Source organism: Saccharicrinis carchari (assembly GCF_900182605.1).
Classification (GTDB): domain Bacteria; phylum Bacteroidota; class Bacteroidia; order Bacteroidales; family Marinilabiliaceae; genus Saccharicrinis; species Saccharicrinis carchari.
The window spans coordinates 57,672-288,357 of sequence record NZ_FXTB01000002.1; the positions used below are offsets into that span (position 1 = coordinate 57,672).

The following is a 230,686-nucleotide window of genomic DNA, read 5'->3' on the forward strand; positions in this document are numbered from 1 at the left end:
GAAAGCGATAAAGGTTTAAGAAAACTTTTACGAGGGTTAAGCCTCGATTTTGCCTATGAAAAATCGGCCTTTGGTGCCGTATTAATAAATTTTATAAATACGGCAGGTTAAAAACTCCGCGTCCAAAACCACAAACAACCGCCTTTATTAACACAAAACAGAACCACAAACAATCCCGCTCTACGTTAAATAAAAATTGAATGGCAGCAGCAAACAAAAAAACCAAAATATGCCTTGTTATACATTCTCTGCAAGCTGGAGGAATGGAACGGGTGATGTCGGAGCTGGCATCGTATTTTTCCTCTAAAGCCAATGTGGAAACCCATCTGATACTATACGGTTTAAACCGAGAGATATTTTATAAGATTCCGGACAATGTAATCGTACATAAACCAAAATTTAGCTTTAACAATAAAAAGCGTTTGGTTTCTACACTAAAAACAATAGTATATCTGCGTAAAACGATATTACGAATCGCTCCTGATTCGGTGCTAAGCTTTGGGGAGTATTGGAATAATTTTGTATTACTTTCCATGTTGGGCACTAAATATCCGGTCTATGTCTCCGATAGAAGTCAGCCTGACAAAAGCTTGGGTAAGCTGCAAGATTACCTGCGAAGAAAGCTTTACCCAACCGCCAAAGGAGTGGTATTGCAGACCGAAAAAGGCAAAACTATTTTTTTAAAAAGCATTAAGCACCCTAATATTGCGGTAATCGGGAACCCTATTCGAGAATTAGGCCGGGTGGAACCCAAGCCTAAAAAGGAAAAAATAGTTATTATGGTGGGTCGGCTAATCCGAAGTAAAAATCAGGATAAGTTGATTGAAGTATTTGCCGGGATCAATGCACCGGATTGGAAACTGATGTTAGTGGGATACGACCATTTGAAACAGAAGAACATGGATAGACTTAAAATGCTGGCGAAAGATTTAGGCGTGGAAAACAGCGTAGTTTTTACGGGAAAGCACGATAAGGTAGAAGAGTTGTATAGGCAAAGTGCTATTTTTGCTTTTACTTCCAGCTCAGAGGGTTTTCCCAATGTGATTGGTGAGGCTATGTCGGCAGGACTTCCGGTGGTAGCTTTCGATTGTGTGGCAGGCCCTTCGGAAATGATTAACGATGGACAAAACGGGTTTTTGGTTCCACTCTTTGATACAACGCAATTTAAGGATAAGCTTTCCTTGTTAATGAACGACAGCAATTTACGCGAAAAGTTAGGAGCTAATGCTCGCCAAAGTATTCAACGATTTTCAAAGGATTCTATATGTGAAGAATTTTATCGGTTTATCACGAACTAATTACTAACCTCTAACCTCTAACCTCTAACCTCTAACGTCTAACTTCTAACGTCTAACCTCTAACTTCTAACTTCTAACTTCTAATGCAATAAAAAATGAACATACTAATCATAGGTTCCAAAGGATTTATTGGCCGCAATTTGGTGCGGTATTATCAACAGAACAATTACAATGTTTTTAAAGCCGATGTAGTGGTGGATTATACCGATGCCGACCGTTACTTTTTAATTGATGCCTCCAACTCCGATTACAATACGGTTTTTCATTACCAAAAATACGACTTGTGCATCAATTGTTCCGGTGCAGCCAGTGTACCCGATTCCCTAAGAAATCCGATGAGGGATTACTATTTAAATACGGTAAACGTATTTAAAATACTTACCGCCATCAACCAGTTTCAGCCGGAATGTAAGTTCATTAACCTGGGCAGTGCAGCCGTTTATGGTAATCCACAAAGCCTGCCCGTGGCCGAGCGTGCGCAGCGAGCCCCGCTTTCGCCTTACGGGTTTCATAAGTTGCAGGCAGAGCAGATATGCGAGGAGTTTTATAAGTTTTTTAATCTAAAAACCTGCTCCTTACGAATTTTCTCTGTGTACGGAAACGGGCTGCAAAAACAACTGTTTTGGGATTTGAATCAAAAGGCATTATCGGGCAATCCCATCGAATTGTTTGGAACGGGCAATGAATCAAGAGATTTTATCCATGTGTACGACTTGGCCAGAGCCATCGAATTGGTGGCTCTTTCGTCGGAATTTAAAGCAGATATTATTAATATTGGCAACGGACAGGAAGTGAAAATTAAGGATGCCGTGGCCACTTTCTTTGGTTTTTTTGAAGAGGAGATTAATTACGTATTTTCCGGTACTACCCGAAAGGGCGACCCCCTTAACTGGAAAGCCGACATAAGTAAACTAAAATCGTTTGGGTATGCACCTACAGTTAATATGAAAGAGGGTTTGAGGCAATATTATGACTGGTTGCAGGAATAATCATATTACCTTGGCTATAGACAAGGAGGCTTGTTAATTTATTTTTATTAAAAATCGTTTGTTAAACAATGACTTTTCCCAACAAAGATAGACTAAAAATTGGCCTTCTGTTCAATTTTCAACCCACATGGATGGGCGGTATTACTTACATTCTTAACCTCATCAAAACTTTTAATTATTTAAGCGAGGAGGAAAAACCCGACATCACACTTTATTATAGTGAACCCTTAAAAAAGTACATCGGTAATATTGATTATCCGCATATTACATTTGTGCCGTATCCCGAAAAAAAGATTGCAAAGGGGTATCTTATGTCGTGGTTAAAGCGGAAAAACCTATTTACCGACGAATTAATAGAGCGCGATGGTTTGGATGCTATTTATCCGGTGAGGGATTGTCCGGTAAAATCCAGAACAAAGGCCAGGGTTATTGCCTGGTATGCCGACTTACAGCACAAAATTTATCCGGAGTTTTTTACGCGTTCAACCCTGTTGCATCGAACCTTAAGACTCAATCTTATGCTGCGCAATGCCACCGACATGGTGGTGTCGAGCCGGGCAGTAAAAGACGATTTCGACCGGTTTTTTAAAATCAGAAAGCAATTGGGGTTTCATATTTATCACTTTGTATCTATAAACGACGAATTTAAGAGTCTGGACATTAACGAACTAAGGAAGAAATATGAATTGCCTGAGAAATATTTTATGGTTTCGAATCAATTTCATAAGCATAAAAATCATAAGGTGGTGTTGCTGGCATTGGCACGATTAAAAGAGCAAGGCATACACAAGCATCTGGCTTTTACAGGCAGATTTCCGTCTGCTACCGACTCGCCCTACCTTGCCGAGCTGCATCAAATAATTAACCACAATAACCTGCACAGCCAAATAAGCCTGTTGGGTATCATTCCGCGCAATGATCAGATGCAATTGATGAATCATTGTCAAGCCGTGGTACAACCCAGTCTTTTTGAAGGATGGAGTACCGTAATCGAAGATGCAAAGTCCTTGCAGGTACCCGTGATAGCAAGTGATTTAAAGGTAAATATGGAGCAGTTGGAAGATAAAGGGGAATATTTTAAACCCCATGACTACAAAGGATTGGCGAGCATGCTGGCCAATTTTCCGGATCGTAATAAAAGGGAGCAAATTTACCCCCCTCATACCGAAAGAGTAAAAGGTGCAGCCAGGGAATTATTGAACATTTTTAAGCCATAATAATTCAAGAATTTAAAAGGTAGAAAATAGATTAGAACGAATTATAATTACGAAGCAGTTGAGAGAAATCACCATCATAAATCAGGATTCAGGTTATTTAATGATTGATATTGCCAACGATTATGCGCGCAAGGGGTATCGTACCACTTTAATAGCCGGCCGGATTGTTGAACGGGATGTGCCTTTGGACAGCAGGGTGCAGATATACAAAATTATGCGTTATAACCGTTCTTCTAATTTTAAAAGGTTACTAAGCTGGTTTGTTTCTGCAGTACAGATTTGGGTATCGGTATTGTTCAGGTTTCGCAAATCGCATTTGCTTATTGTCAGCAATCCACCATTTGCTCCCCTGCTCCCCATGTTGTTGTCCAATAGCTACTCCTTGTTAATTTTCGATCTTTACCCGGATGCCTTGAGCGAGTATGGTTTTGTCAACAAAAAATCGCCCATCGTAAAGTTATGGTCGCTGGCCAACAAAAAAGTATATGCGGGAGCTACAAAAATATATACCTTGACCAATGGAATGCGACAGGCGATGAGCAGCTACATCAGTACCGAAAAAATAAACATTGTACCGCTGTGGACCAATAATTCATTTTTAAAGCCGGTGCCAAAGGGCAATAATCCCTTTATAAAGCAGCATGGTTTGCAGGATAAATTTGTGGTGTTGTACTCGGGTAATTTTGGATATACACATCAGGTAGATCTGATCATTGACTTGGCAGCCAAAATTAACCATCCTAAAATTCTATTTGTATTGGTGGGCGGAGGACGAAGCGAGGGGAAATTAAAGGAAAGGCTTGTTAAGGAGGGGATAGGCAACTGTAGGATACTGCCCTGGCAGGAAGTGGATATGTTACCTTATTCACTTTCCTCGGCCGACTTGTCGATAGTGAGCCTAAGTGAAAATGCCAGTGCTCTGGCCATACCCAGCAAAGTTTTTAATTATATGTCGGTGGGGTCGCCTATATTGGCAATAGCGGGTTCCGGATCCGACTTGGAGAGTTTGATATTGGAGAATGAGCTCGGAAAATCCTTTACTCCCGATCAGTCCGATAGAATAATTGCGTATATCAAGGAGCTGGCGGACAATAGTACTCAGTGCCACTTTTACAGCAACAATGCACTAAAGACGAGTGAAAAGCATACCGCACAAAATGTTGAACTAATAACACAATTTGATGTATAAATTAATTTTTAAACCGCTTATCGATTTTTTCCTGGCACTGATTGCAGCTATTTTATTGATACCGGTTTTTATAGCAGTTGGTATAGCCATAAAACTCGAATCGAAAGGACCGGCCGTATTTAAACAAGCCCGTTTGGGCAAAAACGGTAAAATATTTACGGTATATAAGTTTAGGTCGATGGTGAGCGATCAAAGCCGGATAAAAAAAAGCAGTACGGTTTACGAAAACGATCCCAGAATTACACAGGTGGGTGCTTTTATACGCAAAACCAGTATAGACGAATTGCCACAGGTGTTTAATATTCTGAAAGGGGAAATGAGTTTTATCGGCCCCAGACCTCCGGTGCCACATTATCCTAAAAAATACAGTGATTACAACGAATTTGAAAAACAACGTTTTAGCGTTAAGCCCGGAATTAGTGGCCTGGCACAAATACGATGTCGCGAAATTCACGATTGGGACATTAACATACCCATTGATGTGGAATATGTAAATAACTATTCGTTTACCTACGATGCCAAACTGTTTTTTGCCTCTTTTTTTACATTTTTTAAACACGATAATATTTATACGAAAGAGTAATCAGTAAACAGTTGGAGCGAAGCGACATCCCGTCACCTTATTATTATTTATTTTTTGACGGGAAAACAGTGAACGGTAATCAGTGAACAGTAATCAGTTGGACCCTTGTCTGTTGACAAACAGGGAAGAGGCAGCGTCCAGGATAGGACATCATAAACTAACTATATGCGAAATACAGCTCCCCTCCTTTGTAAGGAGAACCTGTTCTGAACTTGCATTCGGGAGGTGGGTGATATGGAGGCACGAAATACCGGACGGGGTGCTTGTAAGGCTTTTACATTTAGGATGATATTATGAAAAGACAGAAATACAACCGTCAAACCATAAACCGAAAACCGTCAAACCAAATTGCAACATGAACCAAAAAACAATAGCCATTCATCAGCCCAATTACCTGCCTTGGTTGGGTTATTTTTATAAGATCTATCAATCCGATGTGTTTGTATTGTTAGATGACGTGCAGTTTTCAAACAAAGGAATGCACAATTACACCTACCTAAAAACATCCAACGGGCCGTTCCGGCTAAAGTACCCTGTAAATCAGAATTTTGGTGACCAAATAAAGCAAGTATCATCAAAAGATCAAATCAATTGGAAAAAGAAACATCTCGACACGGTAGCTGTTAACTATAAAAAAGCACCCAATTTTGAAGAGGTGTTTGAAGATTATAAAATAATATTAGAACAGCAATACAAGGATATAGTGGACTTAAATGCTGCTTTTATTTTATTTTACACAAAAAAAATGGGTATCGATACCGAGTTTGTGCGCTCCTCGGAGCTAAATATTGCATCGACTCGAACGGAAAAAATAATTGATATTTGTAAGGCATTGGACGGTACGGTGTATTATTCCGGCACAGGAGCTAAAGCTTATCAAACCAGTGAGGATTTTGATTCGCAGGGAATCGAATTGAGATACTCCCAATTTAACCCGGTGGAATATCCCCAGCTCTGGGATGGATTTCAATCCAATGTATCGGCATTGGATTATTTTATGAATTGTGGCTACGATTTTAAAACCATACGCGATAAACAGGAACAGAAATGAAGGAAATTGGCAGTTTTATTGGTCTCGACCTGGAAGGTACGCACGAATATTATAACAACGAACTCGATATGGCGCGTTTAAATTCTGCCAGATCGGGTATTTACCACGCCTGTGGATTGTACGGCTATCATACCGTTTACCTGCCCTACTATCTGTGCCCGAGCGTAAACAAGTATTTGACCGATCACGGCATCAAGACCATCAAATATCATATTAATGCGCATTTTGAACCAATTGATGTAAAACAGGAAGACAATAGTGCCTTTGTTATTGTGAATTACTTCGGCATACTTAGCCACAGTAAAATGAAAGCAATCGCCGGCAAGTTTCGTAACGTTATCGTGGATAACTCTGCAGCTTTTTATGCCCAACCGGTAGAGGACTGTTACAGCGTTTATTCGCCACGTAAATTTTTTGGGGTGCCCGATGGGTGCTATGTTATCGGACAATATGCCTCAAAAGGTATGGATGCCTACGCCCAGGATAGATCGGCAGGCACCTCCTCATTTTTATTTGCTACCATAGAGCAGGGCACCAACCTTACTTACAGCGAGCGAATGAAAAATGAGGAGCGTATCGACAAATCCGGGCCCTTACGTATGTCGGCACTTACGCAATGTTTACTCAAAAATGTTAACTATCCCAGGATAGCGGCTAAGCGAAAGGAGAATTTTAAGTATGCCCATTTTCATTTTAGCAAAATAAACCAGCTCGATCCTTTGCAATCCTTCGACGATACTTGTGTTCCCATGGTATACCCCCTGCTTATAGAAAAAGAAGATCTCGATAAAAAATTAAGAGAAAAAAAGGTGTATGTGGGTAGGCTCTGGACAAGCGTGTTGCAGCAGGTTGACCCCGATACTTTTGAAGCCCGCATGTCGAAATATATGGTGCCGCTGCCCATTGACCAACGGTATGGACGTAGTGAGATAAATTGCATGCACCAATACGTAATGGATGTATTGACTTAATTTTTATAAGCGCTTTAGAATTAACATAGTCCTAAACTTTAATTCCTTAGGCAACTGCCTGTAAACATTAAATTTTATAAGCAATTATTAAACGTACCTAACAATGAAAGAAGGGATACCCGTAAAGCAAAACACAATATTAAAGAGGAAGATAGTAGTTACGGATAAACTAAAAATAACTGTGCATCCAATTACTGCGATAGATCAAAAGGAGTGGAATCATTTTTTAAATAACACATCAGAATCTACTTTTTTTTGTACAACGGATTGGTGGAATACTTTCAAAGGATCTTTTCTATTGCAAATACGTGATGCAGAGGGCAAATTGGTGGGGGGAGTGCCTTTTCGAACTTTAACAGTGCTACCCATTGTAGGTAAATATTTTAAGTTTGCCTGGTTAGATTCGTCGGTATTGGTGCATCGGGAAAAAGAAGAAAAAGAAAAGGTAAGCATAAAAAAAAAGGTGTTTCTATTTTTAGCGGATTATCTGAAGCACAAGGGGGCTATCGTTATGTTTGTTTCCACCAAAACCCGTTCCTTCGATAAAGAGCTTTACCAAGAATTGTTTCATGGATTTGAAAAATGTGCCACATTTATGAACGACCTCACCCCCGACGAAGATCAAATGTATAAATCGTTTGCTAAGGGAAAAAGATATGCCATCCGTAGAGGGCGTAAATCGGAGGTCAATATCGAAATTTACAAGGGTAGATCAGGGCTTTCTAAGATAGAGGATTATTGCCAGTTACAAAACAAATTGTTTGAGCACAAAAGCGATTCGTATTCCGACATTTATTTTAAAACCCAACAACATCTTAAATCTATCTTGTCATCCGAAAATGCATATATTGGCATGGCTTACCATAAGGGTCAGCCGGCAGCCGGAATTGTTAATGTGAGTCATAAAAATGTGATGTTTGGATATTTGGGAGCATCTGACAACGAGTTAAACAGAGCAACTGATGCCTCTACCCTTCTGGAGTTTGAGATGATGAAGTATGCAAAACAACAAGGTTTTGCCCAATACGATTTTGGAGGTACGCCCGTTGAAGATCCAGAAAAATCGGATCCGCTGTACGGAGTGCATATGTACAAAAAAGGGTATAACGGAGAGCATCAACAGTTCGATTGCACTACTTTTGTTCTCCGCAGTCACAGGTATCGTTTTGTTTGGTGGCTCCGTAAGTTTGAAACCAATCCAATGGTTCAAAAGATTTATAAAACGCTTAAAAATTATAGTAGATAATATAATAACATCTGGTAAGTGAACAACATACACATCAGCATCCACCCTTTAAATAAGATAGACGAGGGTGAGTGGATCAGTTTTTTAAACAAAAACTCGGAATCTACATTTTTTTGCACCCTCGATTGGTGGAAGACATTCGAACATGCATTTATATTGCAATTACGTAATGATGAGGGTATACTGCTGGGCGGAGTGCCATTTCGTATCTTATCGGTGATGCCCTTAGCACAAAAATATTTTCAAAGTGCCTGGCTCGATTCATCCGTATTGGTGCACGATGGGGTGGAAGAAGGGCAAAAGTTAAAGCTGAAAAAGAAGGCAATAGAATTTTTGCTGGTTTACCTGAAAAAAATGCATGTAATAAACATGACCATCTCTTCCAAAACCAGATCGTACGACGCTGAGCTGTTTAAAGAGGTATTCGGGGAGAGTGAAAAATGCGCCACATTTATCGTCGATCTAAATAAGAATGAGGAAGCTATTTTTAGAGCATTCTCGAAAGGCAGGAAAAGTGCAGTAAAAAAAGCGGAAAAAATGGGGGTTGAAGTAAAAATATTAAAAGGAGAATCCGGATTTGCGCTTATCCCGGATTACTGCTTCCTCGAAAATAAACTATTTGCAAACAAGCGGCAATCCTACTCTAATATTTATTTTAAATCAGAAGGGTATTTAAAAACATTATTGTCTTCGGATAATACCTATGTGGCCATGGCCTATTATAACGATAAGCCGGTGGCAGGTAGTATAATCGTAGCGCACCAAAAAAGCTTGTATTATTATTTGGGTGCTTCGGATATAGAATTAAACAGGGTAACCAATGCGTCCTCCCTCTTGATGTATGAGAACATAAAGTTTGGAAAAGAAAAGGGTTATCAAGCATTCGATATGGGGGGTATCCCGATTAAAGAGCCCGATATGTCGGACAGCCTGTACGGCGTATATAAGTTTAAAAAAGATTTTGGAGGCGAGCGTCAAGCGTATCATTGTGCGGGTTATACACTCCATCCGGGGCGTTATCATTTCCTATGGAAACTGAGGAAGTACGAATCGAACCGGCTGGCACAAAGGGCTTATAAGATGTTAAAAGGCAGTAAGGGAATCTAAGTGCTTGATAAAAAAGTTTGAGTTTAAAACAAAATTAACATATCTATGAAAAAGAACATACTGATCTTAGCCCCACACCCCGATGATGAAGTGTTGGGCTGTGGGGGATTCATTAAAAAGAAATCGCAACAAGGGCATCGTGTTTACGTGCTGGTGGCTACACGCGGATCGGCAAAACGTTATAGTGAAGAACGTGTGGCCAATGTGCGCAGGGAAGCCCTGGATGCACATGCACTGCTGGGTGTAAGCGAAACCGTTTTTTTGGATTTTCCGGCTCCCGATCTCGATCTGGTGTCAAAGGCCGATATGTCGGGCGAGATAGCCCATGTGTTGAAGAAGTTTGAGATAGAAGAATTATTTTTACCCCACCGGGGCGACATACACCACGACCATCAGGCTGTTTTTAACGCCGGTCTGGTTGCTGCACGGCCTGTGCACGGCAACACAGTGAAGCGTATTTATGCCTACGAAACGCTCTCCGAAACTGAATGGGCAGCTCCCTTTGCGGCTGATGTTTTTATACCTAATTATTTTGAGGAGGTTAGCGATACTTTTGCAGCTAAATTAGAAGCTATGAAGTTGTTTAAAAGCCAGCTTCGCGAATTTCCAAACTCCCGCTCGCTTCAAGCCATAGAGGCCTTGGCCAAATTTCGAGGGTGCACGGTTGGCTTCGATCGTGCCGAAGCTTTTATGGTTATTCGCGTAATAGAAAGTTGATTTGGTGTAAAATATTAGAGCAATATTTGTTAATAGATATTAAAAACGAGCAAATTTTTTTATATTCGGTTAACAATCTATTACACGGAAATCATATAATTGAAAACGCCCACTAAATTTTAATGAGATGAAAGATAAATTTATTACAGCCCTGGCTGAAGCATTAGAAATGGACGAGTCGGACGTAAAAATGGCCGATAAATTCAGAGATTACGAAAGTTACGATTCCTTAGCCGAACTGTCGGTGCTGGCAATGCTCGATTCGGATTTTGAGGTCGAAATTGAAATGGACGAATACAACAAATACCAAACTGTTGAGGAGCTTTATAAACGTATTTCTACTAAATAGTAGCTATAAAAAAGCCAAAAACGGCGTTACGCTTGTCAGGAAAATTACGCATCCTGTAGGTGCTTTTTGTTGAGTTTAAAATAAAAACTTTACAAAAACGATAAGGGCACGCCGTTTTACCTGTGTTCACAAGCCTCTGCTAAGGCGGAACAGGTTTTGTCGTTGGCGTTTTTTATCGGGCAACACAAAAACATCCGAGTTTTCTTTGAAGTACTAACCAGTAAAACCAAACAATATGGGACTGTTTAAATTTACCAACATAGGCATTTCGGGCATATCCGCAGCGGTACCTAAAAATGTGATAGATAATTACGAATACGATGTGGTTTTTCCGAAGGAGGAACTGAAAGAGGTGGTGGACAAGATAGGAGTAAAGGAACGTCGGTTTGCCGACAAGGATACCTGTGCTTCTGATTTATGCTATGCGGCTGCTCAGAATCTTCTTGAGGATATGAAGGTAAGTCGGGAAGAAATAGACCTGCTGCTTTTTATATCGCAAACACCCGATTACCGGATGCCGGCCACGTCCATTATTCTTCAGCACAAATTAGGCTTATCCAGATCTGCTATTGCCTTTGATATAAGCTTGGGCTGCTCGGCTTTTTTGTACGGACTCTCTGTGGCTTATTCCATGATCAGTTCGGGAGCGGTACGAAAAGCGCTGGTGCTGGATGGAGAAACCAGATCTAAGGTGTATTCGGCAAAAGATCGTAAAACAGCCTTTTTGTTTGGTGATGCCGGAGTAGCCGCATTAATTGAAAAAGACGAGAAGTTCGGTACAAGCTGGTTCTCACTGAATTCTGACGGGGAAAGGGAATCGCTCATTAAGATTCCGGCCGGGGGATATCGCAACATGACAAGCGCAGAAACACTCAAGGAAAAGGTGGTGGACGAATATGGAAATATGCGATCGGATGAACAGGGTTACATGAACGGTGCCGACGTATTCAACTTTGTGCTGCGCGAAGTGCCCAAGGATTTTAAGCGGCTTGTAGAATACGCCGGTGTAGATATTTCGACAGTAGATCATTTTGTGTTTCATCAGGCCAATAAATACATCAACGGACTGGTGGCCAGAAAGCTAAAGTTGCCTGCCGACAAAATACCTTCTACCATTGAGCAGTATGGTAACACTTCCTCTGTATCTATTCCATTGACCATCGTGTCGAAGTTAAAAAACAAGCTAAACCAACCTACGCGATTGCTCCTTTGCGGTTTTGGTGTAGGGTTGTCCTGGGGAACAACCATCATTAATGTGGAGGATTGTTATGTGGGCGATGTGTTGGAAGTATAAAGGGGTATATTAGCATAAAGTATATGGCGCTTAGTGGTGTCATGCGTCCTTTTATTCCGAAGAAAAAGACGAGTGGTGAATAGAATGTGCTGAATTTAAAATGGTAATTGTTAACCGGTAGGCCGTGAAACGATAGATTTGCACCTTGTGACCCGTAATCCAAATAAATTATATGCCTGAAAATCCGTTTAACCTAAACAATAAAGTAATCATCATAACCGGTGCCTCATCCGGCATTGGAAGGCAATGTGCGATATCCTGCAGCGCAATGGGTGCCAGGGTGATGTTGTTCGGGAGGGATGCCCAGCGCCTGGACGAAACATTGCAGGCCATGGTAGATGTCAGTAAACACGAAACCTTTGCCGTGGATCTATGCGAGTACAAGCAAACGGCAAGCATCGTAAAAGATATCAGTACACGGATAGGTCGTATAAGTGGCCTTATCAATTGTGCCGGCATATCTACCACACTGCCCATAAATGCTGTTTCGGCCGATAAGATGGAAGCTTTTTTTAAAACCAATGTACTGGCCGGTATAAACCTAAGCAAGCAGGTGGTTGCTGCCTCCAACTTCTCGCAACAGGGAGGCAGTGTTATTTTTATTAGTTCGGTGATGGGTGTGGTTGGTGCCAAAGGAAAAACATTGTATTCCATGACCAAAGGTGCACTGATTTCTGCCACCAAATCATTGGCGGTGGAGCTGGCTGCTAAGCATATTAGGGTTAACGCCGTGTCGCCAGGTGTAGTGCATACCCCTATGTCAAAATCAGCTATTTATTCCCGAAATAAAGAAGCCCTCGACGTTGTTACAAAGCAACATCCTTTGGGCTTAGGCAAACCCGAAGATGTGGCCAATGCCTGCATGTTTCTCTTGTCCGATGCTTCGCGCTGGATTACCGGTACCAACTTGGTGGTAGACGGAGGCTACCTGGCTAAATAAAATAATTCCCCTATAACATGTGAATTGCCTGTTGGGCTGTCGGCGGTTTTTTTGCCTAAAAAAAGCAGGAGCTCCTCCGGCTTTAGGAGGGTGAAGAGGGTGAAATAAGTAAAAAGGTTTCAAGTGATTGATTACGCTGATAATTCAGCCCTACCCGTTCTCCGTTCCCCTGTCGCCGAAGCTTTCTCCGACGGGTATAGCCTTACGCCAATGCTTAAGCGCAGGAGTTTGGCAAAGAACTTTGTATAGGAGCAAGGGCTTTTGTTGCTCCGGGAAACCATTAGGCGCTTAATGGTAACTATCTCAGCATGTCGTTTGAAAGGTAGGCATAAAGAACACAATGAAGGCACCACAGTCACGAAGAAATTAAAAAATAACCGTACAGGCACGAATAACGCAAAGGTACTTTGTGTACCCAGTATCTTTGGGGTAAACAAGTAGCCATGGCGCGAAATATTATCAAAACAGAATTATTTTATTACTTATGACAGAGCTTATCATTATTGGAGCAGGAGGACATGCTGCCGAGTTAAACGAATACATAAATTATGCACCCTGCCAATCGGAAGCACAACAAATTAAAATCAAAGGTTTTTTAGATGATAATGCCAAAAGTTATGAAGCCTATCAGTTTACAGCTCCTTATTTGGGTAGTATAAATGAGCATATAATAGCCAAAGATACTTGTTATTTAATGGCTATTGCCAACCTAAAATACCGAAGACCTATTATTGAGCGTTTTTTGGCAAAAGGTGCTAAATTCATCTCCTTCATACATAAAACCGCTCTTGTATCGCCGTCGGCAGTTATTGGTGAAGGATCGATCATTGGCCCCAATGTAAACCTTGGCCCTAATGTGAAAATTGGGGAGTTCAATCTGATTAATTCCCGATGCAGCCTGGGACACGACACCCGGGTAGGCAACTTTAATTTTATCAGTCCTAATGTGTGTTTCTCCGGATTTACCACTATCGGCCACGAAAATTTGTTCGGAATAAATAGTGTTACCATACCTCAAATAACTATCGGTAACAACAATAAGATAGCTGCGGGTATGGTTATAGATCAAAACGTAAAAGACGATAGCACCGTGTTTTATCGTTTTAAGGAAAAAGTAATTGCTGTACCTAAAAAATGATTCATCCATAGTTGCCCATCTGCTAAATTATTCGTACCCAAACATGAAGAGATTCATCATCAATATTTTTTTAATTACCCTATTGGTAGCCATTGTAAATGGTCTTTACCTTGCACTACTTTATTATGGCGATATTACTTTTATTAAACGTCACGAGTCATTGCATTTTACCGATCCTGATTTTGAACTTTTGGTGATGGGCAATAGCTTGGCTACTGATGCCTTTGATACGGGATGGCTTAGCGAACAGGGATTGAGTTCATATAATATGGCTATACCCGGTAGTTCCATAAAAACCAATTGTTTTCAATTAAACGAATATTTGTCAAATTACGAATCAAAGCCAAAGTATGTTATATTAGGGTTGGGTACATATACCGGATCTTTTGAGGATGAAACAATCCATCCCATCGTTGAATTTACATCTGTAGGTTACCGTTATTCAATTGATGATTTACCCATGATAAAATTTAGGTGGTTGGCTATAGAGATGCTCAAGAAAATGGTGAGCAGTTTGGAGCGCAATGTTAAGTTATCTTATGGCCAGTTTAAATTTCAAAAAGTTCAACCAGACAATACGGTTTATGGCGAAAACTATTTTGAAATGGACAGATACCTGAAGTCAAAATACATCCAAAAAATAGCGGCCGTTTGTAAGGTGAATAAAATTAAATTGATATTAATTGAGATGCCTGGATTTAAGGAGGTTCAAAATAAAAATGAAATGGGGCCGTATTCTTTAAACTTTCCAGACGGCTCTGTCGGAATTTTATACAATTTAAATAATGTGGAATTTGGCAAGTTATTCGATGCGAAAAAGCATTGGATAGGAAATTCGCATTTGAATGAGTATGGAGCCGTAAGGCTTACTGAGGAAATGTATCAAATTATTTTTAAGAACAAATAGATATTTCTATTTCGGCAAAAGAATGAACTCGTAACTAATTGCCCAAGATTCGTCGAAAAACACATTCATAACGTATGCTTTTTAACACCATTGACTTTGCTGTATTTTTACCAGTTGTTTTTTTATTGTATTGGTTTGTTGTCAATAAAAATTTAAGAAATCAAAACCTTTTGATTGTTGTGGCCAGCTATGTATTTTACGGTTGGTGGGATTGGCGGTTTTTGTCTTTAATTATATTTAGCACCCTTGTTGATTTTTCCGTTGGTAGAAGGCTCGCCGTTGAAGAAAATAAAGCTAATCGGAAATGGCTGTTGTGGACTAGTATTTTAGTAAACCTGGGATTTCTCGGCTTTTTTAAATACTACAATTTCTTCCTCGATAACTTTATTACCGCATTTTCGTTCTTCGGAAAAGAGATACAGGCCAATTCGCTGAATATTATCTTGCCCGTAGGCATTAGTTTTTATACCTTCCAAACCCTTAGCTACACCATTGATGTGTATAAACGTAAATTGCAAGCCACGAATGATCTTGTAGCTTTTTCGGCCTTTGTGAGCTTTTTTCCGCAGTTGGTGGCCGGGCCAATTGAAAGGGCAACGCAGCTGCTGCCGCAGTTTTACAGCAAGCGAAACTTTGATTATGCCAAGGCGGCCGATGGAATGCGGCAAATCTTGTGGGGCTTGTTTAAGAAGGTGGTGGTGGCCGATAACTGTGCCGAGTTGGCTAATCAAATATTTAATAACTCTGCCGACTATTCTGGCAGTACCCTCTTTTTGGGTGCATTGTTTTTTACATTTCAAATTTATGGCGACTTTTCGGGTTACTCGGATATCGCCATCGGCACTGCACGACTTTTTGGTTTTAACCTGATGCAAAATTTTAATTTTCCGTATTTTTCACGTGATATAGCTGAGTTTTGGCGACGCTGGCACATATCGCTATCTACTTGGTTTCGAGATTATTTATATATTCCACTCGGGGGGAGTCGTGGCGGTACCTGGATGAAAGTACGAAATACCTTTATTATATTTGTGGTGAGCGGGTTTTGGCATGGTGCCAACTGGACTTTTATTATTTGGGGTGCATTAAATGCCATCTATTTTTTGCCACTTTTGCTAACAAAAAAGAACAGAAGCAATATAGACATTGTTGCTAAAGGTAAGCACCTACCTAATTTAAGGGATTTTTTTAGTATGATGGTAACTTTTCTACTCACCGTGCTGGCTTGGATTTTCTTTAGGGCCGACAATGTGGGGCATGCTTTAAATTATATTACAACAGTTTTATCCGCATCCCTTTTTACAATGCCCCACTTGTTTGATGTATATTCAACCCTAATTGTTGGTTTTATGGTTATGGTTTTAGTGATTGTAGAATGGCTCGGTCGCGAAGGGGAGTATGGTATAGCTAATTTATTTACAGGTTGGAGTCGTCCCTTGCGTTGGAGTGTTTACTTAACTATTATATCAGTTATATTCCTGTTGGGTGGCAAGGAGCAGGAATTTATTTATTTTCAATTTTAACAATATGAATACACAATATAAAAGAGTTTATCTGTCAAGTCCTCATATGTCGGGGCACGAACAAAAATATATACAGCAAGCTTTTGAACAAAACTGGATTGCGCCCTTGGGGCCCAACGTAAATGCTTTTGAGGACACCCTGGCCGCTTATTGTGGCGTAAAGCATGCTGCTGCCCTTAGTTCCGGTACTGCAGCCCTGCACCTGGCATTAATTATGCTTGGCCTTGAAGCGGATGATGAGGTGCTGGTATCCACTTTTACCTTTTCGGCTACAGTAAATCCAATTGTTTATCAGGGAGCTAAGCCGGTATTTATCGATAGTGAAACGGATACCTGGAACATGGATCCGGTACTATTAGAACAAGCCTTAGAAGAACGAAAAGCAAGCCATGTTTTGCACAAAGTAAAAGCTATTATTGTGGTTCATTTGTATGGTATGCCAGCAAAAATGGATCAAATTATGGAGCTGGCCAATCGTTACGGTGTGCCAGTAATTGAAGATGCTGCCGAAGCTTTGGGGAGTAAATACAAGGGCAAACCTTTAGGCTCATTTGGTAAAATGAGTATTTTGTCGTTCAATGGGAATAAAATCATCACCACTTCGGGTGGTGGTGCCTTATTGTGTAATGAGGAAGCCTATGCTATAAAAGCGCGATTCCTGGCTACTCAGGCTCGCGACCAGGCTCCGCATTATCAGCACAGCCAAATTGGCTACAACTACCGCATGAGTAATGTGCTGGCCGGGATTGGTAGAGGGCAGATGGAAGTAATTGACGAAAGAGTTGAAAAGAGAATTGAAAATTTTAATTTCTATAAATCTGGCCTGGCTCATATAAAAGCTTTGAGTTTTCCAGAGTTACCCAACGAGCAATTTTTCTCCAACCGCTGGTTAAGCACTTCGGTTATCGATTCCGAACAAACCGGGATTACCTACTTGCAGGTGCAGGAAGCTCTCGAACAACATAATATTGAAACACGCCCCTTGTGGAAACCGATGCACCTGCAGCCCATATTTAAAAAGTACAAAGCATACCTCAATAATACCTCTGAGACCCTTTTTGCAACCGGAATTTGCCTTCCATCAGGCTCTAACCTTTCAAATGATGACCGAAACAGAGTGCTTGAGTTGATAGCCCAATGCTTTTTAAAATAATTTTATTTTCAATACTTTTGGTTATTTAAATACAGTAGGATGAATAAAACAAAACTCATATTTAAAACGGGAATACATAAACTATTCAAGCCATTTTATGGAGGTATGGGTCATGCTGTGATGCTGCATAGAGTTTACAACGAAGATGAGAGATTAATCACCAGGGGTTTGCAAGTAAAGCAAGATTATATCGAAAACGTAATTAATTATTTTATTACTAAAGATATCGATATCGTATCATTAGACGAGTTTTACGAAAGGATTACATCGAAAAATAAAACCAAACGATTTGTTACTTTTACCTTCGACGACGGTTACTTAGATAATCTCACGCACGCCCTACCGGTATTTGAAAAGTTCAATGCTCCATTTTCCGTTTTTGTATGCACGGGTTATGTCGATAAAACAGCTTTTTTATGGTGGTATCTGCTTGAGGAGATAATGCTGAAACAGGATCATATTCAATTCAGCTTCCGGAATAAGGATTTTGTGTTTAAAACCAAAACCAACGAAGAAAAAAGGATAGCTTTTGCTAAAATAAAAACCATGATTTTGGAGTGTAATAATTTGAAGGATTATAACATGTTGATGGAGCATATTTTGAAAAATTCGGGATTGAAGCACTATGACCTCAACGATAAACTAATAATGACTCAAACACAAACCAAAAAATTAGGTGACCACCCTCTTGTAACGCTGGGCGCGCATACACTTCATCATTTGGCCTTGCGTAAACTGAGCGAAGAGGAGGTGTACACGGAAATTAAGGGTTCGGTTGAAAGGTTAAAGGAGATAACGGGTAAGCCTGTTGAGTATTTTGCATATCCCTATGGCACTTCCATAGAAGCGGGCAGGCGGGAATTTAGTATAGCCGAAAAATGTGGTTTAAAAATGGCTTTTACAACCGAGAAAAAAAATATCTCACGTAAGCAATCCAACAATCTTTTTTCCATTCCCAGGGTAGGTATCAACCCCAGGATGGAGCTGACCCACCTCGACCTCTATATGAACGGTTTTAGTGTGGCCGCCGATACAATTAGAAACCTAACTTATTAGCCCAAATTAAAGCGTAGCAAGATGAGAACAGCAAAGGAATTTTTAAATGTAGCGTTAAATGCGATACGCTGCATTCCTCATGTTATTATATTTATGAGCCTTAAAAATAAATCACGCATAAAAGCCGATATCGAAAGTAGCCTAAAAAACTTAAATAAAGATTACAAAACATACTTTGGCCTCCTGTATCTGCTTTCATTTTCGCGGGGATTCAGAAGTTTGTTTTATTACAGAACCCGGCCATATTCCTTTTTTCTCCCTTTTATCTGTCCTGGCCAATCTAACCTGTACATTCAAACAAAACAAATTGGAGAAGGAATGAAAATTATGCACGGTTTTGCAACTGCCATAGGTGCCGAATCTATCGGCAATAACTGCACCATTTACCAACAGGTTACCATTGGCGGTACCGATGCCGGGGCGCCCACTATAAAGGATAATGTTACCATTTATGCCGGCGCAGTTATCTTTGGAAAAATTACTATCGGGAATGATGTAACTATCGGAGCCAATGCAACGGTTTATACTAATGTGCCCGATAACAGTAGTGTGCTGCCGGGAACTTCGAAAGTTTTTCGTTGGAAGAAACGTTAAAATAAACAGGGGGAGTAGCCTCTGAAATCATAACGGCAAATTAAAGCATCCAGATATGTAGTGCATTGTTTCATTTCAATAAATCAACAAATGACGAAGCATAAGCGATAAGCTGGATCGATTGGAGCTTGCTGAAGTGCGCCATTAACGACATCAAGCTGTGCAGTGTGTGGTAACTATTCCAAAAGTAGCAGCTTAAATTTATATCTCGTTGTGAGTTAAAACCTGCTACGGTTCATACACGAAACTGTTGCAAGAAGTGAGGCCGGAATCAAGCTTGCTTGTATTACCCTGAACGAAGCAATTATATAAATAGCTTAGATGACACACAGCACTTCATCGATAAACACCTTCTGAATAAATATCGTTTAAAATTGATCTAAAATCGCTTGGTCAGATCCTAAATGCTTGTAATAATGAAGCTTAAATAAAGGATATCGCAGTATTTTATTTTTATTTTTTATGGAATTTGATTAAATTGGATATTTTCTTTTTTCTCTGTCAATTTATAATAGTAATATTTGGTCTTACTGTTGCTGTAATTACACTGGCGCTTATGCTATCGGGCAGACCGAATTAGTGTGAAACTTAATACCATATTTAATCATGAAAAAAATTACTTTTTTGTTGTTGCTAGCCTCCATTTGTCATTTGTCGTATGGTCAGGTTATAGCCGATCATACCGTAGTGGATAAATATACTGATATTCCTCAATACTGGATAGATATTGTTAAAACAAAATGGGTTTCTATATTAGGAGCATCCCATGCTTCAGCTTACCATCGGGGGTTCCAAGAGCTTCAAAGTATAAATCCTAATTATCCAGTATCTATACAATATGGTGGTGCTCCATTACCTGCGCAAAGCAATGCTTTAAGAAGTAACGGTGCCGCATGGGGGAATTATGAAAACGCAACGGGCTGGGTTGAGGGGCACAGAATGGAGCGGGATGATTGGTGGACAAATGATTTGGCCAATGAGCGGATAAAGGCTTATTTGCAGTATTGCCATGATAATGGGCCTGAACTATTTGCCACCATGTACGGATGGTCTTTTGATGCGAATTTTGACCATGCGTATGGAAATGGCCCGTATGGTGATGAGGACCCTGTTTATCACGTGAAGTGGGCAGGTAGTACAAGAGGTGGTGAAGATGGTAATTTACCTTTCGGTTTGGATATTGAAGATGCTACGCTTATTGGAAATCGGGTGAGTATGGATAATTATATTGCCAGCGTTAACGCATACAACAAATATTGCGAAGATAATGGCATTGCAACTATTACTATGTTTTCTACCGGGCCGGTTGATGATAATGATACGCAAGGATGGAATATAAATGAAAGGGGTTATCAACAGTATTTAAAATGGCAGTACGTTAGGGACTATGTAAAAAGTAAAGGGAGTGGATACCTTTTTGACCATGCCGATATTTTAAGTTATAATGATGCAGGCGAATATGCTACCACTACATGGACAGATCATAGCTCAGTGCTTCGTACATTCCCTTTAATTCACCCCGACAATATGGGAGGTGATTATTTTGGCCATATTGGAACAGTAGGGGCTGTAAGGTTAGCAAAAGCCATGTGGTGGATGTTGGCTCGAATAGCCGGATGGGATGGTGAACCGATATCAACCACCCTACAAAACAAGGAGGATGGAGCGGGTATTGTGGTTACAGAACAGGATGGACTTATAGAAATGAAATCAAAACAGGACATGAGCGGGAACACAATGAGTTTAATAAGCGTGAGTGGACAGGTGGTGCAAAAAAAAATGATAGACGGTAATACTTGTCAGCTTAATATGGATAGTCTCCCCAGCGGAATGTATCTTCTTGTAATTAATTTGGACTCTCCATACAGTAAAAAAATCATTAAACATTAGAAGATGTAACAACATCAGCCAAGCTTCTGTTGAAGTTGGAATATACATAGTAAAATAAAAAAGCCGGCTTGTACCGGCTTTTTTTTATTGAAGTATTTCTCCTGTCAGGGTGGTTTTCTTCCCATCGTTTTCTACCACATCAATAATTCGGTTGGCAAACAAGCGTGAAACTCTTTTTGAGAAATCACCGCCGGGATGAGAATTGTACGGGGTAAGTGCGTAATCGTCTTTGAAATAAAGGCCTCCTTCGGTTTGTAAGGCATATAAATCCCAAAGATAGATGTTGTCATCTTCTTCGTTCCACTCGTTTATGGTCCAATCATAAAATGCTTTGGCTCTTTTGGCCTCATCTTCCGGTAAATAATATTGTACCTGTACGGCGCCGGTGAACAAGATAAACTTGGTGTCGGGAAACTCATGTAATTTCTTTTTCAAGGCATTGTATTGCAGCTTGTAGTTGGCCAAGGTTCTGACATCCGAATTAATGTCTGCTGAATCCTGGTCGGGTTGTATGTTGCTGGCCGGATAACAGTGTTTAAATATGATGGTCTGGTAATCTTGAGTTAACATTTCCAGGGTGGGTTCTTCCATGTAAGGTTTTATACCCGCATTTTTTACCCAAATATTGTAATAATCATAAGGGTAATTGTTCCACCCGTAAGGTGACTTCTTGGGGAAGGGCAGCTCAGTAATGCGATAATCCGTGTTGTGTTCTGCATTATGCGCTTGGATATGGAAGGGTATCCGAGGACTTTTTGTCATCATATCCGAGAGTCGATCGCTAATTCTGCTGGCTACCTTATGAAAAAAAGTCCGTTTGGTGCCATTCCAGATGTAGCTACCGGTGCTGTGGTGTAAAAATACAATATTCATGTCTGAACTCTTTGTTGTAATTGTGGTTTCTTGTTTCTTATTACACGAAATTAAGATAAGGAACATTAGCCCCAAAACAAAAGAAAACAATCTAATATTCATAACGAAGAAAATTTAAATGGATAAATATCGAATTTCCCTAAAAAACCACCCACTAAAAAACAGTAGAATGGTAGACGGTTAAGAAACAAAGTTACAACATTATTGTTTATCGAGTCGGGTTTTACGAGCTGGAATAGAAAAAGCCGGCCACAATATTGTGGCCGGCTTTTTTCAAATTGTACAACTTTTAATTAAAAGGTAGTGTGATTTTATTGCTTGGTTACAGCGGTGCTAATTATTTCCCCGTTATTATTTAGGCTTATTCTGTAATTCCCTTTTTCCAATGGAGCTAAATTCAACACCATTTTATTTATATCCGGTTTTGCTGCGTAAAAATCCGACATAACTGTCTCTCCTGTTTCGTCCGAAACGGTTACTGCAATATTTGCTGTTTCGGCGCAAGTGAATTGAATAGCAAACAAACCAACGGTGGGATTTGGAAAGTTTTTAATGATTTTAAATGCTACATCAATGTCGCCCGGTATTTTGGTAACACTGCATGATGTGGTAGAGTTGCCATCGCTAAGGCGAACCGTATACGCGCCTGCCGGCAGACCGCTAAGGTCAACTTCTACTGTGTTGTTCTGACCAATCGTTGCCTGATGGTTTGTCGAAATAAATTGGGTGCCTGTTTCATTTACAACAGTAAGTGAAACGCTACCTTCCTCCGGTGAATAATAAGTAACGGAAACTATATCCACCGTTTTGTTGGGTGAATAATCTGTTATTTCTAAAGGTTGATAATTGTCCGGTCTATACTCGGCATATCCTATATCCGGGGCATTGCCATAAAAAGGTAATCCAACATCAGTACCAGCATCAATCAGGTCGCTCCCCGGGGCAGGCTTCATAAAGGTGATATCGGGCAAAGAACCGTCTGCTTTTCTGGGACGAGACAACTGAGACATATCCAGTGATACAAAATCGTTATCAGAAACTGTAACTGTTGATGGCTGCCACCAAGGTAAGCTGCCGACTGTATTGTTATCGGCAAATTCCCAATTGTTGTGGCTTGCAATGTACGTATTTGTAACAGATAGCTTGTAGGGTCTTCCGCCTGCATCTCTTTCAACTGGCTTGTATACAATGTTATTTTTGTAAATACTTGGATTAACACCTTCGTAATCATCGTTCACGTATATTGAGATACCAATCCCATTAGCGTAAGCAACATTATTATAAAATCTGGCCTGATTGGGATAATATGGAGCATAAGCCAGCTCATAAAAGCCGAAGCCGGCGTTGCCTGCTGCGATGCAGTTTTGAACAATCTTGCGAACCCCGGGAACATTGGGGCCTACATGGGTGTGCCCCTCCGAATCCTGGGTGGCGCCGTGCCCCCGGTTGGCACCAAATTTAAAACCATTGCCATCTAATGCACCTGGCATATTGTGTCCAAAAGACCAACAATTATCAAATATGGTTAATCCCGGTCCGGAAATGTCAAAACCATCGTCACCACAGTTCCACGACCTGCACCCATAAAAGTAAAGATAACCTGCACTCTCATTGTCTAGTTTCCAACCGTCTGATCCATTGCCCGGTACGGAACTCAACAAGTCAATACAGTTATAAACATCGCAATTGATGTATCGTGTGGTGTCTGTCTTGATTTCTGGTACTTGAGGGTGTCCGGCTACGCCCCAATAGCTCATGCCTCTACCTCCCACGTCATGTACCGTTAAATTTTCAAAGGTCATATTGCTGCAGGAGCTGGCACCAACTCCACTGGCAAGTTCGCCGGATTCGGGTTGCTGAACATTCCTTATTGTCAGACCCCTAAGGTGTATGTAATGTGTGTCGCTGAAACTAAGTGCCCCGTTAAATCTATTGCCCGTCATATCAACCTGCGAGCAGTCCAATACGGGGTTTTCGCCCGGGTAATTGAAAAATCTGATAGGATTGTCAGCCGTTCCACTATGCCCTATGCCATCTCCCGTGTGTATTTCCACAATGGTATTACCTCTTGAGTGATCCTGGGGATACCATACACCGCCTCTAAAGTAAACGGTTTCGCCTGCTTTGGCAGTAGAAAAAGCTTTTTGCCATGTGCCCCACGGCCTGTCGTAAGTGCCGGGGCCCGAATCATCCCCGCCTACTGCCACATAATAATCGCCCCCTATGTCCTGTGCTGATAAAAGCATTGGCACCGACATCAATAAAGTTAATAGTAACTTCTTCATTTTTGTTTAATTTTTTGTTGTGTTGTGTTAAATTTATAGTGTTGAATTTGTGTTGCAAGATTGGAAAATTTATTTCGTTTTTAGTTATTACAATATCCAATCGATAACTTTTTAAGAACTTTATCTCTGCAAAAGATTCGCCAAATTTACGAGTTTTATTTCTAAAAGGTTTCAAACATCCAAATAATCATGTATATTTAACTATTCGTCACTATTATTTTACGTTTGGTGTAAGTGCGGTAATTTCGATTTTTTCAAATATAAAATTTACTTAAGCCTTTACTAATTTATATAATTTTAGGCTTGTAAGGGGGGCGACGTTATTTTTGAGTGAAGTATTTTTTCATCCTTTCCGTAAGAAAGCTTTTTAAATTTCATCAAGTAAAAATAGATACTTGTCAATAAAATGCGGGTTTTGAAACAGGCATTCGTTAAATTGTGGATAAACTAATTATAAACCATAATTACCATGAAAAAAATATTAACTGTATTAATAGCCATTAGTGTCATCGGATTGGTTTCTTGCGAAAAGGATTCGGGACCTTCGGAAGCCCCGGGTAATATACCGGGTTTTAGTAAAAACAGCACTGAAAAACCTGAAGTAAAGGAAGAGTTTGTAATGCCGGATGATATTATTTTAGAAGGCAAGATTACCGGTACTGACAATTTAAAATCAACTAGTGCATCCAGCAGTTTTGTATATGGTAGCGGGGGTGATGTAAAACTCAAGCTCACTTTAAAAAATACATCCAATAGATCACGTACCATTTTTTTACCTAAAGGACTCATTTGGGAATCAACTTCAGCCGAATACCAGCATGGTATACAGCTACAAACCATCTGGATAAGTTTAATGGGAAAACAGACGAAAGAGGTAGTTATTAATTTGTATTGTGCCAACTTCCACCTATTGCCTGGTCCTGATCATAATATTGTTTACCATATTTTGGGTGTAACAAGTTCCAGAATTATCTGGAGGTTTTTGGATATGATTGGGTGGAAGATGATTAATTATGAGATGTTTGCAGGTAATCAACCGAGTCCTGGTAGTCACCTTAAGTCGGGAGAAGGGCCATCAATTGATGTAATTTCTGCAAGATTGCAATCAATTCTGCACAAGCTTACTGATAACGGCTCGCCAATAACGGATGAAGACATTAGTTTTATTGAAAGTATACCGGATGTAGAGAATGAAGACGCACGAAATGTGTTAGGCAAAGATGTTGATTATCCGGAATATTTGGAGGAATACAGCGAATTAGTTAAAAAGTAAAACAATTGGGTAAATCTGGTTCAGGTTTACCCAATTTCGATAAGATACTATCCTGACGAATTTCATTAATTTTACTGACTATCAAAACCTATGGCCAACCCGGATAAGTAAGTTTTATTAACATTAGTTTAAGCAATGAGAACTTTTCTTTTAAACGTATTCAATGGTCGGGTAGTTTCCCCGTGGTGGATATTGCTGATTGATATGGGTATATGTATTAATGCCTATATTATTGCATTTGTGCTTAGGATTAATGTGCAGTTGTCGTATTATTCCGTTTCGGATATGGTGCTTGGTGCTACGGTGGTGCAGGTAGTCTATTTAGCTTCTTTTCTTTTATTTGGCTCTTACAGGGGGGTAATTCGCCATAGCAATTACAATGAGTTTAGACAATTAACCATAGCTTGTTTTACAGCTTTTTTGGTGCTCATATTGTGTCATGCAGCTCTGCAATATGTAGGATACCAGTGGTTTAATACGCCTCGATTGGTGTTGGTATTCCATTTTTTGCTGACAGCCATGTTGAGTTTTTTGTTTAGAATGCTGGTAAAAGAAACGTATAGTTCCTTAACAAAAAAAAACACTTCTACCAACGTTTTTATTTATGGTGCCGGCGAGATGGGACAGATAACCCTGGAGGCTATCCGTAGCGATAAAGAAAATCAATACAACGTTGTGGGCATTATAGATGATAACTTGAACAAATGGAACATGGTTTTGCATTCAGTTCCTGTTATGAATTGGGAAAAAGCCCTTAAAGTGGGTAAAGCTAAACGTGTGGAGGTGGTGATTTTGGCTATCAACCACATATCGGTACAACGTAAACATGAAATTACAGATGCGTGTTTGGATAAAGGTTGGAAATTAAAGGTGATGCCCTCTGTGGGTAATTGGGTGAATGGAATCTCCAACCAAAAACAAATCCGGGATATAAGAATAGAGGATATATTGGGTCGTGAAGAGATAAGACTCAATCAGTTGCAGATAATGGATGCGTTGGCAGGTAAAGTGGTTGCAGTAAGTGGGGCAGCCGGTTCCATAGGATCGGAGATTGTACGCCAGCTATTGCGTTTTCCGGTCCGAAAAATAGTGATGGTGGATATTGCCGAGTCGGCATTATACGATCTGCAACAGGAGTTGTTGCTAAGCCACAGCGATGCGCCGTTTAGTGCTATTTTGGCCGACGTGACCAATGAACAACGGATGCGAGAAGTTTTTGAGCAGCATCGCCCACAGATTGTTTTTAATGCGGCTGCATACAAGCATGTACCCTTGTTAGAGGAGTTTCCTTACGAAGCCATACGGGTAAATATTGGTGGTGTAAAGACCCTGGCCGATCTGGCCATAGAATACCAGGTTGATAAATTTGTGATGGTATCCACCGATAAGGCAGTTAACCCTACCAATGTGATGGGCGCTTCAAAGCGAATTTGTGAAATATATATCCAGGCTTTGTCGCAGTTAAAAAATACGAAAACGGAGTTTGTGACAACGCGTTTTGGCAATGTATTGGGCTCGAATGGTTCGGTGGTGCCCCTGTTTAAAAAGCAAATAGAACGGGGGGGACCTATAACGGTTACCCACAAAGAAATTACCCGATATTTTATGACTATCCCTGAAGCTTGCCAATTGGTGCTGGAAGCCGGTTTTATGGGGCGGGGAGGTGAAATATTTGTATTTGATATGGGCGATCCCGTCAAGATTGATGACCTGGCTAAAGAAATGATTCGTTTGTCGGGCTTAAAGTTAGGCGAGGATATTACTATCGCCTATACCGGTCTTCGGCCAGGTGAGAAACTTTATGAGGAACTTTTGGCATCAAAGGAAAACACTATGCCTACACATCACGAAAAAATAATGATTGCCAAAGTGCGTGAATATAAATACGCATCGATTAAAAATAAAATGGACGAGCTGCTCCTCGCGCTCAAAATGGAGAACAATGAGCATTTGGTGTCGCGTATGAAAGACCTGGTGCCTGAATATAAATCTCAAAACAGCCTTTTTTGCCAATTGGATAAAAAACTGGTTCATTAATACATTTACTTCCTGTCTTTTCTTCTTTTTTGTAAGCTTAGATTATTGACTAAGTAGTACATCAAAGAAAATTTAGATACTTTTGTGCGGTTGGGTGAAAAAACCAAAATTACCGCTCACATAATCAATAAATATTTATGAAACGTATTCTACTGTGCCTTACGGCATTCAGTATACTATGGGCCAATGGGCAGGAAAATGAGAAAAAAGTAACAGTAAAAACTTATGGGTTTATTGGATTTGATACTTTTTTCGATTCCCGGATAAGTGCTACCGCGAGGTCGTGTGGATATTTATATCCTTTGGGTTTTGACGGGGATGATGCAGGACATGATAAAAATGACAAGTCGAGATTTGATTTTACGGCCAACATTTCGCGCGTGGGACTGACCATACAAGGACCTGATGCTTTTGGGGCTGTTGCCACTGCAAAAATAGAAGCAGACTTTGCCGGCACTTCTGGTAATGGAAGAGATTTTGTTTTTCGGTTACGCCAGGCTTTTCTTAATTTAAAATGGAGTAAAACAGCCGTGCTCGTTGGTCAAGCTTATCACCCGATGTTTATTACGGAAAACTATCCGGCTACAGTTAATTTTGTGGCCGGGGTGCCTTTTCATCCACTTAGCCGTGCACCGCAGTTGCGCTACACATATCACCCAATGGATAAACTCTCTTTGTCGTTAAGTGCTTTATCGCAAGGCGATTTTGTTAATTCGGGGCCGGCAGATCAGGTGGAGCGATCAGAATTTCCGGAAGCTGTGCTGCAATTGAAATATGGTTTGCCGCAGGATTTTTTTGTAGGGGCTACCTTTGGGGTAAAGCAAGTAGAGCCGGCTAGGGTAGACGATTTCAATAACATTGCAAAGAGTAAGCTTACCACCATGCACGGAAACCTATCGTTAAGATATTCCACTCGGGCGCTTACATTTAAAGCCGAAGGTATTTATGGGGGTAACATGACCAACTTGGTGATGATTGGCGGATTGGCACGTAAAGCCAAAAATGGTACGGCATTAAACGCACAATACGAAGCCATCCGAACCGCAGCGCTATGGGCCGATATACATACCAATGCGGCATCAGTTAATTTTGGCGTGTTTACCGGAATTACGACCAACTTAGGTACGGCCAACGAATCCTTAATAGTAATCGCTGAAAAACAATATACCAGAGGGAGTGATATCGAAAAAGTGTATACTGTTTCTCCACGGGTGACTTTTGCTTCCGGACCGGTATATATCGGCCTTGAGCTAAATCGCACCATCGCTTTTTATGGTGCTGATTGGGATGAGAAATCAAAGCCTATTCATACTACCCTTTACGCCAATAATCGTTTGTTGATGAGTTTTCGTTACAACTTTTAATGTTGGAAGAATACTAAACCCTCCATAAGGCGGAATGCTGCTAAAAAAGATATAAATTTGAAGCTGAAATAAACCCAAGTAGTAGTGAAAAGATCAATCGGAATTATTGGAGCCGTGGCTATTGTTATTGGCTTTGGAATGATACATGGCAGCTATAAAAACGCCGAAATTTATGGCGGCAGCCTCATCGGTTTGGGCTGTGTTATTTTGTTGTACCTATTGTACACCTCGGGCAAAGATAAAAATAAGGAGTAGCATGTATTCGAAAAATGAGGAAAAAGAACTCAAGCTTGAGTTTTGGCGTAAATTACATAACCGAACCCGTAGAATTCCCGGTCAACGTGGTAAAGCTAAAGCATGGATAGGGGATAAAACCGGTATAAAGGGGGTGGATTTAAGATTTGATGTGAGTAGAAAAAAAATTATTGTAGCGCTCGAAATCAATATAAAATTCGAAGAAAGAAGGTTGATGATTTACGAAAAATTGGAAGCTGCAAAAAACATATTTGAAAATGAGTTTGGCGAACCACTCATATGGGATTTTGCCTATGAGAAAGAACATAAACAGGAGGTTTGTCGCGTTTATAAACAAATGGAAGGCGATTATCTGGTATCGGAACAGTGGCCGGCAATTTTTAATTTTATGATAGACAAAATGCTTCGTATGGAAAAGGCTTTTAAGGAGGTGCAGGACTATTTGAAGTACGATGAATTAGGGAAGGGTTAAGGGAGATTAGTGAAGAGGAAAGAGCACATAAGGTTAAGCGTAAATTGAAAATTGTAAAGCATACAGAAATTCCGTCAAACCGTCATACCTGTTCCATCACCCATAAGTAATCATACTAAAATGCAACATACACACAAAATAATCCTACTTCTGCTGATGGTAGCTACTGCTACGTATTCGCAAAAAAAGGTACAGATTAATCTGGAATCTAAAATAGTGCTGTCCGGTAAGGATAATCTGTTGCCGCATTATCAATACACAAACCAATGGGGTGTTGTAGATCCATTTGAACAAAAGCAGGCCTTGGTGCTGGCAGGGGCTAAGTATAAGGTGTTGGATGCGAAGCGTATACGATTGGATGCAGGTGTTTCTGGTGTTTTTAAACACCAACTGGACAAAAGTTTTTTGCACGAGGCTTATGTAAAGGGAGAGGCTTGGGAGTATATCGGTTTTTTTGTGGGGAAATATGCCTTTACGCCCTTGTCCTATAACGATGAGCTAACCATTGGTGGGTTTTTTATGAACAGCAATGCCCGTCCGATACCAAGGGCTACAATCGGTTTGTTTGATTATTTTCCCTTGCACTTTCTGAACGACAGAATAGAAATAAAGGGCGGAATATCACAAGGTATATTGAACGACAATCGAACTGATCAAGGCAAAAGCAATAGTGTTGACAGACCCTTGTTACACGAAAAATGGGCATACATGCGTTTGGGCAAGGCCAGGTGGCAACCCTATATGGGGCTGTCACATAGTGCCATTTTTGGAGGTGCTAGAATCAATGGGAAAAAAATTCCGATTGACTTTTGGCCTACCTTCACTGCCCAGGGCTCCGAAAAAATTGGTGGAGGTGAAGCTACTAATGCTGCCGGGGCACACGAAGGCTTTTGGGATTTCGGTATTTATGCAAACACCCAATGGGCCCGCTTGCACTTTTATGTTCAAAAGCCCTTTGCCGATGGCAGCGGCATGAAGATATACCGAGGGAACAACAGGGATTATAAAATTGGGCTGCTCTCCAATGTTACTAACGGAACTTGGCTCCGCAACCTGTCTATAGAAGTATTTAAAACCGATTATCAGTCGGGGCAAGGCATACCCGATCCTTTGTACCCAAGCGGAAGTGCTTCGCAAGGCATTATATGGTTGGACGAAATACCTGATTACGATGCCTTTATGCAAGAAAACTTTGGCGTGCAACAAACCGGCTGGAATAAACAAAAAGTGTTAAAATATTTGCAGGATAAACTTAATCAGGGCAATAAATACGGGGGCAGAGACGATTATAATAATAACGGTTCGTATTACAATGGCTGGACTTATCATCAACAGTCGATGGGTATGCCGCTGTACCATACCTTTTGGCAGGCAGGAGCGTACGCACCGGAATGGAAACCCAATAACAGTGTTGTGTTTATGAATAACCGGATTAAAGGTTTTCATGTTGGATTACACGGAGCGGTATCTGAAAATATCACCTACCTTTTAAAGGCAACCTACACTTATAATAAAGGGGCCTATCCCGAACAGTATATTCGCCGGTATAGTTGGGAAGAGGATCCTGATTTTTTTTACAAGGGTGGAAAAAAACAAACCTATACTTACCTATCGCTAAATTACACCCATCCAAAGTGGAATTGTTTCAGCTTAAGCGGCTCCGTATCGTTCGATGGCGGAGCATTATATAACGCATGGGGGGGTAGCCTGGGAATACGATATACCCCGTCGGTCTCATTTTTATAACCACAGTTTTTGATGACGAAAAACATTGTTAAATAACCGGGCTATTTTATATCTTTGCATTCAAACAAACAAAATATGCATGCATGTTAAAAGAAAAAGAGAAAGTTGTTAATAATTTTTTGGCGTTTGTTGAGGTTGTAATTGCTTGGCTGTCATTTAATATGGCCATGTTCTTCTGTTTTGGGCATTTCTCTTTCCTTAAGTATAAAGATTCCATTATTATTCATTTAATCATAGGATTGGTATGGTTTATTCTGGGTAAATACTTTAGGCTTGCCCAGCTGCACCGATCCAGACCCTATTCGGCTATTCTTTTTAATTGCGTGGTCCTGGTACTAACCGGAACGTCCCTGCTGGGGCTGGCCATATTGGGGTTCGAATTAGATTATATAGGCTTTAACCCATTGCCCTATTTTGGATTTATCAATCTTTTTTTAATGTTCGCTTTTAAGATTGCGATTTATTCCTCTTTTAAACGTGCCCGCGTACATGGCCGCAACACCAGGTCTATTATCATAATTGGCGACTATACCGCTACATCCTTTATCGAAAAACTATTAAAGTATAAGGAGTGGGGTTATAAAATTGTGAGCATCGTTGGCAATAATGATCTGGCTCGAATTTATCAAAATGTAATCCCGGTTTTACCGCCCGACACGGATGTAGCAAAATTATTGGAACATAAAACCATCGATGAGGTTGTGTTTATCAAGGAAAGAATGCATGTTGACGAGGTGGAACAGCTTACCCATGCATGCTCAGAGGTGGGGGTAATATTTAGGATGTATTCGCCTTTTTTTAATATGCTCAAAAGCAAAGCTCATATTCACCATTACAATACCATGCCTTTGCTTACCATATCCAATACGCCTACGGATTACCTTGCCATGAAGGTTAAAGCGATATCGGATTTTGTCATCTCCTTATTGGTGATTATTTTAGCCTCGCCTGTTTTTGTGCTTATCTCGATATTGATAAAATTTACGGACGGAGGGTCGGTTTTTTTTAAACAAAGAAGAGTGGGATTGCGCGGACGGAGATTTGATGCCTTTAAATTTCGTACCATGGTGGCCAATGCCGAAGAGCTCAAGCAGGAGTTAATGGACGAAAACGAAATGGAAGGGCCCGTTTTTAAAATAAAAAATGATCCTCGCATTACCAAAATAGGCCGCTTTTTGCGGAAAACCAGCTTGGACGAATTACCGCAATTTTTTAATGTGCTTATGGGAGATATGTCCATCGTAGGCCCGCGGCCACCGGTACCTGAGGAGGTGCAGAAGTACGAGCGCTGGCAATTACGCAGGCTGTCTATGAAGCCGGGTATCACCTGTACATGGCAGGTGTCCGGACGTAATGATATTCCATTTGACGAGTGGATGAAAATGGATTTGGAATATATTGACAATTGGTCATTAAAACTTGATTTTGTCATTTTTTTAAAAACCATTCGCACCATGTTATTGGCCGATGGACATTAAGTTAGCGCTATGCGGTATAAAAAGTAAAAATGATGACAAATAGGATGGTATTTTGCGGCATGTTGCTGGCTTACTTTTTTGTTGCCTGTAATCCGAATAGGGTGCCCAAAGGATTTCCGGAAGAAGAAGAGTTTGCCCGAATATTAGCCGATGTACACTATGCTGAGGCTACCATAGGTCAAATTCGGATAAAGGACAGAGGCGTTGATAGTACTGCCAATACTTACTACCATTATATTTTGGCCAGGCACAATTTAACACAGCAAAAGTTTGACACTGTGGTTAGTTGGTATCTTTCGCATCCCGAATTATACCAGGAGGTGTACGATAAAGTGATTGCCCTGTTGAGCGAACAGGAGGCGCATTACGAAAGAGATATTAAAGAACAAGAGGAAGAAGAGGAGAGGGTACGAAAAGAGAAGCAGGCACGTAGCATATGGAAAGGCGAAAAGAGCTATTTCATCACTAAGGCGGATACTTTTGACAGACGGATTCCTTTTAGCATAAGTGTAGATACTATTGTGGCACAAGGATACCAATTGAGCGCATTCTACCAATTTTTAAAACAAAGTAGTGTTAAAGAACCCTTGATGGAGGTAATTGCACTTTACGCCGACAGCACTACGGATACTTTATATTACAATCTTCCAGCTACCCATATCAATTCAAAAGCAGCCTTGATGATAGGTTTTGAAAAAGAGCAGCAAGTACTTCAAATGGAAGGTTTTTTGGTGAAGCACGACACGACAGAGCAAATTCGTGCACGTATAAATAATATTGAGTTTGAATATATACCCGTAGCGGATTCAGTAAGATGAAAAAAATAGCTGCGCATTATTGGTTGCGTCCAGATGGCACGGTGGGTAAATTCCCCGTTATCACTTTCCACAGCGACAATAGGATAGCACAAATACGCGAAAGAGAATCATTTGAAGAGGAGGAAGCGCTTTTGCTGGTCAATGGTTTTTTGATTCCGGGCTTGGTGGATTATGCCATCTGCAACCCATTGGCGTTAGATAAAAACGCACTTAAAAAATATTTAAACAGGATAACTATTGCCGGCATCAGGGGGCTGGGCGTACCCGAAAATATGTACATCCGCCTGCAGGAGGTGAACCCGGGAAATTTAATATTAATTGAGACCTTGACGGCCATGGATAGGCAGGAGGATATAATGGGTTTTGAGAAAATTAAGGCGGCAAAGGATTCCATGGCCGAACTAAAAAAACTAACCGTCAGCAATGCCCAGTCTTTGGGTGTGAATCAAATGCTGGGGTCATTGGAAGTGGGCAAAGCACCCGGATTGATGGCCATAAGTAAGCTGGATTATTCTACATTTTGTGTGGACAAAAAGAGTAAATTAAAGATAATAATGTAATGGATAGTTTGTTACATACAGCTATAAAAGCGTCCGTAGCGGCAGGGAAAGCCATTTTGGAAGTATATGAATCAGAAAATTTTGGCGTGGAAGCTAAAGCCGACAGTTCGCCGCTAACATTAGCCGACAGAGCTGCCCATGATATTATTGAGGCCTATTTGCTCAAATCAAATATCCCTATTTTAAGTGAGGAAGGAAAACATGAGGGTTACGATACAAGGAAAAAATGGGAGCAATTATGGATTGTTGACCCCCTGGATGGTACCAGAGAGTTTGTAAAAAAAACGGGTGAGTTTACGGTCAATATTGCCCTTATAAATAATGGTTTACCCGTATTGGGTGTTGTTTTTGTTCCCGTATCCGCTGTGCTCTATTATGCCGTTAAGGATGAGGGAGCGTTTAAAGTTACACTGGAAAAAGATTGGGGTTCAACTGAAGATGTTCAATTCCTTCATTCGCAGCGGTTGCCGCTGTGTAATAAAAACGAAAAATTCCGTATTGTCGCCAGTGTAAGCCATAGGTCGGCTGAAACCAATCAGTTTATCGGGGCTTTGGAAAAAAAATTCGGGCAGGCCGAAGTAGTGTCGGTAGGGAGTTCTATTAAGCTGTGCAAAGTAGCCGAAGGAAGTGCCGATGTTTATCCTCGTATGGGACCAACTATGGAATGGGATATTGCTGCAGGACAAGCCATTGCCGAAGCTGCCGGTGCGCATGTGACAGATTGGGATACCGGTAGCAGAATGGTGTACAATAAGGCCAGTTTGTACAACAACTGGTTTGTGGTGAGTAAAAATGAGCTATGGCGCGATAGGGTGCTCTCTTTGGCCCGCTTAAAGTAAGTTATATCCTTTTGTACGGGTTTGTTTTGTGCCCTTAGTATTAGCCCAGCTTACAGTGTTGCAGAATTTCTCGCACGTTTGTCTCATCAATTTTTAATTGTTTTATCAAGCCATCTATACCGTCAAACTTTTTTTCGTCCCGTATCTTTTTTGTAAATATCACTTCAATCTCTTCGGAATAAATATCCCGGTTAAAATCTAAGATATGAACTTCCACGCTCAGCTGATTAAGTTGCGTAACAGTAGGGCGAACACCAATATTGAGCATGCCTCCATAGCGTTTACCCATAACGTGTAATAGGCACGCATATACGCCAAAGGAAGGAATAAGCTTGTAATTTTCGTTGGGTGTTATGTTGGCAGTGGGATAACCCAGTCTGCGTCCCAGTTTTTGTCCGCCGGTAACCGTTCCATAAATCGAATAACTATAACCCAGCATTCGATTGGCTTCTTCTATTTTACCTTGATTTAGCAGATTACGAATTAAAGTTGAACTGATAGCCGTGTTGTTGGAATATACGGCACCTACACGCGACAGTCCAAAGCCCAGCCTTTTGCTTATATCTGCATAGGTATGGTAATCGGCCAGGCGGTCTTTACCAAAACGGTGATTATAGCCTACCACCAGGTGACGCATGCCCAGCTTTTGTATCAGGATTTCGCGGATAAAGCGTTCGGCGGTATAATTAGCCAGCTCTTGGCTAAAGGGCAGTAGTATCAGAAAATCGATACCGTAGCTGCTTATTTTTTTTGTTTTTTCATTCAGGGTAGTGATAAATTTCAGCTCCTCAGCCTGCTTTTTTTTGAGCACCAGACGAGGATGAGGCCAAAAGGATAAAACGGTTGATTTACCTCCCGTTTTTTTAGCGCGGTCCACTACTTCTTCTAAAAGCTTTGCATGCCCCCGATGTACCCCATCAAACATACCAATGGTAAGCACCACATTGGTGGCTGAAAATGTATCGATTCCGGAATATATTTTCATTATACTTTGCTTAAATGAATCCTGAACCTCCGTTTCAACCTAAACTTCTCAAAATAAATAATAATACGGCGCAACACATCAAGGTAAAGTGTTACATACAATAGCCAGGTACTAAACCAGATAACCAACATATTAAAAAATGGAGTAGGAATAGTGATACCCGCAAATTTTTTGGTGGGGGCAAAAAAATGCGCCCTTCCCCAATCCGAGGTGCCGTCTCTTAAAACAGGATCTTTTTTGGGGATGTACTCGCCATCCATAAGTACCAGATGTTTAAGTTCTGTTTTGTTTAAAAGTTGTGCTGCAAGGCTGTTGTTGTGGTACTGCTGCTTCAGTTTAAATAACGCGTCTGCCCCTCCCATATTATTGGCCAGTTGCTTGTAAGTAGCATCTTTGTTGCTACGGGCTTCCTTATATTTATTTTGGTATATAATGGCCAGGCTGTCTAACAACAGTTCAGTTTGTTTTGTATAGGATTCATCGGGTAGTTCACCCTGATAAGGTGCATGTTTAAAATCAGCCGATAAATCCTTGTCCATTTTGGTCAGTTCGGTTTCAATGATGCTGCGATGGGCTTGGGCTTCTTCTGTTTTATTTTCCATCAACAAGCTGTTTATTCTTGCGTTATGTTGTTTAAGCGCGGGTATCAGTAATGAGTAGTAATACGATGACTCGCTTATCGTTTGGTCATCCTCAAAAAAGTTACGCTCGTAGCGGTTTTCGGCAAACTGATTTACCGCCAGTGCTTCGTAGGCCCATCGCGAGGTCATCATGTCGGCAATGCGGGGAACATAATCCTTGGTTTGAATTGAGTTGTGCAGTTTGTCGAAGTTAACGATTACCCCGCTAAATAGCAGCTGTGGAATCAGTATCAGAGGTATTAGTATGTAAATAGATACCACTGATTTTATGCCACTGCTAATGTTAAGGCCAAGCATATTGGAAAAGCAGGCCGCCGAAAACAATATCATCCAGTAACTGGGGTTTAAACCTTTAATTTCCAGGATGTAATTGCCAATAAGCACAAAGCTTAAGGTTTGGATGGCCGAAATGAAAAATAATATAGTTATTTTACTGTTTAAATAGCTAAAACGGCTTAGGTTCAGAAATTTTTCGCGTTGCAACAGTTTGCGATCCTTGATAATTTCCTCGGCACTAACGTTGAGTCCAAGGAACAGGGCAACCGTTACAGCCATGAAAAGGTAGGCCGGGATATTGTCGTTTTGGCTAAAAATATATTGGTTGGGATCGCTGGCCGTACCCGCCATAAACTTGGTGAATAAACCGAGTATCAGTGCTAATATCGGTGCTTCTAAAAAGGTTATTAGCATATATTGCCTGTCCTTATATTTGGATAGGGAGCCGCGAAGCGTGTAAATAACGAATTGACGAAGCCTGTTCGGGATATTGTAAAGGTTAGGCGGCAGTGGCTCAACTTCATCGGGCTGGTCTGTTTTTTTCCATTCAAATTTTTGCTCAATTTCATTTTGGTATTGATGATACCATTCAACGGGTTTTGTTTTGCGTTTTCGTATTAATCGGCCGTCGGGATTCACCATTCGGGCTTCGATAATACTTAGTGGCTGTTCAACTTTTACGCTACCGCAAAGGTAGCATTCGCTGTCTTCGGGATTAACGTAATTGGCCTGTTGCTTGAAATATACGATGGCATCCATCGGGTTGCCGTTGTAAATGATATAACCTCCTTTATCGATGATCAACAGTTTATCCAGCATTTTGTATATGTCGGAGGAGGGTTGGTGGATATTGAGGATGACCAGCCTACCCTTGAGTGTCTGCCGCTTTAGCAAGGCCATTACTTTTTCTGAGTCCATTGATGAAAGACCCGATGTGGGTTCATCTACAAATAAAATAGACGGTTCGCGCATTAGCTCTAAAGCAATGTTCAGCCGTTTACGCTGTCCCCCACTCAGTGTTTTGTTTAGTGGACTGCCCACTACCATGTCGCGTGCTTCAACTAAATCAAAGTCTTTTAGTGCCGATTCCACCAGGCTGACAATCTCCGGTTTGGTGAAGTCGCTAAAGCAAAGCTCAGCATTAAAATACAAGTTTTCGAACACGGTAAGCTCCTCAATTAACAAATCTTCCTGTGGTACGTGACCAATCACCCCCTTGAGAGCTTCTTTTTGCTCATGGATATCCAGCCCGTTGATATGTATGGAACCGCTCGACATACGGTAGCTACCGTTGAGCACATTCAGAAGGGTTGATTTTCCGGTTCCGCTACCGCCCATAATGCCTACAAGCTGACCCGACCGCCCTGTAAAACTAAAGGCGTGGATGCCAATTTGTTTGTCGTTGAACTTATATACTACGTCGCGCGCCTTTAGCATTATCCGGCCACTCTCTTTCTTTTGCACAAACACCTCTGAAACTTTTCCGTAATAAACGGGGGGCATTCGTGAGGTTTTAATTACGGAGCCTACACTTAGTATATAAGCGTTATTCCGTTCAACTTTATGCCCGTTCAGGTATAGGTTCCTGTCGCCCGAATATCGGAAAATAAAGGTGTTGGTGCTTTGTATATATAAAATCCAAACAAACACCTGTTGCTTAGGATTGTAAAGGTGCTTAAAGTTGGGTAAGGGGGGCTCTTCTTGTCCGCTGATAACCAGCACTTTTTGCGGATCGCTGACTTCCTTGGGGTCAACTAATATAAAGGTCTTTAACAAGGCGTAATCCACCGGGTCTATCATCATGCCTATCGATAATTTATCAATTACCTCATTGGCTATGGTGCTGGTTTTTTCTTCTTTGCGCATGAACTCCAGTAGTTGGACAAAAAGCCATATTTTAGACTCTCTCTCGAGTTCTTTGTTTAACTCGTCGCAAATGGAGTACAGCTGGTCGTAATTGTCAGAGGATTGTTGTTCTACCTCTGATCGTATTGGGCTGTAGGTGTATTTATGAAACGATTGTATATAAAAATTAAATCGTTGGAGGTATTGATCTACGTATTCTTTATTAAAGTTACGGAGCAACTCCTGTTCAATTAAGCTGCGTGCACTGTCTAACCTGCTTTCTTTACGTACATTGGTTAGTAAAGCATAAAGCTTCATAAGTGCATCCAATAGCGTTTCGCTCATAACTTATTTTATAATCGTTTAACCCTTGCTTAATGGGTCTCCGTTAAATAATAACTTTAACGTACTTATTTCTATAACCCTATAAAAATAAACAAATTATAGAGGGCGGTACGTAGATATCTCATTGCAAAAAAATATCATCTGCCGGTCAAATCAAGTTAACTTATTCAGATAAACACTGTTTCGCCAAAAAAAAGCGACCATGCAATGATCGCTTTTTTGTATGGTGCAGGTGATTGCAGTTTTTTAATGGAAACGTCAAAAGTTTATTTGCTAGCCACAATTTTCTTTCGAATTTTCAGCGATTCTTCCGCAATTTTTCTCATTTGTTCCAACGTAATTGCAGTTTCCTCGATACCATCATAAATATTGGCCATGGTGGATAAATCCTGAATAGTTTCGGCAACGTTAGGATTGCTCTTGTAGTTATCCATTATATCCATTAGCTTTTGTAAGGGATCTTTTTGCTTTAAAATGATGGTTACCATTTCTTTGCTGTTAAAAGTTTCTTCCGATATATGCGTGGCAATATAAAGTCCCTCTACCCAGGCGCCTGCCATAACCAGGGCCGATATGGGTGCCCTGTTATTACGGTTTAAGAAGTCGTAGGTGTCGTAAAATGAATTAGTAATCAGTTGAACCAAAGCGTCCTTGTTGTCTTCGTTGGCTTCAATTTGTTCCAACAAATCTTCGCGCACGGCAGCCTCCAGATCCAGTCCTTCAAGCATTTTTTTTGAAGCATCGATAAAGTTGATGGTTTCTTGCTTTTGGTTGTAGGTGCTGGCATAGCTTAGGTCAGCTCCAAAAACACCCAGGTTTAGCGCCATTGATTTCTCCGTTACGTATTTATCAGCATTGGCCGGGTTGTTGGCTAAATCAAAAATATACGAAGCTTCAATTTCATTGAGCATTTCAACAATTTCGTAGGAGGTAGGCAATGGATAAACAAACTCCCTCACTTTGGTTTCCACCTCTTCCTTGGCCATTTGTACCGTTTCGGTATTATCGCTTTTTTTAGAACAGCTGTTGCACGATGCAAAACCGATTATAATTGCGGAGAACAAAGCGGCTATTGCCAAAAATTTAATTTTTTTCATTTTGTGTAGGTATTACTTGATTAGTAAGTCAATAGTGTTAAATGTTTGCTAGCTGAACGCCAAAGCGTTGCTGTATCATCTTATGTAGTACAAATATAGTCGTTTTCAAAAACAAATTGAATGAACTTATGCTATTTTTCTATAAAATAGGTTTTAATTAGATGTTGCTTAATGGATATTAGAATAAACTCTAGCTGTTTTATTTTTTAAAACTGCAATAAAGGAAAGCCATTGCAGTTAATTAAAGCCATTATGCAAGGAGTAGTAAGGGCCCTACCTGATAATAAAATTAATTTCTTTATAGCGTTGGTGAAATATATTTGGCCTTAAAAAGCTTAAGCAAATTAATAAGCAAAGGTAAAACAAATTTTGGCTTGTATAGCTTTGGAAGGCCAATGGAATAACACCTTATAATTCGGCCACCAGTTCCTTAATTACCATGGTCATGATGGGTTCGGCTTTGGCGGCCACTTGCTGCACTTCTTCGTGCGATATTTCTACTATCTCGCCCGGAACCCCCGAATCGGTTATGATGGAAACGCCAAAACAGGTCATATTCATATGGCGCGCCACAATAACCTCTGGAACGGTGGACATGCCCACCACGTCAGCACCCAAAATGCGGAACATCTTGTATTCGGCCGGTGTTTCGAAGGTAGGGCCTGAGGTGCCTACATAAACCCCGCGTTGGAGCTGGATATTGTTTTTAGCGGCTATGTCAAAGGCTTTGGCAATCAGTTTTTTGCAGTAGGGTTGGCTCATGTCGGGAAAGCGGGGACCCAGCTCGTCAAAATTTTTACCCATCAAGGGATTGTCGCCAAACATGTTTATTTGGTCCTCGATTATCATTACATCACCCACCACAAAATCGGGATTTAATCCGCCGCTGGCATTGCTTACCAGCAGGGTATTTATGCCCATCATTTTCATTACCCTCACCGGGAAGGTAAGCTGTTTCATGTCGTATCCCTCGTAGTAATGGAAGCGACCCTGCATGGCTACCACTTCTTTACCGCCAAGTATTCCAAATATAAGGCGGCCTTGGTGTCCTTCTACCGTAGAAACCGGAAAGTTAGGGATGGCATCATAATTAAGCGTGCTTTTAATGTCTATTTCACCTACCAAACCGCCCAGGCCGGTGCCCAGGATAATACCGATGGTGGCTTCTGTTTTGGATTGCTCCAAAATAAAATCAGCTGTTTCTTTTATTTTGCTTAACATAGCTTATAATTTTATCAGTGAACTCTGCTTGTTTATTATTTAGTATCTCTATTTGTATGGGTATGAAATAAATAAACCGGGCTATGGGGGTGCACGGGCTGAGTACCTGCTTAAACCGTACAGCATCCTTTTCGGTGGTTACAATAAATTTGTTTTTGCCATCTAATTCATCAAAGCGCTTACTTATCAATTCTACATCTTTTTGCGTAAACTGATAATGATCGGGGAAACATATACTTTGCATATGGGATGTTAAAGTTGCAATATGCTTTTCAAAAGGTGCCGGGTTAGCAATTCCGGTAACCACCAAAGCGCTTGCATCTGAAAGGCATATCTTTTTAGCATTCTGCTGACCGTTAAAAAGCATACGTGGCTTTTGGTAAGTTACCGTCGAAAAATATACTTGCTGATGGGGGAGTGGCTTTATTTTACGGGTCAACTCCAGCTGCTTCGCTTCGCTTAACTGCCTTGGGCACTTGCTGAACAAAATAATTTCGGCTCTTTTTTTTCCTTTCATGGGTTCGCGGAGCTCACCCGCCGGGAGCATGATATCTTTCCAGAGGGGGCGTTTGTAGTCCACCACTAAAATACTCAGTCCCGGTTGCACGTAACGGTGCTGATAGGCATCGTCCATTACAATTACATCAGGCGCTGCATCCAAAGCCAGTAAACCGTTTACACCGTGTACCCTTTTTTCGGAAACTGCCACGGTAATATCAGCAAATTTATCCAGTATTTGCTTAGGCTCGTCGCCAATTTCGGATGCCGTTGATTGAGCATTGGCCAGTACCAATCCTTTGGTTGTGCGTTTATATCCCCTGCTAAGCAAAGCTACCTTGTAGTCCCCTTTTAATACGTTAATAATAAATTCGGTCAGCGGTGTTTTACCTGTGCCGCCTACGGTAATGTTCCCTACCGAAATAATAGGCACCGGAAAACGCTCCGATTTTAAAATTCCTATGTTAAACATACAATTTCTGGCACGAACAAGCCATCCATAAAGTAGGGCGATGGGAAAAAGTAAAAGCCGTATGTGTTTTATCGTTTTCATATCTATAAAAAAAGGCCGTCTTAAAATAAAACAGCCTTTTCAATATCTAACGTATAAAGATAGATAAACTTTAATTTATCTGCAATTCGTAGGGTAATCTTGCTTGTATTGGATCTACTTCTTTCAATCGGTTCAGTTGCTCAAAGTGCTCATAGCCAACTCCCAGAAACGATTCTGTTATATATGCTTTGGCTTCGCTTTTCATACCCTTAAACATTTCTTCGATAGGCGAAAGTTTTTCGGGCATCTCCTTTATTCTGTACTTTTCGAGGCCTGCCTTTTCACGGGCAATTTGCACGGCGGTTTCTAATCCACCCATCACATCTACCAGCTGGTGTTCAATGGCATTTTCGCCACTCCAGACCCGACCCTGGCCTATTTCGTCGATAGACTGCTTGGTCGTGTTTCGGCCTTCGGCGCAGCGTTTTAAAAACACGTCGTAAAACCTTTCTACAGAACTTTGAAACAAAGCTCCTTCGTCGTCATTGAGCGGCCGTGTGATGGCGGGCATATCAGCATATTTATTGGTTTTTACACCATCAAAGGTAAATCCCCACTTGTTGGCCAGTGGTTTAATGTTGGGCATCATACCAAAAACGCCTATCGAACCGGTCAATGTAACGGGATTGGCCACAATGGTGTCGGCCACGCAGGCAATATAATACCCACCCGAAGCAGCCAAATCGCCCATGGAAACGATTACCGGTTTAACTTCCTTGCAGAGTTGTACCTCACGCCATATAATGTCGGAGCCTGCACCGGAACCACCGGGGGAGTTTACCCGCAGCACCACGGCCTTGATGGTTTCGTCGCGCCGTGCATCGCGGATCGTCTTGCTTAGTTTCTCGGATTTAATACCCTCGTCATCCATTCCGTCTATTTCGCCCTCGGCATAAATAACAGCTATTTTATCTTTAACCAGCCCCTTGTGACCATCAGAAACATAAACCGACTTGTAGTTGGCAAGGTTAACTTGTTCAATATCTTTGTCTTCATCGGTGTTGGTGAGTGCTTTGAGCTCGCTTATCACCTCATCTTTGTACTTAAGACCATCCAACATGTTTCCTTCCACAAAAATATCATTACTTAAAAACATACCACCGCTGTTGGCTATATTGTTTATTTCGCCTGCAGATATTCCCCTGGCTTGGGATATGCCTGATACAATGTGGTTCCAAATGGAGTTGACATAGGTTATGGTTTGCTCTTTGGCGGGATCGCTCATGTGGTCGAGTATAAAAGGTTCTACAGCCGATTTAAATTTACCATGTTTAAAAATCTGCATTTCTACCCCCAGCTTTTCCAATGCACCTTTATAAAAAGTACGCTCCGAACTGAGTCCTTTAAAATCCAACATGCCCTGAGGAGGCATATATAATTTTGTGGCGGCGGAAGCCAGATAATAACCCTTTTGTGAATACATGGGGGCATAGGCATAAATAAATTTGCCGGAATCTTTAAAAGTGACCAGCGCTTCTCTTATTTCATTTAAAGTGGCATATCCGGTTATCGGATTACCACACTCTAAATAGATTCCCAGAATGTTTTTATCGCGTTGTGCTTTTTTTATATTTGCAAGCACATCGTTTAAGCCAATTTGGGATGAAGCAAAGGGTGTTTCGCCGAGTAGTTCGGCAAAAGGATCGTCTATGCCTCTATCTTTAATTATCTTATCTAAGTTAATGGTCAGTAGGGTGCCTTCTTTTATGTTGACTTCTTTTTCGCCCGAGGCAACCAAAGAGGCGATTACACCAACAAAAAGAAGTACGATAAACAAAGCCGTAACAAAGGAACCCAATATCGTTAGGAGTAAAGATTTAAAAAATTTTGCCATAATTTTGAGTTGTTAATATGAATTGTTGTTTACAAGCAAATATATTAAAACAATTGTTATCGTTACCATTAGAGTATAATATTTTAAAAAATAATACATGAACAGCGTTATACTACTTGTGGGCGGTAACGAGGGCAATATACTTAAGAACATGCAGGATGCCAAAATGTTGATAAGTAATAGAATAGGCGATGTGTGTATCTGTTCGGCTTATTACGAAAGCGAGCCTTGGGGTTTTGAGCATCAACAAAATTTTTTAAACCGGGTGATTGAACTTTTAACGGATCTATCGGTAGACGAAATTTTACTTAAGGCGCAACAAATTGAAAAAGAACTTGGACGTAAACCCAAAACACAAAAGGCCTACGAAGGCCGAACCATGGATATAGACATCCTCTTTTTTAATGATGAAACAATTGAACTTCCCCGGCTAAGTGTTCCACATCCTAAAATTCAGGAACGAAAATTTACTTTATTGCCTTTAGCAGAACATTGGGGCGATCTGGTTCATCCGGTATTGGGTAAAACAATCAAGAGCTTATTGCGTGAATGTCAGGATCAAGGTTGGGTGGAAAAAGTGGAAGACCCTTATCGGCCTGAGGGCACACGAGAATCTCCCGAATACGGGTCGTTGTAACGGAGATAAGCGGTTGGAGAGGATTTTTTAGTTGGATTATAGGTATTTTGTTTCGTGCCAATACAAATTAAAACCTTGCACTTATCGAAATAATCAGATTACGCCCGGGTGCGCTGATGGCTGAGGCAAAAGTTTTGTAGTGCCTGTCGAGTAAATTTTCTGCCGAGGCTTGCAGTGTTACAGCTTTTATTAACTGGTATTGCGCAGCAACATTCAGACTTTGCCAGGCCGGAAATCCGTTTGCGCTGCCCTCCTCCTCATTGTCCTCGCCATAAGGCGACATGTCCCTCGCTTTTTTTTGGGCCTGATAATTCATGTAAAACGTTGCTTTAAAATTTTTGTGCCGGTAAGTGGCACCGATTTTACCAAAAAGTGGCACGATATGCCCCATGGGTTCATTGGTTGACACAACTTTACCCCGGGTATAATTAAGGCTTGCATTAAACGAAATATAAGATGCTGCTTGGGCATGCATTCCGGCCGAAAAACCATTAACAACAGCTTTGTGCTCATTGCTGTTAATATATACCCTGTATTTTTGGCCGTTGTATTCCACAGAATCTTTTCCTTGATAGGGTGCATATTTGCGTACAATGGCGTCGTACAGCCAGGTGTTATATGTGGTAATATTTAAGATTAGATTCTCATTTAAGAAACTCCTGGTAGCCGATAATTCTACGTTAAAGGCATATTCAGGTTTTAACAAGGGATTGGGCATGCTTATCTCTTCGTTTTTGGCGCGTATCTTTCCGTAATCGTCAACGTTGGGTGCCCTAAAGCCGGTAGCTGCCACCCCCGAAAATTTCCAGGTGCTACCGGGGCTATAAACCAGTCCGAAACTGGCCGAGGGGGCCTGGGTGTTCATGCTTAGCTCTGTGACCTCAGGATTGTCTGTAAATGTTGAATTAAAACTAAAAGACCCAAACCTCGCACCTAGATCTAATATTAACTTTGCGCTTATCGTTTTATTGTAGTTGGCGTATGCCGAGTAGGCCTGGAAAAAGCTACCACCGCCGGGATATCTGGTGGGTGCAGCTGAGCTGTTTCCGTTTTCAATGTTGGTATATTTTGCTTTGGAAGCCATGTCGTTAAAAAGCAACTCTATCCCATAATTAATTTTATTGTTGGTATTTATCTCCTTTACAAAATCCATGTTAAAACTATATATGTCGATAAACTCTTCCTGCGAAAGCCTGTTATTGTTGTTAAAAATACGGCTATGTCTCGATTCTTTGATTTTTTGATATGAGACGATGGTGTTTAAATGGTTAAACCATTGGTTGTTGCTTTTTAATCGACTGTTGAAGGAAATAAAAAGTCTTTTTTGTGGTCCGTAGTAATACTGTGCAAATTTTAAATAATCCCCATCGTAGTCATTTAACTGGTCAAAACGGCTGATGTTACTCGAAGTAGAATATTGCGCGTTGAGCACCAGGTCGTGATTTTGAGATGGCGAGTATTTCACTTTCTGCAGAAGGTCGTATTGCTGATAGCCGGTATTCATTTGCGTGTTGGGATTGCTGTTTACCATCATGCTGTCGCGTCCGTTGATTCGCCGTGCGTAATGAAACACCTTTCCCCAGTCGTTGTCCGTATTATCCGGTCGGTTTTTTCCCATTGTAATATTACCAAAATTGCTAAAGGTAAAGCTGCTTAGCGAGGCCCAATGTTTAAATCCGGCATTGATATTTATATTGGTTTTGAGGGAGTTGCTTACGCTCAGGGTTTGTACCGACGCCTGATAATCCATCAGTGCTATGCTGTCGTTGGATAATACCGGATCCTTACTAAAATAGCTGACCACACCGCCCAGTGCATCGCTACCATAAATTACGGAGGAGGGGCCAAACAATACCTCGGTTTTTTCTAATATATTCGGATCAATAGTTATGCTATTCTGAAGGTGACCACTGCGATATATAGCGTTGTTCATTCTCACCCCATCCATCACAAGTAGTACCCTGTTGGCCTCAAAGCCTCGCAATATGGGGCTTCCGCCACCACCTTGGCTTTTTTGTACGGCTACATATCCGGTAGTGCTTAAAATATCTGCTCCCGTGGGGGCATTATTAAATTCTATGGAATGGGGTTTTATCGTTTCAACAAAGTAGGGTATCTTTTTTTTATTTTCACCGCTGCGGGAGGCAGAGACTACAAACTCGTCCAGGGTAAACATTTTAGGCAAAAGCTCAACTGTATTCGGAAGTGCTTGGCTGCCTTTAATAAAAAGCAGTTCGTAGGCGGGGTGTCTAAAATACAAATCTTCAGCACGGTTAAAGGCGGTAATGTTTACTATGCCGTTGTTGTCGCTAATGGTCCAGAAGTTTTCCGACTCAGAAAAAACAACCACATGGGCAATGGGCAGATGCGTTTCTTTGTCGAAAATTTTTATTTTTTGAGCAAAAGATACGGTGTGCAATAATAGTAGAGCCCAAAGGATGCAGGCCTTGTTTAGAGTGTGCATTTCTGTGCTTGCTGTTAATGATTACAGGAACATGCTTTTGGCAGCTTCAATCATTCCCTGTTTGTCGAAACCACAATCGCGTTGCAGTTCTGTTTGAGTGCCGTGTTCTATAAATTTATCGGGTACACCTAACTTTTTAATATGGGCTACAAAGCCATTTTCCGCCATGAATTCAGTAATGGCGCTGCCCATTCCTCCTACAACAGTGCCATCTTCGACCGTAATAATTTTATTAAACTTATTGAATATCTCAAATAGCATTTCGGTATCCAGGGGTTTAATAAAACGTAAATCGTAAAGGGCGGTAGATATGCCTTGTTCGTCAAGTTTATGGCAGGCTTGCAATGCTTTATTGGCGATGGGTCCAATGGTGATAAATGCCAGGTCGGAACCCTCTTTCAGTTTTTGGCCCTTGCCAATTTTCAATTCTTTTAGCGGTGTTTTCCAATTAACGGCACAGCCCAGGCCCCTCGGATATCGAATAACAAAAGGTCCTTTGTCGGGCAATTGTGCGGTATACATTAAATTACGCAATTCTTCTTCGTTCCGTGGCGACGAAATAATCATATTGGGTATAGGCCTGAAAAAAGCCAAATCATAAACGCCGTGGTGGGTAGCGCCATCGGCTCCTACCAGTCCACCCCTGTCCAGACAAAATACTACGTTAAGGTTTTGCAAGGCCACATCGTGGATAACCTGATCGTAGGCGCGTTGCATAAATGAGGAGTAGATGTTGCAAAAAGGGAGCATCCCGTCTATGGCCAATCCTGCGGAAAAAGTAACGGCATGTTGTTCGGCAATACCAACATCAAAAGCCCTGTCGGGCATTTTTTCCATCATAATATTTAAGGAGCACCCGGAAGGCATTGCCGGCGTAATACCTAATATTTTATCATTTTTTTCGGCTAACTCAACAATGGTATGCCCAAAAACATCCTGAAAACGCGGAGGTCTGGGCTTTTTTGATATGCTGTCTAAGTTTTCGCCCGTGAGCTTGTTAAACCTGGCTCCCGGTGCATGCCAGGCGGTCTGGTTTTCCTCGGCCAACTTAAACCCCTTGCCTTTTTTGGTAAGGCAGTGCAATACCTTGGGGCCGGGTATGTTTTTTAAATCGTTGAGCACTTTTACTAAATGGTTGATGTCGTGTCCGTCAACCGGCCCAAAATACCTTATATTGAGTCCTTCAAACATGTTGGACTGCTTGGTCAGCAGCGCTTTAATGCTGTTGTTGATGGCTACAATTTTACCTCTGGAGTTAGGTCCTGTAATCTTGAGTTTTTCTAAGCCACGCAATACTTCACTCCGTACTTTATTGTAGGTTTGCGATGTAGAGATGTCGAGCAAATAATCGCTCAGTCCACCCACATTAGGGTCAATAGCCATCCTGTTATCGTTGAGTACAACCAGCATGTTCGATTTTGATTTGCTCAAATTGATGATGCCTTCAAAAGCCAGCCCTGCTGTCATACTACCGTCACCAATTATGGCAACTACCTGTTTGTTTTTTTCTTTATTTTTTTCAGCAGCGATGGCCATACCCAGGGCTGCCGAAATAGAAGTAGAGGAATGGCCAACACCAAAGGCATCGTATTTACTTTCAAAAGTATTCGGGAAGCCACTCAAGCCGCCATATTTTCTGTTGCTATGAAAATCATTCTTTCGCCCGGTTAATATTTTGTGCCCATAAGCTTGATGCCCCACATCCCATACCAACTTGTCGTAAGGCGTATTAAACACATAATGCAGTGCAACAGTTAATTCAACTACACCAAGGCTGGCTCCAAAATGTGCAGGATTGCACGACACGGCATCGATGATGAATTCTCTGAGCTCACCACAAATTTGCGCCAGGTCTTTCTCGCTGAATTTCCTTAAATCATCAGGGGTGTTGATCTGTTGTAGTAAGTTATGCCCTTCTTCTGTCATTCTGTGCTGTTGGTGTTAAAAACTGTTGGCCACAAATATAATGTTTTGGGACGAATTAAACTCCCATAAAAAATAGAACTTCTTTTTATTCTTGTTAAAATAATGGTGATATTTGAGCCCGGATAAAATAAGAAAAGATGAAACGAGCCATGAGAGTTTTCTCTCACAAAGGGGAATGATTATAATGGCGAGTTCCCCCGATAAAAAATCGGGGCAGGCTATATGGCAAATGAAATCAATTATAAACATATGAATAAGATTATTATTGCGATAATTGGAGGAATAGTGGCTGTGTGTACTTCTTGTATTCCCTTAAAACAATATCAGGAGTTGCAAGAAAAAGATAGGGAAAATAGTGCCGCCCTAAAGCGCATGGAAATGAACCACCAAAATATGGAGGTAGAAAATAATGAGTTAAAAGCTGAGGTGAAACGTCTAAAGCAAAAAGTAGAAGCCTTGGAAAAAGATACGGTTCGCTTGGCCAGGCAGAATTGGAGCTTAAAAAATCGTAATAAGGAGTTGATGAACCAGTACAATGATTTTTTGCAAAATACCTCAACCGGCAATGCTTCGCCGGAATCGGCGGAGTTGCTGCAACATTTACAGCAATTGCACCAACAATTGCAAGATCGCGAGGATCAATTGTTATTAGCGGAACGGGAGTTGGCCATTAAAAAACAGGGATTGGAAAGAGCATCGGCCAACCTGCGCTCGGTAGAGAAAGAGCTTGAAGGCAGAAACAAACGACTTTATGAACTGGAAAGGGCCTTGAACGAAAAAGATTCGCTCATGAATGCCTTGCAAACTGCCGTGGCCAATGCCCTTACCGATTTTGGGAGTGATGAATTGGCGGTGCATATAAAAAATGGTAAGGTATATGTTTCTATGGAGGAGAAATTACTTTTTAAATCGGGCAGTTACCAAGTGAGTGAAGTGGGAGTGGGTGCCTTGAGAAAGATTGCCGGCGTGCTGGAGCAAAAACCGGACATCAAGGTTTTGGTGGAAGGTCATACCGACGAGGTGCCCTACAAAAGTACGGTGTTGTTAGATAACTGGGATTTAAGTGTGAAAAGAGCCACCTCGGTTACGCGTATCCTGCTACAAAACTCCAGTATCAGCCCTACACGGATTATAGCCGCTGGCAGGAGCGAATATGTGCCGGTGGATGCCTCGCCTACACCCGAAGCCCGAAGGAAAAACAGAAGAACAGAAATTATATTATCCCCAAATCTCGATCAGGTATTTGATTTATTACAAGCCAATTAAAAAGTTAGCAGCCCAGGTATATTTAGCCCAGGCTTATCTGCGCACACTTAGTTTTGTACGTTTAATAAATGGGGCAAAATTGTTAAGCTCGCATATGATTAGCTTACTGCTTAAAAAACCGTGTGTGTGGGGACAGCCTCTGGCGTTAAGTGTAGAGCCTATTAATATTTGCAATTTAAAGTGCCCGGAATGTCCTACCGGCATGGGAATACTGACGCGCCCTAAAGGTATGTTAACGGTGGATAGCTTAAGAAACATGCTTAAGGGGACTGCTAAATCGTTGTGGCATTTAAATATATATTTTCAGGGCGAGCCGTACATGCACCCTGATTTTTTTGAGTTGGTAACGACGGCTAAAAAAGCTGAGCTGGTAGTTGAAACATCCACTAACGCACAGTTCCTGAATTACAGGCAAGCCCAAAAAACGATTCAAAGTGGTTTAGATGTAATAGTAGTATCGATGGATGGCAGTACACAGGGTGTTTACGAAAAATACAGGGTAGGGGGCGATATTGAAAAAGTGATTAAGGGTATTGAAAATTTGGTGAAGGCAAAAAAAGAAGCGCGTTCGCGGTATCCTCTCATCCGCCTTCAGTTTTTGGCTTTTTCTTATAATCAACATCAAATTAAGGAGATGAAGCAAATAGCATTTAACTTGGGTGTGGATAGTTTAGAAATTAAAAAAGCGCAGATTTATGGGGTAAATAATAAAACTGCACTGTTGCCTACCCAAAAAAAACTATCGCGCTATGCTGTGCAAAGGGATGGTGAGGTGCAGCTCCAAGGTAAAGTGCGCAACAGTTGCTGGAAACATTGGAGCTCCGCCGTAGTTACCTGGCGAGGGGATGTGGTGCCCTGTTGCTTCGATAAAGATGCAAAATACGTGATGGGAAATGCCAATCAACAAAACTTGAAGGAGATATGGTATAAAACCGAATTCAAGTACTTTAGAAGACGGGTGTTGCAAGCGCAACAAGATATTGACATCTGTAGCAACTGTCCATTGAGCAGGAAATAAATATAAGTGGTTGATTATTTTCTAAAACGTGGTTATTACCGTAGCTGGAAAAATTCTTAAATTATCCGGATTAAATAGGTAAGATTTTACTAAGCTATTTTACAAGAATTTATAATTTGACTCGACAGGAGTAGTTTTTGATGAATACAAATTTGATATAAAATTGATTTTTTTATCTTTATAGCTTAAGATGGAGCGTTTTTATATTAATCTGCAGGGTCTATTTATAAACTCCCTGCCTTTTTATTTATGACAACAGAAAAAAGTAAAACTGCACGCAGACTTAACGTATGGGTTAAAAGGAAGTTGGGGCCAACAACGGTGCCTTCGGGGGGAGGTTTTCACTATTGGCGCGAAAGGGTTTTCCATTATTTTACCTTAGCCTTAATGGGTATTGGGCTGATGGCTTATCTTTTTTACACCATCTCGTTTTTACAAAACAGCAACTACCTGTTGGCCGTAATAAGCAGCTTTATTTTTTTGAGTGTTGTATTTGTAGCTACGATAAAATCCTTTCCTTTTCGCTTAAGGGTTATATGGGTTTTATTTCTGGTATATCTGGTGGGTGGTTTGCTTTTTGTTTTTCAAAGTCCTGCATCCCTTGGTCTGGTTATGTTGCTTTCGTTCTCTATGTTGTCGGGAATGTTGTTGGGGCGGATTGCCGGCATGTATTCGGTAATTTTTAACATGGCTATGTTGGTGTTGGTGGCGTTTTTGCACCATGCTCGTCTTATCACGGCCGTTTTGTTACTGAATGTGAGTTTTTCAGAGTACACCAATTTATCTATTATTTTTTTATTTATAAACATAGCTACCCTTTTTCCATTGGTTTCGTTTATAAATAGCATGAGCTTTAGCTTTAAAAAAGAACTAAGGTACCAGAATATACTTGGGCAAGAACGCGAAAAGCTGATGCGCGCCATTGTTAAAGCTGAGGAGTCGGATGTGTTAAAAAGCTCTTTTTTATCCAACATGTCGCACGAAATTCGAACCCCCATGAACGCCATATTAGGGTTTAGTAACTTATTGTCGCACAAAGAAATAAGTGCGCCCGAGAAAGAGGAGTTTGTAAACCTGATTAACCTAAACGTAAAAAATCTGTTAACCATTGTCGAAGATCTTATTGATATATCGAAAATTGACACCGGGCAATTGCAGATACGTAATACTGCCGTGTGTTTGCACGATTTATTGGAGGAGGTGCATGCTAGCTTTTCCAGCGATATAAAGCGAAGGGGGCAGATGAATATTAAGCTTTACCTAAAGGAAGGGATTGCCGACAAAAATACCATGGTACTCACCGATGGCCCCCGGTTAAAACAGGTACTGTCCAATTTAGTGGGCAACGGTATAAAATTTACGGAAAGGGGATTTGTAGAGTTTGGTTATGAGCTTAAAAACGAAGGACTGCTGCAGTTTTACGTAAAAGATACCGGTATAGGCTTACCTGTAGGTAAGGAAGAGCGTGTGTTTGAACGGTTTTATAAACTGGCCGAAGGGCGACACACTCTTTATGGTGGAACCGGAATAGGGCTTTCGTTGGTTAAAGATTTACTGAACCTGATGGGAGGTAAAATATGGATAGAGTCCGAGCCTAATGTTGGTACATCTTTCTTTTTTACACTTCCTTTTCATAAGGTAAGGAGCGCCAGTTACAAATACGAAGAAAAAAAGCCGGTTAATATTTATAATTGGGAAGGTAAAACGTTTTTAATAGCAGAGGACGAAGAGGATAATTTCAGGTATCTTGAGGTAGCTCTTTCTATCTCCAATGCCAGTTTAATATGGGCTCGTACGGGTGTTGAAGCGGTTGAAACGTTTAAGCGTATAGGCAATATCGACTTGGTACTGATGGACATAAAAATGCCCGAAATGGATGGCTATGCTGCTACGCGTGAAATAAAAAAAATCAATAATAAAGTACCTGTTATTGCACAAACAGCTTACGCCATGTCCGAAGAAAGGGAGAAATCAAGTGAGGCAGGTTGCGACGATTATATTGCCAAGCCTATCGGTTATCATGATCTGCTAAATATTATCCATAAATATGTACCCGGAGGCGGGGAGTAACTTCTACATATAATAATCATTCAAATGCAATTATTTAAAATAGAAACCGGCAATTTTATGGCCGATGGCGGTGCCGTATTTGGTGTTGTGCCCAAGGTAATGTGGCAAAAAAAGTATCCGGCTAATGCGGATAATTATGTGAACTTAACGATGCGCTGCTTATTGATAAAAACTAACAATAAAATTGTTCTGATCGATACAGGGCTGGGTGACAAACAAAGCGATAAGTTTTTTTCCTATCACCATTTAAACGGTGATGATTCATTGTATAAATCGTTAAAGGCTATTAATGTGAGCTATGATCAGGTTACGGATGTTATCCTTACCCATTTGCATTTCGACCATTGCGGTGGTGCTGTGCAAAAAGGTGCAGATGGTAACTTGTTGCCTACTTTTGCCAATGCAAGGTATTGGCTGAGTGAAGCGCAATGGGAGAACTTTAATAATCCCAATGTGCGGGAAGGATCGGTTTATTTTAAAGAAAATATTCTGCCGATTCGTGAAGCAGGTCTTTTAAATCTAATTAAAGAAGATGGATGGCTTAGCCCACAGATAGAAATGCGAATTTTCAATGGCCATACCAAAGGACAAATCATACCAATAATAAAATACCATGATAAAACCATTGTTTATACGGCCGATCTGTTTCCGGTGATGGCGAGTATTCCCGAGGCTTGGGTGGCGGCCTACGATGTAGATCCGGTTGGCTCCATGAACGAGAAAAGAGCGTTTTTAAAAGAAGCTGTGGAAAATAATTATATCTTGTTTTTTGAGCACGACCTTTACAATGAATGCTGTACCTTGGTTCAAACAGAAAAAGGAATACAGGCCGGAGAGCGCTTTAAGTTGGAGATGGTGTTGTAAGCGTTTGTTGATTTAGGATGAATTTGCTGAAGATCGTTCTACTAAATACAATTACGAATTACAGGCTGCACAAAGTAATTATCGTGAGCATGCCAAGTTGCATGCAGAGCGCATAAAAAGGGATGGTAATTAACTTGCCATGAAGCCAATTGATACCATCCCTAATTATTTAGCGCATGTAAAAATTCTTACACTGGGCTTTACACGCTATGCCATTATCCCGTAATATAACTGGCCAGCCAGTCGCCCACTTGCGAAGTCTTATATGGCTTTTCTTTGCTGATGTCTTCGGTAACAATACCTTGTTCCAGCGATTTATTGACGGCTTGACGAATTAGCTCGGCTTCCTCTAATAAATCGAAGGACTCCAGCAGCATGGCGGCCGAAAGGACAGTAGCTACCGGGTTGGCAATATTTTTGCCTGCTGCTTGCGGGTACGAACCGTGGATAGGCTCAAAAACGGAGGTGTGCACACCAACCGATGCAGATGGCAACAAACCTAATGATCCGGTTATTACCGAAGCCTCGTCGCTAAGGATATCTCCAAACATGTTTTCGGTTACCATTACGTCGAACTTTTTAGGCCATTGTATTAATTGCATGGCAGCATTGTCAACGAACATGTAATCTACTTCAATATCTTTGTAGTCCGGCTCCATGGCTTGCGCAGTTTCTCTCCACAAACGCGAGGTGGCCAGTACGTTGGCTTTATCAACAATAGTTAGCCTTTTGTTTCTTTTGGCGGCATACGCAAAGGCGAGCTTTAGGATTCGCTCAATCTCGTCGGTGGTATAGGTACAGGTGTCAAAAGCTTTTTTTAAATCCTCAGAACGTCCTTTTTCGCCAAAGTAAATACCGCCCGTTAGCTCACGAACAACCAGTAAGTCGGCTCCTTCCACGATGTCCTTACGCAAGGGGCTTTTATCCAACAGCGATGGAAATGTAGCAACGGGACGTATGTTGGCATAGAGCCCTAGTTTTTTGCGCATGGCCAACAAACCCTGTTCAGGTCGTACCTTGGCTTTGGGATCGTTATCAAATTTGGGATCGCCAATGGCTCCAAACAACACGGCATCGGAGTCCATGCAAATCTGATGCGTTGCCTCGGGGTATGGATCGCCTACCTGGTCGATCGCCGTGGCTCCTACCAATGCCGGTGTATAGCTAATTTCGTGGTTAAATTTGGTAGCTACGGCATTGATAACTTTTTGTGCCTGTGCTACAATTTCGGGGCCGATACCGTCACCGGCCAATACTGCAATGTTTAGTTTCATTATGTTTGCTTTTAGTATCAAGATACAAGTATCAGGATATGCGATGATTTACATCTTAGATATATCTGATTAATTTTTCTCATTAATCAGCGTTTATTAGCCAACTATTGGCTTTCTATTGGTCATTCTGCACTACCTATTTTAAGTCAGCAGCAATTGCACTATGCTAATCTGCTGTTCAATATATTTTTGCAATGCAGGCAAAGTATTTATTTCGTTTTTAGGTATAATCTTTTAATTAATTATTAGCCTGTTGCGACCTTTGCTAAGGTGATTGCGAGTATATTTTAAATACCGGTTCAAGTACCGCTTTACTTTTCATGGCAACCTCAATAGCCCTAATTATCAATTAATTATCTATCATAAATTTTGATATGATACGTTGTACTCATTTGCTTGGTACTTATTTCTCACTCCTCCACTTTCTCTTTCCAGGCTAATTTACGACCTACAGCGCCCTCTTCTATAACGTTAAGCACTTTTATGGTAGCTTCAATGGCCGATTCAGTTTGATCGGCAGAAAGACCACGCGAAATGATTTCAGCACCTTTATAATCCCAGGTAATCACGGTTTCCACCAGGGCATCTGTTTTTCCACCCGGAGGTATGGTCACCCAATAATCCACCAAAACCGGATGCACTTTATTTAGTTTGGTATAAATTCGCCATAGGGCTCGCATAAAGGCATCGTACTGTCCGTCGCCTACAGCGGTTTCGTCGTATCTTTTTCCATTGATTTCAATGCTAATAGAAGCCAGCGGCCTAAGATCGTGTGCCAGCGAAAGGTTATAGTTACGTATTTTAATAGTATTGCGAACTGTAGAACTTTTTAAAACGTCGGAAATTATAAACGGAAGATCTTCAATCGTTACGGTTTCCTTTTTATCGCCCAATTCAATTACTCTTTGGGTAACTTTTTTCATATCCTCCGCATTGAGTTCAATGCCAAGCTCTTCCAGGTTCTTTTTAATGTTGGCCTTTCCCGAAGTCTTACCAAGGGCATATCTGCGGTTGCGCCCAAAACGTTCGGGCATCAGGTTATTAAAGTACAGGTTATCCTTGCTGTCGCCATCGGCATGTACCCCGCTGCATTGAGTAAATACATTGTAACCGGTTATGGGTTTGTTTTCGGGTATCCGCAATCCGGAGAATTGCTCTACCATTTTGCTTACCTGTGTTATCTTCGACTCGTTAATCTGATTCGGGAGTTTGAGATGATCGTTAAGTACGCCTATGACGCTGGCAAGTGGCACATTACCGGCTCTTTCGCCCAGCCCGTTTACGGTGGTATGGATGCCTTTGATACCGGTTTTTAAAGCCGAAAAAACATTGGCGGCTGCCATATCGTAGTCGTTATGGGCATGAAAATCGAAATGGGTATCCGGAAATCGCTGTACCATATCAGTACAAAAATTAAATGTTTGATCAGGATTAAGTATCCCCAGGGTGTCTGGGAGCATAATCCTTTTAACATTCATTTTTTTCATTTCGCCAATCACGTAATACACGTAATCGGGCGATGTTAGCATGCCGTTGCTCCAATCCTCGAGATAAATATTTACGCTAATATTCATCTCTTCGGCTTTACGCACTACCTCCCTCACATCACTCATATGCTGTTCCGGGGTTTTTCGCAGTTGGCTTTTTACATGCTTTAGCGACCCTTTGGTAAGGAGATTGATAACCCTTGCGCCTGCATCGTGCACCCAATTAAGCGATACCTCGCCGTCTATAAAACCCAGTACCTCTATTTTATGCAGGCAGTTTCGTTTTTTTGCCCATTGGGTGATACGCTTCACAGCAGAAAACTCACCTTCAGAAACCCGTGCCGAAGCTACCTCTAATCGATCTACCTTTATTTCTTCTATTAAAAGTCCGGCAATGGCCAGTTTTTCACTTTCGTTAAACGATACCCCGGTGGTTTGTTCACCATCGCGCAGGGTGGTATCCATTATTTCAATCTTCATGGTAATTTATTATTAGAATGATGAATAATGCTAAGCCAATAAGGGTTCGGCACAAATTAAGTTGATATCGATATATAATTGCATATCCATTATTAATGGAAATTTTACCCAATAGCAGGTGGCTTACTCTGTTGTTGAAGCATTGCACGAGGGCAATCGCTACTCTGCCGCGGCACTAATGCAAGCGGCCGAACATTGTATCCATATCATTTGTATTCCCGGGGGCAGCCCATTAAACGCCTCTTTTTGTACCAACTGTTACGATAACGGCTACTTTTTACTATGTGAATTAGGTCCCTCAACCCTGTATTTAAAGCTGGGGTTGAGGGACTTGTAGTTCGGTTTGCATCCCGAATCGGATTCGGTTGTACTGCTTTCGTCGGTCGTATTAAGAGCGTTTATTACAGGCAGATATTATAGTGTAAATATCTTACTATATACCTCTTATGCCCTGCTTAACTCGTAATTTGCAATCTCATCTTTTATATTTAGTAGATAGTCAATATCGTCGAAGCCATTGATCAGGCAATTTTTCTTATATCCGTTAATCTCAAAAGACTCGGTATTTCCGTTTGCTTTATTGGTGATGGTTTGATCTACCAGGTTAACAATTACTTTGTTGTCGGCATCGGCATCGAACAATTCTTGCAAAAATTTTTCGCTTACAACAACTGGCAATACGCCATTGTTTAAGGAGTTATTTTTAAATATATCGGCAAAAAAGCTCGATACCACTACTTTAAAACCATAGCCACGCACGGCCCAGGCGGCATGTTCGCGGCTCGAACCCGAACCGAAATTTTTACCGGCAACCAAAACCTCCCCTTTATATTGGGGTTTGTTTAAAACAAAATCTGCTTTAGGCGAACCATCTTTATTGTATCGCCAGTCGGCAAACAGGTTATCGCCAAAACCCTCTTTGGTGGTCGACTTTAAAAAGCGCGCAGGAATAATCTGGTCGGTGTCAACATTTTCTATGGCAAGCGGAACATAAGTTGATTCTATGGTAGTGAATTTATCTATTGGCATTTTTAATTATTTTAAAATTTATAAAGTACGAGGGTCAGTTATAACACCACTAGTTGCGCAGGCTGCTGCAGTTAATGGGCTGGCCAGTAATGTGCGTGCACCGGGCCCTTGTCTGCCTTCGAAATTACGGTTACTGGTAGCCACGGCGTACTTACCGGGAGGTACCTTATCATCGTTCATAGCCAGGCAGGCCGAACATCCGGGCTGGCGCAATTCAAAACCAGCGTCTTCCAATACATCTTTTATCCCTTCTTCAACTGCTTGCTTTTCAACTTGTTGACTTCCGGGTACAATCCAAGCGGTAAGTCCTTCTGCTTTTTTCTTACCTTTTACGGCATTGGCAAACACACGTAAATCCTCAATTCGGCCGTTGGTACAACTACCCACAAATATCCAGTCTACTTTTTTACCCAGCATTTCTTCGCCCGGTTCGTAGCCCATGTACTCTAAAGATTTGAGGTAGCTTTTTTGCGAAGATTCTTCGATGGAATCGAGCGTAGGTATGCTTTGCGTAATGCCAACGCCCATACCTGGATTGGTTCCGTAGGTAATCATTGGTTCAATGTCGGCCGCGTCAAAGTAATATTCTTTGTCGTAAACTGCATCTTTGTCGCTTGCCAGGGCTTTCCATTTTTGAACGGCCACATCCCAGTCTGCTCCTTTAGGTGCATACTCTCTGTCTTTAACATAGGCGAATGTTTTTTCGTCGGGGGCAATAAGTCCACCACGGGCTCCCATTTCTATACTCATGTTGCACACTGTCATACGGGCCTCCATGCTCAGGTCGCGGATGGCCGAGCCGGCAAACTCCACAAAATAACCGGTACCACCACTCGCTGTTAGTTGTGCGATAACATATAGTACCAAATCCTTTGCTGTTACACCCTTATCAAGCTTACCATCAATATTTATTTTCATGGTTTTTGGACGAGGCTGCAATATGCATTGCGTGGCCAGCACCATCTCCACTTCGGATGTACCTATACCAAAGGCAATACTACCGAAAGCACCATGCGTAGAAGTGTGGCTATCGCCGCAAACAATGGTCATGCCCGGTTGTGTGATCCCATTTTCAGGACCCACTACGTGTACTATACCATTTTTTGGATGCAACAAACCAAACAACTTAATATTATTTTCTTCGCAGTTTTTGGTTAAGGTATCTACCTGAAAACGCGATATTTTATCGGCAATGGGTAAATGCTGATTGATAGTGGGGATATTATGATCGGGGGTGGCAAAGGTTTTTTCCGGACGGAATACCTTTATGCCGCGTTCTTTTAGACCGGCAAATGCCTGTGGACTGGTTACCTCGTGAATCAAGTGTCTGTCTATATACAATACGGAAGGGCCATCCTTGATGGTCTTCACTTCGTGCATATCCCAAATTTTGTCGAAAAGTGTTTTACTAGCCAATTTATTTTCTGTTTAAAGTTTTTAATAAAAATAGTATCAAGTACAAAGTATCCGCATGTTATTTATTCTCAAGTGCATTATTATTGATACTTGATGCTAATACATTTATGGATTAAACCACTTTAGAAAGGGCATCTAAATAAGCCCATACCGAAGCAGTGAGTATGTCAACGTTGGCTCCAAAGCCATGAACCGTTCGGCCGTTGTCGGCGAGTTGTACATGTACTTTACCTATTTCGGACGAACCTCGTGTAACAGCTTGTACCAAATATTCTTCTAACACCACATTTACGGGTATCATTTTTTTGATAGCGTTAAAAGCCGCATCAACCGGCCCGTTACCTGTGGCAGTTTCCGTCATTATTTTACCATTGTAATTAATGGTAACGGTAGCTGTTGGAATACATGATTTTCCACAAATTACCTGAAACTCGTCCAGCTTAAGCAGCCGTTCTTCCTTTTTTTCGTGTCCTACCAACACGTCTAAATCCTCATCCGAAATATCTTTTTTGGCATCGGCCAATACCAGGAAGTTTTTATATACATGATCCAATTTTTCGGGAGAGAGTTTATAGCCTAACACATCGAGGCGATGCTTAAGGGCGGCTCTTCCGCTTCTTGCGGTCAGTACAATACTCGATTCCTTCACGCCCACATCTGCGGGGTCAATAATCTCGTAGGTTTCGCGATTTTTCAGTACTCCGTCCTGGTGTATGCCCGACGAGTGTGCAAAAGCATTTCGACCCACAATGGCTTTATTGGCCTGTACCGGCATTCGCATCAAAGTAGATACCAATTTGCTGGTTTTAATAATTTGTTTGGCATCAATACCTGTTGTATAGTTGAGGTCTTTATGCGATTTCATCGCCATTACCACCTCTTCGAGTGCCGTATTTCCGGCACGCTCACCCAAACCATTTAATGTTACCTCTACTTGTCGTGCTCCATTTACTACTCCGGCCAGGGTATTTGCTGTGGCCATTCCTAAATCGTTATGGCAGTGGGTAGAGATAATGGCTTTGTCGATATTGGGCACATTGTTTTTTAAATAAGCAATTTTAGCACCATACTCCAATGGCAAACAATAACCCGTAGTATCAGGGATATTAACAACTGTTGCACCGGCACCAATTACTGCCTCAATAACCCGCGCCAGGTATTCGTTGTCGCTGCGTCCGGCATCTTCGGCATAGAACTCTACGTCGTCTACAAATTTACGTGCATACGTTACCGCTGCAATGGCGCGTTCAATAATTTCGTCGGGATTGGAGTTTAATTTTTGGTAGATGTGATAAGGTGAAGTGCCTATGCCCGTGTGTATTCTCCCTCGTTTGGCAAACTTAAGCGCATCAGCGGCTACTTCAATATCTTTTTTAACGGCTCTTGTAAGTGCACAGATAACAGGGTTGCTAACTGCTTTAGAAACCTCTACCACCGAATTAAAATCACCCGGACTTGAAATAGGGAACCCGGCCTCAATAATATCTACACCCAATTTTTCGAGTTGCTTGGCCACTTCAATTTTTTCGATAGTGTTTAATTGGCAACCCGGGACCTGTTCTCCATCCCGTAACGTGGTGTCGAAAATATAAACTCTATTGCTCATAATGCTTTTTTGTGTTTAAATGGACGAAGCCGGGATATGACCTCGTTCCTATCTTAATTTAATATGTTTCTATGCCTTTAATTTTATTGTCAATTCTCAGCTTCTTCAAATATTTTTCTAAAAGTTCTTCGCGAACTTTGGTAATGGCCACCCTGCCTGAACGAATAAACTGCAGTACGCCATATTTATCTAACTTTACAAAAAGCTCTTGTGTTTCGGATTTGTGTCCTGTTTTTTGTATGACTGTATAATCGGGTGTTACCTCCATAATACGAGCACCGTAGCTGCGTACGAGCTGTTCAATTTCGTTGCCCGATAGCAAGGCCTCGGTGGGTACTTTGTAGAGTGCCAGCTCCTGATGAATTATTTCGTCGGTTGTGAACACGAATACTTTGAGCACATCGATTTTTTTCTCCAACTGACCTCTCAGTTTTTCTATCTGCTCTCTGGTGGAATATACAACTATGGTAAATTTATGTATCCCTTCCAAAGCCGATTCCGAAGTATTTAAGCTTTCAATATTGATGCTTCGTCGGGTAAAAGCAGTTGTTATTTGATTGAGCAAACCTACGTGGTTCTCGGAAAATATGGTTAAGGTGAATTCTTGCTGCATGGCATTTAATTTTAAATGTGTAACTGATTAATTACTCCAAACGTATATCGGAAACGGAACTTCCTGCTGGTACCATTGGAAAAACGTTGCCTTCTTTTTCAACTTTTACTTCGAGCAAGAAAGGCCCATCATGATTAGCCATACGCTGTATAGCTTCATCCAGCTTGTTGCGCGATTCCACCAGAACACTTTCGATACCGTAGCCTTTGGTTATCATCTGAAAATCAGGATTAACAAGTTCTGTTGATGCATATCTGCCATCAAAAAACAACTCTTGCCATTGGCGAACCATACCTAAAAAGTTATTGTTGAGGATGATAATTTTAACTTTGGCTTTGGTTTGGAAAATAGTACCCAGTTCCTGTATAGTCATCTGAAAGCCACCATCGCCAATAAAAACACATACCTCACGGTCGGGTGCCCCCAGCTTTGCCCCCAGGGCAGCCGGAAGTCCAAAGCCCATAGTGCCAAGACCACCTGAAGTTACGTTGCTACGTGTTTGTTTAAAGTTAAAATAACGTGAAGCCATCATTTGATGTTGTCCTACATCGGTTACTAAAACGGCATCGTCGTTGAATGCCTTGGATACTTTATGAATTACCTCTCCCATTGTCATTCCTTTTTGTGTGGGGAACACCTCGTTGGTAATCACTTTTTCCGTTTCAATTTTATCACAAGCCCTAAACTCAGATAGCCATTCGGGGTGCTTGTTTGGCTTAAGCTCTGCGGTTAACGCTGGCAGGGTGTCTTTTACGCTCCCCAGCACGGCCACGTCGGCTTTGATGTTTTTATTTACTTCGGCCGGATCAATTTCTAAGTGAATTACCTTGGCTTGGGTGGCATAACTGCTCACATCGCCTGTAACCCTATCGTCGAATCTCATGCCAATAGCAATCAGTACATCACATTCGTTGGTTTTAAGGTTGGGCCCGTAATTACCGTGCATACCAAGCATGCCAACATTCAGTTCGTAATCCGTAGGCATGGCCGAAAGCCCCAGAAGAGTCCAGGCGGCGGGGATGCCTGTTTTGTCTAAAAAAGCTTTCAGTTCCTCTTCGGCATGTCCCAAAATTACGCCCTGGCCAACCAAAGCCATTGGTTTTTTTGCTGCATTGATTAAGTCGGCTGCATCGTGTATCGATTCTATTTTTGTAACAGGTACCGGGGTGTAACTTCTTATGTAGTTAATTTTTTTATAATCAAATGCTACCTTCCCAAATTGTGCATCTTTGGTAATGTCGATTACCACAGGCCCGGGACGTCCGGTGGTTGCAATGTAAAAGGCTTTGGCAATAACCTCCGGTATTTCTTCTGCATTTTTTACCAAATGGTTCCATTTTGTAATGGGTTGGGTAATGCCTATCACGTCAATTTCCTGAAAGGCATCGGAGCCCAGAAGTGGCGAGGCCACCTGCCCTGTGATAACCACCAGGGGTGTGGAATCGAGCATGGCATCGGCTATTCCGGTAACCAGATTGGTGGCGCCGGGACCCGATGTAGCGAAGGCTACTCCCACTTTACCGTTTACCCTTGCATATCCTTGGGCGGCATGAACGGCTCCCTGCTCATGGCGGGTGAGCACATGGTGCAATTTATCCTGATAATCGTATAGGGCGTCATAAACAGGCATGATTGCTCCGCCCGGATACCCGAATATTAAATCTACACCCTCACATAGCAATGAGCGAAGCACGGCTTCAGAACCGGAAAGTATCTCCTTTTCATTTTTTTTCTTCTCCATGAGTAATTGGCTTCGTGGTTCCATAGTTATTTAGATTATTAGATTATTATCTTTTATCTTGTTTAAATCATCCTTACAGCTCCTTTATCGGCGGAGCTTACTAAGCTGGCATAGGCCCTAAGTGCACCGGTTACACGGCGGGGGCGGGGATCGGGTACATAGGCTTTATTTCCTTTGGCTTCTTCGTTTTTTCTCCTTTGCGCCAGTATCTCGTCGGAAACTAATACGTTGATAGATCGCTCGGGAATATTTATTTCAATTTCATCGCCGGTATGCACCAGGCCTATGGCACCACCTGCTGCCGCTTCGGGCGACACATGGCCAATAGACAGGCCAGAGGTACCTCCGGAGAATCTGCCATCGGTTATCAAGGCGCACTTTTCGCCCAGATGACGCGATTTAATATAAGATGTAGGATAGAGCATCTCCTGCATGCCGGGGCCACCTCTGGGGCCTTCGTACACAATCACCACCACATCTCCGGCCTTAACCTCACCCGATAAAATTCCGTCGCAGGCATCATCTTGCGATTGGTAAACCCTTGCTTTTCCTTTAAACTTAAAAATTGACTCGTCCACACCTGCCGTTTTAACCACACATCCATCAGTGGCAATATTACCCTTTAGAACAGCTAAACCGCCATCTTTGTTGTAAGCATTTTTTACTGATCGGATACAGCCCTTTTCTCTGTCGAGATCGAGCTTGGCATAATGGGTCTTTTGCGAGCCCATGGTCAGGTTGCGAATACCCGCCGGGGCGCTTGTATAAATACTTTTTACTTTGTCGGAGATCTGAGGATTGGTAACATCATATTGTGCCATAGCCTGTTTAAGGGTAAGCCCGTCAGCTCTGCACACACTGCTGTCAATCAATCCACCTCTGTCGAGTTCGGCCAAAATACCCAATATGCCACCGGCCCGGTTCACGTCCTCGATATGATAGTCGGAGTTTGGCGCTACCTTTGCGAGTACAGGGGTGTTTCGCGATATTTGGTCGATATCATCCATGGTAAAATTCAGGTTGGCCTCGTGTGCAATAGCCAGGATGTGCAGTACGGTATTGGTAGATCCGCCCATGGCCACATCTAATGTCATGGCATTTTTAAAGGCACTGAGCGATCCAATATTGCGTGGTAATATCGAATCGTCGCCATCTCTATAGTATTTATAGGTATTATCAACAATTATTTTAGCAGCCTGTTCAAACAAGTGCTTTCTGTTTATGTGAGTGGCCACAATGGTGCCATTGCCCGGTAAAGCCAAACCAATGGCTTCGTTGAGGCAGTTCATTGAATTTGCTGTAAACATTCCGGAGCAGGAACCGCAAGTGGGACAGGCGTTTTCTTCTACAGCCAACACTTCGGCATCTGAAACGGTATCGTCGGCTGCCATTACCATCGCATCTACCAGATCCAGCGCTTTGTCACCAACCTTTCCGGCTTCCATTGGTCCGCCCGAAACAAAAATTGTTGGAATATTCAAGCGCATGGCTGCCATAAGCATTCCCGGCGTTATTTTGTCGCAGTTGCTTATACAAATCATGGCATCGGCCATATGTGCGTTGCACATGTATTCTACACTATCGGCAATTACATCGCGCGAGGGCAAGGAATACAACATGCCATCATGTCCCATAGCGATACCGTCGTCAACAGCAATGGTATTAAACTCAGCGGCAAAACAACCTTGTGCCTCTATCATTCGCTTCACTTCCTGTCCAATCTGGTGCAGATGTACGTGTCCGGGAACAAATTGCGTGAATGAGTTAACGATGGCAATCATTGGCTTGCCAAACTGCTCCTCCTTAACACCGTTTGCGCGCCATAAGCTACGCGCCCCGGCCATACGCCGTCCTTCGGTTGTTGTTGCACTTCTTAGTTTATTTTTCATTGTAATGTAACATCTAAAAAAAAAGCCCTCCTCATACTATTGAGAAAGGCTTAAATAAATTCTTGTAATAATTATTTTTTACACACCATCCTCAGTTCTGCTTGGTAATGACCAAGAGAATAACGTTAAGGACGATGAGGGAAAATATATTTTTCATTTTCATTTCTACTGATAGGTAACGGTTACAAATGTAGAGATTTTTTTTAATCTCCAAAAGAAAAATGAAAAATTATACATTTTTTTTTCATTACCCACTAGTATTTTACTTGTTCTATTTTATGGGAGTGTCTATTTGCTTGTTGAAGAGGGCATTGTATATTTGTATAAATATACAGTTTTAATGTTATTCACTTCAACTAACGGGATAAGAGAATGCATGACAGCAGTGATTTTAATACTGGGTTAAAATACTTTTTGCGTGTTTTAAAAGTACTTTGCTTAATTTCCTATAATCGTACTCCCATAAATAGTACATCATCTATCTGATCCAAATCTCCTTTCCAATTGTTAAAGTAATCACCGATCAACTCGCCTTGCTTGTCCATTGGTTTTTCGTGTATTTTTTGGAGCAATTTAGTCACACCCACCTTCATCATTTTTTTACCTTTGGGACCACCGAACTGATCTGTATAGCCATCGGTAAAGAGGTATACAGAATCGCCTTTTGAGCAGTCGTATTCGTAGTTTACAAATTTGGTTTTTTCGGCTACTTTGTCGTCTCCAATGCTTCGGCGTGTACCGTTATAGGTAGTCAGGGTTTTGTTGATATATAAAAAAACCGGGCGTTTGGCAGAGGCCAATCTAACCTTTTTACTTTTTAAATTTATCTCAATAACTGAGATGTCCATTCCATCGGGTGCATTATTCTCATTATCTTGTTGTAGCAAAGTGTTAATGTTGCTATCTAATTTTTCCAATATGTCGGCCGGCGATGCTATATCTCCTCTTTTGTTGATGTCGTTTAGCAGGGTAGTTCCAATCATTGACATAAATGCCCCTGGTACGCCATGTCCGGTACAATCGGCACAGCACAAAATAAACTTATCTTTATGCTTAGTGTACCAATAAAAATCGCCACTTACAATATCTCTTGGTGCAAAAAATATAAAGGATTCGTTAAAAGTATCTTTTAAAGCACTAATCGGAGGCAGTATAGAACTTTGAATACGCTTGGCATAGTTTATACTTGCGGTAATGTCAATATTTTTGCGTTCAATTTCATTTTTTTGTTTACGCAAAATAACGGTTTGTAAATCCACCTCTCTTTCCAGTTCTTCTTTTTGCAACCTCAATTGGCGCTCTCTGAGTTTAACTATCCAATAGAACAGCAGTCCGATAAAGGTAATGAGCAGAAGGTAAAACCAATATTTTTTCCATACGGGACTGGCTATTTCAATGGGAACGGTTATGGGAGTTATACTTGCTATGCCGTCGCCATTAAAAGCCCTGATCTTTAATTTGTACTCACCATCGGGTAAAAATTCATATTCCCTGAATTTGGTGTTTCCTATGTCTACCCAATCGGATTGATCTTCCCCTTTGGTTTCAAGCTTGTACTGGTAGGTTACGGCATTGGGATCTTTAAAGCTGATGCCGGTAAAATCGAATCGAAGCTTGGAGTATTTTTTGTTATACGGGTAGGGTAGTTTTATGGCTTGATCTAAGGGGTAAGGTTCGCCGGAAATTTTTATGCTGTTCAGATTAATTTTCGGGGGTGTCAGGTTTATTTTATCCCGATCAGGAATGTATTTGATTATTCCATTGCTTGAAGCAAACCAAATATTGTTTTCCTGATCTTCCCACAGTTTATAGAAGTCGCCACCCATTTGGTCATTGAAATCATATTTTTTTATTTGATTGTTTTTTAAGTTAATCGTACTTATACCGGGCCAATGTGCCACCCATAGTTTTTGGTTTTTATCGCAAACTATATCGTAGCAGTAGTTTTTTGTGAGTCCATCGTTTATGTCGATAATCTGTATGATAGAATCCTGGTTATATTTCATCACGCCTTTACCCATGGTAGCGAGCCAAAAGTTACCCTCGGCATCGGAAGTCATTCCGGAAATATCGAGAGGGGCTTGCCAAAGCCGATGGACTTCTATCTCATTGCTATCAACACGGCATATGCCGCTTGATTTTGGCCCAATCCAAATGTTTTTTTGTTTGTCGATATAAACAAAGTTGATGTTGTTGTGTGGCAGTTTTTCTCGTGTTGTAAGCAGGCTCGCCTCTTTGGTTTTTAAGTTTACATTGTAAAAACCATCGGTGGTGGCCAGATAAATGTGCTGGTTTAAGACGGCCATATCGTTTAAAACCGGATCCTTGACGCCTTTGATGAACTTGTATTTTGTAAATTGGAGCTTGTCTTTTTCGCGATAAAAAAGACCCGAACTGAATGAAGCGAGCCATAAGGTGCTATCCTTGTCGTAGTGGATGGCAATTATTTCGTCGTTGGGAACACCTAATGGACTATCATAATATTCGTGATCTGAAAAACAAAAGGGGTCGGTTCGAAGTACACCGTTGTTTAAACCTATCCATAAGTTTCCTGATGTAGCCATAACAGATTTGGCCTTACTCATTTTAAAGCCAATATCCTGAAGCTTGTAGTGAACAAAGGAATCGTCGAGCAGTAAGGATACGCCTCCGCCATAGGTGGCAAACCATAGGTTTCCTTCCCTATCGCCCCATATATCCTTAATGTAATCATGGTTTAGTCCATTCTCGGTAGAAAAATTAAAAGATTGTACAAAAGACTGTGTGCGGGCATCTAAGAACAACTTTATTACCCCTTTGCCCCATGTTGCTAAAAGCAGGTTACCATCTTGTTCTTCGTATATATCGTGTATGCTTTCGTATTCGATGTTAAATTTTACACATAAATTATTGCTGGCATAATGCGTGGTAGTACCCTTATTAAATCGGTATTTATAAAACCCCTGGTCTTCAGTAGCTATCCAATACTCGTTGTCAATAGCTCTGCGCTTAACTATGGTGTTAATTTTTGTTGGTGGTATGGAGGTAACGGTGCTTAAGGATTTGGCCTGGCCCTTTTCATCCAGATGCAAATGCATTAGTCCTTCGGCAGTGCCTATTAATATATTGAATGGATTGGGCGCTTCAACGCTGTAGTAGAGTTTATCGGCAAACAAATTTTCCTGAAAAAAGGAGGTGATATTTTTTTCAGGGTCTATTCGCAGCAAGCCGTTATTTTGAACGGTAGCCCATATGTTGCCCAGCTTATCCTGGGTGATATCTTCGATAGGGCTTGATGCTTTTTCTGCAGGGAGTATTGTGCTAAACGCTCCATTTTTATAGTACGAGAGAGTACCGTTGTTGTGTCCTACCCAAAGCACTCCATCTTTATCTACAAATAAAGAACGAACAAAATCAGAAGCCAAGGAGTCGTTTTGTGTATAGGTTATAAAGTCGATACCATCGTACCTTACCAAACCCTCGCCAGTTCCAATCCACATATAGCCATCGAGGTCTTCGGCTAAGGAATATGCATAATTTTGGGGCAAGCCCATATCCGAGTCAAAAGTTTTAAAGTTGAATGATTGAGAACATATTAGGGGTGGCAGAGCGAACAGAAAACCAACAATAAACACTATTTGCTTAAAAATATCCATTGCAATTCTTAACCCGATACCACTGGCCGTAGGCATGTTTTTATTTATAAAATACTTCATTCCCTTAGTTTCTTATTGTCTTCGGTTTCATACCTATGCTGTATTTATATTTTGGGATACCACCAATGGGTACACTGTAAAACTCTATTAGTTCGCCATATTGATTTTCGAGATAAATAACCACATTGTTATTTTTTATTTGGGCTCTTTTGTCTTTTATAATCTGTATGTCGTAGGATGTATTTCTCTCCGTTGCGTGAATATTATGCAAGCTTTGAACCCATTCGTTATCGCCCGATGTTTTTAATATTTCGCCATTTTTTGCTACAGAAATGATTCGTATAAAGCCGTCATTGTCCCAATCGAAGTTGCTTTGCTTAATAGATTGTACTCTGTCGTCGATAAAAGGATAAATGTGCGACACTTCGTTTACGTTATCGTGCAGGCGGAACTTGTACTTATAATAAAAGGCAAAAGCGCCCTCAACTGCTTGATTTTCATCGGGTTTGTTGCTCAGGAATAAACGGTAAAGATTACCATCGTCGCCGGCAACGCCTTGCACAATTACCTTAAACACGTAGCCTCCATACTCATCGGGTAAAAATTCGCCTTCCGATGGGTTGATAGGGCCAAAGGTGTACCAGCTTTTATTGTAGCGCGGACTGGCACCAAATGTTTTGGTGGCCAGGAGTGTGCCACTGTTAAATCTTCCGCTTAAATTAATTCTTTTGGCATCCTCGTGCGAGCAAGCCCCTTTGCCACCATACACACTATATTTCATCCGGGTGTCCCACTCTCCTTTTTGTTCGTCCAGATCCCCCCCTGTATCAGGATCGTACACTCTTATAAAAATAGGTTCGGTATGATTTCTGGGCACCGAAAAAAATATAACCTGGCAATAGTCGTCATCGCCCCAGGCTTTATCGCCCTCGCTACCAAAAGTAACCAAATAGGGTATGTTTTCGTCTAAGGCCGGTACGGGTTGCGATATGGCCTTAAAAGCGAATGGTAAAAACAGCAAAATAAATAAAATCGTACGCATATGTTGTATTTAATCGGTAACTACAATTTGTATGGTAGACCCCATTTTATTAGTAGGGTCATTTTTCGATATGGCTCCGCAGGTAATAGTGTATATGCCCTTTTCCCGGAAAATATGGTCAATCCTTACACCTTTTCCTTTATTCCCGTCGCCAAAATCCCAAAAATACTGATTGGGCTCAAAATCTTTTAGTACGGAATTTTCGGCAGAAAGATTCACCGGTATGCCTACGCGTACCGTATCGGGCAGGGTAACAATAATTTGTTGGGTGCGTTCTAAGGTAAGCGGATAGCTGGCTACGGTATATAAATCAGTATTGGTGAGGGTATCCAGCACGGTTAACTCAATGTTGTATTTTCCCGGTCCCGGGAAGCAATGATCCACCTCCAATCCGCTGGCTGTTTCACCATCGCCAAAATACCACTGGTATTTATAGGGCAGGGTATCTGAAACATAGGGGCCATTCTCAAAGAGCGTAAAACAAAACACGTCCTCCACTTGTGGCCGTGCTTCCGGAAACGCAGGGTAGGTGTCAGAGAATTTATAAATGTCGGCCTGGCCTTGACGGTCGGAAGCAAAATACCCAGTGGTTTGCGAGGCATCAATAAAGCACGAAAAATCGTTGTGTTCACTGTTGATTGGGTGTTCCAACTTTACCGGTGTGCTCCATCTTCCCTGGTATTTGGTGGTGTAAAAAATATCCAGCTTACCGCTACTGCCATGCCCTTCGGACGAGAAGTATAATCTGCCTGATGGGTGATAATAAGGGAATACTTCGTTACCATCAGTATTGACTGTGCTGCCCAGATTTACAGGGACACTCCATTCCTCATTTTCAAACGTGGACTCATACAAGTCCGCTTTGCCAAGCCCACCAGCCCTATCTGAAACAAAATAAATGGTTTTACCGTCGGGTGTAATGGTAGGATGAACATTGGAATAATCCCTGCGCGAATTGTGTGGGAAGGCTGTTGGACGGCTCCATCGGCCATCCTGGTTAGATATGAAATAAATACCCAAGAGGTTTTCGCGCCCTTTGCTCCTTTTTAGGCTGGTATATTGGTTTTGCGTAATTACGATGGTGCTTTTATCCTCGGACCAAGCTATGGTGGGCGTATTTAGTTTGGAGAGTCTATTGTTTTGTACCAGGCTCTCCTTGCCCATGCCATCGTTAGGTAACAGGGGTGCTTTGTACAAGCGGTAAACCCATTCTTTATTATTGTTCAGGTAGGTTTTAATCATTTCATGTTTTCGATTCGATGAAAAATACAACACAGAATCCAGCACATACGGAGCAATATCATTTTTTAGATTACTGTTAATCTCTATTCGCTCCACACTCACATCTTGTGCTTTTGTGAGTGCAGTTAGCATAAACAACAATATAAGCGTAAGATAATATTTGAAGAGATATTTTATCATGGCTTAAAAGAATTTTGGATCGGGGGAGTTAGTTTTATAACCAAAGTTAATTTGCAAAGCCACTTCGTGTGTTCCATTGTTGTACGTGCCGATAGGGTCGATATCGTAATCCAGACTATAGGAAAAGCGGAACTGTGGCGTAATTTGATATCCTACAATGCCAATTATCTGGTTGCTTGTCCTGTAGGATGCACCTAAAATAAATGCGTTCATTGCAACAGCTGTTGCACTGATGTCAACAAAGGTTTCTTCGTTTGGATTGATGCGAAGTAACATGGATGGTTGCAGCATAATATTTGCGTTGAGGTGATACATGTATCCTGCAGTGAGCAAGTAGTCTATTTTGGCAAAATCCAAGCTGCTTTCGCCCGTTTGGTACCTGTCGTGATACAACAGGGACGGAAGGGATAAGCCGGCAAAATATTTGGTGTGATAGATAGCGGCTCCAAAACTTACCCAAGGGGCAACTGTTTGTTCTATGTTGGCAAAATGAGGGTCGGTTTTGTCCGATGACAAAATAACATCTGTCCAGTTGGATTTGTAATTGACCATACCACCCGAAATACCGAAGGCCAATTTGGTGTGTTCGTTTAATTTCAGCCTGTAGGCATAGGATAGATTAAAGCCCGTATTCTGAGATACGCCAAATTTATCGTTGAAAAATTGGGCACCTAAAGCTACATTTTCCTTTTTTAAGGGCGAGCTAAGCGTAAATAAAGCGCCGGATGGTGAAGCATCAAAGCCCAACCATTTTTTACGATAGGAGCCATACATGGATAAAGATTCGTGGGCACCGCCAAAAGCCGGGTTGATACTGTAGCGGTTGTGCATATATTGACTCATTTTGAGCTCTCTTTGCGCAAGGGCATCGCTAGCCGACAGAATAAGAAGAGTTAGTATAAGGATGAAATACTTCATAATATAATGGCTTATTAGACAGCTCGTTTGGTTAGTAACGGATGATTAAATAGTTTTTAACCGTACGCTCATCATCTTGATAAACATAGTAATAAGTGCCGCGAGGCAAGGTGCTCCCGTTTTGGTCTGTTCCTTTCCAATTAAATGCATTATGGAAGGCATTAGTTTTAAATACCAATTTTCCCTGCTTGTTGAATACGGCCAGCTGGCTATTTTCCTTTGCACCCAGTATTTTCAGTTCATCATTTATACCGTCGCCATCGGGCGATATACCTGTAGGCGCCAGCATCGGTCTTGAATCAACGATTACCTCATAGGTTTTTTCACGGCAGTTTTCCGGGGCGGCTTCCAATACTGCTTTCCATTGCAATTTATATACTTGTTGATTGGTTAAATTGCTAAGAGAGGCATTGTGCAAAGTAGGATTGGAAATGGATGCTCCGCTAACATTGGGTTCTATGATGCTCCATTGGCCGATACCTACCTCAAGTGGCCATGCGGGTAGTTCAACGGATTTGGCCGCGTAAATGAGGAGTGTGTCGTTTGTATCTTTTACCGGAAAAGGGGCATCGAAAAATACCACTTGCACCGTATCTGTATCTGAGCAAGCTCCATTGGTTTCTTTCCACACTAAGTGCAATGTGCCGGTATTGTTGGCGGTGAAACTGGCATGGGGATCATCCGCTTCGCTAAACAATCCTTTTGCCGGCATCCATCCGGATATACCTAATGAAGGTACCGCCTCCAGATTCACCATTTTTCCGCATACAACTGTATCTGGTCCGGCATTGGCCAAAGGCATTTGGTCAACAACAATTTTTTGCGATAGGTTTAAGGGCGAATTACACCCATAATCGTCTGTTATATTAGTGATATTTAAATTGTTGTCTCCAATTTCTAAATCGGTACCGGCTATGGTTAATTGCTCCTCTGTTGAATTAAATATTTTGCTTAGGGATGCTCCATCCAGATTGTAATGCAGGGTACAGGGGAAATTACCCGTTATGTCAAAACTGAGTGTGGTCGATTTATTTTCACAGATAATATCGTTGGATACGGATTTTTGTGTCAGTGAGGGAAGTTTAACGTACCGGATATTTATCTCGTCATAGCTTGCGCACTTCAATTCGTCGGTGGTGGTCTCTGTCCATCGTAGGGTTGCATCTTTGTAGATGTCACTTGCGTTAAAGGTAGCTGTAGCCAGGCTATTGTGCTTTGTGTCGTCGGTAAAAGTAATAGCACTTGTTGAAGAAGTCCATTTGCCAGTCGTGATATCGCTTTTATATGCAGCTAACTGGTAGGTGGGGCCGCAGTTTGAAGTTACGTCGTCCCCGGCAAATACAATGGGTTTTACGTCGATGGCCATTCTGGAGCCTTGCATATCCTTTGCTTCGGCAAAGCATCCCTGTCCGTCCTCAATAGAATTGAGCGTGAAAGTACCGCTTTGGGAAACTGGTATTAATTGCGTATCGTTTTCGTTTAGGGCGTTGAATGATTGCGTAATATTTCCTTCCGTATCTTTTAGTGTATAAGTGAAATCGCTCACACCGGTTAAATTTACCTCAACGGGAAGTGTATGTGCTGTACCGTCAGTAGAACAGAACTCATAAGGGTCGGTTTCGGTGAGTTCACCTGTTGGCCTACCTTTGAGTTCTATTTCTATTTCATCGTATGCGTAGCACTCTCCGTTGTTGGCATTTAAAGCTATCAGGTAGTCATCGGATTCGCTTCCTGTAAATACAGCAGCAAGCGATGTGCTGTCGTTAAAAGTTCCGTCCGTATTGGGATAGGACCACCAAATTTTATCTGTACGGCCGGTAACTTCTCCTGCCAAAGTGTAGGTATAACCACAAATGTCATCATCAGGCCCCGCATTCACCACCGGCATGGTATCTACCCTGACCTCCATACTTCCATAAATTAAATCGGATCCCCCTCTATACGGGCTAAGGTCGCCATCGGGTTCGGTAGGTTCTGTGGCCGGGTAGTTTTGGTCAAACACTTCTAGTAGGGTAATGTTGCTTGTTTCCGACGGGCTTATGGTCCATTCAAACCAATTGTTATTTATATTTCCGCCCCCATCGTGGTAATAATAGTTTTCATTTATTTTGTATTCAAAGGAATAGGGAGGTTCTCCTTTGTCAAATTCAACTCTTATTGTTACATTCTGTTTATTTGTTATGCAATAGGCAATGTCTTCGCTTTTAATAGTTGCAGTTGGCTTTTCCTGACCCAAAACATAATTGGGCAGAAAAAAGCAGGTTATAAAGAAAAAGTATATAAGAGGTTTCATTTTGCAGTAATTATATGCTTTGTATTTACAAAAATCCCATTTCATTTGTCCTTATACTATATTAGTGGGTAAAAAGTTATGGTAACCTTAAGTTTATCTGCTAATTAGTTAAAAAAAGATGTTGGACGTTTAACTCAAATAATTCAAAAACTAATTCAATCTTCGTTCGCGACCAACTGGCATTTACCTTATCAAAAAACATAGTTCAATTATCTCGGAGCGCGTTCCGTAGGTAAAAACGGAACAGCCTTTGAACTTACCATTCTATTTGGTCAAGCCCCTTGTTTTTTAAAAAAGCATTGGTTTGGCTAAAATGCTTATTGCCAAAAAAACCGCGATGAGCCGATAGGGGAGAGGGGTGTGGCGATTTTAAGATAAGGTGGTCGTTGGAGTTTATCAAAGCAGATTTTTTACCCGCATAAGCACCCCAGAGTAAAAAAGCGATATTCTTTTTTTGGTTGCTTAGATACTGTATAACGCTGTCTGTAAATATCTCCCATCCTTGTTTTTGATGCGAGCCCGCTTGATGTGCCCTAACCGTTAGCGTAGCATTTAATAAAAGCACTCCCTGATGCGCCCATCTTTCCAGGTTTCCGCTTAGGGGGGGTGTTGTACCACAATCAGAATAAATTTCTTTATAAATATTTTTGAGTGATGGCGGAATTTTAATGCCATTGTTTACCGAAAAGCATAGGCCGTGTGCCTGATTTACACCATGATAAGGATCCTGCCCAAGAATTACAACCTTGGTTTTATCTAAGGGACAAAGATTAAAAGCATTGAATAGTTGGTTTTTAGGTGGAAATACCGTTTCATTTTTATACTCCTGTTCTAAAAATTGGTTTAGTGCAACGAAGTAAGGTTTTTCAAATTCTGCTTCCAACAGTTGTCTCCAGCCTGTTTCTATATTTATTTCCATAAGATATCTTTAAAAGTTCCAGCCAACTCTAAGTCCCATTGTAACTGCCAGTGGAAATTCGTCCACACCACCTATAAAAGCTTTATGCAGACCAAAATCTTTATTGTCCTTGCCAAAGCCATATCCAACACCACCGAACCAATCCACCACAAAGCCACTTTCATAAACCCACTGTTTACCAATGTTTAACAATATGGCAAACATGGTATTTGTATCACTCACCCGCTCTTCGTCCCAATTATTATAAAAATAATTTTTATAACTGTAGTGTGAAAAAGCAATTTCGGGACGAATGTAGGCTCCTTTTAAAATATGGGCAAAGCGCTGACCCTTGATATAATAATCCGGGCTCTTTATGAATTTGTATCCGACTTTAACAAAAATGCCCGTTTCTTCATTCTCCCCAATGTCCCAGCCGGCACCGATAATTCCGAGTGCGGTTTCAAAACTTTGGCCGGGAGCAATGCTTTTTTCGTAACTAATATTGGTGCTGTTAAAAAGTGGGGATAAAAAATTTATTTTAATATTATGTTTTTTATCTGTCACATAATTATTGGGGTCGAACATATGTTCCGAAAACTCCAACTCCTTCCCGTTAGCAAATACTATTTTACGTACTTTATCTTTATTAACGCCAAAAAGTATTGTTTCGCTAATTTCCGGATTAATGTATTTGATATCTTCATCGCCAATTTCTTTTACAATACAGCTAATGCTGTCGTTATTATTTTTTATTAAAAGGTCTTGAGCTTTGAGGGGAACAAATGCCAGGAGACATAGTGTAAGAACGATCAGGTGCGGTTTTTTCATTAATTTTTATTTTGATATAGTTAGTTTGGGGCAAATATTGGTTGAAAGATATAAAATTATGCCAATCAAGTGTTGAGAAATAATAAAAAAGTAATGTAAACAGTTTGTTGTTATTCAAGCTGCTTTGTATAAGTGTATAATAATCAAGGGCTTTGTGTTCGTTACAGGTTGGCGTGCAGATGTGATTTTCAGGGTAAAGGCATCAAGTTATAAAGAGATTAACTTTTAATTAGCGAAAGGTTAGAAGAACTAAGATTCTATTTTGAGAGATGTAGTAATAATAATAATCTGGAGTTTACTGTTCCAGAAAGCAGGACAATATACCTATAGGCCATGCAACAAAAGACCCTAAGAAAGTGAAACAGATTCACAGATTTGCATCGGACTGGCTCAGGAGTTGGTTCCCCAAGTTAGGGGGCTGCCTGGTCTTTAATACTAAGCTCAATAAGTTTGTTTGGAAAGGAGTGCCTATCCAGAACTGGTTATACAGAATTGCAACAAACGAAATCAAGCTCCACTTTCGCTCAAAAAAATATCGGCCAACATTGCTTAATGAAATTGATGGTTCTAAAGTGAAAGCATCCAAGCTAACAGCTTTACTGTTGGAAAAGGAAGCCGCAGAGCATGAAATGGAAAAGCATGAAACGTTTATTAGGGTACAGTATGAAGTTGTAAAACTACCGGTTAAATACCAGGAGGTAATTGCTTTAAAATATTTTGAAAAATTGAAAATCAAGGAGATAAGCAGCATTTTGAATAAGCCGGAAGGTACAATCAAGTCGCTTTTATCAAGGGGTCTGAAACTTCTTAAACAGCAACTTTAGTGCAAGCTTTTTTTCTTCTGTGAATTGTAAGTTTATGAGTAGCAATAATAAAATGGACGATATCATGAGAAATATAGAACAGCCATCCGTTGATGTGAGTAAACATCAAAGAGAATTTAGGTTAACCTTATTAAATACTAGGAAATCAGCTATTGCAGGAGCCGTATTTCTTGTATTACCGTTTTTATTTCTCAGTGGTGTTGTTTTAAAACATTATATGCAAATTGACTTTGGCTTTCTCACTTCCGTATATGAGTGGGTTGGTGTGATTGATCAGAAATATGGGGACAACTCCATTCTCAACTGGATAATCAGAATGCTACTTACGATTGGACCTTTAGCTGCTATTGTTCTAAATTTAATGGCAGTCACACATGCCCGAACAGAAAAAGTAAATAGGGAGCTTGTTTTATCAATTAAAATGAAATGGCTCAATTGGTTGATAATTCTGATTTGTACAACTGTTTTTGCCATATTCTTTCTTTATCTTTTAGTTGAAAATGTGTAAAAAAAATCATGGATCCAATTATTTGGCAACTTTAATAGAACCAATAGTCTATATTAATTTTTGAATTCTCTTTTACATACAGAAGAATTCAAATATGGATTTTTAAATCTTTAAGGTTTTTAGGTCATGAAATAAAAGTTGTCTTTTTTCCCTACTATGCGGTCGCTGTCCCAAGTGGCTTGCCTAAAAAACATGAATTATGCCGGCCATTACTGAGCAACCTTGGATGTTGAGCTACATGTTACGGCGGTATTGGCCTCCAACTTCATACAATGCCCTGGTGATCTGGCCCATTGAACAATATTTTACTGTCTCCATCAATTCTTCAAAAACATTTTTGTTCGATAAGGCCGTTTCTTTTAATCGTTTTAAAGCCTCTTCGGCCTGATCAGCATGCCTTTGGTGAAACCGGTTTAATTCTCTCAGCTGATTCTGTTTTTCTTCTTCGGTGCTGCGGATGACTTCTTCAGGGAGTATGGTGGGAGAACCACTCTTCGAAAGAAAAGTGTTGACTCCCATTATAGGCAGTTGCCCGCTGTTTTTCATGCTTTCGTAATACAGTGATTCTTTCTGGATCTTGCTGCGTTGGTAATTGGTTTCCATGGCTCCCAATACCCCACCACGATCACTCAGGCGATCGAACTCCAATAAAACGGCTTCTTCAACAAGCTCCGTGAGTTCTTCTATGATAAATGAACCCTGCAATGGATTTTGATTCCTGGCCAATCCCAATTCGTGATTAATGATTAATTGTATGGCCACGGCACGCCGCACCGATTCTTCCGTTGGGGTGGTGATGGCTTCGTCATAGGCATTGGTGTGCAGCGAATTGCAATTGTCGTAAATAGCGTAAAGCGCTTGCAGTGTTGTGCGGATATCATTAAACTCTATCTCCTGGGCATGAAGCGAGCGGCCGGAAGTCTGAATATGGTATTTCAGTTTTTGCGACCGTTCATTGCCCCCATATTTTATTTTGATGGCTTTTGCCCATATTATTCGGGCTACACGCCCAATGACGGAGAATTCAGGATCAATGCCATTGGAGAAGAAAAAGCTCAGGTTGGGCGCAAATTCATCAATATGCATTCCTCTCGAAAGGTAATATTCCACATAGGTAAAACCATTGGCCAGCGTAAATGCCAGTTGAGTGATGGGGTTGGCACCGGCTTCTGCAATATGATAGCCCGAAATGGAAACTGAGTAGAAATTTTGTACTTTATTTCGAATAAAATATTCCTGGACATCACCCATCAATTTTAAGGAAAAATCGATGGAATAGATGCAGGTATTTTGGGCCTGATCTTCTTTTAATATGTCGGCCTGTACAGTACCCCGCACGGTATTCAGGGTTTGCGTTTTAATCTTTTGATAAACAACATTATCCAAAACCTTATCCGCCGATACGCCTAAAAGCTTTAGCCCCAGGCCATTATTGCCTTCCGGCATTTCAAATCCATATACTGGTTTATTTTTTTGAGCCGTTTTCTGGTCAAGGGTAATCTGATTGTCCAACAGGTATTTCTCGCATTGCTGGTCAATGGCAGCATTCAGGAAAAAAGCCATCATTACCGGAGCCGGCCCGTTAATGGTCATGCTCACTGAAGTTAATGGATCGCATAGATCGAAGCCGGAATACAGCTTCTTGGTATCGTCCAGGGTGGCAACCGATACGCCTGAATTACCCACTTTACCATAAACATCAGGCCTTAAGCAGGGGTTTTCTCCATATAAGGTAACCGAGTCAAAAGCTGTTGACAGGCGTTTGGCTTTTTGCCCTTTCGACAAATAGTGGAAACGTTTATTGGTGCGTTCAGGGCTTCCTTCGCCGGCAAACATGCGGGTAGGGTCTTCGTATTCGCGCTTGAATGGAAAGACTCCTGCAGCAAAGGGAAAGAAACCAGGGAAGTTTTCTTTCAGCTGCCACCTTAAGATGTCCTCCCAGTTTTTGTACCCGGGCACCGCTATTTTTGGTATTTGCAGGTGCGATAAGGATTCAGAAGTTGTGTTTATTTTGATTTCTTTATCGCGCGACTTGAAGGTAAATACAGGTGCTGTATAAGCCTTTTTTTTATTGTCCCAGTTTTCGATGAGCAAGCGGTTACTATCAGATAGTTGGGTGTCTAAATGCTTAATATGTTCCCGGATAGTGCCGGTTTCATCCGTTCCGATGATGGCCAGTGTTTGTTTTAATGCGTAAAGCTTTCCCGCAATGGCAGATTGTTCTTCAGCCTCCCGGTTGTAGTGCCTGATGATTTCGCTTATCTCGGCAAGGTAGCGCACCCGCTTGTTGGGTATAATGGCTTTTATTTGAGTGTCAGCGGCAACCTCCACCTCCGGAGGTATTGGCAGGTGCGTGAACCGTTTGAGGAGTTCCTTGCGCAATGCATCATAAAAGTGATTAACGCCACCATCGAAGAACTGGGAAGCATGAGCCAGGCACACGGGCATGTTCTCTGCGCGTTCCTCCCAGGCCTGCCGGTTTCGTTGCACTTGTTTCTTCACATCGCGCAAGGCATCTTCTGCGCCTCTTTTATCTGATTTATTGATGATCACAAAGTCGGCAAAGTCAAGCATGTCGATTTTCTCTAATTGCGACGGAGCTCCAAATTCGGGGGTCATCACATATAGTGACAGGTCGCAATGATCAATAATTTGCGTGTCGGACTGGCCAATGCCTGAGGTTTCTAAAATAATTAAATGCGCTCCTGAAGCCTTTAGCAAAGCGATACTATCGTTTACATGACGTGACAACGACAAGTTGGCTCCGCGGGTGGCCATCGAACGCATAAAGATATTGGGATGATGAATACTGTTCATGCGGATGCGGTCGCCCAGCAATGCTCCCCCTGATTTACGACGGCTGGGGTCAACGGAGATAATGCCGATTTTCAAATCAGGGGCATCTGCTACAAAGCGCCTGATCAGCTCATCGATCAAAGATGATTTACCTGCTCCCCCTGTGCCTGTAATGCCTATTACGGGACAACTGGAATGGATGTGCTCCTGATTGATCAGGTCTTTGATAAGTGAGGCTTCCGCACGCTTGTCTTCCAATATGGATATAAAGCGGGCCAATGTGCTTGTATCATCAAAATCAGGAAGCTGCGTTAAAAGCCCGGGTTTTGTATCCGGAATATAATCCGATTGTTCAAGCACCCGGTTAATCATTCCCTGCAAGCCCAAAGACCTTCCATCATCGGGGGTAAATATGCCTGCAATACCGTATTGATGGAGTGCTTCAATTTCGTGTGGCAGGATAACGCCTCCACCTCCGCCAAATATTTTGATATGGCCCGATCCCCGCTTATGAAGCAGGTCGAACATATACCTGTAAAACTCCATATGTCCGCCCTGGTATGAGGTCACGGCAATAGCCTGAACATCTTCCTGAATGGCGCAATCCACAATATCCTGAACGGAGCGGTTATGGCCAAGGTGTATGATTTCGGCTCCGGAAGCCTGCATAATGCGCCGCATGATATTGATTGAGGCGTCATGCCCATCGAAGAGGGAAGTTGCTGTTACAATTCTAACTTTATTTTGAGGCGTATATGGGGGATCGTTTTTCATAACAATTAATTAGAGGTCCATATTTTCAGCTATTAATTCGGCCAAATCCAAATTCACGACCTGATTGTCTTTACCGGCATATTTTATTCCGTCGCTTAACATGGTCATGCAAAAAGGGCAGGCAGTGGCTACAATATCGGCACCTGTGGCTAAGGCTTCATTTGTACGATCTTCAAATACTTCCCTATCGCCTTTCTCTGCTTCTTTAAACATCTGTGCCCCGCCTGCACCACAGCATAACGCGTAGCTCCTTGCTCTTTTCATCTCCTTGTAGTTTGGTTCCAGCGCTCCAATCACTTTCCGGGGAGCATCGTAGATGCCATTTCCCCGGCCCAAATAACAAGGATCATGGTATGTGATCTTTTTACCTTTAAACACGGACTTATTGATTTTTATCCGGCCCCCGTCAATCAATTGCTGAAGAAAGCTGGAATAATGGATGACTTCATATGTGCCGCCCAATTCAGGATATTCGTTTTTAATGATGTTGAAACAATGAGGGCAAGTGCAAACTATTTTTTGAATGTTGTATGCATTTAGTGTTTCAATCACCTGCAAGGCCTGCATCTGAAAAAGCATTTCATTCCCTGCCCGTTTAGCAGGATCGCCGGTGCAGGTTTCTTCAGTACCCAGTACGGCGTAGTCAACTCCAATTTTATTCATGATTTTGGCAAAAGAGCGGGTCACCTTCTGATAACGTTTATCAAAAGCACCTGCACAGCCTACCCAAAACAGATATTCAGGATGATGGCCTCGGGCTTTTTCTTCGGCCATTATAGGAACTTTTATTTTTGACATGGTTTAGTTATTAATGATTAATGAGTAGCTTTTAGTATGTTATTTAAGAGTGCATAATATATCTAATCAAGAAGATATCCCACATCCCCATCCTTATAGCCTCAACTCCCTTCCTCCGTCCACTGAAGCCTGTCTTCGGCTGAGAATTTCCAGGGGGCTCCGTTATTTTCTATATTGGCAAACATGATATTCAATCCTTCCGGGGCATTGCCTTCTTCCAATACCAGATACCGGCGCATATCCATTATCAGATTTGGATGGCTGATGTTGAGCGGGCACTCCAGCGCGCAAGCATTGCACGAGGTGCAGGCCCAGAGCTCTTCGGGGGTGATATAATGCCCTATTAATGAGCGGCCATCTTCTCCTCCTAAAGGTTTCTTTTCATCCATTCGGTTTCGTAAATCCACAAATAGTTTACGTGGCGAAAGCAATTTTCCGGTTATATTTGCCGGGCACACCTCGGTACATCGCCCGCATTGAGTACAGGTAAGTGAATCAAGATAATTTTTCCAGGTAATATCTTCCACATCTTTTACACCAAAGCGCGAAGGTGCAGGTTCAGCCTCACTGCTAAAGGCTTCTCCGTTGAGCATCAGCTTAACTTCTCTGGTCACTTCCGGCATCGAAGGTAAATAGGTGAGTGGTTTTAGATTGCTAAAAAAAACATTGGGCACCGACATAAATACATGAAAGTGCTTTGAATAGGGCAGGTAATTAGCAAAGACAAAAATCAAAATAATGTGCATCCACCAGAACATCCGGAAAAAGGCAGCATGGTTTGGGCCCCAGTCAATGGATTGGGCAATAATGGAAGATACAGGATAAAAACCTGCCAAGCCCCGGGGATGGGTGAGTATATCGAACACGTTCATCCCGATTAGGGAAACCATTAACAACAGGATAAATAATAGAGCGATGTTAGCATCCAGTTTGTTTTTCGGGGTTATTTCGATGCCTTTAAAGCGTTTGATATGCATTGCCAGCCTCCGGAATAAAAAGGCTACAACTCCTGTCAGAACAATAATAGCAAACAGGTCGCCACTGGCTGAAATAACATCATATAAGCCACCTAAGCCACTAAAAGACCGGTGCCATCCGGTGAGCCCGTCAACAACCATCTCAAGGCTACCGATAGTGATTACCAGGAAACCCCAGAAAACCAATGCATGTATAAGGCCAATAGCCGGTTTGCGCAATATTTTACTTTGCCCAAAGGCCACCCTGGCGGTCAGTGCTAATCGTTCCTTTACCTTTCCATCGAAAGGGGCTGGCCTGGTATGTGCCATTTTTGATTTCAGAACCCAAATGGACCTGATAAACAGCCCAAGTGTTATGATCAGGGCAATGGCAAAAATAATTGGTTCCATAAAGGCAGTTGATTTAGGTTATTAAATGGGATGCATGATCGGGATTAGCTATGGTCCGACAAATGAGCCTTAAAGGCTTCGATAAGTTCAGGCACAATCTTAAAGGCATCACCTACCATTCCATAATCCGCCACATCAAAAATAGGGGCTTCCGGATCGGAATTGATAGCTACGATGCATTTGGCCCCGCTAACACCTGCAACATGCTGGATGGCACCAGAGATACCAATGGCAAAATAAATATTGGGAGCGATGATCTTACCGGTCTGGCCCACATGTTCATCTGCCGGGCGCCATCCGGCATCGGCAACGGGACGACTACAGGCCACGGCACCCCCAAGTGTTGCCGATAGAGCTTCCAACATGCTGAAATGCTCACCTGACTTCATGCCCCGGCCTCCGCTGACCACAATTTCGGCATCAGCCAAACTGATGGTGCCTTCGTTGAGGTTTCTATTGATGATGTTTAATCGTGAATGAGGCTCATCTATCTCGGGAGTAAAGGCTTCTATCAACAGTTCTTTGGGAAACTCAATCAGGCCAAAGCTGTTGAACATGGGCGATAGGATCTTGACTTTGGTTTGTACTTCAACCCTGGCGAGAGCCTTGCCCGTAAAAGCTCTTTTAGAAACCACAAAGGGTTCGTATGAGTTTGGCATACCCATAACCTGAGGCACAAAGCCGGCACTCATTCGGGCTGACAGCCGGGGGGCAATCGCTTTACCCTCATTGTTATCCGGAAACAGGATATACTGTGCATTAAGTTGCCGGGCAGCCTGTTCAACTATTCGTGTATATACCCGGTTAACACGATTGTTAAACTGAGCATCTACTGCTTTAAGGATCTTGCCCATGCCATATTTGCCCAGTTCATCAAGGGCTGAATCTTCAATATCGCCAATAACCACACCGCACACATCCAAAGCTGTTGATTTTGACATGGCTGATGCGTAGGAGGTTAATTCAAGGCTTTGTTTCTTTATCTTCCCGTTGACATTACTAATATATACCAGTATAGACATCGTTTTTCAGTTTTGATTGGATTTTAGATGAGTTTAGCTTCCTTGCTAAGGAGTTCAACCAGATCGCCGGCCGATTTCACCATTTTAACCGCTCCTTTTGCCGGAGGTACAGTGTAACTTTGGAATTTGACCAAAGGAGAGCTTTTTATTGACTTTATCACTTCCAGAGCTTTGCTCCTGGCGGTCATAATGCCCCGCATATTGGGTATTTTTGGTACTTGGGCAAATCCTTTTTGAACAATTAAAACAGCCGTCCCATTAACGCTCAGTTCTTCCTTCCCGTTGGCTACATCTCTTTGAAAAATTGGTGTTCCACCATCAAATCGAATTGATGAAACTGAAGAAACAGAAGCAAAATCGAGCAACTCGGCCAACATGCCACCAACGGAGGCTTCGTTATAATCGCCTGATTCTATGCCGCAAACAATAAAACCAAAATCTTCATTTTTAATATATGCTTCCAACTGGCAGGCCGTTTCATAGGCATCTAACGGTTCCAGGTCAATACGTACCGCCTTGTCTGCTCCAATGGCCAAGCACTTGCGCAGGGTAGGTTCGGTGTGCATGGCCCCAACAGTGATAACCACCACTTCGTTAACCGGCGATCCGTTATCTTCTTTTAATTCAACCGCCCTTGTTAAGGCCAACTCATCCCATGGGTTTATAACCCATTGAATCCCATTGTCATACAGTTGGGTGTTGTTATCTTTAAACCTGATTTTTGTAGTTGTGTCCGGGACATTACTTATACAAACAAGTACTCGCATATTTAAGTATTTTTTTGGTTTTACTAAATATCACCATCTGATATGGCCCTGGATATTACGATTTTCTGTATCTCAGAAGTGCCTTCATAAATTTGCGTCAATTTAGCATCACGCATCAGGCGCTCCACATGATATTCTTTCACATAGCCATAACCACCATGTATCTGCACGGCCTCAGTAGTTACCTGCATGGCCATATCGGCGGTGAATTGCTTAGCCATGGCACTGGCAATGCCATAAGGAAGGCCTTGGTCTTTCAGCCAGGCCGCTTTTAAGCACAGAAAACGAGCCGCTTCAATTTGTGTGGCCATATCCGACAGCTTAAAGGCAATAGCCTGGTGCTTAATAATTTCCTTTCCAAAGGTTTGGCGTTCTTTGGCGTATTTTACAGCTAATTCCCAGGCGCCTGAGGCTATGCCAAGAGCCTGAGAAGCAATCCCTATGCGCCCTCCTTCAAGGGATTTCATAGCAAGTTTGAAACCAAAGCCATCGTCACCTATACGGTTTTCTTTTGGGACTTTTACATCGGTAAACTGGACGGAATGGGTATCCGAGCTGCGCATTCCCATTTTATTCTCGTGCGGGCCTATGCTGATGCCCTCAGAATGGCGATCCACGATTAAGGCATTAATGCCACGGTGCCCTTTGCTGCGATCGGTTTGAGCAAAGAGTAAATAGGTGGAGGCCGTATTGCCATTTGTTATCCAGTTTTTAACGCCATTAACCAGGTAATGATCGCCCATGTCAATGGCAGAAGTCTGCTGAGCGGTAGCATCCGACCCGGCACCGGGCTCGGATAGCAGGAATGCACCTGTTTGATCGCCACGGGCTAATGGTTTGAGATATTTTTCTTTTTGATCGTCTGTGCCATATTTTTCAATACCATAACACACCAGGGAATTGTTTACCGATATTATTACACCTACAGAGGAATCTACTTTGGAGAGTTCTTCTATGGCCAGTACATACGACACCGTATCCATACCGCTGCCATCATATTTGGGAGAAACCAGCATGCCCAGAAAACCCAGCTCGGCCAGGTTGCGGATATGCTCAGTGGGATAAATCGCTTTTTCATCGCGTTCAATGACATCTTTGATAAGCTCCCGCTGAGCATAATCTCTGGCGGCCTGCTGAATCATCAATTGCTCTTCTGATAATTGGAAATTCATATTCGAGGATTTAGGGAGTTTTTATTATTGTTGACTAGCCTGTTTTCTTAAATATCATGCAAACCACCGTTTTGTCATTGCCACCCATATTAATGGTCATGCCAAAGGGTTTTTCCCTGGGGATATGGATCTGTGCCTTACCGGCCTGATGGCTTAATTGCTCCCAGATGGTAACGGTCTGATGGACTCCTGTGGCGCCTGTTGGATGCCCCCAACCTATTAATCCGCCTGTTGTATTAAAGGGGATTGACCCATGGCGGGCGGTATTGCCCCTCGCAACAAATTCAGCCCCTTTGCCCTTTTCGGCAAAACCAATGGCTTCAGTAGCAAGCAATCCGGTTATGGTGAAGCAATCGTGTGTTTCAACCGTGGCCAGTTGCTCCTTTTGGATCCCCGCCATCTTAAAAGCCTTCTGTACGGCTATTTTTGTTGTGGTCAGCTCATTGAGGTCAACAGGATCTTCCATAATGTTTTCTTCAAGCTGCGAAAAGCCCACCAATTCCACGGCTTCTGAAGCCGGGATTCCAACTTTTTTCAGCCCTTCTTCAGATACGATGGCTATTGCGGATGCTCCGTCAGACACCTTGGAGCAATCGGCATAGTTTAGGTGATCAACAAAACGCCGGCCGTTGGGAGGCATCATCCCCACTTTAAGCAGATCGGGATTTTTATTTTCAAATTCCTGGGCGGTTTCACATAAACGGGCGTTTTCAATACAGTTGGCATACCATTGAGCCATCCCTTTGCGGGTATAGTCCTCGCCATAGGTGCGGGCGTAACTGCCGGCACGGTCGCTAAACTCGCCCGGGAAAAAGTAGGCATGGCCATTTTTACGTTTTTTGTAATAACCCGCAAGTGCCAGGTGATCGGCGCCATACATGGCCTTTACTGAGTTTTGAACTTCTACTCCAAGGGCTAAGACCACATCGGCAGTACCCGCCAAAATAGATTTGATCCCGGTTATCATGGCCAATCCGCCTGAAGCACAGGCACCTTCGACACGGATTGCTGGTTTATAACGCAGGTGTTTATCAATGGAAGGTATAAACGCGGCCAGATGGGCCTGGTTATTAAAGCGGGAGGCCATAAAATTACCTACCACGCTCTCGTCCACATTCTGCCCGCCCCCAATTTTCTTTAAGGTTGCCCGGCCGGCTTCCTGCATATAATATTCCGGGCCCGGGCGGTCTTTCCTGGGATTAAACTCTTTTCGCCCGGTACCCAGGGATATGGTATTGTAACCGGCTACCAGATATACTTTTTTTTGCATCATGGGATTTTGATATAATCGTTAACCGGACCATATAAATGGAAAAACCCATTGATCATGACCGTATTTACATGTTCTGTAGTGCCAGTTACACCTGTGGTGCATAATTTTTCCCCGATTTCTTTCATGGCCGCCATATAGCTTTGGGCCAGTTCGGCTCCCATGCTTTTTTCGTGCATAAGGTGGCTAAAGAATTCGCTAAGATGTTGTTGTGCTTCTTTTGACTGGCTTAGCTGCTTCCAGTTGTAACCTTCTGTTTGTATGGCTAATAAATCTAACGCCTTAGCATTGATTGGCTCCAGGTCAAGGTATTTTCCGCTTTCCAGGTCGAAGATGGCAACAGCCGCTCCTGTGTCATACCTGAAAATCCCGTCCTTCTGCGAACCATCATTATTCTGGCCGCCTTTGATGCCCTTCTTCAACAGCTCGTTAAGTAAAGGCGAATAAAGCTTTTCATCCAGATGATTGCTCATTACCTTCATGATAAAAGTGCAAACGTCGATACCAACATAGTCGATTAACTGAAAAATCCCCATTGGCCGGATTAATAGTTTCCGGCTCACCCAATCCACGGTGGCCAAGGCTTCTGCGGCACTCATCGTATCTTTTAGCCGAATGTATTGTTGTTCGGCATAAAGGATGTCGCGCATAAAGAAACCATTACCAATAAATCCGGCAACATCATTGGATGGAACAATGGTTTTTCCCATTTCTTTAGCAAATCCGTAAACTAATTTGCGCAATTCAGGATTTCCACCCTTCACTTCTATTACTTCTATTAATTTCTGAACAGCAGGAGGATTGTAAAAATGGCAACCAATTATCTGGCCATTCAGGCCGGCTTTCTGGTTGAGGATATAAATTGGAATGGAGCTGGTATTGCTTAAAAAGAAGGGTTGATTCGGATTATTGCCCGCTATCTGTTTTAACACATTAGATTTAATGTTTTCGTCTTCGACGATAGCTTCAAAGATAAGGCCTGACTGATAAGCAGATTCAATATTAACAGAGGGTTTTACCAGCGCGAGGGCCTCGAACACAAAGGTGTCGATGATGTCCTTATTGTCAATTAGATGAGGCCTGTTGTAATACATCTTGCGCAGCCATATAATGTTTTTTTCGGCCCACTTTAGCACTTGTTTTTTTAAGTATATATGTAAACCGTCCAGCCTTTCGTAGCTGGTATCGATGGCATGAATTACAAAAGTCTGCCCTAAATAGTCGGGGTGGTGCATCATACGGGCCGAATGCAGTACATTAAGGAGCAAAATACCGCTTCCCATTTTGCCGGCGGCTCCAAGGACACTGATGTTTTTGTATCTGTCTAATGTATTCATGAAGAATAAATTAATAAATTACCATTTGGCTTGCCTTTTCTCAAGAAAGGCTAACATGCCCTCCTTCGCTTCGGTGTTGAATAAACTCCCGAAAACCGTATTTTCCTTTTTTATGCCTGCGTCAATTCCATGATGTAAGCCTTCCTGTACCACCCCCTTCAAGGCTTTGCAGGCCGATGGCCCTTTAGTGGCAATAAGATCTGCTATTTTCATGGTTTCGTTCATTAGTTCATCGTCAGGAACGATCTGTTGAACCAGGCCCATTCGTTGGGCATCGTAAGCATCAAACATGTGAGCTGTAAATAAATAGAAGCGCGCATTGTTAGCTCCTATAGCTCTTACCAATCGTTGTGTGCCGGCAAATCCCGGTATAAGGCCAAGGTTTACTTCGGGCGCACTGAATTTGGCTTTATCAGAAGCTACCAGGAAATCACAGGCTAATGCGGTTTCCAAACCTCCCCCGAGTGCAAATCCATTGATGGCCCCAATAAAGGGAATAGTCATATTTTCTATGCGCCGGAAAGTGTCCTGACCTGTTTTGGAGAATTCTTTGGCTTCTTTTTCTGTTTTACCTTTCATCTCGGCAATATCAGCACCGGCTATAAAGGCTTTTCCTTTACCTGTTAGTACAACCACTCTGATGTGATCGGATTTTTCGATTTTGTTTAACAAGGCATTGAGTTCCGCGAAGACTTCACTATTAAGTGCGTTGAGGGCATGAGATCTTGAGAATGTAATAATGGCGGTGCTGTTGTTTTCAAAATAAGTCAGGTGTTGCATTGTTTTTTCTTTTGTGTGTTATTAAATATAGGTAAAATAGATAAAGACCGCAAACTCTCAAAAGAAATACCTTTCCAATTCGCACATTAAAAATTCCAGACTTAGATGGGGTTGCGGCACTGGTTTCCGGGATGCCCTGAAAATTCAACGATTTTAGCTGCATATCCTCGCTTAATTCTTGTATTACAGTGGCTTGTTGTGATATCCTTTCCGCTTTTTCTTACATGTAATTGTTATTTAAAAAATAAGTTAAGGTTAAGAAAAACGAAAAAAAGGGTTGACCAGAAACTACATTGGTAAGGGAGCAAAGTTGTAAGGCTTTTACATTGTGAAAGTAAACGTTGATTTGGACAGTGCAATAGAGTATTTACATGCGCAAAAAGGCAAAAGTACTTTAGTTTCGAGTTTCTCAGAATGAAACGGTCCGATGAGTTTGGCACGACACATACTTGCTACATGCGCATAAAAAAAGCAAGGCGAATCCGCCTTGCTTTTCTTCAAACTGTATAAAATTAACGGTGACTTTAGGCTTAAAAATATTACAATTATAGATAGTTTAAATTTCTTCAGCTATAACTTTGAGCGACTCTCATTATCACAGTGGAATTTATTTATGCTTTAAATGATAATTTGATTAAACCCTCGTACATTATTCGAATCAAGAGTTAAATTGTTAAAGTAATAATAGCCGCAGCATGCGAACTGTATGCGTGAATTATTAAATCTTTGGTAGGTCTGACTTTGCTGGCTTTTATAATATCAGCGTTCTCAATCGGCCTGTGGAATATTGCTTCCAGAGGCTGTTGAACCCGCATACTGCGGTTGAAAACAATTCATTAGCAGCCTTTATTCTTTGCTTGATTTAGTCGGCGATCCCGGTTGCAACCTTCTCCGAGCGTTTGCCCGAACAGGTTATTATGGGTATGGTATCCATCGGGCACTGGCTCAAACAACAGACCTCTGGCCGATTTGCCGTTACAAGTATTTCTACCATTCCGTTATAATCAGCGCTCATTATGCTTTTTGCTCCGCGGTAGGCATCTCACTAATAATTTACCACAGAAATGCCTATCTCATGTCAATCACATCCACTTCGGGGTGGGCATTTGGGTCAAAAACAAACATGTTATCATCCATAGCGATGTTGGGTACCAACTCTTTTATTGCAATAGTATAATTATTGCCATCTTTGCTCACCTGCTTTATTTGGTGTAATTGCATATCGTCCTTTTTAACCTCCAGATTAATGCGCGAATACGGTTTGTCGCGTTTAATGGGAAACAAGTCTATAGAATGTACGGCTACACCGTTACTGACTTTTTCGCCCATATAGGCATATTTAAATCCGGATTGATAAATGGTAAAAATGGTAGCCGGGTTGAGTGAATCTTCGTCGTCAGGATCCGGTTCGTCCACATTAACCTCTTCTACATCAATCATATGTGTCCATAGTGTTTTCCCATCGAAATAGGTGTCCACATCCATTAAATGGGCTTTGTATTTGTCGCCTTTAATAGCGATGGTTCCCTGGTACTCCTCCTTTATATCCTCTTGCAGGTTTTCGAGACTAAACGAAAAATCGGCTTTTATGGTGGTATACGTTTTAGTTTTGGCCGTTACCTTATCTAATATTTCTTTGGCTTTCTCGGAATTTTGGGCAAATGCAAAACCCGGTATCAGGCACAGTAATACAAGTAATTTCTTCATTATTTATTAATTAGTTAAAACTATATTATAAAGTATGCTGATGCTGTTTTCAAAAACAGTACCAAAAAAAGCTTATATCCATTTATATGGTAAAATCATCATTGCAATCCTTTAAGCAGGTGTTGCAGCGATACTTCGTCAGGAATTAACACCTGACGGGCTTTGCTGCCCTCAAAGGGGCCTACCACACCAGCTACTTCCAGCTGATCTATGATTCGTCCGGCACGGTTGTAGCCTATCGAGAATCGGCGCTGAATTAACGAGGTGGAACCGCTTTGATTGGCTACAACCACTTGAGCCGCTTCTTCAAAAAAGGCATCCTTGTTGCTCATATCTACTTCGCCGGCTTCACTGCTTGAGGTGTCGCCAATGTACTCGGGCAACAAAAAGGCACTGGGATAACCTTTTTGCGACCCAATAAAATCGTTTATCTGTTCTACTTCCGGGGTGTCTACAAAAGCGCACTGTACACGTACCAAATCACTACCTTGGGTAATCAACATATCGCCTCGTCCAATGAGTTGGTTGGCACCGGGCGAGTCAAGTATGGTACGTGAGTCGATCATAGAAGCTACTTTAAACGCCACCCTGGTGGGGAAGTTGGCTTTTATTACACCGGTAATGATGTTGGTGCTGGGGCGTTGTGTTGCAACAATCATGTGTATTCCAACGGCACGTGCCAACTGCGCAATACGGGCTATGGGCATCTCCACCTCCTTGCCTGCGGTCATAATAAGGTCGGCAAACTCATCGATGATCACTATAATGTAGGGTAAAAAACGATGTCCTTTTTCCGGGTTAAGCGAGCGTTTCACAAATTTGTGGTTGTATTCTTTTACATTACGGGCATGTGCTTTTTTCAGCAGGTCGTAACGTGCATCCATTTCAATGGTGAGTGAATTGAGTGTGGTTACCACTTTGGCCACATCAGTTATAATGGCTTCATCCTCCTCATCGGGCAACTTGGCCAAAAAGTGACGTTCTATTTTGCTGTAAATATTTAGCTCTACCTTTTTAGGATCTACCAGTACAAATTTTATCTGTGAGGGATGTTTTTTGTACAGCAAAGAAGTTATTATAGCATTTAGCCCTACTGATTTACCCTGCCCCGTAGCTCCGGCCACCAGCATATGCGGTGCTTTAGCCAAATCGATGACAAAGGTTTCGTTGGCAATGGTTTTGCCCAGTGCAATGGGGAGTTCGAATTTAGTGGTCTGGAATTTTTTTGATGAGATTATTGTTTTCATCGACACTATTTCGGGCTCGCTATTGGGCACCTCTATACCTATGGTGCCTTTGCCAGGCATGGGAGCAATGATACGTATTCCCAATGCAGCAAGTGAGAGGGCAATATCATCTTCCAGATTTTTAATTTTAGAGATGCGTACGCCGGGTGCAGGCACTATTTCGTACAAAGTAACAGTGGGGCCAACAGTGGCCTTGATGCTTTTTATCTCAATTTTATAATCGTTGAGGGTATTTACAATCTTATCCTTGTTAGAGTTCAGCTCTTCGTCAGTAACGGGTTCGTTGCCCATGTGGTGATCCTCCAGTAAATCAATCGACGGCAACTGGTAGGATGAAAGGTCGAGCGTTGGGTCATAATCGCCCAAGGGTCTGTTGTCCTTGACCTCGAACCCTTCGTCATCTTCTTGGTTTTTTTCTATGATAAATTCTCCGTCGTCCTCGCTTGCCATTGCATCCGGGTTTGGTGTAGCGTCCATTTCAATGGGGCCCTTATCTTTTAAAGTAGTAGGCGCTGTTGCAGCAGTGGGTGCTTCCACTTCCAGTTCCAGGCTTTTTTCTACTTTGACTTCTTCTTTTATCGCCACTTCGCTTTCCCATTGTGCTTCCTTAACTTGTGTATCCGGTGTAACTTCGTTAGTTAAAACTGTTTGCTTTTGTTGGGATGTTTTGGTTTTATCGCTTTTGGCCATAAACGGCTTTTTAATAAGTGGGATAAAGCCATCAAAAGTAAAAGTGAGATAGGTGATTAAAGTAAAAAATAAAAACAAAACAACACCTACGTTTCCTATCGCCGAAATGAGCCATGTGCTTGTAAAGTAACCCATTTGGCCACCCAGCAATATATAATGATCGTTAACGGCGTTGATAAAAATATAGCCCAAAAAAATAGATGTCCATACAGCAATAAAAAAACTATGCAAAAGAGTTTTTCGTAGCGGGAGTAAAGTGACTTTTAATAACCTAAAGGCAAGTACCATTAGCACCAGTACAATGGTTAAAGCCGCAACGCCAATGCCCGAATTAATAAACAAATCGGCAAAATAGGCGCCCAGCTTGCCTGTTCGGTTTTGTACGTTAATGTCGGAATTAAATATAAATTCAAAAAAATTGATATTAAACTGACTATGATCGGCCCCACCAGTAAAGATAAACGAAACAAAGGCTACCAATAAAAATATGGAATAAGCGATTAAAAATAGTCCAAAGAAGAACCGTACTTTAAAATCGTTCATTTTGTTTCGGAATTCCGAAATCAGCTGGCGTTTAGTTTTAGTTTTAGGTCGTTTTGTTTTTACTCCCATTTTTAATTTTGTTAATGACAAGGCGTTTGAATGAATGCAAAATTAGTAAATGTAGTGGCCATTTTAATGCTTAAAGCCAATTCTTTTATAACGATTTTACATGCGGTGTAGTATAAAGAGAAGGGGCAGAAGCGAATAGTCTTTGCAATAAACAGCCAGATGCGGCATAGGCTCGTTTGAGAACAGACCTTGCTTAATATGGCGAATAAAAAGGAATCACTTAAAGTTATTAATCAAGGTTAGTATCATGCCTTCAATTTCCTTTTCGGAGGTGTGTTTTGCTCCATCCGGTAATTCAAATTCCGATTCTTCGGGTGGGATAAAATCAATGTTTTGGGCGGTGAAATGGAAGCGTACGCCATTGTAGTTTACAAAAAATTCCATTAATACTCCGGGTATCTTATCAAACGGCGTATTACGATTTGGCATATTTAAGTTGATACTTTTAGTATAAAAAACGGAGAAAGTCTCCTTGCCCGGATAATTTATTGTGGCTTCTAAACAGGGTACTCCTGCAATATCCTTGGTTGGCCCATCAATGAGCTTAATGATGGGCTCGTTAGCTTTATCGAAGAAAAAAAAGTTGGATTCACTGGAACCCATATCGAGCAAATGGTTATCCATAAAACGGAAAATGGTTGCGCAAGAGTCACTGGGGGACAATGAATAAAAATCGAGCGAAAAAATATTGAAACTTCCTTTGAAGCTATAGCGCCGCATATTGTCGTTAAATCGTAGTATTAGTTCTCCGGGCATTAGGTTGCTTGTGGGTGATTCGGATATTTCCTCAGGATAATGAATACGGTAAGTTATTTCTCCGGCGTTTGGGAAATCACTTCGTTGGGAGCTGTTTGCACAGGCTTGCAACAATATAAGAAGTATAATTATATAGCTAATGAACCGCATGTCGGCTTTTGTAATGGATCGTGACAAACTAATAACCCTTTCATGTTCTGCTACAAAAGTAGGAATAATTATTAAACTAGTCTGTAGCGTTGATACCTGATTAATCGGATTCGGTCAAAAATATCTCTGCCATCATGCAGCGGGCGCTTCCACCACCTACCGTTTCGATGGTATTGATGGGTAAGGGAAAGGGTTCGCAAAAGTTTTCAAGGGTTTGGCGCTGCGTATCGCTTAAGGCATTAAAAGCACTTTCCGACATTACCAGAAGCTCTGAACCATCTTGGGTCAGAACAGAGAGCATGTTACCTGCAAAATGAACGACTTGTTCCAGACTCACTTCAATTATTTCGTGTCCGCTTTGTTCCAGAGATTTTATTACAGTGTCGCGCTCCTCTTTGTTTTTAATGCTTTGTAAACAAACAACCGCAAAATGTTCGCTAACGCACATCATTACATTGGTGTGGTATATCTCTTGTCCAAACTCGTCGGTAGCAGTAAAAATTACCGGGGTGTAATCGATGATTTTACAAAGGGCATGTACGACTTCTTTATGGGTACGTAACGACAAACCTGCATAGGCAATTTTATTGATATGGTCGTACACGACACTCCCGGTACCTTCCAGATATTTTTCCTCGTTTTCATATTTCGATAGGTCGATCACTTTGGATACTACAAAGTCTTCTTTTATCTGTTCCAGTATTTCCGGACGTTTTTCAAGTCTGCGATTTGGGGCTGCCACCGGATACAAGATTACGGTTCCATCGGCATGGAACGAAGCCCAGTTGTTAGGGAATACAGCATCAGGTTTGGTTGGTTCTAATGTGTCCTCAACAATAGTAAGGTTTACACCCCTGGCCTTGAGTTGCTCTGCAAAATGGTCGAACTCCAACACTGCTTTGTCGTGCACAAGCTTCGCGCTCAAATCTACTTTGTTTTGAAAAGCATTAGACTCCGCGGTTTGCGCATTATAATTGAATCTGGCCGGACGAACCATTAATATATGAGAAGTAGACTGTTTCATGCGGTAAGTTATTTTGTAATTTTAAGGCTGGCGTAAGATTAAAAAACGGATGCAATAAAAAGATGATAAAAGTTATAAGCGATAAAATCATACACAGGGAAGTGGGGTGTTGGAATAAAAATATTTCTATTATTTGGGAGTAATCTATAGTTAATAAACGGTTATTGTATGTTGTAATAATTGACAAAAAAAGCCCGTTGGTGTATACCTACGGGCTTTTGTTTTTATTTTTCTGGGTTTAAATCAAGCCTCTGTCTTTTAATAAGGCTTTTTCGTCGGGTTCGGCTCCTCTAAACTTTTTGTAGAGTATCATAGGATCCTCTGTGCCTCCTCTTTCCAATATGTTTTTACGGAATTTAGTGGCCGTTTCCTGGTCAAATATCCCGTTTTCTCTAAAAGCCTGGAAGGCATCTGAATCCAGTATGGCCGACCAGATGTATGCGTAATATCCGGCTGAATATCCACCCGAAAAAATATGATTAAAATAGGTGCTTCTATATCGCGAAACTATTTCTGGTATCAAGTTCATTCTGGTAAATGATTCCTGTTCAAAGGTATTGGGATTTGTTTGTAAAGCTTGCGTTAAGGTATGGTAGTCCATATCTAAAATGGCAGCTGCCAGATACTCCGTAGTAATAAACCCTTGATTAAATTTGGCACTGTTCTGAATTTTTACAATCAGCTCATCCGGGATAACTTCTCCTGTTTGGTAATGCTTTCCATACACCCTTAAAAGTTCGGGCCGGGCAGCCCAATGCTCCATTATTTGCGATGGTAATTCAACAAAATCGCGGGGCACGGCAGTTCCTGACAAAGATGCGTACTGACAGTTTGAAAGTAGTCCGTGCAGTGCGTGTCCAAACTCATGAAACAGCGTAGAAACTTCATCAAAGCTCAATAGGGCAGGCGTATCCTTAGTGGCACTGGTAAAATTGCAAACCATGGTAATGATGGGTGTAACCGCCCGGCCGTTGATCACCTGTTGTTTTCGGTACGAATTCATCCAGGCGCCGCCCCGTTTGCTGGCGCGGGGATGGAAATCCATAAAAAGAACGCCCACATGCGTGCCGTCTGCTTCTTTTACCTCAAACGAAATGGCATCGGGATGAGGAATGGGTAAGTCATCCCTTTTTTCAAATTGTAAACCGTAAAGCTGGTTGGCGGTATAAAGAATCCCGTCCACCACATTTTTCAATTCAAAATACGGACGTATGTCGCTTTCGTCTAAATCGAATTTTTGTTTTTTTACCTTTTCAGAATAATACCACCAATCCCAGGGTTCTAATTTAAAACCACCCCCCTCGGCATCAATTATTTTTTGCATGTCGGCCAGTTCCTGTTGGGCAACTTTAAGCGATTTTTCCATTAAAAAGGCCAATTTTTCATTTACGGTCTCAGGTGTTTTGGCCATGTTTTTTTCCAGGATAAAAGCTGCATGGTTGTCGTAACCCAGCAGTTGTGCCCGTTTTAAACGTAACGAAACGATTTTTTTTATGTTGTCGTTGTTGTCGTATTCGTTGCCGTTATCGCCCCTGTTGATATAAGCTTTAAATAATTTTTCCCGTAATGCTCTGTTCGATGAGTTTTGCAGAAAAGGAGTAATGCTGGGGCGCTGTGTTGTAAATGCCCATTTGTCCTTGTAGCCTTTTTCCTGGGCGGTTTTGGCGGCAGCATCTATTTGTCCTTTCGTTAATCCGGCCAAATCGGCTTCCTTATCCACAATCATCACATAATCGTTGGTTTCGTTTAATACGTTGTCGCCAAATTTTAAAGTTAATAAGGCCAGCTCTTCGTTAATTTTTCTGAATTCGTCTTTCGATTCGGCAGGCAGATTGGCTCCCCCCCGCACAAAAGCTTCATATTTTTTTTCGAGTAGCATGGCCTGTTCGGCCGTAAGCTCCAGCTCATTTTTTTTATCATAGAGCACTTTGATGCGCCCAAACAAGTCTTCATTCAAGTAGATGTCGTCATTTTGTTTGGATAGCATGGGAGCTATTTCTTTTGCAATTTCTTTTAGCTCATCGTTAGTGTTGGCTCCCGTAAGGTTATAAAACACATTGCTCACTTTAGTTAATAAAGGGCGACTATACTCCAGGGCTTCTACCGTATTCTCAAAGGTTGGTTCTTCAGAATTTTCAACAATTTTTTTAATATTCTCCTGTTGTTCTTTTATGCCTGCTTCAAAAGCAGGGAGGTAATGAACCGATTTAATTTTATTGAATGGCGCAATACCGAAAGGAGTTTCGTATTCGCTAAAAAAAGGATTGGTATTCATTTCGTTATCTGTTTTACAAGCGCTCATACCTAAAAGGAGCGCAAATAAAAGTAAAATAGTTTGTTTGTGCATAGCGTTAATGTTTTTAATTATTTGGATACAAAACTATAAAATGTTTGGGTATAATTAAAGAAAAATTTCTTTAATCGTTTGTAATACAATGTGTTTCCTTTTGGGTAGTCCATAAAATATTGATAATTAAAACGTCACAGGAATAATTTATGTTGTAAAACAACCTTTTTTTAAGTCTGTATGGCCGCTTAGGTCATTTTTTAGTTCTATTTTTGTGGCTCGAAATTACTCATCGTATATAAATAAAATAATTAGATATGAAACCATCGCACATTGAACACATCGGAATTGCCGTAAAAAGTTTGGATGAGGCCATCCCATTTTATGAAAAAGTTTTTGGATTAGCGTGTTACGCTGTTGAAGAAGTGGCGGAGCAAAAGGTAAAGACCGCCTTTTTTAAGGTAGGCCAAACAAAAATTGAGCTATTGGAATCAACAGACCCCGAAGGGCCGGTAGGAAAATTCATCGAGAAAAAAGGGGAAGGCGTTCATCATATTGCTTTTGCAGTGAACGATTTGGCACAAAAACTCACCGCCGTTCAGGAGGCAGGTGTAAGGGTTATAGATAAAACACCGCGCAAAGGAGCCGAGGGCTTAAATATCGGGTTTCTGCATCCTAAGTCAACTTTTGGTGTGCTAACCGAGCTTTGTGAAGATCCATCTAAATAATTAATTGTACAATTTATATTTTATTATTCATGTCAAGTCAAGATAAAATTAAAAAACTGATTGACCTCAGAACGGAAGCCAAATTAGGGGGAGGTCAAAAACGTATAGATGCGCAACACGCCAAAGGAAAAATGACAGCACGCGAACGAATTGAGGCACTTGTTGACGAAGGGAGCTTTGAGGAGTTTGATATGTTTGTAACCCACCGTTGCGTAAACTTCGGGATGGAGAAAAACAAGTTTTTGGGCGATGGGGTTGTAACCGGCCATGGCACTATCGACGGCAGAGTAGTTTATCTTTTTTCGCAAGATTTTACTGTTTTGGGAGGCTCGTTGTCCGAAACCTTTGCAATGAAAATATGTAAAGTGATGGATATGGCGATGCGTGTGGGTGCCCCCGTTATTGGCATAAATGATAGTGGCGGGGCACGTATACAGGAAGGGGTAACTTCATTGGCGGGTTATGCCGAAATTTTTCAACGTAACATCGAAGCCTCAGGTGTGATACCACAGATATCGGCTATTTTTGGCCCTTGTGCCGGGGGGGCGGTTTATTCACCGGCGCTCACCGATTTTATTATGATGACGGAAAACACCAGTTACATGTTTGTGACCGGGCCTAAGGTGGTAAAAACGGTTACAGGAGAAGATATTACTACCGAAGATTTGGGGGGTGCTAACATACATGCATCTAAATCGGGTGTTGCTCATTTTAAGCTGGAGAATGAAGAGGAAGGTTTGCTGCTCATCAGGAAGCTGCTTTCGTACCTTCCACAGAACAACCTGGAAGAGCCACCTGTGTTGGATGTTACCGATCCTATCGACAGGTTGGATGATGCTTTAAATACCATTATACCCGACAACCCCAACAAACCTTACGACATGAAAGAAGTGATTTATGCCATGTCGGATCACAACGAGTTTTTGGAGGTGCACCGTAATTATGCCAAAAACATAATCGTAGGTTTTGTACGTATGGGCGGTATGTCGGTGGGTGTGGTTGCCAATCAACCCAGCTTCCTGGCGGGTGTGCTCGATTGCGATGCCTCCCGGAAAGCAGCTCGCTTTGTGCGTTTTTGCGATGCTTTTAATATCCCTATCCTTACCTTAGTAGATGTGCCAGGATTTTTACCCGGCAGTGGACAAGAGTATGCAGGTATTATTACGCACGGTGCCAAATTGATGTTTGCCTTTGGCGAAGCTACAGTGCCAAAAATTACCGTTACCTTGCGTAAATCGTACGGAGGAGCACACGATGTGATGAGCTGTAAGCAATTGAGAGGCGACTTGAACTATGCCTGGCCTACTGCCGAAATTGCCGTTATGGGTGCAAAAGGTGCAATCGAAGTACTCGAAGGCAGAGCCATGTCGAAAATAGAAGATCCTGAAGAGAAGGCCAAATATGCAGCCGAGAAAATTGAAGAATATACCGAGCAGTTTGCCAACCCTTACCAGGCGGCTTCCTACGGGTATATCGATGATGTAATAGAGCCCAAGAACTCACGTTTCCGTATCATCAGAGGCTTCCAAAGCTTACAAACTAAAAAGCTGAGTTTGCCACCTAAAAAGCACGGAAATATTCCATTATAACCGTAATAGTGCGCAATCGATAATTTAAGGATAGAAGCATGATTTTTTTATTTGTTAATGACGCAACCTGGACCATTACCCTTTTAGGATGGGCCATCGTATTATTGGCACTGGTGTTTTTAATGGGTATCTTTTTGCTGGTACCCAAAGTAATCAAATGGGGTGTCAAACGAAGTTTACGAAGCAAGGGTAAGACTGAAATTATCGATCATCATCTGAATATTTCGGGCGAAACCAATGCGGCTATAGCAACAGCACTTCACCTGTATTTTAATCAAATACACGATGAGGAGAGCAACGTGATAACGATTAAGCGAGTGCGCCGCAGGTACTCGCCCTGGAGTTCCAAGCTGTACGGAATGAATAATATGGGTTTTAGAAGATAGAATTTTAAATAACAAAGATGAAGAAGTTTGAATTTACCATTGCCGGCAACCGCTACGATGTAGTGGTTAAAGACTTCGAGGATGCCATAGCTACCGTGCAGGTGAACGGTACTACCTATGAGGTAGAAGTTCATCGGGAAGTAAAAAGATCAAAAACGCCTAAGTTAGTGCGCAGTACCGTGGTGCCGGAGTCCGGGGAGGGTGCCGTGCCGCAAAAGGCAACAGGTGCCGGAGCTGCCAGGGCACCGCTGCCGGGCAATATTATTAGTATAGATGTGGCCGTTGGCGATACCGTTGCCAGGGGTGATGTTTTAATAGTAATGGAAGCCATGAAGATGGAAAATAACGTATTGGCCGAAAAAAGCGGTGTGGTAAAGGCCATCAAAGTGGCACTTGGCGATGCTGTTCTTCAAAACGATATTTTAATTGAGTTTGAATAACATAAAACCGACACGGCTGCTGCTAATCTAAAACCGTAGGTGCGGAGGATTGACCAATGCCGTAGTCGCGTTTTGCTATATTGTTAAATGTATGAGAAAAGCTATAACCATTTTTGCCATGCTGGCGGTGGTGTTTTGTCTTCAAATATTCTTTGGGATAAGCGCTTCAGCTATACAAACAACTTCTGCAGAAGCGGCGGACGGAACCCTTAACGGGCTGCAGACTTTATGGAACTCTACCGGATTTGCCAACCTCGAATATCTCAATCTATTAATGATTGGCATTGGGTTGTTTTTTATATTCCTGGGTATTAAATACGATTATGAACCACTTTTGCTTGTGCCTATTGGGGTTGGTATTATACTTGGGAACGTGCCGGGTGCACAGGCTTTTGGGGTTTATGCGCAAGAGTATTTGCAGTCGTTAGTGGCTCAAGGTGAGATTAAAGCAAGTGATGCCGTTCCCTCGGTGCTTGAGTATCTCTATTTTGGAGTAACCCGTGGTATTTATCCTCCACTTATTTTTTTGGGTATTGGAGCTATGACAGACTTTTCGTCCCTGATTTCCAATCCTAAGTTAATGATATTGGGAGCAGCTGCCCAGGTAGGTATATTTGCCACTTTTTTGGGTGCTTCGGCGCTTGGTTTTACGCCTCAGGAAGCTGGAGCCATCGGTATTATTGGTGGTGCCGACGGACCTACAGCTATTTTCTTGTCGTCGAAACTGGCACCTCAACTCATGGGAGCCATTGCTATTGCAGCCTATTCGTATATGGCACTTGTGCCTGTTATTCAGCCGCCCATCATGCGACTAATTATACCCAAACGCGAGCGCACCATCAAAATGCGTCCGCCACGCGCGGTTTCTAAGTTAGAGAAAGTGCTGTTTCCGCTGATAGGTATGCTGCTTACAACTTTTATTGCTCCCTCGGCTCTTCCCTTATTGGGTATGCTGTTTTTTGGTAATCTGTTAAAGGAATCCGGTGTTACCGAACGTTTGGCTGATACGGCGCGCAACTCCTTGATAAACATTGTAACTATTCTGCTGGGGCTTACTGTTGGTGCCTCAACACAGGCCAATGTGTTTTTAACTTCCGATTCGTTAAAGATATTTGCGCTGGGTGCACTTTCATTTATGGTGGCTACCGCTGGAGGGCTGCTTTTTGCCAGATTTATGAATCTGTTTTTAAAGAAGGAAAATAAATTAAATCCGCTTATTGGAGCGGCCGGTGTATCTGCTGTGCCCGATTCGGCCAGAGTGGTGCAAATGGAAGGTTTAAAATCCGACCCCAATAACCATCTACTCATGCATGCCATGGCACCTAATGTATCGGGAGTAATTGGTTCGGCAGTGGCTGCCGGTATCCTGCTTAGCTTTTTGCTGTAAAACATAAAGTGGATCAATCGTGCTAAAATTAAGACTGCTTCAGCCGGAGCGGTCTTTTTTTGTATTAAAATCCTTTTGTTTATCTTTGATAGACGCAGGTGTGGGACTACCATTCTTAACAGCATCGATAAAAACAAATATTATGAAAGATTTAAAAAAGAAACATTGCGTTCCTTGCGAGGGAGAAGCAGAACCGCTGAACAGCCTTCAAATTAATGATTATATAAAAAACATTTCGCCGGAATGGAAAGTGATCGACAACAAAAAAATAAGACGAGAGTTTACTTTAAAAGATTTTAAAGGATCCATGGCTTTTATTAATACGATAGCGCCTATAGCCGAAGAGGAGGATCATCATCCCGATATTCATGTTTATTATAAAGAGGTGATTATAGAACTTACAACCCATGCCATAGGCGGCCTTTCGGAAAATGATTTTATTCTAGCCGCAAAAATCGATGATGTGGATGTGTCAGGGTTGTAGTAATTGCTTTTGCAGTTATGAATGTAACTTCTTAACCTTTAGGTAGAAAAAAAATCGGGTAAAAGCTTCGTTGTAAATAATCAAGCTATTATATTCGTAATTTAAAACTCATACAAAAACAATAAATGCGTAAAAAGAATAAGGAGAGCTTGCCTGAGCCTTTCAGGCTTGAAAGCTGGCTGATCCAAAGAGCAAATAGCTTGTTTTATTTACTTTTAGCAGTATTTGTAGTTTTTAGCTTTTTGTATTTTAACGTTAAGCCTAGCATAGCCGGCGACGATTCGTCCTACATTATCCGGGGCATTAATTTTCTCGAGTCCGGAATCTTTCCAACCTATCAGGGGCCTGTTTATCCTCTTCTTTTATCGCTAATCATTCTTCTTGCGGGGATGAATCTGCTCGTTCTTAAACTGAGTTCTTTGGTTTTTATGGTGGGTTTTATTATTGTTTTTTATCGTACTTTTAAAGAGAAGGTATCATATACGGCGCTCTTTTATACCATGGCTATTCTAAGTGTCAGTCATTTATTTCTCTTTTTTTCGAGCCAAACATTTTCCGAAGCACTTTTTCTTTTGCTTCAGGCGGGTTTGTTTTATCTGCTTTTTAAGGGCATGTCACTAAACGAAGGTGGATGGCTACCCTCAAAAAAGGAGTTGGCATTTATACTGCTGGTAGCGTTGTGTTGTGTGTTGTTGTTTTTAACCCGCACCATAGGTTTTGGAGCATTGTTGGCCACGGTGCTGTTTTTTATGGTAGAACGAAAATTTAAAAGAGCCCTGTATGTAACGGTTTTTTTTGTGGCCTTGCTGAGTGCATTTTTTACCCTGCGCTCCCAAATTTGGGAAGTACCTGTGAGCTCCGGTGAGCAGTCGTCGCAATTGATGAGTAAAAATCCATACGACAGTAGTGAAGGTAAAGAAGACTTTTTGGGTTTTGTTGCCCGATTTAAAGATAACTCCAACCTATATCTGTCCAAGCATTTGATGCGTATCATCGGCTTTAGGTCCGATAGCATAAATACAGTAAAGCCCCCCATCAGTTTTGCACTGTACTTGCTTTTTATATTCGGATTTTTACGCTTTGCCCAAAAAAATAAATACTTGTATTTTACTTCGGTTTATCTCGCCATTATGCTCGGCATTACTTTTTTTTCGTTGCAAAAAATATGGGATCAATACAGGCTCATTATCCCTTTTGTACCACTCATGTTAGTTGTGTTGGTTCAGATTTTGGTTGATATGAGCAAAGTAAAACACTTTGTATTTATACGAAAAGTATTGCCGGTGGTACTTCTATTATCTGTAGTGCTTACCTTTGGTAAAGGTGTAAAAAGTATGGATATACCTACCTTAGCCAAAAACATAAAAGGCGACATGCTGGCGGGCTATACTCCGGATTGGGTAAGTTATTTGCAAATGGCTGAATATTGCCACGATAATTTGAGTGAACAACAAGTGGTGGCTTGTCGTAAGCCCAACCTGGCTCGTATTTACGGAAAGGGGAAGAAGTTTCATGGAATTTACCGTATTCCGTCAAACGATCCCGACGAACTGATTCAATACCTGAAAGAAAGGAATATTAGCCACATAATATTGGGTAGCTTACGAAAAAATCCTAAACAGTTTACCGGTCAAACCATCAATACCATTCAACGTTTTATGGCTATAATATTTAAAAAATACCCTAAAACCTTTAAGTTGGTGCATAAATTTGGCAATCAGGAACCCGCCTACCTCTACGAAATTCATTACCCTGACTTTGAAACAGAAACGAACAAACAATAAACATGACGCCGTACAGCAACCTGGAAATTCAAAAATATTGGGATAATTTTTCCGAACGATGGGCAAAATATCGTAAAAGAAGATCGTACTACTGGAATTCAATATCAAAATATTGTAATTATTTTATTCATCCCAACAGCAGTATTCTGGAAGTAGGTTGCGGACATGGTGATTTGTTAAATACAATCAAGGGCAAGGATAAGACGGGAATAGATTTTTCGGCTAAGATGATTGAGGCCGGTAGAGGCCGTTTTCCGCATATTGAATTTCATCAAATGGCTGCCGAAGATATCACTTTACAAAAGCAATATGATGTTATTATTTTGTCAAATATTATTGGTGTACTCCCTGATGTACAGTCGGTTTTTGTGCAGTTGAGCAAGGTGTCGCACGATAAAACCCGCGTTATCGTAACCTATTACAATCGCATGTGGGAGCCCTTTATACGGCTGGCAGAGTTTATGGGTATAAAACGGAAGTCACCTAAACAAAACTGGCTATCGTGTTCCGACATACAAAACCTTCTTTATCTATCGGGCTTTGAATCGTATAAAGAAAGCAGAAATATGTTTTTGCCCTACTACGTGCCCTTGCTATCTACCTTTCTAAACCGCTTTGTGAGTCGTCTACCCTTGTTCAACAGAATGGGTTTAAGCCAGTTTATTTTTGCGCGCCCCATACCGGAAACAATGGCAACTCATCAGCTAAGTCAGAAATATAGCACCTCTATTATTATTCCGGCTCGAAACGAAAGTGGAAATATTGAAGATGCCATCCGTAGGATCCCCCAATTTGGCAAGAGCATTGAAATAATTTATGTTGAAGGAAATTCAACAGACGACACGTGGGAAACCATACAGGCAGTACAAAAAAAATATGCACATTCGCATAATATTAAAATAATGCAACAAGAAGGCAAGGGCAAAGGAGATGCCGTGCGCAAGGGTTTTGAAGCAGCAAGTGGGGATATTTTAATGATTCTGGATGCCGATCTGACTGTTCCTCCCGAAGATTTATCTAAATTTTACAACGCCATTGCCATGGGAAAAGGCGAGTTTATAAATGGGGTTAGGCTCGTATATCCTATGGAAAAGAATGCCATGCGCCCTTTGAATACAGTTGGGAATCATTTTTTCAGTAAGTTTTTTACCTATATCCTGGAGCGACCCATCAAAGATACGCTATGTGGTACTAAAGTAATGCTAAAATCGGATTATGAAAAGTTGGCCGCCAATCGTAAGTTTTTTGGTGAATTTGATCCTTTCGGCGATTTTGACCTGTTATTTGGTGCCTACAAACTCAACCTTAAAATTATTGATTTACCCATAAGGTATAGGGAGCGAAAGTACGGTGATACTAATATTAGTAGATTTAGACATGGTGTTATTTTATTGCGCATGTCGATGTTTGCGACCTATAAAATCAAGTTTTGGTAATAGTGCTTTGCGAACTAAAGGGTTTTGTGCAACTTTGGCATCAACAATATTTGGCATACACATTGTAACCTCAGAATTTAATTAATAAGAGTATGAAACGTATCGCGATTTTTCCAGGGTCGTTCGATCCTTTTACCATAGGGCATCACAACATTGTTCAAAGAGCGGTATATCTGTTCGACGAGTTGGTTATAGGTATTGGCTTTAATGCAAAAAAACAAGATTTTTATCCGGTAGATAAACGCATAGAGTGGATTAGTTACCTTTTTGAAGATCAGCCTAAAATAAGGGTTGAGAAATTTGAAGGCCTAACAGTTGATTTTGCCAAGAGCCAAGGAGCCGGTTTTATTCTTCGGGGTATCCGCACTTCGGCGGATTTTGAGTACGAAAGAGCCATTGCGCAGGTAAACAAAGCCATGTCGGGTGTCGAATCTGTTTTCTTGCTCACAACGCCCGAACATACGCCTGTCAATTCAACTATTGTCAGAGATATTATTCGCCATAAGGGAGATGCGGGTTTATTCATCCCCGAAAAGATAAGAGAAAAAGTAAAGGAGTACAGGAGATAGCATATGCGAATATTTTTACTGATTATTTTCATGGCTGCAATAAAAAGTGTTGCAGGCGAAAACAAGGAGGTTACGCTATGGGGAAATGCACCCGAGTATTCAACTATGCGCTTAACCATTGAGCGGCAAAGTAATTATATTACCCGTAATTTTGAGGATGTTGAAACCTTTTCGGTAGATCCTAAAGGGAATTTTAGTGTTACTTTTTCCGTAGAGGAAATAGCTAAAATATATATGCCCTTAGGTCAAATGCGCGGATACATGTATGTGGAGCCGGGCAGAACTTATTTACTTACCCTGCCTTTGTATCGTCCTTTACGGCCTGAAGATAAATTCAATCCTTTTTTTGAACCCGAAACGGTAGTGTTGGGTATTCAAAATAACTTTCCCGGCGAAATCAATAAAAAAACCGTTGCCTTTGAAGAGAAATATAATTATCTGTTCAGCAAAGATATTAAACGTATTGTGCTAACAGGCAATAAAAAAGATCTTTTTAAGATTATTGACCAAACCGAGGCAGCCTTTCCGGCCGAGAAAGGAACGTGGTTTTATTATTACAAACATTTTAAATATCAGAATATTTACGAATATGCCTACTCTGATAAACCAAGGGAGGTAATTTATAATGGTTTTTCTTCTATTCCGGTGCAGTATAATCTGGATACCTATTGGGCTTCCTTTAACAAGCAATTTGGTAATTTTTTTCATTACTATTTTTCTACAAAGGAAGGTCAAAGCTTTAAGGAAACCTGGAATACATCTGAATCTTTCCAGCTACTTACGGCAACCCTGCGAAAGGATACACTTTTTAAGAACAGGGAATTAGCTGAATTGATACTGTTGAAAAATCTTTATGCCGGGTTTTATGGCACCACCTATTCCAAGCTTAAAATTACGAACATCGTTAAAACGGCCAAAAACAATTGCGCTAACGTACAAAATAATAAAATTGCAAGCGACATATTTGATAAAATTACCAAACTGAATGTAGGAGAATCGCCACCTAACTTTGAGTTGTCTGATCTTAGCGGAACAAAAACCCTTTTATTAGAAAATTATAGGGGTAAATTTGTATACCTTAATTTTGCGAACACAAAAAATTATGCCTGTAAAAAAGATTTTCAGGTCTTAGAGCAGATGGCCGAAATGTACAAAAAAGACATGTATATTGTTACGGTACTCACCGATGAAGATCCGGACGAAGCAATGGCTTATGTAAAAAATAATAATTTAAGTTGGGATTTCCTGCATTTTGGACAAAATGCCAAGGTGCTTCTGGATTACAATATTAAAGCATTGCCTACCTATTATTTAATTAATCCTGAAGGTATTATGTCGCTTTCGCCGGCGCCGGCTCCCGAGGAGAATTTTGCCCTGGTTTTTGCCGAGGTATATAATAATTACCGTCGAAAGCAGCTTCGAAAGAATAGACCAAATACCAGAACTATTTATGATTTATAGCTTTAGCTTATTTAAGTCAAAGCAAGGTGTGCTGTATTGGGTGGGTTAATTAAATGTAAAATAGCTTTTAATGGTATTTTAAGGTTTGCTTGCGTAAATAATTAAATAATTATCCTTATTGGACAAAAAATACCAAAATGCTATGTAATCACATTTTTTTTGGTTTCATTTACAACGATATTATTTGTCTCCAATTAATTAACCTGTGGAGGTTAATTATGAAGAGCGATTATTTACCCTAAAGTTAATTTCGGGTTCACAAATTTGCAATTGGCGGGTTCATTCACTTGAACCCGCCTTTTTTGATTGTATTCTCTTATTTACCCTCTTGCTATTTTTTCTCTTTGTCCTCAAACAATTTTTCTACTACTTCTACGGGGTCGTTGTGCTTTAATTTGTTAGCTATGGCACTATAAGGAGCAGTCACCACCTCTTCACCTTCCTTTAGGCCTTCAATAATTTCTATGTGCCGAGTATCCTGTATGCCGGGTGTTACATTGCGCTGTTCAACTCTCCCCTCTTTTACTACAAATACCACCTCTGTTTTATCGTCCTCTTGGTTCAAATCTTTGTCTTTCGTATTTATGGTGGTGGTATCTGCTCGTGTAGTTACCGATTGAATAGGAACGCTGAGTACATCTGCCCGTGTGTTGGTTTGTATATCTACCGTAGCCGACATGCCTGGGCGGAAGGGGTAAAAGTTTTCGCCTTTTTCCTGAATTAGCTCGCGGTACGATTGGGGTAAAATAAGCACCTTTACCTCAAAGTTGGTAATTTGGTCGGCGCTGGTACCTTCCGATTTGGCCGAATTGGCAATTTCGGTCACCAGGCCTTTAAACTTTCTGTCTAAATAGGCATCCACTTCAATAAGGGCGGTGTCGCGACTGCTTACCCGGATAATGTCGTTTTCGTTTACATCAACCACCACTTCCATGTTATTCATATTGGCAATAGTCATCATGTCTGTTCCTTCAAACTGGGCGGTACCTACCACACGCTCTCCTTTTTCAACGTTTAGGCGCGAAACGGTTCCGTCCATAGGGGAGTAAATGGTTGTTTTGGTGAGGTTGTCTTTTGCCTCGTTTAACGAAGCCTTGGCATTCCGGAGCGCTGCTTTGGAAGCCTCGGCACTGGCTTTGGCTATATTGTAATCGCTAAGTGCCAGTTCGTATTCAGATTCGGATATGGTTTGCTGCTCCCAAAGGGTTTTGTTACGATTAAACGACAGCTCTTTCTGTTGCAGCTGTGCCTCGGCTTGGGCAAGGTTGGCTTCAGCAGAGCGAAGCGATGCCTGCATTTTTTCCAGGTGTCGCTGATAAATATCGGGCTGTATTTTGGCTAATATCTGTCCGTTAAATACTTCATCACCTTCTTTTACCGTCAGCTCTAATATTTCGCCCGATACATCTGAGGATACCTTTACTTCTACTTCCGGTTTTATTTTTCCATTGGCAGTAATGAGTTCTGTCAACGTTCTGGGTTCTGCTTGCTCCACCATGACTTTTAGTTGGAATTCGCCACCTATCCAACCTAGTTTTTTACCTGCGATAAGTGCAATTATAATTATCGCCAGGGCGATTAGGGGATATAAAATATTTTTTTTCATTCGTTAAATTGTGAGGTTTTAAGCTGTATGATTCTGAATTTTTAGTGCAGAAGTAAAACGATTGATAATTTATTGCAAGATAATAAGATAAACTTTAATCGTTTTAATTTTAAAGCACAATAGCAATTCCTTTATAAAAATCGAGGATTTTACTTCGCAGAATATATTCGTATTTCGATTGTAGTAAATCCGATTGCGCGCGCAAATAATCGTTTTTAGCTACGTTGTAATCCACTGTGTTTACCAGTCCCACGTTATATTTCTGTTCGGTATAGCGCAAAGATTCTTTAAACGATTCCACCGCCAGACTACTTGATAGATATTTATTATACGCCCCCAGTGCATCGGCATAAGCCTGCTGAATTTCTTTGCGTAGGTTCAGTTTTTGCTGATTTAACTGGTATTGTGCATCCAACACAGCTATACGGGCATTTTTTACCCTGCTGCGCGTTTGTAGTTTATTAAATATGGGAATATTTAGTGAGGCGCCAACAAAGAAGTTTTTGTTGGAATTTATTTGGTCTGACAGTGAGCGGTTCAGGTTATTAGGATCGTCAATAAGCCAGTTGGCTCTGGCACCCCACTGCGCGTTAAGGCTTAGGTTAGGATAATACCCGCCCCGGGCAATTTTTACTTCGGCAATTGAACTCTCCAGCTGGTAATCTGCCCCTTTTATTTGAGGCATCAGGGTGAGTGCTGTTGAATATACATCAACAGGGTTTTCTACTTTCATATGCGCTATTTCCGGTATGATGGGCGACACCACATCAAAGTTGGCCACATCTTCCAGATCCAGCAATTGTGCCAGGTTTAAAAGCGATAGGTTTAAATTGTTTTCTTGCTGTGTTACGTTGAGCGCCTCCTTTGCTGCCTGCGATTTAATTTCGAGCTGGCTGCCCTTGGCCAGGCTGCCTGCCTCTACCAACTGCTGGGTGCGTCTCACCTGCTGACTGGTTACTTCGTATTGCTCCTGAGCTACCAGCAATAATTCTTTATCGAACAAAATCTGAAGGTACTGGCTGGTAATTTGCAGTGCGATATCATTTCGTATCTCTTCTTCCAAGGCCAGCGAAGCCATCAAATCGAGTCGGTTGCGTTTGATGGTATTGGTAACGCTTAGGCCATCAAAAACATCCACCGACGACCCAATACCTAAACTAAACGAACGGGTGTTCACATCCACGTTTTGCCCTGCTTCCTGTATCCAGGTGTAACCGTAACTATGGCCATAAGTCGACTGGCTGTTTAAATTGGGCAGGCGATTGAGTTTGCTTTGTGACAACTCATTTTTTTGTAAATCGGTACTGAGGTTTTGTCGCTTTATAGTAATATTGTTTTCGAAGGCATAGTTAATACACCGTTCCAAAGTCCAAGCTTCCTGGGCATTTATGTTGCCTATTTTTATACATACTACTAAAGCGAGAAGGAGAATTGTTTTGTTCGTCATTTTATGGATACTTAGGATTGTTTGTTTTCGCGAAAAAAGGTAAGTAAAAATTACGATTTTGGAACCTTAATTTTGTCATTCTTTGTAATTCCAGACTTGACTTCTATCTTAATGCCATCGGAAAGACCGGTTATTATCTGCTTTTTTTCGAATTCCTGTTCGCCCACTTCCACTTCTACAAATGCCGAATCGTTACTAAAGGTGATGAGTTTTTCCTTGATCACGTAAACACTGTCGCGACGATCCAATACAATGTCGGCTGTGGCGCTGTATCCGGAGCGTATAAACTGGCCTTTGTTTAAGGATACTGCTGCTTTTATTTCAAACTGTATGGCTCCGTTTTCCTCCACACCTTTGGGGGCAATAAACTCGAGTGTAGCTTTGTATTTTTCCTCCTCAATGGCACCTATAGAGAGCTCCAGATCCATGCCTTCGCGTATCTTACCCACTTCGGTTTCATCAACTTTGCCCTGGAAAATCATCTTGCCCATATCGGCCAGGATAGCTACCGTGGTACCGTCGTTAAAAGTGTTACTTTTAATAACGGAGTTGCCCACTTCAACGGGCACGTCGAGCACCATGCCATCGATGGTTGCTTTAATAATGGTATTGGTTTGCGCCCCCATCTTGTGCGTTACACCTTCCTTTATCAGTTGCAGGTTGTTGTCGGCGGTATTCAAATCCACTTTGGCGTTTTCGTAACGCATCAGTTCGTCCAGATACTCCGATTCGGCTATCACTCCATTATCAAAAAGCTCTTTTTTGCGTTGATATTCTATCTCGGCATTTTTGAATAGTATCCTGGCTTTGTTCAGCTGGCTTTCGGCATTGTTTACCTGCACCATTTCGGGTATAATCTGTATTTTGGCCAGCAGGTCACCTTTCTTCAGCTCATCGCCGGGCTCCACATATATTTCGGTTATGATACCCGATTCTTGCGGTTTTATCTCTATCTCCTGTCGCGGTACCACAGAGCCGGTGGCCACGGTTTTTTTTACGATGTCGGATATTTCTAACATCTCTGTTTCATATACCACCGGGTCTTTTTTAGATTGTGTATAAAGGTAATACACCACCCAGGTAAAAAGTGTTATTAAAACAAGCACCAATGCGATTCTAATTATTTTTTTCATAAGCTTAAAGATTTGATAATTACGTACAGTTAATCTGCTTATAGGTCTGATAAATCAATTTTATAGCTGGTTTTATTTTCTCTACTCATGACGTAATGCTTCAATTGGTTTTATACGTATGGCTTTTATGGCAGGTATTAATCCGGCAATAAAACCCACCAATATCAAGGTTCCTAATGCTGCCAGAGCTATAGGCAATCCTATTTCAGGATTTAAAAAAAAGGACTCTTCATCGGGAGAAGCCGTTAGTCGTGATGCGTCTACAGCCATATCTACCATGTGCAATACAAAAGTGCCAACAGCAAGCCCGATAAAGCCGGCTATGGTTGTCAGAAAAACCGATTCGCTAAGTATTTGCCCCACAATAATTCGGGGAGGTGCGCCTATGGCTCGCTGTATCCCAATTTCTTTTGTCCGCTCCTTCACAATGATCAGCATAATGTTGCTCACCCCAATGGCACCGGCTATTAGCGTGCCCAGGCCCACCACCCATATTAAAATATCGATACCTAAAAATGTATAAAACATGGTTTTTATTTCGTTCTCTATATCCACTTTGCCGATGGCCTCTTCGTCGTCAGGGGCCAGTTTATGGTTTTTTTGAAGGATGGGCCGAATTTTGTCAATTACCGCTTTTACCTTAACACCTTTTTTTGCCGTCAGACCAAAAAAATGAACCTGATCGCCATAATTGTATGTTTGTTGCATTGCCGTGAAAGGCATGTAAACGGTTTCCTTTTTATTGCTGCCAATGTTTATGTTAGGATTATTGGAACGGAATACGCCTACCACCATAAAATACACTCCGTTCACCCTGATGTATTGCCCTACAGGATCCTCTTCTTTATCAAACATCACTTCATATACGTTTTCGCCAAGGATGCAAACCTTGCGTTTCAATTTGATGTCTTCGTCGTTAATATATCTTCCCCAGACCATGGTACAAGGATCAATTTTTCGGTAGGCCGGATAATCACCCATTACATTAAAGGCTCCGGAGCGTTTTCCTCTGACGATATTTTCGCCACTTCGCAAGTTCCAACCGTTTAGTCTGGGCGAGATAACATCAAGCTCGGTTACCTGATCTTTAATGGCCTCTATGTCGCGGTTGTTGATGTTCCAGTTGCGGCCGCGCTTAAAGCCTTGGTGTGCCTTGGTGGTTGTTTCGGCCCACATAAAACCACTGTTGGTGGCAAAATCTTTAACGCCGGCGGTAATGCCGTTTTTAAGTCCGTTGCCCGAGCCCATCATCACTACCAACATAAAAATGGCCCAAAACACACCGAAAGCGGTGAGTGCACTGCGCAATTTGTTTTTCTTTACGGCATTTAGTATCTCCTGCCATCTGTCTCTGTCGAACATTTGATTTAAGGTTTTAAAAAAACTTAACCGGCTTTTAACACACCTAAGCGGTTTTTACCAGCTGTTAGGGATTGCTTATTCGTTGTGCAACGCTTTTATTGGCCGAATACGAGCCGCTTTGCGCGCCGGGATATAACCGGCCACCAATCCGGAAATCACCAAAATGCAAAGCGCCCAAAGTGCTACGTTTATATCGGCCGAAGGATTCCAAAACGCCCTTTGCACCTCGCTGCCTGCCTGTTGAAGTTGCGCAGAAGCAATCGACAATACGCCCATGCCTGCTACCAGTCCAAAAAATCCGGCCGAAGCGGTAATAAATACGGACTCGCTAAGCACCAGTCGAATAATGGAAAGTGGTGTTGCTCCAATGGCCTTGCGCACGCCTATTTCCTTAGTGCGTTCTTTCACTAAAATAATCATGATATTGCTCACCCCAACAATGCCGGCTATGATGGTCATAATACCAATAAACCATATAAAAATACGGATGCCGGCAAAAACGCCCTGTGCCTGCTTAAAATGCTCCAGTGTGTTCCATATGCCCAAGGCCTGCTTATCCTCGGGCGATACGCGATGCCTTTTGGCAAGCAGCAAGCGCACTTCTTCTTCTATTCTTTTGTTCTCGGCAACGGTAACCGCATTGGTGGCAATGGCCATCTCGCCCAGGCGGTTGTTGCCGTTGAATACACGTTGCGCTGTGCTAAGGGGCAGGTAAGCTCGTTTTCTTTCTGCGTCTTCGGGGTCGGTGAAGGTACCCACAACCATAAAGGGAACATTATTAACCCGAATATATTTACCAATGAATTCCTCCTCGTTTTTAAATAGTGCTTTTTTAATGGGCTCGGATAGTACAATGGTTTTCCTAAAGTCGTCAATATCCAGTTGGTTTATAAAGCGCCCCTGGGTTTGGTTTATGATTTGAATTTTATTGAACTCGGGCATTATGCCTTCCATTCGATAGGTGCCAAACTCGTTTTTATAGGTTAGCCTGGCTTCTCCCCGAAGATAGAACCGTCCGGAAATATAGTCGAAATCATTGCCTAAGCTTCTTTTTAACTCAAGCACATCCTGATCGGTAAACTGTATCCGTCGTCCGGCTTTTAATCCATCAAAAGCCACTTGAGTGCGGCGGCTCCATATCCAAAGCGCGTTTTTTGAGGAGCTGCTAAAATTTTTTTCCATGCCATTTTGCAAGCCCTTGCCGGATCCTAACAGCAGAATAAGCATAAAAATTCCCCATGCCACACTAAAACCGGTCATTGTGGCTCTTAGCTTATTTTGTCGCAAGGTGGATAATATCTCCTGTATATAATCGAGCATGACGTGGTTTTACTTAGGTTTAAAGTTTTATTTATCCGTCAGTAGCCGGACAAGGCGCTTAGGCTTTGTTTTGTTGCTCATCAATAAATAGGATTGAGGTGGAGGTTTAACTGTTCCGAATACTTTGGAACAGCTACCCGTCACTTATCAATCAGCACGTATCACGCATCTCTCACTCAATACCATGGCCGTTGCTGCGGTTGACTTCTATCAAGCCATCTTTTAAACGAATAATGCGCTGAGTCCGTTGCGCAATATCCGTTTCGTGGGTTACGATAATTACGGTAATGCCCGTTTTGTTTACCTCCTGCAGTATATCCATTACTTCAGCTGAAGTTTTTGAATCGAGCGCCCCGGTAGGCTCATCAGCCAAAATAACCTTGGGCTTTGAAATCAGCGATCGTGCTATGGCTATCCGTTGTTTTTGACCGCCCGATAATTGGCTGGGTAAATGCTCGCTCCACTCTTTAAGACCAAGGCGATCGAGGTATTCAAGTGCTATCGCATTTCTTTTTTTGCGACTTACGCCTTGGTAGTACAGTGGTAGAGCTACATTTTCCATGGCGTTTTTAAACGAGATAAGATTGAACGATTGAAAAACGAAACCGATGTATTTGTTTCTGAACCCGGCCGCTTTTTTCTCGTTCATTCTTTGGATGCGTATGTTGTTCAGATAAAACTCCCCTTGGTCGTAGTTATCCAGAATGCCCAGGATATTTAATAAAGTAGATTTTCCTGAGCCGGACGAACCCATGATAGAAACCATTTCGCCTTTTTTGATATCCATATCAATACCCTTAAGTACATGAAGGGAGTTGGCTCCGGTGATGTAGGTCTTATGTAATGCGTTTACTTTTATTACACTATTATTCACTTGTTTTTGCTTTTGAAGGTAAGCAATTTCAAAGTAGCTTTTGTTTTGCTAATGTAGTGATAAAAGTATTAAAATGTATAGTAGATATCCGTGTAATTTTTATTATAAGGCCTTCATTTGCATTATTTAACAAAGATTTAGGAGTTGCATTGTCATATAACACAATTTGTGCATTTGTTGATTCGGGTTACATAGTAGGCCAGTCTATGACTTTATGGCTCTTTTTACTCTATAGCCTTTCGTAATTGCCAGTATCCGGTGCCATACGACAACAAACCAACGAATACAAGGCTGATAGCGAATGCTAAAATGGTGATGTCAGAATCGGATTGAGGCAAGGAGTAATAATCTAACAACAGGATGTAAACATTGGTTATTAAAAACTCTAAAATCAGCGTGGCGGAAACCAGTAGAATTAAGAAAATAAAAAGCCGGATAACGATGCGAATGTAGTTCATATTCAAAAAATTTAAAGTGTAATTAATTTTCTTTGATAACAAAACTAAACACATCGTTTAAGTTATTGCAATAATTGACGTGACAAATGCGTGACAGGGGTGTGACAAATGCGTGACAGCCCGTAATTAAGGTGTGACGAAAACGTGACGCGCTGTAAGGTGCTGTTACGTAGGGTTTTATAGGCGAGCGAAAAATGCTGTCCTTAAAGTTTGTAAATAGAAATGCGAAAAAACTAGCCTAAAAAACTTTTTTTAATCTTATAAAAGTGGATACTATCATCTGATTGGGTTGGGTGTTTCCATTTGAAAATAATTGAAGGATCCCCGATAGGTGCAAACTTTCTTTTAGGGCATATTCAATTGTAGGGCTGATGTAATAGTTTTTAAACACGGGATAGGCGAATCCTGTGTAGTCGAACGTAAAATGAAACTGTGGATTGATTGGTAAACTCAAGGCCAAATTATAGGAGTGCTTGCTTATGCTTAATTTTTGAACAGATGTACGCGAAAAAGATAAATCGTCGAAACCGGAGAAAGATGAGTTCAGATTGCTGGCATATAAATATTCGCCCGATAGTTTTATTGAATGGTTAATGGTATAAGCACTACCTGTTGAAAGCATGTAAATATTGGGTTTGGGCTGGTCAAAAGACGATAGGTAGGAAAATTCGCCATAAAAATCGCTGTGCTTAAAGTTTATCTTCCATCCGGAGCCCATTACAAAATACGACTGGTTCAATTGGCCTGCAATGAACTGAAAGTAGTAGTTTGATTTAGAAAATCCATATAACAAAGCGGAGGTAAGCTCTTTGTTTCCATCTACTTTTAAAACGGCCTCAAGCTTGGCGTTGCCTGTGTTTAAATATTTAAGGCTCAAACCGTCCATGCCGGGTCGTTCCGGATAGTCAAAATCGTAAAACGAATAGGGGTTAAATAAATCATTTGCGTTCCACACGCGGCTTTGTCCCCATACTACCCGCTGCCGCCCCGCCTTTATTTTAATGTTACCCCAGATATGTTCTACAAAAAGCCTGTCTGCTATGGTATTTACCACATATGCTTTTCCGGTGCCCCAGTTAAAGCTCATATCCACCCAACCTTGGTCGTTATCCATATAATATTTGTACAGTGGATTATTCCGAACCGTTTCTCCTAAAAAAAACCGGTTACGAAGCGCTATGGTAAAATTTAAATTTGATTTAGGATTGTACTTTAGGTTTATGCGATTGTGAATAAGGTTGTCCCATACGCCCTTGTCTGCTGTTTTTTGCCATCTATACGAAGGCATTTCTGTGATATACCCCGACATTTCTATAGCCGGCTGGGCATAAGTGCTTAGCTGAAAACAAAGCATCAAAACTATTGTAAGCGCATTTAATCCCGACGTTTTCAATTTTAATGGTGGTTTAAAAACAACAGTATCCTTAAGGTGTCTTTGGTTAAATAATAAGGTTATACGTTGCTTGTTTTATAAAAACGAATGATAGTACGATAATGGACATCAAAAATAAGCATTTTTATAAACGAATTGGTATTTTTGTATCATACATTACTTTAAAGCTTTAGCATTTTGAAAAAGGGCATTGTTTTTAAATCTACCGGAAGTAGATATTTGGTTAAGTCGAACGAGGGGAATCTTGTAAGCTGTTCTATCAAGGGAAAATTCAGGATGGACGGTATTAAAAGTACCAATCCCATTGCTGTTGGCGATCACGTAAGTTTTACCATGGAAGAGGATAGCGACATGGGGGTGATATCAAAAATTGAGCAACGAAAAAATTACATTATCCGTAAAGCCACCAATTTATCTAAGCAATCGCACATTATCGCGGCCAATATCGACCAGGCCTTGCTACTGGTAACCATCAATTATCCTATTACCACTACTGTTTTTATCGACCGCTTTTTGGCATCGGCTGAGGCCTACCGTATTCCGGTTAAAATAATTTTTAACAAAATGGATCGTTACGATAGTGCGCATAAAAATATGGTAGAAAACTTAAGGGGTATTTACGAGGAAATTGGATATCCTACCTTTGCTATATCGGCTAAAATGCAGGACGATTTGGGTATAGTCGTAGAGCTTTTAAAGGATAAGGTTAGCGTTATTGCCGGCCACTCGGGGGTGGGAAAATCGACACTAATAAACCGCATACAGCCCGGGTTAAATTTAAAGGTAGCCGAGATTTCCGACGTTCACCAAAGCGGAAAACATACTACCACTTTTGCCGAGATGCATGATCTTAATTTTGGCGGTGCCATAATCGATACTCCTGGAATTAGGGGCTTTGGTTTGATAGATATTGAAAAGGAAGAGTTGCACCATTTTTTCAAGGAAATATTTGAGCACTCACACCAATGTCAGTTTGACAACTGCACACACATACACGAGCCCGGTTGTGCGGTAAAAAAAGCGGTAGAAGAAGGCGCGATTGCTACAACCCGATACAACAGTTATTTAAATATTTACGATACAAGTACGGAGAAGCACCGCTAAAAAAGGCTGGCACATCCAAAATTATATATGAAACACTACCAACACAAAAAACGATTTAAACTCTGGATGTTGCTTGGCGCCATTGTGATCGGTTCAATATCTTCACTTTATACCAACCATTTAGTAAGCGAATTAAAACTTGAAGAAAAGAAAAAAGTAGAACTTTGGGCTGAGGCCACACGTCAACTGGTGGAACCGGGAACTAACGATGGTACCATAGGTTTAACCCTCGAAGTGCTTAAAAACAACACTACCGTTCCCGTTATTATTGTGGATCAAAACGATTCCATTTTGCAGCATCGCAATCTAAAAGCTTCGGTTAGGGAGTCGAACAGGTATTTGCAGCAGCAACTGCATCAGATGAAAAGCACAGGAAAAAACATAGTCATAGATTTGGGTGATGGAGAAAAGCAGTACCTGTATTACCGGACCTCCACCTTGCTCACCAAGCTACAATGGTTTCCTATTTTACAACTGCTTATTGTTTCAATTTTTGTGTTTATTGCGTATGTAGGCTTCAGTAACGCCCGTAAAACAGAGCAAAACCAGGTGTGGGTTGGTATGGCCAAGGAAACGGCCCACCAGTTGGGTACCCCCATTTCCTCGTTATATGGATGGATTGAATTGCTGGCCTTGCGTAACCCACAAACGGAGGGGATTGATGAGGTGAAAAAGGATATACAGCGTTTACAGAATATTGCCGATCGTTTTTCTAAAATTGGCAGCACACCGATACTAAAACACATCAGCATAAACAATATTATAGAGCAAAGTATCCGATACCTGAAATTACGTACCAGCGATAAGGTGGAATATGTGTTAAATTTAACCGAAGATACTAATGTGAAGGTCAATGCAATATTGATGGAGTGGGTATTCGAGAACCTTATTAAAAATGCTATTGATGCCATAAAAGGTCAGGGTACGATTATTATATCTACAATAAAAACAGGCAATAAAGTGACCATTGATATTACAGACAATGGTAAAGGTATAGTAAAATCAAACTTTAAAACCGTGTTTGAACCGGGCTACACCACCAAACAACGTGGTTGGGGACTGGGCTTAACGCTTACCAAACGCATTGTGGAGGAATATCACAAAGGAAAAATAATCGTAAAAGAATCGGAACCGGGTAAGAAAACCGTTTTTCGAATAATCTTATGATGGGTGTAATTAATTATTAATCAATATGGTAATGGGTTTTTGAGTAGCTAAAACAAAAATTAGAAATAAATTTAGGGATAAGTTTATGTAATCGGGTATATTTTTATACTTTTGCAAAGTTTTTATTCACAGTGAAATGTATCAGCTACAAGAGTACAATATAAACTTTAAGAGCTTAAAGGACGGCAAACATCACTTTCACTTTAGTATAGGGCAGTTGTTTTTTAAGGCTGTAGAGGAGTCGATTATTGCGGACGGTGATTTTGAGATAGAAGTGGAGTTGGATAAAAAAACACAAATGCTCCAGCTGGATTTTAATATACATGGTAGCGTTAAAGGTATATGTGACAACTGTCTTGGTGCTCTTACTGTACCGGTTAGCTATCAAGGTGCTGTGTATGTAAAGTTTGGGATTGAGTATGATGAATCCAATGAGGAGGTTATCGTTCTTCCACAGGACGAAAGCAAAATTAACATTGCGCATTTGATTTATGAATATATTGTGGTGAGTATGCCTTTGCGATCTGTCCATGAAGATTATAAGAGCTGCGACCCCGAGATGAAAGCCAGGCTTGAGGAATTTTCGGGAGAATATCACCATAATGATAGCAAGGAAGAGGAAATAACTGATCCCAGATGGGATGCCTTGAAAAAATTAAAATATAATAATAATAAGTAAAGAGTTAATAAAATGGCACATCCTAAGAGAAAGATTTCGAAAACAAGAAGAGACAAAAGAAGGACGCACGATAAAGCTAGCGTGCCTGCATTGGGAGTATGCTCCAACTGTGGTTCTACTGTAAAAATGCACACCGTTTGTGGTGAGTGTGGTTATTATAGAGGAAAATTAGCTGTTGAAAAAGAAATTACGGCATAACTTTTTATTTTTAAAAGTACTTTTTAAATTTGCTTCGCTTTGCGAGGCAAATTTTGCTTTATGGCATAGCAATACCATAGAGTAAAAACGTCGGCATTTTCTAACCATTATAAGTTAGTTTCTGAAAAACGCCGGAGCAAACCAAGCTCGGGCTAGTTTATATCCTTTGTCGGCTCATTTTGAGCGTGCAGGCAAAACAAAAAAAACACATGAAAAATATTAATGCAGTTATCACCGGCGTAGGTGCGTACGTTCCAGAGTATGTTTTAACCAACGAAGAGTTGAGTACCATCGTGGACACCTCCGACGAGTGGATTATGTCGCGAGTAGGTATTAAAGAACGACGCATCTTAAAGGGTGAGGCGAAAGGTGCTTCCGAAATGGGTGCCGAAGCGGTAAAACAACTGCTGCAAAAAACAGGTACTAAACCGGAAGAGGTGGACTTGTTAATTTGCGCTACCGTAACACCCGATCATATCTTTCCCGGAACTTCGGCCATTATTTGCGACAAGGTAGGTATTCGTAATATTCAAAGTTTCGATATCAACGCAGCTTGTTCAGGATTTTTATATGCACTGGATACAGCGGTTAAATTTGTTAAAACCGGACACAAAAAAGTTGTTGTGGTAGGCGCCGAAAAAATGTCGTCGATAACGGACTATACCGATCGCACAACCTGTGTTTTGTTTGGCGATGCTTCAGCGGCTGTTATGATAGAACCGTCAGAAGAAGAAGTGGGGGTGATGGATACAATACTGCGAAGTGATGGCGCCGGACGTCATCATCTTTTCATGAAAGCCGGAGGATCCAAGTACCCCTCGTCGCACGAATCGGTAGATAACAAAGAGCATTGTGTATATCAGGATGGCCCTGCGGTATTTAAACATGCGGTTTCCAAGATGGCCGATGTGTCGGCTGAGATAATGGAAAAGAATAACCTTACTTCAGACGATATTTCATGGTTAGTTCCCCATCAGGCCAACTTAAGAATTATCGATGCTACTGCCCGCAGAATGGGGCTGGAGAAGGAAAAAGTAATGATAAACATACAGCGTTACGGTAATACTACATCGGCAACAATTCCATTGTGCTTGTGGGAATGGGAAAATCAACTCGAAAAAGGTGACAATATTGTATTGTCGGCGTTTGGTGCAGGATTTACCTGGGGTGCTATTTATTTAAAATGGGGCTACGACGGAAAGGCTGTTGCAGATGGTTCGAAATAGACGGACGGCATAAATAAAAGTAGAATATAGTGGATAGTAGGTAATTATACATTCTACTTGAAATAAATTATTAAAGGGTGATTTCTTATGGAAGTTACCCTTTTGTATTTTTAAGGAATTAGCGTATTTTGTGGTATGGAAAAATATGTATTGGTTACCGGAGCAGCTAAAAGAATTGGTTCTGTTATATCGCAACAACTGGCAGCAGAAGGATGGAGCGTACTTATTCATTACAATAGCAGCGATAAAGATGCGCTTAAATTAGCAGCACAGCTTAAGGAGGCTTATCCCCGGCAGGAATTCCCCACCATGCAATGTGACCTCTCCAGCACAAAGGAAGTGCTAAACTTGTTCCAAAATACTCCGGTTAAAAATATGAAGTTAAGGGCTCTGATAAATAATGCCAGCATATTCACCCCCGGAAGTATTACTGATATTACACCGGATTTTTTGGCCGAGCAGATGGGGGTTAATTTTGAAGCACCCTTATTTTTGATGCAAACTTTTAAAAAGCACTTTGGGCAGGGAAGTATAATAAACATGCTGGATACAAATGTGATTAAAAATATAGAAACCCACGCGGCCTACTTACTTGCTAAAAAAAGCTTAGATGCGATTACAAAAATGGCGGCACTGGCATGGGCTCCGGCTATAAGAGTGAATGGAATAGCACCGGGACCGGTGTTACCACCACCAAATCAAGATCAGAAACATTTGGAAAAGGTGATTGCCAATACACCCTTAAAACGACAGGTAGGTACAGATGATATAGTCCAAACTGTTAGTTTTCTATTGAATAACCCATCCATCACCGGGCAAATAATTTTTTGCGATAGTGGTGCTCATCTAAAATAATTATGGAAATCATTCGTATTAAAGACCTATTGTTAAGAACTCAAGTAGGGTTCAATAAACATGAGTTGGGCAAAAAGCAAGACTTGTTGCTAAATGTAGCGATTTATTATTCAACGGAAGGGGAGGAAGAGAGTGATAATCCTTCGCAAGCTTTGGACTATAGAACTATTTGCAAAAAAATTGTTCATATGGTTGAAAGTACACACTTTGCCCTTTTAGAAAAGGTTGCCAATGATGTGGCCAACTTGATTCTGGAGATGGAGCGGGTGGAAAAAGTGAATATTGAAGTAGATAAACCCCATGCCTTACGTTTTGCCCGGAGTGTTTCATTTACCTGTTCAAAATCAAAAAATATAGGCAGAGAAACTACGGGTTTCGATGAGTCGGTTTAGTACATAATTTTTGGTTTTTTAATTGGTTATTACAGGGTGCTTCGCAGGTAAGCATAAACTATAAGATGCATATGCAACGGACAAGGGGAAGTGTGGAAAGCATTGTAGCCCTTTTGTTGTAGGGTTAAAATGTATAAACAATAAAGGCGAGAATAATACAGATGAATAAAGCCATTATAGGATTGGGTTCAAACATTGATGCTCCGGCGAATTTGAACCGTGCTGTTGAGCTGTTAAAAGAGCAATTTAGTGTAGTAAAAGTTTCACAATGGATGCAAACACAACCCATAGGCATCACTGAGCAGCCGGTTTTTTTTAATGGTGTTTTAGTGATGGAAACCACCCTGGAGTTAAAACCTCTGGAAACCGCACTCAAAAACCTGGAGGATCGTATGGGGCGCGATCGTACCCGTCCCAAATTTGGCCCCCGCGAAATTGACCTGGATGTAATCCTCTGGAATGGCCAAGTGGTGGATGACGACTACTATACACGCGATTTTTTGCAAAGCTTAGTAAGGGAGGTGTTATAGGGGGGAGATCGTATTTGGATAGTCAATAAAAAAGGGAATGATGCATAGGCAATAGCCTGAACCTCCTGGTTTCCTCACTTCAGATTTGTGTATATAAAAAAAAGCCTGCAGAAAATTTTCCTGCAGGCCTAGTCGATTTAATAAAGTACTTATTATTCTCTAATTGCTTTAACCCCGGGAAGTTCTTTTCCTTCGAGGAATTCTAAAGAAGCACCTCCACCTGTTGAGATATGGCTCATCTTATCGGCCAATCCACTTTGGTTAACTGCGGCAACCGAGTCGCCCCCACCAATAATAGAGATGGCATCGGACTGGGCTACAGCCTCGCAAACGCCAAAAGTACCTTTGGCAAAGTTAGGCATCTCAAAACATCCCATTGGGCCATTCCAAATCACAGTTTTAGCTGTGGCTATTTCGGCAGCATAGGCTTCAACGGTTTTAGGTCCTACGTCAAGCGCCATTCTTCCTTCCGGAATCTCAATGCCTACCACCTGAATATCTGCCTCATTATCAAATTTATCAGCAGCCAGGTTGTCTAAGGGCAACATAAATTTAACCCCTTTGGATTTAGCATCTTTCAAAATTTGTTTTGCAGTATCCACTAAATCATCCTCAACCAAGGAACCCCCAATGGCGTGGCCTTGCGCCTTAAGGAAGGTGTAGGCCATACCACCACCAATAAGAATGGTATCTACTTTTTCGATCAAGGACTTTAGAACCTCTAACTTTCCCGAAACCTTAGCTCCTCCCACGATAGCCACAAACGGTCTTTCGGGGTTAGCTACAGTATCGCCTAAAAATTTAATCTCTTTTTCCAGTAAAAAGCCGGCCATCTTAACATCAACATATTCAGCTATAACAGCGGTAGAGGCGTGTGCACGGTGTGCTGTTCCAAATGCATCGTTAACATACACCTCTGCCAGTTCGGCCAATTGTTTTGCAAAACCCTCGTCGCCTTTTTTCTCCTCGGCATGAAATCTTAGGTTTTCTAACAGCAGTACCTCACCTGCTTTGAGTCCGGCAGCCATTTCTTTTACTTCGGCGCCAATACTGTCGGGTGCCATTTTAACATCAACCCCCAATAGCTCGGACAGATGATTCACCACATGCTTCAACGAAAACTTCTCGTCGTACGTGTCTTTTGGTCGCCCCAAATGCGACATTACAATTGCAGCTCCGCCGTCTTTTAAAACTTTTTGGATAGTGGGCAGCGCGGCACGGATGCGCGTATCGTCTGTGATTTCAAATTTATCGTTCAAAGGCACATTAAAGTCCACTCGGATAATGGCTTTTTTTCCTGAAAAATTGTAAGTGTTAATTGAAGGCATGTCAATAAAATTATATGGTTTTTAATAAAAGTTCTCGCTCAACCCCCGTTTCAATTCAATAACTATCGGATGGTTTTGAGCCACAAATATAAGTATTTTATTGCGGAAAGATGCAGGTATGTAAGTTTGGATTGATTCTTAAGGTACCCTCTGTTGTAAAGGCCAATTTTTGAGCATAAAGCTTTTTTACTACTTTTGTAATCCGAATAACTAAATTTTTAAAAAAAGAAATATGGCTGAGATGTTAACGGATACACTTCCGTATAAAGTGAAAGATATGAGTGAAGCCGATTTTGGCCGAAAAGAAATTGAAATTGCCGAAAAGGAAATGCCGGGTCTGATGTCCCTGCGTGCTAAATACGGAAATGAAAAACCTTTAAAAGGAGCCAAAATAATGGGTTCCTTGCACATGACCGTGCAAACAGCCGTATTAATTGAAACGCTGGTATGTTTGGGGGCGGATGTGCGCTGGTGTAGCTGTAATATCTACAGCACACAGGATCACGCTGCAGCTGCTATTGCTAAGGCCGGCGTTCCGGTGTTTGCCTGGAAGGGCGAAACACTGAAAGAGTATTGGTGGTGCACCGAAAGAGCATTGGACTTTGGCGAAGGTAAGGGTCCGGATCTTATTGTAGACGATGGGGGCGACGCTACCATGATGATTCACTTAGGGCGCCAGGCAGAGATGGACAATGCTATACTTGACAAAGATTACAGTGGTGAGGGCGAAGACTATAGGGAGCTGATAGAGCGCATTAAAATTGAATTAAAAAAGAACCCCAATCGATGGACGCAAGTTGCCGAAACTTGCAAGGGCGTGAGCGAAGAAACCACCACCGGTGTGCACCGCTTGTACCAGATGATGGAAAGAGGCGAGCTGTTGTTCCCCGCCATTAATGTAAATGACTCGGTAACCAAATCTAAATTCGATAATCTGTACGGTTGTCGCGAGAGCCTTGCCGATGGTATCAAGCGGGGCACCGATGTAATGGTAGCCGGAAAAACAGTGTTGATATGTGGTTATGGAGATGTAGGCAAAGGTTGTGCACAAAGTATGCGCGGTTTTGGTGCCAGAGTGCTGGTTACCGAAATAGATCCTATTTGTGCCTTACAAGCTGCCATGGAAGGGTATGAAGTGACCACAACGGAAGATGCGCTTCACGAAACCGATATCTTTGTTACCACTACCGGTAATAAAGATGTGATTACCATAGAGCACATGGAAAAGATGAAGGATCAAGCCATCGTTTGCAATATTGGCCACTTCGATAATGAGATACAGGTAGAAAAGCTGGAGCAGTATCCGGGTATTATCGAAAAGAATATTAAACCACAGGTGGATGTATTTGAATTCCCCGATGGTCACTCCATAATTTTATTATCGCGTGGCAGATTAGTTAATCTGGGCAATGCGACCGGCCATCCTAGTTTTGTGATGAGTAACTCCTTTACTAACCAAACATTAGCTCAATTGGAGCTGTGGCAAAAAGACTACAAAGTTGGGGTATATGTTTTACCCAAAAAACTTGACGAAGAAGTCGCCCGCCTGCACCTTGAAAAATTAGGGGTTAAACTGACTTCGCTCACTAAGGAACAAGCCAATTATCTGGGTATTCCACAAGAAGGTCCCTACAAACCGGAGAATTACAGATATTAGTAATATATCGCTACAAAAAAGGCTTGTCAGCTTCAGCTTGGCAAGCCTTTTTTTATTTATAGTCAAGTATAAAGTTAATTTTAAACAGCTATATGCATTTATTTGACACCCGGCAGATCTGTTTAGCCTTTATTGCCAAATAATATTCTCCGGTTTCCATTTATTTTTGGGTAGGTCTTCGCCGGTAGGATACCCTATGGGTATAACGTTCAAAGGTACGTGGTTCCCGGGCAGATTTAGCCTTTCTATCACCGCTTTCGTTCTGTCATCATAAGGATATGAAGCAGTCCATACCGCACCTAATCCCATACTCTCAGCGGCAATAAGTATATTTTGGGTGGCTGCCGCACAGTCCTGCACCCAATAGCCTTTTTCTTTTAAATTACCGGCTTTTTCTATATCGCTACCCTTTATCTTCTCTTATTCCTTTCAGGCCTTTTGTCCATCTTATTAATTCTTTGAACATAGCCTGTGCAGCTCTGTGCGAAGAATCCGTAACTTCTAATTCATTTTGCTCATTTATGTTCTGTTGAAAAAACGGAAAATTTACTGCTTCTGTTAAAGGCACTATTTTAAAGGTGGACAAGTCTGCTTTTAAACTGTTTGCAGCTCTGGTGCCCCCGGAAATACCTCCATAGCTCACAATGCCTGCTGCCTTATAATTCCACTCTAAAAAGAGGTATTCCAATGCGTTTCGTAAGGGTGCCGGATAATTATAATCGTACTCGCCCGTCACAAAAATAAAAGCATCAGCTTCCTCTATTTTGGCACTCCACTGTTTGGTATGTTCATGTTGGTACTTTTTTAATACCGGATGATTGGGTTCGTCCATCATGGGCAAGTTAATCTCGCCAAGGTCTATAAGTTCAACGTTAAAGTTTTTATTTTGCTTTGCTAATTCAGTAATCCACCTGGCTACAATCGGGCCTTTACGACCAGGACGAACGGTAGAAGAAATAATTTTGAGCTTGTACATTACATAAAATTTTTAAGATGAGTGATTATTTTGAAACGGAACTGTTATTTATGCCCGGATTGCTTCTGCGTTGCGGGGTATTCCGGAACAATTACGTTGCTTGTGTACTACTGTGGGGTAAATGAAAAAATACCACACAATAAAACCTAAAGAGCCTAATATAATAAAAAGATTAATGGCCAGCGGAATGGTATTGTAAAAACGGGTAACAAAACTCTCCAGGAACCCGGCTACCAAAAATACAGGCACTAAACCCATCATAATTTTCATCCCCCTTCCTACTCCTATTTGCAGCGAAGTAATGCGTGGCAGGGTTTTAGGGAACATTAAGCTATTGCCCAGTATTATACCGGCACCACCGGCAATTATAATGGCCGGGATCTCCAGTGCCCCATGAATGTAAATGGCGAGTGTGGAGACGGATAAAAGTTGTTTCTGATAAAAAAATGCCTGAAAAGCACCAAGCATAATTCCATTTCGGACCAATACAAACCCTACACCGAGTGAGGTGAACATGCCAAAAACAAAAACGATAAAAGAAACCCGAATGTTATTAAATGTGATGGCAAAAAACATTTCCACTTCTCCCATATGGCCGTATATTCCCATCGGATCGCCCCTTTCAATATTATCCAGTGTGGTGTTAACATAGCTGTCGCCCATTATCAAACGCACAAAACCATCATCGTTCAACGCCGAAACAGCACCGAGCAAACCGGCCATTAAAAAAATGACCAGGGAAATAATGAAATTCTTACGGCTATGATACAGCTCTATGGGCAGTTCTGTAAGCCAAAAAGATTTAAAACGACTTGATTTTTCTTTTTTGTTTTTATAAATCTCGCGGTGTGCTTTTACCGTTAGCGCATTAAGATAAGCGATGATATGGGAATGGGGATAGAAGGTTCTGGCAAAGGCCAGATCGTCGGTCAGTTGAATGAATTGGTCGGCCAGGTTGTCCGGGTGCATCTTAGTAGTCCCCTTTAAATCTTTCTCGAAGCTTTCCCAGCGCATCTTGTTTCGCTTGATAAAAGTGATTTCTTTCATGGCTTGTTTTATGTGCGACCAAGGATTATTTAAAACATCTTAAAAATCAAATATAATCATTACATCTAAATTTGCTACATTTGAAAAATGTAAAACTTTTCTATGGAATATGTACATATTTCCACTACCCAAAATATTGAGTTAGAATATAAGATTGCCGGTATTGGCGACCGTATTCTGGCATTTGCTTTTGATATGCTTGTGCTGAGTTCGTGGTATATTTTATGGGCTGTGTTGCTGGTGCGCCCCGGTGGTTTTGCACCCTGGCATGTTATTTTTATATTGCCCGCCACTTTTTACACTTTGCTCACCGAATTTTTTTTAGATGGGCAAACCTTTGGTAAGATGCTGTTAAAAATAAAAGTAGCCCCTCTCGACGGAGCGGAACTAACGCTGGGCAAAAGTCTTACTCGATGGTTGTTGCGCATTATAGACATATGGATTATGTGGGGTACGGTAGCCGTAATCGCAATTTTGGTAAGCAACAAGGCGCAGCGTCTGGGCGATATGCTAAGCAATACCACCGTGGTAAAAGCAACTCGCCCCATATTATTGGAACAAACAAGTTATGTAGAAGTCCCGCCGGATTACATCCCTGTGTACCCGCAATCGTATATGCTCTCGGATGAGGATGCCGCTACCATTAAAGAAGTGCTGCGATTTGTGGAGGGCCAAAACGATAGTGGAGGCCTAATTGAATATCATCCCCTGCACTTAAAAACGCAGAATGCCTTAAAGCAAAAACTTGGTATCACCCGGATTAACGGATCGGCCAAAACTTTTTTAGAAGACTTATTGAGAGATTTTAATTACTTGCATAAATAATGAAAAAAATAAAGCACATACTAATTGGGGCACTCATTATTTTAATGGGTTCGTGCACGCAGGAACAAGAGCAACAGATACCGCTAATAGAAGGTTTGATTAGTAATTTCCGTCAAACGAATGTTTTTTTATACAGCGATGAAGCTCCTGCTGTAGCTCTCGACACCATCGAAGTGGATATTCAGGGTTTTTTTTCGGTGCCACAGCGAAGCATTCAGGGGGCCGGGTTTTATTTTCTCACTTTAAATGATTCGGACCGGGTCAATTTATTTCTAAAGCCCGACGATTACATTAATTTACAGATTGATGCCAATAACGTTTCCGCATCGTGCCGCAGCAATAACTCAAAATTTATGATGGCTCTCTGGGCACTCGAAAGAAATAACGCCGAATTTAAAGCTGCCATGGAAAAACTAAGCCACGAATTTGACGCTATGTCCGGAAAGCCATACAACAAGCGTTTGTACGAGAAAATGTACAGCCTAAAGGACAGCCTTTGTACTTTTTATAAAAATAAAAGCATCGCAATTGCAAAAGAAGTGAACTCACCGGTCATCGACTTTTTTATGCTCAATCAAAAAGCAGGGAACATTGCCCAGTTTTCGTTGCAGTCAGATAGCACACTTTTTTTAAATAATGCAGAGCAGTTAAGTGACAATCCACAACTAAAAAAGTTGTTTCAACAATACGATAATGATATAACTAAGGCCTATTCCGAAAAATAAAATTATCTTTGAGGCCAAAAATTAAGGCAAAGTAAACGTATAATAGCAAACAACAAATGAATATATTAAGGACTGTACTTTTTGCGGCAATCCTATTTGCAATGGGAAGCTGTGGTAATAAAAACCAGTTAAAAGTTAGTGGCAAAATTTTATCAGCTGAAGGAAAAACACTTTATCTTCAACATCTTAATTTAGATGGAGTTACTCCGCTGGATTCGGCTATACTCGGAAAAAAGGGTACTTTCAAATTTTCAGTTCCCCGATTGAAACATCCTACTTTTATGTTGCTGAAATTATCGGAAAATAACCTGATAACCCTATTGGCCGACTCGACCGAAAAAATTGAGGTGTTGGCCGATGCAAAAAACCTTGAAACCAGTTACACGGTATCCGGTTCTATGGGCTCCTCCTATGTAAAAACACTAAACAGTAAGCTTCAATCTACCAAAAACGATATAGACAGCCTGATTACCAAGTACAATGCACTGCCGCAATCCGAAAGTGAAGATGGCGATAAGTTACGCCAATCACTGCAGGAAACGGTAAATAAACAAAAGGATTTTATTTACGATTTTGTGATGAACAATCCACGTTCTTTTGCCAGTTACTATGCTATTTTTCAGCGTTTCGACGATGGTACACTCATTCTCGACCCTAACAATAAAAAGGACTTGAATATGTATGCCACGGTAGCAACCAGCTTAAATTTAATTTATCCCGAAGCGGAGCGTGTGGAGCAACTTAAAAACTTTGTGCTTAGTGTTAAAAGAGAGCAGCGATCACAACTTTTGTCGGATAAAATGTTGTCCGAAGCCAAAGGGGTGAGCTCCATTCCCGAAATTGAAGAGGAAAACCTGCAAGGTGAAAAAGTAAAACTCTCATCGCTTAAGGGTAAATTGGTGCTGCTTTCGTTTTGGGCGTCGTGGGATGCTAAATCGGTGCAAGAGAATAAACGCCTCCTAAGCATCTATAAAAAGTACAATTCAAAAGGTTTCGAGATATATCAGGTATCGCTGGATAAAAGCAAGCTGCTATGGGAAGATGCCATTAAAAAGGACCAACTTCCTTGGATTAATGTGAGCGACCTGCAATACACTAACTCTTATCCTGCACGCTTATATAATGTGCAACAACTGCCTGGCAATTATCTTATTAGCCGCGAGGGTGAAATTATAGGAAAAAATTTATTCGGCAGGGTGCTGGATGAAAAATTGAACGACCTGCTCAACTAATAGCTTTGTGTGGTGTTTTAGATAAAAAAAGTTTGGAAAAAGGGAAGAAGATTTATTTTGCCTCGGACGTGCATCTCGGAGCGCCATCAATTAAAGATGGAAGAAAACACGAAAAGATATTTGTTGATTGGCTGGACTCCATTAAAACCGATGTAGCCGAATTATACTTGTTGGGAGATATCTTTGATTTTTGGTTTGAATATAAACATGTAGTTCCACGCGGATACAGCCGATTTTTGGGTAAAATTTGTGAGTTTACAGACAGTGGTATTCCCGTTCATTTTTTTACCGGTAACCACGATGTATGGGTGTTTGATTATCTGCCAAAAGAAACGGGTATGATAGTGCATCACCAACCCTTAAAAACAAAACTCAATGGCAAACGATTTTATTTGGCACATGGCGACGGTTTAGGACCCTATGATAAGAACTATAACTTTTTAAAGAAAATATTTACCAATAAAATATTGCAATGGATGTTTGCTCGCCTGCACCCAAATTTTGGAGTTGGTTTTGCGCGTAAATGGTCTAAACAAAGCAGGCTGAAAAACGAAAATTCAGATGAAGCAAAATTTTTAGGCGAAGAAAAAGAATGGCTAATGCTTCATGCCAGAGATATACTGGAAAAGGAGCATTTCGATTATTTTGTTTTTGGGCACCGACACATAGCACTTAATACGAAATTTAAAGAAAACAGCCATTTTATATATTTGGGCGATTGGGTAAACCATCGTTCGTACGGAGTATGGGATGGCAAAAAATTTGAATTAAAATTTTTAAGCTAAGCATTCCATCGGTGTGTGTTTAGTATTGATTTAATGAGAAAAAACCAGAAAAGAAGATGAAGATTTATGCGGTTGCTACTGGTACAGGGTCGTATATACCACCCGTGGTAATAAAAAACATTGATTTTGCAAACAGGCAGTTTTTAAATGATGACGGTACCCCTATAGAAACACCCGGAGAAGAAATTGTCAGTAAATTTGAGCAAATTACAGATATCACGGAAAGAAGATTTGCCGAAGATAAATACGTAACTTCCGACATAGCTACTTTTGCTGCCGAAAATGCACTCGATGCCGCTAACTTCGACAGAGAAAAGCTGGATTATATTATAGTTGCTCATAACCTGGGCGACATCAAACATGGTAGTCATTTTCCGGATACACTACCTACCCTGGCCTCCCGGGTAAAGCAAAAACTTAAAATCAAAAACCCCAAAACGGTTGCTTACGATATTACTTTTGGTTGCCCCGGGTGGACACAAGCCATGGTACAGGCCAAATATTATATTGAGTCCGGTGATGCTAAAAGTGCTCTGGTTATTGGAGCCGACACGCTTAGCCGTATGATGGACGAACACGACAGGGATGCGATGTTATTTGCAGATGGAGCCGGTGCTGCATTACTACAGGCGGTAGAGAGTGATACCCCCGTGGGTATTTTAAAACATGCGGCACGTACCGATACTGAAGATCATATGGACCTGCTTCAAATGGGGAATTCATACAATAGCACCCTTAAGGACGACCACATGTACCTTAAAATGCATGGCCGAAGGTTGTACAACTACGCCCTCACGTACGTGCCCATGGTAGCCAAAGAGTGTTTGGACGCCAATAACCTGAGTCTTGGTGATGTTAGTAAAGTGCTTATCCATCAGGCCAATGCCAAAATGGACGAAGGTATACTAAAGCGCTTGTATCGCTTGTATAACCAAAAAGAGGTAGATTATGATATAATGCCCATGACCATTAAAACTTTAGGCAACAGCTCCGTGGCCACGGTGCCCACCTTATTCGATCTGATTGTACGTGGTAAATTAAAAGGACAAAGCCTGCAAAGTGGTGACTACGTAATGATGACCTCCGTGGGGGCGGGCATGAACATTAACGCCTATATGTATAAGATGCCCTAATGCGGAATTATGAGCCTGTAAAGTTACAAATTACAACTAAATAGGAAATTGCATAGCAGAGCAGAGCTTGCGTTATGTTTTTCCGGTATAAAGCCTTGTATTGGCCATTTTTAAAAGAGCCACACACTAATATCGTATTTTTATGAGGGGCATTAGCGGGTGCTTATTATACTTGCTCTTCAGGTAATTAAGGCTTAATTTAGCGCTCTAGCATCTGCTGCGTTTCACTAATATTTTTTTACATTTACAACATGTTTCTCTAACTCGGTCGGCAGCATGTTAAAACCCCCCAAAATATTTTTATACTATCTTATTGTTTTAATGATGTTTGGGGTGCTCAGTTATTTTATACCTGCGGATGGTGTAAAGTTAGGATCCTCGGAATATAAACTACGATGGCTTTCTCTGAGTAAAATATTCACACATGAAGAAATGCCCTTGCCTGTTCCGGCGTCGGATACAGCAATGCTAACAATCAATGAATTGGATGACTCCGGGGCCAATATACTTCAACCATTTGATTCAATTACCACCGACACCCTCACCACCATAAGCCAATTAATTGTGGATACAATTGTCCGGGATAGTGTGGCTCCCGAATTACGTCTGATATATCCGCAGGCATTTAAACAGTTATTACAGGCCTTTTACCGTAAAATTGAAACGGCCGACGATTCCGGAAAAGTGATACGCATTTTGCACATGGGCGATTCGCAAATAGAGGGCGACCGCATATCGCGTTATTTGCGTCAGAGTTTCCAAACGAATTTTAAAGGCTCAGGACCGGGGCTTGTTCCGTTGTACGATCCGCTTAAACAGTTCCCATCTGTATGGATACGTAACGATGGTTTATGGAGCGAGCATGTGGTGTACAAGTACCCAAGAATGATAAAGGACAATCAATACGGCATTATGGGCAAGGTTTCTCTTATCGACTCGGTGGGGGAGTCATCGGTACACGTTACACGTTCGTCCATGGCACAACCGGGTGCATCCCATTATTACAAGTCGAGGTTATTCTTAAAAAATATTGTCCACCCGTTCACCATCAAGGCCTATTGGGGCAATGAACTGATTAGCTCCGATTCGCTAAAGACAGACGAAAATATCACGGAGATTAACTGGACTTTTCAAAGTGCACCAAAAAAATTTTCCCTCTTTTTTGAGTCGGAGATTAGTCCATTGTTTTTGGGCATGAGTTTAGACAGCCTGACTGGCATTGCGGTGGACAATATAGCCATGCGCGGCCAATCATCACCCCGGCTGGATAAAACGGATACACTTTTATATAAGCAAATGGCCGGGCATATGAATATTGGTATGGTAATATTGCAATACGGTACCAATATGGTTCCTACTGTAACTGAAAATTATACTTTTTACCGTCTCACTTTCTACCGACAACTGCAAATTCTTAAACAGACTATGCCTGGAGTGCCCGTTGTGGTGGTTGGCGTGGGCGATGTGGGCAAGCTTACTGATGGTCGTGCAGAGGCTTACACTCATATTTATAAAATTAAAGAGGCGCAAAAAGCAGCAGCAGTAAAAGCGGGTTTTGCTTTTTTTGATTTATTCGAAGCCATGGGCGGACAGGGTTCCATGATTGAATGGGTTAATGGAAATCCCAGACTGGCCATGAGTGACTATACGCATTTTAATAAACCCGGTGGCAAAAAAGTGGCCGATTGGTTATATAGCGCCATTATGAATGAGTATGAAAGGGGTGGGGGAGCGCAGCCATAACAGTGAAATGAGGCATAATAACAGTACTGAATCGTTACTTAAAGATCCGGTTGTTTTACGAATGGTCAAGATTAAATGTATTTTTACCTTTCTGCGCTGCCCTTCTTATATAGCGCCCGGTATTATAGCAGGATTAGCCTAAGGTATTTGCGATTTAAAACATTAAATATTACCTGTTTATTATTTGGGTATTTCTTTTCCGTATCTCCACAAATAGAATCGTTAGTTTTAAAAGATATTATTTTATTTTTATCTTCAAATCTATTTAATCGCTGCTATTGGAACTTCTGCTAAGCTTATTACGACATAACCCAAACGCCAGTTTTGTTTTTACACATTACTTATTTTGGCTGTTTTATGGCATTGTGCTTTTCGGAAACGCTTTGCTATATAAGCGCAGCGTGTTGCGCAACGCTTTTTTATTTGTTGCCAGTATATTTTTTTATTACAAAGCGGGTGGATATTACTTTTTTTTACTGCTGTTTTCAACTTTGGTTGATTATTCCATTGGCATAGGTATGGGAACAGCCAGCAAACAAGGACTACGCAAATTATTACTTACGCTTAGTTTATTTGTAAACCTTGGGCTGCTGGCCTACTTTAAATACAGCTATTTCATTGCCGACCTCCTACAGCAAACTACGGGAATACAGTTGCATGTGGCTAACTATTTTTCGGTGTTTACCAATGCTTTGTTTAATGCAAATTTAGATGTAGAGCATATCCTTTTGCCGGTGGGAATTTCGTTTTTTACTTTTCAAACCATCAGTTATTCCGTGGATGTATATCGGAAAAGGATTGAACCGGTAAAAAACATTCTCGACTTTGGGTTTTACGTTTCGTTTTTCCCACAACTTGTGGCAGGGCCAATTGTAAGAGCCTGGGAATTTATTCCTCAGCTGCATAAAAAATATGTGTTGTCCGAAAAACGATTTTGGCTGGCGGTTTGGCTTATTATGGGAGGCCTGTTTAAAAAAATGGTGATATCCGATTATCTGTCTGTAAATCTTGTGGATAGGGTTTTTGACGCACCCATGATGTACAGTGGCGTAGAACTGCTGATGGCAGCCTATGCATATACCATGCAAATTTATTGTGATTTTTCGGGTTATACCGATATTGCCATCGGTGTAGCTTTGATATTAGGATTTAAACTGCCCGATAATTTTAATCTGCCTTATGTTGCTACTTCGGTGACCGATTTTTGGCGACGATGGCACATCTCTCTTTCATCGTGGTTGCGCGATTACCTTTATATACCTCTGGGCGGGAACAGGAGAGGGTTGGTGCGTACGGGTATTAATTTGATGATTACTATGCTACTGGGCGGATTATGGCACGGCGCCGGATGGCTTTTTGTAATATGGGGTGCACTGCACGGACTGGCCCTGTTATTTGAGAAATTAATTTTCGCGGGTATAAAAAATACCAGGTTTAAAATACCCGGGTTTATTGGCTTTCTGTTCACCTTTCATTTTATTGTGGGCACCTGGATAGTGTTTCGCTCCCCCGACGTGGAAACACTGCAATTGTTTTTTATACGTTTGTTATCTGCCTTTTCTATATACGATATGGCCAAGCTTTTCAATTCTTATTCGGGCGTTCTGCTCATCCTGTTTCTGGGGTATATGATTCATTGGTTGCCCTCGGAGCTCGAAAGGTTGTTGAAATGGAAACTTGTTAAAGCCAATATAATCGTTAAAATACTGGCGGTAGTTATTTTTGGCGTAATTATATATCAATTTAGTTTGTTGGACATCAAACCATTTATTTATTTTAGATTTTAATAAGTGGGTTGTGCTAATTGTAACCTGAGCTATTGATAAATGCACGGGAACATGAATGCAGGCCTGGTTAACCCGGTGTAGCAGTACTTCAATTTTAGAAAAGAATATTAGTGAATTGAAAATAAACCACCTGCCCAGCTCGTTAAATTTCTGCTTGTAAAATTTAGTGGCTAATAGAAATAGAACTTCAAGATTTATTTTAGATAAGTAAAAGATAACAGTACAGCCATTCAAATCCATGAGGTAAATGCGTGGATAATGCGGTGTAATAGGAAATATTTTACAGAAATATCCACTTAACTACCTTTCCCAATACCTTTAGAGTAGTAAGTGACTGAAAAATTGTCAGTAGTTTTACAGGCGGTTTCAAAATTGCAGGTCTAATGTAGCCACTTTATGGCTGTGGCAAACTTTTTGATGGAAAGTGGATTTGTAAAGGAGAGGTTTATTTTTATGCCGATTATGGCATCAAATAAGCTACTCTGATAATTATATAAGTAACAAATGAAAATTTAACAATACAATTATGGGCTTATTATTTATTTTTGGTGTGTTTTTATTGTTGAGCTGGGCTGTTAGTTCAACATTAAAATCAAAGTTTAAAAAGTATGCTAAAATCCCGATGGCGTACGGGATGACGGGTAAGGATGTGGCAGAAAAAATGTTGCGCGACAACGATATCCACGATGTAAAAGTGGTTTCGGTACCAGGACAGTTGACCGACCATTATAATCCGGCCAACAAAACGGTAAATTTAAGTCCCGAAGTATACAGAGGGTACGGTGTATCATCGGCTGCAGTAGCTGCGCACGAGTGCGGTCACGCCGTACAGCATGCACACGGGTATGCCGCTTTGGAGCTACGTTCGGCACTGGTGCCTATTCAAAATGTAAGCGCCAATGTTTTAAATGTTATATTTATGGTAATGATATTTGGCGGACTTTTGTTGCCTGAACTGCTGCCATATAAGCTGGCTTTGCAAATCATCATTGCCTGTTATGCTGTTTTTACCTTATTTGCATTCATTACACTGCCGGTAGAAATCAATGCATCGCACAGAGCCTTGGTTTGGTTAGACAGTAGCGGTGTAGCAACCGGCGCCATCCATCACAAAGCCAAAGACGCCCTTAAATGGGCCTCTTATACCTACGTGGTAGCGGCGCTATCATCCTTGGTTACACTTTTATATTATGTGCTTAGCTATATTGGGATGAATGACTAATAAGATGGTGTTAAAACAATTGAACCTCTTTTTCGTTAGGGAAAAGAGGTTTTTTTGTATTTGAGGGAATTTCTTAGTTGTATTAGGGGTAATCATGAGCGCTTAAAATATATATACACATGAGAGGGTTTTTAAAGTGGTGCATAGGGTTATTGTTTATGAGTTATGGCACATTGTATGCGCAAGATTCAGAACCTACAAATCAATTCAGGTTTTTTGAGATTAAAGGGCATTCGGGTGCCCATTTATATACAGGTGAAAAATTAAAAGAAGCCCTGGAAAATGGTTACGGGGCGATTGAGGTTCGCTATGGTTGGCAGAGCAACAATCCGGATGCCTGGCAGAGTTATTTTGCCTACCCGGCCTACGGTATAGGATGGTATAGCGGTTTTATAGGAAATCCTGATTTATTGGGTCAACCCGGCGCTTTTTATGGATTCATCTCTTTTCCGCTATTAAAGCCCAACAGACACCAAATGGTAATTGAACCAGCATTTGGATTGAGTTACGATTTAAACCCGTACAATCCGGAAACGAATATAAGCAATGATGCTATTGGCTCCCGATTTAATGTTTATTTTAACCTGAACCTGGGTGCCAAATACAGGCTAAATCGGGAGATGGATTTAATTTACGGGCTCGACTTTACGCATTTTAGCAATGGCCGAATGTTTAAGCCCAATGCAGGATTAAATATGTGGGGATTAAACCTTGGGTTTAGATATCATTTTAATGCGCAACAAAAAAGGGTGGATAATGCGGAATTTCCACAACAAATTTTAAATGTTCGTCCTAAGCCTATTCCCAAACAAAAGGCGCCATCCATTCGTAAATCTACAATAGCTGTTTATGGCGCCGGAGGATTGGTGCAAAACGATGAAAACAGTGGTACCACCAAGCAATATGTCACTGTTAGCACCATGGCCGAATATATGTATATTTTGAATGCGAAAAGTGGTTTTGCCGTAGGATTAGATGCCTTTTACGATTCCAGCTTAGAGAAATATTTTCCAAATGATAATTTATATTTCTTTGGATTTCATGGTGGTTACGATCTAATGTTTTGGAAAATGGCGCTTCGTTTTCAGGTGGGAAGCTACTTGCACCAAAGAGCCAGAAAATACAAAGGCAAGTTCTTTATCAGACCGGCCCTAAAGTTTCATGCAACGGAGCATCTGTTTGCTCAAATCGGCTTGAAAACACAAGATGGTTTTAAAGCCGATTGGATAGAGTTGGGATTAGGCGTCAGGTTATGGTGATGCATAGGAAAATATTGATTTTGACCATAAAAAAAACTTCCGCCAAAATTTAATTCGACGGAAGTTTAATACTGTGGTTTGGAAAAAAATATTAAATTTTTCCCATCCGGGTTTTTAAATAACGTTAACCTGATTGTGAGACGCATAAATTAATTTACCTTGATTTATCATTGATGTTACGTAGTTCAACCCTTTGGTCTGTGATATTTTTAAATTCTTAAAAATCTCACCAATATGTACCGGTTGCTCCTTGCTAACGAATGAAATAATTTTGTCTTCCAGGTTGTTGGTAGTTTTCCGTTCCTCTCTAATCATAATACACAAAAAATTTAAAAGTGAATGTTTATTTACGCTGGTTATGGTAATACCTTAAGAGTATAACAACAATAATTCCATTAAAAATGATACCGTGCTTACTTTCTGTAGTATTAACATCTGTTAACCTTTTGGCTCTTTCACAAATATAATAAAAATGATATAGCTAAACGAACAAAAGGCGGCAATTATTCGGGTTATATTACATTTTTGACGAGCAACACTTTTACATAGTTTAACTATTCACTGGCTAAGGTATGTCCATGAAAGATAAAAAATGTGTAGAAATTAGATTGTAAAATGTAGAACCGCCTGGTCGAAGTGTAGAAATACCACCTCATCGCATTATGTTAATCGCCATGCGCCCTACATTTGGAATTTATGCTTGGGTTAATTGCCAGAGAACCGATGCGTTTCTGTGGCAAAATAATAGGCCATCTTTTTTGTAAAAATTAATTTTCTACTTGAGCAGAGCCCGTTTCTCAAGTTCCTTTTCTGCTGCTTCCATTTCGGCATAAAAGGCTTCCCCATATTTACGTATAATTGGTTCCTTGAGGAACTTGTAAACCGACACCCCTTCTCTTTTGCCCAGCACTACGGCATCTTTACATATAGGCCAAACATCGTAGTTTAATGCTTCGCCCTGGCTAAGCTTCCGGGTGCGTATGGGGTACAGATGACACGATATAGGTTTACGGAAAGGTACCAGGCCTTGTTTCCAGGCCATTTCGATGGCACAATGAACACCTCCTTTGCTATCGAAGTAAGTATAAACGCACTCCTTTCCATTTACAATTGGTGTAACCAGATCTTTGTCAAAATCTATCACCGAGGTGCCTTCCTCTTCAATTGTTTTAATGGCATCGGGCGATAGTAAATGTTTAATTTTGGGATATATTTCCTCGATGATTTTCCCCTCATCCTCTTCCAGCGGCGCTCCGGAGTCACCTTCAACACAACAAACACCATGACATTTGGCTATGTTGCATATAAACTTATTGGTGAATAGCTCCAGGCTAATTATTTTATCATCAATCTGAATCATACGGCCATTTTAAAATCTTAGTCATTCGCTGATAAACCCTGCAGCAAATGAAAAAAAGCGGTAGCCGCTACGACTACCGCTATCAGTTATATATTTGTTAAACTCTTATTTTAACTCTATCAAGCACTCACCTGTCATGTCTTCGGGCTGTTCTATTCCCATTAACTTAAGCAGTGACGGCGCCACATCGGCCAGTACGCCATCCTTAACAGCGCCTTTACTGTCGCTTACCCATATAAATGGTACGGGATTCAGGGAGTGTGCTGTGTTAGGTGATCCATCCGCGTTAACGGCATTATCGGCGTTGCCGTGGTCGGCAATGATAATAGCATCGTAACCATTAGCTTTTGCTGCTTCCACAACGGCTTCTAAGCAAGTGTCTACTGCTACAATAGCTTTTTGAATTGCCTCGTACACGCCGGTATGTCCTACCATGTCGCCGTTGGCAAAGTTTAGTGCGATAAAATCATATTTCCCGGTATTCAGTTCGGCCACTACTTTATCCTTTACCTCAAAAGCACTCATTTCGGGCTGCAAATCGTAGGTAGCCACTTTCGGAGAATTTACCAAAATACGGTCTTCTCCTTCAAAAACAGCCTCGCGCCCACCTGAGAAAAAGAAGGTAACGTGTGCATACTTCTCTGTTTCTGCAATCCTCAATTGTTTTAATCCGGCGTTGGCCACCACTTCGCCAATGGTGTTTTGTACGTTATCCTTGTCAAAAAGCACATGCATACCCTTAAATGTAGCATCATAAGGTGTCATGGTAACATAATGTAACGGTATGGTTTTCATCCCGTGTTCCGGCATGTCGCTTTGTGTAAGAGCAATGGTAAGCTCTTTAGCTCTGTCGTTACGGAAATTAAAAAATAGAACCACATCGCCTTCTTCAATGTTGCCCACGGGCTTACCATCGGCATCTACATGAACAATGGGCTTAATAAATTCGTCGGTTACATTTGCATCATACGATGCCTGAATGGCATCCAATACGTCCGTTGTTGTAGACTCACCAATGCCTGCAATCATAGCATCGTAGGCAATTTTAATACGTTCCCATCGCTTGTCGCGATCCATGGCATAATATCGTCCGGTAACACTAGCTACTTGTCCAACGGTTTTGTCCATGTGCGCCAAGAGCTCCTTCATAAATCCCTTTCCACTCATCGGGTCTGTATCTCTACCATCCATAAAAGCATGAACAAAAACATCGTTCAAGCCATAGTCCTTGGCCACGCTAATTAATTTATGGATATGATCCTGACTGCTGTGTACACCACCTTTAGACATTAAACCCAGCAAATGCACTTTTTTACCATTGTCTTTGGCATAATTATAAGCTCTCGACAATTCTTTATTTGTAGCGATAGTGCCATCGGCACAGGCACGGTTTATCTTCACTAAATCCTGATACAAAACTCTGCCGGCACCAATATTTAAATGGCCTACCTCCGAATTGCCCATTTGTCCATCGGGTAACCCCACATACTCCCCCGACGCATTTAATTTTGAGTTGGGATAGTTTTTTATCAAACTGTCCCAATACGGTGTTTTAACGGTTGAAATTACATCTGATGCCGATTTGTCGCCAATTCCCCATCCATCCAGTATGACAAGTATTGTTTTTTTATTCATTGTTTTTATTTTTGTTTTCAATTAAATCTTCCTACCCAAACATTCAGCAAATAAGGATATTTTGCCCTTGCTAATTCGGCTGAAAGAAGGTGCAAAAATATCCAATTTTAAGCTAAAAAAAAAGTTTAATTCCTTATACTTTAGGTATAAGCCCTTTCGTTGAAATTAATTATACTGAACAAAGTATAAAGCGAATGGTTTAAACATTGGGCTGTCGTATTCGTATTTTTACCAAATAACGGGTCGTAAAACAGCAAAGAGTTTATGCAGCTCAGTACAGACAAGTAACATCAATAAAAAATGGGTAGTACCAAAAATTATAACAACCAAGCATTACATACTACATCACACGAACTAAACGAGCTAAGGGAAAGATGGGATGTTCTTTCCGAATTAACATCCGAGGGTTTTTTTATACTGGAAGGCGGTTATTGTATTTACGCCAGCCCTAAGGGTTGCGAAATATTAGGATACAGTGCCGAGGAAATAATAGGTTTGCACGCTACACAAGTTGTTTCGGAAGAGTATGTAGAAGAGGTTCAGCATAGAATAGATTTTAATATTGAGAAAACCTTTGCGCCGAAATTAAAACGAAAGGACGGCACTTCTTTTTTTGCAGAAATTACGTCCCGAAATCGGGAATATAAAGACAGACCGGTGAAAATAGTTATTCTCCGGGATATTTCAGACTATAAATTATCGCTCCAAAAACTTACGGAAAGTAATAACAAATACCGCACAGTGATAGAAAATGCCGGCGATGGAATAATTGTAGGCGATAAAAATGGTAATATACTTGAGGTTAACAACAGTTTTTTGCAAATGACGGGTTTTTTGCGCGAAGAGCTTCTCCATAAACACATATCATCTATTTTCACTCGCGAATGCTTAGAACAAACTCCTTTGCGATTCGATCGAGTTGACTCCGGCGAAACCATAATAATAGAAAGAACTATCTGCGGCAAAAACGGGGAGTTTATACCCGTAGAGATGAACTCGAAAAAACCGGATAGCAATCACTATTTGACTATTGCCAGGGATTTGCGGGAACGGAAAAAAGCACAAGATGAACTGCTGAGAAAAAATGAAGAACTAAAGGCAGCAAAAGATAAGGCAGAAGAAAGCGATAGGTTAAAATCATCATTTTTAACCAATATGAGCCACGAGATTCGCACGCCTATGAATGGCATCTTAGGCTTTGCCGAGCTTTTAAAAAAACAGAATTTAACACCCGAACAGCGAAAAGATTACCTGAATATTATTCTTTCGAGCGGTCAGCAGCTGTTAAGCATTATTAATGATGTGCTGGAGATTTCGAAAATTGAAACGGGATACATTACCATTGAAACAATACCCTTTGATATTATGGGGATGCTGAAAGAGATTATTACTTTTTTTAAGCCTATAGCCGAACGGGAAAACAACACCATAAGCATTAATACCTCAAAGTGTAATTTAGCTATTTTGAGCGGCGATCCGGCAAAAATTCAACAGGTGCTTACCAATTTGATTAACAACAGCCTGAAATTTACAAGGAATGGACAGGTGGAGGTAGGTATTGTTACCCGAAGCAGCGAAACCATGTTTTACGTTAAAGATACCGGCGTGGGCATACCTCCCGAATCCATCGATACTATATTTGAGCGTTTTACCCAGGCGCAGCATCCCGGTATTGAAAAATCCAAAGGAACGGGTTTGGGTTTGTCCATCTGCAAAAAATTGGTGGAAATAATGGATGGAAACATTTGGGTTGAATCAACGGTTGGGGAGGGATCTACCTTTTATTTTGAAATACCGTTTGTGATGGTTTAAATAGAGAGTTAACAGTGGGCAGTTAGTCTCAATAATCGAAACTATAAAATACCATTCTTCGTTTATATCCTACTAAACCTTCAATTAGGTAAAAGATAAGATCGATACAGCTCTTTGAGAGCAGAAGCTCCTATGAGCAGGGCTATTGCAACTTTTATTTTGTTTGTATATTTCGATTGAGTTTACCCGAAACCAGTCCTTCTTCATCAATCCCGGCATCGGTAAATCCCATATCTGTTATTTGTTTTTTAAACTCGGCGGTGAACATCGATTGTAAAGTGTTTATTTCATTTTTGGGTACTTCTAAACTGGCCATGCCATTTATATACCTTACACGTACCTCGTCAAAACCATTGGTGTTTAGGTAATCTTCTGCTTTTTCTACCATTAAAAGCTTGGCAGCGCTAATAGCTTCGCCATAAGGGAAGCGGCTGCTCAGGCAAGGACTGGCCGGCTTGTCCCAAACGCTTAAATTAAAATGCTTACTCATGTGCCGTATGCTGTCCTTGTTTATTTTGCATTCTAACAAAGGACTGTAAACCTTAAATTCATCTGCCGCCTGCATTCCTGGTCGGTAATCGCCCAGGTCGTCGTGATTATTGCCATTAATAATCACATAATCAGGATAAGCGTTTTGAGCCAATTCCTGCATTGTTTGGTACAGATTGGTTTTGCAAAAATAACAACGGTTAACCGGATTGGCTCGGTAATTTTTGTCGTTAATTTCGTTGGCATCAATTTCAATCAATTCAATGTCGTACCTATCGGCAAACTGCCGGGCATCGCTTAAGTCTTTGTTTTTTAAACTCGCCGAATTACTAATTACTGCAACAGCATTTTGTTTGCCCAGCTCCCGGCGAGCCATATAGGCCATTAAACATGAATCTACCCCACCCGAAAGTGCAACCAGTACCCTGGGGTGTTTTTTAAACCAGGTATTAAGCGTATTTATATTGGCTATCGTATTTGGCATATGTAACAAACGTAATAAAAATAAAAAAGTGGAGTAGCGTGTTCGCTAAACGTAGCAATTAATAAAACACAATCCAGGTGGATTGCGTTTTATTAATATTAATCCCTGATTACCCGTTTTGCTTTTTAATTAAATTGAGCGCGCTGCCATTTTTAAACCACTCAATCTGTTGCTGATTGTAGCTGTGGTTGGCTTTAATTAGTTCCGGACTTCCGTTGGTATGAATCAGCTCAATGGTGAGTTGCTTGCCGGGTGCAAAATCCTTTAAATCAATAAAGTTAAAGGTGTCGTCTTCCTGTATTTTATCGTAATCGGCTTCGTTAGCAAAGGTAATGCCTAACATGCCCTGCTTTTTTAGGTTTGTTTCGTGTATACGGGCAAAGCTTTTTACCAACACCACTTTAACACCCAGGTGGCGGGGCTCCATAGCAGCATGTTCGCGCGATGATCCCTCGCCATAATTATGATCGCCCACCACAACAGTTGGGATGCCTTCCTTTTTGTAGGCTCTTTGCGTAGCTGGTACCTCGCCATACAAACCGGTAAGCTGGGATTTAACTTTATTGGTTTCGCCATTGAATTTGTTTACGGCCCCAATGAGCATGTTATTGGAAATATTATCCAGGTGACCACGGTATTTTAGCCATGGTCCGGCCATCGAAATGTGGTCAGTGGTACATTTTCCTTCTGCTTTAATCAGCAGTTTGGCACCAATAATATTTTCGCCATCCCAAGGCGCAAAAGGCTCCAAAAGCTGTAATCTGTCGCTCTCGCTCGATACCGCCACCTTTATGTTTGTAGTATCCTGTGCCGGAGCCTGATAGCCCGGGTCTTCCACATCAAAACCTTTAGGGGGCAGCTCATTGCCGTGAGGAGCAGCCAGAAAAACCTGCTCGCCTTTATGGTTGGTTAACTTATCTTTTAAGGGGTTAAAGCCAAGGTCGCCGGCAATGGCCAGAGCGGTAACCAACTCGGGCGATCCCACAAAAGCATAAGTATTGGGGTTACCGTCGGCTCGTTTGGCAAAGTTGCGGTTAAAAGAGTGTACAATGGTGTTTTTCTCTTGTTTTTCGGCTCCCATGCGCGCCCACATGCCAATGCAAGGTCCGCAGGCATTGGCAAAAACAACACCATCAATCTTTTTAAATATATCCACCATGCCGTCGCGGTCGATGGTGTAGCGCACCTGCTCACTACCGGGCGTTATGGAGAACTCGGCTTTTGCTTTTAAACCTTTTTTTACTGCATCCTCCGCTACGGAGGCTGCCCTGGAAATATCTTCGTATGAGGAGTTGGTACACGAGCCAATCAACCCTACTTCAACTTTTGTAGGCCATCCGTTTTTGCTGGCTTCCGCGCGCATCTTACTGATGGGCGTTGCCTTGTCAGGGGTAAAGGGACCGTTGAGGTGTGGTTCTAATTTGTTTAGGTCGATTTCTATCACCTGGTCAAAATATTTTTCGGGCTCCTCATATACCTCGTGATCTGCCGTGAGCAGGCTTTTTACCTCGTTGGCTGCATCGGCCACATCGTGGCGGTTGGTGGCCCGCAGGTAACGCTCCATAGAAAAATCGTAGCCAAAGGTAGAAGTAGTAGCTCCTATTTCGGCACCCATGTTGCAAATGGTTCCTTTGCCCGTACACGAAAGTGATTTGGCGCCTTCGCCAAAATATTCAACTATACAGCCTGTTCCGCCTTTAACGCTGAGGATACCGGCTACTTTTAAAATAATATCTTTGGGGGCTGTCCATCCGTTAAGTTTTCCGCTAAGCTTTACGCCTATCAGTTTAGGAAATTTGAGTTCCCACGGCATACCTGCCATTACATCAACGGCATCGGCACCGCCTACACCAATGGCAATCATTCCCAAGCCACCGGCATTAACGGTATGCGAATCGGTGCCTATCATCATTCCGCCGGGGAAAGCATAGTTTTCCAGCACAACCTGATGGATAATTCCTGCTCCGGGCTTCCAAAACCCGATACCATACTTACTGGTTACCGAACTCAAAAAGTCATAAACCTCTTTGTTGGTTGTTTTTGCCGTAGCTAAGTCTTTTGCAGCATCTACTTTTGCTTGTATCAGGTGGTCGGCATGCACTGTTGTGGGCACCGCCACCTTATCTTTTCCGGCTTGCATAAATTGCAATAAAGCCATTTGTGCCGTAGCATCCTGCATGGCTACCCTATCGGGGTTAAAGTTTACGTAGGATTCGCCCCTTGTAAAAGCTTCGTTTGTATCCTCGGCCAAATGGGCATATAGAATTTTTTCGGTAAGTGTTAAGGGTTTATTCAAAACAGAACGTGCTTTATCGACTTTAGCACCCATTTGGGCATACACCTTCTTAATCATTTCAATGTCGAACGCCATATTATTCAGTTATTTTAGTTTTTTTTAATTATAGGTCAAGATGCATAAAAGCGGTAATCTGGATGGATAGTAGCTCATTCTTGCAGCTTTATATGTCATTTATTAATGACGAACAAACTTAGTAAAAAATAAAAATAAAAACTATTTACTTATCTTTAGTATTTAATTCAAACGGTTTATGCTATCAAAACTCTTTTATGAAAACGTACAGGTTGCTGCCGGAGCCATTTGGTCCAATAAACTGCGTACCATACTAACCATCGTCATCATCACAATTGGTATCATGGCGCTCATTGGCATCATTACAGCAGTTCAATCTATCGAAACTGCTATCTCGTCCAATTTTACAGGTATGGGTGCTAATTCGTTTACCATCGAAAACCGGGGACAAAACATTAGGATTGGAAAGGAGCGGAGCCGAACCAGGGATTACGGTTTTATATCGTACAAGGAAGCAAAAGAGTTTAAGGAAAGGTTTTCTTTTCCGGCAACGGTAACCATATCGCATCAGGCATCGGGCAATGCAACGGTTAAAATTGGATCGCTAAAAACCAACCCCAATGTAAGTGTTTATGGTGTAGATGAGGATTTTATTGCAACCAGCGGACACAAATTAAAAATAGGCAGAGGTTTTTCGTTGAATGACATAAAAGATGGTAAGCATGTAGCCATTTTGGGATCGGCGTTATATAAAAAAATATTCCCATCGCAGCAAAAAGCAATTGGTCAGGTGGTTTCTCTCGCTGCCGGCAAATATAAGGTAATAGGGGTATTAGCAGAAAAAGGATCGGGTTTTGGCGGACAGGGCGATAATATATTATTACTTCCCGTAAGTAATGTGAGGCAGTATTTTAGTCGCCCAAAAATGTCGTATAACATTGAGGTGATGGCTAATGATCCAACCCAGGTGGAGGCCGCTGTGAGTGAAGCTACCGGCACTTTTAGGCTGGTGCGTAGGCTTGAGGTGAGCGACGAAAACAATTTTAACATTGTTAAAAGCGACAATCTTTCGAGGATGTTAATTGAAAATCTGAGCAGTGTTACCATTATTGCCAATGCCATTGGTTTCATCACCTTGTTTGGTGCTGCTATAGGGCTTATGAATATTATGCTGGTAGCCGTGGCCGAACGAACAAGGGAGATAGGTATACGCAAAGCAACCGGTGCAACACGCAAGGCCATCCGCGACCAGTTTCTGCTGGAGTCTGTTATGATTGGTTTGATAGGCGGAGCATGTGGTGTGGTGCTGGGTATTATGGTGGGAAACATCCTGTCTATGGTAATGGATTCGGGTTTTGTAGTGCCCTGGAACTGGATTTCGATAAGCCTTGTGCTTTGCCTTTTGGTGGGGTTATTATCGGGATTAATGCCGGCTCTCAAAGCCGCTAAGCTCGACCCCATTGAATCGTTACGCTACGAGTAAGTTAAAATGTAATTTCTAAAAAAATGGATTAATCCAAAAGTTTTATATTGGTATAATAAATTACACAATGAAAACATCAGCCTTTAAGTTTAAGGATTTTACCGATTTTTTGTCGCGACGCACCCTGTTGGCTATACTGATTGTTTTTGCCGTAGCCATGGTTGTTAATCTGGTGCAGCCATCATTCGAAGAAAAAGAGGAGACGGTTTTTATCCGCGTGTGCAAAAGCACCAGCAAGGATTCCATATTGGCTGTTGCAGATAGTGTAGTATGGCCGGTGCTATATCAAAATGTTCCCAATTTACAGGATATGGATTACAAGGAGAGGATGCAAAAATTCATTGATATGATGCTCCCTTCGGTTTTAATGGCAAGAGAAAAAATTATACAACAGCGCCACAAGGTATTGGAAATTAATGCCGCCGTAAAATCCGGCAGGGCTACAGTGCAGGATTCCTTGTATCTGGAGGAAATGAAGCTTACCTTTAAAACAAACAGGGTGAGCGAAGTGCTGCGACGTCTTCATCCCCATCCGGTTTCTATCGTTCTGGCACAGGCAGCCATCGAAAGCGGTTGGGGTACATCAAGATTTGTTAGGGAGGCAAACAATATATTTGGTATATGGTCGTACAATAGAAACGAAAAGCGTATTAAGGCAAGTGAGTCGCGTGGCGAAACCAGTGTTTACCTGAGAAAGTACGATTCCTTGTTCGAGTCTATCTATGATTATTATCTTACTATTGCCAAGGCCAATGCTTATAAAGAATTTCGTGAAGCACGTTTGTATTCCGACAATCCCTACAGGTTGATTTGGTATTTGAGTAGATATTCGGAAAAGCGTTATGAATATGTACGCTCCTTGCGCAATGTTATTGAATTTAATGATTTACATAATTATGATGATTATCAGCTGGCGAAAATTAATAAAAACGATGCAATTTGGCAGAACCTGCTCGATTAATTGCTTTGTTGTTTTATTATTGATTAATGCAACTTCTTGTCGTTCCGGTTCCAAAAAAACAGATGCACATCAAAAGCAGCTGGTTATTGCAACAACGGAGCTGCCTGCTGATTTTTATGCTGTGGGGATAGTTTATCACCGTTTTGGGGATAAGCGTTATCCCAGCACTAACACGCCCCCGGATAAGTTTGAAGAGCAGCTTAAATATCTAAACCAGAATGACTTTAAAACCTACACGGCTTCGGGTTTATTTAAAAATCCGGACAATACGCAAAAAAAAGTGGTTATTACCATAGACGACGGCTTAAAATCGTTTTATACACACGGATGGCCTCTGTTGCAAAAGTACAATTGTAAAGCCACTTTATTTGTGAACACAGAAAGTGTAGGCTGGAGCGATTACATGAGCTGGCCGCAGCTGAGGGAGCTGCACAAGGAGGGGGTGGAGATAGGTTCCCACTCGCATAAGCACATGTATTTTTTAAATGTGCCTGAGGGGCAACGGGTGCAAACTTTTTTGGCAGACCTGGCCGTTTCGGAACAGCTTTTTAAGGATAGCCTGGGGTTTGTTCCTAAAGTATATGCTTATCCGTATGGCGAGTTTGACGAATCAATGGCCAACGTGTTAAAAAGTAGAGGATATACGCTGGCCTTTGCCCAAAACTCAGGTGTTTGGGGTAATCAAACGCACCTATATGCGATACCCAGGTTTCCGGTGGCCGGTAATTTTGTAAACCTGGATTCATTTAAATCAAAAGTAAACATGAAACCTCTTTTAGTAAGCGGCTTATCGGATTTTCCGATTGAAAAGGACGTATCATCTGCTGTATCCCTAAATCTCCAATTGCATTTCTCAGATCGAATCCCGGCCATCAACTGTTTTTTCAATAATAAGTCGAACAATGCTATTTGCAAACGGCTAAACGATTCCATCTACATTAATACTACTATGCCCTCTGATTCTCGTAGGGTTTTATTAACGCTCACAGCAAAAGATAACTCCGGCCAATGGCTATGGTGGAGCAAGCTGCTGGTAAATACCCAAAAATAATTCTCCTAAAATCTGCTGTAAATTATTTTGTTTATCTAATTGAACGAAACTTTTCACCAGTACTTTCGTACTTAAGATAAGTTTTGCCTTGGGGTATCAGGAAAAATCATTACAAAAGCTACAAAACATAAAGGATAGCAATAAATACCTTGTTAAATTATGTTGGCACACAGGAGCTGCATAGCTGTACCGTAGTTTTTAAGTTTTTTACCCACTAAAAAGTGCACAATTTTACAAATCAACCTGCCTTTCCTATACTTATTTTGTATGGTTTTTATTGCGGAGTTGAAAAGGGTGAGGTAGAAGGTATTCGATTCTACCCACGCTGTAGTATAACATCAAAAAAACGACAGATGAAACGAGCCATGAGAGTTTTCTCTCACAAAGGGGAATGATTATAATGGCGAGTTCCCCCGATAAAAAATCGGGGCAGGCTATATGGCAAATTAAATCAATTATAAACATATGAAATTTCCGCATCAATTTGCATTGGTTTTTCTATGCCTGTTAGGTGTAAGTTTAAAGGCACAGACCGGTACAGACTTTTGGTTTGTAGCTCCAGATGCCATACACGCCCATGGCGATGAACCTTTGTATTTTAGGATTACCACCTTTGACAAGGCAGCATCAGTTACCATTTCGATGCCGGCAGACAATGGTTTTAAAAAAATAAAAAAAAATATTGGCAAAAATGAACTTGCTACTATTGAGGTGCCCAGGAGTAGTGTGGAAAACAGACCGGTGGACAGGGTTAATAACAAAGGAATACGCATAGAATCGTCGGCAAATATTACGGTATATTATGAGATTGCCGATGATGGCAACCCGGATAAGTTTACTTTAAAGGGTGATAATGCCATGGGAACAGAGTTTTATGTGCCTTCGCAGAATGTGTACCCCAACATGGCCAAATACAAAGGCGATGCAAATGAGAAAGCAGACATCGTAGCAACAGCAGACAATACGGTGGTGACTATTGTTCCAACAGTTGATGTTACCGGACATAAAAAGGATATTCCTTTTCAAATTACCCTTAACCGGGGACAAAGCTATTGCATTGAATACCGCAACATCAGTCCATCGGCTTCTATGGCTGGCACCTATATCACTTCCAACAAACCGATTGCCGTAACTATTTCCGACGATTCCATCAACGAAACGGATCACCCTCATGATATTATAGGCGATCAGTTAATTCCCACCTCTATAATCGGTTCTGAATACATTGCAGTGAAAACCAATAGGGATAAAAATGGTGCCCAAAAAGTATTTGTGCTGGCTACAGAAGATGATACTTATGTATTTATCAATAATGATAATAATTTGGTACGCCATCTTAAACGGGGAGAGCTGACCGGTTTTGATATAACGGACAATGCCATTTACATAAGTGCCACTAAGCCGGTATACGCCTACCAGGTATCCGGACTGGCAAATATAAAATCAAAAGATAATGCCAACGAGTTAGGTTCGGCACTTTTGCCTTGCATCGAATGTACGGGCTCGTCAAAGGTAGCTTTTACGCGGGTTTTTGTACGCGACTTTTGGGTGCAGATACTTACGCAACAAAAAAATGTAGACAGCTTTGTAATGTACGACAATAATAAAGGCAGTGTTGATTATGTTGATAACTTACAATGGGTTAAAGTGAAAGGAACAGATACAGGTGACCCCGCAGAAACGTGGTTTACCGCAATTGCTAATATGAATATTTCCACCGGAACTCCATATACAATTGAAAATACCAAAGGACTTTTTCATTTGAGTATTCTGGACGAGAATGACCCAAGAACCTCTGTTGGCAGTGTGAGCTACGGTTATTTTTCGTCCTATGGCCGAATGCATATCGAAGGTCCTTCACAGGAGTGCCAGGGTAAAGAGGTTGTGTTGTCTACCAGTATAGATATGAATGATTACCGTTGGTATTCTAAATCAACAGGCAATACCGTCCTATCAACGGATAAAGAATGCAGAATTACCCGTTCTGATACCTACTGGGTAACAGCTCAAATGTTGCATGGAGGTTGTGTTATTACAGATAGTCTGGATGTTACCTTTGTAATGCCCGATATTTCCCTGGGCAATGATACTGTTGTTTGTCCCGGAGAAGTAGTTAATTACGATTTGCCAGCGGGTTACCCAAGTTACGTATGGAGTAATGCTGCTACGGGTAACAGCACATCGGTTACAGCAGGATCAGGTTTTTCGGAAAATCTTTCTGTAGTAGTAACCGATGGATATGGGTGTGAAGCCGAAGATACGGTTCGTGTTGAGGCATTTGCAACACCAGTCATCCGTATTAACAAAACGGTAGTTTGTGAAGGGGAGCGTGTGGTAAACACTACCGCTTTTATGCGTTATCAATGGGAGTTTAAGGGTAAAGTAATTAATTCTGACGACAGTAAAAACTTTATTATACCAAGCGAATCCGGAACATATACCTTAACGGTTTGGAGCGCAAATGGGTGCATGCAAACCCGTGATATTGATATTACCGTAAACCCATTACCCAATTTTACCTTAGCAGATGAGTGGTCGTGTTATAATAGTGCTAAACGTATTAACGGGCCGGTGGGTGATGGATATTCATACCGCTGGAGTTCCGGAGAAATAGCACCGTACATTGACTTGGCAAGTCCTGCGGATTATGCGCTGGAAATAACCGATGCCAATGGTTGTGTAGCCCACGATGAGGCACGTTTCGATTGGTACGATCCCCAGGTAATCGATTTAGGTGATGATAGGGAGGAGTGTTCCGGAATTACTTTGCATATTGATGGCTTAACATCGCATACTGATTTTGTGTGGAAGTATAAAAAAACGGCTGTGGATGATGAAGTATTACTCCCAATACCTATGCCTGAAAATGTTTACCAAATTGCAAATGCCGTCGAAGAAAGTTCAGGCATTTATAAGGTTGAAGCCATAGATGAAAATGGCTGTCCCGTTTCCGACTCAATAAAAGTAAAATTCTACCGTGCCGATCCGCCAGTACTTAAATTGGAAAGAGATTTATGTGATGGGGAGCAAATACAGATTCACGCATCGAGCGGATACGATTCCTATACCTGGTATCGTGATGGTATTAATTTATCAATACCGTCCTCTCAAAATTCAATAGAAGTGTCGGCTCATGGTAAATATCAAGTTGAGGCCACTTATTTAGGATGTGTTAAAAGAAACGATATTGACGTTACCTCTTACGCTCTTCCGACGGTTTCAATTACCGATGACCTCACTATTTGTAAGGGGGATGTAGCCTTAATACGGATGGATTCTTTTACTTCGCCCGATGGTTCCAATTTTGATTATTTAATTTGGAACATAGATAAGAAAAAGTATTACGATGAAACATCGGTTTTACAGATAACAGAGGAAGGGATTTATTCTGTAACCGCCTTTGATGAGCACGGCTGTTCTGCAAGCGACCAGGTTGAAGTAGGTGTGTTTTCACCAACCCTTATAGCGGATGAACCCCCGGTAGAAGCTTGTGAGAATATTTCTGTAACTCTAAGCAATCCCGTGCCCAATGCACAGTCGTATGCCTGGCATAAAGTGGAGTCGACTGGCAATGTGCCCGGACCAAGCAATGCTCCCTGGACAGTAAATCAATCGGGCACTTATGGCATTCAGCTGGTGGATGTAAACGGCTGCTCCAGCTATGCCGAAAGGGTGATAAAACTTTTACCTGTACCCAGTTTAGACCTTGGCCCGGATATCGGCTTGTGCAGTGGTGAATCGGCTATATTAAAGGCGCCAGACGTCTATGCCCAATACCAATGGAACGGCGATCCTTTATTAAATTCTCCCGGCATTCGTATTAATAATACCGGAGTATATACGCTGGTGGTAAAAAATACCGAAGGTTGCGAGGCGCAAGATCAGGTAAGTGTACACCTTAATCCATCACCCGCATTTGAGGTGACTGACCAGGAAGTATGCCCGGGTACAAATGTAATATTAACAGCGCCGGCTAATGTTTCGGATTTTCTGTGGTCAACAGGCGAAACCACCCGAAGCATTTCTGCTACAAAAGGAACTTATTGGGTAAGTGTAAAAAACAGCTATGGATGCACAGGTGCAGATACGGCAAGCGTAAAATGGCATCCCGTACCTAAAGTAAATTTAGGTGCAGATACGCTTATTTGCCCGGTAGATTATTTGTATTTGGATGCGGGTGAGGGTTTTGCTTCTTATTTATGGCACAGTGGTGCTGCTACACAAAAAATTAAGGCGCAAATGCAGGATACCATCAATCTGGTTCAGGTTCAAAATGAACACGGCTGCTATGGCTTTGATACCAAAACAGTCCGGTATATGATCCGACCCGACATTGTACTCTGTTCAGACACTTCGGTATGCAAAAAAGATACTTTTGATATTGATGCAGGGGCGGGTTACATAAGTTACCTGTGGAATGATGGAAGCAGTGAGCAAACGATGCGTATTGCCGAACCGGGAGAGTATTGGGTAGAGGTGTCGGATGGTTGTATGATAATGAGGGACACGGCCAATGTTGTTTACCAGGAAAATCCCATCATTACACGTGTTGATACAAGTATTTATTCGCGTGTGGCAGTATGGGTAGAAGGAGGTACGAAACCTTATCGATACAGCATCAATAACAATGCATATGGATCGGACAATGTATTCGAAAACCTAAAAGCAGGAGATCATACTATTGAAATAGAGGACTTCTATGGTTGTAAGGCGCTGGCAACAATATCATTAAATAATTATTTTGATGTTGTTGTACCACCGTTTTTTACACCCAATAATGATGGGATAAACGACAGATGGGAGATAGAAGGTATTGACAGGTATCCGGATTGCATTATAAAAATATTCGACAGATACGGAAAGCTCTTAAAAAAATACCCGGCCTCGGATCCCGGCTGGGACGGACGCTACCTGGGCCAGCCGGTACCAACCGATGATTACTGGTACGTTATTGAGGTGCCTGGCAATACAAAAGTGTTAAAGGGGCATATCACCTTAAAACGCTAAGTTCTGGCTTAATTGAAGCAACTCCTGAATCAAACCATAAAAAACCATAAAACTAAACTAATGAAAAGCCTCTTGGCCATATTTGTCCTGCTTGGGGTGTTTAAAGTTGCAGAAGCACAAAGGTATTTTGTTACAAATCTGTATATGTACGATATCTTTTTAATGAACCCCGCAGCTGCCGGCATCGATAAATCATGCTATAATTTTGGTGCGAACTATCAAAACCAGTGGCTGGGAATGGATAGGGCACCTACCACACAAATGTTAAACTTTCAAGGGCCCTTAATGCAAAACATGGGAATGGGCACCTATATGTATAACGATCGAAATGGAAATATGGGCCAATTTGGTTTGCATCAGTCTCTTTCGTACGAAGTAGTCCTCAAAAAATCTCTACGCAGGGTAATAACAATGGCGTTTGGATTAGGTGTATTGCTTGAGCAGTCCCGCATTGACGAAAGTAATTTAAACAACCATTTAGGCATTCTGGATCCGGCAATAGGAGGGGGTGTTACTTCGGGTTGGGGCATGAATGCCAATTCGGGAGTGTTGTTCAAACTCAACGATTACCAGATGGGCTTTTCTGTAAGTAACATGTTAGGGCAATTAAATCCACTCTACTTAAATGATGGGGAGCCGAGCCTGGCAATGGACTTTCACCTTCATCTTTCCTCCTTATACAAAGTAGTAAACAGAGATGTTTACCTGGAGCCATTGATTATGTACCGTCAAAACCAAAATGACGATCAACGACTGGATCTTACATTAAAAGGAACTTTTCCAACACCCAATCCCGATTATGCTTTATGGGGTGTGGCTTCATACAGAAGAAGCATGGACCATAGGCTGGGCAAGAGTCTGGGGCTTGGAACAACCCTGGGTGTTAATTATCACAGTTTAAGTTTTGGTATGGAGTTTCAGTTAGGATTAACCGGAGCACAACTTGAATATGGGAGTGCCTATAAATTACTTGTACGATACACTATATGTAATAATTTAAAAAACAAAGCCATCCCTTGTTCCGAGATACGCAGAAATAAAAGATCGAGATATGATGGTTTAAGTTGGTAAGCAAATGAAAGTACAAAAATGCATTAAAATATCCCTTATTTTTTTGGCTGCATGTGTATATGTGCAAGGTTTGTATGCCGTTTCGTCAGGTATGGGAGCCGGTAAGGACCAGGTGCGTGCCTATGCCGATTATACTTTAGTAAAAGAAGGTCATTCAGTAATTATAAATGTACTGCACAACGATCAGGGAATTGGGCAAGGGATAAGCGCTTTGCAAATAACCATTCAACCCCAAAGAGGCAATGCCGAGGTGGTGGATGGCATTGCAATAAAGTACACATCTATTCATGGTGATATAGGGTCTGATGAATTAACCTATCGCGTATGTGCAAAAAATGGAACTTGTGACGAAGCAAAAGTACGTATCGATATTTCAGATTATGATTTTAAGCCGGTTGCCCATAACGATTCACTTGTTCTGAACCCCCGTGATATTGCAGCTGTAAATGTATTGGCTAACGACAGTGGTTTATTTGATACCCCCATTGAACTGAAAATAGTGCAAGATGTTAACAATGGCTATAGCCAGCTTAATGACGACGGTTGGGTGAGAACCACTTTCAACACTGCTTACAATGGGCCGGACTCTTTGCTATATGGGATATCCGACAAAGAAGGGGACTATGCACAGGCATGGGTGATGTACCGGGTAAATTCAGGTGTGGAGGATAAAATTTTTATTCCTCAAGGGATTTCTCCAAATGGAGATGGTTTAAACGATAAATTTACCATCCCTGATTTGGAAGGTGAGCGCATGCAAATTAAAGTTTTTGATGTGTTTGGTGGCATGGTGTTTTCCGAAAATAATTATCGTAACAATTGGGATGCGATAGGCAATAGGGGGAAATATGCAGGCAAGTTGTGCGATAACGGCACCTATTACTATGTTTTAAAGCTGCCTGAAGTAAGTAAGGAGTATGCCGGCTTTATTTATATCAACAAATAGTGACTATCGAAAATGAAATTGCACATAAATATAACAAAGCGTGTATTAATGTTAGCATTTGCCAGTCTGGTTTATGTAGTGCTATTTGCCCAGCATAGAGCCTCACCATCAGGGTACATGCAAACGCAATATTTTATAAATCCGGCGTATTCGGCAACTTCAAATACTATGGCTGTTAATTTAATGGCACGCAAGCAATGGTGGGGAATAGAGGGTGCGCCAACAAGTTACCGCTTGGCAGCCTATTCGCCCATCAATAACACGCTTATGTCGGTTGGTGGCGCCCTGAGTTTGGAGGAATATGGTGTTTATAAAGCGTATATGGCAATAATTAGCTATGCCTATTTATTAAAAATATCGCCTGTAACTTTTTTATCCCTCGGAATTAACACAAATGTGCACAGCCACCAAATAGCATTCAACGAACTAAAGCTGGTAAATAATAACGATCCTTATTTTTCAAATGCTTCCGAAAGCGAAACGCAAGTAAATATGGCAAGCGGGGCGTTTTTGTATTCGCGAAAATTTTATCTGGGTTTTTCCGTGTCAAACCTGCTGGAGGCTACTAAGGTGTTGCGAAGCTACGAACCAGATCAAATGCATCAAAAACGCCAATTTTACATGACAATGGGCTATACCTTTCGTCCTAATCAAGAGATAGGTATTCGACCTTCCTTTTTGAGCCAATACCAAAAACAGGATGCATACAGCCTAACCGGAGGTGTTCAACTAATTTATAAAGATTTATTTTGGGTGGGTGCAGCCTATAGCAAGGGTGGTTGGATGGGGAGCCTGATTAACCTAAAAGTACAAAAAGATTTTTGGATAGCTTATGCTTTTGACTTTGCGGTGGGCAACAACTTAATAAATCGAAGCAATCATGAAATTGCAATTTCGTGCAATATCTATGCTTTCTACAAAAAAAATAAAAAACGTGCCTTCGGTAAGCGAAAGATCAAAAAAGATAAACACAAAGAAAGTATGAAATCTCTGCGTAACTTCTAATTTTGTATGTTTAAAGAAAATTATGCCGCAATGAAAATTAAAGTACTGATTACAATATCTATATTAGTAATAGTTTTAGTATTTACAGGCAACTGGATTTATGGAAACATATCAGCTAAAAAATTAGATGTACATTTACAGCAACTAAGCGAAAGTGCCCGCCCTTTATATTCCGATATAAAAGTAAATCCTCTTTGCTCAAAAATTATTTTCAAAAACTTTTCAATTCCCTACCCCAATTCAACATATAAAATAGAAAGCGATGTACTGTGTGTGAATATAAAGCACAGGGAAGCCATGGAGATAGCCAAAACACAAAAAGTAGATAAGCTCACTGGCTTGAGCCTGGATTTTAAGAATATAAAACTAAGCGGGGATGGTATGCCCACCTTTGTGAGTGAGGAGCTGTTGTTTGATTTTGAGGGGGATATGAGCCAGGTAAAACTTGCTAAGCTTGAAGAACAGTTTCCGGAGCAAAAACAAATGATAAGTGTAGAGATTAAAGAGGGGGACTGGATAAAGCCAAAATTAAAAAATACCAACTTTGTTGACCTGCCCATTGAGCTTCCTGAGATTGAATATGCCTACATTGTTCTATTATTTAACCATGCCAACAAAACCATGGAACTTGAAAAAATTAGGTTGGAAACTGCCGGATTAGAATTTGAAGGAGAAACAGAGTTGAGCTATTTTGGTGAGGGTCTCAATGATATTTCTATATCGCAAATTAATATGGAATACAATTGTGTGCTTTCTGATAGCCTAAGCTGGGGCGATAGTAATAGCTCCGGCAGATATACCGTTCAATCGTTTAGTTCAGCGCTTGAGGGATATATGGAATTAAATGAGAATGGTGAGTTGCAGCCGGCCTTATCGCAATTGAGCTTTAACCTTGATTTAAAAGATATAAAAGTTGAATATCAGGGGGCAGCCCGGATGAATATGGAAGCGCAGCTCTCGATGTTGGGTATAAGCCCTCAGGACTTATGGGTAGATGAAATATCGCTTAATGCAAAAATTGGCGATGGACGGTGTGTAGTAAAAAATACAAAATTACGACTCCCTTTGCTGGAAGCAACATTAGATGCCAATATAAAATTATTGGGTGATGGCATAGATAGTACAGATATCGAAAATATGGAGTTGAGGCTAAGTAATATAGATTCGGATTTTAAAATGCACATGAAAAATATTGAACGGGCATTTGGTTTAAAAATACCTTCTGAAGGTGAGGATATTGTATTGCAGATAACAGGTTCGTTAAAAAATCCAAAAATAAAAGGAATTCATTATTAAAAACCGTGGCTTCAATTTTAGCATGCGCGTAACATGTCGCCTTTAATCTTGCTGTGTAGTTTTTATAACAGTTTTAAACAATCCGGCTCTTGTATATTGTGCTATATGAAAAGTATAATACGCTGTTGTATTCTTGTTAAAAACAGCCTGTTGGTAAGTAATCTCCTTGATTAATAGGATCTACTCCGCTGCTAATTCTTTCGCCAAGCTCCTGCTTTGAAGCTGTGGTGCCAGCGTAAGGCGATGGTCGGTGAAGAAAGTTTAGGTGGCACACAGTCAAATGCTCCAGGCAAATCGGGACAGACATAGGCTTTGGCGTTTTGTTATCGCGCTACACAGAAATACCTGAGTTTTCTTAGATGCACTAATATTACCAACATAATTGTTATAAACTATGTTTTGATTAATACATACATTGTTAAATAAGATGGCGCATTGAGTTGCATATCATGTACTACAAAAACTAATTCTTGAAATTTGGATATCAGATTAATGCAACTTGAAAGTGGTGAAAAATACTTGAATTCAACAAATAAAAGGAGTAAAATTCCAAATAAATCATCAATTGCATATCGTTGATATACATATATTTGCGGGTTTGTTGGCAGTCGTTGAAATAATTCTCTACCATTTTATTATATGTAGTCCGAAGGATTTTTGCTCGTGTATTTTTTAAAAACAGTAGCGAAGTACGATGGCGAGCTAAAATTTAATTCATACGCGACACCTGAAACTGATTTTTGTTCGGGAAGCATTATTTTGGCAGTATTAATTTTATTTTTCATAATGAAATCCATGGGTGTAGTTCCTATTTCTTTTTTAAACCGGTGCTTAAAGTGAGAGAGGGAAAGATTTGCTTTATCTGCAAGGTGGGTAAGACTGATTTCTTCCTTTATATTGTCGCAGATAAACGTACATATATTGGCGAAGGTATCACTAATGGTTATTTTTGAAGATTTCTCACCGTATGCTATAATATTTAATAAAAAGCTTAACAACAGGTTTGTTATTTTAATCTTTTTATAAACATCGTTCTCATTGTTGTTATAGATTTGAAATATTTTTTCAATATCATTTTTAACCCCATGCGGCACTTTAAACAAACGGTTTTTATTTAATTGCAGCAGCCTATCCACTAATAGTTTGGTTTCAATGCTTCTAAGGTTAAGTAATTTTTGTTCATTTCGGGGAATATGGATAATCAACCAAAACAATTGGCCTTTTTCCTCCGGAAAACCTTTGGTTCCATGCTCTTCTCCGGGAAACGTTAGCAGAATATTTCCGCCCGTCATATGGTAATCCTTCCCTTCTATATAATAGTACTGTGAACCTTTGTCAAGAAAGACTATTTCAAGCATATCATTGTGTCTGTGCATTTCCAGGCCTTTTTTCATTTCCCGATAATTGTACTTCCCGATTACTTTTGCACTCCGAAAACCTAAGCGTTCTAAATCAATTATAAAACGTTCTTTTGTTGATTGCTTATCTAGCCCTTTCATCTTTGAATTAGTATTGTCGCACTAAAATTAACAATATCTATTGAAACCATCGGTATGTTTGTGAATGAAACGAGCCATGAGACCATTTCACACACAGCGAGGTCATTTTGGTTGAGTGCCCTTTTTGTCAACAGAAAAGCCCGTCTGTAGAAAGGACACGCAAAAAAGCATCTAGAAATGAAGTTCTTGCGAATGCGTTTAAAATAAGAGTATTTATAAGTTATAGTATTATCATGAAGAAAGAGAGTGTCCTACTTGTTACCATCTTGCTTCTGTTATCACCTTACGTTGCTTCAAAAGGCACGAGCTTTAAGAGTGATCATAATCCCGGGCATAAAGCAGAGTTACGCATATTAACTATGAATGTTTTAAACTCGAAGATGCATGAGGGCTGGAATGATACCGGTTGGAACGGAGCAGGGTGTTCCAGAGGGGAGCAGGTAGTAAAAGTGATGATTAAAACAAAGGCGGATATTATTTGTGTGTAAGAATATTTGCACAATGATTTTGGGACTGGGAAACATGGGAGCAGGAAATTGACTGGATAGCCCTCAAAAACTACAAAAAGCATAACCACGACATGGTGGTAGGTCGTGATTTTTTTTACATCCCGCTCTGCACCATGTTCTTTGGCTATTTTTCTAATATCGCTCTTGTCAAGGAACTTTAATAGTTGATTAAATATTGGCATCGGCTAAAAATTGTACTTTTACCCATGGCTAAATTTTTGTCTCGAAAACTCAAAGATAGCCAAACCGGGTTGGTCTGAAAAATGACCGCCCGGTTAAATGTTTCTGCCGGACACTAATGTAAATAAATAAGGAGTATGACACATGTTCGTTTTATTTTAATTCAGTTAATTTTTCTGATTTCTGTTTCAGGATTTTCAGAAGAACTTAAACTAACCGACTTTGGTGTTAAACCCTGGTCTTTTCAAAATGCCTCCCCTGCCATTGCTAAAGCACTTGAGTCAGTGAGAGGCCGGGAAAATGTGGTTCTGAAATTTCCCGGCGGGCGCATTGATCTGTGGCCTGAAGCTGCGGTGAAAAAGGAGCTCTATATTTCCAACACGACTGAAAACGATACCCTGTCAAAAGTAAAAAACCTGGGTATCTGCATCGAAGACTTTTCTAATATAACCCTTGAAGGAAATAATACCCTGGTTGTGTTGCATGGCAAAATGGTTTCATTTGCCGTTTTAAATAGCCGAAACGTTACCATCCGAAATATCCGATTCGACTACGAGCATCCTACCATGGCGGAATTAAAGATAGTTGAAGTCTCCAATGACCGGACAAAACTGGAGACCCACCCGGATACAAAATTTGAAGTACACGATGGGCAGTTACTGTTTTACGGTGAAGGGTGGGGGACCAGGCCGATGCACACGGTTATTGTAAAACCGGCAGAGGACAAAGTGTTTCGTAGTTCATGGGCACCTTTTGCTCAATTTAAGGCAACAAAGGAGTCATTTAACACCATTGCTTTTGATGGCGATGTTTCAGAAGCAGGTTTTGAAACTGGTGATATCCTTACTATTCGCAATCCATACCGCGACAATTGTGGCGGGTTTATCAACCTCAGCCAAAATGTTGTGCTTGAAAATGTGAAGATGCACTACATTCACGGGATGGGCATTGTGTCGCAGTTCTCCGAAAATATAACATTCAAGAAAGTGGAAGTGGCCCCCCGTGAAGAATCCGGGCGAACCATTGCAGCTTTTGCCGATTGTTTTCATTTCTCGGGCTGCAAAGGATTGATTGAAGTGGATAGCTGTCGCACTTCGGGTTCGCACGACGACCCGATGAACGTGCACGGCACCCATCTTAAAATTACAAAGATTGAAGAAAAGCAGCTCACACTCCGTTTTATGCACCATCAAACCTATGGATTCAAGGCCTTTTTTGCCGGTGATTCAGTGGCTTTCGTGAGACCGGAAAACTTATTGGTCTATGATTTTGGAATAGTGAAAAGAGCCCACCTTATCTCCAAACGCGAAATGGTGCTGGAAATGGTGGACAGCCTACCCACAGATTTAAAAGAAGACGATTGTCTCGAAAATATAACCTGGACGCCGGAGGTAATCGTACGTAACAATCATTTTGAACGGACCAGTACCCGCGGATTGCTGGTAACCACCCGGCGAAGAGTTTTAATAGAGAATAACACCTTCTACCGTACAGGGATGCACGGTATTTTAATTACCAACGATTGTAATTTTTGGTACGAATCCGGTCCGGTACGCGATTTAACCATTCGCGGGAACCGATTTGCGCAATGCCCTTTCAAACAAGGGGATAGAGGGTATGTTATTTCCATTCAACCCGAAACCCATAATTTTCCGAAAGGCAAATACATCCATTCCAATATCCGCATTGAGGATAATGTTTTTGAATGCGCCGGTAGCGCTGTATTGTTTGCCCGCTCGGTGAATCATTTGAAATTTAAGAATAACGACGTAAACTTAAAACCCTTCAATCCATCAGAGAATGCCACGGTTGCCACCTTTGATCTAGAACATTGCAGAGATGTAGAGATAGATAATAATCGGTTTACCGGATTTGAAGGGGAAAAATTGAACGTCAAATACATGTCAAAAACGGAAATCAAGACCGGGAGGAGAGTATTTAAGCAGGGTTTTTAGTCCATATGCTTTTTGCCAAACATGCTCAACCCCTTGTCGGTTCGAACCGCTACCCAAGTTTTATTGGAAACTAAAAGGAAATGACAGCGCATTGGGCAGCTTTTTTTTGGCCTGAAGGACCTGAATCAATAATATAGGGCATCGCACTTTACCGACCCTGAAGGGGCTCTCGCTCAACACGCTGGAATTGTGGATGTTATAAAATTATGTCATTGGCAGTTCTTTAAAGCGAGTAATCTGTTGATGATAAGTGTTTTATTTGGTGCAGTTATGTGTCCAAAAAGCTAAATAAGTCATATGGATCAGCTATTAATACGGATATCAATTAAAAATAATTAGAGAATATAAAAATTACAAATTATGAAAAAGAGCTTTTATTTAGTTGCATTTATTGTCATGGCTTCCTGGTCTTCGTTTGCGCAAGAGCCGGCCTTCACTATCACACATGGCCCATACCTTCAGGCACTGACCGAAAGCGAAGTAACGATCGTATGGACTACCAACCGCAAGGCCATTTCATGGGTAGAATTGGCGCCCGACGACGACACCCATTATTATCAGACTGAGCGGCCACGGTCGTATGCCGAATCTTATGGATTTAAATCGGTAGATTCGGTGCATGCAGTTACACTTTCCGGGTTGAATCCGAACACGACCTATCGCTATCGGATCTATTCCCAGGAGGTGCTGAGTCACGTAGGCACCAAAGTGCTGTATGGTGATATTGCAGCAAGTAATGTTTACCGCCAAAAACCATTAAAATTCACCACCAGTAATCCTTCAAATAGTGAAGTTTCCTTTCTGGTATTGAACGATATTCACGGAAACAACGATTTAATGGAAACTTTGCTGGAAAATACCGATTGGGAACAAACCGATATGGTGTTTTTTAATGGGGACATGACCAATGATATCCGCTCGGAACAACAGCTATTTGGAGACTTTCTGGATAAAGCGGTTGAACTGTTTGCCGGCGAAACTCCCATGTATTATGCCAGGGGGAACCATGAAACCCGTGGCAACTTCGCGACTACTTTTCCCCGCTATTTCCCCACCCCCACCAACCAATTGTATTACATGTTCCGTCAGGGGCCGGTTTGTTTCGTGGTGCTCGATAGTGGCGAGGACAAGCCTGATTCGGACCTGGAATACAGCGGGATTGTTGCGTTCGATAATTACCGTACCCAACAGGCCGAATGGCTGAAAAAAGCCGTAAAGCAGGATGTTTTCCGGGATGCTTCTTACCGAGTGGTGATTGTTCACATGCCCCCGTTTGGTGGGTGGCATGGTGAGGAAGAAGTCGCACGAAAATTTGTGCCCGTGCTGAACGATGCCGGAATAGATGTCATGTTATGTGGCCACCTTCACCGTCATGTTCATAAGAAGGCAGGCGAAGGGCAAAAATTCCCGGTCATAGCCAATTCAAATAAAGCCATTATCAAAGCTCAAACTAAAAACGCAACATTAAATATCAATATCTTCGGAGCAGATGGAAAGTTGGTAGATTCATTACAGATTCAATCAAGAAAATGAAGACATCATGAAATTATCACTCTTGTATGTTTTGGTTTTATTTTCTGTAACATTAAGCCTTGCACAAATACCCTACCTCGTGCTCACTGAGCCCTGGTCCGAATCTTTTGGGAACCATCGGGTGGTGCTGGAGGGGAACCGAAGTGCTCCGGCTGCTTCCCCCGATCTTTTGTGGTGGTGGCACAATCGTGATTCTCAGGTTAAAAGATTCCTCATTGTGCATACCGTTCTTCTCTTTACCTCAATAAGAGCTGTTCAGTATAAAATAGTTTAATATTTTATCATGATAGATAGTTTAGATACGTATGATGCCTGGCAGGGGTATCGGAAAATGACAGGCTCTACAAAGTTGACATCCAGAGGATTTACATGGTCTTATACTACTTGGGATTATAAGGAAAAAACGGACGACGATCGCATTGACTTTATTTAATTATAAGTCTAACGGGAATAGGATTAAACTAAAGGAATCATTATTGGTGGGAGAAACACCAAAATATAAAATTGAAGGAGATGGTGTGGATATTCAGGTTAATCCATGGCCTTCGGACCATAGGGCCGTATTAAGTATATTCGAAGTTCAATAAATATCAGATATGTTTAAAAAAAATAAACAAAGGCAAATCATTCTGCGTATTGTGCTATTATCAATGATGGCTTTTTCTATAAGCAGCTGTTCTGCTAAAAACAGCTCCAATATGACGGTGCAAAATTTGACCAACCGCTTATTATCTCCGGAAGAATCAAAGCATTTTATTTTTGAGGATATAGATTCATCCGGGAAGGATAGGTTTGAGTTAAGTACCCGGGATGGCAAAATTTTAATTAAAGGAACTAGTCCTGTGGCCATGGCTTCCGGACTAAATTGGTATCTAAAATATTATTGCAATAGCAGTGTTTCATGGAGCGGCAATCAGATAAATATTCCGAAACCATTGCCGGCAATAGATGGCATGGTGAGCAAGCAGTCGGCGTTTAAATACGCCTATTACCTCAATTATTGCACCTTTAATTATACAATGTCGTTTTGGGACTGGGAAAGATGGGAGCAGGAAATTGACTGGATGGCCATGAACGGGGTTAACCTACCCCTCGCCATAACCGGGACGGAGGCGGTTTGGTACAATGTGCTAAAAAGGCTCGACTATTCCGACGAGGATATCCTGAAATTTATTCCCGGACCGGCATTCACGAGCTGGTGGCTGATGACGAACCTGGAAGGTTGGGGAGGTCCTATATCAATGGAGTACATGAGCCAGCAGGTGGAGTTGCAAAAGAAAATATTAAAAAGAATGCGCGAATACGGCATGGATCCCGTACTGCCCGGATTTTACGGGATGGTGCCCAATTATCTGAAAGATAAATATCCTGATGCCGATATTCGCGACCAGGGCGTGTGGGCCGGAGGTTTTAAAAGACCTGCCTTCCTAATGCCCACCGATTCATTGTTTTTAGAAATTGCAAATATCTTTTACGAAGAACAAAAAAAGCTTTTTGGCGAGACGGAGTATTTCTCGGGTGACCCTTTTCATGAGGGAGGGAGTACCACGGGAATTGATCTGCCTGCTGCCGGCAAGAACTTGATCGGGAGTGTGAAGAATGTTTATCCCAAGGCAAAATGGATTTTTCAGGCATGGCACGCCAATCCGAGATCGGAGATGTTATCTAAAATAGATGGAGAAGATATTTTGATCCTGGATTTAGACGCCGACAACAATCCGCAATGGTCTCAAAAGAACGCATGGGACAATAAAAACTGGATATGGTCCACTATCACTAATTATGGCGGTAATGTGGGAATGTTCGGACGATTGGACGTCATTAACCGTGAGCTGCTGAAGGCATTGCAGAAACACCCACAAAGCTTAAAAGGCATTGGGGTTATGCCCGAGGCAATAGAGAATAACCCGGTGGTATATGAGCTTCTGTATGAATTCAGATGGAGAAATTCCAGTGTAGATATGGATGCCTGGCTGGCAGATTATGCACACAGGCGATATGGCCCTTTCAATGCAAACATAAACAAAGCATGGGAAGTTTTAAATAAAACTGTGTATGGAAAAACATTAGGATTTTCCAATCAGCAAGGAACAAATGAATCCCTATTTTGTGCCCGTCCTTCTAAAAATATCACCGGCGTATCTACCTGGGGAACAACAAAAATCCATTACAATCCAAAAGATTTGCTCGAAGCATGGCATTTGTTCGTCCGGGAATCAGCGGTTTTAAAAGAGAGCAGAAATTTCCAATACGATTTGGTGGACATCACCCGGCAGGTGCTGGCAAACTATGCACAGGTTTTGTATGCCGATATGATGCACCATTATAAAAATAAAAACCTGGACGCTTTTGTCGTGGCAAGTAAAAAATTTACTGATTTAGTAAAGGAACAGAACCAGCTGCTGAATTCAAAAAAGGATTTTATGCTGGGATTTTGGTTAGAGGCCGCAAAGTCAAGAGCTACCAATACTGCCGAGAAAGCTTTGTTCGAGTACAATGCACGGGCGCAAATTACCACCTGGAGCTTTCAGGATTCAAATTTACACGACTATGCCCACAGGGAATGGGGTGGTATGCTGTCTGACTTTTACCTGCCGAGATGGGAAATGTTTATATCTAAGCTTGCCTCAGAGTTAAAAGGAGGAAACCCCGGGGAACTCGATTATTATTCCTTTGAAGATAGTTGGAATAAAGAACATAAGAATTTTCCAACTAAAGAACAAGGTGATTGCATAGTCATTGCAAATGAATTATACAGTAAATACTACGATGAGATAATAGCATCGTATAAGTAAAGGATTTTTATATTTTTTAAAAAACATGAAACACACTTTAGTTTTTATCTGGATTTTGATTGTATCAGTCGGAGTTTATGCTAGTGAAAAAGGACAAATAAATAAGATTGAAGAACAGTCAATCATTCATTCGGCCAGAGGGGTATTAAGCCGTGTTTTAGGCGAACGGGCAGCTTCAATTCAGCTGAGGGTTTTACCGACAAAAAACGGCGCTGACACCTACAAATATGTATGTGATAATGGCGTATTAAAAGTCAGTGGATCCAGCGTGTCCGCGATTGCCCGGGGAGTGTACGATTACCTGAAAAGCAATCACCTGGGCATGCTCGACTGGAGCGGTCCGCAATTTCGTTTGCCCGGGCAATGGCCTAAGGCCCAGTTGACGAAAAATACAACTCCCTTTCGCATCCGTCATGCCTATAACGTTGTTATATCGGGTTATACCACACCCTACTGGGATTGGGAGCGATGGGAGCAGGAGCTGGACTGGCAGGCCATGCATGGTTTTAATATGCTCATGGCGCCGGTTGCTACTGAAGCGATAGCCCAACGGGTATGGAAACGGTTGGGACTTACCCAGGAAGAAATCGATGAATTCAATACCGGTCCGGCACACTTACCTTGGTCGCGAATGGGGAGTATCTGCCAGGTGGGAGGCCCTTTGCCTTCGCATTGGCACGAGGATCAAATAGCCCTTCAGCATCAATTGTTAAAGCGGATGAAAGAACTGGATATCAAACCGGTAATCCAGTCGTTTTGTGGATTCGTACCCAAAGGATTGAAACGGATTTATCCCAACACGGTATTTCATAATACTTTGTGGAATCCCGGTTTCCCCGAATCACAACGACCGGTGCTCATCATGCCCAATGATGATTTATTTGCCACAATTACCAGGATGTACATGGAGGAATGGCAAAAGGAGTTTGGCACGGCGGATTATTTCCTGGTAGATAGTTTTAACGAGTTGGAACTTCCCAAAACGGGTAAGCCGGTAACTGAAATGCTTGCCGACTACGGCGAGAAAACTTTTAATGCCATAAAAGCTGCAGCCCCCAATGCAACCTGGGTAATTCAGGGCTGGATGTTTGCTTATCAACGTCATATCTGGAATCCCGAGACGGTAAAAGCGCTCTTTAGCCGGATTCCCGACGATCGGGTGCTGATACTGGATTATGCCAATGATTACAACAACAACTGGGAGCCGATGAATGCATTTAACGGTAAGCAGTGGGTGTATGGATTTGTGCCCAACATGGGAGGAAAAACAGCTTATACGGGCGATCTCTCGTTATACGCTGCGGGGGCCGCCCGGGCATTTCATTCCCCTGACAAGAAAAACCTGATGGGGTTTACAATATCTGGCGAAGGACTGGAAAACAACAATGTGGTGTATGAATTATTGACTGATGTTGCATGGTCCAACGATTCTATAGACTTGGACAATTGGTTGGTGCAATATAGTTTGAACCGATATGGGGGATGTCCCGATGCCATAAAAAAGTCCTGGGATATGTTGCGGAAGAGCTGTTATAAAAATCTGGTGGATCATCCGCAAATGGGCTGGCAAACCGGCAAATGTGCTTATGGAAGGGTGAATCGCGATCCGGAGTTTTTTAAAGCTGTAGCGCTTTTTTTATCGTGTAGCGAGCAGTTGCAGCATTCGCCTAATTATCGGGCAGATGCCATCGAAAGAGCTTCCCTTGTTTTAGGATTGAAAGCTGATGGATGGTTTAAGGCAGCCAAAGAGGCTTATGCCGAAGGGAAAACGGCGGTAGGCGACCGGGCCGGGAAACGCGGATTGGAATTATTGACGGAGTTGGATCGCCTGTTGGAATCGCATCCGCTCAATAGGCTCGATCTGTGGCTGGATTTTGCCCGTGCTAAAAGCGATAATCCGGAGCTTCAACAGTTTTATGAGTCCAATGCCCGTCAGATTATCACAGTATGGGGGCCTCCGGTAAACGATTACTCCTGCCGTATTTGGAGTGGCCTGGTGCGCGATTTTTACCGGGAACGAATGGTTCAGGTACTTGCATCGTTGAAAGGGGGCCAACCTTTCCATAAAAATGCCTGGGAGCTGGCCTGGGTTGCGAAATCAGGAGTAAGTAAAATTCAGCCTTATGACGATCCCCTTGCTGCGGCCGGCCAATTGGTTCAAAAAGCATTGGATGAAGAATTGCCCAATTTGTCCGTTGTCGGCGAAAATGTGGTGGGCCAATGGTCTCCTGCTAATGTTTCTGAAGAGTGGAAAACCATTGAATGGGTTATATCTTCAGACCAGCTTAAAAAGATAAGGGCTGTACGTTTTGTTTATGCACAGGGCAATCATCGACTCGATATCCGGGAGGTCTCCATTGTTGCCGATGGAAAAATTGTCGCAACAGATAAGCATGATGGCTTTGCGGGTAAACCATCTCGTAAAAATCGATATCACTTAAATATTCCGGCTGAAGCTACCGGAAATAATGGATGCAGTATCAAGGCCGTAATAAAAAGCAATGGAGGAACGGACTCGTATGGTAGCGTGGAGATTAAAAATTGAAAACTGTAAATGTTGTCAGCTTCCTTTTCGATCCATCGGCATTTAAACCCAATGAATATAAGCAATGCAGAATATGAAGATTAATACCTTAATACTGTTGGCTTTGGCTTTTGTTTCTATAAAAGCCCAAAACCCGAATGATTGGGAAAACCCACAAATAATCGGCATAAACAAAGAACAAGCCACGGCAACTTTTTCGTCGTATGTAAAAGAAGCAGATGCTTTAGGGTTTAAACAAACCGATACCGAAAAATCCTTAAACGGAAAGTGGAAATTCCGTTGGGTAGCAAAACCCGAAGAACGTCCGTTGGATTTTTACAAAACAGATTTTGATGTTTCAGGGTGGGATGAAATTGTGGTACCCGGCAACTGGCAAATGCAGGGCTTTGGAATCCCTATTTATACCAACATTAAATATCCTTTCGAAAAAAAGCAACCTTACGTAACACAAAAACCGCCAAAAGAATATACGAGTTTTGCGCTTCGAAATCCGGTCGGAAGCTACAAACATGAGTTTGAAATTCCGAATGGCTGGATGAATAAAACGCTTTTTATAAAATTCGATGGTGTAAAATCCGCGTTCTATTTATGGGTAAATGGCCAAAAAGTTGGTTACAGCCAGGGAAGTATGACCCCTGCAACTTTTGATATATCAAAATATGTAAAAGCTGGAAAAAATTCTATCGCGGTTGAAGTTTATCGTTGGTCAGATGGAAGTTATCTGGAATGCCAGGATATGTGGCGGCTTAGCGGAATTTATCGCGATGTAACACTGATTGCCAAAAACAATACTTTTATTCGCGATTTTATTATCACCACGGATTTTGATGAAAGCTATGTGGATGCAGACCTAAATATTAATTTGGTGGTTAAAAACACCTCAATGGAAGTAGCAAAAGGATATAGCGTACAGGCAACCGTTTTTGATTCACACAATAATATTGTACAGCAAAGTGATAAAGCGCTGCTGGGCCGGATTCCTGAAATTCAACCTGAAAAGGAAGAAGCAATAAACCTTAATATGAAGGTGAAAAAACCACTGCATTGGAATGCAGAAACTCCTAATTTATATTCTGTTCTTTTTCAATTATCAGATTCAAAAGGGAAAGTAATTGAGAATATACCATGGAAATTCGGTTTTAAAGAGGTTGAAATTGAAGGTTCTTTATTCAAAATTAACGGGCAGTTGGTAAAACTCAAGGGCGTTAACCGCCACGAGCATCATCCACGCACTGGACGATATGTTGACAATGAAACCATGTTGGCTGATATAAAATTACTTAAACAATGCAACATAAATTTCGTACGTACAAGTCATTATCCTACTTGTACGGAATGGTATAAACTGTGTGATGAATATGGCATTTACCTGATGGATGAAGCCAATCAGGAATCGCACGGCTACAATATTGGGAACAAGATCCTGGGCGACAATCCAGATTGGAAAATAGCCCATGTTGACCGTGCTGTTTCAATGGTTGAGCGCGATAAAAACCACGCCAGTGTAATTGTGTGGTCGCTGGGTAACGAGGGCGGCAGGGGACAAAATATGAAAGCCATGGCAGAAAGTGTCCGCAATATTATCCCAAAAGCTGTGGTGTTTTGCGACAGCGATATGGACGCTTCCGATATATACGATTTTTCATACATCCATCCTGATAAGCTAAAAACATTGGTTGAAGAACACACCGACCGTCCAATTTTAATGCGCGAGTATGCCCATGCCATGGGAAATTCCTTGGGTAATTTAAAGGAATATTGGGATGTAATTTACGCTTTCGACCGTTTTGCCGGAGGTGCAATCTGGGATTGGGTTGACCAGGGAATTGCTAAAAAAATAGATGGTTCACCATTAAAATATCCTGAAAATCCGGAAGACTTAACTTTGAAGGATAACGAATTTTATGCCATTGGCGGAGATTTCGGTGACTACCCAAACGACCAAGAGTTTTGTATTAATGGATTAATTGCACCCAACCGCAAACCTAATCCACATTATTTTGAAGCACAAAAAATTCATCAATCCATAAAATTTGAGATGCTTGACGCATCAAACAAAACCTTGAAAATTACCAACCAATACGATTTTATTAATCTGAATGAATTCGATTTCGATTGGTCGTTAAAATTAAACGGAAAAGAAATTTATGTTGAAAAACTAGACCAACTGGATGTTTCTCCCGGGGAAGAAACTACAGTCGCCATAAAATACCCCGAATTAGATACTGAAAAAGGGGAATATACTCTGAGTATTTTTGCCCGCTTAAAAGAAGAGGCACAATGGGCATCAAAAGATTTTGTGGTTTCCAAAGAGCAGTTTTTACTAAGCGAATTTATTTTACCTGAATTGGGTGCAGACAAAACTAAAACGCTAGGCTATTCCGAGAGTCAAAATTCAATTGAAGTTAAAGGAGAGGATTTTACGATTGATATTGACGCAAAAAATGGTGCATTAATAAGTTTTGTTTTTGGTAATAAGGAATACATCACCAATCCTTTGGAACCCTATTTCTGGAAACCGCCCAACGATAATCAGGAAAGGAACAATTATGTACGACGATTGGGCGATTGGAAAGGTGCAGCTAAAAACAGGAAAGTCGCAAATGTTAATGTCAGTGAAAACAAGCAGGACAATCAAATTACCATTGATTTTGATATTCAACCGGATAAAATTGATGCAGACTATAAATTGACCTACACCATTGGCGCATCGGGAAAAATATATGTAAATGCCGCCTATCACCCAAAAACAAGCTCTAATCCGTTAATCCCAAAATTCGGTTTCCGATTGGCTATCCCAAAGAAATATTCACATATTGAATGGTATGGCAGAGGGCCGCACGAGAATTATCCCGACAGAAAACATGGCGCATTATTGGGATTGTATAAATCTGAATTAAATGATTTTATTACACCGTACATTTCTCCACAAGATAACAGCAACCGATGCGATACACGCCTGGCTAAATTTACTGCTAAATCGGGGCAAGGAATTACTATTGAAGGAATTCAATCCTTTTCATTCCGTGCCTGGCCCTACCTGGAAAGTGACTTGGAAGCAGCAAAACACAACCATGAGATTGAACAGCGAGATTTCATCAACATAAATATCGACTCGAAAATTCATGGTGTCGGAGGCGATGATTCATGGGGTGCCAAAACACATAAAAAATATACGATTGATGGTAATAAACCAATTTCGTTTGGATTTATTTTACATGTATTGACAAATTGAACTTAAAACATACACTTAAAACAATTAAAATGAACAATTACTTTTCCAAATTTATTGTGTTGTTTTCAATCATTGGTATGCTTGCTTGCACGGCATCAAATAAAGATGAAAAACAGCTCAAACTTTGGTACGACAAACCTGCTAGCGATTGGATGACGGAAGCCCTTCCCATTGGCAATGCTTACATGGGTGCCATGTTTTTTGGAGGCATCGAAACGGAGCAAATCCAATTCGCTGAAGCAACACTTTGGGCTGGAGGCCCGGAGGCACACCCCGACTATAATTTTGGCGTACGGAAAGATGCCTGGAAACATCTGGAGAAGATAAGGCAATTGCTAGAAGAGGGAAAATTGACTGAAGCCCATCGCATGGCTGAGCGTCAGCTAACGGGTGTTACGCACAAAACAGCAGACGGCTCTATGTTTGGCGATTATGGGGCCCAGCAAACAATGGGCGACCTTTTTGTAACAATAGGCCATAATGGGGAGCCCGAAAACTATAAACGCGAAATTGACCTGAACACAGGTGAAGGCAGGGTTTATTATCAGATTGATGGAGAAAGCCATCGTCGCCATTTTTTTGGAAGTTACCCGGACAAAGTGCTTGTCTATCGTTTCGAGAGTAGCACGCCCACAAGCTATCAACTCAAATATGAAACCCCGCATAAAAAAGTGTCGGACACATTTAACCAGGGCCTTTATTCGTTCACGGGCGAGGTAGCAGGCAATGGAATGGCTTTTGAAACCTGTCTGAAGGTTCAATCGGATGGAGAGGTGGCATTCCGAGATGGAGAGATACAAATATCTGATGCCAGGTATTGTAATGTGTATCATGTGGCCGCTACCGACTATCTCCCCGAATTTCCGCATTACAAAGGAGCTGATTACCGGGGAGCCAATAAAGCCACATTGGCCGGCCTTGAAGGCAGGAGCTATGAGGAAATTCGGGAAAAACACCTGCACGATTATCAAAATTTATTCTCCAGGGTGCAACTTAAATTGGGTAGTTCAAACCGCGACAACGTGCCCACCGATGTACGCTTAAAAGCATATGCCGAGGGTATGGTGGATGCAGCATTTGAGGAACTCTATTTTCAGTACAGCCGGTATCTTATGATATCAGGTTCGCGCCCGGGCTCCATGCCGCTCAACCTGCAAGGAAAATGGAACAACAGCACCAATCCGCCCTGGGCTTGCGATTATCACATGAATATCAATCAGCAGATGTTATACTGGCCCGCAGAAGTAACCAACCTTTCGGAATGTCATCTACCACTTTTCGATTATATGGAAAGCCTGGTAGAACCCGGGAAAATATCGGCAAAAGAATTTTTCAACACACGTGGCTGGATTGTAAATACCATGAATAATCCGTTTGGCTTTACGGCCCCCGGTTGGGGATTTCCATGGGGATTTTTCCCGGGGGGCGCCGCGTGGTTGTGCCAGCATGCCTGGGAGCATTACGACTTTACCCGCGATAAAATCTTTTTGGAAGAAACCGCTTACCCATTGATGAAAGAAGCTGCTTTGTTTTGGATCGATTATCTGATTGAGGATGAAAATGGGCAACTGGTTTCGTCACCATCTTATTCTCCCGAACATGGTGGGATATCGCGCGGCGCTTCAATGGACCACCAAATGGCTTGGGATTTACTGAACAACTGCATTGAGGCCTGTAATGTATTGGGCGTTGACGAAGCGTTTAAAACTAAAGCAATAGCCGTACGCGATAAAATTTGTCCGCCCGCCATTGGAAAATGGGGCCAATTGCAAGAGTGGAAAGAGGACGTTGACGACCCGGAAAACAAACACCGCCATGTTTCGCATTTATATGCATTGCACCCAGGAAAACAAATAACTGTTGAAACAACACCTAATCTTGCCGAAGCAGCAAAGGTTAGCCTCAATGCACGCGGTGATGACGGAACGGGCTGGTCGCTGGCATGGAAAGTGAATTTTTGGGCCCGTTTAAAGGATGGTGACCGGGCATACAGATTGTTTAAAAGGCTATTGCGCCCAACCGGTCAGAAAGGAACAGAAATGATGAGCGGTGGCGGGAGCTATTCTAATTTGTTGTGCGCACACCCACCATTTCAATTGGATGGGAACATGGGTGGTTGTGCAGGAGTTGCTGAGCTATTATTGCAGTCTCACACCGGAACCATAGAATTACTGCCTGCGTTGCCTTCAGCATGGAAAGATGGAAATGTAAAAGGATTAAAGGCACGTGGAGGTTTCGAGGTGAAAATGGAATGGAAGGAAAACAAATTGTTTTCTGCCCAAATTTCAGGCAAAGACGGCACTACGGGAACATATAAATATCAGGATACGGTGAAAGAGTTTGAAATTCCCGAGAATGGAATCTATACCGTGATTTTGTAATATTTTGATTAGGCTCTTGATTGCCAGTGTGTTCCGGGTGGTTGTTGTGAATGTTTTGATTCTCGGACAGATGTTTGAAGCTTGCGTGATCGGCCTCCTGCAAAATAATATTTGGCTCAAAGCGATGCCTTAGTAAGGATGGGAAGCTCCGAACCGGTTCGGAGATCACTCGACCGCACTTAGGCATGGCAAAGAGACAGATGATGTTTTTCGGGCAGCTCCCGATACAATGGGAACAAGAAAGTAAGAGCCTCTGCGGCTAGAGAAGTGAGGAGAAATTTCAAGAAATAGCGTTGGGATTGCCTGCGACGCATCCGCCCCGCAGAGCCTGCTCCGCTGAATTGCGGAGGCTTTTGCCGACGTAGGAAACCTAGATGCTTTTTAAGTAACAAAGAATATAATTTTAATCGGCTAATTTAGGCATAACTATAAATCGTGACTTCAAAAAAACACCTTTTTTTTAACTACACATTATGAATAAAAATTTCGTTTTAACCGTCGTTTCATTTTTACTGTCATTTTGGGCAGTAGGCCAGTCATTTACCGAATGGCACGACCCTGCTATCAATTCAATAAACCGCGCTCCAATGCATGCCTCGTATTTCGCTTATGAAAGTAGCGGGAAGGCCGATGAAGGCATTAGAGAAAATTCCGAAAATTATATGTCCCTCAACGGTTTATGGAAATTTAATTGGGTAAGAGATGCCAATTTGCGGCCACACACATTTTTTACTATCGACTTCGACGACAATCAATGGGATAAAATGGAGGTGCCCGGAATCTGGGAGGTCAATGGCTATGGAGAGGCCGTTTACGTCAACTCGCGTTTTGTTTGGGACTATATTATGAAGCCTGAACCCCCTAAGGTGCCCGAAAAAGAGAATTATGTAGGCTCATACCGGCGAACAGTCCATATTCCATCGAACTGGGATGGAAAGGAAGTTCTTATTAACCTGGGAGCTGTTTCATCCTGCGCATATCTATGGGTAAACGGGCAATTTGTAGGTTATAGCGAAGACCGCAAGTTGGAACCTGAATTTAATATTACACCATATCTGAAAAAAGGAGAAAATCTTATCGCGTTCCAGGTATTCAGATGGTGCGATGGAACCTTTGTGGAGTTGCAGGATTTCTGGCGTTTGGCCGGAACATCTCGCGATATTTACATGTATGCACGCAACCCGTTTCATGTAAAAGATATAACTGTTGTTGCGGATCTGGATACCAAATACAAAAATGGCTTACTTAACGTATCGGTTAATTTTGACGATACAAAAGCTGTTGGCCAGCAAGGTGCCAAGGTGGAATTTGAACTGAAAAACAATGCAGGAAAATCAGTATGGAGCACGACTAAAGTATTGGACGAAACATCCAGCATAGAGGCTACTGCCACTTTAAAAAATGTTATGCAGTGGAGTGCTGAGCTTCCTAATCTTTACAACTTAACGGTTACGCTTAAGAATAAAAGCGATGAGACGATAGAGGTCATTCCACAACGGGTAGGATTTCGAAAGGTAGAGATCAAAAATGGACTTCTGCTTGTTAACGGACAGCCAATTCTAATTAAAGGCGTAAACCGTCACGAAGTTGACCCCGACCATGCCTATTATGTGTCGAAAGAGCGTATGGAACAAGATGTGAGAATCATGAAAATGAACAATATAAATGCTGTTCGCACAAGCCACTATCCAAGCGATTCCTACTTTTATGAATTGTGCGATAAATATGGACTTTACGTAGTTGATGAAGCCAATATTGAAGCTCATGGTTATGAGAAAATTGCACAAATGGAGGAATGGATTCCAACCCATTTACAGCGTGCGACAAGGATGGTGCAGCGCGATAAAAATTCACCTTCGGTAATTATATGGTCCATGGGGAACGAATCCGGCGACGGCATCTGCTTTGAGGAAACTTATAAGGCCATCAAAGCAATTGATTCAACCCGTCCAATTCAATATGAACGGCCGGGAATGAAGATGCATACCGATATTTATGTGCCGTTTTATGTGGGATATGATGGCCTTGAGGCTTACGGCCAAAAAGGAAATCAACGCATGCCGCTTATTCAGTGTGAGTATGCCCATGCTATGGGAAATTCTATGGGAGGATTCAAAGAGTACTGGGACCTTTACCGCAAGTATGATAACCTGCAAGGTGGTTTTATCTGGGATTTTGTCGATCAGGCCCTTCGCGAATATCGCGATGGAAAAATGATTTACACCTATGGTGGTGATTATGGCAAAGGGCTTCCGTCTGATAATAATTTCAACAATAATGGTTTAGTAAATCCCGATCGTGAGCCAAATCCTCATTTCAACGAAGTGGCTATGGTTCAACAATCAATCTGGACTACACCAGTCGATATCGAAACAGGAAAAATAAAAGTGTATAACGAAAACTTTTTTACATCACTTGATAATATTCAGCTGCACTGGCGTTTGGTCGAAGAGGGAACAGCGATTAAGGAAGGCGTTGTGAACGAGCTTAACATTGCGCCTCAGAAAACAGGAACCCTGCAATTGAATTATTTGCCAAAACCTTCAACCAAAGAGCGTTTCCTGGAAGTTTACTACAAAACGAAAGTACAGGAAGGTATGGTGCCGGCGGCCCATATTGTGGCTCGCCAGCAGTTGCCTGTTACAAGCTACCAGTTCCCTGATTTGATTTTGGCAAAAAAAGAATTGGCAGTTGAAGTTGAGCAAACGCGTCACCTTATTGCGGTGAAAGCCGGCCATACAAACATTGAATTTGATCAGCGGACAGGTTTTATTGTTGGCTATTCAAATAAAGGGGTACAATTTTTAAAGGATGGCGAGAAAGTTAAACCCAACTTCTGGAGAGGCGGCACAGATAATGACTATGGCGCCCGTTTGCAAAATAAGCTCTCGAAATGGAGGAATCCACAGCTGGAGTTAATTGATTTAAAAGCAAGCAACGAGGGAGACGGAGCAATGGTTAAGGCAAGCTATTCGTTATCGGAACTCGGCGCTAAGTTGCAGCTAAGCTATGAGGTGAATGGCGAAGGAAAAATGAAAGTTACTCAAAAACTGATTACTTCGGAGGATAAGGATAATAAACCGATGATACCGCGATTTGGGATGCAGTTCCCATTCACCAAATTATTCGATCAGATTGAATATTACGGCCGGGGGCCGGTTGAGAATTATGTTGACCGAAAAATAAGTGCGTTTGTAGGCAAATACCAACAAACCGTTTCTGAACAATTCTTCCCATATATCCGCCCACAGGAAACCGGAACGAAATCAGACGTTCGCTGGTGGAAGCTGACGCAAAAATCGGGCATAGGTGTAAAAGTATATGCACCTGACCTATTTAGTGTTTCGGCACTACATTTTACCAACAATGATCTGGACGATTTTGAGAGCAAAGAGCAACGCCATTCCGGAGAGTTGGTAGAAAGAGATATAACGGTACTTTCAATCGATCTTGAGCAAATGGGGTTGGGTTGTATTAACACCTGGGGAGCACTGCCTATGGAAAAATATCAAATTCCTTATAATGATTACGAATTTACATTTATGGTTGAGCCCATTCTGTAAAAGATAAATTCTTTGTCAGGCTAAGTCTAATACATAGTCTATGCAAGAAAACTAATAACTTTAGAAAGTGGCGTAACAAAAAACGGCAAGAACAAGGCTTGCGAGGTCTGATTGGCAGGAGTCCCGAAATAGCTTTTGTAAGATTTTAGCTAAAAATCAACAAAAAGCATAATCGGGATGACTGTCAAGCAGGGCGAGCATAACGCAGTTAATGACGTTTTCTTGCAGCCACTACTTAGCTAACTTTGCCTGGAGATGCCTAGAAGAGCTATAGTAAATAGCCAAAACCAGATAGGTAAAATCATTAACAACACATTGTTAATAAAAATATCCACATGGAACGACGTAAATTTATTAAACTGACAGGAAGCTTTTCGGCTCTGGCAACTTCGGGGCTGATATTTTCATGCAGCAATACCCCAACCAATGCTTATGAGGAAGAATTAAAAATACGGTCGCTTGCCCCTTTTAACGTGGGGGAATTTGAGGATAGGGTATCTTATCACATCAAATTAATTGGGAATGGCGTAAAAACGGGATTGACGGGAGCCGACGATAACATTATCTGCGAGGCGCCGTGCCTATCGAGCTTTGGGCCAAATCATGGAAACGACTATCTGGCCGGGCGTGGCATCTTAGTGCGCTATTTCGGGTCTCCCGAAGCAAAAGAGCTGCTAGATATTGATTTTAAGAAAAATATTGTTTCAACCGCCGATGCAATTTGGCAAACCCGCAAGCCCTCCAATAACCAGTTCAAGCCTGAGTTTACAAGCAGGCAGAACGATAAGGCATACATTGATAAGTTCAGAAGTCTGTGGGCTTTGGCCGACGAGGTGTACGAATGGGACATAGACCGGATGAAAGATCAAAATAAATATGGCGTATGCCAATCCATAGGGTTGGATGCCTTTGGGGCTGCAATAAAATATTTAAAATAAAATTTTCTATTATAAAATTAAAAGCAATAGTGTTCACCCTAATTTTTTAAGTGTTAAGCTCTCTAAAGCAAATAATCACATTTTCATGTGGGGTTTCTTGTTCGTAACCGCTCTTACTTAATGTATGATATGAGACCGTGCCGAAATAAATTATTAAATATCAACTTCATATTTAGTACTATGATGAAATATGTGTTAATCAAGGGCCTTTTTGTTGCAAGTCTGCTGTTAATTATTTTTAGTTTTGATTATAGATCGTCAGATTCTCGCGCATATGATAAATCAGATTCCGTCAAAGATGAAGTAAATAAATTTTCGAAAGACCCTTCTGCAATCCGCATTCTATCCTACAATGTTAAGCATTGTGAGGGGATGGACCGTATTATCAACTACAACAGGATAGGTCATATTATTTCATCGTTAAACGCAGATTTTATATGTCTCCAGGAATTGGATAGTTGTACTACCCGCAGCAATAACATCGACCAGTTGTTGATGCTTTCAGAAGAAACGCAAATGAATGGCTATTTTGGGAAAGCTATTTTCTTTCAAAACGGTAAATACGGAGTGGGTATCCTATCAAAAGAAAGCGCAATTTCAACGTACAATTATTCATTGCCCGGGGATGAGGCCAGAACTGTGTTAGTGGCTGAGTACCCCAACCTAGTCATTATGTCGACTCACTTAGGTTTAAAAGAAGAAAATCGTTTAGAGTCTATAAAAATTTTAACCGATAAAGCTAAGGAGTTTAGTAAACCTGTTTTTATGGCAGGCGATTTCAATGAAAATAATTTCACAGGTGATGTTTTTAACGAATTGAATAAAAACTGGACTTTAATAAGTGCCAAAGAAAACACCTTCTCAACCGGCAGCCCAAAGGTATGCATTGACTTTGTTTTTTCACTGAATAATAAAGAGATGAACACAACGGAAAATTTGGGTTCATCGGTTGTTTATGCTTTGCCAGATGTAAATGTCTCGATAGCTTCAGATCATTACCCGGTGTTTACTGATGTAAAAATCAATTAAATATATTCATGAATTGAGTTGTTTTTATGATTGCATGGTTCGCCATGCTATTTTATTATTGCTTACTAAAACTGTTTCTAATGAAGAATCCATTAATTATTTTGATGGGCTTGCTTTTTTTGGCGGCCTTACCAGGTTTTTCGCAAGCCATTTATGAGGATGAACGCTATGTTCCGGAGACGGATCCCCTGGTGCTCGAAAAATTATCGCAATGGCAGGATATTAAGTTTGGTCTGCTGATGCATTGGGGGGCTTACAGCCAATGGGGTATCGTAGAGTCATGGAGCATTTGTGCCGAGGACGAAGGTTGGTGTCGTCGTCCGGATGAGGACTATACCGCTTATAAGAAACGTTATGAGCGTTTACAAACCACGTTTAACCCGGTAAAGTTTAATCCTGAGCGATGGGCCAAAGCAGCCAAAGATGCCGGGATGAAATATGTTGTTTTTACAACCAAGCATCACGACGGGTTTTGTATGTTCGACAGTAAATATACCGATTATAAGGTTACATCACCCGCATGTCCATTCTCTACCCATCCCAAAGCCAATATCGCAAAAAATGTATTTGATGCCTTCAGGGATGAGGGGATGTGGGTAGGTGCTTATTTTTCGAAACCCGACTGGCACCATAAGGACTACTGGTCGCCCGAGTTTGCTACGCCCGACCGTAACGTGAACTACGATCCTGCCGCTTATCCCGATAGGTGGGAAAATTTCGTTCAGTTTACGCATAATCAAATAATGGAGCTGATGAGCGATTATGGTAAGATGGATATTCTTTGGCTTGATGGCGGTTGGGTTGCAAAAAAGGAGAAAGACGTTATTTTGAAAGCCTATGCCCGCAGGTTAGAGAATAGTTCCACAGGTTTTATAAAGGCACAGGTGATTAACCAGGATATTCGGATGGATGAGTTGGCTGCCAAGGCCAGGGTAAAACAACCCGGCTTAATAGTGGTTGACCGCGCTGTCCACGGCAAGAATCAAAATTACTTAACGCCCGAGAACCGCGTTCCGGAAGCCACCCTCCCCTATCCATGGGAGTCGTGTATCATTTCCGGGGGAGGATGGTCCTATACGCCCGATGCAAAATATATGACGGGCCGCCAAGCCATTCACATGCTGATTGATATTGTGGCAAAAGGTGGGAACCTGCTCTATAACATTGCCCCCGGGCCTGATGGGGAGTGGCAACAAGGCGCCTACGATTTATTAAAAGAAATGGGGACCTGGATTAAAGTTAATGGTGAGGCCATCTATAATTCCAAACCCTTATACCCGTATAAGGAAGACAAAATAGCCATGACACAGCAAAAAGATGGTTCAGCTAATTTCCTCTATCTGGCTTCTGAAGGCGAAAAAATGCCATCAAAAATAGTGATTCGATCGCACAAGCCGGTTTCCGGTGCAGAAGTAACCCTGCTGGGAAGTGACCAAGCATTAAAGTGGAAAGCCGAAGATGATGGTTTTGTTGTGAATATACCTGCCAAACAAAGAAACAATCCGCCATGCGATTTAGCCTGGACCTTGCGGGTTTCGCAAATTGTGCGGTAGTGTTACCAGAGGTCAGTAGGTTAATAAGTTAGTAGGTTAATACATACATTTATATCTTATCGTTATGAAATTTATGATTGATGAGAGATTATATAATTAATTAAAGTTAAAACATGAAAAATCAACGCTGGCTACTTGTATTCCTATTTGCCCTGAGCATTCAAGTTGCCCATTCGCAAAAGTATAAAGATGCGCGCCTAAGTGTACATGAGCGTACAAATGATCTTTTGGGGCGTATGACCCTTGAAGAAAAAATTGGGCAGATGCTCTGTCCCTTAGGCTGGGAGATGTACCAGAAGAAAGGTGCCGACGTAAGCCATTCCCCCAAATTTGAACGCTTTGTGCAAGAGCGTCATATTGGAATGCTATGGGCTACGTACCGTGCCGACCCATGGACCAAAAAAACCATTGAAACGGGACTTAATCCTGCATTGGCCGCAAAAGCAGGTAATGCGCTTCAGCGGTATATCATGGAGAACACCCGTTTGGGTATCCCCATCTTTTTGGCCGAAGAGGCGCCGCACGGCCACATGGCCATTGGCACTACCGTATTCCCCTCGGGAATAGGTATGGCGGCCACCTGGTCGGCACCTACGATTGAAGCGACAGGGCAGATCATTTCAAAGGAAATCAGATTACAGGGCGGTCATATTGGCTACGGGCCTGTGCTGGATTTAACGCGCGATCCCCGATGGTCGAGGGTGGAGGAAACTTTTGGGGAGGATCCTGTATTGAGCGCCACACTGGGTGCAGCAATGGTCAGGGGCACGGGCAAAGGCGATTTGACCCAGCCATATAGCGTCATCTCTACCCTAAAGCACTTTTTGGCTTATGGCATCCCCGAGGGCGGGCACAATGGCAACACCACTATTATTGGCCCCCGCGATTTGCACGAAAATTTCCTCCCTCCCTTTGAGGCGGCTATTAAAGCCGGCGCCTTATCGGTTATGACGTCCTATAACTCCATTGATGGGGTACCTTGCACTGCCAATGGCTATCTTTTAAACGATGTTTTACGGAACCATTGGGCTTTCAGGGGTTATGTTGTTTCAGATTTGGGGAGCATCGAAGGTCTAAAAGGATCGCATTATGTTGCAGAAACAATGGAAGATGCTGCCATAATGGCTACAAAGGCGGGTGTCGATTCCGACTTGGGCGGGGAGGCCTATCGTAACCTTGTCAGTGCAGTTAAAAATGGCCGTATTGCCGAATCGCTCATCGATACGGCTGTCGCGCGTTTGTTACGACTGAAGTTTGAGATGGGTTTATTCGAAAATCCTTATGTGGATCCCGAAAAAGCCCGCGGAAACACAAGAACAAGCAATCACATTGCACATGCCCGAAAAGTGGCCCAACAATCGGTGGTGCTGTTAAAAAACAATAATCTGCTGCCATTAAATAAGGATGTTAAAAAGGTGGCCGTTATCGGACCCAATGCCGATAACCGGTACAATATGCTGGGAGATTATACCGCGCCGCAGGAGCCCGGCAACATAAAAACGGTGCTCCACGGTGTCCGGTCAAAACTGAAGGGCGCCACGGTTGAGTACGTTAAAGGATGTGCCATACGCGACACTTTAAACACCGATATAGATAAAGCGGTTGCCGCTGCCCGAAGGGCCGATGTTGCCATTGTGGTGGTAGGAGGATCCAGTGCCCGGGATTTTAAAACGCAATATATCGAAACGGGGGCTGCCGTTGCTTCTTCCGAAAGTATCAGTGATATGGAAAGTGGCGAAGGTTTTGACAGGGCAACGCTGGGTTTGTTAGGAAAACAAATGAGTTTGTTGCAAGCGATAAAGGCTACCGGAATACCAATGGTGGTCATTTACATCCAGGGCCGTCCGTTAAATATGAATTGGGCCGCCGAAAATGCCGACGCGCTCCTAACGGCTTGGTACCCGGGCCAGGAGGGCGGAAATGCCATTGCCGATGTTCTTTTTGGCGATTATAATCCGGCCGGGCGCTTGCCCATCTCAGTCCCCCGGCATGTGGGTCAGATTCCGGTGTATTACAACAAAAAGAATCCCAAGGGACATGACTATGTTGAATTACCGGCCGCCCCGCTTTATTCCTTTGGTTATGGGATGAGTTATTCGCAATTCGATTATTCAAATCTATTGGTTAGCAAAAAAGACCGGTTTACATTTGAAGTATCATTCTTAATTAAAAACACTGGTGCCTTCGATGGAGATGAGGTGGTTCAGCTATATATGAGAGATGAGTATGCTTCTACCGTTCAGCCCATAAAACAGTTAAAGCACTTTAACAGACTCTTTTTGAAAAAAGGAGAGGCGCGAACCATCAAGTTTACCATTACCGAGCACGACCTGTCCATCATTAATGCCGATATGGAACGGGTGGTTGAGCCGGGAAGCTTCTCTGTAATGATTGGCGCTTCATCCGATGATATAAGGCTCGATACAAAAATTAGCGTGCAATAAATAAGAGTGATGTGGATAGGTACATCCAAAGTGTTAAAATCGAAATAGGCAATTCCCCATCTCAATTAGACTCTTAAAAAGCAACTAATGCCAACATGTTAACGATAATTTGTTGTGAAAACATTTATTCTCGGACAAGTGCTTGATGCTTGCGAGACCGGCCTCCTGAAAAACATTATTTGGCTCGAAGCGGTGCCTTAGTAAGGACGGGAAGCTCCGAACTGGTTCGGAGATCGCCCGACCGCACTTGGGCAGCGGAAAGAGACAGATGATGTTTTTCGGGCAGCCTTGAATTTCTTTGCTTACTTTCTTGTTTCAAGACAAGAAAGTAAGAGCCCTCCGCTAGGAGCGGAGCAGGCTCTGCGGCTAGAGCAGTAAGGAGAAGTTTCAAGCAATAGAGTTGTAATTGCCTGCGACGCATCCTCCCCGCAGGGCTTTTGCCGACGCGGGAAACTTAGACTCTTAAAAACCAATAAATGCCAATGCCGTCGAAATGTTGGCATAGGCTCCCGCTTGGCAGGACAGGTTATGTTGAGGATAATTTGCTTCATGTATTTATTGCGTACCAGGAAGCTTGCACTATCCTCCAAGTCCGGGCACCGACATCAGCAACGCAGCTTGGGACCCACTTGTTGAAGACGATGAAAGAACAGAAAGTTGTTTGAGCGTAGCGAGTTCTTTCTGTTCCATCGTCGAGATATTAGTGGGTAAGCGAGTGGTGCAGTCGGCGGGCTTTTTTGTTTACTTTTTTTGGCTTTAGAAAAAAAGTAAAAGCCACTCCGGCTTGAGGAGAGGAAGAAATTTAAATAATCAACATCTCCGATGCTTGCGCACGGACCATTCCCCGCAGAGCTATTTCTTGTCAGGGAAAGCCTAGGTACTTCCGTATCGGATCGACTGTATAGATATGCCATTTGAATAAAGTTGGTGTAACTTTTAACTATTTATAAACACCGAAGCAATGAAACGTATAAAAATAATGATTGCGCTGTCGGTTTGCTCTATGATGGGTTTATCTTTCAGTTGTATGGATCAGCCCCGGACGGCGAAAGCTGAACAAACGGATACGCTGAAAGTGCTGGCCTGGAATATATGGCATGGCGGGCATTCAAAGGCCTATCCCGGCATAGGTTGCGAGGGAACCATAGGAATATTGAAACATAGCAATGCCGATGTTATTTTGATGGTAGAAACGTATGGGGCTGTGCACCAGGTGGCCGATTCACTCGGCTATTATCATCGCTTATTGTCGAGCAACCTGTCGGTTTTCAGCCGTTACCCCATTACAAAAACCTACACTTTCCCCGACAGTATCAGTACTTTTAATTTCGGCGGGGTACAGATAGACGTGGAAGGTCAACCGGTCCGTGTGTTCGATACATGGCTACATTACCTGCCCGACACACGTTTGGCTCCCGTAGAAAAGAGCGAAGAGCAAATCATTGCATGGGAAGAGGCCGGATCGCGCGACGAGGAAATCAGGACAATACTGAATGTGCTGCAACCCTTCCTGGTCCAAAGCGACAGCATCCCCGTAATTATTGGCGGCGATTTCAACAGCCACTCCCATCTCGACTGGACAGTGGCTGCCCGCGATATGTACCATCATGGCGGGGCGGTGGTGCGATGGCCTGTTTCGGCCATGCTGGAAGAGGCAGGATTCAAAGATTCATTCCGGGAAATCCACCCAAACCCAGCTCAATATCCCGGCGTTACCTGGCTAAGCGGCATAGGAGAAGATGCGCCCCAACGATTCGACCGTATCGACTACATTTATTCTCACGGTAACAGTATAAAAACAATCCACTCAGAAACTTACAATGCCAACTTGGGGGATACGTTGCAGATGGAAGGAAGAGATTTCTTTTATGCCTCCGATCATGGTTTCGTATTGTCAACCTTTAAAATAAACCGATGAACTCTGGCGTATGAAAAGATTCTTTCTTTCAACTTATTCTTCAAATCTCTAATGGAGCAACGCGACATCCCGCCGCCTAAAATTTAATCAGTCGGGACCTCTAATTTCTAACATCTAATTAATTATGCAGATTTTAAATATTTTTTTAGTGATGACCTTTTTGCTTGTTGCGAACATACATGCACAAAAGGTAAAAAAAGTTCTTTTTATCGGGGTAGACGGAGTGCGGGGAGATGCCCTTCAGGAAGCACCTACCCCTAATATCGACCTGTTGAATAAACGGGCCACGTATAGCTACCACGCTTTAAATACATGTATTACAGTGAGCGGACCGGGTTGGAGCAACATATTTACCGGCGTTTTGGACGATAAGCATAAAGTGGTGGACAATGGATTTAAAAATACAAACCTGGACAAGCATCCCGATATTTTATCCATCATAAAGGAGAAAAAACCAGAGTTCCAAACCGCCGCTTTCTATACCTGGGTGCCCATCGGCATCATCCTTAATCGTGCCGATATGCGCATTGAGCGCGAATACGCAATGGGTGGCGATGCGTATATCCATCGCTTGGCACAAGATTATCTGACAAATGAAACTGCCGACGCTACGGTGGTTTATTATGCCGATCCCGATATTGCGGGCCATAATCATGGCTTCACCATCGAAGCACATGAATATTACCGCGAAATAGTCCAATTCGACCGTTATGTTGGTGATTTAATGGATGCCATTAACGCTCGCCCTAACCGGGCAAATGAGGAGTGGCTCATCGTTTCCACTTCCGATCATGGGGGTTTTAAAACCTGGCACGGGGGTGAACATCTCAGCGAGCGCAATGTATTTGTGATAGTGGCCGGGGATAATATAGTATCCCGGGAAATAAAAAGGAGTAACACAATGCCGATTAAACCGGAAGATACCCTCCCGGTGGTGGAGCTCGAAAAATATGGTTTTCAAAATGTACCCACAACCTTTGACATAGCGCCAACGATATTACAATTTTTGGATATCGAAATCTCAGGATATAATTTTGATGGTAAATCATTGTTAAAATTATATGCTGAACCTTAGGGCAAATGGGAGTGTAAATTGAACTCTGTCTGATGTTTATTTTACGTTTTCAAATAAACTTATATTTTTTCGTTGAACCAATTTCTAAAAGCCCGACCTTCCCGATGTTAATCGGGACGCTCTGCGCTTGTAGCCTCTGGTAACAGAATCTATTTTGCATCGAGTATTAGTTTTTCGATATACTTTCTGCTTTTCATCCTTTTGATATAGTTTTCCCTTTTCAACGCATCTGATTTATTGGGGAATACCTCTGAATATACCACCGTCCATGGGCGATATGGTTTTGTAGACGGTGTCGCTCCTGCGTTGTGCTTGTCAATTCTTTTTTTTATGTCGGCACAGGAGCCTATGTAGTATCTGTCCTTGGATTGACTGTGGATTATGTAAACGAAGTGGGGCATGCTGGGTGTTTTTGATAACAAAAAAAGGGAACAGAAATATATATCTGTTCCCTTCGTAGCGAGAGGGCGACTTGGCCTGCCCCGATTTTTATCGGGGAACGCCCGACCTTCCCGATGTTAATCGGGACGCTCTGCGCTTGTAGCCTCCGGGAACAGAATCTATTTTGCATCGAGTATTAGTTTTTCGATATACTTTCTGCTTTTCATCCTTTTGATATAGATTTCCCTTTTAAACGCATCTGATTTATTGGGGAATACCTCTGAATATACCACCGTCCATGGGCGGTGGGGTTTTGTGGATGGTGTTGCTCCTGCGTTGTGCCTGTCAATTCTTTTTTTTATGTCGGCACAGGAGCCTATGTAGTATCTGTCCTTGGATTGACTGTGGATTATGTAAACGAAGTGGGGCATGCTGGGTGTTTTTGATAACAAAAAAAGGGAACAGACATATATCTGTTCCCTTCGTAGCGAGAGGGCGACTTGAACGCCCGACCTCGTGATTATGAATCACGCGCTCTAACCTGCTGAGCTACCTCGCCATTATTTCAATTATCGAGTTGAAGTTTCCCAGCCGACCTTCCCGATGTTTATCGGGACGCTCTAACCTGCTGAGCTACCTCGCCATTATTTCAATTATCGAGTTGAAGTTTCCCAGCCGACCTTCCCGATGTTTATCGGGACGCTCTAACCTGCTGAGCTACCTCGCCATTATTTCAATTATCGAGTTGAAGTTTCCCAGCCGACCTTCCCGATGTTTATCGGGACGCTCTAACCTGCTGAGCTACCTCGCCATTATTTCAATTATCGAGTTGAAGTTTCCCAGCCGACCTTCCCGATGTTTATCGGGACGCTCTAACCTGCTGAGCTACCTCGCCATTATTTCAATTATCGAGTTGAAGTTTCCCAACCGACCTTCCCGATGTTAATCGGGACGCTCTAACCTGCTGAGCTACCTCGCCATTATTTCAATTATCGAGTTGAAGTTTCTCGGCCGACCTTCCCGATGTTAATCGGGACGCTCTAACCTGCTGAGCTACCTCGCCATTATTTCAATTATCGAGTTGAAGTTTTTCAGCCGACCTTCCCGATGTTTATCGGGACGCTCTAACCTGCTGAGCTACCTCGCCATTATTTTAATTATCGAGTTGCAGTTTCTCAGCCGCCCTTCCCAATGTTTATCGGGACGCTCTAACCTGCTGAGCTACCTCTATGTCAAAAACTATCGGTATTAACACCAATCTGTTTTTGCGGTTGCAAATGTATGCGATTATTTGTTATTTACCAACACGAAAGTGATGATTTTTAAAATAATTTTACATCGACCTATGTATATTATTGTTGTAGAGGCATATAGGTTGGTAGGGTGAGGCGGCATAATAGACTTTGCCTACTTTTTTGAATGGTGTTTCGTAATGTTTTAGATTAAGTGTGAATAGTTAAAATTAAAAAATGGTGCATGCTGATCTTAAAATTTCAATTCCGATTTAATCATCGGTTGACCTCCTGTTTTCCCAAATAATTGTACTATTTTTGTACTCGCAAATTAGAAAAAATATTATAGTGAGTTCAGATTCAAGGTACAGTCAAAGAGGGGTGTCTGCCTCCAAGGAAGATGTGCACAGCGCCATTAAAAACATCGACAAAGGATTATATCCCAAGGCATTTTGTAAAATAACTCCTGATATCCTTTGCGGAGATGAGGATTATTGTAATATCATGCATGCCGACGGCGCAGGCACAAAATCATCGCTGGCCTATATGTACTGGCGCGAGACCGGTGATATTTCAGTTTGGAAAGGAATCGCCCAGGATGCCTTGATTATGAACCTTGATGATTTGCTCTGTGTGGGTGCCACCGATAATATATTGCTATCGTCCACCATAGGGCGTAACAAAAACTTAGTGCCTGGCGAGGTGATTTCTGCTATCATAAATGGTACAGAGGAATTGCTGGCCGAGTTAAGAGAGATGGGTATTTCCATCTATTCTACCGGGGGCGAAACGGCCGATGTGGGCGATCTGGTACGTACCATCATCGTTGACAGTACCGTTACATGCCGTATGAAACGAGCCGATGTAATCAATAATCAGAACATAAAAGCCGGAGATGTAATTGTAGGGTTATCTTCTTCAGGTAAAGCATCATACGAGAAAGACTATAACGGAGGCATGGGCAGCAATGGCTTAACCAGTGCCCGACACGATGTGTTTGCCAATTACCTGGCCGCTAAATATCCCGAGAGCTATGATGACTCGGTGCCCTCCGATTTAGTATATTCCGGGAGTCTTAAGCTTACCGATCCGGTGGAGGGTGTAAGTGTTGATGCAGGTAAATTGGTGCTGTCGCCAACGCGAACCTATGCACCGGTGATAAAAGCCATGCTCGATAAATACCGTGAACAGATACATGGTATGGTACATTGCTCTGGAGGGGCACAGACCAAGGTGCTGCATTTTGTGGACAAACTGCATGTAATTAAAGACAATATGTTCCCTGTGCCACCCTTGTTTAAAACTATTCAGCAGCAATCAGGTACTGCCTGGGACGAGATGTATAAGGTGTTTAACATGGGGCACCGGATGGAGCTCTATGTGCCGGAATCCATCGCTGCTGATTTAATCACTATCAGTAAATCGTTTAATATCGATGCACAGATTGTAGGCCGCTGTGTAACGAGTAACAATACTGAACTGACCATCAAAAGCGAATTTGGGACTTTCAAATATGAATAAAATTTTAATTTCTATCGGATGCAATTTACAGGGTTTATATAGCTTGCTTAACAGTTATTAATAGTAAACAATTAACGCAGAGTAGCAATAGGATGTAAAAACGAATGCTAATTTATTTATTGGTTAACCATAAATAGCCGATGAAGCTGCATATTCTAAGTGCCTTGGCGGCAGATAATATTTATAAATAAAGCATTCAAGAAAACTAAATACAATGAGCGAAAATAAATTATTAGAGATGTTGGGTGGTGTGGTGATACGCTTCCGGGAGGTGTCGGATCAAATAACCGATCCCGAGGTTATAGCCGATACCAAAAGGTACATTAAGCTCAATAAGGATTATAAAGAATTGGAGCGTGTAGTTAAAGCGCGCGAAATATATAAAACCACATTGGACAATATTGCCGAAGCAAAAGCCATTTTAAAGGAAGAGGACGACGATGAGATGCGGGAGATGGCTAAGGCGGAGCTGGAAGAACTGGAAGATAAGCTGCCCGAAATGGAAGAGGAGATAAAGCTGTTGCTTATACCGGCCGACCCCGAAGATTCAAAAAATTGTGTAGTAGAGTTGCGTGCCGGTGCAGGAGGTGATGAGGCCAGTATTTTTGCCGGCGACCTATTCAGAATGTACGTTAAGTTTTGTGAACACAAAGGCTGGAAGGTGGATGTTACCCATACAAGTGAAGGTACCTCGGGAGGCTATAAGGAAGTGGTGTTTAACGTGAGTGGTGATGGTGTTTATGGCATCCTCAAGTACGAGTCGGGGGTACATCGCGTTCAGCGTGTACCGCAAACTGAAACACAGGGGCGCGTGCATACCTCGGCAGCATCTGTTGCTGTATTGCCCGAAGCGGAAGAGTTTGATATTGAATTACGCAACGAAGATATTCGCAAGGATACCTACTGTTCGTCGGGACCAGGTGGGCAGTCGGTGAATACCACCTATTCCGCTATCCGTCTTACCCACATCCCATCAGGTATCGTGGTGACTTGTCAGGACCAGAAATCGCAGTTGAAAAATCTGGATAAGGCCATGATAGAACTACGCACACGTTTATATAACCTGGAGTATCAAAAATACCTTGACGAGATTTCGTCCAAGCGTAAAACTCTGGTGTCAACAGGCGATCGCTCGGCCAAGATACGTACCTATAATTATCCGCAAGGCAGAGTTACCGATCATCGTGTTAACTTTACCTTGTACAATCTGCCAGCAGTATTAGATGGGGATTTACAAGCCATTATCGATCGTTTGATTTTGGAGGAAAACTCGGAAAGGCTAAAGGCGAGTGAGTTGTAGTAGTTAGAAGATATAAAAACACTTGAAATTGTGTACGTAAGGTAGTGAGTTTATCACGTACTGAGTTGATAAAGTAATAAGTATAATCTTTAGAACTTTCAAACTTTCAACTTTCTAAACTAAAAAATATGACATCGCAAGAATTATTTGAAAACATAAAGCGTAAGGGCAGTTTTTTGTGTGTAGGTCTGGATACCGACATCAATAAGATACCCCAATTTTTGTTGGAAACTACTGATCCTATCTTTGCCTTTAATAAAGAGATAATTGATGCTACTCACAAGTTTACGGTGGCCTACAAACCTAATATGGCTTTTTATGAGAGCATGGGCGTGTCGGGTTGGAATAGTCTTGAGAAAACGGTGAATTACATCCGTTACAACTATCCCGATATATTTATTATTGCGGACGCTAAGCGAGGGGATATTGGCAATACTTCTAACATGTACGCCAAAGCCTTTTTCGACGCCATGGAGTTTGACGCGGTTACCGTAGCACCCTACATGGGCGAGGACTCCGTAAAGCCTTTTATGACCTACGTGGATAAATGGGTTATCTTGTTGGCCTTAACTTCGAACAAAGGGGCTGCCGATTTTCAGTATGTGAGTGAGGACGGTGAAAAACTATTCGAGAAAGTGATCAAGTCTTCAAAGGCATGGGGCAACGAAGAAAACCTGATGTACGTGGTAGGTGCCACCAAGGCCGAGAAGCTTCAGGAAATCAGATCTATCATCCCCAACCACTTTTTACTGGTTCCGGGGGTGGGTGCACAGGGTGGTAGCCTGAAAGAGGTTGCCAAAAATGGCTTGAACGACAAATGCGGCCTCCTGGTGAACTCATCGCGGGGTATTATCTACGCCAGCTCGGAGCAAGACTTTGCCCAAAAGGCCGGCGAAGCAGCCAAGGAAGTTCAGCAAGAAATGGCCGGGCTGTTGAAAGCCAAGGGTTTGTTGTAAACTTTCAAAACAATATATATAAAGCTCCCAGTCTGGGGGCTTTTTTTTGTATAATCAAATTGTTTACAATAATGGAAACCTATTTTTAATTCCATTTCCGATAAATAAGAGCAATCTCTTTGTTGTTAAGGAGCGAGGGGGGGGGTGGTGCTTCCTACGCTCTTCAGGTAGGCATTGTGTGGGTCGATAGCGTTATGCAGATAATCTCTGGCCGCCATGCAAGCATGGCCGCCTCCGGCAATCAATAAAGGCTTAGCTCTATGGTTGTTCTTTTGAGCAAGCTCAAAAGAAGCTGCCGATGCCGCATTGTTGCTCAGCGTGCTTTTTAGTTCGTGCCATTTTAGCTTTTCACCGTCCCTGATATACTTTCTTTTTTACAATGCTGATAGGGTTCTCCCGTGTTTGCGCACCGGAAAATATAAAAATAAACAACCCCATCCCCGTGATATAAGCACGTGAATGGGGGTTGTTTTTATTTTGAATTTTAAGTACTGCCGCCAATGAAACGCAGATATTTACTCTGTCACTTTTAATTCGCCGGCCATTATTTTCAGGGCTTTCTGGTCGTCATAATGAACCATCAAATCTTTCAATTGGGCTTTCAGATCATCTGTTTTATCGGCATACTCGGCCTGGCCGTATAGGTTGTTCATTTCGTTAGGATCTTCCTGTAGGTCGTAGAGTTCCCATTGGTCTATATCGAAATAAAAATGAATTAATTTATAGCGCTCCGTGCGTATACCATAATGGCGTTTTACCATATGTTCGTTGGGGTACTCGTAATAATGATAATAGATAGCATCGCGCCAATTTTTTGCCTTCTTTTTGAACAACGGAACCAGCGAACGTCCGTGCATATCCTCCGGAACGGTGTTTCCGGTTAGTTCCATAAAGGTAGGGGCATAGTCGATGTTCTGTACCATTTCTTTCACTTCACCTTTTAGTTCATAACCCTTGGGTAGGTGCATAAGTAGTGGTGTGCGCAATGATTCTTCGTAGATAAAACGCTTGTCGAACCAGCCGTGCTCGCCCATGTAAAAACCTTGATCGGAAGTGTAGACAACCAAGGTATTATCCATCAACCCCTCTTTTTCCAAATAATCCAGCAGTCGGCCCACGTTATTGTCCAACGAACGTACACTGGCCAGGTAATCGCGCATGTAACGTTGGTATTTCCATTCGCTCAGCTCGTTGCCGGAGAGCTTAGCCTTTTTAAAGTCTTCGATAATAGGGTCGTAATGAGCGTCCCACCTGGCACGTTGCGCCTCATCGAGACGAGCCAGGGCACCGGTGCGGTACCATCCGCCGTAGCGAGTTTTTATTTCATTTTCTTTGTCGGCCATCTTCAGGTCGTAAACCACATCCATATCGTCGGTACGAATGCTCATATGCTGCTCTGCTGCAGCCTGGCGTCCCTTATAATCGTCGTAAAAAGTTTCGGGCAAGGGGTAGGTCTTGTCCTTAAACTCGTCTAGGTGATCGGTGTCGGGCATCCATACACGGTGCACGGCTTTGTGGTGTACCAATAGGCAGAAGGGTTTTTCCTTGTCGCGTCCGTCCATCCAGTCCATGCTAAAGTCGGTAATCAAGTCGGTAACGTAGCCGGGGTGTCGCACTGTTTCTTCCATGCCGATAAAATCGGGGTTGTAATAGCTTCCTTGTCCCGGTAAAATGTTCCAGTAATCAAAGCCAGTAGGGGTGCCGCCCAGGTGCCACTTACCAATGATGGCCGTTTGGTATCCAGACTTCTGCAATAACTTGGGGAAAGTTTGCTGCTGACCATTAAAAATACCGGAGTTGTCGATAAAACCATTAGCGTGGCTGTGCTTGCCGGTAAGCATTACGGCACGGCTGGGCCCACAAATACTGTTGGCCACAAAGCTGTTGGCAAACAATACGCCATCCTTGGCCAAACGATCCAGGTTAGGGGTGTTGATATAACGATCGTCGTAGGCGCTTAGTGTTTGGTAAGCATGGTCGTCGGTCATAATAAACACGATGTTGGGCTTTTCAGCCACCTCTTTTTGGGGTGGTTGGCAGGCCGTAATTGCCATCATGATGATAAGCACATTTAGAAAAGTGAATTTCATGATAAGTAGTTTATATTATTTTAAATTAATTATAAAACGGATAATATATAATTGCTTCTGGGAAAACCAAAAGCGTATGTTGTTGCCAAAGATACCGATGAACAAATAATCGTTAGTGGCAAATTTAGTTAATTTGTAAAGATTTTTGGGAATTAAATTTTTAATAAAAAATTAGTTTGAATAATAGTCCGTAGGAAATGTATTCGGGATTTGGGAAAAAAATTGTAACGATAGTGAAATGTGCGATGAAAGTTGTTGGCATGGGTGTTCACTGTGGGGCACTCGGTTGTGGTTTATGGAATGAATTTCAATCAACGGTGATCTTCCCTTTCCGTTTTTTTTCGGAAAAGGGAAGGGCTACGCCGCAGATGTGGGGGATGGGGATTAATTCATGCTGCCGATCAGATCCCTTTTTGCCTTCCGAAACAGGTTGAGAGAATTTATTAATCCCGTCAGATACAGATTACTTAAGCATATAATTAAATGTTTATAGCAACGGTAATTAATATCATTATGTAGATGAATTATTTTACGCTGTAAAACAAGTAATATTAATTGTAGATGAATATTATAGTATTGTAGATACATTTACAGAATAAATTAATTTATTTATATAAAGAATTCAGATATCTTCGGTTTATAATCTTTAATCTACATTTAGTATTAATCTATTTACATAGAATAATACAGTGTTTAAATTATATATTAAATTGTCTGCAGGTTATGGTTATATGTTTTTCGTCTATTTTCTTGCCGCTTCATTCCCAGGTTTAACGATAATATTGTTGATGTTTTGTACTTAATCTATGGGTGAGAAGGATCGCGTAGTGGGTTCATTTTGTTACTGCTCTGATGTGTCGGTATTGAAGCTGCCATAAAATTCTATAGCCCTGCCTTTCAAGGCGGGGATTGGTACAAGAAGCAAATCGGCTTTAACCGTGACTGTCATTCCTTATCCAAGCTGCACATACGAATCACGGCTAAAGCCGGTTGCTGTTCAGTGCATCCCCCATCTTAAAAGATGGGGTTAGGGGATTTGATTGGTAGGATGGGTTGATGTTTTGTACATAATCTATGGGTGAGAAGGTTGGGGTAGTGGGTTCAATTTGTTACTGCTCTGATGTGTCGGTATTGAAGCTGCCATAAAATTCTATAGCCCTTCCTTTCAAGGCGGGGATTGGTACAAGAAATAAATCGGCTTTAGCCGTGACTGTTATTCCTCATCCAAGCTGTACATACGAATCACGGCTAAAGCCGGTTGCTGTTCAGTGCATCCCCTATCTTAAAAGATGAGGTTAGGGGATTTGATTGGTAGGATGGGTTGATGTTTTGTACATAATCTATGGGTGAGAAGGATGGGGTAGTGGGTTCCAATTTGTTACTACTCTGATGTGTCTGTATTGAGGCTGTACATAAAATCCACAACCCTGCCTTTCAAGGCGGGGATTGGTACAAGAAGCAAATCGGCTTTAGCCGTGACTGTTATTCCTCATCCAAGCTGTACATACGAATCACGGCTAAAGCCGGTTGCTGTTTAGTGCATCCCCCATCTTAAAAGATGGGGTTAGGGGATTTGATTGGTAGGATGGGTTGATGTTTTGTACATAATCTATGGGTGAGAAGGATGGGGTAGTGGGTTCAATTTGTTACTACTCTGATGTGTCGGTATTGAAGCTGTATATAAAGTCCTATAGCCCTGCCTTTCAAGGCGGGGACTGGTACAAGAAGCAAATCGGCTTTAACCGTGAATGTCATTCCTCATCCAAGCTGTACATACGAATCACGGCTAAAGCCGGTTGCTGTTCAGTGCATCCCCCATCTTAAAAGATGGGGTTAGGGGATTTGATTGGTAGGATGGGTTGATGTTTTGTACATAATCTATGGGTGAGAAGGATGGGGTAGTGGGTTTCAATTTGTTACTACTCTGATGTGTCGGTATTGAAGCTGTATATAAAGTCCTATAGCCCTGCCTTTCAAGGCAGGGATTGGTACAAGAAGCAAATCGGCTTTAGCCGTGAATGTCATTCCTCATCCAAGCTGCACATACGAATCACGGCTAAAGCCGATAGTGCATACCCTTGTTTTTCACCCTAAAAGCTACCTGATACTATTGCCTGTCTCCAAAAAAAATCTCCCGCACCATTTATTGGTAACGGGAGATATCATTTTTTTTAAACAGGTGTTGTTCTTAATCCACAAAAAAGTCCAATTCGGCAACTGCCACAGAATTGCTACCACCAGCACCTCTTTCGGAAACAATTTTTATATATCTCGTTTTTAAAGGTTTGTCGAATGCTTTGGTCCGTTTTACCGGATCGTTTATCAGGTTGCCAAACTCAAAGGAGGTCACCTTTTTCCATTTCTTGCCTTTTTTGCTGGTATAAATGCTCCCAAGTTCCATCATACCTTCCTTGTGTTGGGTTTGCGGTGTGTAAGCGAAGCCTGTGAGTGATTGTACTGTGCCTAAGTCAATGGAAACAGAATGAGGATGAACAGAAGTATTGTCCGACTGCCAATAAGTGGAGGCTTGATCATCGAAAGCTTTACCGGCTTCAAACCCTTCCTTGCTGCTGCTGGCATTTACCAGCTGCCAATTGTTTTTCAACAGGCCAAAACGGACCGAAGTTTCGCTTCCTGCCTGATCGCTACTGAACGCTCGTGCTTTTACTTCTCCTGATTTAACTTTGATTGGCGAATCATAAATTGCTGATGTTTTACTTGGTGTACTTCCGTCCAGCGTGTAACGTATCTCCATATCGGCGTTTAGGTTACCTGTGGCATCTATGCCATGCGACTTCCAGCCAAAATCATCGGCTTTGGGAGCCAGGGTAACTTCTCCCGTGGCATTGCGGCTCATTGTTATTTGCGGCGGACGGCTTTTGTAGTAATGTGCCGATACTTTGCTCAGCGTGGCATTAAGCCTGGATTTTAAAATGCGGATCCTGAATTTGTCCGTGGATACGGTGGGGAAGCGCAGTATCTTTTTATAGCCCACCGTTGTGCCCGAGGCTATCTCTTTCCATTGGCCTTCTACCATGGCGTCCAGGGCATGTTCTTCGATACGCTGACTGTGTGTAGCTATGGCCTCCATCAGTACAAACCTATTCACGGTGACGGTTTGTGGCAGTTCAACGATCAATTGATTGTTAAATTCGGAAGCATCCACGAAACTGAGTTCGTCATTGTCTAACATTTCAGCAGGATCGGTGGCACCTTGAAGCAGATCGTTGCCGTAGGTTTCGCGTATCCTGTTGCCTGTTTCTTCCAACACCGCCACGTCCTCAGGCGAGAAAAGGCCATCGCGGTTCGGCGGGATATTTAATAAAAAGGTGGAGTTGCCGCCCACCGATCGCTCATAAATATCGAACACATCATCGGCATTGCGCACTTTCTGGCTTGTTTCGTCGCGATAGAACCACCCTTCGCGGATAGAAGTATTGGTTTCGGCAGGGAGGTAGTGCAGGTATTTGGCATCCATGAGTTTCTCGCGGCTACCAATATCGCCGTGCATATCGGGGAACTTTAGCATCTGTTTGGGATCTCCCGGTAAAGGTACGATGTCCCATTCGGTTTTGCGCGTGCCGCCGCTCTCGTTACCACACCAGCGCACATCTTCACGACCAAAAATAACTGCCTCGGGAGCCAGTGTGCGGATGAGCTTTTTCCAGGCCGGATAATTATATTTTTGCCCACCCTTGCGCTTGGGGTGCGCTCCATCAAACCATACTTCGTGTACAGGGCCATACTCGGTAAGCAGCTCAAAAAGCTGGTTTAAAAAATATTCGTTGTAGTCGTCTACTTCAAACTCAAAGGTGGTTTTATTGGAAAAGGGGCGCCCTTCAACTGCACGCGGGATGGTGCGCATGCTGTATTTGCTCAGGTTACCGTAAAGCCCTTCGGGGTTTTCAATTTGGTACAGGTCGGCGGGTGAAAGATAAACGCCTAGCTTGAGACCGTATTTTTGGCACGATGCTGACAGCTCTTTGAGCACATCGCCCTTGCCCTCGCGAAAGGGCGACGACATGATACCATGTTCGGTATAACGCGATTGCCACAGCACAAAACCATCGTGGTGCTTGGCTGTAAAAACAACCAGTTTCATGCCGGCGGCCTTCATGGCCCGGCACCATTGGTCGGTATCCAAATTCTGGAGGTCGAAAATTTTGGGATCCTCCATCCCGTTGCCCCACTCCATGCGGGTAAAGGTATTGGGCCCGAAATGTACAAAGCCTGTGAATTCCAGCTTCTTATATTCGTACTGGTTGGGTGTGGGTACCACGTGAGCCGCCTTACGAATGATGTCTTCGGGGGTGTCGCCTTCATTGATTTTAATCGTGTTGGAAGGCGTAATGGGGTTCTGTGCCCAAGCCGTTATGTGCAGGGCAAACAGCATTAAGGGGAGAATAAAAAGATGTTTCATATAACCTGTATTAATGATAAAATGTTTTCATGCTCTAAAGTTAAAAATAATCTAAATCTCAAAGTAAACCAATATTTCATTGATTTTTGGGTTGAACGAAACTTTTATTTTTCCCTGTTTGCGTATGGCCAGCGTTTTGCCCCCAAGACAAATGCCGCTGACGCCCACTTGTGCGCCTCGCAGTTCTCCTCCTTTACCCCAACCCTAAAGGGGAGGGTATTCACAGCGGATAAAATTTCAACACATAAGCAAAACTACAGTCGCAACGAAGCTCCCCTCCTTAATAAAGGAGGGGTGGATGATATTGAGGTACGAAATATCAGACGGGGTGGTTGTGAACCTGCCAGCTAGGTGAGCCTTTCCGCTAAAAAACCACTCAATGAAAAAACAACAAACGTATAGATCCCCATCCCTGCCGCTGCGCGGCAGTACTTCCCCTTTTCTCAAAAAAAAGGGGAAGAGCCGTTGGTTCTTGAAACCTACCATCATGCAAATCTGTGCACCTTGTGGATGAGAAGTAATTATCCCACCATGTAAATCTAAGCGCCTTGCAGTTCCCCGCCTTTACCCCAACCCTAAAGGGGGGTATTCACAGCGAATAAAATTTCAACACATAAACAAAACTACAGTCGCAACGAAGCTCCCCTCCTTAATAAAGGCGGGGTGGATGATGCGTAGGCACGGAGCATCAGACGGGGTGGTTGCCTGCCTGCCAGTTAGGTGAGCCTTGCCGTTAAAAAATTCATATGGCAAACAACAATACGTATCAACCCCCATCCCTGCCGCTGCGCGGCAGTACTTCCCCCCCCCCCCTCCAAAAATGTGAGGGGGAAGAGCCGTTGAGTGGGAGTCATCCCACCATGCAAATATATCCACTTACCAGTTGAGTGGGAGTCATCCCATCATGCCAATCTGTGCGCCTCGCAGTTTCCCGCCTTTTACCCCAACCCTAAAGGGGGGTATTCACAGCGAATAAAATTTAAACACATAAACAAAACTACAGTCGCAACGAAGCTCCCCTCCTTAATAAAGGAGGGGTGGATGATATTGAGGTACGAAATATCAGACGGGGTGGTTGTGAACCTGCCAGCTAGGTGAGCCTTGCCGTTAAAAAATTCATATGGCAAACAACAATACGTATCAACCCCCATCCCTGCCGCTGCGCGGCAGTACTTCCCCCCCCCCCTCCAAAAATGTGAGGGGGAAGAGCCGTTGAGTGGGAGTCATCCCACCATGCAAATATATCCACTTACCAGTTGAGTGGGAGTCATCCCATCATGCAAATCTGTGCACCTAGCAGTTCCCCACCTTTACCCCAACCCTAAAGGGGGGTATTCACAGCGAATAAAATTTAAACACATAAACAAAACTACAGTCACAACGATTCCCCGCCTTTTAAAGGAGGGGTGGATGATGCGTAGGTACGTAGCATCAGACGGGGTGGTTGTAGGCCTTGCAACATAGAAAAGCCTTGCCGTTAAAAAATTCATATGGCAAACAACAATACGTATCAACCCCCATCCCTGCCGCTGCGCGGCAGTACTTCCCCCCCCCCCCCCCCCTCCAAAAATGGGAGGGGGAAGAACCGTTGGGTGGGAATCATCCCACCATGCAAATCTGTGCGCCAGGCGGGTAGCTTTTTACCGATATTTTCTCTAACTTGAATAAAACATCTGCCATGAAATCCAACAGTCCCCGGTTAAAACAATTCAGAAAAAGATTACGCAACCACTCTACACCAGCCGAAATTGAACTTTGGAGATACCTTAAAAACAAACAAATTGCGGGACTAAAATTTAGGAGACAACACTCCATAGGTAACTTTATCATAGATTTCTATTGCCCCAAAATTCGATTGGGCATTGAGTTGGATGGCGAACACCATATTTACAACGAGGAGTATGACCAAAAACGAGATAACAAGTTAAGCACATACAACATTACCATCGTACGTTACGAAAACGTAATGATATTTGAATATCCTGAGGTTATTGTAGATGAGATTAAGGAATATTTTCAGGGAGGGTTAGAGACGAAAGATTAATCGCAACAAGTATTATAATCCGTATAGATCCCCATCCCTGCCGCTGCGTCGCCAGTACTTCCCCCCTGACCATTATTAAAATAGAAAGCCCCGGATGACTGCTCTTAATGAGGGCAGCCACCCGGGGCTAAATCTATCCATTCTAAATTCGGCAATCCAAAGTGATAAAGGATGATCATGTTAAGCACCCGGCATATTCTTATTTTAGTATATCCAGGTTAGATAATCATGACCTACTTTATTTCACAAAGACCTTTACTTTTTGTGTGCCCAGATCTACAATATAAATACCGGTAGAAAGGTTTTTGTTTGTGGATACTTTAATGCCAGAGATATTATAAATCTGATATGAGTTGGCAGGGAGCCCTTCTACGATTATCTGTTTGTTGCTGCTCCATACCTTATAACTATCCTGGGTTATATTATCAACGCTCACGTTGGGATCCATGTAAATGTCGGCACCATCGGTAAGCCACTCCAGCGAAAATCGCACAAATACCATATCGAAGCCACCTCCTATGGATCCGTCTTCGTAATACATGCCTATGGTTCCATCCTCAAGGATGGTAAAGGTAGAGTAGGCCGATGGGGCAGGACAAATAGTTTTAACGATGGGAAAGGTAAGCCCCTCGTCGTAACTAATGAGCATCGACACGTTGGAACGGTTGGACGCATAGGCCAACGAATGTAACATCCGGTTTTTGTCGTAGCCATCCAGCGTAGAGGTGTAGGTCATAATCTCACCGTTGCAGTTGGGGTCTATTAAATCGGGGTGATTGGTGCTGGTGCCCCAGGTGTCGCCGTTATCCTGCGAAATGTTCCACTCGCGGGTACCTGCGTTACGTATAGAGATGATTACATCGCCGTTGTTACGCTGTGCCAGCTTGGACTCGTCGCCGTGCCTGTGAACCATGTTGGTGTTTATGTTCCAGGTAGCTCCCTTGTCGTCGGAATAGATCACATAATTATCGATGCCATCGGTGGTGCCACGTACGGCCACGGCAAACATCAGTCGTCCGTTTTGCAATTGCAGTCCACGACCCGATGCTACAAACACACCATTCCAGTTCTGCGAGATGGGGTTGCTGCTACCCGCACCGTATATGCTGTTGGTAATATCTAGTGGAGCACTCCAGGTGATGCCGTTATCGGCGCTTTCGCAAACTACAATACGTATGGGAGAGGCCGGTGTGGACTGAAAGAAGCCGCGGTCAGAGGCCATCAGACAGAATATCTTACCTGATTCTTTTTCCACCACCAATGCTGCGTCGCCATACCCCGTTTCGGTATCTTGTCCGGCTATCATCAGCGGTTCGCTCCAGGTAATGCCGTTGTCAACGGATCGTTTGATATACAAATCGATATCGGCCGGCAGATCGCGGTCGTGATTGATGCGTTTATCCGTGGCTGTTACCAAAGAACCGTCGTTGGCTGTTACAATGGCGGGGATACGGTAAAACATAGAGCCGTAATCGCCGGGTGAGAATAAGGTGTGCTGTGCCAAAAATATGGTTGAGGCAAAGGCAGGGGAGGGGTTGGCCACGGTAAACTCCGTTTGCCCGCTGAGCTTGGCCGTATGTACGCTTCCTTTTATTAAGTTGCCTTCCAGTGCATTGGCACTTACATCGCATACCAGTGCAAAACGGTTGGTGCCATAGGATAGGTTGTAAGCCGGGCTTATGGTGAAGCTAATGTTGCCCGCAGCACTTTGAGCAGCACCCACCAAGGTATGCTCTGCCGGGTTAAAGCGCAGGTCGCTTCCCAGGTCGTAAATGCGTAGGTTTTGTACATCGCTCAGGTTGGTAGTTCCCTCAAGATTAACAACCACCTCCTCTAAAGCTGGAGACCCGGTGAATCCTTCAACATTTACGGAAAACTGGGTAAAGGCAAAGTTGCTATTGCCTATGCCGGTGGTTACCTGCATGTGGTTTACATCCACCTCGGTTATGGAAGCCGGCACCTGTATGTTGCTAACTTCCTCCAGACGCCATGCACTGGGTGAATCAACACCACCGGGCCAGGCTACAATCACTGATCCGTTTTGCTGGCAGTGCAGCGGGTTTGTTCCATCGATATATAGCGAGAATTGAACACTTGGCGCTAAGGGGTTAATGTTGTAAGGGGCTATTGTTGTAGATGTTCCCTGCGTAATGTCCTGTGCGATGAACAGGTCGCTTGCCATATTCTGGATCCCATACTTGCCACTGCCGGCATCCACTATTTTCCACAACATATTCGGATCCACTTTTCTGTCGTCAAATTGCAAGCGAACGCCCGGTTCGGAGCTCCTGTTTACGATGACCTTATTTTTGCAGTAATCGTTTGTAGCTGCCGAAACCAGATAATACCAGGTCTCGTTTTCTGGGGTGCTCAGCATAACAGGGTTGCGTGCCGTATTTCTGAAAGTTTCCATAGCTGTGTGCAATGCTGATGTAGCCCCTGAATAATCAGGTGTTTCTTCATTGGAATCGAATACGGCCTGGGCATCTGCAATGGCGGCATCCAACTGTGCTATGGCGGGACTCCCCGTTGAAATGTATCCCGGGTTGGTACCCACTAAACTTTCTTTTAAATTGGTGGCTATGGTGATGGTAGCGCCCAAAATAATTTTGGGGTCACCATGTTGCTTAAAATAATAAGCCGTGTTTGAGTCCTTTTGATTGCTGTTCCAGCGATCGCATTTTAAGCCATTCCAAATTAAGGTATAGCTGTTATGGCCCCCCCTCATCCAAAACTGATTGTCGCCCAATGCACCGAACTCAAAGCTGCCGCCGGTAGCATCCAGGGAGTGCGACAGATTCATGTATAGTCCCGAACCTTTGTTTTTTAGTTTCACCACACCGTCTACGTCAACCAGCGCCCACAATTCGTCATCGCCCCCTTGGGCAATACGGGCATAAATCCTGTTTTCGGCGGTGTTGGGGTAGAGCGCATAACCCAATAGGTTAGTGGGGCCGGTATAACTGCCACCTCCTAAGGGTGCTGTACATGCCGATTCGATGCTGTACCAAATAGGTTCCGCTTCGGTACTCACAACGGGTGTTACTTGAGCCTTGGTTGAAAAACCAAGTATAAATAGGGTAAAGCCCAGTGTAATAAAAAGAGATAAACGTTTTTTCATGATGTTAAGGTTTAAATATGAAAAAATATACATAATGATAGGTTAGAAAAGAGTAAAAAAACCTATCATTAATATCTTTATTTTACATCTAACTCTACACGGTTACCGTCGTAACCCACTGCATACAGTTTGTCATTTGTTGCAAAAGAAGGCACCGTGAAGGTGGGCCGTGTAGCGATAAAAATAAGCTTGCCGTTGCGGTGCTGTTCAAAGCTAACGGCATTGGAATGCCCTGTAACGGAGATGTCATTACCCGTTACCGCAGCTGTACCTCCGCTGACTGTTCCTTTGGCTTGATAAGCACTAACGCTTTGTTCGTGTATAAATTCAATGCTGGCATCCGGCTTTGCGTAGCCTTTGGAGGCAATATAAGATTTTGCTTCGTCCACCATGCTTTGTGTAACGGTCATTTGACCTGTCCCGTAATCGTCTATCTGCATGTCAACGGGGGTAAGGAATCCCCAGGCGGTAAAAAAGTCGGTCAGATCGGTTTGTGCCACGTCGCTGCATATCTTTACGAACTCCACCTGTGCCTGGCCGGGCGACTGAGGATTGTCATTAATGCGGATGACCTCGTGAACATCTTTATAAAAATCGGTATAACCTTTAACACGGGCAAAATAAAGTTGAAGTTGCCAAAAGGGTACCAGCTTGCAAAACACGTCGCCATGAGCAGCGTGTGAGATACCCGGTGCAATGATTTCTGTAAAGGCTTTTTCGTAGCGGTTGTTGTATTCCCCCATGTCCTCCACATCAATGCGGGCACCGTTGCCAAAAGTGGTTTGCACATACAATGAATAGATATTGGTTGTAACTTCGGTGGTACCCAACCATTTTAAGCCCGGACGGGTTTGGTGGGTGTGTCCAACCTCATGTGCAGGCCCCCAAGGCGAAGAACGTACCGTGTTGTGGTTGCAAAGTGCCGGCATGGTACCTTTATGATATTCCGTACGGTTGCCGGTGGAATACATGTACATGTCCTGATGGGTGTTGGTGCGGAAGTAGGAACGGGTAGTGTAGGCCCTGTCGTATTTATACAAGCCCATGAAATCCTGCTGCAGATAAACGATGGAGTCATATACCTCGATAAGGCGTTCTGCATCCTGTGTGTTTTCACGTAAATCGTCCGTTGTAAAGGTGAGATGTGCATATTTACCCAGTAGGTCGAAATAGCTGTAGGGGGCATTGCCTATCAGGTCGTTCCAATCCTCGTTAGTGTGTTTGGAGGCATCGAAGTAACCGTTGATCGTACCGGTGGCAAAATTAATCTTCACATCGTGTTTTAGTTCATCCTGATAGATAACATAAGCCAGGCCGTCTGTGCGAACGTTAAAGCGATTAACACCGGGCTGAAGGATAAAGTCCTGTCCACTAAACCCTTTGGTGTGATCCACTACGCGAAGTGCCATGTCTCCTACAAAGTCATCCACGAAAACCACCATATCATCCCCCCACTTTACATAAATGCCAGTTACATTATCGTAGTAACCGTAAGTGCTGGTTTTGTTGCTCCCAGCAATTATTTGCGGATCGGGATAGCTCTCAAATTCGCCAATCCTTATACTGTCGTACACACCTTCGTAAATGGCCAGAGCCATTTTTTTAACAAACTCATTATTTACAGCTTCAATATCCTCCAGTGATGTGCCATCCTTTAATTGGGTGCAGGCCTTATCGTTAAAGATGTTCAGACTTTCGAGAATAGATGAACTTTTCTTAAAAAACTCTATTTCCGTCAGGCTCACAAAGTCGTTGGTGCCTTTTGTAACCGATATCTTGAAAGCTGCCGGTTCCGAAAAACCCTCTTCAAAGCGGATAATTTTGGGGAGCGTATTGCCGTTGAATTCATAATCGCCCAACTTGCTGTATTCGCTGCTGCCCCGGCTCTTTATAAATATCTGGCAGTTCAGTATCCTGCCATTATTGCTGTCCTTACGTGGATGCAGCAACACATAGTCTATATGATCCACATCCTCGCCAAAAGTGTATTCCAGTACCACGGGATAGGTGGTTTGATTACCCCAGCGGCTGTGGTACAGGGTGCCAAAATCACCGTCAATGGTTTTGTCTATATCGGTTCCTGACTGATGTTCGCTCGCACTTGCCCCTTTAACAACGATTTTGATATCCTTATCGATATCGTTCGCATTTCCAGGATTGTATTCCGTTGGAAGTTCGTTTTTATCGGGCTCCTCGGGCAATGGTTTAACATCGGCCACCTTATCATCTGAGCAGCTATGTTGGGTAAAAAAGGAAAAAATAGCTATTATAAAAACAGGCAATATTTTTAAATTCATGGTAAACTTATTTTATATACAGTAAAAATGCAATTTAAAAGGGCATTGACAAGCATAAAACCATGTTCGTCAATGCCCTTAAAATCACTGTGTAAACTATTGATAATTTCGCTCTGCTTCTTCTTCCAGATCCACAACAGACAGGCCTTTCTTAAATATGCTTATTGTGCTTAGGTGGGTGTAGGTTCTATTACCGGGATTGGCCAAAATACGCAAGCGGAAATACTGAGAGCTAAAGTTTTCTCTTTCGCCAAACAACAGGGTTTGCGTACTCGCTACAGGTGAAGTTGGCAGATTTTCTTCGGAGGTCCATACGGTGGTCCAGGCATTGCCATCATCGCTCACCTGTAAATCCCATTGCGAGGGTCTTCCATTTTCGTCGCCGTTTTGCCTAAAAGTGTACCTCATCCCTCCTATCTCGGTTGGTTCATCAAAGTTAATCTGAATCCAGTGCGGCAATGGAGCAACCCCGCTTGACCAGGCGGTATGCCAATAGGAGTTGATGTTTCCATCGAGAAGATTTTTCTTAGGCCCTTCGGAAGATTCCTGGGTATAGGTGTCAATCATATCATCCGTTAATTCAATGTCCACGTTTGACTCGGGCTGGTACGTTATATCCTTTCCTCGGCGTATAGGTCGCACTGCCGATGTAGTAAGCACTTCGTTGCCTACTAAATCCTCATTAAAGGCCTGCACTTCAAAAACGTATTCAAACTTATTAAGCAAACCCCCGATAACAACCGAATCGGTAAAAATGCTGGAGTTTGTTTTAATTGTGCGTCCGTTCTTTTCGTAACGGGTTTGTACGTAGAAGTAATTAGAGTCCTGGGGGATGTCCCATGATAGTAAAACACCGCCCACACGGGGTTCCGTCTTTATGTCACTTATTTGTGAGGGGAAAGGAACCTCCGTTTTTTTATCGTTGTCGCAATTGGTAAAAGCGATTAGCAACGACATTAAAAATAGTGAAATCAATATCTTGTTCATAAAAATAGATTTTTTGAAAATTAATATCCAGGATTTTGAACCAGTTTCTCATTTTTATTTATCTCTCCTTGTGGTATGGGCATCAGATAAAATGCAGGCGAACGGAAATTCCGTTGGAAAGGAACCTCCTGAACCTGAAAGAATTCAAGATCATTTTCTCCTTGAATATTCATTCCTTTTGCCTGTGTACCAAAATAAGGTTCGGCGATCATCCAGCGTCTCAAATCCCAAAATCGCTGGTTCTCAAGGTAAAATTCAATAGTACGTTCCTGCCTTACGATATCTCTTAATACTTCTCTGCTATTGGCTCCTCCAATTGGCTCCCATGCATCGTCAACGGAAGGGATTCCTGCTCTGGATCGTACCCGGTCAATATATTGTTTGGCGCTTGCAAACTCTCCTGCACCACCATACTCAATTAATGCCTCGGCATACATGAGGTATAAATCGGCCAATCGGATCACCGGCCAGGGGTACTGCTGCGAGGGGACTACCAGAGAAGGTTGTTCTAATTTTGGATGAACTCCTTTTTTATTTAAATAGCCTGTGGGTGAATAATTGTTACTCCGCCCTTTTATACCGCAATTGTCGTCGCGGCGGAATTGCGTTTTAATACGCTCCACTGTTTCGCCCCCTACATCACGAATAATTTCGTAATATCCATTGTGAAACGCAACCCAGGCATTAAACCTCGGCTCCCGGTTTAAATTTAATTTCATCGTTGTGCCATTATCGCCAGTAGCAATGGAGTACCTGTTGTCATAATCGAACGCCGGATCTTTATCAATGGGTAATCCGTTTTCCGTGTAAAAAGCCTCCACCATGGTTAAGGTAGGCGCAATTCCATTCCATGCGCGTCCCTGAATAAAAGGCGTTGATTTGTTCTGTAAATCATAATATCCTTCGCGGCGGGTATCTGCCCATAATACCTCCTTAGAAAAGCGATCGATAATTGTATATCGTAAATCTCTTTCAAAGGGATCTTCGGGGTAGGTATCTCCAAGCGAAGTATTGTAGGTATAAAGTTCGTGGCCATTGTCCTCGGCCATATCGATAGCATATTTTGTGGCTTCGGCGGCTCTTTGCCATTTTTGTGGGTCGTAAGTGCTGCTTATCAAACTATTGCCTTCCTTGTCCGTAAAGTTGGTATAAAAACTGCTTTGTGTTTCACCTCCACCATTGAACAAAGGAGATGCGGCCAACAACAGGGCGCGGGCCTTTAAAGCCGCAGCAGCAACCCTTGTAGCTCGTCCGTAAGCCGTACTGGCCGAATAATTCAAAGGCAAATCCTGTGCTGCTTCATCAAACTTATTTACAACAAATTCAATCACATCGTCAAAATGAGCCCGTGAAGGAAAATCGCTGTATGCCATGTTCACATCCGGCACGCTTTCCACAATTATTGTAGGGCCGTAATTACGTGCCAATAAAAAGTGATAATAGGCGATCAAGAACTTGGCTTCGGCTTTGTAGTTAACCTTAGCCTGCTCCGATAGTCCTGGCGTGGCATCCACACCTTCAATAAGCAGGTAGCACTGACGGATACCTTTAAAAAGCGTATTCCAATAAGAAATAACCGGGTTGGATGCGGTAAAATTACCTTTGGGGAAATTGGCAAAGGTTTCATGTTCAAAAGCGGTTACCACCTCGTCGGCAGTAAAAAAGTCGAGCGATGATGTACCACTCCTTGGTGTTGGAATATAACTGTAACAGGAATATAAGTAATTCTCGGCCGAATATACATTCTTGAAAGCATCCTCCTCTGTAGGTCTTTCGTCGGGTACCACATCCAGGTAATCACAACTTGGTACCATACATACCACCAAAAGGGCAAGGAAAATTTTATATATCTTCATTTTAATAAATTTTTAAGTGTTATAACGACATTTGTATTCCCAGGTTAACAACACGCTGCGTAGGATATTTCAGGCCATTACCACCACCTTGTTCGGGATCCCACAAGTCGAATTTTGAAAAGGTTAAGAGGTTCATTCCTCGCACATAGAAACGCATAAACTTATGTGTGTAACCTATTTCTGCATTTTTAAGTTTCAGAAACGAAGCATCCCTTAACCAGTACGATGAGTTGGCCGTATTATTGGGATGGTCCATTTTGCTCAGACGTGGATACGCTGCATACACGTTTTGGTCTTCAACACTCCAGTAATCTTCGGCAATAAAGTCCAATACGTTACGGATGCTGCTGGTTCCGAAAGGGTGAAAGCCATTGATGAAAAAGGAGGTGCGGGCAACGCCTTGAAAGAAGAAGGAGAAATCCAGGTTCTTATACCTGAACGAAGGCCCTATACCATATACTATTTCCGGAATGGTAGGATGGCCCATGGCCACCTGATCGTCGCTGTTTACCAGGTTTAAACCGTCAATGTCCTGGGTAATATCGGTGTATTTAATATCACCGGGCAATACGGTACCGCCCAATTGTTGTATTGGGCTGTTATCGATCTCGGCCTGGTCGATAAACAAGCGCTCGGCCTGATAGCCCCATAAGGTGTTGACGGGATAGCCAACCCTTGACAGATTTTTATAGGTGCTAAAGGGAGGCTCATCCCTCTCCAGCACTTCGTTTTGGGCAAAGGTAAAGGTACCTTTCAGCTGCATGGAGAAATCGGAATTGAAATTATGGGAAACAGCAATAGAGGCATCCATGCCCTGGTTTTTTACTTTCCCCAGGTTTCCGAATACGTCAGTTCCGGCCGTTCCAAAAGAAGTTGGGATAACCTGCCGTGCTAAAAAGATATCGTTGCGAATTTCCTGATAAACATCGGCGGTGATGTTTATTTTATTGAACAGCTCCATATCCATTCCCACATTAATTTTCTCACCTATCTCCCAGGTGATGTCATTGTTGGCATAACGGTTATATACCGGTCCGCTCCTGGTATAATTTTGATCTATACCTGTGGTGTATCCGGCGCCGTTGAGATCAATATCGGACATGTAAACGAAGCGTTCGTTTCCAATTTGATCGTTACCAACTAATCCCCAGGAAGCCCTTAGTTTTAACCATGAAACAACGTTGCTGAGCGGCTCCCAAAAGGATTCGTTACTGATGGCATAGCCTACGGCTGCCGAGGGGAAGAAACCAAAGCGCTTTTTTTCGGCAAAATTCTCGCTACCGTTATAGCCAAAATTAAATTCGGCCAAATACTTGCCACCGAATCCATAGGTAAGCCTGCCTGCAATGCCCTGTCTGCGCTTGGGCAGAGAGGCAATTAAGCCATTGGGATTATTAAGCATAAATTCGTCCTGGGTGTAAATAATCATTCCGCCTACAGTGTGAGAGTCAAATGAACGGTCGTATTCTAACTGTGTTTGAAAATAAATATTTCGGTCGCCAGTTGTGCCGGTAGTGGTGCCTAAAGTAGGATTTTGCACATTACCCACCAGGTCAAAATTATAGGCGTAGGAGGAGTAATCTACCGGAGGCGTAGTAAGCAGGGAGATGTCGTCGATACCGTATTGGTTAACCCCTCCCGAGCGTGTTACGGTTGTGGAACTCCAGTTCTTAAACGAAGCCAAAGCCTTAAAGGTCAAGCCTTCTGTAACAAAGTCAAGTTTTTGCTCTCCGTCAAGGGTAGCAATTACGGTGCTTTCAAACCCTTCGCTATATCCCCGGGTCATTTCGGCAAATGGATTGCGGTATCCGTCGTTATAACGGCCGCCCGACTTACCACCAAAAGGGATATGATCTAACTCGCCCAGGCTTTCAGGGATAAGGTAATCGGGGTACATAATTGGGAAATCAACCGGATTGGCTTCCATTACAAGGCCAAATACATTTTGCGCACCAATGGAAGGAGCATCTTTTTGCTTTATTTGTGCATTTACCCGTAACGAAAGGCGGGTAGTTTCGCTCAGATGGGCATTTATATTGTTTTGGAATGCGTATCGACGAACCTTCACATTGTTGTCGTAGGAATTGATGTCAAATTTCTCGAGAATACCATTGTCGAGGTTTGCGGCCACGTTCATAAAGTAGTCCATTTTTTTACCGCCTCCCATTACATTTACGTTTGCCGTCTGGTTCATGGTATAGGGTTTAAACAACTCGCCATACCAATCTACGTTAGGGAAAAGATAGGGGTCGATGTTTTGTCTGGTGCCATCGATTTTAAGCTGAGAATAGGGCACATCTCCTGTACTGCGTCCAATGACGGCTTCGTTGTACATTTTCATAAATTCCACTCCGTCCACAAAATCCGGTACCGCGGTAGGCATGGATATCGAGTTTTCTATCCGAACATTAATTTTTGCCTTTTCGAGGTTTTTGCCACTTTTGGTTGTAACAATCATTACCCCATTGGCACCCCTGGTACCATATAAAGCGGTAGCTGTGGCATCTTTTAATATGGAAAAACTCTCAATAACCTCAGGGCTTAAAGCATTCAAATCGCCTTGTGAAACCTGCACCCCATCAAGTATGATCAACGGATTAGTGGCACCACTAAAAGTAGAGATACCGCGTATAAAAAAGTTGGCACCGTCGGCACCTGGTTCCCCGCTTCTTTGAAAGGCAATAACCCCGGCCAGTTTTCCCGCAAAAGCGGTGGAGATATTACTTGACGGCACTTCAAGGGCCTGTGGTTCAACGGTTTGTATAGATCCTACCACACTTTCTTTCTTTTGGGTACCATAACCCACCACTTGAATCTCATCCACCATCTCAGTATCTTCAACCAGCGTTACGTTAATGGTTGTTTTACCATCAATTGTTATTTCCTGATTCCGCATACCAATGAAGGAGAATACAAGTGTTGTTGCATCAGCGGGCACATCCAGTGTGTAATTACCATTCATGTCGGTAATTGTACCAATGGAAGTTCCTTTTACCAACACGTTTACGCCGGGGATGGTGTTTCCTTCCACATCCGATACCCTGCCTCGTATGGTCCTTGATTCTTGTTGGAGGAGGGCCATATGAGGTGGCGTATTACTGCGGATAATAACCTGATTTTTCCTTACCACATATTGTACACCTTCTTCTTTAAACACTTGGTTTAACAACTCCTCAACGGTTGCATTTTCTACATCCACATTTACCTTCCGATTAATGTCGATATCTTCCGATTTGTAGAGGATATTGTAATTGGAATTTTGTCTTATCATATCAAAGACTTCGCCTACGGTAGTACTGTTTGCCTTTATGGTTAGGCGCTCGGATTGTGCTACTCCGTCGCTGGCGGTTGCCAACATTAAGTTGGCCATGACAAAGAATAGTATCATTCTCATAATTAGGAACCATTTAGCCCATCCGGCACGTGGTCGGAAAGCATAACAAATTAAATCTTTTTTCATACCTTTGAATAGTTTTTCGATTAAAAGTAAATGTCTTATCTTCATGACAGGACATGGAATTTAGAACCGGGTTATGTTGGCGCATGCCCGGTTTTTTGTTTGGGGGGACCAATCCCCGGAAGCCTCATTGTGTTTGGGCCGATATTGTAATTTTTTGGGTGTTTGTATTGTACTCGTAACTGAACGGCGATAATATTTTTATGGCATCTAAAATTTCAAATACAGTTTCGTCGTTAAAATCTCCGTTCATCTGTTGATGCTTTATAATTGAATCCTCAAAAATTATATCTACATCGTAAAAGCGTTCCAGGCGTTTGGCAATATCCCCAAACGTTTGGTTACGAAACGAAAGGGTACCTTCCATCCAGGCGGGAAGTTCTGTGCTGTCAAAACTTTTTACCGTAACGCTTCCGGTCTGTTTGTTCAGCTGTGCCTTTTGCATGGGTTGGAGCTTATATTGTTTCAATACCTTATCGTTGGCGTCAGTAAAAGTCAATGAAACAGCACCTTCCACAAGTTTGGTTACTTCTTCCATATCTTGTGGATAGGCACGTATGTTGAAGGAAGTGCCTGTAACTACGATTTTAGTTCGGGGCGATTCAACCGTGAAAGGCCGTTTGGTATCTTTTGCTACCTCAAAAAAGCCCTTGCCCTCAATACGTACCTCGCGACGATCCTTTGCAAATTTTTCAGGATAACGGAAAGTGGTTGCCGGTGCCAGATGTACTTTGGTGCCATCGGGCAAGGTAAGGGTTTGCTGTTCGCCGCGTGGCACGGAAACCAATAGCCAGTCAGGCTCTGCCGTAAAAATTCCGCTTAGCTGGACGGCAAGACCAACACTTAGCATGCCTACGAAAATAGCGGCTACACGCATCCACCTTAGCATAATGGTCTTTTGCTTTATTGTACGTTCTATCTTCTGATAGTTAGCATCCAGCCAGTTTTTGTCAGCTGATGAGCCCATAACATGGGAATAGCTGTAAAAACTTTTTCGCGCTTTTTGTAGGTTCTCTTTGGAGTTGGATAGCTCAGTATAAACAGTTTTGTTTTCTTTTTCGCTGGTTGCCCCCAGAAGAAACCTAAAAAATATTTTTTTATAATTATTGATCTTTTTCATTTTCGTTGTTGGTGTTTCAACACTTAAAACGATTAGAAAGGTAAACACCCTAAACGAAAATGTACTTTTTTTTTAGATTTTGTTAATTTTTGTAATTAGATTGGCCGCACATTGGGAACACGATGTGTTATTTTTTTTAACTTTATGGTATGGTTAATCAATTATTGAAGCTCAAAAAAGGAGTTGACGATGTTAATATACTTTATGTATATCTTTCTTTGCAACTTAATATGAGGGATAAAAAATGAAGCAGTTTACAAAAAAAACATCCACAAACGGGAGCGATAGGCATTTTCGCAACGTATTTGATACCTACTTTGCTGAGTTATGCCATTTTGCGTATTCTTTTACGCTCGACTTTGATTTGAGCCAGGATATTGTGCAAGAAACATTTATTAAATACTGGAAGGCAAAGGATAACTTTTTGGAAAATGGAACTACCAGGGCTTGGCTGTATAAAACAACCCGTAACAGTTGTTTGGATCACTTAAAGAGCAAGCGGACAAAGACCAGTTGCAGAGTTGAGGCACTTGAACTGCTCACGATGGAAATATCGCCCGAGTTGGGCTCCATGGAGATAGAGGAGATAAAAGCGATTATAGCTTCGGTACTTCGGGATATGCCCGAATTGTCTTCACAGATTTTTAAAATGAACCGGTATGAAGATTTAACATATCCCGAAATAGCGCAAAAGGTAAACCTTTCTGTTAAGTCGGTGGAGTATCATATGTCAAAGGTGTTGGCCAAATTACGGGTTGGGCTAAAAGAGTATTATTTTTTAGTGTTTTTTGTATGAAAAAAAATGGTTTAGAACACTAAATTGTATCCGGCAAATCCAGCAACTATTTCATATTTCTAAAATATGTTTTCAAATGTACCGTAAGGAACTTGTCAGCATAGTTATGTCTCGTTATAAGAAGAAACCTTCATGGCCTCCCGCAATCATACGGGACAGGTCGTCTCGACACTACGGGGGGTCGCTTCTTTTTTTTAATAGGATACGCCATCTTACCTTTATGGGCAATAGAAATTGGCAACTCAGAACTTAAAAAAACATGAAAACACAAATTGTACTATTCACATTGCTCTTTGCATGTACCTTCACCCCAGCCCAAACAAAATATAAACCCACCTGGGAATCCATCGACTCGCGGCCTATTGCCCCATGGTTTCAGGATGCTAAATTCGGGATTTTTATCCACTGGGGACCATACTCCGTGCCTGCCTGGAGTCCCAAGGGAACCTACGCTGAATGGTACCAATATTGGCTACAAACCAAATCGCTTTTTGGTAATGGTAAATTCACAGGTACGGAGGTCTACGACCATCACGTAGAAACGTACGGCCATCATTACAGTTATTATAATTTTGGAAAAGACTTTACAGCAAGGGATTTTAAGGCAGATGAATGGGCGAAATTATTTGAAGATGCCGGTGCCAAATACATGGTCATTACCACCAAACATCATGATGGTTTTTGCTTGTGGCCCAGTGAAGAAGCCAACAAAGCATGGGGTTTTCCATGGAATGCTAAAGACGTGGGAGCCAAGCGCGACCTGTTAAAGGAGCTTGAGATAGCGGTAAAGAACACAAAAGTAAAGTTCGGTGCTTATTATTCACTGTACGAGTGGTTTAACCCATTGTGGTTGAAAGACAGGGAGCAGTATGCCCTGGAGCACATGCACCCGCAGTTTAAAGATTTGGTGACCAACTACAAACCCGATGTGGTGTGGACTGACGGCGAATGGGACATGGAACCCGAAAAATGGCATAGCAAAGAGCTGCTTACCTGGCTGTACAATGAGTCGCCCGTGGCCCAAACCGTAGTCAATAACGACCGCTGGGGTAAGGGTTCCCGTTTTAACCATGGTGGTTATTTTTCCACCGAATACCAGGAAGGCCTGGACGGCTCGCACCCCTGGGAAGAATGCCGCGGCATCGGTTTCTCGTTCGGTTATAATATAAACGAGGATGCCGAAGATTATTCCTCGGCGCGTACTTTGATATATATGCTACTCAACGTGGTGAGCAAGGGGGGCAACCTCTTGCTCGATATCGGCCCGGATGGCTATGGCAATATCCCGCCTATCATGCAGGACAGGCTGCTGACCATGGGAGAGTGGCTCAAAGTAAACGGCGAGGCCATCTACGGAACCCGCATGTGGAATAGATCGTGCCAATGGTCCAAGGAGGGTAGGAAAGATTGGAAACCCGAGGGAACGCATTACCTGCCTGCTGACTTTATCCTAAAGCAAACCATCGACCCGGAGCCGGGGTATGCCGTAAGAGAAGTGTTTTTTACACGAAAGCTAAATGCCATTTATGCCATCGTGCCCCAATGGCCAAAAAGTGAGTTGGTAATCAGGGATATGGAATTGCCATCCAGCGCCAAAGTTACCCTGTTGGGAACAGATATCAACATCGACTACGTGCGCAAGGGAAAGGATATCATACTTAAAATACCTTGCCTTGCACCACACGAGCTTCCCTGCGATTATGCCTATACCTATAAGATAGAGCTGTAAATTTGCATTGGAAACGAGGAGATGTATGTCGGAAAAAGATGAACTCCAAATAAAAGGATATTCAGCATAATGGGTATCTAATATTATTAGCCATTCGAGGATGTCATTTATTATTATATCTACCGTATGCTATGACAAATTTTTATTTATTAGCTTACTGTTTCCTACTTTTACATGGACAGGTATTTCGATGAAATTACTGGAAATAGATTGTAGGTAGTGTACAAAGAGGTGTAAGGTAGAGGTATGCAGTTAGTTTTAAACGCAGCATTGCCTATGAGCTAATGATAAACAGGGTAGTGACTTTAAATGCACCTCAACATATTTAAAATCGCAATCCGATAGTAGCTTTGGAAAGCATATAAGCCTACCGGTTTTGGTGCAATCCAATACCCAACCGGAAGCAAGCACGGAACGAGCTTCCAAAACTAACGCGGCATTATCACTCGCAAACATGCGGGAGATGGTGCCGGTTTTGTTCTGGACAATAATGATGGTTGCTCCTTCTGAACCCGCAGCATATGCATGGTAACGGTTTAGGCCAAAGGGTGTGCGAAAAAGCTGATATGCCCTAAGTAAGATGACCTTATTTTATTTTGGTGCGCTACCCTGTTTGGGTACCTCCTTGAGGATATCCACCGGCCCCATAACATAAGTTTTAGGTCCCAGATATAAATCGGAATTCATCATTTCTTCCCAAGTAGTTTCTTTGCCGGTATAGGCCGATATGCGCCCCATGATACCCGTAAGTGTGGATTCTGCTATCTGATAGGCCTCGTTTATCGGTTTTGCGGTTCGTATAGCCGTTACCAGGTTAATGTGCTCCTGGTCGAAGGGGTTGGTGTTCAAGCGGCTTATGTTTGAACCGTTCCCTGTTTTGGGATAGTCGAAGGTCCATTTTACTGCGCCGTTCAATTCATAAATCGTGTTTTCGCAGTTGGTGGAGCCGTGGGTGCCAACGATGAGGTCGCCCACCTTGTTGCTGCAATCGTTTATTTGCCGACACATACTGTGGTAATGGATATTGGGCTCATACACAAAGTCCACGCTGAACATGTCGTATTGGTCGCCGGTAACCCTGCGGTGGCGGCCTCCAAATCCTATCGCTTTTTCGGGGTGCTTGCCTATGTGCCAATTGATGGTGTCCAGGTTATGCACGTGCTGCTCCACAATGTGGTCGCCCGAGAGCCAGCACCAGTTCACCCAATCACGTACCATGTATTCCAGTTCCGACCATTCGGCCCTGGGGTTCCTGTGCCATAGTTTGCCTACGTTGTAATAGCTGTTGGCCGATACGATGTCGCCGATAACGCCGTCGGCCACCCGCTTGTAGGTTTCGATATAATCCTGCTGATGTCGTTTTATGGTTCCGGTAACTACGGACAGGCCCAGTGCCTCCGACTTTTTGGCCGACACCATGACGGAGCGAACGCCAACGGGATCCACGGCAATAGGCTTTTCCATAAACACATGTTTGCGGGCTTGTATGCAGGCCTCAAAATGTTGAGGCCGGAAGTGGGGAGGTGTTGCAAGGATAACCACATCTATCCCGGAATTGATGAGCTTTTCGTAAGCATCGATACCGGTGAAGCAGAGATCGGGCGATATGTCCACCCCTTTTTTCTTTTTAAGTTGCTGTTTACAGTCCTCCACCTTATCCGCAAAGATATCGGCCAGGGCGGTAACCTGCACATTGGGCCCGGCATTCAGAAAGTTGATGGCCGCCCCGGTTCCCCGGTAACCGCAACCCACCACGCCGGCTTTCAACAGGGGGCCGTCAGGTGCTTGCGGCAACATGGGCGGAAAAGCATAGTTGCTCTTCTTTTTTTGTTTGCACGAAGTAAGTATTGCAGCCGTACCCACAGAGGCAACAATGCCGGCTGCTGCCGCCTGGCGTAAAAATTTCCGTCGGCTATTTTCAAACGCTTTTATATCCATTTTGATGTTGTTTTTTTTGATTTCTATTTATTCTTCGTCCCATTCGCAAACTACCCTGAACCCCACGTCGTTGCAATCGGAATACCACCATATACTTTTGGGTATCTGCGGATCGGTCACCATCCATTGGTCATGGCGTGTATAATCGGTATGTGTTAAAAGCAATTCGGGAAGGTTGCTTTTAAACGATCCCCCCATTATCCGATGCTCCGTTGATGTACCTCCGTCTGTATTAATAATTATGGTGTCCGAGCAAAACTCCTTTACATTGCCCAGCATGTTAAGCAGGCCAAAATTATTGGGTTTTACCGTGCCGGGCAAGGCTGTTTTTCCCTTACTGTTGCCGCTCCATATCACATATTGGTTTATGGTATCGCTGGTTGCTTTAAATAATTTTTCAAAAATCCCTTTTTTTGTGTAATCATTGATGTTTTCGCCCCAAAAAAAGTCCTCGTCGCTATTGGCATTGCAGGCGTGGTACCATTCGGTAGCTGTGGGCAGGCGATATTTTTTACCGGTTTTTTCGGATAGCCATTGGCAATAAACATTGGCCGCGTGCCAGGTCATGGTAATGGCGGGCCGCTGGCCCATTCCCCAGCCCTGCGAGGGATCGCCAAAAGGTGGTGTGGCGCCCGTAATGGCATCCACTTTATCCGCGTTGTTTACCTTGGTGTCTGTACGTCCTTCCGATTCTGTATCGCTTAAAAACGCTTTGTACGCATCCCAGGTAACTTCTATTTTGCCCATGAAAAAAGGTTCTATTCCACTCCACTCATTCAAATCGTATTGGTCGGCATCTTTGCGTTCTCGGCCCGGTATGGCAATCATATCAAAAGCAACGGCTGTGCCGGGGATGTGCTCCTGAAAACTATAGAATCCGTGAATAGCGGTGCTGTGTTCAAATTGTGTCGATACGCTTTGTGATTTCAGAAAATCGATATTGGCTGCGTGCGAACCGGGTGTGCCGTGCCCAACATCGATATGGCAGTTGATACAATGCAGTTGGTTCGGGTTGTTGCTTTTATGGTTGTTAAGATAGTGCAGATGTGCCTCATCGCCTTTTTTCGATAATTGAAGCGGAAACAGGTTTTGGTGACATTGTGTGCACGAAGCCTCAAAGGTGTGCTGTTTGGCGTATGTTGGATCCCTCTTCTGCTCCCAGTTGATGTTTGCAGTATCCTTAAAATAAAAAGAATATAAATCCCGGTAACCAGCCTTGGCTTTTTCCGTCCAATAGTGGGCACCGTCTTTGGGGGGCAGATGGCACTCTACGCAATGTACCACCACACCACTTTTGTTATCGTGATGCGACGACTGAAGCCACGAATTGTCGGCATGGCTGTGCACATGACACGATATGCAGTATTGATCGGACGAGGTGGCTTTGTCAACTTTTTGAAGGCCCACTACCAGTGCGATAGCCAAACCAAAGCTAATTACAAAAAAAAGGACAAAGGGGTACGCTGATTTTTTCATTTAATTATTTCTATCTGTGTTAGTAATCGCTTCGGCCTCCAGCCTGTATTGTTTGGGCGTTTTGCCGTATTCTTTTTTAAAACATTTCGAAAAATATTTGGGATCGTTAAAACCAATCCTGAAAGCGATTTCGGCAATGGTAAAATTGTGCTTTTCAATTAGAGGTATTGATTTTCGCAGGCGGAAGGTGCGGACAAAATCAACCAGTGTTTTGCCCGTTAGCGATTGGAATTTACGATAGATATAGGAATAGCTCATGTTTAGCGCGGAGGCCAGCTCCTCTAATCTGAACTCCGGATCTTCATAGTTTTTTTCCAGTTCCAGCAGCACCGATTCAATAAACTTTTCGTCGGGCGACTCAACTTCTACGTCTTTGCTTTGGGTCAATATCTCAGCCCTGTATTGCTCAATAAACCTTGTTTGTACCTCCAGTATATTGTGCACTTTTAGCTGCAGTTCTTTAAGGTTAAAAGGTTTGTTGATGTATTCTATCGCACCAAATTTTAGCCCTTCCAATTTTGAGCTGGTGGTATTTCTGGTGGTCAGCAATATGACGGGGATGTGCCGCGTACGCTGTTTTTCCTTCAACATTTTGCAAAGCGTAATCCCGTCCATGATGGGCATCATCACATCGCTCACGATAATATCGGGTTTAAAATCAGGAATAAGATCCAGGGCTTCCCTGCCGTTTTGTGCGGTTTGCACATGGTACGAGTTTTTAAAGCTATCCGCCAAAAAAATCAACATTTCATAGTTGTCTTCCACCAGCAATATGTTTTTCTTATCAGATGGCAATTGTTCTATATCCTTATTTGTCTCCTCATCTGCATCTGCCTCTTGTACCGCCTGATCCGTATTGTTTTCTTTTAACACAGATTTGGTGTTTAATATCTCCTCTTCGGTAAAATGCTGCCTGCCTAATGGCAAGGTGATGGTAAAGGTAGTACCTTTGTTAACTTGCGAACTTACATTTATATTGCCCTTATGAAGTTTTATCAGCTCGTGCGTCAGGGCAAGCCCTATTCCCGTTCCGCCTATCGTTTTACCCACGGGCGATTGGTAGTACATGTCGAAAATATTTTTCAGGTCTTTTTCGGGTATGCCGATGCCGGTATCCGAAACTTCCAAGCGAATTTGGCCTTTGGCTTCGTCTGGCTCAACACGCAAAGTTATTTTTCCTTCGCGCGAAGTAAATTTAAATGCGTTGGCCAATAAATTATAAATGATGTGTTCCAGTTTTTCCTTATCGTACCAAACAAAAATATCCCGGTTGGATGTACCCTCAACATTAAAATCGATATGCTTAAAACGTGCCTGCTCCATAAATGATAGGGCAATTTGGTCGATATCGCGGGCCATATTGTGTTCCCCAACTCCCAGGCGTAGCTTGCCCAACTCTTTGTTGCGCACGGTCATAAGCTCTGCGGCGATGCGCGACAGTCTTTTGGCATTGTTTTTTATCCCCTGCAGGCGTTGCTTTAGCAGCAGGTTACCTCCGGCTCGTTCAATCATGTTTTCCAGGGGCGAGAGTATTAAGGTGAGCGGGGTTTGTATTTCGTGCGACATCTTGGCAAAGAAATTCATCTTTAGCTCGTACAGCTCTTTGTTCTTCTCGTTTTGCCATTCTTCCATCATTAATTTGCGTTTTAACCTGGCCCACATGATGGAGTAGCGTAGCAAAAAATAGCCGATGGCAATAAATAGGATAAGGTAAATAGCAATGGCCCACCATCTGAGCCATAGTGGGGCCAATATTTTTATTTGCACGCTGCGGGTGCCTATATCCCATACGTTCCTTTTGCTCCCTGCCTTAACTTCAAAAGTGTATTGGCCGTAGGGAATATTGGTGTAGGTTGCCATTCGTATGTTATCGGTGCTAAGCCAATCCTCGTCGAAGCCTTTTAGGCGGTAGGCGTAAAAATAATTGGGATTCAGGTAATCGTTGATAACGGAAAACCCGAAGGAGAAGGAGGTTTGTTGATGGTTTAGCGTCAGCGACCTGAGTTGCTCAATCCCAATGCTTAATTGTTCGGGTATGATTTCATCGGCATCGCGGTTTACTATTTTGAGTCCATTGATGGCCAGATGAAATTGTTTTCTATCTGTCTTTATCCGGGCCGGTTCGAAGTAGTTAATGCCGCCTACACCTCCAAAATAGAGGGTTTTACCATTGTCGTTAAAGGCACTTCCAGATAGGAACGGTTTGCGCAGGGTTCCATTTTTCCAGGAGTAAAAGTACTCTTGCCCAAAAGCAAAATCCAAATGTGAAATACCATTATTTCTCGAAACCCATAAATTGTCCGCATCAATTACCGTTACAGCTACAATTCCTTGCAAATCGGCCGTGGTGAAACCTTTGACGGGGATTGTTTTTTTTGTGCCTATATCAAACTTTACAAGTTGGGGGATCGCATTTACCAGATACAGATGTCCATTTCCGTCCGCGGCGCCATGATTAATGTCGTTATACGATGGATTGCCACCCTGGTGCAGGGGATAGGTGGTAAAGGTAGATTCGTTTAAACGGGCGGCTTCATGCATTAGGGCAATGCCCCCCATATTGGTTCCCAGCCACAAACGGTTTTTCTCGTCTTCCATAAACACCTCTACAATATTGCCTTGCAGTCCATTCGTATTATACGGAAAAAAAGCCAATTGTACGCCTTGGGCTGAAAATACAAAAACGCCTATGTGGCTGCCCACCCATATCCGTTTTTTCCGATCGACGTACAACGACCGGATATCGCTGGCGGGTTGACCTGCATCGTTGATAGCAGCAACGGGTGTAAAACGGTCTTTTTTAGGATGATACAGCATCAGTCCATTTTGGTAGGTACCCACCCATATACTTCCTGTCTCCGCTTCTGTCAGGGCCTGGATGTAATTGCCGCGGAGTCCGCGCGCAGAGGTGGTGTTGGCCACATATTGCCGTATAGGTTTTTTATTCTTGTCCACCAGGCTTATCCCCTCGCCGTCGGTACCTATCCATAAGATTTCGTCCTTTGTTTTTAATATGGAGAGCACCCGGGCGGGTGAGCCCGAAACACTACCACTAAGGTATCCTACAGTAGTAGATTCTTCGGGCAATAGGTTAATGTTGCCATAATTGGTGAATACCCATAAATCGTTGTTGCTTGTTTCGTTTATGCCAATTATCGTATTACTCTGGAGCGAAAACGGGTTGCTTTTTGAATGTTTGAAAACCCCGGCTTCCATTGTGCGCGGGTCTATACGGTAAAGTCCGCCGCCATCGGTGCCCATCCAGATTATTCCCTCGCTGTCGCAATAGGCCCGGATGACCATGTTCGACGGAACAAGATATGGGGCATTCGCCTTATTGTGGTAGTGCCGGAAGGAGTGTGTTTTGGTATTGTGATAGAAAAAACCATAGGTTTCCGTCCCAATCCATAGGTTCCCGTCCCTGTCGGCGATTAATGTGATGGTGTTGAACGGATCGCTGTGGGGTAGTTTCAACTCGGATATTTGCCCGGAGCTCGTGTTTGCTTTGAATACCCGCCCTTTGTTGGTGCCAAACCACACAAGGCTGTCGCGGTATTCCGATATAGAGGTTACTTGTTCATCGGCTGCGTGAATATCGAACCGTAATATGCTCGAATCTTTCAGGTTAAATCCGCTCAAAGTGCCATAATTGCTGCCCAACCATAAGCTGGAACTACCCATGTGCAAGGAGGATAGTTTTTGTGTGTCCTTAAAATTAAATAGATTGGTGAATTGAGGGGCAAACTTGCCGGAAGGTAAAAGCCTGGAGAGTATTCCTTTTTGCGACACGCACCAAATTTGGCTTTTTGCATCTTTTACAGCACCCAATAGGACAGGGGAAGGTTGCCCGAAAATCCCGGTACCGGGGTAGATAACAGATTCGTAACCATCAAAGCGCAACATGCCGTCGGGCGACTCTAACCAGGCGTAACCCAACGAATCTTCTAAAACGTTGCTTACATTTGTTTCTCCGCGATCCGTACTTATCGTTAGATGAATAAAACGATTCGGTTCATTGGCACAAGTGGTTTTGCTCTTAGCCAAAAAAGCAAAAATCACCAACAGCTGAACCATGAATCTGATTTTATATGTCATCTTAAAAGTATACATTAACTACTAAGGGGTAAATATAAACATCTATGACAGTAATGGCAATTATTTGGAAAACATACGAATCAAGCTTAAAATTTACACCCAATAGCTTAAAATTTGCACCTTTATATAAAGCCAAATTGTAATCTTTGGATAAAGAAAATTCTAAAATTAAAAACTCAAATAATGAACAGGAAAAAATCACACGGTTCATGGCAATATCTTACCAGTGTAATGCTTCTCCTACTCTTTTTTAGTTGCAGCAACGCAACAAAAAATGTGGATTACAGCGAATCGGTTCCCCTGGGCGGAAATGCCTGGGTCATTAATAACAAGGATGCCAACCGGCAAATGATAAATAAAGAAGGCCTTGTAAATTGGACTAACCCGGACGATATTGTCCGCACCTATTTTAGAATTGGCAAAACCGGCAAACTAAATATTGGCATTGAGGGCAAAGTTGTGTCCGGAAAATCTACCATGAAGGTTACATTTAACGGGCATGAAAAAGAAATTTCACTTGCAGACACGGATACAGCCGTAGTTCATCTGGGCGCTTTTAATGTTGATAAACCGGGTTATTACTATGTGGATATACAAGGAACAATTAAAACGGGCGATAGCTTTGGCGAAATAAGTCATGTGCTGCTTGGTGGCGATGCCGTTTCGGAAGAGGTGTACTATGTAAAGGATGATTTTTATTGGGGACGACGTGGCCCGTCGGTGCATTTGACTTACCAGGTGCCCGATGAGGTGAATAATGTAAAGTGGTTTTATAACGAAATAACAGTACCCGAAGGTGAGGATGTGATGGGTTCTTATTTTATGGCTAACGGTTTTGGCGAAGGATATTTTGGTATACAAGTAAACTCACCTACCGAGCGAAGAATCCTTTTTTCGGTATGGAGCCCTTTTAAAACGGATAACCCCAATGAGATACCAGAGGAAGAACGCATCCTAATGCTCAAAAAGGGAGTCGACGTACATACAGGAAAATTTGGCAACGAGGGTTCTGGCGGTCAAAGTTATAAGGTGTTCAACTGGAAGGCGGGCATAAGCTATCAATTTTTGTTGAAAGGTCATCCGTCTGTCAACAATTCAACAGATTATACCGCTTATTTTTTCGATCCGGAAAAAGCCAAGTGGGAACTGATAGCCAGCTTCCGACGCCCCAAAACAACAAGCTATCTGAAAAGACCGCACTCATTCCTCGAGAACTTTATAACAGCAATGGGAACAGAAAGCCGCAAAGCATACTACACAAACCAATGGGTAGCGGATGAAAACGGTAATTGGTATGAATTAACGGAGGCTAAATTCACCGCCGATGCAACCGCACATAAAGAAGCCCGTTTGGATTATGCGGGAGGAGTTGAGGGAGATGCTTTCTTTATGAAAAACTGCGGTTTTTTTAGTGATCACGTTCCTTTTAATCAAATGTTTAAAAGGGAAAAAACAAACGCCAAACCTGTTGTTGACTTTTTAGCATTACCCGAAAAATAAAAGCCAGGTCTGGATAAAATTAATTATTTTTAAAGCAATAAAACAAAACAGTAATACAAAAACAACTATGTCAACAAGTAGAAGATCATTTTTAAAGAACATGGCCGTGGGAACCGGTGCCGTTGCTGCCGCTCCATTGGTAGGGTGTAACACAAATGCAAGCGAAGCCGAAGCGGTTGCCTACATTCGTAAGTCGGCAGAGCGTCTGCCCAAGATGAATTTTAACATGTGCGGTTATGCGGCCCCCAAGCTGGATAAGGTGCGCATTGGTTTTGTAGGCATTGGCGATAGAGGTATAGGTGCCGTAGAGCGCATGACCTTTATCGAAGGCGTGGAGATAACGGCCTTTTGCGATACCCGCCAGGCAGCCATAGATGGTGGACAGGATGTGCTGTCAAAAGTTGGTCTGCCCAAAGCAAAGGAATATACGGGTAGCGATACTGCATTTAAAGATTTGTGCGAGAGTGGGATAGTGGATCTGGTGTACATTGCCACACCCTGGGAATGGCACGTGCCTGTAGCTATTGCTGCGATGAAAGGCGACAAGCATGCTGCCGTTGAGGTATCGACCGCCAAAACCATGGACGAATGCTGGGAGATGGTAGAGGTATCGGAGCAAACGAAAAAACATTGCGTAATCCTGGAGAACTGCTGTTACGATTTCTTTGAGATGTTGACCTTAAATATGGCGCGTCAGGGTGTTTTTGGCGATCTGGTGCACGGCGAAGGGGCCTACATCCACGATCTGGACTACTGGCATTTTAACAAGCCACAGGACGATAAGCCCCGTGGCGATGGAGCCTACGATAATTATTGGCGTATACGCGAAAATCAACGTATGGCCAATGTATATCCTACCCATGGATTGGGGCCTATTTGTCAGGCTATGGACATTAACCGGGGCGACCGTTTGGATTACCTGACCGCCATGATGTCTGACGATTTTACCTTTCAGAAACGAATAGAGGAAGAGGTGAAGAACAATCCCGATCTGCAAGAGTTCGTGGGCAAGCCAATGCGTGGTAACATGGACTTACAGTTGATTCGTACAAAAAAAGGACGTACCATTATGATTCAGCACGATGTGACCAGCCCACGTCCGTATTCGCGTATCCACATGCTTAGCGGTACCAAGTGCTTTGCACAAAAATGGCCATTGCAACATATTGCCTTTGGACACCACGTGGCCGACGAGGCTAAGATGAAGGAATTACGTGAGAAATATACACCCGAGATTATTCGTCGCGTGGGTGAGATGGCCAAACAGGTTGGCGGCCATGGCGGTATGGACTTTATTATGGACTGGCGCCTGATCGATTGCTTACGCAACGGCCAGCCGATGGATATGGACGTGTACGATGCCGCA

At 42.1% G+C, this 230,686-nt stretch carries 169 protein-coding genes, 1 tRNA gene and 1 pseudogene (1 of these 171 running past the window's edge); 99 read left to right on the top strand and 72 right to left on the bottom strand.

Translation table 11 applies throughout. The features are described 5' to 3' along the window. Nucleotides 1-200: 200 nt before the first annotated feature. The 20 genes from FN809_RS04830 to FN809_RS04925 all read left to right on the top strand — a co-directional run bounded on the left by FN809_RS04830 (nucleotide 201) and on the right by FN809_RS04925 (nucleotide 21,212). Entirely contained in the window at nucleotides 201-1,298 is a 1,098-nt protein-coding gene (locus FN809_RS04830; protein WP_142532367.1) for a glycosyltransferase family 4 protein, read from the top strand. Between the two features lie 95 nt (nucleotides 1,299-1,393). After that, complete coding sequence (locus tag FN809_RS04835) at nucleotides 1,394-2,287, top strand: NAD-dependent epimerase/dehydratase family protein (RefSeq protein WP_142532368.1); 894 nt, start codon at nucleotides 1,394-1,396, stop codon at nucleotides 2,285-2,287. 68 nt (nucleotides 2,288-2,355) lie between these two features. Continuing rightward, on the top strand, nucleotides 2,356-3,504 hold the full coding sequence (locus FN809_RS04840; RefSeq protein WP_142532369.1) for a glycosyltransferase family 4 protein: 1,149 nt from the start codon (nucleotides 2,356-2,358) through the stop codon (nucleotides 3,502-3,504). Nucleotides 3,505-3,562: 58 nt separating this feature from the next. Continuing rightward, nucleotides 3,563-4,693, top strand: coding sequence for a glycosyltransferase family 4 protein (locus FN809_RS04845; protein ID WP_142532370.1), 1,131 nt, complete (start codon nucleotides 3,563-3,565; stop codon nucleotides 4,691-4,693). Next, the gene (locus FN809_RS04850; protein WP_142532371.1) at nucleotides 4,686-5,276 is read left to right on the top strand and encodes a sugar transferase; all 591 of its coding nucleotides are present in this window, start codon (nucleotides 4,686-4,688) and stop codon (nucleotides 5,274-5,276) included. The genes FN809_RS04845 and FN809_RS04850 overlap by 8 nt, the downstream gene beginning before the upstream one ends. 355 nt (nucleotides 5,277-5,631) lie before the next feature. Next, the gene (locus FN809_RS04855; RefSeq protein WP_142532372.1) at nucleotides 5,632-6,327 is read left to right on the top strand and encodes a WbqC family protein; all 696 of its coding nucleotides are present in this window, start codon (nucleotides 5,632-5,634) and stop codon (nucleotides 6,325-6,327) included. Further along, entirely contained in the window at nucleotides 6,324-7,298 is a 975-nt protein-coding gene (locus tag FN809_RS04860; RefSeq protein ID WP_142532373.1) for a hypothetical protein, read from the top strand. Before FN809_RS04855 ends, FN809_RS04860 begins: the two co-directional genes overlap by 4 nt. Nucleotides 7,299-7,401: 103 nt before the next feature. Continuing rightward, nucleotides 7,402-8,544: a lipid II:glycine glycyltransferase FemX gene (locus FN809_RS04865; protein ID WP_142532374.1), complete on the top strand. Its 1,143-nt coding sequence runs from the start codon at nucleotides 7,402-7,404 to the stop codon at nucleotides 8,542-8,544. Nucleotides 8,545-8,562: 18 nt separating this feature from the next. Next, on the top strand, nucleotides 8,563-9,651 hold the full coding sequence (locus FN809_RS04870) for a lipid II:glycine glycyltransferase FemX (protein WP_142532375.1): 1,089 nt from the start codon (nucleotides 8,563-8,565) through the stop codon (nucleotides 9,649-9,651). Between the two features lie 45 nt (nucleotides 9,652-9,696). After that, entirely contained in the window at nucleotides 9,697-10,368 is a 672-nt protein-coding gene (locus tag FN809_RS04875; RefSeq protein WP_142532376.1) for a PIG-L deacetylase family protein, read from the top strand. A gap of 127 nt (nucleotides 10,369-10,495) precedes the next feature. Beyond that, nucleotides 10,496-10,717 (top strand): acyl carrier protein, encoded by a 222-nt coding sequence (locus tag FN809_RS04880; RefSeq protein ID WP_142532377.1) that lies wholly within the window; start codon nucleotides 10,496-10,498, stop codon nucleotides 10,715-10,717. Nucleotides 10,718-10,952: 235 nt separating this feature from the next. After that, a complete protein-coding gene (locus tag FN809_RS04885; protein WP_142532378.1) occupies nucleotides 10,953-12,011 on the top strand; it encodes a ketoacyl-ACP synthase III in 1,059 nt (352 codons plus the stop codon). 172 nt (nucleotides 12,012-12,183) lie between these two features. Next, nucleotides 12,184-12,951 (top strand): SDR family NAD(P)-dependent oxidoreductase, encoded by a 768-nt coding sequence (locus tag FN809_RS04890; protein ID WP_142532379.1) that lies wholly within the window; start codon nucleotides 12,184-12,186, stop codon nucleotides 12,949-12,951. Nucleotides 12,952-13,435: 484 nt separating this feature from the next. Then, nucleotides 13,436-14,089 carry an acetyltransferase gene (locus FN809_RS04895; RefSeq protein WP_142532380.1) on the top strand — a complete coding sequence of 218 codons (654 nt, stop codon included), beginning with the start codon at nucleotides 13,436-13,438 and terminating at the stop codon, nucleotides 14,087-14,089. 43 nt (nucleotides 14,090-14,132) lie between these two features. Continuing rightward, nucleotides 14,133-14,996: a hypothetical protein gene (locus tag FN809_RS04900; protein WP_142532381.1), complete on the top strand. Its 864-nt coding sequence runs from the start codon at nucleotides 14,133-14,135 to the stop codon at nucleotides 14,994-14,996. A 74-nt stretch (nucleotides 14,997-15,070) separates the two neighbouring features. Next, on the top strand, nucleotides 15,071-16,519 hold the full coding sequence (locus FN809_RS04905; RefSeq protein ID WP_142532382.1) for an MBOAT family O-acyltransferase: 1,449 nt from the start codon (nucleotides 15,071-15,073) through the stop codon (nucleotides 16,517-16,519). A 4-nt stretch (nucleotides 16,520-16,523) separates the two neighbouring features. Continuing rightward, on the top strand, nucleotides 16,524-17,672 hold the full coding sequence (locus tag FN809_RS04910; RefSeq protein WP_142532383.1) for a DegT/DnrJ/EryC1/StrS family aminotransferase: 1,149 nt from the start codon (nucleotides 16,524-16,526) through the stop codon (nucleotides 17,670-17,672). Between the two features lie 39 nt (nucleotides 17,673-17,711). Further along, entirely contained in the window at nucleotides 17,712-18,728 is a 1,017-nt protein-coding gene (locus tag FN809_RS04915; RefSeq protein ID WP_142532384.1) for a polysaccharide deacetylase family protein, read from the top strand. Nucleotides 18,729-18,749: 21 nt separating this feature from the next. Beyond that, nucleotides 18,750-19,322 carry a serine O-acetyltransferase gene (locus tag FN809_RS04920; protein ID WP_142532385.1) on the top strand — a complete coding sequence of 191 codons (573 nt, stop codon included), beginning with the start codon at nucleotides 18,750-18,752 and terminating at the stop codon, nucleotides 19,320-19,322. A gap of 606 nt (nucleotides 19,323-19,928) precedes the next feature. Continuing rightward, the gene (locus tag FN809_RS04925) at nucleotides 19,929-21,212 is read left to right on the top strand and encodes a T9SS type A sorting domain-containing protein (RefSeq protein ID WP_142532386.1); all 1,284 of its coding nucleotides are present in this window, start codon (nucleotides 19,929-19,931) and stop codon (nucleotides 21,210-21,212) included. A gap of 84 nt (nucleotides 21,213-21,296) precedes the next feature. On the opposite strand, the gene FN809_RS04930 is transcribed toward FN809_RS04925, so the two are convergent. Both FN809_RS04930 and FN809_RS04935 read right to left on the bottom strand, forming a co-directional pair. After that, entirely contained in the window at nucleotides 21,297-22,085 is a 789-nt protein-coding gene (locus FN809_RS04930; protein ID WP_142532387.1) for a hypothetical protein, read from the bottom strand. Between the two features lie 311 nt (nucleotides 22,086-22,396). Beyond that, the gene (locus FN809_RS04935; RefSeq protein WP_142532388.1) at nucleotides 22,397-24,370 is read right to left on the bottom strand and encodes a right-handed parallel beta-helix repeat-containing protein; all 1,974 of its coding nucleotides are present in this window, start codon (nucleotides 24,368-24,370) and stop codon (nucleotides 22,397-22,399) included. 469 nt (nucleotides 24,371-24,839) lie between these two features. Here FN809_RS04935 and FN809_RS04940 point away from each other — a divergent pair, with 469 nt between their 5' ends. From FN809_RS04940 to cysQ, 10 genes are all read left to right on the top strand, one after another. After that, complete coding sequence (locus FN809_RS04940; protein WP_142532389.1) at nucleotides 24,840-25,643, top strand: hypothetical protein; 804 nt, start codon at nucleotides 24,840-24,842, stop codon at nucleotides 25,641-25,643. 135 nt (nucleotides 25,644-25,778) lie between these two features. Then, a complete protein-coding gene (locus FN809_RS04945) occupies nucleotides 25,779-27,680 on the top strand; it encodes a polysaccharide biosynthesis protein (RefSeq protein ID WP_142532390.1) in 1,902 nt (633 codons plus the stop codon). A 137-nt stretch (nucleotides 27,681-27,817) separates the two neighbouring features. Further along, entirely contained in the window at nucleotides 27,818-29,044 is a 1,227-nt protein-coding gene (locus tag FN809_RS04950; protein ID WP_142532391.1) for a DcaP family trimeric outer membrane transporter, read from the top strand. An 84-nt stretch (nucleotides 29,045-29,128) separates the two neighbouring features. Then, complete coding sequence (locus tag FN809_RS17700; protein ID WP_185957453.1) at nucleotides 29,129-29,299, top strand: hypothetical protein; 171 nt, start codon at nucleotides 29,129-29,131, stop codon at nucleotides 29,297-29,299. A 1-nt stretch (nucleotide 29,300) separates the two neighbouring features. Further along, nucleotides 29,301-29,771, top strand: coding sequence for a DUF4268 domain-containing protein (locus FN809_RS04955; RefSeq protein ID WP_142532392.1), 471 nt, complete (start codon nucleotides 29,301-29,303; stop codon nucleotides 29,769-29,771). A 120-nt stretch (nucleotides 29,772-29,891) separates the two neighbouring features. Beyond that, the gene (locus FN809_RS04960) at nucleotides 29,892-31,517 is read left to right on the top strand and encodes a capsule assembly Wzi family protein (protein WP_142532393.1); all 1,626 of its coding nucleotides are present in this window, start codon (nucleotides 29,892-29,894) and stop codon (nucleotides 31,515-31,517) included. Between the two features lie 83 nt (nucleotides 31,518-31,600). After that, nucleotides 31,601-32,995 carry a sugar transferase gene (locus FN809_RS04965; protein WP_142532394.1) on the top strand — a complete coding sequence of 465 codons (1,395 nt, stop codon included), beginning with the start codon at nucleotides 31,601-31,603 and terminating at the stop codon, nucleotides 32,993-32,995. 29 nt (nucleotides 32,996-33,024) lie between these two features. Beyond that, complete coding sequence (locus FN809_RS04970; RefSeq protein ID WP_142532395.1) at nucleotides 33,025-33,813, top strand: DUF4296 domain-containing protein; 789 nt, start codon at nucleotides 33,025-33,027, stop codon at nucleotides 33,811-33,813. After that, a complete protein-coding gene (locus FN809_RS04975) occupies nucleotides 33,810-34,373 on the top strand; it encodes a hypothetical protein (protein ID WP_142532396.1) in 564 nt (187 codons plus the stop codon). Before FN809_RS04970 ends, FN809_RS04975 begins: the two co-directional genes overlap by 4 nt. Continuing rightward, nucleotides 34,373-35,212, top strand: a complete 840-nt coding sequence (gene cysQ, locus FN809_RS04980) for a 3'(2'),5'-bisphosphate nucleotidase CysQ (RefSeq protein ID WP_142532397.1) — start codon at nucleotides 34,373-34,375, stop codon at nucleotides 35,210-35,212. The genes FN809_RS04975 and cysQ overlap by 1 nt, the downstream gene beginning before the upstream one ends. Nucleotides 35,213-35,252: 40 nt before the next feature. On the opposite strand, the gene FN809_RS04985 is transcribed toward cysQ, so the two are convergent. The 6 genes from FN809_RS04985 to sppA all read right to left on the bottom strand — a co-directional run bounded on the left by FN809_RS04985 (nucleotide 35,253) and on the right by sppA (nucleotide 44,507). Beyond that, complete coding sequence (locus FN809_RS04985; protein ID WP_246095464.1) at nucleotides 35,253-36,197, bottom strand: bifunctional riboflavin kinase/FAD synthetase; 945 nt, start codon at nucleotides 36,195-36,197, stop codon at nucleotides 35,253-35,255. After that, a complete protein-coding gene (locus FN809_RS04990) occupies nucleotides 36,197-39,304 on the bottom strand; it encodes an ATP-binding cassette domain-containing protein (protein ID WP_246095466.1) in 3,108 nt (1,035 codons plus the stop codon). The genes FN809_RS04985 and FN809_RS04990 overlap by 1 nt, the downstream gene beginning before the upstream one ends. 266 nt (nucleotides 39,305-39,570) lie before the next feature. Further along, the gene (locus FN809_RS04995) at nucleotides 39,571-40,401 is read right to left on the bottom strand and encodes a hypothetical protein (protein WP_142532399.1); all 831 of its coding nucleotides are present in this window, start codon (nucleotides 40,399-40,401) and stop codon (nucleotides 39,571-39,573) included. A 408-nt stretch (nucleotides 40,402-40,809) separates the two neighbouring features. Beyond that, complete coding sequence (locus FN809_RS05000; protein WP_142532400.1) at nucleotides 40,810-41,622, bottom strand: purine-nucleoside phosphorylase; 813 nt, start codon at nucleotides 41,620-41,622, stop codon at nucleotides 40,810-40,812. Continuing rightward, nucleotides 41,594-42,673: a tetraacyldisaccharide 4'-kinase gene (lpxK, locus tag FN809_RS05005; RefSeq protein WP_142532401.1), complete on the bottom strand. Its 1,080-nt coding sequence runs from the start codon at nucleotides 42,671-42,673 to the stop codon at nucleotides 41,594-41,596. Before lpxK ends, FN809_RS05000 begins: the two co-directional genes overlap by 29 nt. A gap of 70 nt (nucleotides 42,674-42,743) precedes the next feature. Continuing rightward, nucleotides 42,744-44,507, bottom strand: a complete 1,764-nt coding sequence (gene sppA / locus FN809_RS05010; RefSeq protein ID WP_142532402.1) for a signal peptide peptidase SppA — start codon at nucleotides 44,505-44,507, stop codon at nucleotides 42,744-42,746. 97 nt (nucleotides 44,508-44,604) lie between these two features. On the opposite strand from sppA, the gene folK (FN809_RS05015) reads away from it, so the two are divergent. Next, nucleotides 44,605-45,144 carry a 2-amino-4-hydroxy-6-hydroxymethyldihydropteridine diphosphokinase gene (gene folK, locus FN809_RS05015; RefSeq protein WP_142532403.1) on the top strand — a complete coding sequence of 180 codons (540 nt, stop codon included), beginning with the start codon at nucleotides 44,605-44,607 and terminating at the stop codon, nucleotides 45,142-45,144. Between the two features lie 67 nt (nucleotides 45,145-45,211). Here folK (FN809_RS05015) and FN809_RS05020 read toward each other — a convergent pair whose 3' ends face one another. Both FN809_RS05020 and dxs read right to left on the bottom strand, forming a co-directional pair. After that, complete coding sequence (locus FN809_RS05020) at nucleotides 45,212-47,608, bottom strand: TonB-dependent receptor plug domain-containing protein (protein ID WP_142532404.1); 2,397 nt, start codon at nucleotides 47,606-47,608, stop codon at nucleotides 45,212-45,214. Nucleotides 47,609-47,629: 21 nt separating this feature from the next. Continuing rightward, nucleotides 47,630-49,534, bottom strand: a complete 1,905-nt coding sequence (gene dxs, locus FN809_RS05025) for a 1-deoxy-D-xylulose-5-phosphate synthase (RefSeq protein ID WP_142532405.1) — start codon at nucleotides 49,532-49,534, stop codon at nucleotides 47,630-47,632. 249 nt (nucleotides 49,535-49,783) lie between these two features. On the opposite strand from dxs, the gene FN809_RS05030 reads away from it, so the two are divergent. The 4 genes from FN809_RS05030 to FN809_RS05045 all read left to right on the top strand — a co-directional run bounded on the left by FN809_RS05030 (nucleotide 49,784) and on the right by FN809_RS05045 (nucleotide 54,752). Next, on the top strand, nucleotides 49,784-50,800 hold the full coding sequence (locus tag FN809_RS05030; RefSeq protein ID WP_142532406.1) for an OmpA/MotB family protein: 1,017 nt from the start codon (nucleotides 49,784-49,786) through the stop codon (nucleotides 50,798-50,800). Nucleotides 50,801-50,894: 94 nt separating this feature from the next. Further along, on the top strand, nucleotides 50,895-51,818 hold the full coding sequence (locus FN809_RS05035) for a radical SAM/SPASM domain-containing protein (RefSeq protein ID WP_185957454.1): 924 nt from the start codon (nucleotides 50,895-50,897) through the stop codon (nucleotides 51,816-51,818). A gap of 249 nt (nucleotides 51,819-52,067) precedes the next feature. Next, nucleotides 52,068-53,888 (top strand): ATP-binding protein, encoded by a 1,821-nt coding sequence (locus tag FN809_RS05040; protein WP_142532408.1) that lies wholly within the window; start codon nucleotides 52,068-52,070, stop codon nucleotides 53,886-53,888. Between the two features lie 24 nt (nucleotides 53,889-53,912). Continuing rightward, complete coding sequence (locus FN809_RS05045) at nucleotides 53,913-54,752, top strand: MBL fold metallo-hydrolase (protein ID WP_142532409.1); 840 nt, start codon at nucleotides 53,913-53,915, stop codon at nucleotides 54,750-54,752. A 215-nt stretch (nucleotides 54,753-54,967) separates the two neighbouring features. Here the strand turns inward: FN809_RS05045 and leuB are convergent, their stop codons facing one another. The 15 genes from leuB to FN809_RS05120 form a co-directional block, all read right to left on the bottom strand. Then, nucleotides 54,968-56,026 (bottom strand): 3-isopropylmalate dehydrogenase, encoded by a 1,059-nt coding sequence (leuB, locus tag FN809_RS05050; protein WP_142532410.1) that lies wholly within the window; start codon nucleotides 56,024-56,026, stop codon nucleotides 54,968-54,970. Nucleotides 56,027-56,436: 410 nt separating this feature from the next. Then, nucleotides 56,437-57,993, bottom strand: a complete 1,557-nt coding sequence (locus FN809_RS05055; protein WP_142532411.1) for an alpha-isopropylmalate synthase regulatory domain-containing protein — start codon at nucleotides 57,991-57,993, stop codon at nucleotides 56,437-56,439. A gap of 444 nt (nucleotides 57,994-58,437) precedes the next feature. Next, nucleotides 58,438-59,022, bottom strand: coding sequence for a 3-isopropylmalate dehydratase small subunit (gene leuD, locus FN809_RS05060; protein ID WP_142532412.1), 585 nt, complete (start codon nucleotides 59,020-59,022; stop codon nucleotides 58,438-58,440). Nucleotides 59,023-59,040: 18 nt separating this feature from the next. Then, complete coding sequence (gene leuC, locus FN809_RS05065) at nucleotides 59,041-60,438, bottom strand: 3-isopropylmalate dehydratase large subunit (protein ID WP_142532413.1); 1,398 nt, start codon at nucleotides 60,436-60,438, stop codon at nucleotides 59,041-59,043. A gap of 112 nt (nucleotides 60,439-60,550) precedes the next feature. Further along, the gene (locus tag FN809_RS05070; RefSeq protein WP_142532414.1) at nucleotides 60,551-62,044 is read right to left on the bottom strand and encodes a 2-isopropylmalate synthase; all 1,494 of its coding nucleotides are present in this window, start codon (nucleotides 62,042-62,044) and stop codon (nucleotides 60,551-60,553) included. A gap of 58 nt (nucleotides 62,045-62,102) precedes the next feature. Then, nucleotides 62,103-62,657: an acetolactate synthase small subunit gene (gene ilvN, locus FN809_RS05075; RefSeq protein ID WP_142532415.1), complete on the bottom strand. Its 555-nt coding sequence runs from the start codon at nucleotides 62,655-62,657 to the stop codon at nucleotides 62,103-62,105. A gap of 31 nt (nucleotides 62,658-62,688) precedes the next feature. Next, a complete protein-coding gene (gene ilvB / locus FN809_RS05080; protein WP_142532416.1) occupies nucleotides 62,689-64,422 on the bottom strand; it encodes a biosynthetic-type acetolactate synthase large subunit in 1,734 nt (577 codons plus the stop codon). A 38-nt stretch (nucleotides 64,423-64,460) separates the two neighbouring features. Then, nucleotides 64,461-66,287 (bottom strand): dihydroxy-acid dehydratase, encoded by a 1,827-nt coding sequence (gene ilvD / locus FN809_RS05085; RefSeq protein WP_142532417.1) that lies wholly within the window; start codon nucleotides 66,285-66,287, stop codon nucleotides 64,461-64,463. Nucleotides 66,288-66,733: 446 nt separating this feature from the next. Then, nucleotides 66,734-69,982, bottom strand: coding sequence for a two-component regulator propeller domain-containing protein (locus FN809_RS05090; protein ID WP_246095468.1), 3,249 nt, complete (start codon nucleotides 69,980-69,982; stop codon nucleotides 66,734-66,736). Nucleotides 69,983-69,986: 4 nt separating this feature from the next. Next, the gene (locus tag FN809_RS05095; RefSeq protein ID WP_246095470.1) at nucleotides 69,987-70,964 is read right to left on the bottom strand and encodes a hypothetical protein; all 978 of its coding nucleotides are present in this window, start codon (nucleotides 70,962-70,964) and stop codon (nucleotides 69,987-69,989) included. A 9-nt stretch (nucleotides 70,965-70,973) separates the two neighbouring features. Next, entirely contained in the window at nucleotides 70,974-72,386 is a 1,413-nt protein-coding gene (locus FN809_RS05100; RefSeq protein WP_142532419.1) for a PKD domain-containing protein, read from the bottom strand. Nucleotides 72,387-72,389: 3 nt separating this feature from the next. Further along, complete coding sequence (locus tag FN809_RS05105; protein WP_142532420.1) at nucleotides 72,390-73,304, bottom strand: PorP/SprF family type IX secretion system membrane protein; 915 nt, start codon at nucleotides 73,302-73,304, stop codon at nucleotides 72,390-72,392. 31 nt (nucleotides 73,305-73,335) lie between these two features. Then, complete coding sequence (locus FN809_RS05110) at nucleotides 73,336-75,597, bottom strand: T9SS type B sorting domain-containing protein (protein ID WP_185957455.1); 2,262 nt, start codon at nucleotides 75,595-75,597, stop codon at nucleotides 73,336-73,338. A gap of 256 nt (nucleotides 75,598-75,853) precedes the next feature. Further along, nucleotides 75,854-76,516: a uracil-DNA glycosylase gene (ung, locus tag FN809_RS05115; protein ID WP_142532422.1), complete on the bottom strand. Its 663-nt coding sequence runs from the start codon at nucleotides 76,514-76,516 to the stop codon at nucleotides 75,854-75,856. 9 nt (nucleotides 76,517-76,525) lie between these two features. Next, complete coding sequence (locus FN809_RS05120; protein ID WP_142532423.1) at nucleotides 76,526-77,326, bottom strand: hypothetical protein; 801 nt, start codon at nucleotides 77,324-77,326, stop codon at nucleotides 76,526-76,528. A gap of 356 nt (nucleotides 77,327-77,682) precedes the next feature. Here FN809_RS05120 and FN809_RS05125 point away from each other — a divergent pair, with 356 nt between their 5' ends. Then, nucleotides 77,683-78,150, top strand: a complete 468-nt coding sequence (locus FN809_RS05125; protein ID WP_185957456.1) for an RNA polymerase sigma factor — start codon at nucleotides 77,683-77,685, stop codon at nucleotides 78,148-78,150. 64 nt (nucleotides 78,151-78,214) lie between these two features. Then, the gene (locus FN809_RS05130; RefSeq protein ID WP_142532425.1) at nucleotides 78,215-78,658 is read left to right on the top strand and encodes a hypothetical protein; all 444 of its coding nucleotides are present in this window, start codon (nucleotides 78,215-78,217) and stop codon (nucleotides 78,656-78,658) included. A 234-nt stretch (nucleotides 78,659-78,892) separates the two neighbouring features. Here FN809_RS05130 and FN809_RS05135 read toward each other — a convergent pair whose 3' ends face one another. The 14 genes from FN809_RS05135 to FN809_RS05200 form a co-directional block, all read right to left on the bottom strand. Next, entirely contained in the window at nucleotides 78,893-82,228 is a 3,336-nt protein-coding gene (locus FN809_RS05135; RefSeq protein ID WP_142532426.1) for a methylmalonyl-CoA mutase family protein, read from the bottom strand. 9 nt (nucleotides 82,229-82,237) lie between these two features. Next, a complete protein-coding gene (locus FN809_RS05140; protein ID WP_142532427.1) occupies nucleotides 82,238-83,026 on the bottom strand; it encodes a (Fe-S)-binding protein in 789 nt (262 codons plus the stop codon). 101 nt (nucleotides 83,027-83,127) lie between these two features. Then, the gene (locus FN809_RS05145; protein ID WP_142532428.1) at nucleotides 83,128-84,393 is read right to left on the bottom strand and encodes a 4Fe-4S dicluster domain-containing protein; all 1,266 of its coding nucleotides are present in this window, start codon (nucleotides 84,391-84,393) and stop codon (nucleotides 83,128-83,130) included. 44 nt (nucleotides 84,394-84,437) lie between these two features. Next, the gene (locus tag FN809_RS05150; protein ID WP_142532429.1) at nucleotides 84,438-85,415 is read right to left on the bottom strand and encodes an electron transfer flavoprotein subunit alpha/FixB family protein; all 978 of its coding nucleotides are present in this window, start codon (nucleotides 85,413-85,415) and stop codon (nucleotides 84,438-84,440) included. A 23-nt stretch (nucleotides 85,416-85,438) separates the two neighbouring features. Next, nucleotides 85,439-86,182 carry an electron transfer flavoprotein subunit beta/FixA family protein gene (locus tag FN809_RS05155; protein ID WP_142532430.1) on the bottom strand — a complete coding sequence of 248 codons (744 nt, stop codon included), beginning with the start codon at nucleotides 86,180-86,182 and terminating at the stop codon, nucleotides 85,439-85,441. 23 nt (nucleotides 86,183-86,205) lie between these two features. After that, on the bottom strand, nucleotides 86,206-87,354 hold the full coding sequence (locus tag FN809_RS05160; protein ID WP_142532431.1) for an acyl-CoA dehydrogenase family protein: 1,149 nt from the start codon (nucleotides 87,352-87,354) through the stop codon (nucleotides 86,206-86,208). 34 nt (nucleotides 87,355-87,388) lie between these two features. Continuing rightward, entirely contained in the window at nucleotides 87,389-88,627 is a 1,239-nt protein-coding gene (locus FN809_RS05165) for a thiolase C-terminal domain-containing protein (protein WP_221929367.1), read from the bottom strand. Beyond that, nucleotides 88,624-89,961, bottom strand: coding sequence for a 3-hydroxyacyl-CoA dehydrogenase family protein (locus tag FN809_RS05170; RefSeq protein ID WP_142532432.1), 1,338 nt, complete (start codon nucleotides 89,959-89,961; stop codon nucleotides 88,624-88,626). Before FN809_RS05170 ends, FN809_RS05165 begins: the two co-directional genes overlap by 4 nt. Nucleotides 89,962-89,979: 18 nt before the next feature. Beyond that, complete coding sequence (locus tag FN809_RS05175; protein ID WP_142532433.1) at nucleotides 89,980-90,741, bottom strand: enoyl-CoA hydratase/isomerase family protein; 762 nt, start codon at nucleotides 90,739-90,741, stop codon at nucleotides 89,980-89,982. Between the two features lie 1,068 nt (nucleotides 90,742-91,809). Next, entirely contained in the window at nucleotides 91,810-92,448 is a 639-nt protein-coding gene (locus tag FN809_RS05180) for a LolA family protein (RefSeq protein ID WP_142532434.1), read from the bottom strand. A gap of 98 nt (nucleotides 92,449-92,546) precedes the next feature. Continuing rightward, nucleotides 92,547-94,997, bottom strand: a complete 2,451-nt coding sequence (locus FN809_RS05185; protein WP_142532435.1) for an FtsK/SpoIIIE family DNA translocase — start codon at nucleotides 94,995-94,997, stop codon at nucleotides 92,547-92,549. Between the two features lie 216 nt (nucleotides 94,998-95,213). Continuing rightward, a complete protein-coding gene (locus tag FN809_RS05190; RefSeq protein WP_142532436.1) occupies nucleotides 95,214-95,903 on the bottom strand; it encodes a hypothetical protein in 690 nt (229 codons plus the stop codon). A gap of 100 nt (nucleotides 95,904-96,003) precedes the next feature. Beyond that, complete coding sequence (ctlX, locus tag FN809_RS05195) at nucleotides 96,004-96,927, bottom strand: citrulline utilization hydrolase CtlX (RefSeq protein WP_142532437.1); 924 nt, start codon at nucleotides 96,925-96,927, stop codon at nucleotides 96,004-96,006. Nucleotides 96,928-97,165: 238 nt separating this feature from the next. Continuing rightward, nucleotides 97,166-99,274, bottom strand: a complete 2,109-nt coding sequence (locus FN809_RS05200) for a M3 family metallopeptidase (RefSeq protein ID WP_142532438.1) — start codon at nucleotides 99,272-99,274, stop codon at nucleotides 97,166-97,168. Between the two features lie 257 nt (nucleotides 99,275-99,531). On the opposite strand from FN809_RS05200, the gene mce reads away from it, so the two are divergent. From mce to FN809_RS05250, 10 genes are all read left to right on the top strand, one after another. Next, nucleotides 99,532-99,942, top strand: coding sequence for a methylmalonyl-CoA epimerase (gene mce / locus FN809_RS05205; RefSeq protein ID WP_142532439.1), 411 nt, complete (start codon nucleotides 99,532-99,534; stop codon nucleotides 99,940-99,942). Nucleotides 99,943-99,971: 29 nt separating this feature from the next. Then, nucleotides 99,972-101,531 (top strand): acyl-CoA carboxylase subunit beta, encoded by a 1,560-nt coding sequence (locus tag FN809_RS05210; protein WP_142532440.1) that lies wholly within the window; start codon nucleotides 99,972-99,974, stop codon nucleotides 101,529-101,531. A 38-nt stretch (nucleotides 101,532-101,569) separates the two neighbouring features. Then, a complete protein-coding gene (locus FN809_RS05215; RefSeq protein WP_142532441.1) occupies nucleotides 101,570-101,917 on the top strand; it encodes an OadG family protein in 348 nt (115 codons plus the stop codon). Nucleotides 101,918-101,934: 17 nt separating this feature from the next. Then, the gene (locus tag FN809_RS05220; protein ID WP_142532442.1) at nucleotides 101,935-102,357 is read left to right on the top strand and encodes a biotin/lipoyl-containing protein; all 423 of its coding nucleotides are present in this window, start codon (nucleotides 101,935-101,937) and stop codon (nucleotides 102,355-102,357) included. A gap of 91 nt (nucleotides 102,358-102,448) precedes the next feature. Then, nucleotides 102,449-103,744, top strand: coding sequence for a sodium ion-translocating decarboxylase subunit beta (locus tag FN809_RS05225; protein ID WP_142532443.1), 1,296 nt, complete (start codon nucleotides 102,449-102,451; stop codon nucleotides 103,742-103,744). Nucleotides 103,745-103,886: 142 nt separating this feature from the next. Continuing rightward, a complete protein-coding gene (locus FN809_RS05230) occupies nucleotides 103,887-104,228 on the top strand; it encodes a 4a-hydroxytetrahydrobiopterin dehydratase (protein WP_142532444.1) in 342 nt (113 codons plus the stop codon). Nucleotides 104,229-104,353: 125 nt separating this feature from the next. Further along, a complete protein-coding gene (locus FN809_RS05235) occupies nucleotides 104,354-106,012 on the top strand; it encodes a glycosyltransferase family 39 protein (protein ID WP_142532445.1) in 1,659 nt (552 codons plus the stop codon). Between the two features lie 2 nt (nucleotides 106,013-106,014). Continuing rightward, nucleotides 106,015-107,448: a glycosyltransferase gene (locus FN809_RS05240; protein WP_142532446.1), complete on the top strand. Its 1,434-nt coding sequence runs from the start codon at nucleotides 106,015-106,017 to the stop codon at nucleotides 107,446-107,448. Nucleotides 107,449-107,540: 92 nt separating this feature from the next. Next, a complete protein-coding gene (coaD, locus tag FN809_RS05245; protein WP_142532447.1) occupies nucleotides 107,541-108,017 on the top strand; it encodes a pantetheine-phosphate adenylyltransferase in 477 nt (158 codons plus the stop codon). Nucleotides 108,018-108,047: 30 nt separating this feature from the next. After that, nucleotides 108,048-109,478: a TlpA family protein disulfide reductase gene (locus FN809_RS05250; protein ID WP_185957457.1), complete on the top strand. Its 1,431-nt coding sequence runs from the start codon at nucleotides 108,048-108,050 to the stop codon at nucleotides 109,476-109,478. Nucleotides 109,479-109,809: 331 nt separating this feature from the next. Here the strand turns inward: FN809_RS05250 and FN809_RS05255 are convergent, their stop codons facing one another. From FN809_RS05255 to FN809_RS05290, 8 genes are all read right to left on the bottom strand, one after another. Continuing rightward, entirely contained in the window at nucleotides 109,810-111,084 is a 1,275-nt protein-coding gene (locus FN809_RS05255) for an efflux RND transporter periplasmic adaptor subunit (protein WP_142532449.1), read from the bottom strand. Nucleotides 111,085-111,193: 109 nt separating this feature from the next. Continuing rightward, entirely contained in the window at nucleotides 111,194-112,531 is a 1,338-nt protein-coding gene (locus tag FN809_RS05260) for a TolC family protein (protein ID WP_142532450.1), read from the bottom strand. Between the two features lie 50 nt (nucleotides 112,532-112,581). After that, entirely contained in the window at nucleotides 112,582-113,664 is a 1,083-nt protein-coding gene (locus FN809_RS05265; RefSeq protein ID WP_142532451.1) for an efflux RND transporter periplasmic adaptor subunit, read from the bottom strand. Between the two features lie 81 nt (nucleotides 113,665-113,745). After that, the gene (locus tag FN809_RS05270; protein WP_142532452.1) at nucleotides 113,746-115,026 is read right to left on the bottom strand and encodes an ABC transporter permease; all 1,281 of its coding nucleotides are present in this window, start codon (nucleotides 115,024-115,026) and stop codon (nucleotides 113,746-113,748) included. Nucleotides 115,027-115,101: 75 nt separating this feature from the next. Then, nucleotides 115,102-116,346 (bottom strand): ABC transporter permease, encoded by a 1,245-nt coding sequence (locus tag FN809_RS05275; RefSeq protein ID WP_142532453.1) that lies wholly within the window; start codon nucleotides 116,344-116,346, stop codon nucleotides 115,102-115,104. A gap of 172 nt (nucleotides 116,347-116,518) precedes the next feature. Further along, the gene (locus tag FN809_RS05280; protein WP_142532454.1) at nucleotides 116,519-117,220 is read right to left on the bottom strand and encodes an ABC transporter ATP-binding protein; all 702 of its coding nucleotides are present in this window, start codon (nucleotides 117,218-117,220) and stop codon (nucleotides 116,519-116,521) included. 224 nt (nucleotides 117,221-117,444) lie between these two features. Beyond that, nucleotides 117,445-117,678, bottom strand: a complete 234-nt coding sequence (locus FN809_RS05285) for a hypothetical protein (RefSeq protein WP_142532455.1) — start codon at nucleotides 117,676-117,678, stop codon at nucleotides 117,445-117,447. Between the two features lie 238 nt (nucleotides 117,679-117,916). Continuing rightward, nucleotides 117,917-119,032 carry a hypothetical protein gene (locus FN809_RS05290; protein ID WP_185957458.1) on the bottom strand — a complete coding sequence of 372 codons (1,116 nt, stop codon included), beginning with the start codon at nucleotides 119,030-119,032 and terminating at the stop codon, nucleotides 117,917-117,919. Nucleotides 119,033-119,248: 216 nt separating this feature from the next. On the opposite strand from FN809_RS05290, the gene rsgA reads away from it, so the two are divergent. From rsgA to folK (FN809_RS05330), 8 genes are all read left to right on the top strand, one after another. Continuing rightward, a complete protein-coding gene (gene rsgA / locus FN809_RS05295) occupies nucleotides 119,249-120,175 on the top strand; it encodes a ribosome small subunit-dependent GTPase A (RefSeq protein ID WP_142532457.1) in 927 nt (308 codons plus the stop codon). Between the two features lie 27 nt (nucleotides 120,176-120,202). After that, nucleotides 120,203-121,342 carry a sensor histidine kinase gene (locus FN809_RS05300; RefSeq protein ID WP_142532458.1) on the top strand — a complete coding sequence of 380 codons (1,140 nt, stop codon included), beginning with the start codon at nucleotides 120,203-120,205 and terminating at the stop codon, nucleotides 121,340-121,342. 136 nt (nucleotides 121,343-121,478) lie between these two features. Further along, nucleotides 121,479-122,021 carry a YceD family protein gene (locus FN809_RS05305; RefSeq protein ID WP_142532459.1) on the top strand — a complete coding sequence of 181 codons (543 nt, stop codon included), beginning with the start codon at nucleotides 121,479-121,481 and terminating at the stop codon, nucleotides 122,019-122,021. A 12-nt stretch (nucleotides 122,022-122,033) separates the two neighbouring features. Beyond that, nucleotides 122,034-122,219, top strand: a complete 186-nt coding sequence (rpmF, locus tag FN809_RS05310) for a 50S ribosomal protein L32 (RefSeq protein ID WP_142532460.1) — start codon at nucleotides 122,034-122,036, stop codon at nucleotides 122,217-122,219. 209 nt (nucleotides 122,220-122,428) lie between these two features. Further along, entirely contained in the window at nucleotides 122,429-123,445 is a 1,017-nt protein-coding gene (locus tag FN809_RS05315) for a beta-ketoacyl-ACP synthase III (protein WP_142532461.1), read from the top strand. A gap of 135 nt (nucleotides 123,446-123,580) precedes the next feature. Then, nucleotides 123,581-124,300 carry an SDR family oxidoreductase gene (locus FN809_RS05320; protein WP_142532462.1) on the top strand — a complete coding sequence of 240 codons (720 nt, stop codon included), beginning with the start codon at nucleotides 123,581-123,583 and terminating at the stop codon, nucleotides 124,298-124,300. A 2-nt stretch (nucleotides 124,301-124,302) separates the two neighbouring features. After that, entirely contained in the window at nucleotides 124,303-124,692 is a 390-nt protein-coding gene (locus tag FN809_RS05325; protein ID WP_142532463.1) for a FolB domain-containing protein, read from the top strand. Between the two features lie 161 nt (nucleotides 124,693-124,853). Then, nucleotides 124,854-125,222, top strand: coding sequence for a 2-amino-4-hydroxy-6-hydroxymethyldihydropteridine diphosphokinase (folK, locus tag FN809_RS05330; RefSeq protein ID WP_142532464.1), 369 nt, complete (start codon nucleotides 124,854-124,856; stop codon nucleotides 125,220-125,222). Nucleotides 125,223-125,374: 152 nt separating this feature from the next. Here folK (FN809_RS05330) and FN809_RS05335 read toward each other — a convergent pair whose 3' ends face one another. Beyond that, on the bottom strand, nucleotides 125,375-126,550 hold the full coding sequence (locus FN809_RS05335; RefSeq protein ID WP_142532465.1) for a phosphoglycerate kinase: 1,176 nt from the start codon (nucleotides 126,548-126,550) through the stop codon (nucleotides 125,375-125,377). A 232-nt stretch (nucleotides 126,551-126,782) separates the two neighbouring features. On the opposite strand from FN809_RS05335, the gene ahcY reads away from it, so the two are divergent. Further along, nucleotides 126,783-128,207: an adenosylhomocysteinase gene (gene ahcY / locus FN809_RS05340; protein ID WP_142532466.1), complete on the top strand. Its 1,425-nt coding sequence runs from the start codon at nucleotides 126,783-126,785 to the stop codon at nucleotides 128,205-128,207. A 129-nt stretch (nucleotides 128,208-128,336) separates the two neighbouring features. On the opposite strand, the gene FN809_RS05345 is transcribed toward ahcY, so the two are convergent. Genes FN809_RS05345 through FN809_RS05355 form a run of 3 tightly spaced genes read right to left on the bottom strand, consistent with a single transcriptional unit; the run spans nucleotide 128,337 to nucleotide 130,230 of the window. Next, entirely contained in the window at nucleotides 128,337-128,567 is a 231-nt protein-coding gene (locus FN809_RS05345; RefSeq protein ID WP_221929368.1) for a nitroreductase family protein, read from the bottom strand. A 43-nt stretch (nucleotides 128,568-128,610) separates the two neighbouring features. Beyond that, entirely contained in the window at nucleotides 128,611-129,183 is a 573-nt protein-coding gene (locus tag FN809_RS05350) for an NADPH-dependent FMN reductase (protein ID WP_142532468.1), read from the bottom strand. A 48-nt stretch (nucleotides 129,184-129,231) separates the two neighbouring features. Then, complete coding sequence (locus tag FN809_RS05355; RefSeq protein WP_142532469.1) at nucleotides 129,232-130,230, bottom strand: stage II sporulation protein M; 999 nt, start codon at nucleotides 130,228-130,230, stop codon at nucleotides 129,232-129,234. A gap of 102 nt (nucleotides 130,231-130,332) precedes the next feature. On the opposite strand from FN809_RS05355, the gene FN809_RS05360 reads away from it, so the two are divergent. The 9 genes from FN809_RS05360 (at nucleotide 130,333) to FN809_RS05400 (ending at nucleotide 140,941) form a co-directional block, all read left to right on the top strand. Then, the gene (locus FN809_RS05360) at nucleotides 130,333-131,055 is read left to right on the top strand and encodes an RDD family protein (protein WP_142532470.1); all 723 of its coding nucleotides are present in this window, start codon (nucleotides 130,333-130,335) and stop codon (nucleotides 131,053-131,055) included. Next, on the top strand, nucleotides 131,055-131,780 hold the full coding sequence (locus tag FN809_RS05365; RefSeq protein WP_142532471.1) for a hypothetical protein: 726 nt from the start codon (nucleotides 131,055-131,057) through the stop codon (nucleotides 131,778-131,780). Before FN809_RS05360 ends, FN809_RS05365 begins: the two co-directional genes overlap by 1 nt. A gap of 56 nt (nucleotides 131,781-131,836) precedes the next feature. Beyond that, nucleotides 131,837-133,012, top strand: coding sequence for a TlpA disulfide reductase family protein (locus tag FN809_RS05370; protein WP_246095473.1), 1,176 nt, complete (start codon nucleotides 131,837-131,839; stop codon nucleotides 133,010-133,012). A gap of 32 nt (nucleotides 133,013-133,044) precedes the next feature. Beyond that, nucleotides 133,045-133,797, top strand: a complete 753-nt coding sequence (locus tag FN809_RS05375) for a UDP-2,3-diacylglucosamine diphosphatase (protein ID WP_142532472.1) — start codon at nucleotides 133,045-133,047, stop codon at nucleotides 133,795-133,797. Nucleotides 133,798-133,853: 56 nt separating this feature from the next. Further along, complete coding sequence (locus tag FN809_RS05380) at nucleotides 133,854-134,930, top strand: 3-oxoacyl-ACP synthase III family protein (RefSeq protein ID WP_142532473.1); 1,077 nt, start codon at nucleotides 133,854-133,856, stop codon at nucleotides 134,928-134,930. Between the two features lie 276 nt (nucleotides 134,931-135,206). Further along, a complete protein-coding gene (locus FN809_RS05385; RefSeq protein WP_142532474.1) occupies nucleotides 135,207-136,673 on the top strand; it encodes an SGNH/GDSL hydrolase family protein in 1,467 nt (488 codons plus the stop codon). A gap of 278 nt (nucleotides 136,674-136,951) precedes the next feature. Continuing rightward, complete coding sequence (locus FN809_RS05390) at nucleotides 136,952-138,460, top strand: MBOAT family O-acyltransferase (protein WP_142532475.1); 1,509 nt, start codon at nucleotides 136,952-136,954, stop codon at nucleotides 138,458-138,460. Nucleotides 138,461-138,986: 526 nt separating this feature from the next. Next, nucleotides 138,987-139,682, top strand: a complete 696-nt coding sequence (locus FN809_RS05395; RefSeq protein ID WP_142532476.1) for a zinc metallopeptidase — start codon at nucleotides 138,987-138,989, stop codon at nucleotides 139,680-139,682. Between the two features lie 119 nt (nucleotides 139,683-139,801). Then, entirely contained in the window at nucleotides 139,802-140,941 is a 1,140-nt protein-coding gene (locus FN809_RS05400; RefSeq protein WP_142532477.1) for an acyloxyacyl hydrolase, read from the top strand. 114 nt (nucleotides 140,942-141,055) lie between these two features. On the opposite strand, the gene FN809_RS05405 is transcribed toward FN809_RS05400, so the two are convergent. The 3 genes from FN809_RS05405 to gpmI form a co-directional block, all read right to left on the bottom strand. After that, the gene (locus tag FN809_RS05405; RefSeq protein ID WP_142532478.1) at nucleotides 141,056-141,256 is read right to left on the bottom strand and encodes a hypothetical protein; all 201 of its coding nucleotides are present in this window, start codon (nucleotides 141,254-141,256) and stop codon (nucleotides 141,056-141,058) included. Nucleotides 141,257-141,716: 460 nt separating this feature from the next. Further along, on the bottom strand, nucleotides 141,717-142,301 hold the full coding sequence (locus FN809_RS05410) for a DUF3109 family protein (RefSeq protein WP_142532479.1): 585 nt from the start codon (nucleotides 142,299-142,301) through the stop codon (nucleotides 141,717-141,719). A 105-nt stretch (nucleotides 142,302-142,406) separates the two neighbouring features. Next, complete coding sequence (gene gpmI / locus FN809_RS05415; protein WP_142532480.1) at nucleotides 142,407-143,936, bottom strand: 2,3-bisphosphoglycerate-independent phosphoglycerate mutase; 1,530 nt, start codon at nucleotides 143,934-143,936, stop codon at nucleotides 142,407-142,409. A 300-nt stretch (nucleotides 143,937-144,236) separates the two neighbouring features. On the opposite strand from gpmI, the gene FN809_RS05420 reads away from it, so the two are divergent. Next, nucleotides 144,237-145,748 carry a PAS domain-containing sensor histidine kinase gene (locus tag FN809_RS05420; RefSeq protein WP_142532481.1) on the top strand — a complete coding sequence of 504 codons (1,512 nt, stop codon included), beginning with the start codon at nucleotides 144,237-144,239 and terminating at the stop codon, nucleotides 145,746-145,748. 154 nt (nucleotides 145,749-145,902) lie between these two features. Here the strand turns inward: FN809_RS05420 and larE are convergent, their stop codons facing one another. Together larE and FN809_RS05430 are read right to left on the bottom strand one after the other, a co-directional pair. Beyond that, nucleotides 145,903-146,721 carry an ATP-dependent sacrificial sulfur transferase LarE gene (gene larE / locus FN809_RS05425; protein ID WP_142532482.1) on the bottom strand — a complete coding sequence of 273 codons (819 nt, stop codon included), beginning with the start codon at nucleotides 146,719-146,721 and terminating at the stop codon, nucleotides 145,903-145,905. A gap of 109 nt (nucleotides 146,722-146,830) precedes the next feature. Continuing rightward, the gene (locus tag FN809_RS05430; protein WP_142532483.1) at nucleotides 146,831-149,092 is read right to left on the bottom strand and encodes an aconitate hydratase; all 2,262 of its coding nucleotides are present in this window, start codon (nucleotides 149,090-149,092) and stop codon (nucleotides 146,831-146,833) included. 178 nt (nucleotides 149,093-149,270) lie between these two features. On the opposite strand from FN809_RS05430, the gene FN809_RS05435 reads away from it, so the two are divergent. From FN809_RS05435 to FN809_RS05470, 8 genes are all read left to right on the top strand, one after another. Further along, nucleotides 149,271-150,515 (top strand): ABC transporter permease, encoded by a 1,245-nt coding sequence (locus FN809_RS05435; RefSeq protein WP_142532484.1) that lies wholly within the window; start codon nucleotides 149,271-149,273, stop codon nucleotides 150,513-150,515. 67 nt (nucleotides 150,516-150,582) lie between these two features. Beyond that, nucleotides 150,583-151,476 carry a glucosaminidase domain-containing protein gene (locus FN809_RS05440; protein ID WP_142532485.1) on the top strand — a complete coding sequence of 298 codons (894 nt, stop codon included), beginning with the start codon at nucleotides 150,583-150,585 and terminating at the stop codon, nucleotides 151,474-151,476. Continuing rightward, nucleotides 151,448-152,527 (top strand): polysaccharide deacetylase family protein, encoded by a 1,080-nt coding sequence (locus tag FN809_RS05445; RefSeq protein WP_185957459.1) that lies wholly within the window; start codon nucleotides 151,448-151,450, stop codon nucleotides 152,525-152,527. The genes FN809_RS05440 and FN809_RS05445 overlap by 29 nt, the downstream gene beginning before the upstream one ends. Nucleotides 152,528-152,992: 465 nt before the next feature. Beyond that, nucleotides 152,993-157,534: a T9SS type B sorting domain-containing protein gene (locus FN809_RS05450; RefSeq protein ID WP_142532487.1), complete on the top strand. Its 4,542-nt coding sequence runs from the start codon at nucleotides 152,993-152,995 to the stop codon at nucleotides 157,532-157,534. Nucleotides 157,535-157,594: 60 nt separating this feature from the next. Continuing rightward, nucleotides 157,595-158,605, top strand: a complete 1,011-nt coding sequence (locus FN809_RS05455) for a PorP/SprF family type IX secretion system membrane protein (RefSeq protein WP_142532488.1) — start codon at nucleotides 157,595-157,597, stop codon at nucleotides 158,603-158,605. Between the two features lie 4 nt (nucleotides 158,606-158,609). Continuing rightward, on the top strand, nucleotides 158,610-159,551 hold the full coding sequence (locus tag FN809_RS05460; protein WP_142532489.1) for a T9SS type B sorting domain-containing protein: 942 nt from the start codon (nucleotides 158,610-158,612) through the stop codon (nucleotides 159,549-159,551). Nucleotides 159,552-159,599: 48 nt separating this feature from the next. Next, on the top strand, nucleotides 159,600-160,556 hold the full coding sequence (locus FN809_RS05465; protein WP_185957460.1) for a PorP/SprF family type IX secretion system membrane protein: 957 nt from the start codon (nucleotides 159,600-159,602) through the stop codon (nucleotides 160,554-160,556). Nucleotides 160,557-160,586: 30 nt separating this feature from the next. Further along, a complete protein-coding gene (locus FN809_RS05470) occupies nucleotides 160,587-161,852 on the top strand; it encodes a hypothetical protein (protein WP_142532491.1) in 1,266 nt (421 codons plus the stop codon). Nucleotides 161,853-162,487: 635 nt separating this feature from the next. Here FN809_RS05470 and FN809_RS05480 read toward each other — a convergent pair. Further along, entirely contained in the window at nucleotides 162,488-163,351 is an 864-nt protein-coding gene (locus FN809_RS05480) for an AraC family transcriptional regulator (RefSeq protein ID WP_142532492.1), read from the bottom strand. Between the two features lie 359 nt (nucleotides 163,352-163,710). On the opposite strand from FN809_RS05480, the gene FN809_RS18055 reads away from it, so the two are divergent. Then, nucleotides 163,711-163,839, top strand: coding sequence for a hypothetical protein (locus tag FN809_RS18055; protein WP_262709416.1), 129 nt, complete (start codon nucleotides 163,711-163,713; stop codon nucleotides 163,837-163,839). A 119-nt stretch (nucleotides 163,840-163,958) separates the two neighbouring features. Here the strand turns inward: FN809_RS18055 and FN809_RS18170 are convergent. Continuing rightward, a pseudogene (locus FN809_RS18170) lies at nucleotides 163,959-164,042 on the bottom strand (DUF4372 domain-containing protein); the annotation flags it as partial. 135 nt (nucleotides 164,043-164,177) lie between these two features. On the opposite strand from FN809_RS18170, the gene FN809_RS05490 reads away from it, so the two are divergent. The 16 genes from FN809_RS05490 to FN809_RS05555 all read left to right on the top strand — a co-directional run bounded on the left by FN809_RS05490 (nucleotide 164,178) and on the right by FN809_RS05555 (nucleotide 191,004). After that, a complete protein-coding gene (locus tag FN809_RS05490) occupies nucleotides 164,178-165,995 on the top strand; it encodes a right-handed parallel beta-helix repeat-containing protein (protein ID WP_142532493.1) in 1,818 nt (605 codons plus the stop codon). Between the two features lie 360 nt (nucleotides 165,996-166,355). Then, nucleotides 166,356-167,528, top strand: a complete 1,173-nt coding sequence (locus FN809_RS05495) for an FN3 domain-containing metallophosphoesterase family protein (protein ID WP_142532494.1) — start codon at nucleotides 166,356-166,358, stop codon at nucleotides 167,526-167,528. A 7-nt stretch (nucleotides 167,529-167,535) separates the two neighbouring features. After that, on the top strand, nucleotides 167,536-167,802 hold the full coding sequence (locus FN809_RS05500; protein ID WP_142532495.1) for a hypothetical protein: 267 nt from the start codon (nucleotides 167,536-167,538) through the stop codon (nucleotides 167,800-167,802). Between the two features lie 9 nt (nucleotides 167,803-167,811). Continuing rightward, entirely contained in the window at nucleotides 167,812-167,961 is a 150-nt protein-coding gene (locus FN809_RS17705; RefSeq protein WP_185957461.1) for a hypothetical protein, read from the top strand. Then, nucleotides 167,948-168,115, top strand: coding sequence for a hypothetical protein (locus tag FN809_RS17710; RefSeq protein ID WP_185957462.1), 168 nt, complete (start codon nucleotides 167,948-167,950; stop codon nucleotides 168,113-168,115). The genes FN809_RS17705 and FN809_RS17710 overlap by 14 nt, the downstream gene beginning before the upstream one ends. A gap of 111 nt (nucleotides 168,116-168,226) precedes the next feature. Further along, nucleotides 168,227-170,323, top strand: a complete 2,097-nt coding sequence (locus FN809_RS05505) for an alpha-N-acetylglucosaminidase (RefSeq protein WP_185957463.1) — start codon at nucleotides 168,227-168,229, stop codon at nucleotides 170,321-170,323. A 25-nt stretch (nucleotides 170,324-170,348) separates the two neighbouring features. Continuing rightward, the gene (locus tag FN809_RS05510; protein ID WP_142532497.1) at nucleotides 170,349-172,868 is read left to right on the top strand and encodes an alpha-N-acetylglucosaminidase; all 2,520 of its coding nucleotides are present in this window, start codon (nucleotides 170,349-170,351) and stop codon (nucleotides 172,866-172,868) included. A 73-nt stretch (nucleotides 172,869-172,941) separates the two neighbouring features. Further along, nucleotides 172,942-176,103 carry a glycoside hydrolase family 2 TIM barrel-domain containing protein gene (locus FN809_RS05515; RefSeq protein WP_185957464.1) on the top strand — a complete coding sequence of 1,054 codons (3,162 nt, stop codon included), beginning with the start codon at nucleotides 172,942-172,944 and terminating at the stop codon, nucleotides 176,101-176,103. A gap of 29 nt (nucleotides 176,104-176,132) precedes the next feature. Next, nucleotides 176,133-178,484 carry a glycoside hydrolase family 95 protein gene (locus FN809_RS05520; protein WP_142532499.1) on the top strand — a complete coding sequence of 784 codons (2,352 nt, stop codon included), beginning with the start codon at nucleotides 176,133-176,135 and terminating at the stop codon, nucleotides 178,482-178,484. A 473-nt stretch (nucleotides 178,485-178,957) separates the two neighbouring features. Further along, nucleotides 178,958-182,047, top strand: a complete 3,090-nt coding sequence (locus FN809_RS05525; protein ID WP_142532500.1) for a glycoside hydrolase family 2 TIM barrel-domain containing protein — start codon at nucleotides 178,958-178,960, stop codon at nucleotides 182,045-182,047. A 335-nt stretch (nucleotides 182,048-182,382) separates the two neighbouring features. Further along, the gene (locus FN809_RS05530; protein ID WP_142532501.1) at nucleotides 182,383-182,985 is read left to right on the top strand and encodes a hypothetical protein; all 603 of its coding nucleotides are present in this window, start codon (nucleotides 182,383-182,385) and stop codon (nucleotides 182,983-182,985) included. Between the two features lie 180 nt (nucleotides 182,986-183,165). Then, the gene (locus FN809_RS05535; RefSeq protein ID WP_185957465.1) at nucleotides 183,166-184,014 is read left to right on the top strand and encodes an endonuclease/exonuclease/phosphatase family protein; all 849 of its coding nucleotides are present in this window, start codon (nucleotides 183,166-183,168) and stop codon (nucleotides 184,012-184,014) included. Between the two features lie 80 nt (nucleotides 184,015-184,094). Continuing rightward, nucleotides 184,095-185,567 carry an alpha-L-fucosidase gene (locus tag FN809_RS05540; protein WP_142532503.1) on the top strand — a complete coding sequence of 491 codons (1,473 nt, stop codon included), beginning with the start codon at nucleotides 184,095-184,097 and terminating at the stop codon, nucleotides 185,565-185,567. Nucleotides 185,568-185,680: 113 nt separating this feature from the next. Continuing rightward, nucleotides 185,681-188,011, top strand: a complete 2,331-nt coding sequence (locus tag FN809_RS05545) for a glycoside hydrolase family 3 N-terminal domain-containing protein (protein ID WP_142532504.1) — start codon at nucleotides 185,681-185,683, stop codon at nucleotides 188,009-188,011. 961 nt (nucleotides 188,012-188,972) lie between these two features. Further along, nucleotides 188,973-189,929, top strand: coding sequence for an endonuclease/exonuclease/phosphatase family protein (locus FN809_RS05550; RefSeq protein ID WP_221929369.1), 957 nt, complete (start codon nucleotides 188,973-188,975; stop codon nucleotides 189,927-189,929). Between the two features lie 124 nt (nucleotides 189,930-190,053). Then, nucleotides 190,054-191,004, top strand: a complete 951-nt coding sequence (locus FN809_RS05555; RefSeq protein ID WP_142532505.1) for an alkaline phosphatase family protein — start codon at nucleotides 190,054-190,056, stop codon at nucleotides 191,002-191,004. Between the two features lie 149 nt (nucleotides 191,005-191,153). On the opposite strand, the gene FN809_RS05560 is transcribed toward FN809_RS05555, so the two are convergent. The 3 genes from FN809_RS05560 to FN809_RS05570 form a co-directional block, all read right to left on the bottom strand. After that, nucleotides 191,154-191,405 (bottom strand): GIY-YIG nuclease family protein, encoded by a 252-nt coding sequence (locus tag FN809_RS05560; RefSeq protein WP_142532506.1) that lies wholly within the window; start codon nucleotides 191,403-191,405, stop codon nucleotides 191,154-191,156. A gap of 159 nt (nucleotides 191,406-191,564) precedes the next feature. Beyond that, a complete protein-coding gene (locus FN809_RS05565) occupies nucleotides 191,565-191,816 on the bottom strand; it encodes a GIY-YIG nuclease family protein (RefSeq protein ID WP_142532507.1) in 252 nt (83 codons plus the stop codon). A gap of 54 nt (nucleotides 191,817-191,870) precedes the next feature. Continuing rightward, a tRNA-Met gene (locus FN809_RS05570) sits at nucleotides 191,871-191,944 on the bottom strand. 1,021 nt (nucleotides 191,945-192,965) lie between these two features. Between FN809_RS05570 and FN809_RS05575 the strand changes: the two genes are divergently transcribed. From FN809_RS05575 to pyrF, 3 genes are all read left to right on the top strand, one after another. Continuing rightward, the gene (locus FN809_RS05575; RefSeq protein WP_142532508.1) at nucleotides 192,966-194,138 is read left to right on the top strand and encodes an AIR synthase related protein; all 1,173 of its coding nucleotides are present in this window, start codon (nucleotides 192,966-192,968) and stop codon (nucleotides 194,136-194,138) included. A gap of 214 nt (nucleotides 194,139-194,352) precedes the next feature. After that, on the top strand, nucleotides 194,353-195,438 hold the full coding sequence (prfA, locus tag FN809_RS05580) for a peptide chain release factor 1 (RefSeq protein ID WP_142532509.1): 1,086 nt from the start codon (nucleotides 194,353-194,355) through the stop codon (nucleotides 195,436-195,438). 128 nt (nucleotides 195,439-195,566) lie between these two features. Beyond that, nucleotides 195,567-196,394 (top strand): orotidine-5'-phosphate decarboxylase, encoded by an 828-nt coding sequence (gene pyrF, locus FN809_RS05585; RefSeq protein ID WP_142532510.1) that lies wholly within the window; start codon nucleotides 195,567-195,569, stop codon nucleotides 196,392-196,394. A gap of 515 nt (nucleotides 196,395-196,909) precedes the next feature. Here pyrF and FN809_RS05590 read toward each other — a convergent pair. Both FN809_RS05590 and FN809_RS05595 read right to left on the bottom strand, forming a co-directional pair. Continuing rightward, the gene (locus FN809_RS05590; RefSeq protein WP_142532511.1) at nucleotides 196,910-198,484 is read right to left on the bottom strand and encodes a sulfatase family protein; all 1,575 of its coding nucleotides are present in this window, start codon (nucleotides 198,482-198,484) and stop codon (nucleotides 196,910-196,912) included. Between the two features lie 2,188 nt (nucleotides 198,485-200,672). Next, on the bottom strand, nucleotides 200,673-202,904 hold the full coding sequence (locus FN809_RS05595) for an alpha-L-fucosidase (RefSeq protein ID WP_142532512.1): 2,232 nt from the start codon (nucleotides 202,902-202,904) through the stop codon (nucleotides 200,673-200,675). Nucleotides 202,905-204,582: 1,678 nt separating this feature from the next. On the opposite strand from FN809_RS05595, the gene FN809_RS05600 reads away from it, so the two are divergent. Further along, the gene (locus tag FN809_RS05600; protein ID WP_142532513.1) at nucleotides 204,583-204,948 is read left to right on the top strand and encodes an endonuclease domain-containing protein; all 366 of its coding nucleotides are present in this window, start codon (nucleotides 204,583-204,585) and stop codon (nucleotides 204,946-204,948) included. Between the two features lie 238 nt (nucleotides 204,949-205,186). On the opposite strand, the gene FN809_RS05605 is transcribed toward FN809_RS05600, so the two are convergent. From FN809_RS05605 to FN809_RS05630, 6 genes are all read right to left on the bottom strand, one after another. Then, nucleotides 205,187-208,069 (bottom strand): exo-alpha-sialidase, encoded by a 2,883-nt coding sequence (locus FN809_RS05605; RefSeq protein ID WP_185957466.1) that lies wholly within the window; start codon nucleotides 208,067-208,069, stop codon nucleotides 205,187-205,189. 77 nt (nucleotides 208,070-208,146) lie between these two features. Further along, on the bottom strand, nucleotides 208,147-210,366 hold the full coding sequence (locus tag FN809_RS05610) for a M60 family metallopeptidase (RefSeq protein WP_142532515.1): 2,220 nt from the start codon (nucleotides 210,364-210,366) through the stop codon (nucleotides 208,147-208,149). Between the two features lie 96 nt (nucleotides 210,367-210,462). Next, a complete protein-coding gene (locus FN809_RS05615; protein WP_142532516.1) occupies nucleotides 210,463-211,353 on the bottom strand; it encodes a discoidin domain-containing protein in 891 nt (296 codons plus the stop codon). Between the two features lie 20 nt (nucleotides 211,354-211,373). Beyond that, on the bottom strand, nucleotides 211,374-213,209 hold the full coding sequence (locus FN809_RS05620) for a RagB/SusD family nutrient uptake outer membrane protein (RefSeq protein WP_142532517.1): 1,836 nt from the start codon (nucleotides 213,207-213,209) through the stop codon (nucleotides 211,374-211,376). Nucleotides 213,210-213,228: 19 nt separating this feature from the next. Beyond that, nucleotides 213,229-216,669 (bottom strand): TonB-dependent receptor, encoded by a 3,441-nt coding sequence (locus FN809_RS05625; RefSeq protein WP_221929370.1) that lies wholly within the window; start codon nucleotides 216,667-216,669, stop codon nucleotides 213,229-213,231. A 124-nt stretch (nucleotides 216,670-216,793) separates the two neighbouring features. Further along, nucleotides 216,794-217,786 carry a FecR family protein gene (locus FN809_RS05630; protein WP_142532518.1) on the bottom strand — a complete coding sequence of 331 codons (993 nt, stop codon included), beginning with the start codon at nucleotides 217,784-217,786 and terminating at the stop codon, nucleotides 216,794-216,796. Between the two features lie 244 nt (nucleotides 217,787-218,030). Between FN809_RS05630 and FN809_RS05635 the strand changes: the two genes are divergently transcribed. Continuing rightward, nucleotides 218,031-218,582 carry an RNA polymerase sigma-70 factor gene (locus FN809_RS05635; RefSeq protein ID WP_142532519.1) on the top strand — a complete coding sequence of 184 codons (552 nt, stop codon included), beginning with the start codon at nucleotides 218,031-218,033 and terminating at the stop codon, nucleotides 218,580-218,582. Between the two features lie 259 nt (nucleotides 218,583-218,841). After that, the gene (locus tag FN809_RS05640) at nucleotides 218,842-220,311 is read left to right on the top strand and encodes an alpha-L-fucosidase (protein ID WP_142532520.1); all 1,470 of its coding nucleotides are present in this window, start codon (nucleotides 218,842-218,844) and stop codon (nucleotides 220,309-220,311) included. A gap of 591 nt (nucleotides 220,312-220,902) precedes the next feature. On the opposite strand, the gene FN809_RS05645 is transcribed toward FN809_RS05640, so the two are convergent. Genes FN809_RS05645 through FN809_RS05655 form a run of 3 tightly spaced genes read right to left on the bottom strand, consistent with a single transcriptional unit; the run spans nucleotide 220,903 to nucleotide 227,799 of the window. Next, nucleotides 220,903-222,249: a Gfo/Idh/MocA family protein gene (locus FN809_RS05645; RefSeq protein WP_142532521.1), complete on the bottom strand. Its 1,347-nt coding sequence runs from the start codon at nucleotides 222,247-222,249 to the stop codon at nucleotides 220,903-220,905. A gap of 27 nt (nucleotides 222,250-222,276) precedes the next feature. Continuing rightward, on the bottom strand, nucleotides 222,277-223,725 hold the full coding sequence (locus FN809_RS05650) for a NapC/NirT family cytochrome c (protein WP_142532522.1): 1,449 nt from the start codon (nucleotides 223,723-223,725) through the stop codon (nucleotides 222,277-222,279). Beyond that, on the bottom strand, nucleotides 223,726-227,799 hold the full coding sequence (locus tag FN809_RS05655) for an ATP-binding protein (protein ID WP_185957467.1): 4,074 nt from the start codon (nucleotides 227,797-227,799) through the stop codon (nucleotides 223,726-223,728). 204 nt (nucleotides 227,800-228,003) lie between these two features. Here FN809_RS05655 and FN809_RS05660 point away from each other — a divergent pair, with 204 nt between their 5' ends. After that, nucleotides 228,004-229,320 (top strand): DUF3472 domain-containing protein, encoded by a 1,317-nt coding sequence (locus FN809_RS05660; RefSeq protein ID WP_221929371.1) that lies wholly within the window; start codon nucleotides 228,004-228,006, stop codon nucleotides 229,318-229,320. Between the two features lie 67 nt (nucleotides 229,321-229,387). Continuing rightward, a protein-coding gene (locus tag FN809_RS05665; RefSeq protein ID WP_142532524.1) for a Gfo/Idh/MocA family protein crosses the window boundary here: on the top strand, nucleotides 229,388-230,686 show its 5' portion. 189 nt of this gene lie beyond the right edge of the window; 1,299 of the gene's 1,488 nt are visible here — the first part of the coding sequence; it begins with the start codon at nucleotides 229,388-229,390; the stop codon falls past the right edge of the window.

Excerpts from the sequence above, each read along its gene's own strand:
- FN809_RS04830 (WP_142532367.1), top strand. The coding sequence starts at position 201 with ATGGCAGCAGCAAACAAAAAAACCAAAATATGCCTTGTTATACATTCT.
- FN809_RS04835 (WP_142532368.1), top strand. The coding sequence starts at position 1,394 with ATGAACATACTAATCATAGGTTCCAAAGGATTTATTGGCCGCAATTTG.
- FN809_RS04840 (WP_142532369.1), top strand. The coding sequence starts at position 2,356 with ATGACTTTTCCCAACAAAGATAGACTAAAAATTGGCCTTCTGTTCAAT.
- FN809_RS04850 (WP_142532371.1), top strand. The coding sequence starts at position 4,686 with ATGTATAAATTAATTTTTAAACCGCTTATCGATTTTTTCCTGGCACTG.
- FN809_RS04855 (WP_142532372.1), top strand. The coding sequence starts at position 5,632 with ATGAACCAAAAAACAATAGCCATTCATCAGCCCAATTACCTGCCTTGG.
- FN809_RS04860 (WP_142532373.1), top strand. The coding sequence starts at position 6,324 with ATGAAGGAAATTGGCAGTTTTATTGGTCTCGACCTGGAAGGTACGCAC.
- FN809_RS04865 (WP_142532374.1), top strand. The coding sequence starts at position 7,402 with ATGAAAGAAGGGATACCCGTAAAGCAAAACACAATATTAAAGAGGAAG.
- FN809_RS04875 (WP_142532376.1), top strand. The coding sequence starts at position 9,697 with ATGAAAAAGAACATACTGATCTTAGCCCCACACCCCGATGATGAAGTG.
- FN809_RS04880 (WP_142532377.1), top strand. The coding sequence starts at position 10,496 with ATGAAAGATAAATTTATTACAGCCCTGGCTGAAGCATTAGAAATGGAC.
- FN809_RS04885 (WP_142532378.1), top strand. The coding sequence starts at position 10,953 with ATGGGACTGTTTAAATTTACCAACATAGGCATTTCGGGCATATCCGCA.
- FN809_RS04890 (WP_142532379.1), top strand. The coding sequence starts at position 12,184 with ATGCCTGAAAATCCGTTTAACCTAAACAATAAAGTAATCATCATAACC.
- FN809_RS04895 (WP_142532380.1), top strand. The coding sequence starts at position 13,436 with ATGACAGAGCTTATCATTATTGGAGCAGGAGGACATGCTGCCGAGTTA.
- FN809_RS04900 (WP_142532381.1), top strand. The coding sequence starts at position 14,133 with ATGAAGAGATTCATCATCAATATTTTTTTAATTACCCTATTGGTAGCC.
- FN809_RS04905 (WP_142532382.1), top strand. The coding sequence starts at position 15,071 with ATGCTTTTTAACACCATTGACTTTGCTGTATTTTTACCAGTTGTTTTT.
- FN809_RS04910 (WP_142532383.1), top strand. The coding sequence starts at position 16,524 with ATGAATACACAATATAAAAGAGTTTATCTGTCAAGTCCTCATATGTCG.
- FN809_RS04915 (WP_142532384.1), top strand. The coding sequence starts at position 17,712 with ATGAATAAAACAAAACTCATATTTAAAACGGGAATACATAAACTATTC.
- FN809_RS04920 (WP_142532385.1), top strand. The coding sequence starts at position 18,750 with ATGAGAACAGCAAAGGAATTTTTAAATGTAGCGTTAAATGCGATACGC.
- FN809_RS04925 (WP_142532386.1), top strand. The coding sequence starts at position 19,929 with ATGAAAAAAATTACTTTTTTGTTGTTGCTAGCCTCCATTTGTCATTTG.
- FN809_RS04930 (WP_142532387.1), bottom strand. The coding sequence starts at position 22,085 with ATGAATATTGTATTTTTACACCACAGCACCGGTAGCTACATCTGGAAT.
- FN809_RS04935 (WP_142532388.1), bottom strand. The coding sequence starts at position 24,370 with ATGAAGAAGTTACTATTAACTTTATTGATGTCGGTGCCAATGCTTTTA.
- FN809_RS04940 (WP_142532389.1), top strand. The coding sequence starts at position 24,840 with ATGAAAAAAATATTAACTGTATTAATAGCCATTAGTGTCATCGGATTG.
- FN809_RS04945 (WP_142532390.1), top strand. The coding sequence starts at position 25,779 with ATGAGAACTTTTCTTTTAAACGTATTCAATGGTCGGGTAGTTTCCCCG.
- FN809_RS04950 (WP_142532391.1), top strand. The coding sequence starts at position 27,818 with ATGAAACGTATTCTACTGTGCCTTACGGCATTCAGTATACTATGGGCC.
- FN809_RS04955 (WP_142532392.1), top strand. The coding sequence starts at position 29,301 with ATGTATTCGAAAAATGAGGAAAAAGAACTCAAGCTTGAGTTTTGGCGT.
- FN809_RS04960 (WP_142532393.1), top strand. The coding sequence starts at position 29,892 with ATGCAACATACACACAAAATAATCCTACTTCTGCTGATGGTAGCTACT.
- FN809_RS04965 (WP_142532394.1), top strand. The coding sequence starts at position 31,601 with ATGTTAAAAGAAAAAGAGAAAGTTGTTAATAATTTTTTGGCGTTTGTT.
- FN809_RS04970 (WP_142532395.1), top strand. The coding sequence starts at position 33,025 with ATGATGACAAATAGGATGGTATTTTGCGGCATGTTGCTGGCTTACTTT.
- FN809_RS04975 (WP_142532396.1), top strand. The coding sequence starts at position 33,810 with ATGAAAAAAATAGCTGCGCATTATTGGTTGCGTCCAGATGGCACGGTG.
- cysQ (WP_142532397.1), top strand. The coding sequence starts at position 34,373 with ATGGATAGTTTGTTACATACAGCTATAAAAGCGTCCGTAGCGGCAGGG.
- FN809_RS04985 (WP_246095464.1), bottom strand. The coding sequence starts at position 36,197 with ATGAAAATATATTCCGGAATCGATACATTTTCAGCCACCAATGTGGTG.
- FN809_RS04990 (WP_246095466.1), bottom strand. The coding sequence starts at position 39,304 with ATGAGCGAAACGCTATTGGATGCACTTATGAAGCTTTATGCTTTACTA.
- FN809_RS04995 (WP_142532399.1), bottom strand. The coding sequence starts at position 40,401 with ATGAAAAAAATTAAATTTTTGGCAATAGCCGCTTTGTTCTCCGCAATT.
- FN809_RS05000 (WP_142532400.1), bottom strand. The coding sequence starts at position 41,622 with ATGTTAAGCAAAATAAAAGAAACAGCTGATTTTATTTTGGAGCAATCC.
- lpxK (WP_142532401.1), bottom strand. The coding sequence starts at position 42,673 with ATGAAAACGATAAAACACATACGGCTTTTACTTTTTCCCATCGCCCTA.
- sppA (WP_142532402.1), bottom strand. The coding sequence starts at position 44,507 with ATGGCAAAATTTTTTAAATCTTTACTCCTAACGATATTGGGTTCCTTT.
- folK (WP_142532403.1), top strand. The coding sequence starts at position 44,605 with ATGAACAGCGTTATACTACTTGTGGGCGGTAACGAGGGCAATATACTT.
- FN809_RS05020 (WP_142532404.1), bottom strand. The coding sequence starts at position 47,608 with ATGCACACTCTAAACAAGGCCTGCATCCTTTGGGCTCTACTATTATTG.
- dxs (WP_142532405.1), bottom strand. The coding sequence starts at position 49,534 with ATGACAGAAGAAGGGCATAACTTACTACAACAGATCAACACCCCTGAT.
- FN809_RS05030 (WP_142532406.1), top strand. The coding sequence starts at position 49,784 with ATGAATAAGATTATTATTGCGATAATTGGAGGAATAGTGGCTGTGTGT.
- FN809_RS05035 (WP_185957454.1), top strand. The coding sequence starts at position 50,895 with ATGATTAGCTTACTGCTTAAAAAACCGTGTGTGTGGGGACAGCCTCTG.
- FN809_RS05040 (WP_142532408.1), top strand. The coding sequence starts at position 52,068 with ATGACAACAGAAAAAAGTAAAACTGCACGCAGACTTAACGTATGGGTT.
- FN809_RS05045 (WP_142532409.1), top strand. The coding sequence starts at position 53,913 with ATGCAATTATTTAAAATAGAAACCGGCAATTTTATGGCCGATGGCGGT.
- leuB (WP_142532410.1), bottom strand. The coding sequence starts at position 56,026 with ATGAAACTAAACATTGCAGTATTGGCCGGTGACGGTATCGGCCCCGAA.
- FN809_RS05055 (WP_142532411.1), bottom strand. The coding sequence starts at position 57,993 with ATGAAGATTGAAATAATGGATACCACCCTGCGCGATGGTGAACAAACC.
- leuD (WP_142532412.1), bottom strand. The coding sequence starts at position 59,022 with ATGCCAATAGATAAATTCACTACCATAGAATCAACTTATGTTCCGCTT.
- FN809_RS05070 (WP_142532414.1), bottom strand. The coding sequence starts at position 62,044 with ATGAGCAATAGAGTTTATATTTTCGACACCACGTTACGGGATGGAGAA.
- ilvN (WP_142532415.1), bottom strand. The coding sequence starts at position 62,657 with ATGCAGCAAGAATTCACCTTAACCATATTTTCCGAGAACCACGTAGGT.
- ilvB (WP_142532416.1), bottom strand. The coding sequence starts at position 64,422 with ATGGAACCACGAAGCCAATTACTCATGGAGAAGAAAAAAAATGAAAAG.
- ilvD (WP_142532417.1), bottom strand. The coding sequence starts at position 66,287 with ATGAAAAATAAACTAAGAAGTGCAACAACAACCGAAGGACGGCGTATG.
- FN809_RS05090 (WP_246095468.1), bottom strand. The coding sequence starts at position 69,982 with ATGAAGTATTTTATAAATAAAAACATGCCTACGGCCAGTGGTATCGGG.
- FN809_RS05095 (WP_246095470.1), bottom strand. The coding sequence starts at position 70,964 with ATGCGTACGATTTTATTTATTTTGCTGTTTTTACCATTCGCTTTTAAG.
- FN809_RS05100 (WP_142532419.1), bottom strand. The coding sequence starts at position 72,386 with ATGATAAAATATCTCTTCAAATATTATCTTACGCTTATATTGTTGTTT.
- FN809_RS05105 (WP_142532420.1), bottom strand. The coding sequence starts at position 73,304 with ATGAAGTATTTCATCCTTATACTAACTCTTCTTATTCTGTCGGCTAGC.
- FN809_RS05110 (WP_185957455.1), bottom strand. The coding sequence starts at position 75,597 with ATGAAACCTCTTATATACTTTTTCTTTATAACCTGCTTTTTTCTGCCC.
- ung (WP_142532422.1), bottom strand. The coding sequence starts at position 76,516 with ATGGAAATAAATATAGAAACAGGCTGGAGACAACTGTTGGAAGCAGAA.
- FN809_RS05120 (WP_142532423.1), bottom strand. The coding sequence starts at position 77,326 with ATGAAAAAACCGCACCTGATCGTTCTTACACTATGTCTCCTGGCATTT.
- FN809_RS05130 (WP_142532425.1), top strand. The coding sequence starts at position 78,215 with ATGAGAAATATAGAACAGCCATCCGTTGATGTGAGTAAACATCAAAGA.
- FN809_RS05135 (WP_142532426.1), bottom strand. The coding sequence starts at position 82,228 with ATGAAAAACGATCCCCCATATACGCCTCAAAATAAAGTTAGAATTGTA.
- FN809_RS05140 (WP_142532427.1), bottom strand. The coding sequence starts at position 83,026 with ATGTCAAAAATAAAAGTTCCTATAATGGCCGAAGAAAAAGCCCGAGGC.
- FN809_RS05145 (WP_142532428.1), bottom strand. The coding sequence starts at position 84,393 with ATGGAACCAATTATTTTTGCCATTGCCCTGATCATAACACTTGGGCTG.
- FN809_RS05150 (WP_142532429.1), bottom strand. The coding sequence starts at position 85,415 with ATGTCTATACTGGTATATATTAGTAATGTCAACGGGAAGATAAAGAAA.
- FN809_RS05155 (WP_142532430.1), bottom strand. The coding sequence starts at position 86,182 with ATGCGAGTACTTGTTTGTATAAGTAATGTCCCGGACACAACTACAAAA.
- FN809_RS05160 (WP_142532431.1), bottom strand. The coding sequence starts at position 87,354 with ATGAATTTCCAATTATCAGAAGAGCAATTGATGATTCAGCAGGCCGCC.
- FN809_RS05165 (WP_221929367.1), bottom strand. The coding sequence starts at position 88,627 with ATGATGCAAAAAAAAGTATATCTGGTAGCCGGTTACAATACCATATCC.
- FN809_RS05170 (WP_142532432.1), bottom strand. The coding sequence starts at position 89,961 with ATGAATACATTAGACAGATACAAAAACATCAGTGTCCTTGGAGCCGCC.
- FN809_RS05175 (WP_142532433.1), bottom strand. The coding sequence starts at position 90,741 with ATGCAACACCTGACTTATTTTGAAAACAACAGCACCGCCATTATTACA.
- FN809_RS05180 (WP_142532434.1), bottom strand. The coding sequence starts at position 92,448 with ATGAAGAAATTACTTGTATTACTGTGCCTGATACCGGGTTTTGCATTT.
- FN809_RS05185 (WP_142532435.1), bottom strand. The coding sequence starts at position 94,997 with ATGGGAGTAAAAACAAAACGACCTAAAACTAAAACTAAACGCCAGCTG.
- FN809_RS05190 (WP_142532436.1), bottom strand. The coding sequence starts at position 95,903 with ATGCGGTTCATTAGCTATATAATTATACTTCTTATATTGTTGCAAGCC.
- ctlX (WP_142532437.1), bottom strand. The coding sequence starts at position 96,927 with ATGAAACAGTCTACTTCTCATATATTAATGGTTCGTCCGGCCAGATTC.
- FN809_RS05200 (WP_142532438.1), bottom strand. The coding sequence starts at position 99,274 with ATGCACAAACAAACTATTTTACTTTTATTTGCGCTCCTTTTAGGTATG.
- mce (WP_142532439.1), top strand. The coding sequence starts at position 99,532 with ATGAAACCATCGCACATTGAACACATCGGAATTGCCGTAAAAAGTTTG.
- FN809_RS05210 (WP_142532440.1), top strand. The coding sequence starts at position 99,972 with ATGTCAAGTCAAGATAAAATTAAAAAACTGATTGACCTCAGAACGGAA.
- FN809_RS05215 (WP_142532441.1), top strand. The coding sequence starts at position 101,570 with ATGATTTTTTTATTTGTTAATGACGCAACCTGGACCATTACCCTTTTA.
- FN809_RS05220 (WP_142532442.1), top strand. The coding sequence starts at position 101,935 with ATGAAGAAGTTTGAATTTACCATTGCCGGCAACCGCTACGATGTAGTG.
- FN809_RS05225 (WP_142532443.1), top strand. The coding sequence starts at position 102,449 with ATGAGAAAAGCTATAACCATTTTTGCCATGCTGGCGGTGGTGTTTTGT.
- FN809_RS05230 (WP_142532444.1), top strand. The coding sequence starts at position 103,887 with ATGAAAGATTTAAAAAAGAAACATTGCGTTCCTTGCGAGGGAGAAGCA.
- FN809_RS05235 (WP_142532445.1), top strand. The coding sequence starts at position 104,354 with ATGCGTAAAAAGAATAAGGAGAGCTTGCCTGAGCCTTTCAGGCTTGAA.
- FN809_RS05240 (WP_142532446.1), top strand. The coding sequence starts at position 106,015 with ATGACGCCGTACAGCAACCTGGAAATTCAAAAATATTGGGATAATTTT.
- coaD (WP_142532447.1), top strand. The coding sequence starts at position 107,541 with ATGAAACGTATCGCGATTTTTCCAGGGTCGTTCGATCCTTTTACCATA.
- FN809_RS05250 (WP_185957457.1), top strand. The coding sequence starts at position 108,048 with ATGGCTGCAATAAAAAGTGTTGCAGGCGAAAACAAGGAGGTTACGCTA.
- FN809_RS05255 (WP_142532449.1), bottom strand. The coding sequence starts at position 111,084 with ATGAAAAAAAATATTTTATATCCCCTAATCGCCCTGGCGATAATTATA.
- FN809_RS05260 (WP_142532450.1), bottom strand. The coding sequence starts at position 112,531 with ATGACGAACAAAACAATTCTCCTTCTCGCTTTAGTAGTATGTATAAAA.
- FN809_RS05265 (WP_142532451.1), bottom strand. The coding sequence starts at position 113,664 with ATGAAAAAAATAATTAGAATCGCATTGGTGCTTGTTTTAATAACACTT.
- FN809_RS05270 (WP_142532452.1), bottom strand. The coding sequence starts at position 115,026 with ATGTTCGACAGAGACAGATGGCAGGAGATACTAAATGCCGTAAAGAAA.
- FN809_RS05275 (WP_142532453.1), bottom strand. The coding sequence starts at position 116,346 with ATGCTCGATTATATACAGGAGATATTATCCACCTTGCGACAAAATAAG.
- FN809_RS05285 (WP_142532455.1), bottom strand. The coding sequence starts at position 117,678 with ATGAACTACATTCGCATCGTTATCCGGCTTTTTATTTTCTTAATTCTA.
- FN809_RS05290 (WP_185957458.1), bottom strand. The coding sequence starts at position 119,032 with ATGCTTTGTTTTCAGCTAAGCACTTATGCCCAGCCGGCTATAGAAATG.
- FN809_RS05300 (WP_142532458.1), top strand. The coding sequence starts at position 120,203 with ATGAAACACTACCAACACAAAAAACGATTTAAACTCTGGATGTTGCTT.
- FN809_RS05305 (WP_142532459.1), top strand. The coding sequence starts at position 121,479 with ATGTATCAGCTACAAGAGTACAATATAAACTTTAAGAGCTTAAAGGAC.
- rpmF (WP_142532460.1), top strand. The coding sequence starts at position 122,034 with ATGGCACATCCTAAGAGAAAGATTTCGAAAACAAGAAGAGACAAAAGA.
- FN809_RS05315 (WP_142532461.1), top strand. The coding sequence starts at position 122,429 with ATGAAAAATATTAATGCAGTTATCACCGGCGTAGGTGCGTACGTTCCA.
- FN809_RS05320 (WP_142532462.1), top strand. The coding sequence starts at position 123,581 with ATGGAAAAATATGTATTGGTTACCGGAGCAGCTAAAAGAATTGGTTCT.
- FN809_RS05325 (WP_142532463.1), top strand. The coding sequence starts at position 124,303 with ATGGAAATCATTCGTATTAAAGACCTATTGTTAAGAACTCAAGTAGGG.
- folK (WP_142532464.1), top strand. The coding sequence starts at position 124,854 with ATGAATAAAGCCATTATAGGATTGGGTTCAAACATTGATGCTCCGGCG.
- FN809_RS05335 (WP_142532465.1), bottom strand. The coding sequence starts at position 126,550 with ATGCCTTCAATTAACACTTACAATTTTTCAGGAAAAAAAGCCATTATC.
- ahcY (WP_142532466.1), top strand. The coding sequence starts at position 126,783 with ATGGCTGAGATGTTAACGGATACACTTCCGTATAAAGTGAAAGATATG.
- FN809_RS05350 (WP_142532468.1), bottom strand. The coding sequence starts at position 129,183 with ATGTACAAGCTCAAAATTATTTCTTCTACCGTTCGTCCTGGTCGTAAA.
- FN809_RS05355 (WP_142532469.1), bottom strand. The coding sequence starts at position 130,230 with ATGAAAGAAATCACTTTTATCAAGCGAAACAAGATGCGCTGGGAAAGC.
- FN809_RS05360 (WP_142532470.1), top strand. The coding sequence starts at position 130,333 with ATGGAATATGTACATATTTCCACTACCCAAAATATTGAGTTAGAATAT.
- FN809_RS05365 (WP_142532471.1), top strand. The coding sequence starts at position 131,055 with ATGAAAAAAATAAAGCACATACTAATTGGGGCACTCATTATTTTAATG.
- FN809_RS05370 (WP_246095473.1), top strand. The coding sequence starts at position 131,837 with ATGAATATATTAAGGACTGTACTTTTTGCGGCAATCCTATTTGCAATG.
- FN809_RS05380 (WP_142532473.1), top strand. The coding sequence starts at position 133,854 with ATGAAGATTTATGCGGTTGCTACTGGTACAGGGTCGTATATACCACCC.
- FN809_RS05385 (WP_142532474.1), top strand. The coding sequence starts at position 135,207 with ATGTTAAAACCCCCCAAAATATTTTTATACTATCTTATTGTTTTAATG.
- FN809_RS05395 (WP_142532476.1), top strand. The coding sequence starts at position 138,987 with ATGGGCTTATTATTTATTTTTGGTGTGTTTTTATTGTTGAGCTGGGCT.
- FN809_RS05400 (WP_142532477.1), top strand. The coding sequence starts at position 139,802 with ATGAGAGGGTTTTTAAAGTGGTGCATAGGGTTATTGTTTATGAGTTAT.
- FN809_RS05405 (WP_142532478.1), bottom strand. The coding sequence starts at position 141,256 with ATGATTAGAGAGGAACGGAAAACTACCAACAACCTGGAAGACAAAATT.
- FN809_RS05410 (WP_142532479.1), bottom strand. The coding sequence starts at position 142,301 with ATGATTCAGATTGATGATAAAATAATTAGCCTGGAGCTATTCACCAAT.
- gpmI (WP_142532480.1), bottom strand. The coding sequence starts at position 143,936 with ATGAATAAAAAAACAATACTTGTCATACTGGATGGATGGGGAATTGGC.
- FN809_RS05420 (WP_142532481.1), top strand. The coding sequence starts at position 144,237 with ATGGGTAGTACCAAAAATTATAACAACCAAGCATTACATACTACATCA.
- larE (WP_142532482.1), bottom strand. The coding sequence starts at position 146,721 with ATGCCAAATACGATAGCCAATATAAATACGCTTAATACCTGGTTTAAA.
- FN809_RS05430 (WP_142532483.1), bottom strand. The coding sequence starts at position 149,092 with ATGGCGTTCGACATTGAAATGATTAAGAAGGTGTATGCCCAAATGGGT.
- FN809_RS05435 (WP_142532484.1), top strand. The coding sequence starts at position 149,271 with ATGCTATCAAAACTCTTTTATGAAAACGTACAGGTTGCTGCCGGAGCC.
- FN809_RS05440 (WP_142532485.1), top strand. The coding sequence starts at position 150,583 with ATGAAAACATCAGCCTTTAAGTTTAAGGATTTTACCGATTTTTTGTCG.
- FN809_RS05445 (WP_185957459.1), top strand. The coding sequence starts at position 151,448 with ATGCAATTTGGCAGAACCTGCTCGATTAATTGCTTTGTTGTTTTATTA.
- FN809_RS05450 (WP_142532487.1), top strand. The coding sequence starts at position 152,993 with ATGAAATTTCCGCATCAATTTGCATTGGTTTTTCTATGCCTGTTAGGT.
- FN809_RS05455 (WP_142532488.1), top strand. The coding sequence starts at position 157,595 with ATGAAAAGCCTCTTGGCCATATTTGTCCTGCTTGGGGTGTTTAAAGTT.
- FN809_RS05460 (WP_142532489.1), top strand. The coding sequence starts at position 158,610 with ATGAAAGTACAAAAATGCATTAAAATATCCCTTATTTTTTTGGCTGCA.
- FN809_RS05465 (WP_185957460.1), top strand. The coding sequence starts at position 159,600 with ATGTTAGCATTTGCCAGTCTGGTTTATGTAGTGCTATTTGCCCAGCAT.
- FN809_RS05470 (WP_142532491.1), top strand. The coding sequence starts at position 160,587 with ATGAAAATTAAAGTACTGATTACAATATCTATATTAGTAATAGTTTTA.
- FN809_RS05480 (WP_142532492.1), bottom strand. The coding sequence starts at position 163,351 with ATGAAAGGGCTAGATAAGCAATCAACAAAAGAACGTTTTATAATTGAT.
- FN809_RS18055 (WP_262709416.1), top strand. The coding sequence starts at position 163,711 with ATGAATGTTTTAAACTCGAAGATGCATGAGGGCTGGAATGATACCGGT.
- FN809_RS05490 (WP_142532493.1), top strand. The coding sequence starts at position 164,178 with ATGACACATGTTCGTTTTATTTTAATTCAGTTAATTTTTCTGATTTCT.
- FN809_RS05495 (WP_142532494.1), top strand. The coding sequence starts at position 166,356 with ATGAAAAAGAGCTTTTATTTAGTTGCATTTATTGTCATGGCTTCCTGG.
- FN809_RS05500 (WP_142532495.1), top strand. The coding sequence starts at position 167,536 with ATGAAATTATCACTCTTGTATGTTTTGGTTTTATTTTCTGTAACATTA.
- FN809_RS17705 (WP_185957461.1), top strand. The coding sequence starts at position 167,812 with ATGATAGATAGTTTAGATACGTATGATGCCTGGCAGGGGTATCGGAAA.
- FN809_RS05505 (WP_185957463.1), top strand. The coding sequence starts at position 168,227 with ATGACGGTGCAAAATTTGACCAACCGCTTATTATCTCCGGAAGAATCA.
- FN809_RS05510 (WP_142532497.1), top strand. The coding sequence starts at position 170,349 with ATGAAACACACTTTAGTTTTTATCTGGATTTTGATTGTATCAGTCGGA.
- FN809_RS05515 (WP_185957464.1), top strand. The coding sequence starts at position 172,942 with ATGAAGATTAATACCTTAATACTGTTGGCTTTGGCTTTTGTTTCTATA.
- FN809_RS05520 (WP_142532499.1), top strand. The coding sequence starts at position 176,133 with ATGAACAATTACTTTTCCAAATTTATTGTGTTGTTTTCAATCATTGGT.
- FN809_RS05525 (WP_142532500.1), top strand. The coding sequence starts at position 178,958 with ATGAATAAAAATTTCGTTTTAACCGTCGTTTCATTTTTACTGTCATTT.
- FN809_RS05530 (WP_142532501.1), top strand. The coding sequence starts at position 182,383 with ATGGAACGACGTAAATTTATTAAACTGACAGGAAGCTTTTCGGCTCTG.
- FN809_RS05535 (WP_185957465.1), top strand. The coding sequence starts at position 183,166 with ATGATGAAATATGTGTTAATCAAGGGCCTTTTTGTTGCAAGTCTGCTG.
- FN809_RS05540 (WP_142532503.1), top strand. The coding sequence starts at position 184,095 with ATGAAGAATCCATTAATTATTTTGATGGGCTTGCTTTTTTTGGCGGCC.
- FN809_RS05545 (WP_142532504.1), top strand. The coding sequence starts at position 185,681 with ATGAAAAATCAACGCTGGCTACTTGTATTCCTATTTGCCCTGAGCATT.
- FN809_RS05550 (WP_221929369.1), top strand. The coding sequence starts at position 188,973 with ATGAAACGTATAAAAATAATGATTGCGCTGTCGGTTTGCTCTATGATG.
- FN809_RS05555 (WP_142532505.1), top strand. The coding sequence starts at position 190,054 with ATGCAGATTTTAAATATTTTTTTAGTGATGACCTTTTTGCTTGTTGCG.
- FN809_RS05560 (WP_142532506.1), bottom strand. The coding sequence starts at position 191,405 with ATGCCCCACTTCGTTTACATAATCCACAGTCAATCCAAGGACAGATAC.
- FN809_RS05565 (WP_142532507.1), bottom strand. The coding sequence starts at position 191,816 with ATGCCCCACTTCGTTTACATAATCCACAGTCAATCCAAGGACAGATAC.
- prfA (WP_142532509.1), top strand. The coding sequence starts at position 194,353 with ATGAGCGAAAATAAATTATTAGAGATGTTGGGTGGTGTGGTGATACGC.
- pyrF (WP_142532510.1), top strand. The coding sequence starts at position 195,567 with ATGACATCGCAAGAATTATTTGAAAACATAAAGCGTAAGGGCAGTTTT.
- FN809_RS05590 (WP_142532511.1), bottom strand. The coding sequence starts at position 198,484 with ATGAAATTCACTTTTCTAAATGTGCTTATCATCATGATGGCAATTACG.
- FN809_RS05595 (WP_142532512.1), bottom strand. The coding sequence starts at position 202,904 with ATGAAACATCTTTTTATTCTCCCCTTAATGCTGTTTGCCCTGCACATA.
- FN809_RS05600 (WP_142532513.1), top strand. The coding sequence starts at position 204,583 with ATGAAATCCAACAGTCCCCGGTTAAAACAATTCAGAAAAAGATTACGC.
- FN809_RS05605 (WP_185957466.1), bottom strand. The coding sequence starts at position 208,069 with ATGAAAAAACGTTTATCTCTTTTTATTACACTGGGCTTTACCCTATTT.
- FN809_RS05610 (WP_142532515.1), bottom strand. The coding sequence starts at position 210,366 with ATGAATTTAAAAATATTGCCTGTTTTTATAATAGCTATTTTTTCCTTT.
- FN809_RS05615 (WP_142532516.1), bottom strand. The coding sequence starts at position 211,353 with ATGAACAAGATATTGATTTCACTATTTTTAATGTCGTTGCTAATCGCT.
- FN809_RS05620 (WP_142532517.1), bottom strand. The coding sequence starts at position 213,209 with ATGAAGATATATAAAATTTTCCTTGCCCTTTTGGTGGTATGTATGGTA.
- FN809_RS05625 (WP_221929370.1), bottom strand. The coding sequence starts at position 216,669 with ATGAAAAAAGATTTAATTTGTTATGCTTTCCGACCACGTGCCGGATGG.
- FN809_RS05630 (WP_142532518.1), bottom strand. The coding sequence starts at position 217,786 with ATGAAAAAGATCAATAATTATAAAAAAATATTTTTTAGGTTTCTTCTG.
- FN809_RS05635 (WP_142532519.1), top strand. The coding sequence starts at position 218,031 with ATGAAGCAGTTTACAAAAAAAACATCCACAAACGGGAGCGATAGGCAT.
- FN809_RS05640 (WP_142532520.1), top strand. The coding sequence starts at position 218,842 with ATGAAAACACAAATTGTACTATTCACATTGCTCTTTGCATGTACCTTC.
- FN809_RS05645 (WP_142532521.1), bottom strand. The coding sequence starts at position 222,249 with ATGGATATAAAAGCGTTTGAAAATAGCCGACGGAAATTTTTACGCCAG.
- FN809_RS05650 (WP_142532522.1), bottom strand. The coding sequence starts at position 223,725 with ATGAAAAAATCAGCGTACCCCTTTGTCCTTTTTTTTGTAATTAGCTTT.
- FN809_RS05655 (WP_185957467.1), bottom strand. The coding sequence starts at position 227,799 with ATGGTTCAGCTGTTGGTGATTTTTGCTTTTTTGGCTAAGAGCAAAACC.
- FN809_RS05660 (WP_221929371.1), top strand. The coding sequence starts at position 228,004 with ATGAACAGGAAAAAATCACACGGTTCATGGCAATATCTTACCAGTGTA.